Source organism: Serratia sp. CY27727, from assembly GCF_052169275.1.
GTDB classification, from domain to species: Bacteria; Pseudomonadota; Gammaproteobacteria; order Enterobacterales; family Enterobacteriaceae; genus Serratia; species Serratia sarumanii.
Genome location: NZ_JBJNLB010000001.1, coordinates 55489 through 277407, shown reverse-complemented (window position 1 = coordinate 277407; position 221919 = coordinate 55489). Strand labels below are relative to the sequence as shown.

Below are 221919 nucleotides of genomic sequence, written 5' to 3'. Positions count from 1 at the left end.
TTATCTGCACCACCGCTCACCCGGCAGGCTGTGAAGCCAACGTCCGTGAGCAAATCGCCTACGTTAAGTCGCGCGGCGAACTGAAAAACGGGCCTAAAAAGGTGCTGGTCATTGGTGCATCCACCGGTTACGGTCTGGCCTCGCGCATCAATGCCGCTTTCGGCAGCGGTGCGGCCACCATCGGCGTATTTTTCGAGAAGCCTGGCAGCGAAGGCAAAACCGGTTCCGCCGGTTGGTACAACTCCGCCGGTTTCGACAAGGCAGCTAAAGAAGAAGGCCTGTACGCGAAAAGCATCAACGGCGACGCATTCTCCAACGAGTGCCGTCAGACCGTGATCGATCTGATCAAAAAAGACCTGGGTCAGGTTGACCTGGTGGTTTACTCGCTGGCTTCGCCGGTGCGTAAGATGCCGGAAACCGGCGAAGTGGTGCGTTCCGCACTGAAGCCGATCGGCGAACCGTACAAATCCGTCGCGCTGGACACCAACAAAGACGTGCTGGTTGAAGCCGTGGTCGAGCCGGCCAACGAGCAAGAAATCGCCGACACCGTGAAGGTGATGGGCGGCCAGGACTGGCAGCTGTGGATGGACGCGCTGGACGAAGCGGGCGTGCTGGCGGATAACGCGCAGTCTGTCGCTTACTCCTACATCGGCACCGATCTGACCTGGCCAATCTACTGGCACGGCACGCTGGGCAAGGCGAAAGAAGATCTGGATCGCGCGGCGCACGCCATCAACCAGAAGCTGCAGGCCAAAGGCGGCGCGGCTTACGTTGCGGTGCTCAAGTCGGTGGTGACTCAGGCTTCCTCCGCCATTCCGGTGATGCCGCTGTATATCTCCATCGTGTTCAAAATCATGAAGGAGCAGGGCATTCACGAAGGCTGCATCGAGCAGATCCAGCGTCTGTTCGCCACCAAGCTGTACAGCGGCGCGGCGCCGGACACCGACGAGAAACACCGCCTGCGTCTGGATGACTGGGAACTGCGCGACGAAGTGCAGGAAACCTGCCGTGCCATCTGGCAGCAGCTGAACGACAACAACATCAACGAACTGACCGATTACCAGGGCTACAAGGCGGAATTCCTGCGCCTGTTCGGCTTTGGTCTGCAGGGCGTTGACTACGACGCCGATCTGAGCGGCGAAGCCAACTTCGACGTGATCGAGCTAGTCTAAGCGCGTCGAGCGGTCAAACAAGGTCGGGTTAGCCCGGCCTTTTTTATTGCCTGCGAATTATCGGGTGGCTAAGCGAAAATGTTTATTTCAGGTTAATAGGTTAACCAGGTGATTAACATCGGCGGGCGGATGGTGAAATAACGGCGGTTATTAAACTAAAGAAAGTCATTTTTTTATTTACCCTTGCCGCCAGCTGCGAGTATTTTATTTCCTTTAAGGAGAAAATTATGACATGGCGTTTTTGGGCACCGGTACCGTTATTATTGTTGAGCGCTTGCAGCGCGATTCAGCCGACGTCGACGTCCCCAGACTGGTCTCAGCCGCAGCCTGCCACGCGGGAGCAGCGGCAACGCATCATGGCGGGTGAGTCCGCCTCCTCGGTATTACATGAAGGAAACGTCGGCATTGGCGGCACCTTTGATGGGGCGAAAATATTCGATCGTTAAGCCGCTAAATATATTCAGCCAAATTAATGCGCGCATTCTGCCGATATTGTCGGAGGGTTTACCTTTCCTGCGTTATTCTGCCGTGGCCCAACCATTCATTGCGTTAACAGACAATTCGTTTTCCTTATAGGGAACCGCCGGTTTATTTCGGCGTAATCAAAGGAGTTGCCCATGGCGAAGGAGATGGCCGCGATCTTTCTCTTGCTGTTGCTGCCGTTAAGCCAAAGCGCCGGCGCGGCGCGTTACGACAGGCCGTGCGAAGGCGTGTCGCCGGTGCTGTTTCAAAAGCGCCTGAAAGCGTTGGCGCAGGATTTGCGGCAGGAAATGAGTGAGGAAGCGACGCCGACAGAGCGCGATGCGGAGGAGCTGGCGCGCTTGGCGGAGTGCGGTATCGAGCCCGGCAAAGCGCCCGTCACCGGCGGGCAGCGCGCGCCCCGTTCAGAGGAAAAACCGCCGGCATCGCCAAACGGTTGTTGAGCCGGCGTGCGCGCAGAGTCAAGCGATGTAAAAGGAGTCATTGATGAAAAGGATAGTGTTGGCCGGTTCGGCCTTGTGTAGCTGCTGCTTCGCGCAGGCGCGGGTGGATTTGGAATACCATGCGGCGCCGCCGAAGGACAGTAAGGTCACCGAGGAGTACCAGAAAAAGCGCGACGCATTGCGCCACAAGGTGTGGAATGTCGATAACCTGACGCTGGCCAACGAGCAGGCGATTGCGCGCGAACAGCAGCGCGAGGCGGCAGAGACCGCCGAGCGGCAGCAGCGGAACCTGGAGCAGCAGCAGAAAAAGCAGCGCTGCCTGCGGAGACACTCGAAAGATCCTCACCGCGAGGCGAAGTGTTACACGCACAGCTTCTAACATTAATCGTCCGGGCGCCATCAGCGCCCGGCGTCGTTTAGGCCGGGCGGCAATGCTCCTTCAGCATGGCGATCGCGTCCGGTTTCAGCTGATACAGATAGACCGGGCGGCCGGTGGCGCCGTACAGAATACGGGTGCCGAGAATGCCGCTCTCCGCCAGATAGATGAGGTACTTGCGGCAGGAGACCCGCGAAATGCCGATGGCGTTGGCCAGATTGTCGGTGGAAAACTCGTTATCGTGCTGCTGTTCGATCCACTCGCAGACCGTGCTCAGGGTGATGCTGGTCAGGCCCTTCGGCAGCTTTTTGCTCTCTTGGCCGCCGGGCTGGCGGCGCAGCAGGCTGTCGACGTCGGCCTGCGAAAACTCGCGCTGCGCCAACAGCTGCGACTGCTGCCGGTAGTGGCTCAGCGCCTCCTTGAAGCGGCTGAACTGGAACGGCTTGATCAGATAATCCACCACCCCGTAGTGCAGCGCTTTTTGCACCGTGTTCACGTCGCTGGCGGAGGAGATGATGATCACGTCGGTCTTCTCGCCGAGCTCGCGCAGGCCGGGCAGCAGATCCAGCCCGTTCTCCTGCTGCATGTAGATATCCAACAGCACCAAATCGATGCTGACGCCGGCATCGGCCAGCAGCGCGCGCGCCTGGCTCAGAGTGGCGACCGTCGCCTGGCAGTGAAAACCGCCGACCTGGCTCAGGTAGTATTTGTTCAGCTCCGCCACCATCGGGTCGTCGTCGACAATCAGTACGTTAATCATGGGTTCTGCTCTTGGCCTGATAGGGAAGGTGCACGAAAAATTGGGTCAGCTCGCCCGGTTCGGACTCGAAATCGATGCTGCCGCCCAGTTTCTCCAGATGGCTGCGGATCAGCGCCAGGCCGATGCCGCGTCCGGTTCCCTTGGTGGAAAATCCGTGTTCGAAGATGCGCGCGCCGATCGCCGGATCGATGCCGGGGCCATCGTCGCTGACGATACAGTGTAATTGATCGTCGTGATGATGGAAGCTCAGGCCGATCTCGTGGCCCTCAACGCCGTCGATGGCGTCGATGGCGTTTTCGATCAGGTTGCCGAGCACGCTGATCAGCACGTGGGTGGTTTCCGGATCGTCGGTTTCCGGCAGCAGGCTGGTTTCCTCGATGGTCAGCTCAACACCGGCTTCGTGGGCGCGGCTGATTTTGCCGATGAAGAAGCCCGCCACTTCCGGCGAGTGGATCTTGCGCAGCAGCGCGCCGATCTCTTCCTGATAGTTGCTGGCGGTGTTGATGATGTAGTTTTCCAACTGCTGATAGGCCTTCATGTGCAGCATGCCGAGTATCACATGCAGCTTGTTCATAAATTCGTGCGACTGCACCCGCAGCGCATCGGCGTAGTGCGCCATGCCGCTCAGCCGCTGCAGCAGGCGGCTGACCTCGGTCTTGTCGCGGAAGGTGGCGATGGCGCCGGTCACCTGGCCGTTGACGATCACCGGCACGGTATTGGTCAGCAGTTCGCTGCCGTTGAAGCCGATCTGCCGATCGCGCAGCGGTTGGCCGCTGGCCAGCACCTCCGCCAGATGCAGCTGCGCCGGCCAGTGCTTGCTGGCGGCTTCCAGCAGCAGGTTTTCCACCGGGCCGCTCTGCCGCAGCAGGCGCTTGGCTTCGTCGTTGACGATGGTGATGCGGGATTCATTATCGACCGCGATCACGCCTTCTTTAATCGACTGCAGCATGGCGTTGCGCTGTTCGAACAGGTTGGAGATTTCGTAAGGCTCGAAACCCAGCATGATGCGTTTGAGCGCAGAGACCAGGAAGAAGGTGCCCAGGCTGCCGACCAGGGCGGCGAAGGCGATGGTCCAATAGATGATCCAGCGGCTCTCCGCCACCACCCGCTGCACGGTGTCCAGCGCGATGCCGAGCGCCACCACGCCGATTTGTTGTTTCTGCGCGTCATACACCGGCACGAACACCCGCAGCGCCGGGGCCAGCGTGCCGCGGTTGATGGCACTGTTGACGTTGCCTTGCAGCGCGGGCGCCAGATCGTCGCCGATAAAATGCTTGCCGATCAGCCAGGGTTTGGGGTGCGAATAGCGGATACCCTGCATATCCACCACCACCACGAACAACAGCTCGTTTTGATGGCGCACCTGCTCGGCGAAGCGTTGAATGGCGCCGCTTTGATCGCGCCGCTGCAGGCCGTCAACCACGGTGCTGGAGAGCGCCAGCGTATTGGCGACGGCGATGGCTTTCTGCTGCAGCTGATCTTGCCCCTCGCGGCTCATCTGCACGAAAAACAGCGCGAACACCACCAGCAGCACCGAAGCGATGATGGCGGACACCATCAACGTGATGGAGGTGCTCAGCTTGAGCGGCACCCGTTGTTTTGGCATGGCGGTTCTCCGAATGGCGATATCACGGCGTATTCTAGCGAGGAATGAGGCAAGCTGCAGTTACCGGCAGCAGGTTATAGCATGCTGCCGGGGAGCGGGGGGCTTATTTTAGTTACAAAAGCGGGTCACTGCTGGCGGTAGATCTCCAGCGCCTGTTGGCCGCTGGCGCCCTGATGGATGATTGCCATCAACGCGCGCACCACCTGCGACGGATTGCTGTGTTGATAGACGTTGCGGCCGTAAACCATGCCGGAGGCGCCCTGGGCCATCAGCGCGGCGGATTTCTCCAGCACCGGCCCCAGCTCCCCCTTGCCGCCGCCGCGCACCAGCGTCGGGCAGCGCGCCGCTTCCACCACGCGGTGGAAGTCTTCCACCCGATCGGTCGGATCGGCCTTGATGATGTCGGCACCCAGTTCGCGCGCCAGCCGCACCAGCGGCACGATCTTCTCCACGTCGCCGAGCGAGCCGTAGGCGGCGCCCTGGCCGGCCGGCGCCATCACCAGCGGTTCGATCATCAGCGGCATGGCGTAGCGATCGCAGGCGTGGCGCAGGCGGCCGATGTTCTCCACGCACTGGCGGAAAATGCCGGGCTCATCCGGGATCATATACAGATTGACCACCACCGCGGCGGCGTCCATTTGCAGCGCCGCCAGGATTGGCGCCTCCGGATTGTGCAGCACTGCCCACATCTCGCGGTGGCGGGCGGCGTTATAGGCGTTGCCGACGTCGGTGCGTATCACCAGCGCCGGTTTTTCGCGCTGCGGCGCGCGCTGCAGCAGATCCGCCTGGCCGTAGTTGACCTGAATGGCGTCGGGGCGCGCGGCGATCAGGTTGCCCATCACCCGTTCGATATCTTCCAGGCCGATCAAGAAATCCGGTTCGTTGGCGATGCCGTGATCGATCGCCACGTCCAGGCACTTGCCGTTGTTGAACAGGCGGTTCATCCGCACCTTGCTGCTGAGCTGCATGTCAGGTCCTCTTGAGATAGGGATATGTCCATTATTGCCGAGTAAGGATGGTCGGGAAACGCGGAAACCGCAAACTGCGCGGCCGCTCGCAGTTTTTGCCGGCGCACGAAAGGGGAACGCTCGCCAGCGGCTTGCACTTCATTTGTTAGATCCGTGTCATGTTTTTGTTAATAAGCCATTCCAAAATGCATGTTTCGCTTGTTTGGGTTAAAAAGTTTCAATAACCTCAATTATGAAATAAACATTTAAAAAAGCGGTAAAGACGCCGTTTGTTGTGCCAGGGGTTTATTTCAATTGGTTGTTTTTAATCTGTTTTGAGACATCGATCACCATTTTTACAACGGCCTTGATACGGCGATAACGCGGTAAATTCGCCGTATCAAAGGGATAACACCGACCGTATTGTTGTTTGAATGTAAAAAATATTTTTCATTAGCTGTCAACCAACAGACCTCTTCATTCTAACGATTAAAGGGTAACGAACATGAAGCTGAAGAAACTGATCGCCGCCTCGGTACTGATGTGCATGCTGCCGGCCAGCGTGCTGGCGAAAGACATCAAGATCGGCGTTTCCATGGCTTACTTCGATGACAACTTCCTCACCATTCTGCGCCAGTCGATGCAAAACAAAATGAAGGCCGACGGCAACGTCAGCGGCCAGTTCGAAGACGCCAAGGGCGACATCGCGCAGCAAATTCAACAAATCGAAAACTTCGTCAGCCAGGGCGTCGACGCCATCATCCTCAACCCGGTGGATACCCAGGGCGTCAAGCCGATGATCAAGCTGGCCGAGAAGGCCAAGATCCCGCTGGTGTTCGTCAACCGCAAGCCGGAAGTGGCGCTGCCGGCCGGCATGGCCTACGTCGGCTCCGACTCCAAGCTGGCCGGCAAGCTGCAGATGGAGGAACTGGCCAAGCTGATGAACGGCAAGGGCAACGTGATGATCCTGATGGGCGAGCTGTCGAGCGAAGCCACGCGCGACCGCACCCGCGGGGTGGAAGAAGTGGCGGCCAACTACCCCGGCATCAAGATTATCGATAAGCAAACCGCCAAGTTCTTCCGCAAAGAGGCGGTAGACGTCACCACCGACTGGATTTTGTCCGGCCAGCAGATCGACGCCATCGCCTCCAACAACGACGAAATGGCCATCGGCGCTATTTTGGCGCTGAAGCAAGCCAAGAAATCCGGCGTGCTGGTGGCCGGCGTTGACGGCACGCCGGACGCGCTGGAGTTCATCAAGAAGGGCGATCTGGCGCTGAGCGTGTTCCAGGACGCCAAAGGCCAGGGCGAAGGCGCGGTGCAGACCGCCGTTCAACTGGTGAAAGGCGAGAAAGTGGAGAGCAACGTGCTGATCCCTTACCAACTGATCACCCAGGCCAATTACCAGCAATTCGCCGATAAAAACAAGAAATAAGCCTTGAAGCCCGCCGCGGGCGCCGGTGTGGGGCGAGCGCGGCGGAAAACGTGGGTCAGTGCGGAGGTAAGCGGTATGTACCCTTATGTTCTTGAGGCCGAAGGCATCAGCAAGCAGTTCCCCGGCGTCAAAGCGCTGGATAAGGTCTCGATTAAAATCAAACCCGGCAGCGTGCACGCGCTGATGGGGGAAAACGGCGCGGGCAAATCGACGCTGATGAAATGCCTGATCGGCATCTACCACCCGGACGAAGGCTCGATAAAAATCAAAGGCCGGCCGGTCACCTTCAGCGACACGCTGCAGGCGCTGCATTCGGGCATTTCCATGATCCACCAGGAGCTGAACCTGGTGCCTTACATGACGGTGGCGGAAAACATCTGGCTGGGGCGCGAGCCTGCGCGGCTGGGGTTCGTCAACCACGAACAGCTGAACGAACAAACCCGCGAGCTGCTGGCGCGGCTGAACATCAAACTGCAGCCGGACACGCTGGTGGGCGAGCTGAGCATCGCCAATCAGCAGATGGTGGAGATCGCCAAGGCGGTGTCCTATAACGCCGACGTGCTGATCATGGACGAACCGACCTCGGCGCTGACCGAAGGCGAAGTGGTGCACCTGTTCGCCATCATTCGCGAACTGCGTGAGCAGGGCAAAGGCATCATCTATATCAGCCACAAGATGGACGAGATCTTCGCCATTACCGACGAAGTGAGCATTTTCCGCGACGGCGCCTTCATCGCCTGCGACAAAACCGAAAACCTGACCAAACAGTCGCTGATCACCATGATGGTGGGGCGCGAACTGACGCAGATGTTCCCAAAATTCAACAACAATATCGGCGAGGAAGTGCTGCGGGTGGCGGGGCTGCGCCGCAGCGGCTGGTTCCATGACGTGTCGTTCAGCGTCAAGCGCGGCGAGATCCTCGGCGTCGCCGGGCTGGTGGGCGCCGGGCGCAGCGAAGTGATGGAAAGCCTGTTCGGCATGCACCCGGCGGACGGCGGCGAGATCTTTATCGAAGGCCAGGCGGTGAAGGTGGATTCCCCGGCGAAGGCGATCGAGAGCGGGCTGGCGTTCCTCACCGAAGACCGCAAGAAATCCGGCCTGTTTCTGGTGCTGTCGGTGGTCGAGAACATGAGCATCGTCAACCTGTCGGAATACATCGGCAAGAACGGTTTCGTCAGCCACGTGCAGATGGCCAAAGACTGCATGGATCAGATTAAAAAGCTCAACATCAAAACGCCGACCATGGATCAGATCATCAATAACCTCAGCGGCGGCAACCAGCAGAAGGTGCTGATCGCGCGCTGGCTGCTGGCGCAGCCGAAAATCCTGATCCTCGACGAACCGACGCGCGGCATCGACGTGGGGGCGAAAGCGGAAATCTACCGCCTGATCAGCGAGCTGGCCAACCGCGGCGTCGCCATCATTCTGGTCTCCTCCGAGCTGCCGGAGATCCTCGGCATGAGCGACCGGGTAATGGTGATGCACGGCGGCCGCATCACCGGCATTTTGGACAAAGACGACGCGGACCAGGAGAAGATCCTGGCGCTGGCCTCAGAATAACGAAGGGTGAACATCATGAGTAACGTAAAGATTGAGAAGCCGCTCTCCGCCGATTCAACGGGCAAGGGAACGCTGTTCTCCGGGCTGAGCGGCAAAATGCCGAAGGATACCGGCATCTTCATCGTGATGATCGGCATCGCGCTGATCTTCGAAATCCTCGGCTGGTACATGCGCGATCAGTCGTTCCTGCTGAATCCGAACCGCCTGCTGTTGATCGTGCTGCAGGTGGCGATCATCGGCATCATTGCGGTGGGCGTCACCCAGGTGATCATCACCACCGGCATCGATCTCTCCTCCGGCTCGCTGATTGCGCTGACCGCGGTGGTGGCGGCCAGCCTGGCGCAGACCTCGGACAGCATCTCGCCGATGTACCCGGGGCTGCTCGATCTGCCGGCGGCGATCCCGATCGGCGCGGGGATTGGGGTGGGCATCGTCTGCGGTTTTATCAACGGCTTCCTGATCACCCGCACCGGCATTCCGCCGTTCATCGCTACGCTGGGGATGATGGTGTCGGCGCGCGGCCTGGCGCAGTACTACACCAAGGGCAACCCGGTCAGCTTCCTGTCTGACGGCTTCACGTCAATCGGCCAGGGCGCAATGCCGGTGATCATCTTCCTGGTGATCGCGGTGATCTTCCATATCGCGCTCAAGCATACCCGCTACGGCAAATACATCTACGCCATCGGCGGCAACATGACCTCGGCGCGGGTTTCCGGCATCAACGTCAACAAGTACCTGGTGACGGTTTACACCATCGCCGGCGGCCTGGCGGGGTTGGCGGGCGTGGTGCTGGCGGCGCGCGTCAGCAGCGGCCAGTCGAGCATGGGGATGTCGTATGAGCTGGACGCCATCGCCGCGGCGGTGATCGGCGGCAGCAGCCTGATGGGCGGCGTCGGGCGCATCACCGGCACGCTGATCGGCGCGGTGATCCTGGGCCTTATCAAAAGCGGCTTCACCTTTATCGGCGTCGACTCTTACATTCAGGACATCATCAAGGGCGTGATTATCGTCGCCGCCGTGTCGATCGACATGCGGCGCAACCGCAAAAAACACTGATTGCCGTGAATTGCCGCCGGTGCCAGGGTTGGCCGGCGGCGTTTTTTTTACCTGGGGGGCACATCATGAACTACCTGAAAGGGCTGTGGCTGGCGGTGGCGCTGTGCGCGTCTACCCCGGCATGGGCGCAAACCATCGGCGTGTCGATGGCCTATTTCGACCAGAACTTCCTCACCATCATCCGCCAGGCGATCGACAAGGAGGCCAAGGCGCGCGGCATCACCGTGCAGTTTGAGGACGCGCGCGGCGACGTCGGCCGCCAGACCGATCAGGTGCAGAGCTTTATCAGCGCCGGGGTGGACGCGATTATCGTCGATCCGGTCAACTCGGCCAGCACGCCGGTGATGACCAAAATGGTGCAGGCCGCCGGCGTGCCGCTGGTGTACGTGAACCGCACGCCGGGCGACGCCAAACTGCCGCAGGGCGTGGTGTTCGTCGGCTCCGACGAGCGGGAATCCGGCACGCTGCAGATGGAAGAGCTGGCGCGGCTGGCCGGCTATCAGGGCAACGTGGCGGTGATGATCGGCAACCTGACCGACGCCGGCGCGCTGCAGCGCACCAAAGACGTGGAGCAGGTGGTGAGCAAGTACCCGAAAATGAAGGTGGTGCAGAAGCAGAGCGCCAACTATTCACGCAGTGAAGGCATGGATCTGATGATGAACTGGCTGACCAACGGCGAAGCGATCGACATCGTCGCCGCCAACAACGACGAGATGGCGATCGGCGCAATCATGGCGCTGCAGCAGGCGGGCAAGGCGGACAGGAAAGTGCTGATCGGCGGCATCGACGCCACGCCGGACGGCCTCAAGGCGCTGGCCTCCGGCAAGATGCAGGTCACGGTGTTCCAGGACGCGGTCGGCCAGGGCAAAGCCTCGGTCGATGTGGCGCAGCGCATGATCAACGGGGAAAAACTCGAACCGTATTACTGGATCCCGTTCGAGCTGGTGACGCCGGCCACGATGCAGAAGTATGCGGCCAGGCCGTGAGTTAACCGTCAGATTCGCGTTGCCGGGGCGCTGCTTGCAGCGCCTTTTTTATTGGCGTCAGTTACATGTCCGCTTGCGGCCAGCGCGGCGCCGGATCTTGCTTCACACTGAGGATCTTTAAACCGTGTGAGGATGAGCGATGAACGCATTAAACGGCAAGGTGGCGGTGATCGGCGGCGCCAGTTCGGGGATCGGCAAAGCGGCGGCGCTGCTGTTCGCCCGCCAGGGCGCAGCGCTGGTGTTGGGCGCGCGGCGCGAGCCGCTGTTGGCGGAGCTGGTGGAGGACATTCGGCGCGAGGGCGGCCGGGCGCTTGCGGTGGCGGGCGACGTGCGCGACGAAGCCTTCGCCGAACGGCTGACGGCGACGGCGGTCGACGAATTCGGCGGGCTGGATATCGCCTTCAACAACGCCGGCACCTTGGGGCCGCTGGGGCCATCGCTGGCGTTGAGTGCCTCAGAGTGGCGCGAGGTGCTGGAAACCAACCTGTCCAGCGCCTACTACGGCGCCAAATATCAAATCCCCGCCATGCTGGCGCGCGGCGCGGGCTCGGTGATTTTCACCTCCACCTTCGTCGGCCACACCGCAGCGTTTCCCGGCACGGCGGCCTATGCGGCCGGCAAGTCGGGGCTGATCGGCCTGACGCAGGCGCTGGCGGTGGAATTCGGCGGGCGCGGCATTCGGGTGAACGCGCTGCTGCCGGGCGGCACCGATACGGCAATGGGGCGGCAGATGAGCCATACCCCGGAGGCATTGGCGCAGGTGGCCGATCTGCACGCGCTGAAGCGGCTGGCGATGCCGGAGGAGATCGCGCATGCGGCGCTGTATCTGGCGTCCGACGCAGCTTCATTCGTCACCGGCACCGCGATGCTGGTGGACGGCGGCGTGTCCATCCAGCGCGGCTGAGGCCACGGGCGCCGTGGCCTCAACGGGCGTCAGAAAGCGGACAGGTGGCGGCGCACGATCTCGCGGCCGATCTCCAGCGAGGCGGTCGCTGCCGGAGAGGGGGCATTGCACACGTGCAGCGAGCGTTTACCCTGCACGAAGTGGAAGTCGTCCACCAGCTTGCCGTCGGCGGTCAGCGCCTGGGCGCGCACGCCGGCCGGGCCGGGGCGAATATCCTGCTCCTGCAGCGCCGGGATCAGCCGACGGGCGTTCTCGGCAAAGCGGCGGCGCGACAGCGAACGGCGCATTTCCGCCAGCCCTTCGCCGAGGTAGTTGCCGGCGATTTTCCAAAAGCCGCGATAGCCGAGCACCTCGCTCAGATCGCGCAGGCTGAAGTCGCATTTGCGGTAGCCTTCGCGTTTGAAGGCCAGCACCGCATTGGGGCCGACGTCGCGCTTGCCGTTATACATACGGGTAAAATGCACGCCGAGGAAAGGGAAATCCGGGTTGGGCACCGGGTAGATCAGATGGTTGACCAGGTGGTTTTTCGCGTCGTCCAGCACATAGTATTCACCGCGGAACGGCACGATCTTCATGCCGGTTTCGTAACCGGCCAGTTTGGCGATGCGATCGCTGAACAGCCCCGCGCAGTTGATCAGCAGTTTTCCCTCGAAGGTATCGCCGGCGGCGGTGACGGTGACGCCGCCGGCGTGTTCGTGGATGGCCTCAACCTGATGGCCGTAGGCGATCTCGCCGCCGCGCCGCACGATGATCTCCGCCAGCTTGGCGGCCACCTCCGCGTAGTTGACGATACCGGCGTCGGGCACCAGCAGCGCTTCAAGGCCATTGACGTGCGGTTCGCGCTCCCGCAGCTGCGCCTGCGACAGCCGGGTGACCTGCAGGCCGTTTTGCAGGCCGCGCTGATAGATGTTCTCCAGCCGATCCAGTTCGTTTAGCTGGGTGGCGACAATCACCTTGCCGCATTGGTCGTGATACAGGTCGTGTTCGCGGCAGAAGGCGAACATGCTGCGGTTGCCCTGTTTTGCCAACTGCGCTTTCAGGCTGCCGGGTGTGTAGTAGATGCCGGAATGCACCACGTTGCTGTTGTGGCCGCTTTGGTGCGCCGCCGGGCCGCGCTCTTTTTCCAGGATCAGAATGCGCCGCTGCGGATCCGCTTCCTGCAGCGCATTCACCACGCCGAGCCCCACCAGGCCGGCACCGATAACGATCGCGTCGTACATCACGGCTCTTGCTCCTCGTTTTCCAGGCGGCGTAATTTGCCGCGTACGTTGTTCAGATGGCTTTGCATGGCGGCGGTGGCCGCCGCCGCATCGCCGTCGCGAATGGCGATAAATACCCGCTCATGTTCGTCGATCACCCGCTGGCGCTCGGCCTGCCGCCCCCGATTTTTGCTGAGCGAGTACACCAGCACCCCCAGATACAGCTCGTGCATGTTATCGAGGATCTGCACGAAAAACGGGTTATGCGAAGCCTGCATGATGGCGCGATGGAACAGGTAGTCCTGCCGATAGCCGATCTGGCCGTCGTTCAGCGTACAGTCACGAAAGGCGAGGTGCGCCTGTTCGATCGCCTGCAACTCCTGTTCGGTGCGGCGTTCGGCGGCCATGCGCGCCGCCTGCTGTTCCATGACTTCGCGCATTTCCAGCAGCGCTTCCACCTCGCGGCGGTCGGCTACCTCCATCACCAGCGGTTCGTATTTGCTCAGCAGCGAATGCTGTTCCACCCGGTGGCCGCCGCCCTGGCGTGAGGAGATGATGCCGCTGACCTCCAGCACGCCGAGCGCCTCGCGCACCGGCACCCGGCTGACGCCGAACGCGTCCGCCAACACGTTTTCCGACGGCAGCTTCTCGCCGACCGGAAAGGTGCCGTCGTTGATGCCGGCTTTCAACTGCGCCAGCACCTGATGAGAGGCTTTCAGGCGCGTGACCTTGCGGATCATGACGCGCCTCCCGGCAGCGCGGCGCGCTGTTTATAGCGCAGCAGATGCATGGCGGCGGCGGCGGCGATCAGGGCCGCGCCGCCCAGATCGGTCATCAGGCCCGGTTTGATCAGTAAAATCGCCGCCGCGGTAAACAGCACCCGCTCCAGCCAGTGGGTCTTCATCAGCCAGAAATTGGCGCTGGCGATCGACAGGGCGTAGATCCCCACCAGCGCGCTGATCACCATATGCAGCACCGACAGCGGGTTGAGATCGTCGCCCTGCATCAACAGCATCGGGTTGTAGACCAGAATGAACGGGATGATAAAGCCCGGCAGCGCCAGGCGCACCGCGTCCCACGAGGTTTGCATCGGATCGGCGCGGGCGATGCTGGCGGCGGTGTAGCTGGCCAGCGCCACCGGCGGCGTGATGTTGGACAACGCGCCGAACCAGAACACGAAGAAATGCGCCGCCAGCGGCAGCACGCCGGCTTTGATCAGGATCGGCGACACGGTCACAGCCACCACGATGTAGAGCGCGGTGGAGGGTAGCCCCATGCTGAGCACGATGCACACCAGCATCACCACCAGCAGGATCATCCACAGGGTGTTGTCGGTCATGGCGACGATGTTGAACGCCAGCGTGGAGCCGATGCCGGTCATGGTCACCACGCAGATGATCACGCCGATGGCGGCGCAGGCGATGGTGACCTGGATCGAGCCGCGCGCCGCGTCGTTCAAGGCCAGCGCGATTTTTTTCGGCGTCATGCGCACCGAACTGTCGGGGGTGAGCCAGCTGGCGACGATGATGGCAATGATGCCGAGGAAGCCGGCATAGATCGGCGTTTTGCCCAGCAGCAGCGTGCCGATGACGATGACGAGCGGCAGCAGCAACAGCCCGCGCGCCTTCAGCACCGCGCGCACCTGAGGGATGTTCTCCTTGTTGATGCCCTTCAGACCCTGTTTCTTGGCCTCCAGATCGATGGCCATGATCAGCGCGGCGTAATAGAGCAGCGCCGGCACGATGGCGGCGATGACGATGGTGGTGTATGAGATGCCGAGGAAGCCGGCCATGATAAACGCCGCCGCGCCCATGATGGGGGGCATGATCATGCCGCCGGTGGAGGCGGTGGCTTCCACGGCGCCGGCGAAGCGGGACGACAGCCCGATGCTTTTCATCAGCGGAATGGTGAAGGTGCCGGTGGTGGCGACGTTGGCCACCGCGCTGCCGCTCAATGAGCCGGTCAGTGCCGACGAGATCACCGCCACCTGGGCCGGGCCGCCGCGGCGGCGTCCGGCGGCGGCCAGCGCCAGATCGTTGAACAGCGCGGTTGCGCCGCTGACGCTGAGAAAGGCGCCAAACAGAATAAACACCACGATGGCGGTGGAGGCGGTGGACAGGGTGATGCCGAAAATCCCCTCGCTGGTCATGAACAGCCGATACAGCAGGCGTTCCACCGAGAAGCCCCCGTGGCCGAAAATGCCCATGAAGTACTGCCCGAACAGCGCATAGAGGATGGCGAAGCTCGCCAGGCCGGGGATGAAATAGCCGGTGGTGCGCCGCGCTGCTTCGAACAGCACGCCGATACCGATCGCCGCCATCACATAGTCGGTGGCGTTGGGGATGCTCTTGCGTACCACGTGCAGATCGACGTAGTTAACGTAGAAATAGCCGTAGCTGACCAGCGTCAGGATGATGAACAGATAGTCCCAGCGGTTGAAACTGCGGGTGGCGTGCCGGGCCGAGAAGGGGAACAGGATAAAGCCCAGGATCAGAATGCCGCTCAGGAACGTGGTGTTGCGGTAGAACTCCTGCGTGTTGGACAGCGCGTTGGCGTAGATGGCATAGGCGGAAATGGCGATCGCCAGGACGGTTGCCAGCTGCAAATAGATGCCGCTCAGCTGCCGGTTGCCGGCGCCGGCTTCCTTGTCCAGATCGACGGCGGGCTGCGGTGAAGAAGGGTGAGTGCTCATACGTCCTCCTGGATTAAGGGTTGGCGGCCAGCGCGGCGGCTTCCGGCGGGATCAGATAATCGGGTATCTCGACGCCGGCTTCGCGGTAGTAGCGATAGGCGCCGAGGTGCAGCGGCACGGAAACGCCTTTCAGCGCATTCTCCAGCGAGATGTATTTGGCCGAGCTGTGTACCTGGTGCACTTCCGGCAGGTTTTCGAACATCGTTTTGGTCAGGTCGTACACCAGCTTTTCATCGAGCCGGCTGAGGGCCACCAGAATATTGGGCTGCGCGATGGTGGCGACCGCCTTGGGCTGGCGCGGGTAGGTCTCCGCCTTGATGTCGAAGCGGAACCAGGAGTTGGCGATGGCGTTGATGCTGGCCAGCTGTTCGTCGGTGACTTCCAGGATGCGTGCCGGCACGCCGCTGGCATACATGTCGGTGACGGCGGCGGCCGGCACCCCGGCGGGCAGGGCGCCGCCGTCCAGGCGCCCGTCGCGCATCGCGGAAACCGTGTCGCCGTAGCCGAGGTATTCCGCCGACAGCGACTTTTTGGTCAGGTTAACGCCCTGCAGGATGATCATCGTCGACTGTTCGGTGCCGCTGGCCTGCGGCCCGACGGAAAAGCGCGTGCCGGCGATATCGTTCAGCGTGCCGTCTTTCACCCGGCTTTCCAGCATCACGAAGTGTTCGACGTTGGGCCACAGCATGGAGATGGAGCGCAGATCGCCGTAGGCGCGGCCGTCGAAGTTGCGCACGCCCTGATAGGCTTCGACGGCGATCAGGCTCTGCAAAATCGCCAGCTGCGCCTCGTCCTTTTGCAGCAGATCGATATTCTCGATCGAACCGGCGGAGGATTGGCCGGTGACCTGTATCCCCTGGCGTTTCAGCCGGTTGCTCCAGACGTTGGCCAACCCGACGCCCATTGGGTAGTAGGTGCCGCCGGTGGAGGCGGTGGCGACGGAGAGGAAGGTTTTATCGGCGTTTTCCGCTTTACCGGCGATGGCCAGCAACGCGGCGCCGACCACGGCACAGGTAACAAGCAACGCTTTGATTTTTCTATTTTTCATCATTTTCCCCAGCGGTTTTTTGAAACAAATAGAAAACATTTACGCAAACTTGTATACAACATGGCAGCTTTATTCACCTAAAGCGCCGTGCTTGATTTGTGATCTGAGTGGGCGAAAATTGAACGGCGCGGCGGAGGGCGGAAATGAAAAACCCGTGGCGGGCGCCACGGGCATGCGGGGGAGGGTTACCAGCCTTTGACGGCGTCGCCCTTGTAGATATCGGCGGCGCTGGCTGCCACTTCATCGGTCTGATAGGCCTTGACCAGATCCTTCACTTTCTCGCTGTCTTTGTTGTCGATGCGGCTGGCGAAAATGTTGACGTACGGCGAGTTTTTGTCTTCGACAAACAGCCCGTCCTTGGCCGGCGACAGGCCGATCTGGCTGGAATAGTTGGTGTTGATGATCGCCAGCGTCACTTTCTGATCGTCCAGCGCGCGCGGCAGCTGCGGCGCTTCAATCTCGACGATCTTCAGCTTTTTCGGGTTGCCGACGATGTCCAGCGCGGTCGGCAGCAGGCCGACGCCGTCTTTCAGGGTGATCAGCCCCTGTTTTTGCAACAGCAGCAGCGAGCGGCCCAGATTGGTCGGATCGTTCGGCACCGCCACCTGCGCGCCGTCCGGCAGCTGGCTGAGTGCGGTTATCTTCTTCGAATAGCCGGCGATCGGGTAGACGAAGGTGTTGCCCACCGCGGCCAGCTTGTAGCCGCGTTCCTGCATCTGCTTGTCGAGATACGGCTTGTGCTGGAAGGCGTTGACGTCCAGATCGCCGTTATTCAGCGCTTCGTTTGGCAGCACGTAGTCGTTGAAGGTCACCACCTCCACGTCCAGATCGTATTTCTGCTTGGCGACCTTTTGCACCACCGCCCACAGCGACTGATCGATGCCGGCGCTGATGCCGACCTTGATGTGGTGATCGTCCTGTGCCGTCGGGCCACAGGCGGTCAGCAGCAGCGTGCCGGCGGCGGCCAGCGCCAGGGTGAGGTTTTTCAGCGTAAATGTCATTTTCCCAGGGTCCTTGTCAACATTGCCTGCTAATTTTGGCTGGCAGAATAGTGGCAGTGACTGTAGGTAATCGCTGGGATAAAACAAAATACTGATTCACTATGACTCATAGCGATTAGCTATGAGCGGCCGCCGCCTGGCGCGGTGCGGATTGTTTTGACGGCGAATCGGCGGGCTTATTATGATAGCCGTTGGCCCGCGAGGGCAGACTGGGTACTGAAACGAAGGAAAAAACAATGCGATTGAACACTTGGAGCAAGGCGCTGCTGCCGCTGGTGGTGTTGGCCTGCGTCTCGGCGACTCAGGTTCGGGCGGCGGAGAGCGATACCGGGCCGATCCCCAAACAGCTGCTGGGCAACTGGCGCGTCAGTAAAATTGTGCCGACGCAGACCACCGGCTGCTGGGATCAACAGCAGGCGCAGAGCCTGATCGGCGGTAAAATCAGCTATAAGGCGGATGCATTCAGCTGGAACGGCACGGCGCTGAAAAGCGAAGGCGCCACCGTCAGCACCGTAGAAGCGCAGGAGTTCGTCGAGGACAATTCCGGCAGCAGTTCCTACATCGATTTCCCGATGCTGGGCATCAGCACGCCGTCGGTCGAGCGCGTGGCCATTCAGCACGCGGATACCGTCATCAAAGGCATCACCGATCAGGGCACCGATGGGGTGCCCGGCGATAACGTGCTGGTGAAAGACGCCAACACGCTGATCCTGTCGCTGTGCAACGTCTGGTTTGAGGCGCAGCGCGAAAAGTAATCTCTCCCTTCCGCCCCGGCAACGGGGCCTTCCCGCCGCTATCTCTCCCGCCGCGCGCGCCGTTTCTGAACTAAAATTAACCATAACGATATGACTCTGACGTGATATCGGAGCCTCGGCTCTACCGAGTCCATGACAGGAGGCGCTATGTGTTACCACCATATTGTCATCGCCACCGATCTGAGCGATGACGGCAAACGATTGGTCGAAAAGGGGGCGCTGTTAGCGGAGGCGCTGAAGGCCAAACTCTCGCTGATCTATGTGGACGTTCACTACGACACTTACCATGCGGCGATCGGCTTTTCGGAGCACAGCTATGAGGGCGCGTCGTTCGAAGAGAAGATCCGCAAAGAGCTGGAACCCACCACGCAAAACGTCAATTATCCGATCGCGGAAGTGATTATCGGGCGCGGCGGCTTTGTTGACGAACTGCGCACGGCAGTGGTGGACAAGAATATCGATCTGCTGGTGTTCGGCCACCACCACGATTTGTGGAGCAACCTGTTTTCTTCCACCCGCAACGCCATCAACCAGCTGAATATCGACGTGCTGGTGATCCCGATCCGCTCATAAACGCGGGCCACCGCCGGGCAACGATGGCGGTGGCCGCTGCGGCTTATTGCGTGAAGAAGTCGTTATACAGCATGTACAGGTGCGCCGCGCTCCAGGAGAAGTTCGGCGCGCCCTGTTGCTTGCCGGTGAGCGGGTTGTAGTTCTCGCGGATCGGCCCGTCGGCGACCAGGCCGTCGGCGTGGCGGAAGAAAGCCTGCGCCATCGCCACCGCATCGTCGCGATAGCCGTAGCGTTCCATGCCCTTGAGGCCGAAATACAACTGATCGACCCACACGCGGCCGCGCCAGTAGATGTCCGCGCCGAACGCCGGATTGGTCAGCGCCGCGGTACCGAGCGGCACGTAGGTATTGAACTCGCGCGGATCCTTCATCACCCTGACCACCGCATCGGCGTGCGGTTGGCTGGCGGCGCCGTTGAACAGCGGCGACCAGCCTTCCGGCCCTTTGCCGCGTTCGACGATCGGTTTGCCGGCGCAGCCGTTGGCCAACGGCCGGCTTTCGATGCGGATGTCATAGAAGAAACCGCTGTGCTTGTCGAACATGCAGGTGTTGATGTAGGCCGCCAGCCGGTCGGCTTTGGCGCGGAAGGCAGCGGCCTCGGCGCCGTGGCCGAGAATATCGGCCATCTCCGCCAGATAGCGGTTGTCGCTGTACATGTAGCTGGCCTGATCCACCGACTCCTGCAGCAGCGAGTAGCCGAGCAGCGTGCCGTCCGGCGCGCGGTTTTCGGCGAATTTCACCTGCCAGTCTTCGCGTTTGCCGCCCTGCGCCAGGTAGCGCGCCAATTGATCCGGGTCGATAAAGCCGAATACCGCCGCGTCGTCGCGGCCCGACTCCCAGGAGGCGGCGGTCTGCGCCGGGATCTCGATGCTGTCGTACTGCTCCTCGCGCACGATGCGATCGTAATTGTCGAGGCCGGCCAGCGTTTGCTCGCGCTGCCCGCGCTTGACGGTGAACAACATGCGTCCGCCGGGGGTATTGTGCGCTTTGTCGCGGGTGGCGCCGTACTCCGGTACGCCGTTGCCGTTGTGGTCACGGTTGCGCAGCCACCAGTCATGGTAGGCCACCAGCTTCGGGTACATCTCCGCCAGCCAGCCCTTATCGCCGGTGACGCGATACACCTCCATCACCGCCCAGGCCGCCAGGCTCGGCTTGGTGTTGCGCTCGTTCCAGTTACCGCCGTCGCCGCCGCGCTCCGGGCTGGGGTTGTAGGCGATAAGGTCGGGCAGGAAACCGGCGTCCCACGGGCGCAGGGCATCGCCCGGCCGGATCTGGAAGGCGAACACCGCGCGGATGTTGTCCTTGGCCACGTCCGGGTTGAAGTGCGCCATGGCGTAAGCCTGTTTCCAGGTGTCCCACGGCCAGGTCTGGTTGCCGGAGAACCAGCGTCCGGTCACCGAGGGGGTGACCGAGTCGAACTTCATCGCCCCGGCGGCGCCGCGCCAGTTGCCGTTGAGCGTTTCCATCGCTTTGACCGCCACGCGGGTTTGTTCCGCCGTGGCGTGCGGGTTGCTGAGCCCTGTGGCGAGATAGCGTTCCCAACGCTGGGCCGACGCGGCCATATAGCGCTGCGGGTGAGCGAGGATGTCGGCGATGGCGCGTTGTTCGCGCCGCGCTTCTTCGGCGGTAAGCAGGTGCGAGTAGGTGGTGTACAGGGTGGTGGAGCCGGCGATGCGCGCCGTGGCGCGGAAGCGATGGCCGTCGACCGTGGTGCGCTGCGGCAGCGATTTGTGGATCTGATACTCGGACTGGCCGGAGGTCATCAGCTGCGACGGCGCGCGCACTTTGCCGAAGGTGACGCGCAGGCCGTCAGCCGTTGGCACAATGCGGCGCGTGTAGTCAGGAAATGCCTGCGCGAGGGTCGCCGGCGGTTGCGGCTTCTGCTCTTTGGCCGCGTAGCGCTCCAGCAATTCACCGTCCCACACCAGCTCCAGCGGCGTGTCGGTCAGGATTTGGGTTTCCAGCAGCGAGGTGCGCGCGCCAGCGAAGCGCAGCGTCAGGTTGACGGTCACGCCCGGCGCGCTGAGCCGCTGCACCAGGGCACCGGGCAGGCTGTAGGCCGTCATGGTGAAATGCACCGGCTTACCGTCTCGATAGACGCTGAGCCGATCGAAATTGTTGGCCATAAAGTTGATGTACTCTTCGGTCAGTAGCGCCGGGCCGGGGAAACCGCCCATGCCCTCCGGCCCGCTCGGCAACAGGTGGCCGTGCCAGGCGCCGAGATCGAAGAACGGATTGAAGCGCTGGTGATCGTCGAAATCATAATCGAGCATAAAGTGCGGCGCGCCGCGGCGGTCGATGACGTTTTTATAGCGCTCGGCCAACGGGGCGTCGGCGTCGGGCGTTTTCGGCGCGCAGCCCGTCAGCGTCAGCGTCAGCGCGAGGGTGAGGGCAGTGGCCAGCGGGGTCAGGGGAGTCATGTTCATCGTAGGAGCCTCAACGGTTACCAATAGAAATATTGCATCAGGAACACCGAGTTGCTGGCGCCGGTGCTGTCGTTGCGCATGAAGAATTTGCTGTCCAGCGCGGTGGCCAGCTTGCCGCCGGCGTATTCATACCAGACGCCGAACTGGGCGTATGAGGTGGCGGTATCCGCCGCATTATCAAACCGGTGGCGGGCGTAGCTGTAGGCGGTGGAGAGATACAGCCCTTTGGCGGTTTCCGTCATCGCGCTGAGCATCAGGCCCGATTCGCTGCCGGGATGGCCGCCGCTGTCGCCTTTGCCGGTGTGGTGCCAGACGCGGCCGGCCAGGTGTTGGCCGCGCAGCCCCAGCAAAAACAGCTGCCCCAGGCCGTCGGTCACTTCCAGGCCGTTCAGCAGCGTCAGATTGTCCTGCAGGTCGTACTGGGTGTAGCCGTTGATCATCGCCCGATAGGTGTACTTGTCGGAATAGCGATCGTATTTGCCGAAGTGCAGCAGCGCCTTGCTCTCGTCGATGCGGCTTTCCGGCGCCGCCGTCACGCTGTAGCGAAAGCGCCCGGTCAGGTTTTGCAGCTTGGCGGCGTAGCTGAGATCGCGGGTGTTGGGGATCACGTAGCCGTATTCCGGCGTGAAGTCGCCCCACCATTGCAGGTCGTCGAGCGACGAGTCGTTGCGCACGCTGAGCATCATCTCGGTGCCGTCGTCGGTGCGGTAACCGCCGTAAAAGCGGTTCAACCCGCCCTCGAAGCCGCCCCAACCGTGGCCCGGCGTCCAGGCGTGGCCCTGGCTGTCCGCCTGCACGGTCCAGCCTTCGCCGTAAATCAGGCCGAACCAGTGGCCCCGTTTGATCTCCAGGCCGCCTTCGATATAGGTGCCGTCGCTGTATTTATGTTGATGTTCGCCGTTCAAATAGACGCTGCCGCCGATGCCGAGCTCGCCGTAAAAACGCAGGGCGGTCGCGGCGCTATCGGGTAGCGGCGGCGGTGGGAGCTGATTGCGCTCCGCCGGGGTCACCGGTTCCTGCGCCGCCCAGGCGGGCGCGTTAACGAGCAGCAGCAAGGGCAACAGGGCGTGATGGCTTAGTGGTTTCATGGGGCATAGGCCTGATGTTGGATGGATCGGAACGTCAGCCGAGCGGCGGCTCACGCGAGGTCGCTCCCGGCTCCCTGGGAGAAGAGAAAAAGTCCGCCTTCACGGGGCGGTAAACGGCAGGTATATTAGTAAAATTTTTAGTAAAAAATATGCTTTAATCAGTAAATCGTTAACTTGATCACAGCGGGCGAAATGGGTATCTTTCGCTGCAGACGCCCGGCAACGGCTGGCATGAGCGTGCTCTGGCCCGGTCTGGGAAGGAGAGGTCGCGAGTGGCGCTGTACGCCGCATCGCTATCCGATTAAGCTACCGTTTTTCGTCTGTGCATTGGGACTCTATGGCCACACTGAAGGAAATTGCTGAAGCCGCTAATGTGTCCGTCGCCACCGTTTCGCGCGTGTTGAATGACGACCCCACCCTGAGCGTGAAGGCGCAAACCCGCCAGAAGATCCTGGAAGCGGCGGAACGCCTCGAATACAAGATCGCGCCTTCCAAACGGCAAAGCGGGCAACGCCTGCATTTCGCCGCGCTGTTCACCTATACGCAGGGCGTGGAGATCAACGATCCCTATTACCTGGCGATGCGCTACGGCATCGAGACGCAGTGCGAAAAGCTGGGCGTGGCGCTGAGCGCCGGTTACGACTTCAACGGCGACAAGGCGCTGCCGGCGGCCGACGGCCTGCTGGTGATCGGCCGGCCACAGCCCGCGTTGTATGAGCAGCTCAGGCAGCAGGAAACGCCGGTGGTGTTCATCGACGGCGTGGTGGAGGATGAGCGGTTCGACTGCGTCAATGTCAACCTGTACAAGATCAGCCGTAAGGTGATCGACTACTTCATCGGCCGCGGCTATCAGCGCATCGGCTTTATCGGCGGGCGCGACCATCCGGCCGGCATCGACCAGCGCGAGCAGGCGTTCGTCGAGTATGGCCGGCAGCAAAACGTGGTGCGAGCGCAGGACATTTACCACGGCGATTTCAGCAGCCAGTCGGGCTACCAGTGTGCGAAAGCGATGTTGCAGAGCCAGAATGGCTATCCGCCGGCGCTGCTGGTGGCGACCGATTCGATCGCGATCGGCGTGCTGCGCGCGCTGCACGAACACGGCATTCAGGTGCCGGGGCAGATCGCGCTGATCAGCGTCAACGATATTCCCACCGCCCGCTTTATTTTCCCCGCCTTGTCCACGGTGCGCATCCCTTCGGAAACCATGGGCGCACAGGCCGTCAACCTGCTGACGGAGCGGCTGCGCGATGAGCGCGCCGTCCCGCTGTCGATCTTCGTTCCCAGCTCGCTGCAGCTGCGCGACACCACCGTCGCCTGACCGGCCCCGCCTCGGCGGGGGCGTTGGCGCTCAAAATTAACGTCATGATAAAAAAAGGCCTTTGAGATTTATTGTGATCCTGTCGTCATTTGGTAAATATCAACTGTAGTTTTTACTAAATATTTACTATCGTTTCCGCATTGCACAGGTGTCGGGAGACGTGACGTGAATAATTGGGAAAACATTGAAAAACAGTCGGAGCACCGGTTGGCGCCGCGCGCGAGCTTCTTCAGCTACGCGGACGCCGGGCAGGCGCTGAGCTTCGATCGCAACGCCAGCCGGCGTTTCCAACTGCTGAGCGGCCGCTGGCGTTTTCGCTTCTTCGAGCACCCGGCGCAGGTGCCCGCGGCGTTTTACCGGGAGCCGATGAACGACTGGGGCGATATGGCGGTGCCGGGCATGTGGCAGCTGGAAGGGCACGGCCACCTGCAGTACACCGATGAGGGCTTCCCGTTCCCGATCGACGTGCCTTACGTGCCGACCAATAACCCCACCGGCGCCTATCAACGCCACTTTACGCTCGACGCCGGCTGGCAGGATCAGCAAGTGCTGATCAAATTCGACGGCGTGGAAACCTACTTCGAGGTGTACGTCAACGGCGACTATGTCGGCTTCAGCAAGGGCAGCCGGCTGTGCGCCGAGTTCGACATCAGCCCCTATGTGCGGCAGGGCGAGAATCTGCTGTCGGTGCGGGTGATGCAGTGGGCCGACTCCACCTACATCGAAGATCAGGACATGTGGTGGATGGCCGGCATTTTCCGCGACGTCTATCTGATCGGCCAGAGCGCTACCCACCTTCACGATCTGACGCTGGTCACCACCTTCGATGAGCGCTATTGCGACGCGCAGTTGGCGATCGATGCCGAGCTGCGCCATCTCGGTGTGCAGGCCGCCGAGGGCTGCCGCCTGCAGGCGCAGCTGTTCGACGGCGATCGCTGCGTGGCGGAGCAGTGGCGCGACGATCTGCGCATTGAGCGGGCGCTAAGCTGCCGTTTCGAATTGCCGGTCAGCCGCCCGCAGCAGTGGAATGCGGAAAATCCCTATCTGTATCAGCTGTTGCTCAGCCTGTATGACGGCGCCGGCAACCTGCTGGGCGTGGTGCCGCAGCGGGTGGGGTTCCGCGAGATCGCGGTGCGCGACGGGCTGATGTACGTCAACGGGCGCTACCTCAAGCTGCACGGCGTCAATCGCCACGATCACGATCACCGCAAAGGGCGCGCCGTCGATATGGCGCGGGTGGAGCGCGACATCGTGCTGATGAAACAGCACAACATCAACTCGGTGCGCACCGCCCATTACCCCAACGATCCGCGCTTTTACGAGCTGTGCGATCTCTATGGCCTGTTCGTGATGGCGGAGACCGATCTGGAGAGCCACGGCTTCGCCAACGTCGGCGATCTGAGCCGCATCACCGACGATCCGCGCTGGGAGCAGGCCTACGTCGAGCGCATCGAACGCCACGTGGCGGCGCAGAAAAATCACCCGTCGATCATTATCTGGTCGCTGGGCAACGAGTCCGGCTACGGCTGCAACATTCGCGCCATGGCCCGGCGCTGCAAGGCGCTCGATCCGACCCGTCTGATCCACTATGAAGAAGATCGCGACGCCGAAGTGACCGACGTGATCAGCACCATGTATTCCCGCGTGGCGATGATGAACGCCTTCGGCGAATACCCGCACCCCAAACCGCGCATCCTGTGCGAATACGCCCACGCGATGGGCAACGGCCCCGGCGGGCTGTTCGAATACCAGTCGGTGTTTAACCGCCACGCCAGTTTGCAGGGGCACTACATCTGGGAGTGGTGCGATCACGGTCTGCTGAGCCACGACGAACAGGGGCGCGAGCGCTACCAGTACGGCGGCGATTACGGCGACTACCCGAACAACTACAACTTCTGCATGGACGGCCTGATCTACCCGGACCAGCGCCCCGGCCCCGGCCTGCGTGAATACCAGCAGGTGCTGTGCCCGGTGGAGGTGACGGCGGAGGAAGGCGCAGGCGACGTGCTGCGGGTGAAAAACCGCTATTGGTTCAGCTCGCTGGCGGACATCACGCTGAAGGTCAGCGTCAAGACCGACGGCCGCCTGGTAGCGAGTTACGAATTCAAGCTGCCGCACCTGCAGCCGGGCGAGAGCGAAGACATGCACCTGCCGGTGTTGGCGCTGGGGCAGGGGGAAACGCTGATCGACGTGGCGGTGCATAAGGACAGCGCAACCCGCTACAGCGAGAGCGGCCAGCGGCTGGGACATTATCAGCATCTGCGCCGGGCGGCGACGCGGCGACCGGCTCCACCACCGGCCGATGCGCCGGCGCTGCAATGCCGCGAGGAAAATCATCGGCTGATCGTCAGCGGCGGCCGGTTCCAGCTGGCGTTCTCGCTGCTGAGCGGCGAACTGCTGTCGTGGCGGGTAGACGATGAAGAAGTGGTGGGGCGCGCGCCGCGCATCACCTTCTTCAAACCGGTGATCGATAACCATAAACAGGAATATGAGGGGATTTGGCTGCCGCATCACTTCCCCATCATGCAGCAGCACTTCCGCCGCCTCACTCGGCAATGGCAGGGCGAGGATCTGCTGATCGAGGTACATAGCCTGATCGCGCCGCCGGTGTTCGACTTTGGCATGCGCTGCACCTACCGCTGGCGCATCTCCCCGCAGGGCTACGTCAGCCTGGATCTGGCCGGTGAGCCTTACGGCGATTTCCGCCAGATTATCCCGAAAATCGGCCTCGATTTCGGCATCAGCCGCCGCTTCGAGCAGGTTGAATACTACGGCCGCGGGCCGGGCGAGAACTACCGTGACAGCTGCCGGGCCAACCTGATCGGCCACTACCGGCAGCGCGCCGACGCGCTGTTCGAACACTATCCGTTCCCGCAGGACAACGGCAATCGGCAGGACGTGCGCTGGCTGAGTTTGCAGGACGCGGCGGGCAAGGGGATCTTCATCCAGCCGCGGCGGCCGATCAACTTCAGCCTGTGGCCCTACAGCGCCGAGATGCTGCACCAGGCCCAGCACATCAACGAGCTGGAGCCTAGCGACTGCCTGACGCTGAACCTGGACGACCAGATCCTCGGCCTCGGCTCCAACTCCTGGGGCTCCGAAGTGCTGGATACCCACCGGGTCTATCTGGCGCCGTTCAGCTACGGCTTCACGCTGGTGCCGTTCGACGGGCGGCAAACGCAGGGCGCCGCGCTCGCCGGTTATGACTTCGCGCCCGCTCACCACCACCCGCAGTCTGCGGAGGAAAACGCATGATCATTCTCGAATCCCTGGCGGAGTTTCAGCGCATCTATCACAGCGGCAAGAAGTGGCTGCGCTGCATGGAGGCGATCGCCAATGTCGATCGCATCAGCCCGAACGTGTGCCATTCGATCGGCGACTCGCTGACGTATCGGCTGAGCGTCGGTGCCGGCCGCCAGCACGGTTGGCTGGAGGGCAACCGCCGCTACTTCGACGTGCACTATTACCTCGAGGGGGAAGAGACCGTCGAGGTGGCCGACAAGCGGGCGCTGACGACGGTGGCGCCCTATCAGGACGAAACCGACCGCGAGTTTTTCAGCGGCGAAGGCGAGAAGCGCCGGGTCGGCAAAGGCAACGTGGCGATCTTCGAAAACCACCAGGCTCACCGCTTCACAGAAAGCGGCAAGGTAAAAAAAGTCATTTTAAAAGTGACGGTGGAAGACAGCTATTTTGTTAACAAATAGCGCACTCGTCGATCGATAACAACAAACCGAAGTCCCCTACACCATTCGGAGAATCTCTATGGCTGCGTCGAACAGAAACACCATCGGCAAGTTTGGCCTGCTGTCGATGACGTTTGCGGCAGTGTTCAGTTTCAACAACGTGATTAACAACAATATTCAGCTCGGGGTCGCCTCGTCGCCGGTGTTTCTGGTGGCGACCATCATTTACTTCATTCCCTTTTGCCTGATCATCGCCGAGTTCGTCTCGCTCAACCGCAACTCCGAGGCCGGCGTTTATGCCTGGGTGAAAAGCGCGCTCGGCGGGCGCTGGGCGTTTATCACCGCCTACACCTATTGGTTCGTGAACCTGTTCTTCTTCACCGCGCTGCTGCCGCGCGTCATCGCCTACGCTTCTTACGCGTTCCTGGGCTATGACTACGTGTTTACCCCGCTGACCACGGCGATCATCAGCATCTTCCTGTTCGCCTTCTCGACCTGCATTTCCAACAGCGGCGCAAAACTGCTGGGGCCGATGACCTCGGTGACCTCGTCGCTGATGCTGCTGCTGACGTTTTCCTACATCGTTCTGGCGGGCGCGGCGGTGCTGGGCGGCATCGAACCGGCCGACCCGATCAACGTGCAGGCGATGACGCCGAACTTCAACTGGGCGTTCCTCGGCATTACCGCCTGGATCTTCCAGGCGGCGGGTGGGGCGGAGTCCGTGGCGGTGTACGTGAACGATGTGAAAGGCGGTAGCCGCGCCTTCGTGAAGGTGATCATCGTTTCCGGGCTGTTCATCGGCGTGCTGTATTCGGTGTCTTCGCTGCTGATCAACGTGTTCGTCCACCGCGCTGACCTGCATTTCACCGGCGGCACGGTGCAGGTGTTCGAAGGCCTGTCGGCGCACTTCGGCCTGCCGACGGTGCTGATGAACCGCTTTGTCGGCATCGTCTCCTTCACCGCCATGTTCGGCTCGCTGCTGATGTGGACGGCGGCGCCGGTGAAGATTTTCTTCACCGAGATCCCGAAGGGCATTTTCGGCGAGAAAACCATTCGTCTGAATCGGCATGGCGTGCCGACGCGCGCCGCCTGGATCCAGTTCTTCATCGTCATCCCGCTGATGCTGATCCCGACGTTGGGTTCCAGCAGCGTGCAGGATTTGATGAACACGCTGATCAACATGACCGCCGCCGCCTCGATGCTACCGCCGCTGTTCATCATGCTGGCCTATCTGAATCTGCGCCTGAAGTACGACCGGGTGGCGCGCGATTTCAAAATGGGCTCGCGCCTGCAGGGCATCGCCATCGTCAGCGTGCTGATCGCCATCTTCACCGTCGGCTTCTTCGCCTCGACGTTCCCGACCGGCGCCAGCATCATGACCATCGTGTTCTATAACGTCGGCGGGCTGGTGGTGTTCCTCGGCTACGCCTGGTGGAAGTACAACCGCTACGCGAAAAGCCTGAGCGCCGAGGCGCGCTACCATGAAGACATGCCTTTGGCGCGCCTCGCGCTCGAAGCGCAGGAAGGGGCGCAGGCCGGGCAATCCGCGCTGACCACGCCCGTTTGCAATAAACCGCTGTAATTTCTCCTCTATCGGCTCCGTGCCCCGGCGCGGAGTCTCGCTTTGCGCAAAAATCCTGCCCTGGCGCTTGCATAATACATAAGTGAATACTAATGTATTTGTATGAACGTAAATGACATCTTCAAGGCGCTGGCCGATCCGACTCGCCGCACCATCTTCGACAAGCTCGCCGTCGGCAGCATGAACGCCAGCGCGCTGCGCGAAGGGCTGCCCATCAGCCAGTCCGCGATGTCGCAACACCTGGCGGTGCTGCGCAATGCCGGGCTGGTGCGCGAGACGAAGCAGGGGCGCTTCGTCAATTACCAGGTCGACCCGGAAGGGCTGGCGCAGATCGCCGATTGGCTGGCGAAGTACCGCGCCTGGTGGCCGGCGCGCATCGACGCGTTGCAAACCTTGCTGAAGGATATGGATCAATGAACAAACAGGCTGAGCAGCCGCCGCGCGATCGGCTGATATTGGAGTATTCGCTCGATGCGCCGCCGGAAAAAGTGTGGCGAGCGCTCAGCATTCCCGAGCTGCGCGAGCAGTGGCTGCCTCCGGGGGATTTGGCGCAGGCCGAACCGCTGGCCGCCACGCCGGGCGAAGCGGTGAGCTACCGTCTGCGTGACGACCGGCCGCCGTTCCTTGAAAGCGTGGTGACGCTGCAGATAGTGCCGGACGCCGCTGGCGGCAGCCTGCTGCGGATTATCCACCAGCTCGACGCCGCCAATGACGGTTCGGTGACGATGATGCTCGCCGCCTGACGCGTTAAATTCATTTCCCTTTTGCCAACCCAGGAGTTCACCGATGCGTGAGAAGATGATGCTCGTCCCGATGGTGGTGGAACAGACCAGCCGGGGAGAACGTTCCTTTGATATTTATTCGCGCCTGCTGCGCGACCGGATCGTTTTCCTCAATGGCGAAGTCAACGACGACGTGGCCGAAATGCTGTGCGCCCAACTGCTGTTTCTGGAAGCGGAAAACCCGGAGAAACCGATCCACCTGTACATCAACTCGCCGGGCGGGGTGATCACCAGCGGGCTGGCGATTTACGACACCATGCAGTATATCCGCGCGCCGGTGCATACGCTGTGCATGGGCACCGCGCGCTCGATGGGCTCGTTCCTGCTGATGGCCGGCGAGCCGGGGCACCGCATGGCGCTGCCCAACGCCAGCCTGCACGTGCACCAGCCGCTGGGCGGCTTTCAGGGACAGGCCTCCGACATCTTGATTCATGCCGAAGAGATGAAACGCACCAAAGACACGGTGATCCGGCTGTACGCCAAACATTGCGGCCTCAGCTACGAAGAGGTGGAGCGGGTGTTGGATCGCGATCGCTTTATGACCGCCGACGAAGCGGCGGCCTGGGGGTTGATCGATCGGGTGCTGCGGGAAAGGTAAACGGCTCAGCGGGGCTCGGCGGCCTGCGGCGTGTGCCAAACCCGTTCAAGCCCGAATTCGACCATCGCGAAATAGAGGCTGAAATAGCGCTCCGCCATGATAAAGAACGAACTGTTGAGTTCGATCACCACGTTATTGGTGGTGGTCAGCAGGCCTGATTTTTCCGCCGCCTGCAGAATGCGATTCACGTGCGCGCGTGAGACGGAGCACGACTTGGCGATTTTCGCCGAGGAGAGCAGCAGAAAGGGGGAGTCCTGCCGGATGCTTTCGATATGCAGCATCAGCAGCACCATGTGGCCGGCGTCCTTGCTGATAAACAGCCCGGATTGCGGCACCAGATCGATCAGGTAAATCTCCTTGAGCATCAGCTGTCCGTAGGCGGCGAAAAAGGTGGGCAGAAAGTCGGGCGCCGCCAGCAGCGCCGCGATAGGCATCTGTGGCGCCAGCGCCTGGTAGGGCCGCGCCATCGAGGCGATCAGCGCCTGGGTTTCCGCCAGCGCGTGCGGCGTAGGCTTATAGCGCAGCTGGCGCTTGTCATGTTCGCAGGGTTTGACCTCCAGCCGGCGGCCGACCCGCAAAAAGAACAGAAAGGAGTCCAGGGAGTTCTCGCTGATGATGTTCTTCCCTTTAAAAAAGGCTTTGATGTCTTTCAGCCCGGCGGCAGGCTGGTGGTAGTAAATGGACAGGATGGTGGAACAAATGATGAACCGGCTGTTCCTGAAGATGATTTTGTAAAACAGCGGATGCTTCTTGTAGGTCTCCTTCAATAATTCCCCGTGTTTGACGATGGCGGTATGAAATGCCGGTGACTGCCTGATGTTGTTGGCCTGTTTCTCCAGGTGAAACTGTAGCTGGAATCTGCTTAGACTCATTTTTCCCTATTTCCTGTACTTAAAAAATGTACTGCTTTTTATCGTTATGGGGTTGCTGTGTATGACTTGACGATCTGCTGGCCCTGGTCGTTGATGAAGGTGGCCTGAACGGTGATCTGAGAAGGGAGCGTCGGCGCCGCAACGCCGTCGAGGTGATAATCCCGCATGCTGAACGGTGCGGTCATCATGTCGCTTTCTTGCCGCACCGGGTAATCGCGCCTGCCGGTTTGCACGGCGATGCGGGCGAAGGAGAGATAAAACGCCGACCGGTTGTGACAGCGCAGCAGATAGCCGCCCGGCGATTTTTGCAGCGAGAACGAGACGGCCTCGGCCGCGTTTTCGGCGTTTCCCTTTAGCGCTTTGGGGCGGTAGAAGATTTTCATCTGCGTGTTCATCGCCAGCGTCACGCGCGACGTCAGCGGCGGCCTGGTCGGCTGGCTGGGCGGGATCTCATACAGGTTAAGCCAGAACACCGACTCCCGGTCGGTGGGCAGGTTCGCACCGGCAAACAGGATCCGCAGCCCTTTCAGCGCCGAAGGCGGCAGGGCGAATACGCTGGGCAGGGTGACAAACGGCGCGCGCGACAGTTCGGGGGCGGAGTTGACGTCGCCGTTATCGACCCAGGTTTGCGCCACGATCGGATAGCCGTTGGTGTTGAGCAACATCAGGGTTTTTTCCGTGTCGCCCTCGCGGAAAATCACCCGAGTGGCGGAGGCGATGATGCCCGCCTGCGCGCCCATGGCCGCCAGCGCCAGCAGCAGGGCGCATCCCATCGTCAGATATTTCTTTCTCATCATTGCACCTTAACCCAGACGTAGGCCCTGGCGTCCACTTTGCCGGCGGTGACCGTTTGCCCGGGCAGCCGGGCGAGCGTGGCGGTGAGCTGGGTGGTGTAGTGGGTGAACCCCGCCGCGGTGCTGCCGCCGCCGCTGGCGCCGTTGAGCACCGGATACCAGCCGGCGTCGTTGCCCTGCGGGCATTGCCCGGCGCTGCAGCGCGCCCAGCCGACGAAGTTCATCGGCGCGCCGTTGCCGGCGTTGGCGAGCGCGATGCCCACGCCGGTGGCGACGCTGCTGTCGGTGCCGTAGCCGCTGGAGAGCAGGTAGCTCACGCCGCCGTTGGCGCTGACTAGCCCCAGCTGCTGCGCCGCGACATAGCTTTCATACGGCACCTGCAGGCCGAGGGCGGTATTGTTGCTGCTGACGCCGGACACGGCGGCATTGTCGCATTCGATATTGATGGTGAACTGCGCCTGTGAGGTTTGCCCGGCGGTCAACTGGCTGACGGATATGGTCGGCAGGATCACCAGCGGCGTGACGTTGCGCGCCACGCAGGTGGCGGTATAGGTCAATGAGGAGATTGGTGCGGTGCCCATGCCCATCGCGTTCCAGCGCCCGGTGCCCCAGGTGGCGTAGTTGGTGGCGGAGTCGCTGCCGATAGGATCCGAGGCGATGCCGGGCCCCTGAAAGGTGACATAGCCGTTTGGCTGCGTGCAGGTATAGTTCGAATTGCCGGTGGTCGAGGCCATGCCCACCAGCGGGTTGCTGGCGCTGTAGCCGCAGTAGTTGCTGGCGCCCGCGCCCGGCAGCGAGCTGATGCGGATCAGATCGGCGCGGATGGCGCTGAAGTCTTTCACCCGGATCTGAATTTTGCTGCCGACGGTGGCGTAGCGGGTAATCGGCGCCGACTGCCAGTAGCGGGTAAAAACCTTGCCGGAATCCAGATGGGTCAGGCGGATGCCGACGTAAGGGAAGTAGGTGGCGTAGTAGTTGGGGTTGCCGTCCTGGGCGCCCAGATCGTAATAGCCGCCGACGCGATCGTCGCCGTTGGTGGCGAAGACTTCATAGATCTGCCCCGCGTCGCTGGCGTCGCATTCATACAACACTTTGTTGGGATCGGGATAGCGCGTGCCGGAGGTGAGATCGAACACGCTGGTGCCCAGCGGCGTGCCGACGGGCTGCAGGTAAGTGCTGGTCAGGTTAACCCGGCCCAGCGCCGTGCCCACCCCGCAGGGATCGCAACCGGAATCGATCCAGGGGGCGACCCGGGTGCATTGCGCCAGCGCGGCGGGCGCGCCGCACAGCGACAGGGCGAGCAGAGCAAGGGCGGCGATCGGGTAAGAAATGCGTTTCATCGTCTCTCCTGAGAATCAGTGTGAACGGGCTAGCGGCACGGGGCGCTGAGCCGTTGAATCGGGCCGTCTTCCCCGGCGGGCAGGCGGTAATGCAGCGTGCACTGTTGGCCGGGCGCGTCGCCCCAGTTCAGCGTCAGCGCTCCGGCATTCCGGTCGCTGCGCAGATACACCTGATTGGCCTGGCCGACCATGCCCACGCTGTTGCCCGCGGCGTCGAGGACGTTGGCGCCCATCGGGATCGGCGCGTTGTCGGACCGCTGCGCGGTGATCAATAGCGCCTGGCCGCGCACGGTGTTGAAGCGCAGGCGCACCGTGGCACCGGCGTACGGGGCGACGCGCCGTTGGCCGTCTTCCAGCTCCGCTTTGTCGTTCATGCCCTCGGGGTTCAGCGCGACGGTGTTGTAGTGATAGGGCACCAGCGACGGCGCCAGCGCGTAGCCAAAGCGATCGACGCGCGCGCCCTGGCCGTCCATTACCCGTGCGCCGCTGGCGCCGGGCGCCTCGATCAGGGCGAAGGTGTCGCCGACATACGGCCCTAATGTCACGCCGCCGCGGTGCGCCACCACGGCGCCCTGCAGCGACAGGGAACCTTGCCGGTACTGGCGCGCAGTGGAGAACGAGCCGGTGACGTTGGCGTAAGGCAGACGGGTTTGCAGGTTGCCGCCCCAGATGCTTTGTTGGCGATCGTCGTCGGTGGTGAAGTTCAGGCCGTAGCTGACCGGCTGTTCGTCGCCGACGCTGCCCGACAGCGCGGCCTGATAGTTGCCGCCCTGGCCCTGGCTGTGGTTGGCCAACAGCGAGACGCTGGGGGCGGATGATGAACGCCCGAGCGGGAAGCTCAGCGACAGGGCGGTGACGGTCTGCGCGCTCTGCGCCAGCGGCGCGCTGTAGACGTTATCCAGCGGCCCGTAGCCGCGGTAGTCGCCGTTGCTGGAGCCCAGGCTGCGGGTGCGGGTGACGGAGAGGTTAAGCGCCACGCCGTTGCCGAAGGTTTTTCCCCAGCCCAGCTGGAGCTGATTGTCGCGGCCGCGCTGATCGCGGTAGTCCTGAGTCGAGCCGGACATCGTCAGGCTGCCGAACGCGCCCATTCCCTGATTGACGGCGACCTCGAAACGCGACCGCTGGCGGTAGGAGTCGGACTGCCAGTTTTGGCCGGTGGTGGCGGCGCGGCGCACGCCGAGCACGTCGCTGAGATCGCGAAAGCCTTCGGTGGAGTAGCGGTAGCCGGCGATGGACAAGGTGGTGTCCGTCGGGCTGAAGGTTCGGCTGTAGGAGAGGTGCAGCATCCAGCCAGCGGCGCCGCCGTCCGGCAGGCTGGCGTGGGAATAGGTGGTATCCATGCCGAAGGCGCCCAGCCAGCTGCTGTACACGCCGCCCAGCATCATCGCCTGATAGCCGTCCGCCAGCTGGTTGCCGAGGTTGAAGGTCAGGGCGTTGGTCAGGCCGTGCTGCCAGGTCACTTCGCTGAACAGATCGTTGTCGCCGACGTAGCGGGAATGGCCGACGATCGCCGAGTAGCGCGACTGGCCGGGGCGGATGGATTCCGGCACCGCGGCGAACGGCACGGTGAAGGTGCTGACGCTGCCGTCGGCTTCCGTGACCACCACGGTGAGATCGCCGGCGTAGTTGGTGGCGTACAGATCGTTGATGGCGAACGGCCCCGGCGCGACGGTGGTTTCATACAGCGTGCTTTTGCCCTGCAGCACCGTCACGCGCGCGTTGCTTTTCGCCACGCCGCGCACCACCGGCGCATAGCCGCGCTGCGAATCCGGCAGCATGCGGTCGTCCGAACTGAGCTGAATGCCGCGAAAGCCCAGGCCGGAGAAGAAGTGCCCGTCGGTAAAGCCTTCGCCCAACAGCATTTCGCTGCGCCAGGGCAAGATCGCGCGCTGCACGTAGCGGCGGCTGGTGTCCAGATGGCCGCCGAACTCCCGATCGTAGCGGTAGCTGGACTGCTGGCGGTAGCGCCATAGCCCGAGGTTGAAGCCGCCGTTCAGGTTGGCGTAGGTCGAGTCGAGATCGCGGGTTTGCCCCTGTCGGTAACTGACGTGGTACTGGTTGAGGTTGTAATTGACGAAGGCCATCGATTCGCCGCTGTCCAGGCTGGCGGGATTGACGCTGCCGCGCGGCCGGCCGTTCAACAGCGCCTGCGGAATGCTCAGATCCAGCCGCAGCCGCGAGATATCGGCGTTCACCGTGATGTCCTTCAGATCCCGGCCGGGCAGCAGGCATTCCGCTTCGGCGGCCGTCGGCGGATTTTTCAACCCGAAGCGCGCCAGCTGCGGCCGATCGAAACAGGGCAGCACCTGCTTGCCTGCGCGTACGAAGCGAATTTGATCGCGTTCGAGAAACTGGCCATTGAGGTACAGATCGATCTGATAGCTGCCCGGAGCGACGGCGTCCTGTTGGTTGAACTGGCTCAGGGCGCTGTTGCTCAGCACGCTGCCGCGCAGCAGCGCGGGATCGAAGGTATAGCCGTCGGCGGCGGCGCAGCCCAGCGGCAGCGCCAGCAGCGCGCAACACCAGCGTGTGGGCAGCGGCGTCGCCTTGCGAGCATCGAACATGAATACCTCCCTGTCTGGTTTCAGCGCGCGACGTTCAGGGTGCGTGAGATTTCCACCCCATAGTCATTGATGACGCGCAGTGCGACCTGCCGCACCTCCCCATTCACCGGCCAACTGGCCTGTGAAAACGGCGGGATCAGATCCGCCTGCGGGATGGCGATGCGCTTCGCGCCGCTCAGGATCGCGGCCTGGCTGACGTTGGCGTAGTAGCCGGTCGGGTTGTCGACGCGCAGCGCGTTGCCGGCCTGGCGCAGGCTGAGCCGATCGATGACGTGGTTGGCGTCGCCGGCCAGCCCGGCGGGGCGATAGAACACCTTCAGCCGATTGGTGACCAGCAGCAGCAGTTTGTTCTTGTCGCTGTCCGTCTGGCGCACGGCGGGCACCTGCAGGAAGTTGAGATAGAACAGCGATTCGCGATCGCGCGGCAGCGGCTGGCCGACGAACGACAGCCGCACCATCTGCCCGCTGTGCGGATTCATGCGGAAGATCTGCGGCGAGGCGACAAAGGGCGCATCGGCGTTTTCCGGCGTGGATTTGGGGTTATTGATGTCGAGCCAGATCTGCATCAGCGCCGGGGTGCCGTCGTCGTTGGTGAACTGCAGCGTTTTTTCCCGCGCCTCGGCGGGGTAGATCACGCGGTTGCCGAGCAGCGTCACGCTGGCCGAGGCGTGGGTAGCGGCAAAACTCATCAGGCAAAGCGACAGGGCGGCCCATCGGCGGGCGGAGCGGGTTATCTGCGGCATAAACGTGAACCGATAAAGGGAGCGAGTCATTCAGCGCCGCCCGGCGAAGGGCGGCGCTGGCATCAACAGGTATGGCGCCTGACGCCGGCTTATTTGTAGCTAATGGCGAACTGTGCGGTGGCGATCACCGATCCGGCCGCCACGCCGGTGTCTTCCGCGTAGTAGCGGGCCACCAGGTTCTGCGAGGTGGAGGTGGCGTCTTTGGCCAGCGTCATCGCCGACGTGGTGACGGTCGAACCGCTGGCGAACGACAGCGGCGTAGTGGCGTCGCTGTCCAGCAGTTGAATGGACACCTTGGCCGCATCGCCCGCGTTGCCCAGGTTGCCGTTGGTGGTCGGGTTGTTGCCCGCCAGCACGGTTTTGATCGCCGTATCGCTGGTTGCCGCCGCACAGCCGGTCACGTTGACGGTGAAGGTGGTGTCGCCGGCGGTGGCGCCTTTGGTGGCGAGTTTGCTGGCGGCGACGGTCGGCAGCAGAACGACCGGATTGGATTGGTTACCGTTAATATTCACCGAGCAGGTTTGCGTGCTGACTTCGCCTTTAAATTGCACCGTATTGGACGAAGCGGCCGCACAGGCGCCGGAGAGAGCCAGCATGGATAATGCGACTAATTTAACATTCATGTGAAATGCCCTTTAATTTACTTTAGATAAAAGCTTTCCTGACAGTAATAAATTACTGACGTGCGGTTGTTGATTAATCATGTTGCGCAATTGTTTTTTAAACGCGTCGGCAAACATGGATTTTCATCCTAACAAACTAAGAATTTTCCCTATAGATGTTTTGAATAAGGCAATAAGGTTATGGTGCCCGTTGTTACATTTTTTTTCATTTGCGCTTATATCATACAAAATAGAAAATAGATCTATATCATTGCGTTGCGATTTTATTGGATCGTCAGTTTTTCCTGTGGAAATAATTTGAAACATTTATGCCTTTTTTGCGTATTAATCAACGTGCTGACGGTTGCCTGATTATTTGAAAAACATGTTATCAAGATGTTTTATATCGGTGTGCTTTGCAGGCGAATTACCCCAAAAAAGAGCAGCGACAAGCCGCCTGAGGTGTGGAAGCATGCGTCCATGCTGATAAGGAGAATTAAAGTGAGAGTGATTTATATCGACGGTTCACCGCTTTGCCGGCTGGGCATGAAAACATTATTGGGCGGCGGGGTGATAACCTTATCCTCACCCAATATGAATATTATTAAAAATATAATTCCGGCGCCTGATTTAATTATTACGGAGTTTCCTCAGGAGATTTACCGGTTCGAGGCGTATTTAAATTTCATTAAATATTCACGTGGTGAATATAAAGATGTCCGGTTACTGTTCTTTATCGATAAGACTTCGCCGCTGATCTTGGCGTTTATCGCTGCGGCGCAGCCGGATGCGATTTTGCACAAACGGGAAACGCTGCAGGTGGTGCGGGAAACCTGCGCGGCGCTGGTCTGCCGTGAGGAGGAAGGTGAGCGGCGCGTGATGAACCGGCATCGGGTGGCGGCGATCACGCCTGGCGAGACGGCGGTGCTGTGTGAAACCGCGCGCACCGAAGATATTCGCCTGACCGCGCGGCGGTTGAACCTGCACCCGAAAACCGTTTATTCGCACCTCAACAATGCCGGGAAGAAGTTCGGCACCCGCAATCGGATGGAACTGCTGAAGATGATTGCGCTGTTGTAGCGTGCCGTTAGCGGGTTTTGCCGACGGCCAGCCGCCATCGCGTGATCTCATCGGCGCCAGGCCCGGCGGCCAGCGCCAGGTTTTGCGGCGGCAGCGATTCGCCTGTCACGGCATCGACCACGCGCAGGGTGGTGGGGTGGCCGGTTGCGCGGTCAACCACGCGCAGCGGCGGCCCGGCCAGCTCGGACAGGTTCCATTTGTCGCCGATCTGGATCATCGCCATCACCAGCAGCCCGAGATCTTTCCCCTTCTCCGTCGGCAGATATTCGTAGCGATCGGGGCGCACCTGATATTGCCGCTTTTCGATAAGGCCGCTGCCTTGCAGCGCCTTGAGCCGATCGGCCAACGTGTTGTTGGTGATGCCGGTCGACTGGCGCAGATCGTCATAGCGCGAGAGCCCCAGCAACAGATCGCGCATGAGAATCGCGCCCCAGCGATCGCCCAATGCCGACAGCACGTGGGCCACCGAGCACGTCATGCCTTCAAACCCTTTTGCTTTCACTTTGCCTTGCCTCCGTTTGCCGCCCTAATGCGGATAATTTTATCTCCTCGGCTTGATCACTTCAATGATTGGAGTTATTACTCTTATTATTGGAGTTTTTTGATACCGGCTGCCGCCCGGTACGGTGTAACCCGGCGGCGAACAGGCCGATGACTTCGTGCGGGTGACCATCGACCAAATCGCCCGAGCCATGGGCAGCGACGCGGAGCAGCAGCAATTCCTGGCGGGCTGTACCCGCATCCTGCAACCCTACCTCGCCGCGCGCGGGCTGCACGTGGGCGAAACGCCGTTCTCGCTGTGGACTATCGAAGGTTTGAAGCCACCGTTGCCGGGGACGGCGGCGGGTGAGAAATGGCGTAGCGAGAACCGGCCTTCGGTGTGTGGGGGAGCGGCGCTGGCGGAATTCCCAATGCTTAAAAGCGACGATGAACGCCGATTTTTATCTTCGCTTAAACAAAGTCGGCATCACCGCGTGGGGGCTGCGAGGGTAACCCGGTAGGCATCATAGGCTATGTTGTACATCTGATATGAATGCATTTACGATGGCGGATTTTTCATTCTTACGATAGATGAAAAACACCTCAGTTGCGTTATCGACGGCGGGGATTGGCCTGTAGGTGATGTTGGGCAGTTTGATTGAGGATAGCGAAGAGGGAACGATGGCGATGCCCAGGCCGGAGGCCACCATGCCGAGCACGCTTAATGTGCTGTCTAACCGATAGGCCACCTTGATGTCTTCTTCAATAATGGCGTTCAGGATACGAAGCTGGCCATCGTCTCTGCTGTTTTCCGAGTAAATGATAAAGTCGCGTCCAGAGAGGTCTTCCTTTTTCAAGGCCTCTTTTTTCGCCAGATCGGAGTCTTCCTGAATCACGACGACCCAGTCAAGTTTTTTTATGGGTATAAAGCCGAGCTCCGGTGGGATATTGAGATCCAGATTGGGGCAGTAGCTGACGTCGATACTTCCGTTGACGATCTCATCGATTTGTTTCCAGTAAGGCATCTCTTTGGCGCGGAAGTTAACGCCGGGGTGCTCTGCTTTAAATCGATGAATATCGGCGGTGACTAATCCTGACGCCACGGCATTGCCGACAAATCCGATGCGCACATTGCCATTCTCACCTTTCGCCGCCGCTTTGGTTTCGTCAAGCGTACTTTTTATTTTCTCATAAATATCCGGCGCGTTTTTTAAAAATACCTCTCCCACCTCAGTTAGTTCGACATTGCGGTTGTTGCGAATAAAGAGTGGTGCGCCGATCTCTTCTTCTAGCGCTTTTATCTGCATGCTGAAAGCCGACTGCGTAATATGAATTCGCTTGGCCGCTTTGCCAAAATGTTTTTCTTCGACGAGGGCCAGAAATGCCTGGATATGGCGAAAATTCATGGATTGGATTCCTGTATCAGTCGTTCAAAAAAATGAATTGGATATATAGCTTCCATGAAAATACCCTCTAATAGAGCTCGCGTTAAAGTGTAGGTTATTTCTTAAATGCGGGCTAGTCAACAACACTCAGCGTGTTGCTATATATTTCAACGATCAAATATATGCATAGTGGAGGCGCTAAATGAATTCATTAGCCAGAATCGACGTTCATACTCACCTGGTCCCGCCCTTTTGGGGCAGCGCGCTGCCGAGCCACGGCGGCGATCCGTCCGGCTGGACCTTGCCCAAATGGACGGCGGACGACCATCTTCGCTATATGGACAAACAGCAAATAGCGACCAGCGTCCTATCGTTAACCGCGCCAAGCGTGGTTGGCTGGGAAGGTCAGGCTCGCCGCGATATGGCCAGGAAAGTCAATGAATATACGGCGGATCTGGTGGCGAAATACCCCACGCGGTTTGGTCACTTCGCGACCGTGCCGTTGCCGGACGTTGAGGGGGCGGTGCGTGAAGTTGAGTATGCACTGGATGTGCTGAAAGCCGATGGTGTGGTGTTATTAACCAATTATGAAGGGGTCTATTTAGGTGATAAAAAGTGGGCTCCGCTTTGGGCTGCGCTTAACCAACGCTCTGCCGTTGTTTTCATTCACCCGGGTCATCCCATCATGGATTTGCTGGATGGCGTACCGGGCCCCTTGGTTGATTATCCGTTTGATACTACCCGCAATGCCGTCCATATGGTGTTGAACGGCGTTATGGATAATTATCCTAATGTGAAAATTATTCTTTCGCATGCCGGCGGTTTCTTGCCTTATGCCGTTTTGCGCTTTACTCTGCTGGCAGAGTCACTTAATCCAAATGGGGCATCAGCTCAGGAGTTGAACGGTAAATTTAAGCGCTTTTATTTTGATACCGCATTGTCTTCCGGCCCTAATGCATTCTCCAGCCTGCTGGCGTTTGCGAATCATAATAATATTCTGTTCGGCAGCGATTATCCTTATGCACCTGAGCCCGTCGCCGCTAAGTTTAATCATATTCTCGACGCCGAGACAAACCTGACCGATGCGCAGAAAGTAAACTTCAATCGGAATAACGGTCTCGCGCTTTTCCCGCGGTTAAATAAATAAAGGTTTCTGCTGGGATGATGCCGCATTGCTTTAAGTGCCGGCGCGTTCCCTCCCTAAAATAAAAAATCCACGCTGAAGCGTGGATTTTTCCGTTTCCGGCAGCCGAGAGCAATGCTGCGGGGAAGGGCTTAGACGTTGAACAAGAAGTTCATCACGTCGCCGTCTTTGACGATGTAGTCTTTACCTTCGGAGCGCATTTTGCCGGCTTCTTTGGCGCCTTGCTCACCCTTGTAGGTGATGAAGTCGTCATAAGAGATGGTTTGCGCGCGGATAAAGCCTTTCTCGAAGTCGGTGTGGATCTTGCCGGCCGCCTGCGGAGCGGTGGCGCCGACCGGGATGGTCCAGGCGCGCACTTCTTTCACGCCGGCGGTGAAGTAGGTCTGCAGGTTCAGCAGTTCATAACCGGCGCGGATCACGCGGTTCAGGCCCGGTTCTTCCAGGCCCAGCTCGGCCATGAACTCGTCGCGCTCTTCGTCTTCCAGCTCGGCGATGTCGGATTCCACTGCGGCGCACACGGCAACCACCACGGAGCCTTCGGCGTCGGCGATTTTACGCACGGTGTCCAGGTACGGGTTGTTCTCGAAGCCGTCTTCGTTGACGTTGGCGATGTACATGGTCGGCTTCAGGGTCAGGAAGCTCAGGTATTTGATCGCCGCTTTGTCTTCGTCGCTCAGATCCAGCGCGCGCAGCATGCCGGCGTTTTCCAGGTGCGGCAGGCATTTCTCCAGCGCCGCCAGCTCGGCTTTGGCGTCTTTGTCGCCGCCTTTGGCTTTCTTCTGCACGCGGTGGATGGCGCGCTCGCAGGTGTCCAGGTCAGACAGCGCCAGCTCGGTGTTGATGACGTCGATGTCTTCGGCCGGATCGACCTTGTTGTTGACGTGAATGATGTTGTCGTTCTCGAAGCAGCGCACCACGTGGCCGATGGCTTCGGTTTCGCGGATGTTGGTCAGGAACTGGTTGCCCAGGCCTTCACCCTTGGACGCGCCTTTCACCAGGCCGGCGATGTCGACGAATTCCATGGTGGTCGGCAGAATGCGCTGCGGCTTGACGATCTCGGCCAGCTTATCCAGACGCGGATCGGGCATCGGCACCACACCGGTGTTCGGTTCAATGGTGCAGAACGGGAAGTTGGCTGCTTCAATGCCCGCTTTGGTCAACGCGTTGAACAGGGTGGATTTGCCTACGTTAGGCAGGCCGACGATACCGCATTTGAATCCCATGTTGTAATCACCTTAAATATCTTAACTATCAGTTGGTTAGATTTAACCAGCTACATAAAGGGCAAAATAATGCCGCCATTATACACGTAATGGGCGTTTATCTCGATCAGACTTGTTTGGCCGGGGCGAGCGCAGCGCCCGCAGCCGGTTTTTGATTGAGATTTGGATCACATTTACCCATACTGGCCGTTCCGATTAACCGACAGGAAACGCGCCGGATGTATTTCTTGCCTACGCCACCCTGAGCTGTGCCCGCCTGCAGTCTGCCGCACCTTGCGGTACCCCATACCCGCTACGCGGGGAGATGATGTCATCTGTCATAAGTGAATAATGCATGTTTAACCTGAGTAACGTCAGGATCGCGGACGTTAAAAATGAAGTCCTGGCGGGCTTTGTGGTGGCGGTTTCGATGATCCCCGAGGCGGTCGGCTTTTCGCTGGTCGCCGGTCTTTCGCCGATCGTCGGTTTGCATACCGCGTTTATTATCGGCCTGGTCACGGCGCTGTTCGGCGGCAAGCCGGGCATGGTTTCCGGCGCCGCCGGCTCCATTGTGGTGGTGCTGATGAGCCTGGCGGCGCAGTACGGCATGGGCTACGTGCTGTGGGCCACGCTGTTTGCCGGGGGCATTCAAATCCTGATCGGCGCCTTCCGGCTGGGCAAGTTCATTCGTCTGGTGCCGCTGCCGGCGATCCACGGCTTCGTCAACGGTCTGGCGATCGTCATCATGCTGGCGCAGCTGAAGATGATCGCTGGGCAGGGGCCGCTGATGTACGGCCTGGTGGCGCTGGCGATTGCGGTGGTGGTGCTGTTCCCGCGCCTGACCAAAGCCATTCCGTCTTCGCTGGCGGCGCTGCTGGTGGTTTCGGCGTTAGCGATCGGCCTCAATCTGCACACGCTGCGGGTGGGCGATCTGGCGGACATTTCCGGCGCGCTGCCGCACTTCAGCCTGCCGACGGCGCCGTTCACCCTGGAAATGGTGCGGGTGGTGCTGCCCTATGCGGTGGTGATTGCCCTGGTTGGTTTGATTGAATCGCTGCTGACCATGACGGTGCTGGATGAAATGGGCGGCAAGAAGGGCAACGGTAATCGCGAAAGCATCGCGCAGGGCGCCGGTAACGCGGTGTGCGGCCTGTTCGGCTGCTTCGCTGGCTGCGCGATGATCGGCCAGTCGATCATCAACTTCACCTCGGGCGGGCGCGGGCGCCTCTCCGGCACGGTGGGCGCCATCCTGCTGATTCTGTTCGTGGTCAGCCTGTCGCGCTATATCGGCCTGCTGCCGGTGGCGGCGCTGGCCGGGGTGATGCTGGTGGTGTGTTACAACACCTTCGAGTGGAGTTCGCTGCGCCGTTTGCGCCGTATGCCGAAGGCGGACGCGCTGGTGATGCTCGCCGTCACGCTGATCACCATCTTTACCGATCTGGCGGTGGCGGTGATCAGCGGGGTGATTATCTCGGCGCTGGTGTTCGCCTGGCAGCAGGCGCGCATTCGCGTGCGCCAGCGGCAGTTAACGGGCGACGTGGCGGTGTATCAGCTCGATGGCCCGCTGTTCTTCGGCTCTGCCGCCGCTTTCGCCGAGTTGTTCGAGCCGCAAAGCGATCCGCAGAACGTGGTGCTGGATTTTGCCGGCACCCGGGTGATGGATTCCAGCGGCGTAGAGGCGATCGATAAGCTGACGGCGCGTTACCTGGCGGCGGGGAAAAGCATTCGGCTGCGCCACCTGAGCGGCGACTGCGTGCGCCTGCTCAAGCGCGCAGGCCCGTTCTGCAGCCATGAGCTGGACGATCCGCAGTATTACGTGGCGGAGGAGGGGTTTACCGCCGATGACCGCCGCGTGAGCGAGGAGACCTTCAACCCGCGCGGCTAGAAGCAGGCAGCGGGCAGGGCGCCCGCTGCGGCAAGGTTCAGGCCTGCGCCTTGAAGCTGTGCAGGCGCTGAACGGTTTTTTCCAGCCCGTCCTTCATCAGCATCTCGGTGCAGCGCAGCGACTCGTCGATCGCTTCGTCGATCATCTTCTGCTCGCTGGCCGGCGGCTTGCCGAGCACGAAGCCCACCACCTTGTTCTTGTCGCCCGGATGGCCGATGCCGATGCGCAGGCGATAGAAGTTCGGGTTGTTGCCGAACTTGTTTTGGATGTCCTTCAGGCCGTTGTGGCCGCCGTTGCCGCCGCCGAGCTTGATTTTGGCCACGCCGGGCGGCAGATCCAGCTCGTCGTGCGCCACCAGGATCTCGTTCAGTTCGATGCGGTAGAAGTTGGCCATCGCCAGCACCGCTTTGCCGCTCAGGTTCATGAAGGTGGTCGGCACCAGCAGGCGCACGTCGTTGCCCGCCAGGTTCAAGCGGGCGGTGTAGCCGAAGAACTTGCTCTCTTCTTTCAGCTGCTGATTGTGGCGCTGGGCCAGCAGATCGACGTACCAGGCGCCGGCGTTGTGGCGCGTCTGGGCGTATTCCGCGCCCGGGTTGGCCAGGCCGACTATCAATTTAATACTGCTCACTGGGAGATTCACTATGATCAGGGTAATGGAAAGGGCCTTAGTCTACCTGCCGGGGCGGCGAATGACAAAATCCGATCCCCGCCGTCGCCTTAGGTAAGAAAGACGAATGATTCATTAGCTGAATAATTCAATTTGTCCGCTAATTTTCAGCGGCGCGTTAAGAAGTGTCAATAATTCTTTACCATTTGTGATCGCCTCCGCAATCCCCTTGCCGCAACAAGGACTATACTTAACTTATCAAAGTGGGTTAACAAGTTGCAGCGTTATCCCGGTTGGCACATGGCAATCATGGAGGTGGCATATGAAACGTAGAAGCGCGGACAGAATGGGCAACTTTTTTATGGGGCTGGGGCTGGTCGTGATGATCGGCGGTGTCGGATACTCCATTATTGCTGAAGTATCCCAGTTCAATTTACCGCAATTTTTCGCCCACGGCGCCATCATGAGTATCTTCGTCGGCGCGCTGTTGTGGCTGGTGGGCGCGCGTATCGGCGGCCGCGAGCAGGTGGCGGATCGCTACTGGTGGGTAAAACACTTTGATAAACGGTGCCGTAACGACCAACATCGTTCGTCGCATTGATTAAAAAATCAGAAGGGAAGCGAGAGCAGGGCAAGGGAAAATCTGCCGTGCATTAAGGTTTGAGGTCATGTTGGACTACGAGTAGAAAACCCGTTGTTGCTTACGCACCAACGGGTTTTTCTTTTTCTGCTGTCGGGCACGCTATCTTTCCGGCGCGGTGGGCGCCGCACCGGAAAGACGACGAATCAATGCTCGAACATTGCAGAGATCGACTCTTCGTTGCTGATGCGGCGGATGGCTTCAGCCAGCATGCCGGACAGGGTCAGAGTGCGAACGTTTTTCAGTGCCTTGATTTCCGGCGACAGCGGAATGGTGTCGCAGACGATCACTTCATCAATCACCGAGTTCTTGATGTTGTCCACGGCGTTGCCGGAGAAGATCGGGTGCGTCGCGTAGGCGAATACGCGCTTGGCACCGCGTTCTTTCAACGCTTCAGCCGCTTTGCACAAGGTACCGCCGGTGTCGATCATGTCGTCGACCAGCACGCAGTCGCGGCCTGCCACGTCACCGATGATGTGCATCACCTGAGAAACGTTCGCGCGCGGGCGGCGTTTGTCGATGATGGCCATGTCGGTGTCGTTCAGCAGTTTGGCGATGGCGCGGGCACGCACTACGCCGCCGATGTCCGGGGAAACCACGATCGGGTTTTCCAGGTTCTGCTGCAGCATGTCTTCCAGCAGGATCGGGCTGCCGAACACGTTGTCTACCGGAACGTCGAAGAAGCCTTGAATCTGCTCAGCATGCAGATCCACCGTCAGAACGCGGTCAACCCCTACGCTGGAGAGGAAATCGGCAACCACCTTGGCGGTGATCGGCACACGCGCGGAACGCACGCGGCGATCCTGGCGGGCATAGCCGAAGTAAGGGATAACGGCGGTAATACGACCTGCGGAGGCGCGACGCAGGGCGTCGACCATCACAACCAGTTCCATCAGGTTGTCGTTGGTCGGGGCACAGGTGGACTGGATGATGAAAATATCACCGCCGCGTACATTTTCGTTGATTTGCACGCTCACTTCGCCGTCGCTAAAACGACCTACAGCGGCGTCACCAAGGCTGGTGTACAAACGGTTGGCAATACGTTGTGCTAGTTCCGGGGTGGCGTTACCAGCAAAAAGCTTCATATCAGGCACGAGAAGAACCTCAGGCTTGCGTCCAGAGAAGATATTGTCATACGACATCGCCAAGGGGCAGTCGGCGACGCCGGCGCAATATACATACGGGTATGTAAAACTAAAATTGAGACCGCAGGCAGCGCAGGGATAACAGGGCCAGGTGTGCATGACCCTGCGCAGCGAAACGTTGAGCTACGACTCAAACCGCCCGGAACGAATGCGATGTAGTGGGGAGACGTTAACGCCGCGCGCTACAAAACCACACAACCACTCCGGGGCTTGATTTAACACCTGACGGGCGGCGATTTCTGTGTCGAATTCAGCAAACACACAAGCACCTGTGCCAGTCAGGCGTGACGGGGCGTATTCTAACAGCCATGAAAGAAGCTGTTCAACCTCGCGAAAACGTTTTCTTGCGATCGGTTCGCAATCATTTGCGTACGGTGCCTGCAACAGCTCACTTAAGGAGCGAACCGGGGTGTCTCTTTTCAATTCGGGGTCGCCGAAGATAACCGGCGTCGGGATGCCGACGCCGGGATGCGCCACCAGATACCACTTTTCCTGCGGCTCGGCCGGCTGCAGGCGCTCGCCGATGCCTTCGGCGAAGGCGGCGTGGCCGCGCACGAACACCGGCACGTCGGCGCCGAGGCTGAGCCCCAGCTCGGCCAATTGGTCGTCGCCAAGACCGCAGCGCCACAGTTCGTTCAGCGCCACCAGCACGGTGGCGGCGTTGGAGGAGCCGCCGCCCAAACCGCCGCCCATCGGCAGGCGCTTGTCGATGCTGATGTCGGCGCCGCGCGGTGCGGTCTGCAGGCCGCGTTCATCGCAATAGCGCTGCAGCAGGCGGGCGGCGCGCACGATCAGGTTCTGCTCGTCCGGCACGCCGTCGACCGGCGTCAGCAGATGAATGCGATCGTCCTGGCGCGGGTCAATGGTCAGGGTGTCGCCGTAGTCCAAAAACTGGAACAGCGTCTGCAGCAGGTGATAGCCGTCTTCACGACGGCCGGTGACGTACAGAAACAGGTTGAGTTTCGCGGGGGAGGGCCACTGGCGGATCATTTGAGCGTCCAGTTATCCATTTTCAGCTTGATGCGCTGGTCGCCCTGCTGCAGCTCCAGACGGTTCGGCAGCGTCGGCTGCACCTCGTTGCTGTAGCCCTGGTAATCCACTTTCCAAGTCTGGCCGCCTTGCTGGTAGGTCAGCTTGCTCAGGCGATATTGGTCATCCAGCGCAAAATCGCCGGCTTCGCCCGGCAGGCCGAGCATCCACTGGCGCAGGTTGTTCAGCGGGATTGCCATGCCGGTCAGCTTGCGGATCATCTCTTCCGGATTGTCGCTGACGTAGCGTTTGCCCTGGTTGTCGGTCAGCTGCACCACGTTTTTCTGCACGTTGAGATCCATTTCCGTGCTGCCGAGCGGGTTGGTCAGCAGCAGGCGGTAGCGCTCCGGCGAGAACTGCTGCCAGAAGAAGCGGGCGTAGACTTTTTTCTGATCAGACAAGTAGGCGAAGGAGCCGCGGGTCTGATAGGTGCTGAGCTGCTGCACCGCCTGCTCATGGGCGCGCCACTGCGGTGATGTCGGGCTGGTGGCCGGGCCGGTCGGCTTGGTGGTGGTACAGGCGGCCAGCACCAGGCTGGCCAGCGGGATCAGACGGAGCAAACTAACTTTGCGTATTGGCATAACTTTCTCTTGTCCTTTTGTCCTTGCGGGCATGCGCGACGAAACCCGGATTCAGCGCTCACGCTAACGGGGCGGCGGCGGCGCGTCAATTTTTTGCTGCATCGCGTTGAATCTTGCCGCTTTTACCGGCGCAATGCCAACCCGGCACGCGCGTCGGGGTCGCCATTAAGCGTAACACAATCGCCTGAAGGCGGGGGAGGCGCGCCCGATAAGCGGTGCCTTCGTTGCGCAAACGCCGCCGTTGTGTACGCCGAATAGCGTGCGCGTTATCGCAAACTGCGCTAAAATTTAAGCAATCGACCTACCTCATGACTATTTATCCTGCTGTATTTATTGCTTATTCATTAATTGATGTCATCTATGACAGCGATTGAACGGAAGATGCGGTTGTTACTTTTATTGATCCCGCGCATCAAGTAGAATGCCGTTCAACGAGAACCCGTACCAAGATAAGTATTACTCGAAGCAATGACCCTGCTGGCGTTAGGTATAAATCACAAAACCGCTCCGGTTTCTCTGCGTGAAAGGGTGACCTTCTCGCCAGAGTCCATCGATGAGGCGCTGACCAGCTTGCTCCAACAACCGTTGGTGCAGGGCGGCGTCGTGTTGTCCACCTGCAACCGCACCGAGCTGTACCTCAGCGTAGAGCAGCAGGAACACATGCACGAGCAACTGGTCGCCTGGCTGTGCGCCTATCACAACCTGCGTCCGGAAGAGGTGAAGAAAAGCCTGTACTGGCATCAGGGCAACGACGCGGTCAGCCATCTGATGCGGGTGGCCAGCGGGTTGGACTCATTGGTACTGGGCGAACCGCAGATCCTCGGCCAGGTGAAAAAGGCCTTCGCCGAGTCGCAACGCGGCCAGTCGCTGTCCGGTGAGCTGGAGCGTCTGTTCCAGAAATCCTTCTCTGTCGCCAAGCGCGTGCGCACCGAAACCGACATCGGCGCCAGCGCGGTCTCCGTGGCGTTCGCCGCCTGTACGCTGGCGCGCCAGATCTTCGAATCGCTGGCCGATCTCAACGTCTTGCTGGTGGGCGCCGGCGAAACCATCGAGCTGGTGGCGCGCCACCTGCGCGAGCATAAAGTGCGGCACATGATCATCGCCAACCGCACCCGCGAGCGCGCGCAGCTGCTGGCGGACGAGGTCGGCGCGGAGGTGATCACCCTGCCTGAGATCGACGAACGTCTGGCGGACGCCGACATCATCATCAGTTCCACCGCCAGCCCGCTGCCGATCATCGGCAAGGGGATGGTGGAGCGCGCGCTGAAGGCGCGCCGCAACCAGCCGATGCTGCTGGTGGATATCGCCGTACCGCGCGACATCGAGCCGGAGGTCGGCAAATTGGCCAACGCCTATCTGTACAGCGTGGACGATCTGCACGCCATCATTCAAAGCAACCTGGCGCAGCGCAAAGCGGCGGCGGTGCAGGCGGAATCGATCGTGCAGCAGGAAAGCACCAACTTCATGGCCTGGCTGCGCTCGCAGGGCGCGGTGGAAACCATCCGCGACTACCGTTCGCAGGCCGACCAAATTCGCGCAGAGATGGAAGCCAAAGCGCTGGCCGCCATCGCGCAGGGCGCCAACGTGGAGCAGGTGATACACGAGCTGGCCCATAAACTGACCAACCGTCTTATTCATGCCCCCACCAAATCCCTCCAGCAGGCCGCCGGCGACGGCGACGTGGAGCGGTTGCAGTTATTACGCGACAGCCTCGGGCTGGATCAGCATTAGTTTTCTCTATTAACAGGGTTTATTACCACGCATGAAGCCTTCTATTGTTGCCAAACTGGAAGCGTTACAAGAGCGCCATGAAGAAGTGCAGGCGCTGCTCGGCGATGCCGGCGTCATCGCCGACCAAGACCGGTTCCGCGCGCTGTCGCGAGAATACGCGCAGCTGACCGACGTCAGCCGCTGCTTCCTGGAATGGCGTCAGGTGCAGGAGGATCTGGAGACGGCGGAAATGATGCTGGACGATCCGGAGATGCGCGAGATGGCGCAGGAAGAGCTGAAACAGGCGCGGGCGGCCAGCGAAGAGCTGGAGCAGCAGCTGCAGGTCTTGCTGCTGCCGAAAGATCCGGACGATGAGCGCAGCTGCTTCCTCGAGGTGCGCGCCGGCACCGGCGGCGATGAGGCGGCGATCTTCGCCGGCGATCTGTTCCGCATGTACAGTCGTTACGCCGAAGGCCGCCGCTGGCGCGTCGAGGTGATGAGCGCCAACGAAGGCGAACACGGCGGCTTCAAGGAAGTGATCGCCAAAGTCTCCGGCGACGGCGTGTACGGCCAGCTGAAGTTTGAATCCGGCGGCCACCGCGTGCAGCGCGTGCCGGAAACCGAATCCCAGGGGCGCATCCACACCTCCGCCTGCACCGTGGCGGTGATGCCTGAAGTGCCGGAAGCCGAGCTGCCGGACATCAACCCGGGCGATCTGAAAATCGACACCTTCCGCTCCTCCGGCGCCGGCGGCCAGCACGTTAACACCACCGACTCGGCGATCCGCATCACCCACCTGCCAACCGGCATCGTGGTGGAGTGCCAGGACGAACGTTCACAGCACAAAAACAAAGCCAAGGCGATGTCGGTGCTGGGCGCGCGCATTCGCGCCGCCGAGATGGCCAAGCGCCAGCAGGCCGAGGCGTCCACTCGCCGCAACCTGCTGGGCAGCGGCGATCGTTCCGACCGTAACCGCACCTACAACTTCCCGCAGGGGCGGGTGACCGACCACCGCATCAACCTGACGCTCTACCGTCTGGACGAGGTGATGGAAGGCAAACTGGACATGCTGATCCAGCCGATCGTGCAGGAGTATCAGGCCGACCAGCTGGCTGCGCTGTCCGCCGAGCAAGAGTGATGGACTATCAACACTGGCTGAAAGCCGCCGCCGCGCGTTTGACCCACAGCGACAGCGCCCGGCGCGACGCGGAAATCCTGTTGGGTTTCGTGACCGGCAAGGCCAGAACTTTCCTGATGGCGTTCGGGGAAACCCTGCTGACGCCGCCGCAGCAACAGCAACTGGAGACGCTGCTGGCGCGCCGCGAACGCGGTGAGCCGGTGGCCTATCTGGTGGGCGAGCGCGAGTTTTGGTCGCTGCCGCTGTCGGTTTCGCCCGCAACGCTGATCCCACGCCCGGATACCGAATGCCTGGTGGAACTGGCGCTGGCGCGCCTGCCGCCGCAACCCTGCCATTTCCTCGATCTTGGCACCGGCACCGGCGCCATCGCGCTGGCGCTGGCCAGCGAGCGCCCGGATTGTTCGGCAATCGGCGTCGATGTGCAGCCGGAGGCGGTCGCGCTGGCGCAGCACAATGCGCGCAAGCTGAATATCGACAACGTCCGATTTCTACAGGGCAGCTGGTTTGCGCCGGTGGCGGGGCAACGCTTCGCGCTGATCGCCAGCAATCCGCCCTATATCGATGCCGCCGATCCGCATTTGTCGCAGGGTGACGTGCGCTTCGAGCCGGGCAGTGCGCTGGTCGCCGCCGATCATGGGCTGGCGGATCTGGCCGCCATCGTGGGCCAGGCGCCGCACCATTTGCAGCCCCAGGGTTGGCTGCTGTTGGAACATGGCTGGCAGCAGGGCGAGAGCGTGCGCGCGCTGCTGCAGGCCGCCGGATTTTCCGCTGTCGCCACCCACCGTGATTACGGCGACAACGACCGCGTGACGCTCGGCCAATGGCCGGGATAAGCGCCCCTCATAATAACGACGCCCGGGCCATTTAAGGGAGCATCATGACTGCATACACCGCGTTGAAACATTTCCATTTGCTGACGGTCGCCATCAGTATTACCTTGTTTGTGCTGCGTTTCTACTGGCAGTGGCGCCGCTCGCCGATCATGGGCCGCCGCTGGGTCAAGGTAGCGCCGCACCTGAACGACACGCTGCTGTTCGTCAGCGGCATCGCGCTGGTGGTGACGTTCGGGTTTTATCCGCTGCTGGGTATGGACTCATGGCTGACCGAGAAGCTGTTTGGCGTTATTATCTATATCCTGCTTGGCTACGTCGCATTGGGCAAGAAGACCAAAAGTCAGCGGCTGCGAACCGTGGCGTTCGTGCTGGCGTTGGGCTGCCTGTACCTGATAATTAAACTTGCCACGACGAAAATACCGTTTCTGATGGGATACCTATGAGTAGCATTGCTGATTTTGAATTTAACGCCTCGCCGCTGAGCGAAGGGGTGATCCTGGTGTCGCAGTCGGTGCGGCGCGATTTCCCGGCTGCCGACGTGGAGCGAAAGCTGCAACAGCTGGTAGACGAAGCGCGCGCGGCGGTGCCGGCCGATATCACTCAGGAGCAGCAACTGGATGCGCTCATCGAGCTGTTTTACAAGACCTGGGGCTTCGGTGGCGCCAGCGGCGTGTACCGCCTGTCGGACGCCATCTGGCTGGACAAGGTGCTGGAAGGGCGGCAGGGCACGCCGGTCTCGCTGGGCACCATTTTCCTGCACATCGCCAACGCGCTGGATCTGCCGCTGCTGCCGGTGATTTTCCCCACTCAGCTGATCCTGCGCGCCGACTGGCTGGACGAGGAGCTGTGGCTGATCAACCCGCTGAACGGCGAAACCCTGAGCGAACACCAGCTGGAAGTGTGGATCAAGGGCAACCTGGGGCTGGGCGCCGAGCTGGAAGACGACGACCTCGACGAGTCGGAGAACATCATGGTGGTGCGCAAGATGCTCGATACGCTGAAGGCCGCCCTGATGGAGGAAAAACAGCTGGAAATGGCGCTGCGCACCAGCGAAACGGTGCTGTGCTTCGATCCGGAAGATCCGTACGAGATCCGCGACCGCGGGCTGATTTACGCCCAGCTGGAGTGCAACCATATCGCGATTTCCGATCTCAACTATTTTGTCGAGCAGTGTCCTGAAGACCCGGTCAGCGAAGTGATCAAAGTGCAGATCCATTCGATTGAGCCGAAACAGGTGACGCTGCATTAATTCAATGACTCCGCGCAGTGTGCAAGGCGACGGTTACAACCTTAACAAAGGCGAAAGCATGAAACAGAAAGTGGTTAGCATTGGCGATATCGACGTAGCAAACGATCTGCCGTTTGTGCTGTTTGGCGGTATGAACGTGCTGGAATCGCGCGATCTGGCGATGAGCATCTGCGAACACTACGTCACCGTGACGCAAAAACTGGGCATTCCTTACGTATTCAAGGCCTCTTTCGACAAGGCCAACCGCTCTTCCATCCACTCGTACCGCGGTCCGGGCCTGGAAGAAGGGATGAAGATCTTCGAAGAGCTGAAAAAAACCTTCGGCGTGAAAATCATCACCGACGTGCATGAAGCGGCGCAGGCGCAGCCGGTTTCCGAAGTGGTTGACGTGATCCAGCTGCCGGCCTTCCTGGCGCGCCAGACCGATCTGGTGGAAGCGATGGCGAAAACCGGCGCGGTGATCAACGTCAAGAAGCCGCAGTTCGTCAGCCCGGGGCAGATGGGCAATATCGTCGACAAGTTCAAAGAGGGCGGCAACGACCAGGTGATCCTGTGCGATCGCGGCAGCAACTTTGGCTATGACAACCTGGTGGTCGACATGCTGGGCATCAACGTGATGAAAAACGTGACCGGCGGCCATCCGGTGATCTTCGACGTGACCCACGCGCTGCAGACCCGCGATCCGTTCGGCGCCGCGTCCGGCGGCCGTCGCGCTCAGGTGGCCGAGCTGGCGCGCGCCGGCATGGCGGTCGGCCTGGCCGGCCTGTTCCTCGAAGCGCACCCGGATCCGAACAACGCCAAGTGCGACGGCCCGTCCGCGCTGCCGCTGGACAAGCTGGAGCCGTTCCTGGCGCAGATGAAAGCCATCGACGACCTGGTGAAGAGCTTCCCGGAGCTGGATACCAGCAACTAAGCGCTCGTCGCCATAAAAAAAAGCCCGACTCGTCGGGCTTTTTTACGTTTAGGCGCCGGTGGCCGCCAGCGCTTCCGGCAGCGTCGGGTAGAACTGCAGGCGGCCCTCGATCGGTTGCACCCGCGCGCGCGCCAGGGTTTTCAGCGGCTGGAACGGCACGTCGGTGATCACCAGCTTTTTGTCCGCCGGCAACTCGTCGATAAAGCGCCGCAGGGCGCTCAGGCCGCCGGCGTCGAGCACCGGCACCGCATCCCACTGCAGCACGATCGTGCGGTAGCCTTCGCTGCGCGCCAGCAGTTCGGTAAAGATGCGCTCGGCGGCGGCGAAGAACAGCGGGCCATTCACCCGCAGCACCAGGCGGCCGTGGTCGGCGCTCAGCTCACTCAGCTTTGTCATACGGGCGATACGGCGCATAAACAGCAGCGACGCCAGCACGATGCCCACGGTAATGGCGATCACCATATCGAACAGCACCGTCAGCGACATGCACAGCAGCAGCACCAGAATGTCGTCCTTCGGCGCCCGGCGCAGCAGGTAAACCACCTTGTGCGCCTCGCTCATGTTCCAGGCGACCATCAGCAGCAGCGCCGCCATCGCCGCCAGCGGCAGGTAAGAGAGCCACGGCGCCAATACCAGCAGCGCCAGCAGCACCAGCAGCGCGTGGATGATGGCGGACACCGGCGAGGTGGCGCCGGCGCGCACGTTGGCCGCCGAACGGGCAATCGCGGCGGTGGCGGTAATGCCGCCGAAGAACGGCGCGATGATGTTGCCCGCGCCCTGGCCGATCAGTTCGCTGTTCGAGTTGTGCTTCTTGCCGGTCATGCCGTCGAGCACCACCGCGCACAGCAGCGATTCGATCGCGCCGAGCATCGCCATCGAAAACGCCGCTGGCAATAGGGCGGAAACGGTTTGCCAGCTCAGGGTGAACGGCTGCCCGCCGCCGCCCGGCAGATCCCAGGGCAGCAGCAACTGCGGCAGGATCGGCGGGATGCCCTGTCCGCTGCTGCCGTCGGCCAGCAGGTAGCTGAAGCGCGAGCCGATGGTCACCACCGGGTGATCAAACAGCGCCAGCAGCCCCATTAGCGCGGTGCCCGCCAGCAGCGCCGGTAGGTGGCCAGGCACCCGCAGGCCGAGCTTGGGCCAGAAGATCAGGATCAGGAGCGTCACCGCGCCGATCAGGGTATCGCCGAAATCCAGCGTCGGCAGCGCCTGCAACAGGGCGTGCAGTTTGCCGACGTAATTTTCCGGCGTGTGCGCCAGCTGCAGGCCGAAGAAGTCCTTGATCTGCATGGTGGCGATGGTGATGGCGATGCCGGAGGTAAAGCCGAGCGTCACCGGCAGCGGAATGTACTCGATCAGCCGGCCCAGGCGCGCCAGCCCCATCAGCAGCAGAAATACTCCGGAGATCAGCGTGGCGACCAGCAGGCCGGCCAATCCGAACTGCTGCGAAACCGGATACAGGATCACCACGAAGGCGGCGGTGGGGCCGGAGACGCTGTAGCGCGAACCGCCGCTGACGGCGATGACGATGCCGGCGATGGCGGCGGTATACAGGCCGTACTGCGGCGGCACGCCGCTGGCGATCGCCAGCGCCATCGCCAGCGGGATGGCGATAATGCCGACCGTCACCCCGGCGATAGCGTCTTTCAGCAACCGCGCCAGGCTATAAGGTTCCCGCCAGCAGGCGTCTATCAGCGCGCTGAAGGGGCGAATTTTGTTTATTTCATGCGTTTTCATCTACGGTGCGTACCAAATCTTCAAAAGTGAAAGGAATGGCGGGCCCGATGAGGTCCGTCTTGTCACGTGACAGATACCATACGCCTTTTGCTCAGCGGATTACCAGACCTGTGTCAATTTGGCGCAGGAAATCAGAGAGTCGCCCTTTTGTTTGGGGCTAAATGCCGATAACAGATAAGTCAGCCGCAGATTCTGCGGCTGAAAAGGAAAGGAATAATCAAGGTTTTAACGGCTAGTGGAGCGCGGGAAGGGATAAGCCGAGAAAGTGGGCTAAAGTGCTTACCAGCAGCTGGTGATCTTCCTTCTGCGGCGCGCCGGAAATGCTGATGCTGCCGACGCAGCCGAGGCCGGTCAGGGTGAGCGGGAAGGCGCCGCCGTGCACCGAATAGTCGCGCACGCTCAGCCCGTAGCGTTCCTCCAGCGACGTTTGCCGCTGCTGCAGGCGCAGGCCGATGGCGTAAGAGCTTTTGTGAAAATGATTCACCAGATTGCGCTTGCGCCGCACCCAGTCGGCAATGTCCGGCGTGGCGCCCGGCATGGCGTAATAAAACAGCGTTTGCCCGGCCAGTTGGATCTCGATGGCGATGCTCAGGCCGCGCCGCTCGGCGGCGGTTTTCAGCGCCGCGCCCAGTTCCCAGGCGGTGGCGGCGTCAAAATGGGTAAAGGCCAGCGTCGCTTCCTGTTCGCTGAGCGCCTGCAGTTCATCGTCGATATTCATGCGGTTCTCCCCCGATAACACAGGGCACAGAGTAGCCTGAAGCGTCTGGGGAGGGATAGAAGGCTTGGCGATAAGATAGAACCGCCCGGCCGCAGCCGGGGATGGGAGTGTGCGCCCCGGCGAGCGGGGCGCGTGGCCTCAGGCCGCCAGCGTGTGTTCGCGGAAGGCGTCCAGCAGCTCTTCGGTGAACGTCAGGCGTTTTTGGCGATCGGCCAGATCGAGCGTGAACTTCAGCTTGCTCGGGCCGTCCAGGCGGTAAACCTGCGGATTGCCTTGCAACAGGCCGATCAGATAACCGGGATCGACGCGGTTGTTGTCGCCGAACTCGATAAAGCCGCCGCGCTCGTTGCTCTCGATGCGTTTGATGCCCAGCTTCTGCGCATGCAGGCGCAGCGCCGCGCACTGCAACAGGTTGCGCGCCGCGTCCGGCAACTGACCGAAGCGGTCGATCAGCTCGACTTTCAGCTCATCCAGCTCGCCGTCGCTCTTCGCGCTGGCGATGCGCTTGTACAGCGACAGGCGGGTATTGACGTCGGGAATGAAATCTTCCGGCAGCAGCGCCGGCATGCGCAGTTCCACCTCGGTCTGGCTGCTGGTGAGATCTTCCAGCGACGGTTCGCGGCCATTTTTCAACGCATCGACGGCGCTTTCCAGCAGCTCCATGTAGAGCGAGAAGCCGACGGTGGTCATCTGGCCGCTCTGGTCTTCGCCCAGCAGTTCGCCGGCGCCGCGGATCTCCAGATCGTGGGTCGCCAGCGCGAAACCGGCGCCGAGATCTTCCAGCGACGCGATGGCCTCGAGCCGTTTATGGGCGTCGGTGCCCATGGCTTTCGGGTTTGGCGTCAGCAGATAGGCGTAAGCCTGGTGGTGCGAGCGCCCGACGCGGCCGCGCAGCTGGTGCAGCTGCGCCAGGCCGAAGCGATCGGCGCGCTCGATGATGATGGTGTTGGCGCTGGGAATATCGATGCCGGTTTCGATGATGGTGGTGCACACCAGCACGTTGAAGCGCTGGTGGTGGAAATCGTTCATCACCCGTTCCAGATCGCGCTCGCGCATCTGGCCGTGGCCGATGGCGATGCGCGCTTCCGGCACCAGCTCCGCCAGGCGCTGCGCCGCTTTCTCGATGTTTTCGACGTCGTTGTAGAGGTAGTAAACCTGGCCGCCGCGCAGCACTTCGCGCAGGATCGCCTCGCGCACCACCAGGCTGTCGTATTCGCGCACGAAGGTCTTCACCGCCAAGCGGCGCGCCGGCGGGGTGGCGATGATCGACAGATCGCGCATGCCGCTCATCGCCATGTTCAGGGTGCGCGGGATCGGCGTGGCGGTCAGCGTCAGGATATCGACGTCGGCGCGCATCGCCTTGATACGTTCTTTATGGCGCACGCCGAAGCGGTGTTCTTCATCGACGATCAGCAGCCCCAGGTCTTTCCAGCGCAGATCGCTCTGCAACAGCTTGTGGGTGCCGATGATGATGTCCACCTTGCCTTCTGCCGCGTCGTCCAGCACCTGCTGCTGCTCTTTGGCGCTGCGGAAGCGCGACATCATCTCGATGCGGATCGGCCAGGTGGCGAAGCGATCGCGGAAGTTGTCGAAGTGTTGCTGCGCCAGCAGGGTGGTCGGCACCAGCACCGCCACCTGCTTGCCGTTTTCCACCGCCAGGAAGGCGGCGCGCATCGCCACTTCGGTTTTGCCGAAGCCGACGTCGCCGCACACCAGGCGATCCATCGCCAGCGGCTGACACATGTCGCTCAATACGGCATTGATCGCCTGTTCCTGATCCGGCGTGGTTTCGAACGGGAAGCTCTGGCAGAACAGCTGATACTGTTCGCGGTTGTGTTTGAAGGCGAAACCGGCCTTGGCGGCGCGCTGGGCGTAGATATCCAGCAGCTCCGCCGCCACGTCGCGCACCCGCTCGGCCGCTTTCTGCCGCGCGCGCGTCCAGGCGTCGCCGCCCAGTTTGTGCAGCGGGGCGTTTTCGTCCGCGCCGCCGGCGTAGCGGCTGATCAGATGCAGCGAAGAAACCGGCACGTACAGCTTGTCCTCACCGGCGTAGGAGAGGATAAGGTATTCGGCCTTGATGCCGCCGGCCTCCAGCGTGGTCAGGCCGACGTAGCGGCCGACGCCGTGCTCCAGGTGCACCACCGGCTGGCCGGGATGCAGCTCCGCCAGGTTGCGGATCAGGGTATCGGTGTTGATGGTGCGCCGGTTGTCCTGCCGGCGGCGGCTGACGCGCTCGCCGAGCAGATCGCTTTCGCAGATCAGCGCCCGCCGGCGCAGGCCGTCGAGGAAGCCGTGTTCCGCGGCGCCGACCATCATGTAACGGCCCGCCGTTTCCGTCTGATCGAGGCGTTGAATCAGCGCCGGCGCCAGCTTGATGCGGCCGAGCAGATCCTGCAGCGTTTCACGCCGCCCCTCGCTCTCGACGGAGAAAATTACGCTGCCGTCGAAGCCTTCGATAAAGCGCCGCAGGTTATCCAGCGGGGATTTATGCTGCGCCTGCACCGCCAGATCGGGCAGGGCATGGTAGTCCAGATTGGTATTGCCGGCCTTGGCCGGCAGCTCATCGGTTTTCAGCGCGATGCGCGGCCAGGCCTTCAGCTCGCCGAACAGCGCGTCGACGCGCAGCCACAGCGTATCCGGCGCCAGCAGCGGGCGCATCGGATCGACGCGGCGGCTTTCGTAACGCTGGTTGACGTCTTGCCAGAAGCGCTCGGCGGCGCCCTCCAGATCGCCGGTATTGACGATCAGCGTGTTGGCCGGCAGGTAGCTGAACAGCGACGGCAGCGGCTGGCTGAAGAACAGCGGCTGCCAGTATTCGATGCCGGCCGGCCAGGCGCTTTTGCTGACCTGCTGATAGATGTGTTCGGCGTCGCGGCGCACCTCAAACTGCTCGCGCCACTGGCTGCGGAACAGCTCGATGGCGTTCTTGTCGGTGGGGAACTCGTGGGCCGGCAACAGATTGATGGCCTCGACTTCGCTCAGCGTGCGCTGGGTATCGACGTCGAAGATGCGCAGGCTGTCGATTTCGTCATCGAAAAAGTCGATGCGGTAAGGCTCATCGCTGCCCATCGGGTAAAGATCGAGCAGCGCGCCGCGGGTGGCGAATTCGCCGTGTTCCATCACCTGATCGACGCTGCGATAGCCGGCCTGTTCCAGCTGCGCGCGCAGCTTGTCGCGCGACAGGCGCTGGCCTTTCTTCATCACCAGCGCGTGGCCGTGCAGGAACTCGTGCGGGCAGACGCGCTGCATCAGGGTATTGACCGGCAAAATGATCACGCCGCGCGCCATGGTCGGCAGATGATACAGGCTCGACAAACGATCCGAGATGATTTCCTGATGCGGCGAGAAGCTGTCATACGGCAGGGTTTCCCAGTCGGACAGCGTGGTCACCATCTGGTCGGTGAACTGCTGGATCTCGTCGCGCAGCCGCAGGGCGTTTTGCATGTCCGGCGCGATCAGCATCACCGGGCCAGGGTGACGTTCGACGATCTCGGCGCACTCCACGGCGCAGGCCGCGCCGGTCAGTTGCCCCAGCTGGCGCAGATCGCCTGCGCGATCGGGCAGAGAATAACGAGGGGATGAGGAACGGTTACGGCTATCGGAAGTGCTCATTCAGGTATCTTTAATCAATGTGTTAGAGGGCGTTCCGGCACGGATAACCCAGCGCCTTTATGCTGTTTATAGTAGCCCAGCGGCCGGCAAACTGACACAGCAAAAAGCGCTGCTCATCGCTTTTTTGCCGATTATTTAACCGGTTGACGCCGTCGGCTTTTTGCGGCAACGGGGCAATATTGCGCTCATCTGCCGCCGCCGTTCTCCTCTGCGCCACGCAATAAAAGGCCGTCGGGTGTTCCCTAAACGAGGGAGAGCCTTTATCATCCATGATCACTTTGCTTAAGCCACGGCTATCAAACGGATTTCATGTATCAACCTGTCGCGTTATTCATTGGCCTGCGCTACATGCGCGGGCGAGCCTCAGACCGCTTCGGGCGGTTTGTTTCCTGGCTTTCCACCATCGGCATTACGCTGGGGGTGATGGCGTTGGTCACCGTGCTGTCGGTGATGAACGGATTCGAAAAGGATCTGGAGAACAACATCCTCGGCCTGATGCCGCAGGCGTTGATCACCAGCCCGCAAGGATCGGTCAACCCGCAGCAGCTGCCGGCCTCCGAGGTGCAGAAGCTGCAGGGCGTCACGCGCGTTGCGCCGCTGACCACCGGTGACGTGGTGCTGCAAAGCGCCCGCAGCGTGGCGGTCGGGGTGATGCTCGGCGTCAATCCCGACGAGGCCGATCCGCTGACCCCGTATCTGGTCAACGTCAAGCAGCAGCAGCTGCAGCCGGGCCAATACAACATCATCATCGGCGAACAGCTGGCGGGGCAACTCGGCGTCAAACGCGGCGATTCGCTGCGCGTGATGGTGCCGAGCGCCAGCCAGTTCACGCCGATGGGCCGCATTCCCAGCCAGCGCCTGTTCACCCTCATCGGCACCTTCCATGCCAACAGCGAGGTGGACGGCTATCAGCTGCTGGTCAACCAACAGGACGCTTCGCGCCTGATGCGCTACCCGGCCGGCAACATCACCGGCTGGCGCCTGTTCCTGCAACAGCCGCTGGCGGTCGATACCCTCAGCCAACAGCCGTTGCCGGCGGGCACGATCTGGAAAGACTGGCGCGATCGCAAGGGCGAGCTGTTCCAGGCGGTGCGCATGGAGAAGAACATGATGGGGCTGTTGCTCAGCCTGATCGTGGCGGTGGCGGCGTTTAACATCATTACCTCGCTCGGCCTGCTGGTGATGGAGAAGCAGGGCGAGGTCGCCATTCTGCAGACCCAGGGGCTGACCCGCCGCCAGATCATGTCGGTGTTTATGGTGCAGGGCGCCAGCGCCGGCATCATCGGCTCGCTGCTCGGCACGCTGCTCGGCGTGCTGCTGGCCACCAACCTGAATAACCTGATGCCGATCCTCGGCGCCCTGATCGACGGCGCTTCGCTGCCGGTGGCGGTCGATCCGCTGCAGGTGACGATCATCGCCGTGGTGGCGATGGCGGTTTCCCTGTTGTCCACGCTTTATCCTTCATGGCGCGCTGCCGCCGTACAACCCGCTGAGGCTTTACGTTATGAGTAACCATCTTTTGCTGCAGTGTGACAACCTGTGCAAGACCTATCAGGAAGGCAATCTGCACACCGACGTGCTGCGCAACGTCAGCTTTGCCATGCAGCAGGGCGAGATGATGGCGATCGTCGGCAGCTCGGGTTCCGGCAAGAGCACCCTGTTGCACCTGCTGGGTGGACTGGACTCGCCGACCTCCGGCGAGGTGATCTTCAAGGGCGCATCGCTGAACGCCATGTCTTCGGCGGCCAAGGCCGAGCTGCGCAACCGCCAGCTCGGCTTCATCTATCAGTTTCACCATCTGCTGCCGGACTTCACCGCGCTGGAAAACGCCGCCATGCCGCTGCTGATCGGCGGCGCCAAGCCGGCGCAGGCGCAGGAGAAGGCGCGGGAGATGCTGGCGGCGGTCGGGCTGGAAAAACGCAGCAAGCACCGCCCGTCCGAGCTTTCCGGCGGCGAGCGTCAGCGCGTGGCGATCGCGCGCGCGCTGGTCAATAATCCGGCGCTGGTGCTGGCGGACGAACCGACCGGCAACCTGGACAAACGCACCGCGGACAGCATCTTCGATCTGCTGGGCGAGCTGAACGTGCGTCAGGGCACCGCTTTTCTGGTGGTGACGCACGATCTGCAACTGGCCAAGCGCCTGAGCCGCCAGCTGGAAATGGCCGACGGCCACCTGCAGGCGCAGCTGACCCTGATGGGGGCCGAGTAATGGCGGGAGCCTCACTGTCCTTCCTGACGGCCCTGCGTTTCAGCCGCGGCCGTAAACGCGGCGGCATGGTGTCGCTGATTTCGGTCATCTCCACCATCGGCATCGCGCTGGGGGTGGCGGTGTTGATCGTCGGCCTGAGCGCGATGAACGGCTTTGAGCGCGAGCTGAAAAACCGCATTCTGGCGGTGGTGCCGCACGGCGAGCTCGAGCCGGTCAATCAGCCGTTCAGCGGCTGGCCGTCGATTCTGCAGCGGGTGGAGAAGGTGCCGGGCATTGTGGCCGCCGCGCCGTACATCAACTTTACCGGCCTGATGGAGAACGGCGCGCAGCTGCGCGCGGTGGAAGTCAAAGGCGTGGATCCGCAGCAGGAGAGCCGGCTGAGCGCGCTGCCGCAGTATGTGCAGGGTGATGCCTGGGCCAACTTCAAGGCCGGCGAACAGCAGGTGATCCTCGGCAAGGGCGTGGCCGACGCGCTGGGCGTGAAGCAAGGCGCCTATGTGACGGTGATGATCCCCAACAGCGACCCGGACATGAAGCTGCTGCAGCCGAAGCGCATCCGTCTGCACGTGACCGGCATTTTGCAGCTCAGCGGCCAGCTCGATCACAGCCTGGCGCTGGTGCCGCTGGCCGATGCGCAGCAGTATCTCGACATGGGTGACAGCGTCACGGGTATCGCCCTCAAGATGAACGACGTGTTTGCCGCCAACAAACTGGTGCGCGACGCCGGCGAAGTGACCAACGCCTACATTTACATCAAGAGCTGGATCGGCAAGTACGGCTACATGTACCGCGATATCCAGATGATCCGCGCCATCATGTACCTGGCGATGGTGCTGGTGATCGGCGTGGCCTGCTTCAACATCGTTTCCACGCTGGTGATGGCGGTGAAAGACAAAAGCGCCGACATCGCGGTGCTGCGCACCCTGGGCGCCAAAGACGGCTTTATCCGCGCCATCTTCATCTGGTACGGGCTGCTGGCCGGGCTGCTGGGCAGCCTGAGCGGCGTGGTGATCGGGGTGATCGCCTCGCTGCAGCTGACCAACATTATCCGGGGCATCGAGAAACTGGTCGGCCACTCCTTCCTGTCGGGCGATATCTACTTCATCGATTTTCTGCCTTCCGAGCTGCACTGGCTGGATGTGCTGATCGTGCTGGCGACCGCCATCGTGCTGAGCCTGTTGGCCAGTTGGTATCCGGCGAGGCGCGCCAGCCGCATCGATCCGGCGCGGGTGCTCAGCGGACAATAAAACCTACGGGGAGGCAGCGATGCCGCCCCGTTTTTTTAGCCTGGGGATGGGTTATGTACTACGGTTTCGATATGGGCGGCACCAAGATTGAGCTGGGGGTATTCGACGACAACCTGCAGCGCATTTGGCAAAAACGGGTGCCGACGCCGCGTGAAGACTACCGGCAACTGCTGGCCACGCTGGGCGATCTGACCCTCGAGGCGGATGCGTTCTGTGGCCGGCGCGGCAGCGTCGGCATCGGCATTCCGGGCCTGCCCAACGACGATGACGGCACGCTGTTTACCGCCAACGTGCCGGCGGCGATGGGGCGGCCGTTGCCGCGCGATCTGGCGGCGCTGATCGGGCGCGAGGTGCGCGTCGACAACGACGCCAACTGCTTTGCGCTGTCGGAGGCCTGGGACGACGAGTTTCGCCGCTACCCGACGGTGCTGGGCATCATCCTCGGCACCGGCGTAGGCGGGGGGCTGATCGTCGACGGCAAGACGGTGCCTGGGCGCAACTATATCGCCGGCGAGTTCGGCCATTTGCGCCTGCCGGTGGACGCGCTCGAGGTCTTGGGGCGTGATGTGCCTCGCGTCGCCTGCGGGTGCGGCCATCAGGGTTGCATTGAAAATTACATATCGGGCCGCGGTTTCGAATGGATGTACGCCCATTTCTATGGCCGGCACTTGCCCGCCACCGAGATCATTGCGCATTATCAGGCGGGTGAGGCGCAGGCGGTGGCTCACGTCGACCGCTTTATGGACGTGCTGGCGATCTGCCTGGGCAACCTGCTGACGGTGCTGGATCCGCACCTGGTGGTGATCGGCGGCGGGCTGTCGAACTTCGACGCCATTTACCAGGCGTTGCCGCAGCGGTTGCCGGCGCACCTGCTGCGGGTGGCCCGGCTGCCGCGCATCGAGAAGGCGCGCTATGGCGACGCCGGCGGCGTGCGCGGCGCAGCGTTCCTCAATTTGGTAAACAGGGAAAAGTAAGGAGAGAGTTAATGCACACTCGCCATCGGCTGTGTCAGTTTCGCAAGAGTAAGCATGTGCTGCATCAGCGCTTTCGTTCACGCATTTTTCACCGTGACACCATGGCGGCGGCCGAGCTGAAAAAGCCGTTTGTGGTGGTGTTGACCGGGGCCGGCATTTCGGCCGAGTCGGGCATTCGCACCTTCCGCGCCGCGGATGGGCTATGGGAAGAGCACCGGGTGGAGGACGTCGCCACGCCGGAAGGTTTTCAGCGCGATCCGGCGCTGGTGCAGGCGTTTTACAACGAACGCCGCCGCCAGCTGCAGACGGAGGAGATCGCCCCGAACGCCGCGCACCGCGCGCTGGCTGATCTGGAAGAGTGGCTGGGGGAAAACTTCCTGCTGGTCACGCAAAATATCGATAACCTGCATGAGCGCGCCGGCAGCAAGCGGGTGCTGCACATGCACGGCGAACTGCTGAAGGTGCGCTGCACCCAGTCGGGGCAGGTGTTCGAATGGCCCGGCGATCTCAGCGTTGACGACCGTTGCCACTGCTGCCAGTTCCCGGCGCCGCTGCGGCCGCACGTGGTATGGTTCGGCGAGATGCCGCTGGGCATGGACGACATTTACCAGGCGCTGAGCAAGGCCGATTTCTTCGTCGCCATCGGCACCTCCGGCCATGTCTACCCGGCGGCCGGCTTCGTGCATGAGGCGCGGCTGGGCGGCGCCTACGCGATGGAGCTGAACCTGGAGCCAAGCCAGGTGGAGAGCCAGTTCGACGAGAAGCACTATGGCCTGGCCAGCGAAGTGGTGCCGCGCTTTGTGCACAAGTTCCTGGTGGGCAAGGTGGCGCGGGCCGACAGGCCCTGAGAAAGGCATCAGGGCGCACTGCGCGCCCTGATGGGATGGCGGGGCGTATTAGCGCCCGGCTTTCAGCTTTTGGAAGTAGCTTTCATACAGCGTGCTGGCGTCGCCGACGTCGTTTTGCCACTCGCCGTGCTCAATCACCGCCTTGTCCGGGTAGAGTGACTTGTCGTTGGCGATCTCCGGCGACAGCAGTTTCTTCGCCGCCAGGTTCGGCGTCGGGTAACCGATGGTTTCCGCCACCTGCACCGCGATTTCCGGCCGCAGCAGGAAGTCTATCAGCTTCAGCGCCCCCTCGACGTTGCGCGCGTTGGCCGGAATGGCCAGGCTGTCCATCCAGAAGATCCCGCCTTCCTTCGGCCAGACGATCTCCAGCGGCGTGCCGGCCTGGCGCGCCACGAAGGCCGAACCGTTCCACACCATACCGACGTTGACTTCCCCTTCCATAAACGGGTTGCCCGGGTTGTCGGAGTTGAAGGCCAGCACGTTCGGCATCAATTTCTGCAGTTCGTGATAGGCGGCTTCGATCTCTTTCGGGTCGGTGGTGTTGCCGGAATAGCCCAGCTTGAGCAGCGCCATCTGGAACACTTCGCGCGCGTCGTCGGTCAGCAGCAGGCGGCCCTTGTACTGCGGCTGCCACAGATCGGCCCAGGCGGTAACGGTAGAGGGATCCTGCTCGTCGCTGTTGACGCCGATGGCGGTAGCGCCCCAGATGTAGGGGATGGAGTAGTCGTTGTTGGGATCGAACGGCTTGTTCAGCAGGGTAGGATCGAGATCCTTGAAGTGGCTGAGCTTGCTCTTGTCGATTTTTTGCAGCATGCCTTCCTTGCTCATCTTGGCGATGAAGTACGTGGAAGGCACCACCAGATCGTACGCGCCGTCTTTATAGGTCTTCAGCTTGGCGTACATGCTTTCGTTGGATTCATAGGTGGAATAAATCACCTTGATGCCGGTTTCCTTGGTGAACTGCTCCAGTAGCCCCGGCGGGACGTATTCAGTCCAGTTATAGAAGTACAGTGTTTTGCCGTCAGAGGCGTTTGCAGAGCAGATACTCAGCGCCATCATCCCGGCTGCGAGCAGATGTGACCACTTTTTCATGCAGCGTATCCTTCAGCAGTAGTGAGCCGAACCCGTATGAGCCGCCGTTTTCGGCCGCGCCATACCCCAGAAAGGGGCCATTATAGGGGGAGGGGCGGGGTGGGTAAAGGCGGTTATCCCGCAGGCAAATCAAGGGGTTTGGCGGCTTAAAGCGCATCACAATTTGATTGTCTCGCGCTGGACAGGCGGTGAAGCGCGTGCGAAACAATAATTTTGGCGAATAAACGAGGGCGGCGATGAATTTCAAACAGGTCTTCAGCCAGGCGGAGCTCAGCAAGACGGATCTGACGATTTTGCACTGCATTCTCGATAATCCGGACGCCTGCATCGACGACGGCATCCGCGCGGTGTCCGCACGCTGCTACAGTTCCCCCTCGACGCTGGTGCGGCTGGCTAAAAAGCTGGGCTTTCGCGGCTATCTCGAACTGGTCTATTTCATCAAATTCAACCTGACGATGGCGCCGGCCTATCAGGCGGAGCGCGCTACGCCAGCGGCACCGCCGGCGCAGTTTCTCGATCTGCTCGACAGCGGCAAAATCCTGATCCACGGCAGCGGTTTTTCGCAATTGGTGGCGCAGTATATGTACAACAAGTTTATGACGCTGGGCGTAGACAGTTACCTGTCGCTGTGGCCGGATTTCGACATTCTTGACCGTGAGACGCGCTTTCGCTTCGATATGGTGATCGTGATTTCAAAGTCGGGCAACAGCGGCTCGGCGCTGAGCTGGAGCGAGGCGGTGAAGCGTAACCGCATCCTGTTGGCGGCCTTCTGCGGCGACGGCGACAGCCCGCTGGCGCAGCAGGCCGACATGACCTTTCTGTTTGAGGACCGGCAAAAATACGATCACGATATCTACTATCCCAATCCGTTTTTCGGCCACTGTCTGTTGGGATTCGAGAATGTGATCACCGCCTGGTTTGAACGACGCGGCCGCTGACGGCCGCGCCGCGCCGTTTAGCGCCAGTGCCCGGCATACTGACGGTGAGCCTGCAGGTACTCCTCCACCAGCGTTTTCGCCAGCGAGTAGGAGTTGACCAGCGGGTGCACCATCAGCGCCTTGATGGCCAACTGGCGGTTACCGGTCAGGATCGCCGCCACCGCCAGCCGTTCGTACTCTTTCACCTGCGAAATCAGGTTCTTCTGGGTGTCGGGAATATCGCGCATTTTGACCGGCTGAATGCCGGCGCTGCTCAATTCGCAGCTGATTTCGATCACGTCTTCCGGGTGCAGAAAATCGAGCGTGTCGCGGTTTTGCATCGATACCACCACGCGTTTTTGCCGGCCGCTGTTGACCGCCTCCAGAATATCGATCGCCACCCCGGCATAGCCGCCGCTGTCCGGCTGTTCGATAAACTGTTGCAGCGTCAGCATCTCACGCGTTTTCACCTTGCCCTGGCTGGACTCGCGCTGCATATAGGAATTTTCGCGCTGCAGGTAATGGCTGAAATAGACAGAGAAAGCATGCTCCAACTGACGGGGGATGTCCAGCTCGCCCAACGCCGACAGCATTTGGCGGTTGATCGCCGCGATTTGTTCGCCGCGGGTCTCGCCGCCCTCGACGATGGCGGCGATCGCCTGCTCACGGTAGTAGTAATAGTAGAGATACTCGTTGAGCATCAGGTTGTCCGACAGCGCCACCAGCTCCGGCGAGAAGTATTTCATGCAGGTTTCGCGATACAGGCGCGGATCCGCCAGCAACCGTTCCGTGACCGGCTCGCCGTTGACGCGCGCATTGCGGAACCAGGAAAGGTGATTGAGGCCGAAGCAGTCGACGCTCAGCTGGTCTTCGCGGCAGTCCAGCAGCTCGGCCAGTTCGCGGATGAACTCGCTGGGGGCGTCGCAGATGCCGTAGACCCGGCGCTGGAAGCCGGATTTGATGATCGCCTCGGTCACCATGCCGGAAGGATTGGTGAAGTTGAACAACACCGCGTCCGGCGAGGAAAGCTGCTCGATCAGGCGGCAATAGTCGAGGATCGCTGGAATCGAACGCATCGCCATGGCGAAGCCGCCGGCGCCGGTGGTTTCTTGCCCGAGCAACTGGTGATTGAGCGCGATGCGCTCGTCATGGATGCGGCCTTCCTCGCCGCCGATGCGCAGGGTGGTGATGATGTAGTCGGCGCCTTGCAGCGCCTGGCGCGCATCGCTGCTGAGGCTGAAAGCAATGTCGCCGCGAATGCGCTGGAATACGCCCTGCGCGAGGGCGCCGTAGATCGCCAGATGGCGCTCATCGGTATCCATAAACACCACTTCGGTAATGCCGATGCGATGGGCGTTATAGGCGATGGATTTGGCGAGGAACGGGGAACGCACGCCGCCGCCGCCGAGAACGGTTAATTTCATTCGATATCTCCCATTAATAAAGCGTTAGAGTGCCGCTAAATATTTCTCTACCTGATTTTTGACCTTGCCGACCGTGACGCCGTAAATCACCTGCACTTCACGGCGATTCTTCACCACGCCTTTGGCGCCGGTGCTTTTCAACGCGGCCTCATCTACCCGCGCCATATCCTTTAATTCCACCCGCAGCCGGGTGAAGCAGTTGTCGACGGAAATAATGTTTTCCTTACCGCCCAGCGCGCGAATAATGATGCCGCTCAGTTCGTCCGGGGTATTTTTGCGGTTCCGGTAATCCTGTTTGGAATAGAGTTTGACGTCCTGATCATCTTCGCGGCCCGGCGTCTTCAGATTGAGCTTCAGCACCAGCGTTTTGAACACCAGGTAATACACCGCAAACTGCACCAGGCCGATGACCACATACAGCGGCCAGCGGGTGAGGGAGACCGGCAGCGGCAGGTTGTAGGCCAGGAACTCGACCAGCCCGCTGGCGCCCCAGGGGCGCACCTGGAACAGGTTGCAGGCCACCTGCGACAGCGCGGTCAACACGGCGTGGATCACCCACAGCAGCGGAGAGATAAACAGGAAGGTGAACTCTATCGGCTCGGTGATGCCGACCAGGATCGAGGTGGTGATGGCCGGGATCAGAATCGCCTTGGCCAGCATTTTCTTTTCCGGTTTGGCGGTGTGATAGAAAGCCAATGCCGCGCCCGACAGGCCGAAGATGGTCACCATCCCTTGCTGCGAGAAGCGCAGCGCTTCGTTCATCAGCGGCGAGATGCTCGGGTCGCGCATATAGGCCAGGAAAATTGCCTGCGAGCCGGAGACGGTCTGGCCGTCCTGCACGATTGAACCGCCGATGCTGGTGAGCTGGAACGGCGACCAGATAAAGTGGTGCAGCCCGGTGGGGATGAGGAATTTTTCGAAGAAGCCGTAGACGAAAACCCCGAGCGAGCCGGAGCTTTTCATAAAGCCGGTCAGCGCGATCAGGCCCTGTGAGATGGCCGGCCACAGGTAGCTGAAGGCGACGGCGTACAGCATGATGATCGGCGTCATGGCGATCAGTACCAGTTTGGCGCCGCCGTAGACCGAGAACACGCCGTTGAGTTCGACGTTGCACAGGCGGTTGTGCACCCAGGCGATGGTGACGCCGAGGATAAGACCGAGGAAAATGCCCATATCCACCACGGTAAAGCCCAGCAGTTCCGTCTGCCCGGTACCGTAATATTCGCCGTTGATCTTGGCCGCGACGTGGCCGCTGAGTTGCAGATAAGACGAATTGGCGCCGAGGAACATGATAAAGCACATCACCGCAACCAGCGCCGCTTCGCTTTTTTTGTCTTTGGCCAGGCCGTAGGTGATGCCGATGCAGAAAATTAGCCCGAGATTGCCGAATAACGGCCAGAAGGTATCGCCGATCATTTTACCGATAGAGAACACGGCGGAATGTTCATTGATAAGTGTGGCATTGGTGAGAATAGAACTGAGCGCCAGAATCAGACCGATCACCGGCAGGAAAAATATCGGCCCCATCATGGCTTTGGAGAAAAGCTGCAGCTTGCTTAAGATATTATCGATAATACCTTTCATGGCAGTTCCTTTTTATATTTTAATGGATGACGACGTTGCTGAATAAACTCCCTGGAAGCGAGAAAAAAATAAGGCACCTTGCCTGGATTCAGTTATAGGGGGAAGTTTTCGCCGCTGCAATCGGCGGGGCGGAAATAGGCACCGATGGTCAGGGAGTGACAACCGGTGCCGATTGTGAAGGGGATCACAACCGGGCGCCACAGCGCCCGGCGGGGAGGATTATTCGGCCTTGGGCGCGCGATCGCGCATCACCCACTGGCTGGCGATCACCAGCACCAGCGACAGCAGCAGCAAAATGGTGGCCAGCGCGTTGACCTCCGGCGAGACGCCGACTTTCACCATCGAATAGATCTTCAGCGGCAAGATCTCGTAGCTCGGCCCGGTAACGAAGGAGGAGACGACCACGTCGTCCATCGACAGGGTGAAGCTCAGCAGCCAGCCGGCCGCCACCGCCGGCATCGCCAGCGGCAGGATGATTTTGCGCAGAATGGTGAACTCGCTTGCGCCGAGATCGCGCGCGGCCTCCAGCATCTTCACGTCGAAGCCTTTCAGGCGCGCGTAGACGGTCACCACCACGAACGGCAGGCAGAAGGTGATGTGCGAGAACAGCAGCGACCAGAAGCCGAGCGAAATGCCCAGCAGCATGAACAGCACCAGCAGCGAGATGGCCATCACGATGTCCGGCGACATCATCACCACGAACAGCATGCCGCCGACGAACGGCTTGCCGCGAAAGCGGTAGCGGTACAGCGCCACCGCGGTCAGCGAGCCGATCAGCGTGGCGAAGGTAGCGGAGAGCACCGCCATGGTCAGCGAGTGGCCGGCGGCCTGCAGCAGGCTGTCGTTATTCAGCAGCGTGCTGTACCACTGGGTGGTGGCTCCTTGCCAACTGATGCCGAAGCGCGAAGCGTTGAAGGAGTTGACGATCAGGATGACGATCGGGATATACAGATAGGCGTATACCAGCGTCATAAAGCCGCCGCGCAGCAGACGTCCGATCATGCCGGATCCTCCTTCTTGTTCAGCAGGCGGGCGGCCCGGTAATAGACCAGCAGCAACAGCCCCATCACCAGCGTCAGGCAGATGCTGGTGGCCGCGCCGAACGGCCAGTCGCGGATATTGAGGAACTGGCTTTTAATCACGTTGCCGATCAGCAGATTCTTGGCGCCGCCCATCAGATCGGCGACGAAGAACAGCCCCATCGCCGGCAGCACCACCAGCAGGCAGCCGGCGATAATGCCCGGCATGGTCAGCGGCACGATGATGCGGATAAAGGTCTGCAGCTTGCCGGCGCCGAGATCGCGCGCCGCCTCCAGGCAGGACTTATCGAGCTTTTCGATGCTGGAGTAGAGCGGCATCACCATAAACGGCAGCAGGATATACACGAGGCCGAGGATCACCGCTTCCGAGGTGTACATGATGCGCAGCGGCTTGTCGATGACGCCGATCCACAGCAGCGCGTCGTTGAGATAGCCGCGGGTGCTGAGAAACAGCTTCAGGCCGTAGATGCGGATCAGCGAGTTGGTCCAGAAGGGCACGATCAGCAGAAACAGCAGCAGCGGCCGCACCTTCTGCGGCAACCGCGCCAGGATAAAGGCGAACGGATAGCCGATCGCCAGGCAGCACAGGGTGGCGATAAGCGCCATGTTCAGCGAGTGCAGCAGCACCTGGGCGTACAATGGATCGAACAAGCGCCGATAGTTGTCCAGTGTGAACACCATCTGCACCAGATTGGCGTCGTCGCGGGTCAGGAAGCTGGTGGCGATGATCATCAGGTTCGGCATGAACACGAACAGCAGCAGCCAGGCGACGACGCCGACGATCACCACATTCTGGAAGACTTTACGCGATTTCTTCATCGGCCAGCACCACCTCCCAGCTTTCAACCCAGGTCACCGCCATCTTCTGATTGAGCGAGTGATCGACGTCCGGATCGTCTTCATTGAAGAACTCGCTGACCATCACCGTTTTACCGCTCTCCAGCTCGACCACCGATTCCAGCGTCATGCCTTTGTAGTTGCGCTCGCGCACGTAGCCGATCAGCCCGTCGTGCTGCGCGCTGTCGTTCACTTCTTCTACCCGCAGATCCTCCGGGCGCAGCAGCACCTTCAGCTTTTGGCCCGGCTCCACCGGCAGATCGGCGTAGATGTCGCACTCGCGGCCTTCGACGTTGGCGCGCACCCGCTGCGGATCGAGGCGCTGCAAGACCACCGCGTCGAAGATGTTGATCTCGCCGATAAAGCTGGCGACGAACAGGTTCTTCGGCTCTTCGTAGATCTCACGCGGCGTGCCGTCCTGCTCGATGCGGCCTTCGCGCATCACCACGATGCGATCCGACATGGTCAGCGCTTCCTCCTGATCGTGGGTGACGAACACGAAGGTGATGCCCAGCTTGCGCTGCAGCGCCTTCAGCTCGTTCTGCATCTGTTTGCGCAGCTTATAGTCCAGCGCCGACAGCGATTCGTCCAGCAGCAGCACCTTCGGCTTGTTGACCACCGCGCGGGCGATGGCCACGCGCTGCTGTTGGCCGCCGGAGAGCTGGCCCGGCCGCCGCTGGGCGAAGGCATCAAGCTGCACCATGCGCAGCGCCTCTTCGACGCGCGGCGTCAGTTCCGCCGCCGGCACCTTTTGCATGCGCAGGCCGAAGGCGACGTTGTCGAACACCGACATGTGCGGAAACAGCGCATAGCTCTGAAACACGGTGTTGACGTGGCGATGTTCGGCCGGAATGGCGGTGATGTCCTGGCCGTCGAGCACGATGCGGCCCAAATCGGCGTCTTCCAGACCGGCGATCAGGCGCAGCACCGTGGTTTTGCCACAGCCGGAGGGGCCGAGAATGGTGAGGAATTCGCCGTGGTTAATCGTCAGTTCGAGATCGGCAATGATGGTTTTGCCATCGAACGCTTTGCTCAGGGCATGCAGTTCAACAAGGGGTGCTCGAGAGGATGTCTCAGTCATTTATCGTATTACTCTATCCCGTGGGCTAATGCAGATAGAACCGCAACTGGAAAAGACTGCCGGAGCTTGCGGGATGCCCGCTGATCAAATGAAGCTCAAACCAGTTGCGCCAATGGAAATTTTTCGAGCGCGCATGATAGACGCTGAATGCCGGAATTGAAAGCCGATCCGGCCCAGATGCCGCGTTTTTCATCATGATAGCGACAAATGACCCTGTGATGACAGTGTTATTTCCCTCAGAAATCATCACAAAGATTAATGATATTGGCGAATTCTGGTTAAAAATGACCTGACGCAATATTTGATCCTGATCGGTTCCGCATAATGAAACGCGATATTCTGAGGGGCCGCTACCATGGACAAATTACTTGACCGCTTTTTCAACTACGTCTCTTTCGACACCCAGTCCAAAGCGAACGTAAAGCATGTGCCGAGCACCGACGGGCAGTTGAAGCTGGCGCGCGCGTTGCAGCAGGAAATGATCGCGCTCGGCTTCGAGCGGGTGTCGCTCAGCGAACACGGCTGCGTGATGGGCACCTGGCCGGGCAACGTCGCCTGGCCGGTGCCGGCGGTCGGTTTTATCGCCCATTTGGATACCTCGCCGGATTTCAGCGGCAAACACGTCAATCCGCAGATCGTCGAGAACTATCGCGGCGGCGACATCGCGCTCGGCATCGGCGATGAAGTGCTGTCGCCGGTGATGTTCCCGATCCTGCACCAGATGCTGGGGCAAACCCTGATCACCACCGACGGCAAAACGCTGCTGGGCGCCGACGACAAGGCCGGTATCGCCGAGATCCTCACCGCCATGGTGCGCCTGCGCGCGCGCAAAATCCCGCACGGCGACATCCGCGTAGCCTTCACCCCGGACGAGGAGGTAGGCAAGGGGGCGCAGCTGTTCGACGTGGCGGCCTTCAATGCCGAATGGGCTTATACCGTGGACGGCGGCGGGGTCGGCGAGCTGGAGTGCGAGAACTTCAACGCCGCCTCGGTGACGATCAAAATCCTCGGCAACAGCGTGCACCCCGGCAGCGCCAAGGGCGTGATGGTCAACGCGCTGTCGCTGGCCACCCGCATTCATCAGGCGCTGCCGGCGGACGAAGCGCCGGAGACCACCGAAGGCTACCAGGGCTTTTATCACCTCAGCAGCATCAAGGGCAGCGTTGAGCGCGCCGAAATGCACTATATCCTGCGCGACTTCGAGCGCGAGGGGTTTGAAGCGCGCAAGCGCAAGATGGTGGACATCGCCCGCGAGGTCGGCAAAGGCCTGCCGCGCGATTGCTATATCGAAGTGAGCATCGAAGACAGCTATTACAACATGCGCGAACAGGTGGCGGAGCACCCGCACGTGATTGCGCTGGCGCAGCAGGCGATGCGCGACTGCGACATCGAACCGGTGATGAAGCCGATCCGCGGCGGCACCGATGGCGCGCAGCTGTCGTTCCGCGGCCTGCCGTGCCCGAACCTGTTCACCGGCGGCTACAACTACCACGGCAAGCATGAGTTCGTGACGCTGGAAGGCATGGAGCAAGCGGTGGCGGTGATCATGCGCATCGCGGCGCTGGCCGCCGAGCGGGCGCGGTAAACGGGACGCTTGCGATTATCATAATCGCTTGCTGCAACAAGGCGTTGCTCATAGTGTGGAAGCACATTCCCCACGCATAAGGACCGCATGATGAGCACCGAATACCGTATCGCCAGCCCGCATTTGGCGCAGTTCGTTCAGGCGATTTGGCGCCAGGCCGGCAGTACGGCGCGCGAAGCCGAGCTGGTGGCCGATCATCTGGTGCAGGCCAATCTGGCCGGGCACGACTCGCACGGCGTCGGCATGATCCCCAGCTACATGGCGTCGTTGGCGCAGGGGCAATTGCAGCTCAATCAGCACGCCGAAGTGGTGCGCGACGCCGGCGCGGTGCTGACGCTCGACGGTGCGCGCGGTTTCGGTCAGGTGGTGGCCAGCGAAGCAATGGCGCTGGGCATTGAACGCGCCGGCAAGCTGGGCCTGGCGGCGGTGGCGCTGCACAACGCGCACCATATCGGGCGCATCGGCCATTGGGCGGAGCAGTGCGCCCGCGCCGGTTTTATCTCGATTCACTTCGTCAACGTGGTGGGCGATCCGATGGTGGCGCCGTTCGGCGGCAGCGATCGCCGCTTCGGCACCAACCCGTTCTGCGCCATTTTCCCGCGGCCGGGCCGCACGCCGCTGCTGTTGGATTTCGCCACCAGCGGCATCGCCTTCGGCAAGACTCGGGTGGCCTATAACAAAGGGTTGTCGGTGGTGCCGGGCTATCTGATCGACGAACACGGGCGGCCGACTGCCGAACCGAAGGTGATGCACGAAGCGCCGTTCGGTTCGCTGCTGCCGTTCGGCTTGCACAAAGGCTATGCGCTGGCGGCGATGTGCGAAATCCTCGGCGGCGCGCTCTCCGGCGGCCGCACCACCCACGCCGCCACGCTGAAAGCCGACAGCGACGCCATCTTCAACTGCATGACCACCCTGATCCTCGATCCTCAGGCCTTCGACGCCCCGCAAATGCAGGCCGAGGCCGAAGCGTTTATCGGTTGGGTGAAGGCTTCGCCGCCGAACGGCGAACAGCCGATCGCGGTGCCGGGAGAATGGGAAGAGGCCAACCGCGCGGCGCGGCTGGAGCAGGGCATACCGATAGACGCCAATACCTGGCGGCAGATTTGCGCGGCGGCGGAGCAGGCGGGCATGACGGCGGGGGAACTGGCGGATTACCGCGCGCAGGCGCGCCAGGGATAAAAACTTTATGATTGGTACATTGGATGACGAGCCTGGTTACGCTACTGATGCTGTCGGGGCGTTTGGTATTGATTCTTTCAGACAGCGGCGTCCAATGTATTTTTATGCAGAATGGATTGAATATAGATGTTTCTATCAGCCAATGAGGACAGCTCCCCCCTATCTGCAATGCCTTGTTGATCCAGCACGATGATTTCATCTGAGTAATCGAAGGTGGAACGTCGATGGCTGATATTAATCACGATAGAAGATGGATAAGCGGCTTTGATGTTTTCCAGTACCTCTCTTTCATTAATGAAATCAAGAGATGAAGTCACTTCATCCAAAATGATGATTTTAGGTTGACGTAAAAACAGTCGAGCCAAAGATAATCGCTGGCGCTGCCCTCCGGATAATGTCATGCCATTGTCGCCAATTCTGAGATCCAATAACGAGGTTGAGTTATTAAGTGGAAGGTCATTGAGCTGTGCGTGCTTCAAAGCCATAAGGAGTTTTTCATCAGAGGCATCTGGGCACGCAATTTGCAGGTTAAATCGGAGTGTATCCATAAATATATAGTCATTTTGAGCGACGTGGAAAATTATTTCAGCCCGCTGCTTAATTGATAGTGAATTTATTTCACTGCTGTTTAAATATATCCTTCCAGCATCAGGTTCCAGTTCACCTGAAATCAATTTTGCTAACGTGCTTTTTCCTGCTCCGCTAGGTCCCGTTAAAGTGAAAAAGCCAGCGTGCGAGAATTCAATGTTCATATTTTTAATGGCATATGTCCCGTTTTTATCATATGAATATTGCACATCTCTTAGCGTGATCGAAACTGCCGTGTCTTGTAAATCGGTGGTGTGTGAGTTTTGAGTTGTCGGCGGCTTGATTGATGTAATAAATGTATATAAGGATGCTGTGGACTTTTGCATCGCCGTATACATGGAACCGATGTTCTCTAAGGGAGTCGCCAATAACATGATGTAAGAGGCTATCATGACAAAGTGACCTAAGGTAATCCCCTTGCTTATAACAAAATAAAGAGAAAGTAAAAACGATGAGCCGAAGAAAAAGATACTTAGTAATGCTTCAATAAGTAAGAGTTTGAAATCTGTTTTGAGTAATGCCTCATGTTTATCTTCAATCTTGTTAAGGAGTGTTTTGTATCTGTTAAATAAAAATTCATATGTATTGCAAACTCTGGCAGCCTCCATGTTCTTAACGCTGTCAGTGATGATGCTGTATTTTTTTACCGAGGTAGAGTAAAAATCAGAGTAAAGTTCAGAGATTTTTTTGTTGAATTTTTTCTTAGTGTGAAGGTAAAGGATAAAATAAATTAAGAATAGTGATGATACGAGGTAGTCTCCGGATAATAAAATAATTGAAATGCTGAATCCTAGCTGGAATAGAGGGGGGAGTAGGTTGTGTGAGATATTCCTCAGTAAAATTGTCAATTCATCTATAGCCTGATTTAAACGTTGGGTGATATCTCCCGTATTTTCATGGCTATTTACTTCTTTCAAATTGAAAAGGCTTTTAAAATAATTATCAGTCATGTTGATCACGATATTGTTACGTAGCGATGTGATTAATATGAAGTTTAATGCTGAAGAGAGCTTTCGCATGCTCATAATGGCGATATAACTGATAGCAAGGGTAATGATGGAAAGAGATAAACTGAATTCCTTTTCCTCAATGGCATTAATTAGGTAAGCCATAATTACCGGTTGCACAGAAAATAAAAATGTGGCGATCACCGAGATTAAAATCAAAGTGTAAAATTGACGTTTTACTGTGTAACTTGATGATTTGTTAAAATATTTCAATAAAAATAGTATTTTTTCCATCTTTTTACCTTTAATCTTCTTTACAGTATGATGCGGGCCCACACCATACTCTTGAAAATTATTTGATAAACAAATTCTATTTCATGCCAAGCTCAGTTATCGCTGCGTACTGATTTTATCGACCTGAGTATCGGTCATGGTGGTTGTCTTGATTAACAGAATGTCTTTTTCAGTTAACATAAATACTCCATTGTCATTAAATTAGCTAAGTAGCATGCAATTTTTACTGCATGCTAGTTAACTCACTCGTTGCAGAGCCGTAAAGCAGGTGGATGCAATTACAATAAAACTTAATAATATTGTCCCATTCGGAAAATAAAAAGGCTTCGCGTAAGCTAAGTACATAACCACTACGTGCAAAATGACAAAGCTCAGTAAGAGGGAGGTAGCTAAGCGGCTTTATTTGTAACATGAGATTAAAAAGGATTCTGGCGGCGCGTCCATTCCCATCTTGCAGAGGGTGGATATGCATAAACATGACTGCGAAAATGATAGCATGAAGTAATTTGTTATCATCGCTATTTCCCTTTGCGTACTCTCGCAGGTTGGAGAGTGATTCGCTTAATAGTGAAATATCAATGAATTCAGTGTAGCTTCCATCCTTATCGGGGACAGTTCTTATATTTGCTTTCCTAACGGGGATCGAGCGTCTCGTTATTTCACTTCCTATTTTTTCAATGAATTGGATAAATGATAGGTTATTGTTAACGATGTCGGAAAGAGTGGGGTAAAACTGATGATAGAAGATGGCTTCGTTCTGGCTTGTTGAGTTTTCGCTGGGAAATATATCGAGATCCACATAGGCGCTTAAGCGATGCTGTAATGGTTGGATCCTTTTATCCTCAATTACCTGGTTTGCATTTTCCAGTAACTGCTTGTATTCAAAGGATGTATTATGAATCAATACTTGTGTTCTGTCTAAAAGTAAGCGTGTATCCGTATGAAAATGATTAACTTTGGGGTAGTCCATACGTAGTAATTTAATGACCTTTCCTTGTATTGCGTAATTTTCCATTTTTCATCGTCCATGAAATTTCGTTAATGTATTAAAAAGCTAGTTTAATATTATTTCGTTTAGGTTTCACAACTATTAATATTTTGTTTCCATGTGTCGAAGTGTTGCCAACTTTTTACACCCAAAGAAAAGGCCCGCCTAAGCGGGCCGGTATTATGTTCAACAGGAGCCACGGCCCCGAGAACTCAGTCGTTAAAATACCAATAGCCGCTGTTGACCAGCGCGGTCAGCAGCGCCAGGAACGACGGGTCGTCCACCGCGTCGCCGAGCAGGGCGGCGTCGACGCTGAAGTGCTGGCAAAGGGCGTCTGCGGCCTGCAGCTGGTCGGTGTCGATCAGCTCGCCGTTGACGAAGCAGCGATCGCCGACGCGCAGCACGCGCAACCCACCCAGGCGCTGCAGCGCTTCACCCTGCTGCAGCAGCTCGTAGATTTCCCCGGCCTGATACGGCGGCTCCGGCGGCGCCAGATCCAGCTCGTGGCGCGACTGGGAGATAAACTCGCCGAACCAGTGCTGGAAGTGTTCCGGCTGTTGCACCAGATCCAGCATCATCTGCCGTAAGGCGTCCACTTCCTGCGGCAGGATCTCCGCCGGGTGTTCGCGCAGTTTAACGTCCGGATCGCCGTAGCGTTTGCTGCCCAGCTCGCGCGCCAGCACGTAGTCGGCGAAGCCGCTCACCAGCTCGCGGCCGTTCGGCGCGCGGAAGCCCACCGAATAGTTGAGCGCGTTTTCCAGCGCGTAGCCTTCATGCGGGAAGCCCGGCGGAATGTAGAGAATGTCGCCCGGCTCCATCTCTTCGTCGATGATGGCGTCGAACGGCTCCACCTGCAGCAGATCCGGGTGCGGGCAGTGCTGTTTCAGCGGCGTTTTTTCCCCGACGCGCCAGCGGCGGCGGCCGGTGCCCTGAATGATGAACACGTCGTACTGATCGAGGTGCGGGCCGACGCCGCCGCCCGGTACCGAGAAGGAGATCATCAGGTCATCCATCCGCCAGTCCGGCAGCTGGCGGAACGGGCGCATCAGCGCCGCGGAAGGCTCATGCCAGTGGTCCACCGCCTGCACCAGCAGCGACCAGTTGTTTTCGCTCAGGTGATCGAAGCTCTCGAAGGGGCCGTGCGCGACCTGCCAACGGCCGTCCTGGTGGCTGACCAGGCGGCTGTCCACTTCGTTTTCCATCGCCAGCCCGGCCAGCTCATCCGGGGAGATCGGATCGATAAAGTTTTTGAAGCCGCGCTTCAGAATCACCGGACGCTTTTGCCAATAACGTTGCAAAAAATCGTTCCAGTCCAGGTCTAATTGATAATCCATGTTCTATTCCAGGAGAGAGGAGTGAGCCTGTGTGCGATTATAACGGAAGTTTGGCCCCGTGGATCGGGGCCGCAGCGGCATAATTTACTCGTTGTGGTGGGTGTCGTGCTGGCGGGCGAAGGTGACCTGCATGCGCGCGCCGCCGAGCGGGCTGTCGCTGATGACGATTTCGCCGTCGTACTGCTCGATGATCTCCGCCGCCACAGACAAACCCAGGCCCTGGCCGGGGCGCAGAGTATCCACCCGCTGGCCGCGCTGGAAGATCAGCTGGCGCTTGCTTTCCGGGATCCCCGGGCCGTCGTCGTCGATAACGATGGTGAGGTTTTTCTCGGAGTGCAGCGAGGTGATCTCCACGAACTCCAGGCAGTATTTGCAGGCGTTTTCCAACACGTTGCCCATCACTTCCATAAAGTCGTTTTTCTCGCCCATAAAGGTCACTTCCGGCGAGATGTCCAGCGTGATCACCACCCCTTTGCGCTGATAAACCTTATTTAGCGCCACCACCAGGCTGTCGAGCAGCGCCGGCACCGAATGGATCTCGCGCGTCAGCACCGTCTGGCCGGAGTTGATGCTGGCTCGGTGCAGGTAGTAACCGATTTGCTGCGAGATGCGCCCGATCTGATCCAGCATGATCGGCTCGGCTTCTTCGATGGTGGTCTGTTTGCCGCTGCGCAGCGAGCGCAGGGTACTTTGCAGCACCGCCAGCGGCGTTTTCAGGCTGTGGGTCAAATCCGACAGGGTAGTGCGGTACTTGGTGTAGCGCTGGCGTTCGTTGCGCACCAGAATGTTCAGATTACGCACCAGCCCGCGCAGCTCGCTGGGCGGGTTCTCATCCAGCTGATCGCGTTCGCCGTTCTCCAGCTCGCCCACCTGATTGACCAGCGCCTTGATCGGCCGCAGGCTCCAGTAGGCCGCCAGCCACAGCAGCGGCACCACCAGCAGCAGGTTGGCCAACAGCACGTAGCTGAACCACTCCCACACCACGTCAGATCGCTGCAGCTCCTGCGGAATGCTGTCGACCACCACGATGGTCAGCGCCGGCAGGCGAGGCGTGGCGGCATAGGTATTGACCGCCACCGAGTGGGTCAGCGCGTTCTGATCGGTATCGTCGTAATTCTTCAGCTGATCCTGCGCTTTGGGGTTGTCCCCCAGCACTTCGCTACTGACGCGGGTGTCGGTGTCGATTTCGTAAAAGCCGGACTCCTCCAGCCATTCCTTGTTGATCAGCTTCTCCAGCTCCGGCACCTTGCGCTGGCTCCACAGCAGGTTGCCTTTATCGTCGTAGATAAATACCAGCGTCGGGAAGTTGAGATCGATATCGGGGGGAATGGCGATGGTGAGCTTGTTGTCTTTCCACTGCGCCAGGCTGAAGAACAGGTTGCTCTCGCCGCGCAGCAGGCGGAAGGCGGTTTTGTCGAAGCTGACGATATAGCCGACGACCGCCACCAAACCGTAAGAGAGCGACAGCGCCAGGATCACCCCGGCGGTCGCCATCAGGAAGCGGGCACGCAGCGAAAACGGTTTTTTATTCTTGTTGAACATTATGTTCACTTCGCGTCAAAACGATAGCCCTGGCCACGTACCGTGGTGATCACTTCATGCGGGTATTCCGCTTGCACTTTTTTACGCAAGCGGCCCATCAGCACGTCGATGGTGTGGCTTTCGCGCAGCTCGGCGTCCGGGTAGAGCTGCAGCATCAACGAATCCTTGCTCACCACCTTGCCGGCGTTGCGGATCAGGGTTTCGATGATGGTGTATTCAAAGGCGGTCAGCTTGATTTGCCGATCGTTGACGCTCAGTTCGCGGCGCGACAGATCGATCTGGAACGGCGGCAGCACGATCACCTGCGAAGCCAGGCCGCTGTTGCGGCGCATCAGCGCCTGCATGCGGGCGATCACTTCTTCCAGGTGGAACGGCTTGGTGACATAGTCGTCGGCGCCGGCTTCCAGCACCGCCACTTTGTCCTGCCAGCTTTCGCGGGCGGTCAGCACCAGGATCGGCAGCTTGGCCTGGTGCGCGCGCCAGCAGCGGATCAGGCTCAGACCGTCTTCACCCGGCAGGCCGAGATCGACGATGGCGATATCCGGCGCGTGCTCCTGCAGGAAGTAATCGGCTTCCTTGGCGTCTTCGGCCGCGTCGACCTGATGGCCCATCTCGCGCATCTGAACGGAAAGGTGGTGGCGCAGCAGACCATTATCTTCAACAACCAGTACTCGCATGGCGAACTCCTGTGACTATGCGGGTGAACGTCCTGTCACCCACGCGATAAAAAGGGAACACGCTCTGCGGCGTGTCAGGGGATAACGCGGCCACCTGAACCATGTTGACAAAAAGTGCTGAGGCTATGGTAGGTATAACCCGCCCGGCTCGCAAGAGAGCCGAAGCAATGTATTAAAATAAGCGTTATCAATTTGTTCGCCGACATTATCGACAAGTTCTGATAAACGTCGGATAAACAGCGGCGGGGCGACGTTAAACGCAACTTAAACGCGCCGGGCATTGCTCGCGGAAAGAACGTGTGAGCCGGAGCGCTTGATAAGCTTTAAAGGTACTAATAAGGTATTATTGAGGCATCGGCACATTTTCTCAGGAGCGACGGATGAAGCAGTTAACCCAGGGGGAACGCATAGCGGGCGCACTTTACGGACAGATGCTGGGCGACGCGCTCGGCATGCCTTCCGAGCTGTGGCCGCGTGAGCGGGTTAAGCGCCACTTCGGCTGGATAGACGGCTTTCTCGACGGGCCGGCGGAGAACACCGCCGCCTGTTATTTCAAGGCCGGGCAATATACCGACGATACCGCGATGGCATTGGCGTTGGCCGATGCGCTGGTGGAGGCGCAAGGCGAGGTGGTGCCGGAGCTGATCGCCCGCAACGTGATCCGCTGGGTGGACGGTTTTGACGCTTTCAACAAGAACATTCTCGGCCCCAGTTCCAAACTGGCGCTGAGCGAGCAGAAAGCGGGCACACCGATCGCCGAGTTGGAAAACAACGGCATCACCAACGGTGCGGCGATGCGCATTTCGCCTTTGGGCTGCGTGCTGCCTTCCGCGCCGCTGGAGGACTTCTGCCGACAGGTGTGGCTGGCCTGCAGCCCGACGCACAAATCCGACATCGCCGTCGCCGGTGCGGTGGCGATCGCCTGGGCCGTGGCGCGGGCGGTGGAAGGGGCTGACTGGGCCTCCATTCGCCTGGCGTTGCCGGGGGTGGCGGAGTATGCCCAGCGCCGGCAGGAGACGACGTTCAGCCCTTCGCTGGCGGCGCGCATCGAACTGGCGTTTCAGGTGGTGGATGAAGCCACCGGCACCGAGCAGGCCTCCGAGCGGGTGTATCAGCTGATCGGGGCCGGGGTGAGCACCATCGAGTCGGTGCCCGCAGCGCTGGCGATGGTGCAGCTGGCGCAAACCGATCCTACCCGGTGCGCCGTGCTGTGCGCCAACCTGGGCGGCGATACCGACACCATCGGCGCGATGGCCACCGCGATTTGCGGCGCGCTGCACGGCGCCGAGGCGATTGAGCCGGGGCTGCTGGCGGAGTTAAAACGGGTGAATCCGCTGGATATCGGGGTTTACGTTCAGGCGTTCGCGCGTTTTCGCCGCCGCCGGCAGGGCGAGTCGTAAGCCGCCGCGTGACGCAACGGGTCAGCTTTCGCTGGTAAATTCGTACATGTCGCTGCGGCAGAAGCTTTCACTGTATTCGATCGGCTTTTTTTGGTGGTCGAACAGCGTCTGGCGCACGATCAGCAGCGGCATCGGCTCCGAGAGCCGCAGCGCCTGACGGATATCGTCGTCGGCCATCGCCGCGCTGACCTGGCTGCGCAGCGATCCCATCTCCACTTTATTGCGCCGGAAGTAATCGTACAGCGAGATGCCGATCTCGTCGACGTTGGCAATCGCCGCCGCCACCACGTAGGACACCGCCACCGACATTGGCCGCCGATCGATCAGGTGAATGCGTTTGAGTTGGTAGATCGGCGTTCCGGCCGCCAGCTGGAGCTTTTCAGCCAGCTCAGCGCCGGCGGGTATCCGTTCGCGGCTGATCCACTGTGTATCCGGCCGGCGCCCCTGCTGTATTACCTCGCGCGAGAATCCTTTGACGTCCGCCAATGAATAGAACAGCTTCGGCTCGGGCCGCTGCGGTTGGATAAAGGTGCCGTAGCCGCGCGAACGGCCGATGATGCCGTCCTGCTCGAGGCAGGCCAGCGCCTTGCGCACCGTGATGCGCGAGATGCCGAGCCGTTCGGTGAACAGGCGCTCGCTGGGCAAAAAATCCCCCGCATTCAGCAACCCCTGCTCGATGGCCTGGCGCACCGAGGCGTTGAAGCGCAAATACAGCGGCATCGCGCCCGCGCTGGCCAGATCCTGCTGCAGTTTGTCCAGCAGACGCTGGTTGGTCTCCTTGCTCATAGCCGACGGAAGTCCTGTAGCCGCAATGCGATGGCTTATTTAAGGGGATTTCGCCGGGCAGCGCAACTGCCGCCGCCGCCGGGGTGAAATGAGGTAGAGTAGTGCGTCGGCCCCTGAGCCAGGAGAAACAAATACCCCATGAGCGATACCCCACGACACGCGGACGACGCGGCGATCCTGGCCGCCTTCGCGCAGCAGCGGCGGCAAGGCCTGACCCGGCGTTCGGCGCTGCATCAGGCCCTGATACAACTAATCGCCGCCGGAGAACTGGCCTGGCGGACGCAGCTGCCGCCGAGCCGCGCGTTGGCGGCCCGGCTGACGGTGGCGCGCGACACGGTGGAACAGACCTACGCGCGGCTGGAAGCGGAGGGGTTCATCAGCCGAACGGTGGGGCGCGGCAGCTTTGTGCGTTATCGCTGCGACACGCTGCTCGGCCGTGAACTGCTGGCGACGGCGGCAGGGCAAGAGGCGCGGTTGGCGGAGCGCGAGCTGAGCGATCGCGGCCGGGCGCTGCTGTCGGTCAGCCATACGCCGCACACCAGCCGCCAGGCTTCACTGACGCCTTCGCTGGCGGACCTGCGGGCGTTTCCCATCGAGCAATGGTTGCAGCAGGAAAAGCAGGCGCTACGGCGGCACGGCGAGCGGCTGTTGGGGTATGCCGATCCGCAAGGGTTGCCGGAGCTGCGCGCGGAGATCGCGCGCTATCTGCAGCGGGAGCGGGGCGTGAAGGCGACGGCGGAACAGGTGATCGTGGTGACCAGCTCTCAGCAGGCGTTGGCGCTGTGTACCCAGGTGCTGTTCGATCCCGGCGATGCGGTGTTCGTCGAAGAGCCGGGTTACCAAGGGGCGAAAAAGCTGGTGCAGTCGGCGGGGCTGCAGGCGCGGCCGATCGGCATCGACGAGCAGGGACTGGACGTCGGGCAGTTGATGCAGGCCTCGGGCGGCGGACGGGGCGTTTACATCACGCCGTCCCATCACTACCCGCTGGGGTATTCGCTGAGCCTCGAGCGGCGGCTGGCGCTGCTGCAGTGGGCGCAGCGGCAGCGGGCCTGGATCATCGAAGACGACTACGACGCCGAGTTCAACTATGACCGGCAAACCAAGGCGGCATTGCAGGGGCTGGACAGCGGCGGGCGCACGCTGTACATCGGCACCTTCAGCAAGACGCTGTTTCCGGGGCTGCGCATCGGTTTCATGATTGCGCCGCCGCAGCTGGTGCGGCCATTGGTCGCCGCCAGGCAGTTTCAGGACGGCTACACGTCGGCTCTGGCGCAGATGACGCTGTTCCACTTCCTGCACGAGGGCGGCTACGCCGAGCATCTGCGCAATATGCGCACGCTGTACAAGGCGCGGTTGGACGTGCTGTACGACGCGGTGCATCGTCACCTGGCGGCCTGGACGCGCCCGGCGTTGCCGCAGGGCGGGCTGCAGTTGGTGTGCCCGTTGGCGGATGCGGCGACGGAGCGGCGGCTGGTGGCGGCCGCCGCCGAACGGGGGATTCGGCTGTACGGCCTGGCGGACTTCTACACCGGCACGCCGCAGCGCGGGGCGCTGGTGCTCGGCTTCTCGGCCTATACGCCGGATGAGATCGTGCGCTTTATCGCGACGCTGGCGCAGGTGTTCAACGCGCTGCCGGTGGCAAGCGACGGCTAAAATTGGTCTGCTCTGCGTTTCGTATTGGTCCGTATTGTACCGTCGCCGCGCGGTGTATTCTGCCGCTATCCGGTTATTTCCCTAATGGAAATAACATCTTACTCCGTGAGGCGCTATGAACCCATACAACCCTGAAGTGACTATCCGCAGAATCAATGGCGGCGACAAAGCGCAATGGCTGGCGCTGTGGCAGGGCTATCTCGATTTTTACCGCGCCGACGTGGCGCCACAGGTGACCGATCGCACCTTCGAACGCCTGGGGCAGGATGAACAGGTGTACGGGCTGGTGGCGCAGGATGCCGACGGCCGGCTGCTGGGGCTGATGAACCTGGTGTTCCACCCGTCCACCTGGAGCGCGGTCGGCTATTGTTATATCGAGGATCTCTATGTGTCGCCGCAGGCGCGCGGCCACAAGGTGTCGGAAAAGCTGTTCGAACAGGCGTATCGCTTGGCAGAGATGCGCGGCAGCGATCGGGTCTACTGGATGACCCAGGAGTACAACGCGCCGGCGCGCTCGCTGTACGACAAAATCGGCAGAAGAAGCTCGTTTATCGTTTATACCCGTTAACCGCAGGAGGCGTGTATGGCAATGAATCGTTATGGTCAGCCGGTCGGAGAACTGATGCCGGATTGGCAGCCGGCTCGCCGCCCCGGCGGCGCGACGCTCGGCGGGCGTTTCTGCTCGCTGGCGCCGCTCGAGCCGCAGCGGGATTACGCCGCGCTGTTCGAGGCGTTTCAGCTGGCGCCGGACGGCCGCGACTGGACCTATCTGTCCATCGAACGGCCCGATACGCCGGCGGCGATGTTGCAGCATCTGGAGACGCTGCAGGCCAACCCGGCGCTGGTTAATCTGACGGTGTTCGACGCCGCCAGCGATGCGCCGGTGGGCACGGTGGCGCTGATGCGCATCGACGAAGCCAACGGGGTGCTGGAGATCGGCCACGTCAGCTGGTCGCCGTTGATGAAACAGCGCTCCAGCGCCACCGAGGCCATCGCGCTGCTGCTGCGCTATGCCTTCGACACGCTGGGCTACCGCCGCTGCGAGTGGAAGTGCGACAGTCATAACGCGCCGTCCCGCCAGGCCGCGCTGCGCTTTGGCTTTCGCTACGAGGGCAACTTCCGCTTCGCGGTGATCGTCAAGGGGCGCAGCCGGGATACCGACTGGTTCGCCATCACCGCCGACCGCTGGCCGACGGTGCGGCAGGCGCTGGCGCGCTGGCTGAGTGCGGACAACTTCGATGCGCAGGGGCGGCAGATAGCCCGGCTGCAGGTGCTGCGCGGCGAATAGCAAAGAAAAAGGCGGCCCGCAGGCCGCCTTGTCGTTGTCAGGCTAAAGCGCTTATTTCAGCTCGTCGACCATGGTGGTGGCGCGGCCGATGTAGTTGGCCGGGGTCATCGCCTTCAGACGGGTTTTCTCTTCTTCCGGCAGCGCCAGGCCATCGATGAACGCCTGCATGCCGGCGGCGTCCACGCGCTTGCCGCGGGTCAGCTCTTTCAGTTTCTCGTAAGGCTTCTCGATGCCGTAGCGGCGCATCACGGTCTGGATCGGCTCGGCCAGCACTTCCCAGTTGTGATCCAGTTCGTCCAGCAGGTGCGCCTGGTTCACTTCCAGCTTGCTGATGCCTTTGAGGGTGGCCTGATAGGCGATCAGCGCGTAGCCCAGGCCTACGCCCAGATTACGCAGCACGGTGGAGTCGGTCAGGTCGCGCTGCCAGCGGGACACCGGCAGTTTGCCCGCCAGGTGGCCCAGCACGGCGTTGGCCAGGCCCAGGTTGCCTTCGGAGTTTTCGAAGTCGATCGGGTTGACCTTGTGCGGCATGGTGGAAGAGCCGATTTCGCCGGCGATGGTCTTCTGCTTGAAGTGGTTCAGGGCGATGTAGCCCCAGATGTCGCGGTCGAAGTCGATCAGAATGGTGTTGAAACGCGCTACGCAGTCGAACAGCTCGGCGATGTAGTCATGCGGCTCGATCTGGGTGGTGTACGGGTTCCAGGTGATGCCGAGCGAGGTCACGAACGCTTCGCTGAACTGATGCCAGTCCACTTCCGGGTAAGCGACGATGTGGGCGTTGTAGTTGCCGACCGCGCCGTTGATTTTACCCATGATCTCCACGCGCTCCAGCTGGCGGTACTGGCGCTCCATGCGGTAAGCCACGTTGGCGAACTCTTTGCCGACGGTCGACGGGGTCGCCGGCTGGCCGTGGGTGCGCGACAGCAGCGGAATATCGCGGTATTCCAGCGCCAGCCCTTTCAGCGCGTCGATGATCTTGCGCCAGTAAGGCAGCACCACGTCCTGACGGGCGCTTTGCAGCATCAGCGCATGCGATAAGTTGTTGATGTCTTCGGAGGTGCAGGCGAAGTGGATGAACTCGGACACCGCGTGCAGCGCAGGCACCGCCGCCACTTTTTCCTTCAGGAAATACTCGACCGCTTTCACGTCGTGGTTGGTGGTGCGCTCGATGGTTTTGATGCGCTGAGCGTCTTCTTCATTGAATTCCGCGACGATTTTGTCGAGGAAAGCGTTTGCGTCGGCGTCAAAAGCGGGAACTTCCTTGATTTCTGCGCAGGCCGCCAGTTTTTGCAGCCAACGTACTTCAACCTGTACGCGGAATTTCAGCAGACCGTATTCGCTGAAAATGGGGCGCAGTGCGCTGACTTTATCACCGTAGCGTCCATCAACGGGGGAAACGGCGGTCAGTGAGGATAATTCCATCGGTAGCAACTCCTGGGATCGATTAACAATGAGCAACGATATTTTGCGCCTGCTTGAACAGACGATTACGGGAAAACATTAACTGCAGGCGGCTGCCGCCGACCTGTTGCCACAGCACGGCGGCGCGAATGCCGGCCAGCAGCGTGGCACGAACCTTGGCCTGCACCTGCGGGTTCTGCAAGATAGCCGGCGAGCCGGTCACCTGGATGCGCGGCCCGAGCGGGCTGACCACGTCGACGTAAATGCCGGCCAGCGCGCTGATGATGGTGTCCGACTCAAGATCGAAGTGCGCCAGCTGGCGTTCGAGCTGGCTGAGGCGTTCACCGAGCGTGTTCATCGCCTGTTTGTTGGCGTTGAGTTTGCGCTCCAGCACCATCAGGCTGATGGTGTAGCGGGTCAGTTCCGCGCCCGGCCCTTTGTTGTTGGCGTTAAGCACGCCCATCAGGGTTTCGAGGCCGACCATCAAATTGCGTTCTTCACCGCCGAACACCGCCAGCGTGGAGGGCGGGTCCATCTGCAGCAGGCTTTTCAGCGAGGTCTGAAAGGCTTCGCGGTTGCATTGCCCTTCATGGGCCAACTGCTGAACCAAACGCGCCGACTGGCTGATACCCGCCATGGCCAGCGTGATGTCATAATAATTCTTCGCCACGATTACTCCTGTAAACGCTGTGAACGGTACATGGCTTACTGCATAAGGTTGTGTGTATCGCAGGGGTAACGGCGGCGGCCGCGAACGGTAACGAACGGGCGTGGCTGTAACAACGATGACAACGAATGCCGCGGATCATGCCACAAAATCGAGGCTAAACCCAGCGTCTAATACGCCCGAGACGAGGCGGAGGCACCGTACGGCGCAGAACTGCGCAGACAGGCGGCGAAAATCGCCGGCGCGGCGGCGCGAACTTATTGTTGCGGCAGCAAATAAAGTGCGGCGGCTGCATCTATACTGCCAACGTGAGCCCTCAAATAAAGACCTTAATATGCATGTAAAAAACAAGCAGCCGCTGCCGGCGGTAACGCTGGCGGCCATCGGCGTGGTGTACGGCGATATCGGCACCAGCCCGCTGTATACCCTGCGCGAATGCCTGACGGCGGAGGAGGGCATCACCATGACGCCGGCCTCAATCTACGGCTTTTTGTCGCTGATTTTCTGGCTGCTGACGCTGGTGGTGTCCATTAAATACATTTGTTTCGTGATGCGCGCCGACAACGACGGCGAGGGCGGGATCCTGACGCTGATGTCGCTGGCGATCCGCAGGCTGGATGCGCGCTGGGTGCCGGCGGCGGTGCTGATCGGGCTGGTGGGCGGCAGCTTCTTTTACGGCGACGGGGTGATCACCCCGGCCATTTCGGTGCTTTCGGCCATCGAGGGGCTGCAGATTATCGCCCCCGAACTGGACAGCTTTATCGTGCCGCTGTCGCTGCTGGTGCTGACCGCGTTGTTCGCGATACAAAAGCGCGGCACCGGCAGCGTCGGCAAACTGTTCGCCCCGGCGATGGTTATCTGGTTCCTGACGCTCGCGCTGCTGGGCATCGGCGGCATTCTGCAGCACCCTGGCGTGCTGCGGGCGCTGAACCCTTACTGGGCGGTGAATTTCTTCCTCGAATACAAGACGGTGTCCTTTTTTGCGCTGGGTATGGTGGTGCTGTCGGTCACCGGCGCCGAAGCGCTGTACGCCGATATGGGCCACTTCGGTAAAAAGCCGATCCGTCTGGCGTGGTTTACGCTGGTGGCGCCGGCGCTGGTGCTGAACTACTTCGGCCAGGGGGCGCTGCTGCTGACCAATCCGGCGGCGATCAACAACCCGTTCTTCCTGCTGGCGCCGACCTGGGCGCTGATCCCGCTGCTGGTGATCGCCACGCTGGCGACGGTGATCGCCTCGCAGGCGGTAATCTCCGGCGTATTCTCGCTGACGCGGCAGGCGGTGCGGCTGGGCTACCTGCCGCCGATGCGCATCATCTATACCTCCGATCAGGAGTCCGGGCAGATCTACATTCCGGTGGTGAACTGGCTGCTGTTCGCAGCGGTGCTGATCGTGATTATCAGTTTCAAACACTCCAGCAACCTGGCCTCGGCTTACGGCATCGTGGTGACCGGCACCATGCTGCTGTCGTCGATTTTGCTGAGCATCGTGGCGGTGAAAAACTGGGGCTGGCCGCGCGCGCTGGGCGGGCTGATGCTGGTTGTCATGCTGTGCATCGACGTACCGCTGTTCGGCGCCAACCTGATCAAGCTGGCGACCGGCGGCTGGCTGCCGGTGGTGCTGGGGCTGATGATTCTGCTGATCATGCTGACCTGGAAGACCGAGCGCTCGCGCCTGATCCGCCGGCTGCGCGACAACCAGGAGGGGCTGAGCGCGCTGATCGAATCGCTGGAGGAGGCGCCGCCGAAGCGGGTGCCGGGCACCGCGGTGTTTATGGAGCGCACGCCGCACGCGGTGCCGCTGGTGCTATTGCATAACCTGAAGCACAACAAGGTGCTGCATGAGCGCGTGGTGCTGCTGACCATCGTCACCACCGACATGCCGTACGTGCATAACGTGCAGCGGGTGGCGATCGAACAGCTGTCCGCGAGTTTCTGGCGGGTGGTGGCGAGCTACGGCTGGCGCGAGACGCCCAACGTCACGGACATCCTTTACCGCTGTGGGTTGGAGGGGATGAGCTTCACCATGAACGAGACCTCGTTCTTTATGTCGCGCGATACGCTGGTGCTGGGCAAGCGGCCCTGGTATTTGCGCGTGCGCGGCAAGGTGTTCCAGCTGTTGCAGCGCAATGCGCTGCGCGCGCCGGATCTGTTCGAAATCCCGCCGAATCGGGTGATCGAACTGGGGGCGCAGGTGGAATTTTGAATAAAAAAACGCTGCGGTAAACGCAGCGTTTTTCTTTTGCCGGGCAGTTACGCCAGGCGCTGTTCGATGATGCCGCCGCCGAGGCAGATTTCGCCCTGGTAGAACACCGCCGACTGGCCGGGGGTGACGGCGGAGACCGGTTCGTCGAAACGCACTTCGATGCGTTCGCTGTCGAGCGGGGTCACGGTGCAAGGGATATCCTGCTGGCGATAGCGGGTCTTCACCGTGCAGCGGAACGGGCCGCTCAGCGGCAGGCGATCCACCCAGTGCAGCTGCTGCGCGATAAGGCCGGTAGACATCAGGCGCGGGTGATCGTGCCCCTGGGCGACCACCAGCACGTTGTTGGCCACGTCTTTATCCACCACGTACCACGGATCTTCGCTGCTGTCTTTCAGGCCGCCGATGCCCAGCCCTTTGCGCTGGCCCAGGGTGTGATACATCAGGCCCTGGTGCTCGCCGACGGTCTGGCCGTCAACGCTGACGATCGGGCCCGGCTGCGCCGGCAGGTAACGGCCGAGGAAGTCGCGGAACTTGCGCTCGCCGATAAAGCAGATGCCGGTAGAATCTTTCTTCTTGGCGGTGACCAGCTCCAGCTGCTCGGCGATGCGGCGCACCTCCGGCTTCTCCAGCTCGCCGACCGGGAACAGGCTTTGCGCCACCTGCTCGTGGCTCAGGGTGTAGAGGAAGTAGCTCTGATCCTTGTTGCCGTCGACGCCGCGCAGCAGGCGGCTCTTGCCGTCCACGTCCTGGCGGCGCACGTAGTGGCCGGTGGCGATGAAATCGGCCCCCAGATCTTCGGCGGCGAACTCCAGGAAGGCTTTGAATTTGATCTCTTTATTGCACAGGATGTCCGGGTTCGGCGTGCGGCCGGCCTTGTACTCTTCCAGGAACAGCTCAAACACGTTGTCCCAGTATTCCGCCGCAAAGTTCACCGTGTGCAGTTCGATGCCCAGCTTGTCGCAGACCGCTTGCGCGTCGGCCAGATCGGTCGCGGCGGAGCAGTACTCTTCGTCGTCGTCTTCTTCCCAGTTCTTCATGAACAGCCCAGCGACCTGATAGCCCTGTTGCTGTAACAGATAGGCGGTAACGGAAGAGTCGACGCCGCCGGACATACCGACGATTACTTTTTTCTGGCTGTTGTCTGACATGGGGATCTCACGAACTTGAACACGAACCGTGCTGATAAAAACAAGCGCAGGATTTTACCACGTTGGCCGCGCCGGCGCACTGTTCATCTTGTGCTGCCCCGCGCCCTTAAAACGGCCAGGCGAAGCTGCCGACCAGCGACAGCGGGTAGCGCTCCGGCTGCTGGTAGCTGCGAATGCTCTCCGCCACCAGCGCGGAACGCAGGTTAGGCGCCTGCAAGATCTCGTCGGCGCTCAGCCACAGGCAGCGATCGATGTCGCTGTCGTGCGGCTCGGTCGGCAGCGGCTGTTCCAGCTCGATAACGAAGCAAAAACGCAGGAACGGCGTGCGATCCGGCGCGATCCACTGGTGCAGGCGCAGAAACGCCTGCGGCGCGGCGCGGATGCCGGTCTCTTCCCACAGCTCGCGCTCGGCGGCCTGCACCAGCGTCTCGTCGGCCTCCAGGTGGCCGGCCGGCTGGTTCCACAGCGCTTTGCCGTTGATGGTCTCTTCGACCACTAAAAATTTGCCGGCGGCGTGCACCACGCAGGCCACGGTGACGTGCGGTTTGAACATGCGCTCTCCTTACAGCGGTTTGTCGATGCGCCGGTAGATGTCGTCCAGCTCGGCGATGCGGGTGCGATAACTTTTGAGCAGGCAGGCGGTGTCGCCGCCGCACCGCTGGCGTTTTGCCAGCCAGGCCTGCTGGCTGTCCTGCATCGCGCCGCGCGCGCCCATGGCGAACAGGCCGCGCAGGAATTGGTATTTTGTGGCCATTTGCACGTCCAGATCGTTCAGCGTGCGGTTGGCGCAGATGGCGCGTTCATCGCTGCCTGCCGCCTTGGCGCAGTCGAAGCTGGCGGCCTGGGCGGCGAGCGGGGCCGCCAGTGCGGTGAACAGCAGCGCGGTCAGTGTGTTCCTCATGGCGCCTCCATCAGTTATCGGTCTACAGGGAATCGATGCTTTTCCATTCACCAGGTTGCAGTGAACCCAGCGAAAGATTACCCATACTGTAGCGAATCAGGCGCAGGGTAGGGAACCCGATATGCGCCGTCATGCGACGCACCTGGCGGTTTCGCCCTTCATACAGGGTGATTTTCAGCCAGCAAGTGGGGATGGATTTACGTTCGCGGATCGGCGGGTTGCGTGGCCACAGCCACTGCGGCTCGGCCACCAGCTCCACCCCGGCGGGCAGCGTGGGGCCGTCTTTCAGCGTGACGCCGCTGCGCAATGGCGCCAGATCGCTCTCCTGCGGCGCGCCCTCGACCTGCACATAATAGATTTTGCCGGTGCGCTTGCCCGGTTGGGTGAGCTGCGCCTGCAGCTGGCCGTCGTTGGTCAGCACCAGCAGCCCTTCGCTGTCGCGATCCAGACGCCCGGCGGCGTAAACGTCGGGGAAGGGGATGTACTCTTTCAGCGTGGCGCGGCCGGCTTCGTCGGTGAACTGCGGCAGCACGTCGAAGGGCTTGTTGAATAACACAATTCGGCGCGGCCCTTTCGGCGCGGCGGGTTTGGCGGCATTCGGCTTGCTGAATCGTTTAACTTTGTGATTTCTAACAGAGAATTTTTTCATAACGGTTGAGATTACGGATGATAAGCGCATTATAACCGAATCCGTTTCGGATTGGCGCGGACCGAATATTCAAGTAGTATCTACACGCATCTTACAAAGCATTAACAAAATTGCGCTTGAAGGAGAGGTTGATGGAAAGCAAAGTAGTTGTTCCGGCAGAAGGTAAAAAAATCACGGTTGACGCCCAGGGTAAACTGGTTGTTCCTCATAACCCGATCATCCCGTTCATCGAAGGCGACGGCATCGGCGTTGACGTGACTCCTGCCATGATCCACGTGGTTGATGCGGCCGTTAAAAAGGCTTACCACGGCGAACGTAAAATCTCCTGGATGGAAATCTACACCGGCGAAAAATCTACCCACGTTTACGGTAAAGACGTGTGGCTGCCGGACGAAACTCTGGACCTGATCCGCGACTACCGCGTCGCCATCAAAGGCCCCCTGACCACCCCGGTCGGCGGCGGCATCCGTTCTCTGAACGTGGCCCTGCGCCAGCAGCTGGACCTGTATGTGTGCCTGCGCCCGGTGCGTTACTACCAGGGCACCCCAAGCCCGGTGAAACAGCCTGAGCTGACCGACATGGTGATCTTCCGTGAAAACGCCGAAGACATCTACGCCGGCATCGAGTGGAAAGCCGGCTCCGCCGAAGCGGACAAAGTGATCAAATTCCTGCGCGACGAAATGGGCGTGAAGAAAATCCGCTTCCCGGAGCAGTGCGGTATCGGCGTGAAGCCATGCTCCGAAGAAGGGACCAAGCGTCTGGTGCGTGCGGCGATCGAATACGCCATCACCAACGACCGTGACTCTGTGACCCTGGTTCACAAAGGCAACATCATGAAGTTCACCGAAGGTGCCTTCAAGGATTGGGGCTATGAGCTGGCGCGCGAAGAGTTCGGCGGTGAGCTGATCGACGGCGGCCCATGGCTGAAGATCAAGAACCCGAACACCGGCAAAGAGATCGTGGTTAAAGACGTGATCGCCGACGCCTTCCTGCAGCAGATCCTACTGCGCCCGGCGGAATACGACGTGATCGCCTGTATGAACCTGAACGGCGACTACATCTCCGACGCCCTGGCGGCCCAGGTCGGCGGCATCGGCATCGCACCGGGCGCCAACATCGGCTCCGACTGCGCGCTGTTCGAAGCGACTCACGGCACCGCGCCGAAGTACGCCGGCCAGGACAAAGTGAACCCAGGCTCCATCATCCTGTCCGCAGAGATGATGCTGCGTCACATGGGATGGTTCGAAGCGGCTGACCTGATCGTTAAAGGCATGGAAGGCGCCATCGCCGCCAAGACCGTGACCTATGACTTCGAACGCCTGATGGAAGGCGCTAAGCTGCTGAAATGTTCAGAGTTTGGCGACGCTATCGTAGAGCACATGTAAGTGTGTTTGGCGTTTGAATAAGAGCGGGAGCCTTAGGGCTCCCGTTTTTTTATTGTTCAAATGGGCATGGGATATCAAGGATTGGCCGATTCACGCACCACCAGCACCGGGCAATTGGCGTGGCGCACGACGGCGGTGGCATTGGAGCCGAGGAGGTAAGTGATCGCAGAAGGGCGGTTGGACCCCATCACAATAATCTCCGCGTTAAGCGCATCAGCGAGTTCCAGGATCTGATCTTTGGGATCGCCGACGGCCACATGCGTGGTCACTCTATCTTCAGGCACGCTGAATTCTTTGGCCGCTTTCGCCAACCCTTCGGTCGCTACCGCAATGATTTCGTCTTTGGTTTCTATCGCCGCTGTGGCGGCAAAGCCGAAAGCGGCGTAGGTGGCGCGTGACGGGATCACCGCCAGAAAATGGACGTGGGAGTCTTCGAGCCTGGCGAGCGCGTTGACATGTGGGATGACCTGCTGCGTTAATTCCGGCTCGGTAATATCGACTGGAACCAAGATAGTTTTATACATACTCCCTCCTTATCATTATCAAATAACTCCACTTCTTGGATTATAGCTGTTCGACGCAGGGAAAGGAGAGATCCGTATGGCAAACCTGAGAGCGTTGTCTGCTGAAATGTCAGGTGTTTATCGACGTTATCGTTAAATGCAGGCAAGTACGCCGGGTTTTAGAGTAGAAAGGGAGCCATTGGCTCCCTTGGTGTTAGCTGGCTAAGGTTATCGGAACCTTAATGAGGGATCTCTGAAACCTCTTTGACTTCCGTCTTGTTGATTTGCTGTTTAACGCCATTGGCGTCGGTATAACCGAGCAACCCGGCAGCGGTTTCTTTCGGCTTGCCGTCACTGATGAGCGTTCGACCGTCGTGGGTATGGATGGCGTAGCTGGTGCGTGTGCAGCCTGACAGTGCGGCGATGGCAACCAGGGCGATCGCGGGAAGAACAAGCGTTTTTTTCATTTGAAGCTCCTTTTAGTTATCCAACTCACTCATGTTTGCAATCTGGTCTCGATTGATCTGTTCCGTTTTGCCCGTTTCAGCGTTTCGATAGGAGACTAACCCGGTATCTGTATCGACCTGAGGTTTGCCGTCGGTGACAATGGTCTTGCCATCCGTTGTTTTGATCGCCTGATTGGAAGCGCAGCCCGCAATGAACATCACCGTAGTTGCAGCAAGAAGCGCGGCAAAGAGTCGTTTGCTTTTCATACCTACCATCCTGGTTACTTAAACGAATTTAATATCAGGAAAATAAGTATAGGCAGATTTTCCAGATTGCCAGGGTTGAAAGTGCTTATGGTGGGATAAAAAAGTAAGAATAACTTAATTTATTGATGGGGTGATTACCCATTCGGGAGATGTCGACAGGTCAGGGGGCTCAGGCGTACGGCCCGGTGAGGGGGTTAGGGTTTCATATCATCATCTACTCACGATTTTCCGCGTGCCAGTGCGTGATGTCATTGGTGGTTTGGCGTTAATTCTGTATAAGTATTCACCGGGGATCTTTTCGAATACAACGTTGATTCGGCTGATTATCATCCATAAGGAAAGGGATATGAAAATAACGCATTCAGGCTATAAAACCGGCGCCGCCACATTATTGGCGGCGATGCTCGCACTGGCATTAATGGGGTGTGCCAAGAGCACTGCCCCCAGCCAATCCGTTCCGGCGAATAAAGAGGTCGATGATCTTTTTGCCAACCTTGGTAACCCAAAGACGCCTGCGCCGGGAAAAGAGAAAGAACAGTATTTTGCCCAGTTGCTGGCCGTGATTCAAAGCCATTTGAAAGATGCAGAAGCCTACTCAGGCAGAAGTTGTACATTGCGCATCAAGCTGGCGCCGGATGGTCTGCTGATCAGCGTTCGGGCTGAACAAGGGGAGCCGCAACTTTGCCAGGCCGCGATAAAGGCAATCGTCAATGCGCGTTTGCCTAAGCCGCCAACGGCCGCGGTTTACGAAGCGGTCAACAACGGCACGTTGGAGTTTCGGCCGATATGAAAATAAAGGGCGACAACTGCGATGCCAGATAATTAAACCAAAGTCGCAGGCCGTACTTTCATGCGGCCTGTGAGTATTGGGTTGTGCAATATTTCGTATAGCGTTTCCTAATGCTGAAGCCAGTCTTTTCGGCATTATTTCACGGCATATGTTGCCAAGACTTACCGATACATCATTGCGCTCACGCGCTCGCTTCGATCTTTAAAACCGTTGCTGCGCATCGTGACCACGTAATAGCGGTAGTGGTGTTTCTGCGCGTACTCGCGCACCAGCTCTTCGGCAAACAGGCCGCTGAAGGTGACGGTGGTGACGAAGGTCAGCCCTTTCACTTCGTAGGTGCTGATCTCTTGCGGAGTGCCGATATACGGCGGCGGGAACACGGTTTTGTGGAACTGGCAACCTGTCAGCAGCAGGGTAAACAGCAGGGCGGCGGAGATTTGCGGTATTTTCATCGGGAAATGTTTCCTTCCTTGGCGTGTTTTTAGTAACTCTATAATAGGATTACAAAATTTGGCGGGGATGTAAAAATTATCCCGCTTCGGTTGCCGTTTCGTTGAAGCGGCACCGCCGTCATCCATACGAATGAGGGGTTAAATATGCTTGTGCGCCTTGCTGCTGAAACCGATGCCGCAGCGCTGATCGCCCTGGACAGCGTTGCTCAGAATGCGCCGCAGCGTGCGGCGCAAATCCGCGCCTGGTGCGCGCAGGGCATCTGTTTTCTTGCCGAGGAACAGGGCATGGTGATGGGCTATGGGGTGCTGCACTATCACTTCTTCGGCTGCGGCTTTATCGAGATGTTGATGGTCGGCGAGCGCTATCGCCGCCGGGGCGTCGGGCAGGCGCTGATTGCGGCGTTGAAGTCCCATTGCCGGCACCCGAAGCTGTTCACCTCCACCAATCGCTCCAACCTGCCGATGCAGCGGCTGCTGCTGAACGCCGGATTTGTCGCCAGCGGCCAGATTGACAATCTCGATGACGGCGATCCGGAGCAGGTCTTTTTTATCCCGGCGCGCTGATACAAAACCACTGACAAAAAAGGGGCCCATTGGGCCCCTGCGTGATTCGCTGCGGGAGGTTTACTCCACCGCGTCGGGATGATTTTTGCCTTCCTCGATAAACGCTTCGTCGATCTCTTCGATGTTCTCCTCGCTGTCGCGGCCGGACAGAATGTTCCAGCAGGCGATGAACAGCGCGGCGATCAAGGGGCCGATGACGAAGCCGTTGATGCCGTAGATCTCCATGCCGCCCAGGGTGGAGATCAGGATCAGGTAGTCCGGCATTTTGGTGTCTTTGCCCACCAGCAGCGGGCGCAGAATGTTGTCCACCAGGCCGATCACCACCACGAAGAACACTACCAGGAAAATGGCTTTCCATAGCATGCCGGTAGCGAAGAAATAGATCACCGCCGGCACCCAGATGATAGCGGAGCCTACGGCCGGGATAATCGACAGGAACGCCATCAGCGCGCCCCACAGCAGGCTGCCGTCGATGCCGGTAAAGTAAAACGCCAGCCCGCCGAGCGCGCCTTGCACCACGGCGACCACCACCGTGCCCTTGACGGTGGCGCGGGAGACGGCGGCGAACTTCACGAACAGGTGGTGTTTTACGTGCTGGGAGAGCGGCAGCGCTTCGAGCGCCAGGTTCACCAGATAGGGGCCGTCTTTCAGCAGGAAGAACAGCAGGTAGAGCATCACGCCGAAGCCGACGACGAAGTTGAAGGTGCCCTTGCCGATCAGGAAGACGCTGCCCGCCAGATATTGCCCGCCCTTGAGCGCCACCTCGGAAAGCTGTTTTTGTATCTCGGCGGCGCTGTTGAGGTTATGTTCCGCCAGGAAGCGCTGCGCCCAACCGGGCAGGTGGCGCATAAAGTCCGCCAGCATGGTCGGCAACTGGCTGTTGTTGGTCTGCAGCTTGGTGTAGATCACGTTGAATTCCATCGCCAGCGACGAGGCGATGATCGCCAACGGTGTGAACACGATCAGGCAGATCAGCGCCACCGTCAGCAGCGACACCACGCCGTTGCGTTCGCCGACGTACTGCTTCAGCTTCTTTTTCACCGGATGGAAAATCACCGCCAGAATGACCGCCCACAGCACCGAGGAGTAGTAAGGCCCCAGCACGTCGAGAAAGGCGGCGGTAACGATGAACAGGATCAGAATAAAGAATCCCTTGGAAATGCCTTTAGACATCATAGTCGTCCCTCAAAAGATGAATTTTCAGCATAGATGAACTGAATGAAAACAACACTATCATCACCTTTACTTAACCGGTAGGGGATTTTTAGTGGCGTATTCCATAGGGTTATTAAGGGCAAGGCGGGCGCCGCAGGGTGAACAGACGGCGGCGTGAGAAAAGAAAGAGGGCTAAATAATTAACAAAATTTATCGATTGTGTTTCATTTTGTGAGCCGCGCTTGCCGCCTGCGCCAGGCTTTCCTAGTGTTGATGAGGGCGGCCGTTCGCCCGATACCACGAAGGAGTATGCAAATGACTGAACACAAACGACTCGGCGTCATCGAGAAGACGCTACTGATCGCCTTTGCCGGCCTGCTGGTGTATTTCGCGGCCACCGGCGCCTTGTCATTGTCGGGTCTCGATCATCATTGGCCTTATCCTTCGCGATAGGCAGGCATCTGCACCAGGGAAAATTCAGCACCGCTTATAACAAACAGAACAACCTTTCTGCTTATCACCCCGCCTTATGCCGCCGGCTGAGAAAAGCCAGCGCCAACAGCGCCCCTGACACGGCCGCCGCCAGCACCAGCCAGGCCGGGGCCGCCCAACCGGCTGCGGCCACGATGGCGCTCAGCGCAACCGGGCCGATCACCTGGCCGAGATAGTTCCCCTGCATCACCAGCCCCAGGCTCAGCGGCAGCAGCGTCGGTTCCGGCGTCGCCGCCGGCGTGGCGGCCAGAATGGTGGCGGGCAGCATGCCGGCGATGGCGCAGAACAGGAAACACAGCGGGATCAGCAGGGCGTTGGGCGTTATCGGCAAGAAAATGCCGATGCCGAAGACGCCGATGATCAGGCTGGTGGCCGCGAGCAGGCTACCGGCACGCAGACCGCGCGACAGCAAGAGCCCGGCGGTGAGGTTGCCGATGATGTTCGCCGCCACCGCCGCCGCGCTGATACCGCCGGCGGCCGCCAGCGTCAGACCGATGCGCTGCATCAGGAAGATCGGCAGGAAGGTCATCACCGAGAAAAATTGCAGGTTGTAGGCGGCGAACATCAGCGCCAGCAACAGCGGTCGGCGCGCCCGCAGCAGGGCGCCCAGCGCTTGCCGCAGCGGCAAGGACGATGCGTGCGCCTCGGCGGTGCGGCGGGACGTGGTCAGCGGCAGCAGCAGGGCGGCCAGCAGCGTCAGGGCCGCTCCGGCCTGCCAACTCTGCTGCCAGCCGGCGAGATGGGGGCCGAAAAACAGCGAAATGGCGATGCCCGCCGGCATGAAGGTGCTCCAGATGCCGAACACCAGGCTGCGCTGCGCCGGGGCGACGATGCGGTTCAGCACCGCCGGCGAGGCGACCACCACGATCACGAAGCCGAGGCCTTCGACAAAGCGGCTGACGATCAACCCGCTGAAGTCGTGCAGCGCGGCGCCGGTAAAGCTGGCGGCGCTGATGATCAGCAGCCCGAGCGCCAGCAGCCGCCGATCGCCCCAGCGGCGCACCAGCAGCCCGGCGGCGATGCCGCCGAACACCCCGACGAAGGGAAAGGCCGAAATAACCCAGCTCAGCGCTTCGAGCGAACGGCCGAACTCGGCCTCCAGCGCCGGCAGCGCGATGGTGGCCTTGCCCACGTGCAGCGCCGCGGCGATGCCGGCGAACAGCACGTTGATGACGGCTAGCCAGGGCGTGGCGGCGGGGAGAACGCGGCCGATGGCGTCCGGTTTAATCGCGGTCATAACACTCTCCAGTGGCGGTAACGCCATCACTATGTGCTCTTGCAACGGCTGAGGTCGTTCAAATGCTGCGCTATCACGTGGGGAAATTATTCATTTCGAGCTTTATTGAGCGCCTTCGTTGTTTGGTTCGCCAGCGTGCCGCCCGGCGTGGACGCTGATCCCCCTGCAGCGGTTTACTGTTCCGGCACGCAGCAGGCGTGTTGAATTCATTTTATAAGGAGCAGTGTATGTCAGAGATGATGAACGAGAGTGGGGCGCCGGCCATTGAATGGAGCTATGGCGGCCGGGGTGATGATATCAGCAGCAGCCTGAGCCTCGACACGGTTGAGGAGCAGCCGCAGGGTTTCTTGATGACGGTCGATCGGCCGGTGCAGATCTTTAAAGATGCGCTGTCGCCGATGATGGCCTTTGTCACGCTGCTGCGCCCGCTGTACGCCAAAACGAGCGAGGGTTTCCAGTACGTGCCGGTTTCCAACCCCTGGACCGACGTGCAGCGCCTGCCGGCCAGCGCAGGCTATCTGGGCGTGCAGGTCAACGCCGGGCTGTTCTTCCACGGCGCCAAGCCGACGCACTATAAAGATCGCGATGGCCAGATGAAACCGATCGACGGCGGCACGCTTTTGCAGCACATCACCGTGCTGCATCAGGTGGCGCAGCCGCTCGGCCCGGGTGAAGGCGCCGTCTGAGCCGGCAGCGTTATTACGGGGGCCGGACGCGGCCCCTTATCGCGCCTTGAAACCGTGCGCAGGTTGGATAAAACTGACTGCCTATTCAAGGAGAAGAGTATGTACAGCGACAACGAGAAAAAGTTTTATATCATCCTCAACCGCAATCACGAACCGGCCACGCTGTTTAACGCCTCCTGCCATCTGACGGCGGGCATCACCGATCTGATCGAACAGCGCGAGTTTCACCACTACCCGAGCAGCCTCGACGGCGTCAGCGCCAATATGAGCCACTATCCGATAGTGATCCTGCAGGCTAAAAACAGCAGCCAGCTCAGCAACCTGATTCTCAAATGCAAGGAGGAGGGTGTACTGTCCAACTTCTTCACCACCACCATGCTGTCGCACTCCGCCGAACAGCAGATCGCCGACACCGCCACCACCCCTTACGAACAGCTGGATTTCGTGGCGGTGGCGCTCTACGGCGACGCCGAACAGCTTAAGCCGTTGACCAAGAAGTTCTCCGTCTACCGCTGAAAACGCGGCATCTCAGACGCTGGCGCCGTCGTAGCTGTGGATCTGCAACGCATCCAGCGCGACGTCAGGCACGCAGCGCAGGTTGACGGCGCACATCGCGGCGCCGTCCGGCGCGGTGCCGTAGGCGAAGGGCTGAGCGCCGCAGACTCGGCAGAACTGATGGCGGATCTTGTGCTGATTGAAGGTGTAGGCGCTGAGTTGGTCCTGGCCGCTGTTGAGTGTGAAAGCGCTGATGGGGAAGAACGACAGCAGCAGCCCTTTGCGGCGGCAGATCGAACAGTTGCAGCTGAGGGCCTCGGTGGGCAGTTCGGCGTCCACGGAGAAGGTGACGGCGCCGCAGTGGCAGCTTCACTGGAATGGCATGGCGATGGTCCTGTAGCAGGGGGCGTGTTTGCCCAGTATAGTGCAATTTATCGTCACTCGGCCGCGCAGGGCCTGGTTTCCTTAGTAAATGCGCGGTTTTCTGGTAGGTTAGAGGTTAACGTCATCAAAAGGAGATCGCGATGTTAGAACATTACTATCCGGCCAATATGGGCGCCAAACCGGTCACGGACGAACAGCATAAACGGCTGGTGGCGGTGCAGGCGGCGCTGGAGCTGATCAAGGCCACGCTGTCGGATACCAATGACGGCAACGGCGTGGACTTCCAGCTGAAGGCGGCGGAGAAGCACATCGGCCCGATGGCCGACGCCATTCAGGAAGCCCTGAAGTAACGGTTCGCCGTCGCCTCAACCGCCCGCCCGGGCGGTTTTTTTTGCGCCGATTACTGCGATTTTTTTAGTAGCGCATTGCCTTTTTCCCGGCTGGTGCCGTGAGCGGCGCGATCCTACTCTAGCGATCCGAGTCCTCATCAGGATCATGCTTATGTTCCGCTTCAGCCTCTTTTCTTTCTTGTTGCCGCGGTGCCGGCGCCTCACCCAGCTTGCCGGCGCCGCGCTGTTTCTCAGCGGCGTCATGCAGGCGCAGGCCACGCAGCGCATCGAATTCTCGCCGGATGCCGCCGGCGCCTACCCTGAAGGCATCGCCTGGAATGCGCGCGCCGGTGCGTTCCTGGTGTCGTCCCTGCGTGGCGGGCAGCTCGGCCTGGTCTACCCGGATGGCCGCTATCGGCGCTTTTCCACCGGCAGTGGGCTTATCACCACCTCCGGCATGTTGGTGGACGCCGAGCGCAACCGGGTGCTGGTGTGCAACGAAGACGTGGGCGTATCCCTCAACTCAGCCTCCGGCACGCGCAATCGCGTGGCGCAGGTGCTGGAGTTCAATCTCGATACCGGCGCGCTGCAGCAGACGTACGATCTTTCATCGTTAAGCCGTGGGCCGACGCTGGCCAACGATCTGGCGCTCGACGTGCAGGGCAATATCTACGTGACCGACAGCTTCCAGCCGCAGATTTACAAGATTGACCGGGCAACGCGCCAGGTGTCGATTCTGGTGCGCTCGGCGCGTTTGATGCCCGCCGACGCACCCGCCGCAGCGCAGGGCACGCAGCCTTATCTCAACGGCATCGTGTATCACCCGGATGGCTATCTGATTGCGGCGGACTACACCCGCGGGCTGTTGTGGAAGGTGACGCTGGATAACGCATCTGCAATAAGTGAAATCAGGCTGCCGCAGCGGCTGAAAGGGCCGGACGGGCTGCGGCTCAAAAACGCCCATGAATTGGTGATCGTACAGTCTTATCCGGGGAGAAAAGGGGGCATGTCCGGCAACGTAACGCTGCTCGCCTCGAGCGACGGCTGGGCCAGTGCGCATCTCGCGGCGGTCGCCACGCCGCCGGGATTGGATGGGCCGACCGGCGCCGCGCTGCGCGATGGCGAGGTGTGGGTGGTCAACTCCCGTTACCCCCGCTTGTTTGCCGACGTCGCTCAGGCGGAGAGAACCAGGACGTTCAGCATCGTCAGGGTGGCGTTAGAGCGGAGGCCCGCCGATCGGCGATGGTTGCCAACTCAGCTGGAATAGGATTAAATGCCGCACCGACTGTATAAATAAACAGGTGTGCTGCGATGAGTCTGATGTTGAAGGGTGAAAAGATTGACCGTAACCGCTTTACCGGCGAGAAGATTGAAAACGGCAGCTTTATGCTGTGTGATTTTTCGGGCACCGATCTCACCGGCACCGAGTTTATCGGCTGCCAGTTTTACGATCGTGACAGCCGACAGGGCGGCAATTTCAGCCGTGCGGTACTCAAAGACGCCAGCTTCAGAAGCTGCGATTTGTCGATGGCCGACTTCCGCTACGCTAGCGCCCTGGGGCTGGAGATCCGCGAATGCCGCGCGCAGGGCGCCGATTTTCGCGGCGCCAGTTTTATGAACATGATCACCAGCCGCATCGGGTTTTGCAGCGCCTATATCACCAAAAGCAACCTGAGCTACGCCAACTTCGCCAAGGTGGTGCTGGAGAAATGCGAGCTGTGGGAAAACCGCTGGCACGGCGCACAGGTGCTCGGCGCCAGCTTCAGCGGCTCCGATCTGTCCGGCGGCGAGTTCTCCGGATTCGACTGGCGCGCCGCCGACGTCACCCAGTGCGATTTGAGCAATGCGGAACTGGGCGAATTGGATTTACGCACCACCGATCTGCAGGGGGTCAAAATGGACAGCCACCAGGCCGCGCAGCTGCTGGAGCGGCTGGGGATCGCGATCGTCGGCTGAGGGGGATTAAGGCGATGATTGGGCAAATAAGCGATTGAAGGCTTTATCCGCGTCTACGGGAATGCGGCGTTGCATTACCGGGATAGTGAAGCGCGGATCCTGTGAGAGGTGGCGAGCTTGCTCGTTGAGCGGCACGACGGCGATGGCCAGATTGTCGTTGGCCTGCATAACGCCTTCCTGTTCGAACAGGGCGAACACCGGTGCGGTGTGCGCAGTACCCAACGAGCAAGCCGAAATCCAATAGTGCCCGTCTTGGGCAAATTTGCACTGTGCCGTTTGCAGGCTAATTGCGCTGATCTGTTTGGCGATCAAGGCATTCGCGTTTTCCACATAGCTTGGCGGTGCCGGCTGGCAGCCTGCCAAACTGAGTGTCAGCGCAGCTAGCGTCAGTGTTCTTTTGCCAATCATAGCCATCCTTGAGGTTATTTCCTGCGAATATAAATAATTATCGTAGCAACGATAATGTACCAGTGTCGAGAACAGATTGATTTATTAAGTTTTTATGGCTTTTTCATGACGATTAAGCGCTTCTCCCCGCTTTTATAGCAGAGAGCGATTTCGCGTGAAGGGAAGAACATAACGCGGAAGCGGCGGCTATTTGCGCTTTCATAGTCAGCCCCGGTGCTGTGAGCTTTGGCGATCAGCGCTGCGAGTCTAGCTGTTCGTTGTGTTTCACTCCGCCCGTAGCGACAGGCGTCAGCGGCCTTTTGCGATAATAAATTTATGAGCCATATGAATATAATTTAAAATATATCTTGCTTAAATAACTCAGCCGTGTGTAAATAGCGTCATCGGTTTGTAGTACAGACCTTATGAAAGCAGTTTTAGTAAAGCAGTTCTCAGTATTAGCGATATCCCTCAGATACCTCTTCTTCCGCGAATTTTCTTCTCTAGTGCCCCATAAGTTTCCAATAAAAACAGACCTCTATCGCCCTATGGCGTCGCAAAAATATAAAGGAAATATCTCTATGTCTACTAAAATGACTGGTTTGGTAAAATGGTTTGATGCAGGTAAAGGCTTCGGCTTTATCACCCCGGCAGACGGCAGCAAAGACGTGTTCGTACATTTCTCTGCTATCCAGAGAAACGATTTCAAAACGCTGGACGAAGGCCAACAGGTTGAGTTCACTATCGAAAATGGCATGAAGGGCCCTTCTGCCGGCAACGTGGTCGCGTTATAATTTTCGGCCGAGGTCCGATTTCTTACGATAGCGATGAGGGTTTAAGCCGGAGCAGTTAAGAAATAACGTCCTCAGCCTGAATAAACTCCGGGTTCGCCCGGAGTCTTTACCAATACGTCATTAGCTCAGCAGGAAGAGCGGCAACGAAATTATCCGTTGGCGGACTGGGTTCGATTCCTCGATGACGTTCCAATAATTAATTATTATTGGCAACAGAAAAACAGATTGCCGCAGAATTAATAACGCCGCGTTTCAGTCTATTTTTCTGTTGTGAAAAAGTCGCGCTTAGGCTGCGTAATGTTGGAGTGTTGGATGGACGCTTACGCCATAACATGACAGCCGGGAAAGTCACCGGCACGCGATTCATAGCCCCGGCCTTGGCCGGGGTTTTTTATGCCCGCGATCTTAACGCTGCGAGTCCAGCAGTTCGTTGTTTTTCACTACGTCCTGCGCTTTGAGGTAGCTCTCGATCAGCAGTTGATAGGCCGGGAAGATTTTGGTGTAAACCTCGGCCCACTGCTGAGCGTCGGCGCGGTTCCAGCTGCCCTGCAGCTCCGAGGCCACGCCGGCGGTGTCGATCGGCACCACGCCGGCCTGCACCACGCGCGCCAGGGTGATTTCCTGCGCCATTTTCGAGTAGGTGCCGGAGGCGTCGATCACCGCGAACACTTTATAGCCTTCGGCCACCGCGCTGATGGACGGGAAGGCCATGCAGACGCTGGTGATGGTGCCGGCGATGATCAGAGTCTTGCGGCCGGTGGCTTTGACCGCCGCCACGAAGTCCGGGTTGTCCCAGGCGTTGATTTCCCCTTTGCGGGCGACGTATTGCGCGTGCGGCGCATTCTGATGGATTTCCGGGATCAGCGGGCCGTTCGGGCCCTGCGGCACTGAAGCAGTGGTGATCACCGGCAGTTTGCTGAGGGTGGCGATGCTGGCCAGGGCGGCGGCGCGGGCGCGCAGTTCGGTCATCGGCATGTCGGCGACGGTCTGGAACAGGCCGCTCTGATGGTCGATCAGGAGCATGACCGCGTCATTGGCATCAATAACAGGACGCTGGCCGTTGAAGTTGGCTGGAGTGCTCATGGTTTTTTCCTTCTCTTGTCGTGAGGTCAATGGGTATCTGCTTTGATTGATAAGGCTGAAACTCAGCGCTTGTCTACAGTGTAGGGAGGGGAGAAAAATCCGGTAGACCGCAAAGGCGGGATGCATCGTTCCACAGATGGAACGATTGCGAGACAGGTGAGCGAACCGGCGCTAGGCTAAACTTAAGGTGCATGAGAAACATGCGGCAAGGAGCGCCATCCTGTTTACGGAGTTGACGAGGAGGGCCGCCATCATGGCTTATCGGCATATCGTTGTCGCCACGGATCTCAGCGAAGACGCCGAGTTCCTGCTGGGCAAGGGCGCCAGGCTGGCCGCCGCGCTCAATGCCCAACTTTCCCTGATCTATATCGACATTCATCGCGCCGGTTATTACGTCGATCTGGGCGTGGGCGATTATAACTACACCGATCGCACCTTTTCAGAGCGGGTGAAGAATATGCTCAATGCGATCAAAGGGCAGTCGTCGTATCCGGTTGAAGAGGTGATCGTCAGCCGCGGCGCGTTGACGGAGGAACTGAACCGGGTGGCGAAGGAGAAAGGGTTCGATCTGGTGATCTTCGGCCACCATCACGATGTCTGGAGCCGACTGGTCTCTTCGGCGCGTCAGGCGATCAACGAGCTGAACGTCGATCTGCTGGTGATCCCCATCGAGAAAAAATAGTCGCGGCCGCCTGCGGGCGGCTGTCGTTTTTCATTCACATCGCTTATCTCTGAGCGTCCATAACCGCCTATCCGCAATAGTCCCGCTGGCTGACAATCCGCCAGGAAAATAGTGACAGGCCGGGATTTTATTCTATCCATCAATATGTTGGCTAAAATCCGATAAAGGTTAACCCAGCGCATTGAAATCACTGACATACCTCCTTTTGGTTAATAAACCGCACGTTTTGACTGGCGCTCAGGGGAGGGGCGTCTTATCCTCGGGGCAATGAGATTTGTATGACTTATATAAATACGTTCACATGGAGGAGGTCTCATGCGTTTTGACAATAAAGTCGTGGTTATCACCGGTGCGGGCAATGGCATGGGGGAAGCGGCGGCGCGGCGGTTCTCCGCCGAGGGCGCCATCGTGGTGTTGGCCGACTGGGCTAAAGAGGCGGTAGACAAGGTTGCTGCTTCGCTGCCGAAGGGCCGGGCGATGGCGGTGCATATCGACGTGTCCGATCACGTCGCGGTTGAAAAAATGATGAACGAGGTGGCGGAAAAACTGGGCCGCATCGACGTTCTGCTGAACAACGCCGGCGTACACGTGGCGGGCAGCGTGCTGGAAACCAGCGTCGATGACTGGCGGCGCATCGCCGGGGTCGATATCGACGGCGTGGTGTTCTGCTCCAAATTTGCCTTGCCGCATCTGCTGAAGACCAAGGGCTGCATCGTCAATACCGCGTCGGTGTCCGGCCTGGGCGGCGACTGGGGCGCGGCCTATTACTGCGCGGCGAAAGGCGCGGTGGTCAACCTGACGCGCGCCATGGCGCTGGATCACGGCGGTGACGGCGTGCGTATCAACTCGGTCTGCCCGAGCCTGGTGAAAACCAACATGACCAACGGTTGGCCGCAGGAAATCCGCGACAAGTTCAATGAGCGCATCGCGCTGGGGCGCGCGGCGGAGCCGGAAGAAGTGGCGGCGGTGATGGCGTTTCTGGCCAGCGACGACGCCAGCTTTATCAATGGCGCCAACATTCCGGTCGATGGCGGGGCGACCGCCTCGGACGGCCAACCGAAGATCGTTTAAGCGTTAACGCACAGGCCCGGCCAGGATGACCGGGCCTGCTGTTTTAGACGCCGATACGGTCGCGCAGCGTGTAGTAGGCCGCGCCGATGGCGGTGAACGGGATTTGCAGATTGCGCCCGCCGAAGAACGGCAGGTGCGGCAGCTTGGCGAAGGCGTCGAAGCGTTCGGCGTCGCCGCGCATCAGCTCGGCGATCAGCTTGCCCGCCAGATGGGTGCAGGTCACGCCGTGGCCGCTGTAGCCCTGCATGTAGTAGACGTTATTCTCCAGCCGGCCGAACTGCGGCATGCGCGACAGCGTCAGCAGGAAGTTGCCGGTCCAGCGATAGTCGATACGCACCCCTTTCAGCTGCGGGAAGGTCTTCAGCAATTTTGGCCGGATCAGGTTGTCGATGTCGTCCGGATCACGCGCGCCGTACACCACGCCGCCGCCGTACAGCAGGCGATGATCGGCGGTGATGCGGTAGTAATCCAGCAGGTAGTTACAGTCTTCCACGCAGTAGTTCTGCGGGATCAGCGCCTGCGCGATCTCCGGCGCCAGCGGCTCGGTGGCCACCACCTGAGTGCCGCACGGCATGCTGCGCTTGGCCAGCCGCGGCTCCAGCTTGTCGCCCAGATAGGCGTTGCCGGCGACGATGACGAAACGCGCCTTCACCTGGCCGTTGGCGGTGCTGATCAGCGCCGGTTCGCCGTGGCGGATGTTCGTCACCGCCGATTGCTCGAAGATGCGCCCGCCCTGCAGGCGAATCGCCTCGGCCTCACCCAGTGCCAGGTTGAGCGGATGAATGTGGCCGCCGCTGTGATCGAGCAGCGCGCCGACGTAGCGATCGCTGGCAACCTCCTGGCGCACCCGGTCCGCATCGAGCAGCTCGAGCTGGGTATTGCCGTAACGTTCCCAGTTGCGTTTTTGCTCGATCAGCGCATGGAACTGCTTGTTGTTCAGCGCGGCGAAGATGCCGCCGGGGCGATAGTCGCAGTCGATGGCGTAGCGGCTGATGCGGCTGCGGATGATCTCCGCGCCTTCAAACATCATGCTGCCGAGCAGGCGGGCGCTTTCCGCGCCGTAGCGCTCTTCAATCACATCGATGTCGCGGCTGTAGGAGTTGACCAACTGGCCGCCGTTGCGGCCGCTGGCGCCGAAACCGATGCGCGCCGCTTCCAGTACGACCACGTTATAGCCGGCTTCCACCAGAAACAGCGCGGAGGAGAGGCCGGTATAGCCGCCGCCGATCACGCAGACGTCGCACTCGATCGATTCGTTCAGTTGCGGATAGGGCTGATGTGCGTTGGCCGTGGCCGCATAGTAGCTTTTTACGTGTTCAGTCATGAGATAAGCCCTTATTCCAGCGAGATCCAGGTAGTTTTCAATTCGGTGAACTTGTCCAGCGCGTGCAGCGATTTGTCGCGGCCGTTGCCGCTCTGCTTGTAGCCGCCGAACGGCACGGTCATGTCGCCGTCGTTGTAGTTGTTGACGAATACCGTGCCGGCTTTCAGCTGGCGCGCCATGCGGTGCGCACGAGCCAGATCGCGGGTCCAGACCGCGGCGCCGAGGCCGTAGTCGCTGTCGTTGGCCAGCTGCAGCGCCTGTTGCTCGTCGTCGAAGGTAGTCACCGCCAGCACCGGGCCGAAGATTTCATCGCGCGCCACGCTCATGGCGTTGTTCACCTGGGTGAGGATGGTCGGCCCCAGATAACCGGCGTGGTCGCCCTGCGGATGGTCGCGCCCGTCGAGGAACAGCGCGGCGCCCTGGCTCAGCCCCCGATCGATATAGCCGGCCACTTTTTCGCAGTGGCCGCTGTCGATCAGCGTGCCCATCACCGTGTCGGGATCGAGCGGATCGCCGGGAGCGAAGGCCGCCGCGTGTTTGCGCAGCGCCTGCAGGAACGCTTGCTCAATGCTTGCTTCGACCAGCAGGCGAGTGCCGGCGATGCACACCTGCCCCTGATTATAGAAGATGCCGGCGGCAGCGCTGCGGGCGGCCTGATCCAGATCCGGGCAGTCGGCGAAGACGATGTTGGCGCTCTTGCCGCCGGCCTCCAGCCAGACGCGTTTCATGTTCGATTCGCCGGCGTAGATCATCAGCTGCTTCGCCACCGGCGTGGAGCCGGTAAAGGTGAGGGCGTCGACGTCGCGGTGCAGCGCCAGCGCCTTGCCGGCGTCGTGGCCATAGCCGGGCACCACGTTCAGCACGCCGTCCGGCAGCCCGGCCTGCTGCGCCAGCTTGCCGAGCAGGATGGCGCTGAGCGGCGATTTTTCGGAGGGTTTGAGTACCACGCTGTTGCCGGCGGCCAGCGCCGGGCCAAGCTTCCAGCAGGCCAGCAGCAGCGGGAAGTTCCAGGGCACGATGGCGCCGACTACGCCGATCGGCTCGCGCTCGATCAGCGCCAGCGCATCGCGGCCGGTGGGGGCGATTTCGCCGTAGACCTTATCGATCGCTTCGGCGTACCAGCGAATGCAGCGAATGGCACCCGGCACGTCGTCGCGCAGGCTGTGGCGAATCGGTTTGCCGGTGTCCAGCGTTTCCAGCAGCGCCAGCTCTTCGTGATGCTGCTCCATCAGATCGGCGAAGCGCAGCAGCGTGGCTTTGCGCTGCGCCGGGGCGGCCTGCGCCCAGTCGCCGCGTTCAAAGACGGCGCGCGCCGCGCTGACCGCCCGATCGATGTCGGCGGCTTCGCCGCGCGCAACCTGCGCCAGCTCACGGTGCCCGGCGGGATCTTCCACGGCGAAAAATTTCCCCGCGGCGGCCGGCTGGTAGCGGCCGTCGATAAACAGCCGGTGCTCAATCTTCAGGGTCTGCGCCCGTTGTTGCCAATACTGCAAATGGTGAAAGTTCATGCCTGGCTCCGTTGATCAGAATGTCGTCGGCGTATGGGCGCTGATAATCCGGCAAATGCGCGCCGACGTGTTGCTGAAACTGTGGGGGATGCCGGTATTGATGGCGTAGCTCTGCCCGGCCTGCAGGTGATAGCTCTGGCCGTTGACCTGCAGCACCACTTCGCCCTCCAGCAGCGTGCCGATCTCTTCCCCCTGATGTTTGATGCGCTCGCCGGTGGTGGTGCCCGGTTCGTAAGTCTCGATCATCATCGCCAGCGTGCGGTTCGGGTCACCGTTGTGGATCAGCTTCATCGAAACGCCCTGGCTGCCGATTTCGATCAGATCGTCACTGCCGATCACGATCTGCGGCTCCGCCGGTTTTTCCGGCTCGGCGAAAAACGCCGACAGCGACAGACCGTATACCGTCAGCAGCTTTTGCAGCGTACTGATGGCCGGGCTGACCTTATCTTGTTCGATAGTGCTGATGGCGCTGTGGGTTAACCCAGACAGTTCGGCGACCCGGCGCTGCGACAACCCTAATTGTTGACGGATCTGCGACAGACGTTTTCCCGGTGCCAAGCTGACGTCGCTCATGGGCGTTTTTCCTTTTGATAGTTCCGACAGGCGGTGATGAAACCATCAAACAACAGGCGCGACAGGGCGTACTCGTCGCTGTTCCACTCCGGGTGCCACTGCACGCCGAGCGCGAAGGGCTGATCGCGCACGCTGATCGCCTCCACCAGCCCGTCGGCGGCGTGCGCCTCGATGCGCACGCTCGCGCCCAGGGTTTTGGCGCCCTGGCCGTGCAGCGAGTTCACCCAGAATCTGTTGCAATCCGGTATCAGTTGCGAAAGCAGCCCCCCTTCCTGAACGATGACTTCGTGGGCGGGGGCGTATTGCTGTTCCAGCGGCAGGTCGTGGTCTTCACGATGCTCCAGCAGCTCGGGTAGTTCGTACAGGCGGCGGTGCAGGGTGCCTTGGGTGGCGACCACCATCTCCTGCATGCCGCGGCAAATGGCGAAAAGGGGAATGCGCCTGTCGAACGCCTGGCGGATCAGCGCCAGGCTCAACGCGTCTCGGCCAGGATCGGCGTCAGGCTCATCGCCGTTTTCACCATAAAGGTGCGGCTGCACATTACTGGGGCTGCCCGGCAGCAAAATGCCGTCGAGTCGCGGCAGCAGTTCCGCCAGCATTTCCGGCTCCGCCAGCGCGTGCGGCAGGGCGATCGGCAGGCCGCCGGCGGCGATAACGGCATTCAGGTACTTTTCTTGCAAGGTCTGTGTGAGGTGCCCGTTTAACCTATACCTGCACATGACGACGCCGATGACTGGTCTGTTAAATATATTGTCCATGCTATCCCCTTGGTACGTTCGAAATTATGAACGATAAGCATCTCCACCGCCGATTTCGTTCAATATTCTATAAATCTAGCAGTCGATTGGGCAATATTCAAACCAAAAGTAACACTTGCAAAACAAATTTGTTTCATCTACGTTTCATTTGTGGGCATTATATTGAACAAGACGGTCAATAAACATCGACGACAGCAAAACACAAACGGCGGGTGAACCATGCAGACCAACATCGTAGAAGTGGAAAACTTTGTTCAGCACAGTGAAGAGAGACGAAGTAGCGCGTTCCAGCGCGAAGTGAAGAAGTATCTGGAACGTTATCCGTTAACCCAACATGTCGACGTACTGTTGACCGATCTGAACGGCAGCTTCCGCGGCAAACGCATCCCGGTCGGCGGCCTGAACAAACTTGAGAAGGGCTGTTACTTCCCGGCGTCGGTATTTGCGATGGATATTCTCGGCAACGTCGTAGAAGAGGCCGGGTTGGGGCAGGAGCTGGGCGAACCGGATCACGTGTGCGTGCCGGTGCCGGGCACGCTGACGCCGTCGGCGGCGGACCCGCAATATATCGCGCAGGTGCTGCTCACCATGCTGGATGAAGATGGCACTCCCTTTGACGTTGAACCGCGCAATGTGCTGAACCGAGTGTGGCAGCGCTTGCGTCAGCGCGGGCTTTCCCCCGTGGTAGCGGTAGAGTTGGAGTTCTATCTCATCGATCGTCAACGCGACGCGGAGGGCTATCTGCAGCCGCCGTGCGCGCCGGGCACGCAAGAGCGCAACACCCAAAGCCAGGTGTATTCCGTCGATAACCTCAACCATTTCGCCGACGTGCTGAGCGAGATCGACGAACTGGCGCGTTTGCAGGGCATTCCGGCGGACGGCGCGGTGGCGGAGGCGTCGCCGGGGCAGTTCGAGGTCAACCTGCACCATACCGACGACGTGCTGCAGGCCTGCGATCACGCGCTGGCGCTGAAGCGGCTGGTGCGCATGGTGGCCGAGAACCACAACATGCAGGCGACCTTTATGGCCAAGCCGTATGAGGAACACGCCGGCAGCGGCATGCACGTGCACATCAGCATGCTGAACGCGCAGGGCAACAACGTGTTCGCCGACGACGATGGCGAAGATTCGGCGCTGCTGAAACAGGCGCTGGCGGGCATGATCGCCCTGATGCCGTCTTCGATGGCGCTGCTGGCGCCGAACGTCAACGCCTACCGCCGCTTCCAGCCCGGCATGTATGTGCCGACCCAGGCCTCTTGGGGGCATAACAACCGCACCGTGGCGCTGCGCATTCCCTGCGGCGATCGCGACAACCACCGCGTGGAGTACCGCGTGGCGGGCGCCGACGCCAACCCTTATCTGGTGATGGCGGCCATTCTGGCCGGCATCGTCTACGGGCTGGAAACCGCGCTGCCGCTGCCTGAGCCGGTGACCGGCAACGGGCTGGAGCAGGACGGGCTGCCGTTCCCGATCCGCCAGAGCGACGCGCTGTACGAGTTCGAACATCAGCCGGTGCTCAATGCATTGCTGGGCGAACGTTTCAGCCACGTCTATCTGGCCTGCAAAACCGATGAGCTGGTGCAGTTCGAGCGCCTGATCACCGAAACCGAAATCGAGTGGATGCTGAAAAACGCCTGATCCCGCTCACCCTGCGACTACCGCGCGCGTCCGGCGCATTTCATCGGCTCTCCTGTGGCCGGTGAGGCTGCGCGCTGCGGTACTGAATTTCTTCTATCACGGCGTACAGGACGCCGACGAGGAAATAACCATGACTCAGTCATTCCCATGCGCAGACGTTTGCCTGTGCCGCAGTGCCTACGGGCCGGTCGCCGGCCGCCCGACAGTGACCTCAACCCGTTTTACCCGCCGCCTGAACAGCAGTTTCCCCGCGGCCTCTCTGAATGACGTTGCACGGTTGACAGCAGAGGACCAAGAGGGGAAATGCCATGACGATTAAAGCCACCGACGGCGGCCCGGCGGGCAAACCGCAGCTGCGTAAATCCCTCAAGCTGTGGCAGGTGGTGATGATGGGCCTGGCCTATCTGACGCCGATGACGGTGTTCGATACCTTCGGCATCGTCTCCGGCCTCACCGACGGCCATGTGCCGACCTCCTATCTGCTGGCGCTGGCCGGCGTGCTGTTCACCGCCATCAGCTACGGCAAACTGGTGCGCCAGTTTCCTACCGCCGGCTCCGCCTACACCTATGCGCAGAAGGCGATCAACCCGCACGTCGGTTTTCTGGTGGGGTGGTCATCGCTGCTCGATTATCTGTTCCTGCCGATGATCAACACGCTGCTGGCGAAGATTTACCTGACCGCGCTGTTCCCGGAAGTGCCACCCTGGGTGTGGGTGGTGGGCTTCGTTATCCTGATTACCGCCATCAATCTGAAAAGCGTCAATCTGGTGGCCAACTTCAATACCCTGTTCGTGCTGGCGCAGGTGGCGATCATTCTGGTGTTCATCTACCTGGTGGTGCGCGGCCTGCACAACGGCGAGGGGATGGGCACGGTGTGGAGCCTGCGGCCGTTCCTCAGTGAGAATGCGCACCTGCTGCCGATCATTACCGGCGCCACTATCCTGTGCTTCTCGTTCCTCGGCTTTGACGCGGTCACCACGCTGTGCGAAGAGACGCCCGACGCCGCCAAGGTGATCCCGCGCGCCATCTTCCTGACCGCGCTGTATGGCGGGGTGATCTTTATCAGCGTGTCGTTCTTCATCCAGCTGTTTTTCCCGACCATTCAGCGTTTCCACCAGCCCGATGCCGCGCTGCCGGAGATCGCGCTGTACGTCGGCGGCAAGCTGTTCCAGTCGATCTTCCTGTGCGTGACCTTTATCAACACGCTGGCCTCCGGTCTGGCGTCGCACGCCAGCGTGTCGCGCCTGCTGTACGTGATGGGGCGTGACAACGTGTTCCCGGAGAAATTCTTCGGCTACATTCACCCTAAATGGCGCACGCCGGCGCTCAACGTGCTGATGGTCGGGCTGGTGGCGCTGTCGGCGCTGTCGTTCGATCTGGTGACCGCCACGGCGCTGATCAACTTTGGCGCGCTGGTGGCCTTTACCTTCGTCAACCTGTCGGTGATCAGCCACTTCTTCATTCGCGAAGGGCGCAATAAAAGCTGGAAGGATCGCTTCAACTTCCTGTTCCTGCCGCTGGTGGGGGCGCTGACGGTGGGGGTGCTGTGGCTGAACCTGGAGAAGAGCTCGCTGACCATGGGGCTGATCTGGGCGACGCTGGGCTTCGGCTATTTGGCCTGGCTGACCCGGCGTTTTCGCCAGCCGCCGCCGCAGCTCGAGCGGCAGCCGCAGCAATAAAATCACAGGCGGGAATTTCCCGCCTTTCTTTTTGGCGCGTGCGGCAGTAGAGTGAAAAACCTGATAAAAAATAACCCATTGGACTCGCCTTATGCCCGCTTTGCCCTCGCGTACCCGCGCCACGCTGTTCGGTTTGTTGGCTATTGTGTTGTGGAGCAGCGTCGTCGGCCTGATCCGCAGCGTCAGCGAAGGGCTGGGGCCGATCGGCGGCGCGGCGATGATCTACAGCGTCAGCGCGGTGTTTTTGCTGGTGGCGCTCGGCGTGCCGAAATGGCGCAGCTTTCCGCGGCCTTATCTCATCGTCGGCAGCCTGCTGTTCGTCAGCTACGAGATCTGCCTGTCGCTGTCGCTCGGCTACGCCAATACCCGCCTGCAGGCGATAGAAGTGGGCATGATCAACTACCTGTGGCCCTGTTTCACCGTGCTGATGGCGCTGGCGCTCAACGGCCAAAAGGCGAAATGGTGGCTGCTGCCGGGGCTGCTGCTGTCGCTGTTCGGCATCGGCTGGATCATGAGCGGCGAGGGCGGCTGGTCACCGGCGCAGATGCTGGCCAACGTGCGCAGCAATCCGCTCAGCTACGGGCTGGCGTTCAGCGGCGCGGTGATCTGGGCGCTGTATTGCAACCTGACCAAGAAGATCGCCCAGGGCAGCAACGGCGTGGTGCTGTTCATTGTGCTGACCGCGCTGGCGCTGTGGCTTAAATATGCCTTCAGCGCGGAAAGCGGCATGCAGTTCAGCGCCGGCGTGATCGTGACGCTACTGTGCGCCGGGGTGGCGATGGGGGCGGGGTATGCCGCCTGGAACGTCGGCATTTTGCACGGCAACATGACGCTGCTGGCGACCGTCTCTTATTTTACCCCGGTGTTGTCGGCGGTGTTCGCCGCGCTGGTGTTGCACACCTCGCTGACCGTCAATTTCTGGCAGGGCGTGGCGATGGTCACTCTCGGCTCGCTGATCTGTTGGCGGGCAACCCGTGGAAATTAACGGAAATTATCCGCCGTCGGCGCAATGTTGAACTAGAATTTAACTAGCCATGTTGCCTGAAGGAACGACGACGATGAGAAGCGACATTCAATTTATTCAACAACCCGAAATCGACGTGCATCACTACGAGCGCGGCGATACCGTGCGCCTGACCACGGCGAATTTGCGGCATGAATATCAGCTCGACGTTTATATTTTGCGCCGCGACGACAAGCTGATTTACGGCTCGGTCGTCGCGGCGGCGCCCAAGACCGATATCCCGGTCGCTAGCTGGGAGGTGAAAAACGGCGAGGAGGTGGCGTTCCGCCAGGAAAACATCGCCAAGGCGGTGCCGGCGGTGAACTGATTTCGCTTTACGTATTTTTTACTGATTTTGATGAAGGCCGACGTTTATACGTCGGCTTTTTCTTTGCCGCGGCTCAATGGTGGGCAGGTGACACCCTGATGACATTTGGCTCAAAAACTGCGCTAAAAATCGATGTGCATGACAAAAATCACAGCGAATGTGAATTTGCATGAAACATAATTTGACAAATGTGAACGCAATCGATTACCTATTCGCGAAATGCGTAACTGGATCACAGATTCTTACAGTCAGTGGTTTCTATAATGCGCGCGTCATCCGAGTTTCTGTGTGAAGACAACGCCAGGTGTCGGCAGACTCATTGTCATCTTTTCTAAACGGGCAGGAAATGGCCCTTTAAGCATGTGGTAATAAAATGAAAAAAATAGCTCTCGCAGCAGGTGTACTGCTCGCAGCGTCTTACAGTGCATCATCAATGGCTGATAGCAAAGACAGTCAATATGTCTCCGACTGGTGGCACCAGAGCGTCAACGTGGTGGGCAGCTACCACACCCGCTTCGGGCCGCAGCTGAATAACGACGTGTATCTCGAATACGAAGCCTTCGCCAAGAAAGACTGGTTCGATTTCTACGGTTACGTTGACGTGCCGAAGTTCTTCGGCGTGGGCAATACCCCGGATCGCGGCATCTGGGACAAAGGTTCCCCGCTGTTTATGGAGATTGAACCGCGCTTCTCCATCGACAAGCTGACCGGCACCGATCTGAGCTTCGGTCCGTTCAAAGAGTGGTACTTCGCCAACAACTACATCTATGATCTGGGCCACAACGCCGACGGCCGTCAGAACACATGGTACATGGGTCTGGGCACCGATATCGACACCGGCCTGCCGATGAGCCTGTCGATGAACATCTATGCCAAATACCAGTGGGAAAACTACCAGGCCGCCAACGAGAACAGCTGGGACGGTTACCGCTTCAAGGTGAAATACTTCGTGCCGCTGACCCAGGTGTGGGGCGGCAACCTGAGCTACATCGGCTTCACCAACTTCGACTTCGGTTCCGATCTGGGCAAGGACAGCCATTGGGTTGACGGCACCGGCAAACAGGTGCGCACCAGCAACTCGATCGCCTCCAGCCACATTTTGGCGCTGAACTACGATCACTGGCACTATTCTTTCGTAGCGCGTTACTTCCATAACGGCGGCCAGTGGCAGGATGGCGCGGATATCGGCACCCCGCAGGGCCCAATCAAGTCTACCGGCTGGGGTTATTACCTCGTGGTCGGCTATAACTTCTGATTTTCCGTGTTATCAGAAACAGAAAACCCCGCTTGGCGGGGTTTTTTTGTCATCACTGGGCTTGTTCAACCGGGAGATGCTTCACCGGCATAAACAGCCTGCCTTTGATCACGTGACATTCATTATTTATCCAACTAATGATTTGTTCACGGCTGACGCCTTCCGACTGCGCGTAACGATGAAGATCGCCGTTAAAGTGCCGAGTGATGTATTCCATGAGGGTCATTTGCACGTCTTTTGCTCCTGAACGCCCACCCGTTGCCAGCCTGGCCACCGCGGGAGGTTGAGGTTTCTCAGACAGCGAATGTAAATTATTGGCAACCAAATCTCAACATAAAGCACCAGATTGGGGCGACAGCGGCGGGAAAAAGAATCCCGCACGGAGAGGCGGGAAGTGTTCGCTATTATCATTATGGATGATAAGAATAAGATTTGAGGTGCGACGAAAAAGAGCACGCTAACTCTTTTTTGTTACCCTCCCACGCTAGCGTAAGGCTTATTTTTCTTCAAGAAAAATCTGAGGTAAGTTTCGGAATTCTCGAGGCGTGTTGCGTTGAAACAAGCTATTGGCGCGACTGCTGTCAAACTGCACTTGTTATCTCGGAGTTTTCCTTATACTTCGTCCGGAAAAGACCCGCTATAGTCAACAGAGTCCCCCACGCAGGAATACACAGCATGAACAAACGTCGTACGACCCTCACGGTGTTGGCGCTGATTGCGTCGCTGGGGTTGTCATCCGCCCCGGCCCTGGCTGACAAAGGCGGCAATGGTAACGGCAACGGTAATGGCCATGGCAACAGCGGCAATCACGGTAATAGCGGTAACCATGGCAACAACGGCAACAACGGCAACAACGGCAACAACGGCAACAAAGGCAATAAAGATAAAGGCGGCTATAGAAACGACGATAATCTGGTTTCCGTCAGCCTCTCGCGCGACCGCGCCCGTTCGCTGGCGCGCAACTACGGCCTGACCGGCTACAGCGCGCTGCCACCGGGCATCGCCAAGAATCTGGCGCGCGGTAAACCGCTGCCGCCGGGCATCGCCAAAAAAGTGGTGCCTTACTCGATGCTGCGTGATCTGCCGCAGTACCCGGGTTATGAGTGGCGTATCGCCGGCGACGATCTGGTGCTGGTCGCGCTCAGCACCGCGATTGTGGCTTCCGTCATCAACGGCGTTTTCGACTAAGGTTTGTCGAGCGTTATCGGGCCTCGCTGCGGCGGGGCCTTTTTATTTGCCAGCGCGGGGCGGACGTGGTGAACTTTGGGCCTTACGTTTTCACTGCATCATAAGGGAGGCGCCATGTTCAGGGCGTTATTGATAGCCTGCTGTTTGACCAGTTTTCCCGCGTTGGCAGAGGGCGCCGCCGCCATCGGCGAGCTGGTGAACCAACGGCTGTCGTTGATGAAGGACGTCGCCGGTTACAAGGCGCAGCGGCATTTGCCGATCGAAGACCTGGCGCAGGAGGCGAAGGTGTTGGCCAGCGCGCAGGCGGAGGCGGGGCGTTTGGGGTTGGAGCCGGCGTCGGTGCGGCCTTTTATCGCCGCGCAGATGGACGCCGCCAAGGCGATTCAGTACCGCTATCGCGCCGACTGGCTGGCGAACCCGGAACCCGGCTGGCAGCCGCGGCCGTTGGCGCAGGTGCGCCCGCAGATCGCACAGCTGAGCAGCCAGATATTGCAACGGCTGGCGGAGCGGCTGCGCGCCGGCCCGCTCGGCGAGGCGGATCGGGCGGCGTTTATGGCGTCCGTGGATCAGGTGAATCTCAGCGCCGCCGACAAACGGCGGCTGGCGGATGCGCTGCTGGCGGTCAAAACCGGCAGCGCACGCTGAGCGTCAGTCGCGGCCGACGGTGCTGCGGCGGAAGGTCAGCATCCGGCTGCGGTTGGCGATGAGATCCACGTTGTAACCGCGGAAATAGAGGCAAAAGCGTTTTAACCACGGGCCGTCCTGGCACTCCACCAGCATGCGGCCCTGGCCGAGCGGGCTGAGCGTCCCGGTCTGCGCCGCCGGGCCGACGCCGATATGCACCCGATCGCCGCGAATTTCAAAGGCGGTGCGATAGTGCGGGTGATACCACAGCCCCTGCACATGCTTCAGGCAGTCGCCGTTGGCCGTGACCGGCAGGAAACGGCGCGCCACATGCCCGACCTCGCCCTCGACCGCTTCGCCGGTCCACTTCAATTTGATTGGCATATGGGCGGACAGCGACACCGCGTAGCCGTCTTCGCCCTGATACAGCGGTTCATCGCTGCCCAGATAGGCCAGATTGCCATTTTTGACCTCCAGCCAGTGCGGCTCCGCCGGCGTGGCGTAAAGGCCGTCGGGGGTCGCCGTGCTGCGCTGCGGCAGCGGTTCGCCAAGCAGCGCCGCCATCACCTGCAAAGCCATACCGAAACTGTCGCAGTCTTCGCGGTTGGCCACCAGCGCGACGCCGGCCTGGCGATCGGGCGCCAGCAGGAAATAGGTTTTGTAACCGGCGTGGGAACCGCCGTGGCCGAGCAAGCGGCGGCGGCCCAGCGGGGTTTGCGCCAGCCCCAGGCCATAGGTGCTGAGCTGGCCCTGATTGAGGCGGCGCGGGGCGCCGAGTTGCGCCAGCACGCCCTGGCCGGGGCCCTCGTCGGCCAGCAGCGTTTGCAGCCAGCGGGTGAGGGCGTGGAGGCTGCCGGTCAGGCTGCCGGAGGCGGAAAGGTGCAGGCCGGCGCTGGCGTGTTGCCAGCCCTGCGACGCTCGCCAGTAACCCGGCACCAACCCCGGCACCACGTCGAACCAGCTTTCCGGCGCCCGCATCTGCACCTGCAGCGGCCGGGCGATGTGCTGTTGCACCAACTGGTCGAAATCATACCCCTTGCTGCGCAGTGCGGCCTCCAGCAGCCGATAGCCGGTATTGCTGTAGGCGACCTCGCTGCCGGCTTCGTAGTTCAATCTTTCCAGCCCCTCGACAAACTGCATCACCGGCTGCGCCTCGCTGACGGCATGCAGCGAGATGCCGAGCAGGCCGAGCGTCTCGCGCACGTCGGGCAGGCCGCCGGTCATGTCCAGCGCCTGGCCGACGGTGACGTCTGCCAGCGCAGGCTGCAGGGCGGGCAGCAGTTCGCCCAGGCGTTGCTCCAGCCGAATGGCGCTGCCGGTGGCGTTCAGCGCCAGCGCGGCAAAGATGTGCTTGGTCACTGAGGCGTAGCGCACCACGCTGTCGGCGGTGAAGGGGGTATTCTGCGCCAGATCGGCCAGGCCGGCGCAGGCGGTGGCGCGGAGTTGTTCGGCGTCAAACAGGGTGATGGCGCCGCCGGGTTCGCCACGCCGTTGCCAGCCGGCCAGCAATTGTTCGGCGAGGGCGCCGGCAGCGCGCCAGTTTAACGGTGTTACAGACATAGGGCCTCCAGAGTGATGGTTCGAAACGGGCCAGCTCGGCCACACGCCGCCCGGCGCTGACGAGGAGCGCGGGCTTTTCGGCTGATTGTGGCGCAGTGCGTTTTTCGTCGGCCGCTGTTTTGTGCGCTGTTTAGACCAGTCGGTGGGGAATCACGCGAAACTTTGATATGGCGCGCAGAACGCGGCTGACGTTGCGGTTAAAGGCAGGGGGAGAAACAGGCGCCCGGCGGCGCCTGCAGAGGGGATCAGTTCAGTCTGGCGGCGCCGTCCAACAGGCCTTCAATCATCTGCTTGAGCAGGCGCTGGAGCGAGGCGGCGCGCTGCGGTTCGAACGCGTAAGGATACTGTTCGGACATGTAGTTCACCTGCGCCAGCTCAAGCTGGATCGCATGCTGTTGCTGTTGTGGCTGGCCGTAGGCGCGGGTGATGTAACCGCCCTTGAAGCGGCCGTTCAGCACGTGGGTGTACTGCTGTTGCTGCTCGCAGCAGGCGACCAGCCGATCGCTCAGCGCCTGGGCGCAGCTTTCGCCGCCGTTGGTGCCGAGGTTGAGATCCGGCAACTTGCCTTCGAACAGCCGCGGGATCACCGAGGCGATGGAGTGCGCGTCGAACAGCAGCGCATAGCCGTGCCGCGCTTTGAGGCGCGCCAGTTCGTCTTGCAGTTGCTGATGATAAGGTTGCCAAATTTGCTGCAGATAGCCGGCGCGCTCTGCGTCCGTCGGCGCTTTGCCCGGCAGGAAGCTTGGGCGGCCGTCGAACAGCACGTCGGGATACAGACCGGTGGTGGCGGTGGTGTACAGCGGCTTGTCGTCCGCCGGGCGGTTCAGATCGATGACGAAGCGCGAATAGTTGCCGACCAGCACGCTGGCGCCCATCGCCCGGGCGAAGTCGTACAGCTGTGGTATGTGCCAGTCGGTATCGGGCAGCGGGCGGGCGTCGTCGGTCAGCCCGGCCTCGACCGCCGGCGTCAGTTGCGTGCCGGCGTGCGGGATGCTGATCAGCAGCGGCAGGCTGCCGGTCTGGAAGCTAAAAGGATCGCGAATGGTCATTGACGTACTTCTCCTCGGAAAATCACCGTACAGGGCAGCTGACCGCCCAACCAATAAGCCAGTTCCGCCGGCCGCGACAGCGGCCAGTGAACGAAGTCCGCCACCTTGCCGGTTTCCAGCGTGCCGTGGCTGTGTTGCAGCCCCAGCGCTTTGGCGGCGTGGGTGGTGACGCCCGCCAACGCTTCTTCCGGCGTCAGGCGGAACAGCGTGCAGGCCATGTTGATCATCAAACGCAGCGACAGCGCCGGCGAGGTGCCGGGGTTGGCGTCGCTGGCGATCGCCATCGCCACCTGGTGCTTGCGGAACAGCTCCACCGGCGGGCACTGGGTTTCGCGCAGCAGGTAATAGGCGCCGGGCAGCAGCACCGCCACGGTGCCGGCGTCGCCCATGGCGCGGGCATCTTGTTCGGTGGCGTATTCGAGATGGTCGGCGGAAAGCGCGTGATGGCGCGCCGCCAGCGTGCTGCCGCCGAGGGCGGAGAGCTGCTCGGCGTGCAGCTTGACCGGCAAACCGGCGGCTTCGGCGGCGGCGAAGACCCGCTCCACCTGCGCCGGCGAGAACGCCAGATGTTCGCAGAAGGCGTCAACCGCATCCGCCAGGCCGGCGGCCGCCGCCTGCGGGATGATGGTGTCGCAGACCAGATTGATGTAGTCGTCGGCGCGGTTGGCGTATTCCGGCGGCAGCGCATGGGCCGCCAGACAGGTGGTTTTCACCTCGACCGGCAACAGCGCGCCCAACTTGCGCGCCACCCGCAGCATCTTCAGTTCGCTTTCCGGGCTGAGGCCGTAACCGGATTTGATCTCCACGCAGGTGACGCCTTCCGCCAGCAGCGGCCGCAGGCGGAACAGCGCCTGCTCCAGCAGCAGCGCTTCGTCGGCCGCGCGGGTGGCTTTCACCGTGGAAATGATGCCGCCGCCCTGCGCGGCGATCTCGGCGTAGCTCACGCCGTTCAGCCGCTGTTCGAACTCGCCGCTGCGATTGCCGCCGAACACCAGGTGCGTGTGGCAGTCAACAAAACCGGGGGTGATGATGCCGCCGTCGAATTTCACCGTTTCGTCCGCGATCAGGCCGGACGGCAGCGCCGCATGTTCGCCAATCCAGACGATCTTGCCGTCGCGCACGGCGATCGCGCCGTCGGTCAGGGTGTGATACTTGCCGTCGCGCATGGTGACGATATCGGCGCCGTGCCACAGGCTGTCACAGTGAATCTCAGACGTCATTGCTTTCCTCCGCCGGAGCCGCAGCTCCCACATGGTTGTATATACAATTAAAAACAACCTAACGCATTCATCGGGATGTCACAAGGGGCGGGCGAAATTTTGTTATCAGGATGTGATCGATAGCGGAGATGCGGGCGCAGGGCGCGCCCGCCGGGGATCAGACTTCGCTGGTGAAGCGGCCGAACAGTTGATAACGGCTGCCGGGGTACAGCAGCCGGGCCGAGGTCACCACGGTTTTGCCGGACCAGGTGCGGCGATGGATCAGCAGGCCGGGTTCGTGGTCCTCCAGCTGCAGCAGCTCGCGCTCGCGCCGGGTGGGGATCACCGCTTCGACGATGTGTTCGCCGGCGGTCAGCGGCGCGGCCTGCGTCAGGTAGGTGTAAGGCGTGACGCGGTCGAAATCCTGCTTCAGGTAGTCCGGCGCCACCAGCGGGTTGACGCAGCGGTCTTCCACCTGCACCGGCACGTCGTTTTCGTAATGCACGATCTGCGAGTAGAACAGCCGTTGGCCGGGTTGAATGCCCAGCGCCGTCGCTTCTTCCTCGCTGGCCGCACGGGCCTTCAGCTCGAGGATTTTGCTGCTGTGGCGATGACCGCGCGCGGCGATCTCATCGGCGATGTTGTGCACTTCCAGCAGCGCGGTATGCGCCTTGGCTTCGGCGACGAAGGTGCCGACGCCCTGCATGCGAATCAAAAAACCTTCGCTGGTCAGCTCGCGCAGCGCGCGGTTGATGGTCATGCGGCTGACGCCCAGTTCCGCCACCAGTTCACTTTCGGAGGGCACGCGCTGGTGCGGTTGCCAATGCCCCGCACGGATTTGATTCACGATCGCCTGTTTGACCCGTTGGTAGATCGGGGCGGGGGCATCGCTCATTGCAGCCGCCAGTTGTAACACGGTCTGTTGTTCAGCCACGACGTTAACCTCGTCAAATAAAAAAATAATAACACCAGTTTACTGTTGATGTCGGCGTATGTATATGTATATACAACTAGTGGCCGTCGCGCCAGAAACTTGCCGGCGGCCGCCAAAAATTCCCGAAGGCGCGCCATCGCCGCGCCTCATTCGCCGTTACACCAACAGTGGAATACTGCCATGCCTGCTTATTTTGCCCCACGCGCTTTGCTCCCTGAGGGCTGGGCGCATAACGTCCGGCTGGACGTCGATGCGCAAGGTTATCTGACTCAAGTTACCGCCGACGCTGAGCCGCAAGGCTGCACCCGGCTGCACGGCGACGCGGTGCCGGGCATGCCGAACCTGCACTCCCACGCTTTCCAGCGCGCGATGGCCGGGCTGGCGGAAGTGGCGGGCAACCCGCAGGACAGCTTCTGGACCTGGCGCGATCTGATGTACCGCCTGGTGCAGCGCCTGACGCCGGAGCAGGTGGAGGTAGTCGCCCGTCAACTGTATATCGAAATGCTCAAGGGCGGATACACCCAGGTGGCCGAATTCCATTATCTGCATCACGACGCTGACGGCAAGCCTTACGCCGATCGCGGTGAGATGACCGGCCGCCTCAGCGAGGCCGCGTATCAGGCCGGCATCGGCATGACGATGCTGCCGGTGCTGTACAGCTACGCCGGTTTCGGCGCGCAGCCGGCGCAGCCGGGGCAGAAACGTTTTATCCAGGATACCGAAAGCTATCTGCACCAGCAGCAGGTGATTGCCCGCCAGTTGGCGGATCGTCCGTTGCAGAATCAGGGGCTGTGCTTCCATTCGCTGCGTGCGGTGGAGCTGGGCCAGATGCAGCAGATTTTGGCCGCGTCGGATCGCACTTTGCCGGTGCATATTCACATCGCCGAACAGCAAAAAGAGGTGAACGACTGCCTGGCGTGGAGCGGGCAGCGCCCGGTAGCCTGGCTGTATGACCATCTGCCGGTCGATCAGCGCTGGTGCCTGGTACACGCCACCCATCTGGATCGCGATGAGCTGGAAGCGCTGGCGCGCAGCCGCGCGGTGGCCGGACTGTGCCTGACCACCGAAGCCAACCTCGGCGACGGCATCTTCCCCGGCGACGCTTACCTGCAGCAGCAGGGGCGCTGGGGCATCGGTTCCGACAGCCACGTTTCGCTCAACGTGGTGGAAGAGCTGCGCTGGTTCGAATACGGCCAGCGGCTGCGCGATCAGCGCCGCAACCGTCTGACGACGCCGGAACAGTCGGCGGTGGGCGATGTGCTGTACCCGCAGGCGCTGCAGGGCGGCGCGCAGGCCTGCGGCGCGCCGATCGGCCGGTTGCAGAGCGGCTATCGCGCCGACTGGCTGGTGCTGGACGGCGACGATCCGTATCTGGCGGCGGCGCCGGACGCCTCGATCCTCAACCGCTGGCTGTTCGCCGGCGGCAAAGAGCAAATTCGCGACGTGTTCGTCGGCGGCCGGCAGGTGATCGAGCAGGGGCGGCACGCGCTGCAGCAGCAGAGCGGCGCCGAGTTCCTGCAGGTGCTGAAAACCTTTCAGCAGGAGGCGTAATGAGCCTGACCCGTTTTAACTTCGCCGCGCTGCCGGTCAGCCCGTGGCGCAACGGCGGTGGGGAAACCCGTGAAATCATCAGCTGGCCGCCGGGCGCGCAGGATTTTGACTGGCGCGCCAGCATCGCCACCATCGCGCAGGACGGGCCATTTTCCGCCTTTGCGGGCATCGATCGTTCGATCACGCTGCTGGAAGGCGACGGCGTGCGGCTGTTCAGCGCCGGGCATATCGACCATCAATTGGCGCGCGTCGGGGAGCCGTTCGCGTTCTCCGGCGACGTGGCGCTGGAAGCGACGCTGCTGGGCGGCGCCAGCCAGGATTTCAACATCATGACGCGCCGCGGCCGGCAGGCGGCCGAGGTGCGGCGCAGCACGGCGCCCGTCGCCTTGCCACCCAACCGGGCGGGCGTGCTGTATGTGCTGAACGGGGTCTGGTCGCTGCCGGGGGGCGGCGAACTGCGGGCGCGCGAGGGCGTCTGGTGGACGGCGGCGGCGGGCGGTGAAGTGGCGCCGCTGACGGCCGACGGCGCTCTTCTGTGGGCGAACATCACAGCCTGCTAACGCAGAGTAGAGTCCTGCGCCCGGTTATGGGATTATTCACTTTTCCCCATTAATCATAAAGAAGGGCGCATGGCTTCGCTGAAAGACGTCGCAAAACTTGCCGGAGTCTCGTTGATGACGGTGTCCCGCGCCATCAATGAACCCGGCAAGCTGCGGCCGGAAACCTACCGCCGCGTCAAACAGGCTATCGACCAGTTGGACTACGTGCCGGATCTGTCGGCGCGGCGTATTCGCGGTGACGGAAATCGCGTGCAGACGCTCGGCGTACTGGCGCTGGACACCGCCACGACGCCGTTCTCGGTGGAAATGATCCTGTCGATCGAGAAAACCGCGCGTGAACGCGGCTGGAACAGCTTCGTCGTCAACCTGTTTGCCGACGACAACGCCGAACAGACCGTCGATCTGCTGCTGGCGCATCGTCCGGATGGGGTGATCTTCACCACGATGGGGCTGCGCGAGGTGACATTGCCGGCCAAACTGCTGGACAAAAAGCTGGTGCTGGCCAACTGCGTCAGCCCGGCGCATTCGATCGCCAGCTACATTCCTGATGACGAGCAAGGGCAGTATGACGCCACGCGCACGCTGCTCGCCAAAGGCTATCGCGCGCCACTGTGCATTCATTTACCGGCAGATACGCTGGCGGCGGGCCTGCGCCGCCGCGGTCTGGAACGCGCCTGGCGCGAAGCGGGGTGCGATGTTGAACAGCTGCGGCAGTATCATCTCGATCTGAGCGGCGGCGATCAAAGCTATCGCGACTGCGTCGCGCTGCTGGAGCGGCATTTCTCTCCCGGGCGGCGCGATTGCGACGTCGTGGTGTGCGGAAACGATCGGATAGCCTTTCTGGTGTATCAGGTATTGCTGGCGCAAGGATGGCGGATACCGCAACAGGTGGCGGTGCTGGGTTACGACAATATGGTCGGCACCGGCGAGCTGTTCCTGCCGGCATTGACGACGGTGCAGCTGCCGCATTACGAGCTGGGCCGCCTTGCGGCGCTGCATGTGATTGAGCAGCGGGAGCAGCGTGAGACGGTGAAAGTGCCTTGCCCGCTGTTGGAGCGGGGTTCGCTATAAGCGCACCGGGTGCGTCGCTGCGCGCCCGGTGCTCATTCCCATTATCCCCAGATGCTTGCCAGCCGCCATCCCGTGATGGGCTCAAACTGTGCCCGGCCGCCTTCGGCGAACAGGCTGAGGTGGCGCTCGCCCGCCGTCGGATAGATGCGGCTGGTCAGGCAGGCCTGGCCCTGATTGACGAAGATCTCCAGCGATGAGCGGTCAATGAAGATCTGTAGTGACAGGGTGTCACCTTCCGGCAGCGGCACGCTGCGGCAGGTGCACAGGGCGGGGTTGTCATGAAAACGTTCCAGCACCAGTCGGTGCGCCTGATTGTCGACGAACAGCCGCGCCCCATTCCCGATGGCCAGCCCGTAACGCTCGGCGTCGTTGTCGGCCGGTCTCAACGTCAGGGTGAGTTCCTGCACGTCGTCCGCCAGCGGCAGATGTTGATTGGTCAGCGTCTGTGCCAAAAAGGTGTGCGATTCTCGGCGCAGCGCCGCCAGTTCACGCGCCGGGTTCATGCGGACGCTGCCGTCGGCGGCCAGCGTCAGCTCACGCGGTAGGGTGAGGGCGCCCGCCCAACGGTGCGCTTTGCTGGGCATTGGGGATTCCCACATATCCATCCAGGCAAACAGCAGCCGACGGCCGTCGGCGGCGGTGAAGGTCTGCGGCGCATAGAAATCGTGCCCGGCATCCAGCTCGCAGAAGGGCTGCGTCACCCTGAAGTCGCTGTCCGGCCGCCAGTGGCCGAGCAGATAACCGCTCTGGAAGCGATTGCGGTAGCGGTAGCCCTGCGCCGCCAGCCCCTGCGGCGAAAATAGCAACAGGTGCTGTTCCCCCAGCGGGAAGAAATCCGGGCATTCCCACATATACCCTTGATGCGCCGCCAGCGCGCCGGCCAGCACCCGATCGAAGCGCCAGGCGCGCAGATCTGCAGAACGGTACAGGCGCACCTGGCCGAGACCGTTTTCTTTGGCGCCGACCACCAGCCACCATTCGCCGTTCTCGCGCCAGACTTTCGGATCGCGGAAATGCTGAATGCCGTCCGGCGGGGCCAGCACCGGCCCATGTTTAACGAAGCGTATGCCATCTTCGCTGGTGGCCAGACATTGCACTTCCCGCACCTGGCTGTCGTCGCCGGGCTCGCCCAGCCACACGTGGCCGGTGTAAATCAGCGTCAGCACGCCGTTGTCATCCACGGCGCAGCCGGAAAAACAACCGTCTTTGTCATAGGGCGCATCGGGCGCCAGGGCGATGGGCTGGTGCTGCCAGCGGATCAGATCGCGGCTGGTCGCGTGCCCCCAGTGCATGGGCCCCCAGTGTTCGCTGTAGGGGTGATGCTGGAAGAAGGCATGATAGACGCCGTCAATACAGATCAGGCCGTTGGGATCGTTGATCCAGCCGGCGGGCGGCACGAGATGGAACTGCGGGTAGTATTCGTCTCGGCGCTCTGCGCGCAGGGCCTCGACCGCATGGTCGGCTTGAGCTAAGGCAGTGTTCATTGGATAGACTCGCTTGATTTAATGGCGGATTGAAAGGGGGTTGCGCTGGCGGAACGTTCGCCGCGCAGCAGGAAACAGGAGACAAGCGTCGTGGCGGCGACCGCGCACCCCATCAGCAGATAGGTGTCGGCAAAGCCGATGCGGTCATAACCGTAGCCCGCCAGCGGCGACAGGAAGCTGGCCATCACCTGGGTGATGAACTGAAAGCCCACCAGGTAAAGCGTTGAGGAGAGGCGACTGTCGAAGCGGCTGGCGATGTATTTAAAGATAGCGATCAGCAGGATCGGCAACTCTACGGCGTGCAGCAGTTTCATGGCGGAGATCATCAATGCGCCGCTGACCAAGCCTGAGCCGAACATGCGCAGCGCCATCACGCCACCGGCCAGTAACAACCCCTGTTTGGCGCCGATGCGGTTCACCAGCAGCGGCGCCAGGAACATGCCGCCGGCTTCGAGGAAGACCTGCAGCGAGTTGAGGAAGCCGTACATTTCGTTGCCCTGTTCGCGAGAAGCGAACTGCGAAGCGAAGTAGACCGAAAATTGCTGATCGAAAACGTTGTACACGCTGATACCGAGCACAAACACCACCAGCGCCCAGAAGCCCGGCATACGCAGCAGCGCCAGCGCATCCTGCAGCCGCAGATTTTCCGGTTTGCCGAACGCCAGGCCGGCCATGGCGTTCGGCTTCAGCTCGCGCACCTGGCTGAGCAGCAACAGGAATACCACGGCGGCGGCGGAGGCCAGCCAGAAATTGATGTTCGGATCGATATTGAAGATAAAACCGGCCAAAAAGGTGGCGCTGGCCCAGCCGAGCGATCCCCACATGCGGGCGCGGCCGAATTCGAAACCGCTGATGCGGCTGACTCGCTCGGTATAAGATTCCAGCGCGCCGATGCCGGCGAAGAAGGTGGCGCCGATAAATACCCCGCCGACCAGCGCGCCGAGCGGCAGGCTGCTGGCCAGCAGCGGGGCGTAAACGTAGATAAAGAACGGGCCGGTCAGCAGCAGCATCACGCCGAGAAACTGCAGCAGGTGCTTGCGCAGCCCAAGTTTGTCCTGAATAAACCCGTACAGCGGCTGGGCGCACAGCGCCACCAACGAGATAGCGGAGAAGATCAGGCCGGTCTCGGCGCCTTTCAGGCCGATCTTCTGATTCAGCCACAGCGAGATCAGCGAAAAACTGGCAGACCAGGTGAAGAAAAAGAAGAACAGCAGGCCGCTGAGCAGCACGTAATATTTTTTAGTTTCGCGGTTCATGGGTAGGGCCCCGGTGAGTGAAGTTAGCTCTATTGTTAACGTTAACTCGCAAAGGGATGAAGCCAGCAGATATCACGCATGCGATGTTAATCACAAAAGTTAACGTTAACATTTATGCCTTGTGATCGAGGTCACGGGTTGGCAAGGGGGCGATGCGCCCCCGGAGGATTAACGTTCGTTCAGCGAGCGCAGATGGTCGTCGCGGCGCAGCGTCATCAGCGCAAACAGGCTGACCACCGAGGTGGCGACCACGTAGTAGGCGGGAATGTCGATATTACCGGTCTGTTTGATCAGGCCGGTGATAATCAGCCCGGCCGAACCGGAAAACACCGCATTGGACAGCGAGTAAGCCAGCCCCAAGCCGGTATAGCGCACCCGGGTCGGGAACATCTCCGCCAGCATCGCCGGGCCGGGGCCGGCCAGCAGGCCGACCACGGCGCCGGCGATCATGACCGCCAGCCCTTTGGCCCACAGTGAACTCTGCGCATCCTGCAACAGGTGCAGCAGCGGGAAGGTGAACAGGATCACCGCTGCCACCGCCGTCAGCATCACCGTTTTACGCCCCAGTTTGTCGCTGACAATGCCCGCCGGCAGAATGGTCAGGGCGAAGCCGACGTTGGCCAGCACCGTCGCCACCAGCGCCTGCTGGAAGGTGGCGTGCAATGAGGTTTGCAAATAGGAAGGCATCACCACCAGGAAGGTATAGCCGGCGGCCGACCAGCCCATCATGCGGCCGATGCCGATCAGAATGGTTTTCACCACGCCGCCCAGCTTCGCTTCCGGCGGCGCGGCGGCGTGTTCCGCATGTTGCTGCGCCTGGGTGAACGTGGGCGTTTCCTCGAGCTTTAGCCGCAGCCACAGCGCCACGGCGCCCAGCGGCAGCGCCAGCAGGAACGGAATGCGCCAGCCCCAGTCATGCAGCTGCTGCACGCTGAGCAGCGCGGCCAACAGCGCCACCAGCCCGGCCCCGGCCAGCAGGCCGAGCGCGACGGTCAGCGACTGCCAGGCGCCGAACAGCCCACGCTTGCCCTTCGGGGCGAACTCGGTCATCAGCGACACGGCGCCGCCGAATTCGCCGCCGGCGAACAGCCCCTGAAACATGCGCAGCAGCGTCAGCAGCAGCGGGGCGGCGACGCCGATCGAGGCATAGGTCGGCATAACGCCGATCAGCGCGGTGGCCAGCGTCATCAACAGCAGAACCGCAATCAGCGTTGGTCGACGGCCGATGCGATCGCCGATGCGGCCGAATATCACCGCGCCGATCGGCCGACAGAAAAACGCCAGCGCGAAGGCGGCGTAGGTGAGGATCAGGCTGGTGATTTCATTTTCACCCTGCAGCGTGAAAAAATTGGCGGCGATGACGGTGGCCAGGAACCCGTACACCCCGAACTCATACCATTCGATAAAGTTGCCGACCGAGCCGGCCAGCAACGCCTGACGCGAGCGGCGCGCGTCGAGAGTCTGTTGATTCATCCCCGTTCCCATACTTTTGAATTATTGTTCGTCAGTTCTAAATTTATACGACAAAACAATCAATTGATTTCAGCGGGAACTGTGAGGCGCTCAGCGCCTGCCGTCGATACGCCACCATTCGGGGCAAATATCGGCGAACGCAGGGGATGGCGGAAGAGTGAAAACAAAAAAGGGCCGAAAATTCGGCCCTGAGACGGCTTGGCATAAACCCCTGCGTTACCGTTTAGGCCCGGCGTTCACCAGTTTTTCGCCCGCCGGGGTAACGGTATATTTGGCGAAGTTATCGATAAAGCGCTGCGCCAGATCCTGCGCCTTCTCCTGCCACAGCGACTCGTCGGCGTAGGTTTTGCGCGGATCGAGGATCGACGGATCGACGCCCGGCAGCGCGGTCGGCACCTCCAGCCCGAAGATCGGCAGCGTGAACGTCTCGGCCTGCTCAATGTCGCCATTCAGAATGGCGTCGATAATGCCGCGCGTATCCTTGATCGAAATACGTTTGCCGCTGCCGTTCCAGCCGGTGTTGACCAGGTAAGCCTGGGCGCCGGCGGCCTCCATGCGTTTCACCAGCACTTCGGCATACTGCGTCGGGTGCAGCGTCAGGAACGCGGCGCCGAAGCAGGCGGAGAAGGTCGGCGTCGGCGCGGTGATGCCGCGCTCGGTGCCGGCCAGCTTGGCGGTGAAGCCGGACAGGAAATGGTACTGGGTCTGCTCCGGCGTCAGGCGCGATACCGGCGGCAGTACGCCGAAGGCGTCGGCGGTCAGGAAGATGATCTTGCGCGCATGGCCGGCTTTGGACACCGGTTTGACGATGTTGTCGATGTGATAAATCGGATAGGAAACGCGGGTGTTCTCGGTTTTGCTGGCGTCGTCGAAGTCGATGCTGCCGTCGGCCAGCACGGTGACGTTTTCCAGCAGCGCATCGCGGCGGATCGCCTGGTAGATTTCCGGTTCCGCCTGCGGCGACAGCTTGATGGTCTTGGCGTAGCAGCCGCCTTCGAAGTTGAACACGCCGTCGTCGTCCCAGCCGTGCTCGTCATCGCCGATCAGCTGGCGCTTCGGATCGGTGGAGAGGGTGGTTTTGCCGGTGCCGGACAGGCCGAAGAACACCGCCACGTCGCCTTGCTCGCCGACGTTGGCCGAGCAGTGCATCGAGGCGATGCCCTTCAGCGGCAGCAGGTAGTTCATGATCGAGAACAGGCCTTTCTTCATCTCGCCACCGTACCAGGTGCCGCCGATCAGCTGCATGCGTTCCGTCAGGTTGAAGGCGACGAAGTTCTCCGAATGCAGCCCTTGCTGCTGCCAGTCCGGGTTGGTGCATTTGGCGCCGTTCAGCACCACGAAGTCCGGCTCAAAATCCGCCAGTTCTTCGTCGCTCGGGCGAATGAACATGTTTTTCACGAAGTGCGCCTGCCAGGCCACCTCGGTGATGAAGCGCACTTTCAGACGCGTGTCGGCGTTGGCGCCGCAGAATGCGTCGACCACGAACAGACGCTTGCCGGAGAGCTGGTTGCCCACCAGCGTCTTCAGATGCTGCCAGACCTCCGGCGAGAGCGGCTGGTTGTCATTTTTGCCGGTGCCGTTGTCCGACCACCAGACGGTATCGCGCGTAGTGTCGTCGCGCACGATGTATTTGTCCTTCGGCGAACGGCCGGTGAATTCACCGGTCGCGACGTTGACCGCACCCAACTGGGTGAGGGTGCCGCGTTCCAGCGGCGGCAGATCGGCGCGGGTCTCTTCGGCGAACAGTAATTCATAGCTGGGGTTATAGACGACGTCGGCGGCCTGATGAATGCCGTAGCGAGCGAGGGTTTGTGGGGTAACAGCGCGTGAAGACATATTCTACTTCCTTATGAGTCATATTATGCCTCTTTCCCGTGCGGTGCCGCGCGCAGGATTAAGGTTCGGATCAAGCTGACCGGATTCAGCTAATGCGTTTCCGGTTCTTTATTAATAAAGCAGGGGGCTTTTTCGCCCTCCTATAGCATAGCAGCGAATTTAAACCTGCTTACTTTAATTACAAAATGCTGACGATAATTAATTAAAACCAACCTTGGCGGAGGGTCACAATATTGAATTTCGCCGGCGTAATTTAGTTTTGCATTTTTATTTTTTATCATATCGTCAGGGCTGTCTACTGTTTTATTTCTTATTAGAAAAGCGAAATCCACAATAGGATTTTTCGTAATCATTTGTTTTTGCTTGGCTATGGCAGGACTGTTGCGCCAGGTGAATCTAACCGTACTGTACGCTTGTCAGCAGGGTGAATAATGAAACAGATAAATGCAGAACTGGCCTGTGATAAAAATACGGCATCGTCCGAATCCTCAGGGTTAATTAATCAACTTCGTCAAATAGATATCGGTGCGGTGCCGATCGCGTTGTTTATCACGATTTGCGCGATCGTGGCGATTTCCGCCTATGCCAACTTCCTGCCGAAGAATATGATCGGCGGCCTGGCGGTGATAATGACGCTGGGCTTTGCGCTGGCGCAGTTGGGAAAAAGCATTCCCGTGCTGCGCGATATCGGTGGGCCGGCCATTCTGTGCTTGATGGTGCCGTCGGTGCTGGTCTATTTCAATGTCTTCCAGCCCAACGTCATGGGCACCGTCCATTTGCTGATGAAAGACGCCAATCTGCTCTATTTCGTCATCGCCAGTCTGGTGGTCGGCAGCATTCTCGGCATGAACCGGGTGATCCTGATTCAGGGGATGATTCGCATGTTTGTGCCCTTGGTGGTCGGTACGGTGACGGCGGTGATCACCGGGCTGCTGGTGGGCAAGCTGTTCGGCTTTACCTTTTATCACACCTTCTTCTTCATCATCGTGCCGATCATCGGCGGCGGCATCGGCGAGGGGATTTTACCGCTGTCGCTGGCCTATTCGGCGATCCTGGGCTCGACGCCGGACGTCTACGTCGCGCAGCTGGCGCCGGCGGCGGTGCTGGGCAACATCTTCGCCATCGTGACCGCCGGTGTGCTGGCGCGCATCGGCATGCAGCGCAAGGCGCTGAGCGGCGACGGCATGCTGATCCGCTCGGCGCAGGAGAACGCGATGTTCGCCATCAAGGAGCAAAGCGGCAACGTCGATTTCCAACTGATGGGCGGCGGGTTGCTGGTGATCTGCGCCTTCTTTATCGTCGGCGGCCTGTTCGAACACATCGTGCATATTCCCGGCCCGGTGCTGATGATCCTGTTCGCGGTGTTGTGCAAGTACTGCCGGGTGATCCCTGCCTCGATGGAAACCGGCGCGCACAGTTTCTACAAGTTCGTCTCCACCGCGCTGGTGTGGCCGCTGATGATCGGTCTGGGCATGCTGTACGTGCCGCTGGAAAGCGTGGTGGCGGTGTTCTCGGTCGGTTATGTGGTGGTCTGCGGTTCGGTGGTGCTGTCGATGGGGCTGGTCAGTTTCCTGATTGCGCCTTACCTGAAGATGTTCCCGGTGGAAGCGGCGATCGTCACCTGTTGCCACAGCGGCCTGGGCGGCACCGGTGACGTAGCGATCCTGTCGGCATCGAACCGCATGGGGCTGATGCCGTTCGCCCAAATCGCCACGCGCATCGGCGGCGCTTCCACGGTCATCGGCGCGACGCTGCTGCTCGGTTGGTTAGTCTGAGTCCAGGGTTTCTTATGGATAGCCGGGGTTGGATTGCCCCGGTTTTTTTATGCTTTTTTTCCGCTTATCGTGATAATGCTGATGATTACCTTGAAAATCATTCGTATGGCGCAAATGTATAGTCGTACTTTATCTAAGAAAATTCTGTACTCGGCGAAAATGTGTCTATTCTTTTTTCTTAAGGGATTATCGTTCTCATTCAGAGTGCCGAGGGAAGGCGCCACCGCATTACCGATATCCCCGTATTGATTCAACACCGGGCCGCTGCCGTTCAGGCAATCCGCCAGTTGGGGCATCCCCCCGATTGAATTGACGAATATGGAGATAAGGTTATGTCATCAAGCAATGCTTCCGTTAAGGCCGAAGGCGTATTAGCCCTGCTGGGCGCTTATAAACCCGATGAAGACGACACCATTACCGTGCTTCATCCGTCGAAAACGTTCGCAAACGCCGGCCTGGAGCTGGTGCGCGGCGATCGCAGCTGGCACGACAAGGGCGTGACCGACATGCCGGTCTCCCTGAGCTACAGCTTCTGGGAAAAGGCGCCGGGCAACATGTCGAGCATGGGCATCAGCGGCTTCAGCAGCTTTAACGCCGAACAGCGCGAGCAGGCCAAGCTGTCGTTGCAGTCGTGGTCCGACGTGGCCAACATCATCTTTACCGAAACCGGCGACACCGCCGCCGCCAACATCAAATTCGGCCTATTCGACTACAGCTCGCGCGGCTCCTATGCCTTTGCGTATAACCCGGATACCTCGCCTTCGGTTGCCGGGCAAACCTGGTATAACGCCAAGAACCACACCTTCGTCAACAACCAGATCCATGAGAACGAGTACGGTCGCCAGACCTTCACTCATGAAATCGGCCATGCGCTGGGGCTGCAGCATCCGGGCGACTATAACGCCGCGCCGGGCGTCAGCATCACCTACGGCAAGGACGCGACCTATTTCGAGGACAGCCGCGCCCACAGCGTGATGAGCTATTTCAGCGAAAGCAACACCGGGCAGGATTTTAAAGGCGCGTACTCATCCGGACCATTGCTCAACGACATCACGGCGATCCAGCATTTCTACGGCGCCAACATGAACACCCGCACCGGCGATACGATCTACGGCTTCAATTCCAATACCGATCGCGACTTCCTCACCGCCACCGGCGCGCAGGACAAGATTGTTTTCACTGCCTGGGATGCCGGCGGTAACGACACCTTCGACTTCTCCGGCTTCGGCCAGAATCAGCGCATCAACCTGAATGAAAAAGCGTTCTCGGACGTTGGCGGCCTGAAAGGCAACGTGTCCATCGCCGCAGGCGTGACGATTGAAAATGCCATCGGCGGATCGGGCAACGATGTGCTGGTGGGCAACGCCGCCGACAACGTGCTCAACGGCGGCGCGGGCGATGATGTGCTGTATGGCGGCAAAGGGGCGGATCAGCTGTGGGGCGGCGCCGGCAAGGACACCTTCGTCTATTTCGCGGCGGATGAATCGACGGCGGCGGCACCGGATTGGATCCGCGACTTCGTGCGCGGTGAAGACAAGATCGATCTGACGCTGTTCAATACCGGCAGCGCCGACGGCATTCGCTTTGTCGATCAGTTCAGCGGCAAGGTGGGGGAAGCGATGCTGAGCTATGACGCGCAAAATCACGTCAGCGACGTGGCGATCAACCTGGGCGGCGCCTTTGACGGCAGCGATTTCCTGGTGAAAGTGGTGGGGCAGCCGCTGGATGCGGGTGATTTCGTGTTGGCGTAATGCAGGCAACAAAAATAGGGCGTTTTGGGCAAAAACCCGACAATTCCTATTAATTCCGTCATATTAGCGTGACATAGTAGCGCGCAGAAGGCCGGGCTTGCATACCTCGGGCTTCTGTCGGATCGCCAACCTTTTCGGTTGGCGATTCATTTTCCGCCTTTCAGCATGTTGATGGCGGCGCCGAGCAGGATGCGCCGTTCGATATCGTTGCTGTCCGCCAGCTGCCGCGCCAGATGTTTTTCCAGCGTTTCCACCGACAGCGCTTCGCCGCGATGGCGCAGCTGCATCACGCCGTCGCCGATCAGGCGTGCGACCTCATCCCATACGGGTTTAATCTCCTGTTCCGAGAACGTCATGGCCTACCTCGGTTGGTTGATTTTTGCCCAATGTAGCAGCTGAACTGCGGCTTCGCTACCGGCTGCCTAAAACAGGAAGCATAAAAAACAAGCCATCAGTATTTCTTCTGGTTTTTACGCTCAATACTTGCGGTGTCGAAAAGCAGGAGAAAACATCATGAACTGGGTCGAAACCTTGGCGGAGTACTACCGCCTGAGCCGCACGGGTGAAACGCAGCATTGGCTGTGTCGCCGCTGGTTGCCGCAGGGAGAGGCGCGCTTGGCCTATTTGCGGGAGTTGCTGGAGCCGACCGCGCCGCGGCGGCGGTGAGTAGGGCACCGGCGTTTGGCCGGCGTCGTTTCGCGTGATTAACCGAAAGCGATCGCCGCCCAACGCAACAGCAGCAACGCCAAGCAGATCAGCAGCAGCACCACCACCATTTTACTGAGCTTGGCGCCCATGCGTTTTGTTGCCACGTTGCTTCCCCTTTAGCTGAAATACCATCCACCGGCGAGGATGATGAGGAAAAGCGTCACTAACGCGACGCCGTTGAGTAAATCGCTGAAGGTATCGTCAGCATCGATGTCATTTTGCCGCATGTTGCCGCCTGGCGGTCGCCATTGGGTGAATAATGTTCACAGTATGCGCCCGACAGCGCGGCAGGCACAGCGAAGAACGGTAAAAACGCGTAAAGGCGGCGGTGGCGGAACGCGCAGTCGCGCTTGCGACGGATGCAGACGGCCGGCAATACGTTGTACTATCCTGTCTGCATTGATGCATTTTTCCTAAAGGTATAATCATGGCGACGGCAATTCCACAGAAATACGAGCACCTTGAGCGCTGGGCGTTCGGCGATACCGAGCAGCAGGCCGATGAAGTGGTGCAATTGATCCTCAATGGCACCAAAACGGCCACCTGTTCCAACCTCGACGGCGAGGGGATCCCGCAGGCCGGCGATCGCTTCCTGGTGGTGGACGGCAAGGGTGAGCCGGTCTGCGCGGTCGAGCTGACCGCGGTGGAAATGAAAACTTACGATCAGGTCGATGAAGCGCACGCCTTTGCCGAAGGCGAGGGCGATCGCTCGCTGGCGCACTGGCGCAAAGAGCTGCAGCGCTTCTTTGAAGAGTACGATCTGTTCTCGCCGGACATGACGCTGGTGCTGATGAATTTCAAAGTCGTCGACAAATTCTAATCTTATGCGCGCCGTTCCCTACGAGTGCCAGTGGGCCAGCCCGGAACTGGCCGCCGATCTGATCGCCGGCCGCGCGACGCTGGCGCAAGACGAAAATTGGGCGCGCAGCGGCGCCCGCGATCGAGCGGAGTACGTCGAGTGGGCCAATCACGTGTGCGGCATGGCCTGTCTGAAAATGGTGCTGGGCCACCGCGACGGTGAAGCGCCGCCGCTGCTGGAGCTGGCGCGGCGCAGCCTGCCTTACGGCGCCTATGTGCGCGAAGGGGAGCGGATAAAGGGGCTGATTTACGCGCCGTTCGTCGAGTTCGTACGCGAGCAGTTCGCGCTGCAAGCGGTGGTGAAGGTGGGGCTGGAGGCCGCTGACGTGCCGGCGCTGCTTCAAGAATGCCGCTACTTTATCGCCTCGGTGCATCCCTCCATTCGCCGGCCGGAGAGCATACCGCCGCAGCGGGGCGGGCATCTGGTGCTGATCACCGCCGCCGATGCGCAAAGCGTGACCTTCCACAATCCTTCGGGCGACAGCCCGGCGACGCGCGAGCGGGTGCACCTGCCGCTCAGCCGCTTCGCCCCTTTCTTTGCCGGCCGCGGCATCGCCATCGCATAAAAAAACGCGCTGTTTCCGATGAAAACAGCGCGCCGTCAGCAGTTCTGATGCATTTTCATGCCAGCCGCATCACCCAGGCGTCCGCCTGCCGATCGTAGTGCTGCTTGTACAGCAGTGACTGTTTGCCGTCGAGGATCGCCGGAATGCTGGTGTGTTCATCCCAGCCGTCCAGCTGCATGCACAGATCCGGATCGGACTTGCAGGGAATGCTCAGGGTGCCGGCGCGGTCGGCGCCGGCGTGAAGATGCGCGTCATCGACCTCGAAGCTGCCAATTTTTACGACGGTTTTGCTCATGGGAACTCCTTGCTCAATGGTGTGGTAGGAGGTTAGACCAGTTCGGCCATCGGTAAGAGCATAGCCAAATGAGCAAAAAATGCCACATAAAAATTACATTTTGGAAATAATTTCCACGGCGGTAAAGCACCGCGCCTAGTACTCCACCACAAAACTGAGATTGTCTTGATAGCTGCCGACCGCCACTTCCGTCTGCGCCGCATTGACCGCCGCCTTATACGGGATGCTTTGCGCCAGCCCGGTGCCGGCGCCGCTTTGTTTGTTGGTGCTATCCCAAACGGTCGTCGTATTGGGCAAGTAAATCTGATACTGCATGAAATTGCTGGTGCCGCTTTTCATACGCCGCCAACCGGAGACCGGGTTATTGCCGTTGGTGAAATAGGTGTTGTATCCCTCGGTTTTGGTGCAGGTCAGGGTGATGCTCTGATTGACAGGATTGAACTGCCCGACCAACGCCATGCTGCCGAAGTTGACGTTGGGCGCGGTGCCGATCAGGCAGTCTTTGGTGATGGCGACGCTGACGCTGACCGTGCTGGCCTTGTTGACGCCGTCCCACCAGATGCACAGGCCGAGCACGCCGAGGCCGCAGATATGGTAGTTCCAGATCAGGTTGATGGTGTCGGTATAGGTGCCCGAACGCACGTTGGCACCGGCGGTGGTTTTGATATACAGCGGAAAGTTGACGTTGGAGGAGATCAGGATCAGCGACAATAGATTCAGTGAACTGTAGTCAATGGTCTGCCCGATGCTGTAGGGATATTGATAGTTGGCGTCGGGATAGATCAGATAGGCGATTTTATCGCCGGAACCGTCGGTGTTGGCGACCGCCATGCCGTTGGTTGTCGACGCAACCTTGACCGTGACGGTGTTCTGCGACAGCAGCGATAGCCCGAGGCCGGTGCAGTTGAGGCCGGCGGTGCCCTGGGCGTTGATCTGCCCGTTGTAGACCACGAAAGAGCTGCTTCCCGGTAAGGTGACGGTGCCGTTGGTGGTGGCGCAGTCGGCGAATGCGCGCTGACAGAACAGCAGCGAGAGGGTTAACAATAAGAAGGCTTTCAATCCCCGAAACATAGTGACTCTCCGTCGTTGAATTAGCGGCAGACAACCGGGCCGACGCGCTGGATGCCCTGAGGCTTCGCCAGGCTGAATTCCGCCTGACACGGCGGGCCGCCGTCGGCCGGGATCACGCTCAGCCGATTGTGTTGTTGCACCGGGTCGATATAGGTCATGCCATCCCAACCGACATAGCTTTGCTGATTGCCGCCAACCACCGCCACCTGGCTGCCGTTGGCCAACGGTTTGCCTTGCTCGTCAACCAGTTCGACGTCGGCGGCGGAGATGGGTTGGATGGGGAACTCAACCAGAAAACCGCTGTGATCGCGAATGGCGACGGTTTTCTCCACCGTCGGCAGCGCGACGTCGGCGGGCAGGTTGAGCGGATCAATCTGGAATTTCGCATGGTAGTAAGAGGTGACGGTCGGCACCAGTAAATAGCCCTGGGCGTCGGTCTTGCCGATCGGCTGGTTCTCATAGCTCACCGGAATGTCGGCGTATCCTTGCGTGGACACCAGCGCAAAGGCATCGTTGATGGTGTTGGTGGCGTACACGCCGCCGTTCATCGCCACCAGCGAACCGCTGATTTCTCCCCAGTGGTTGGTTTCATCGCGGGTGCCGTATACGCCCGCTCGGGCTTCGAGTCTGCGGGTGCGCCAGGTCAGATCGGCCTGGCGGTAATCGCCGCCGCTCGGGTTATTGGCGTAGGCCAGATTCCAGCCGAAACCGCCATCGGTCGGCGCGGCGCGGCTGTAGCTGACGCGTTCGCTCCAGCGGTTGTTGTTGTCGCGCGCGGCGCTGAAGCTGGCTGTGCCCCAGCTGTCGAACGGAATGGAGAGCTGCAGTTGGGCGCTGTAACCGCTGCTGCCGATTTCCCGGTTCAGCGAGGCGTACAGGCTGCTGTTGCGCCAAAGCGACACGCTGTAGGACAGGTTCACCAGGCGGGTTCGCTGAGCGATGGCGTCGCGGACGTCAAAATAACCGGCGCCGAGGCTGCCGAGCCGGCCCAGGCTGACGCTGCCGGTCAACTGATCGGTGCGGCGGCTCAGGCGGTAGTCGCTTTTATACACGGAAATGTCGCCAAAATCGGTGCTGCGCAGGATGCGTTGGGCGTTGAGGCTGAAACGTTGGTTGCTGTAGTTGTAACCAAAGCTGCTCTGATCGCCGTGGTTGCCGGTGTAGCGATAGACGGGCTGGGGATCCGGCTGTTGCAACGGCCTGCCGGTCAGCGGGTCATAATACGTGGGGGATTGTATCTGCCGGCCGCCGTTAAACGCTTCGTCGCCGGCCTGGCTGACGCTGTAGGAGGCGTTGAAAACCCCCCATTGCCCGACGCGAAGGTCGGCGCCGGCGCCGCCGACCGCCAACTCGGCTGCGCCTTCGGCGCGTCCTTCCAGGGTTAACCAATCAGTGACGCCGTAACGTAAACTGGCACTGCCTACCCATTGCCCGTAATCGGCAGAATTCAACCCGTAGTTGCGCCGCAGCAAGCCGGTGGAAATGCTGAAATCGCTCATGCCGGTCTGCAGCAGGTTGCTGGCCACGTAGAACGGCACCGTGGTGCTGACCTGGCGGCCGAGGGCGTCGGTGGTGACGACGGTGGCCTGACCCGCGCCGTTAATGTAGGGCACGCTGTTGAGGGTGAACGGCCCGGGATTGATGTTGGTGGTGCTGTTTTTATAGCTGTTGATGTATAAATCGACGCTGCTGGGCAATGCCGCCTGGCCGGAAAATTGCGGCAGCGGGTAGGTGATAAGATCCGGGCGCACCGCGAAATTGCGCGCCAATTGCAAGCCGCCGATGCGCACGGCGCTGCTCCAGGGGAGCGAGCCGGTGGTAAGGTCACCGGCGATCACACTCAGCATCCGCTGGTCGTCGTTGAAACGCCAGTAGCTGTCGTATCGAATATAGCGCCCGCCATCGTCGTTCGGCCCGCCGTTAAACCCGCTGCGGTAGATGCCGGTGTTGGCGATGACGCCGAACCCGTCGAACAGCCGCTGTTCGCTCCACGCCGACAGGTAGCCCGGCCGGCCATTGCCGTTGCTTTGGCTGGCATAGATATCGTAGTTGAACAGCAAACCCAGGCTGCTTTGCGCCGGCAAGCGCTGCAACGGTGAATGGGCGCCGATGGTTTGCTGCGGCAACCAGTCGTTGGGCACGTTGATCAGCAACTGCTGGCTCTCGCCGCTGTAGCTGACATCCACCTTCTCCAGCCGATCGACGGCGATCTCTTTCGCCTGCTTATCCGCTACCGGCAGCCCGGCGTCGAGCAGTTGCTGGGGCGTCATGTAGTAATGGCCGCCGCGGTAGTTGACCGGCACGACGTTGCCGGTTTGGCGCCCGTTGACGACCGGCTCCAGATACAGCGTGGTGTCCGGCATGCTGACGGCGCTGGGCGGCGGCGGCAGATCGTCGCCGAGCGCAAACGGCAGCCAGCCGCCGGCCGCCATGCTCAGCATGGCAAACGCCAGCGGCCTAAGGCTGAAACGCCGCGTCGATAGCCTCCCTGTCGGCTGCACCTGGGCCTCAATAAGACGGAATGGCTACGGGCTGTTTGTTGTCATTGACCGTGGCCATCAGTTTGCCGCTGCTGAAACCGCCGGCGGGCGGCAAGGCGAAGCGCATTTGCGAACCGGGCAGCACGTATCCCATCAGACCGGGATTCAGGCTGCGGCCTTGCAGCGTCACTTTCGACATGCGGGCATGCACTGCGCCTTGATTTCGCACCTCCAGCCAGCGTTCGCTGCTTTGCTGCTGTAGACGATAGCTGAGCTGAGGTTGGCTGGCGGTCGCGTAATCGCGCGGTTTTTCGCTGTCCTGTTTGGTCCAAATGCCCTTACCGCTGACGAACAGCGGCACCGAGTAGCGCATCTGGAATTTCAGCCCCATCTCCGCACCGCCGGGAGCGGCGCCCGACGACTGTTCTTTCACCGGCACTTCATCGACCAAAATGCGGTAGGCGCGCTCCTGTCCCGCCGCCGGGGCCGACTGTTTGATCAGGCGTATCAGCTGGCGTTTGCCTGGCGCGATCGACGCCACCGGCGGGCTGGCGATCACGTCGCTTTGGTTGCTGTAATCGTCTTTGCCGGCGGTTTGTCGCCAACCCAACACGCGAATTTGCATATAGACCGGTTTGCTGTCGCGATTTTCCAGCCACAGCGCGGTGGCCTGTTGTTGATCTTCAATCACCGGATCGATTGGCCAAATGAGAATGGAGGCCGCGGCCAGGGCGTGCTGCTGGCTTGCCAGGAGCAGGGCTGCCGTTAACGGCAGGCGGAAGGGTATGCGCATAACTCATCCTTATTGCAAAAAAACTTAATAAGTGACCGTCAACAAGACCGTATCGCTGTAAACGCCACTGGTGGGCAGGGTACTGGTCGAAAACAGACGGGCGTAAACCTTGATTTCTTGCGTGCTGCCGGTGGCGGCGACGGTCTGCGCCGCGCCGCCGTTGGCGCCATCCCCCCAAAGGGTGGCGTAGTTGCTGTCTTGATAAAGTTGATACAGAAGCGTTTCCGACGTGGCGGCGTTTTGTAATTTTCTGCCGCCGGCGATGGATCCGGTCACATGATTGCCGACGCCGAGGGCCAGTGTAACGCTCAGCCCCGGGTTGCAGCGAAACAGCACCGAACCGGCGCCGCTGCTGGAGACGACGCTGACCGCGTTGCTCAGCGAGGACAGCTGGCCGAAGTTCAGGGTGCCGAAGGTGGTCACGTCGCTGACGCCGCTGCCCAATACGCAGCCTTTTACCACGGTTGCATTGACGGTGAACGGCTGGCTTTTGGTCAAGTCGTTGACGCCGGTATCGCTTTGGGCCGGGGAAAGCGGCAGGCAGAACAGCAAACCGCAAATGAAAGCGCGCATCGTCATTACCAATTGATCGTGACCTGTACCGTATCGGTGTAGCTGCCTGTCGGGGGCGTGGACTGCGCCGGAATCATGCCATAGACCGGCAGCCAGTTGTCCGAACCGTTGGCGGTTTGTGACACGCCCGTCAGATTGTCCCAAATGGTGCTGTGGGCAGCGTTGGTATACAGGTTGTAATTCACCCGTTGGCCGGCCGCGCTTTGCAGGTAGCGGGTCGCGGTATTGCCGCTTTGCCCGCCGCCAAGCAGAACGCTGTAGCTGGTGCCGTTAGTGCATTTCACCCGAATGGCGCCGGCGTTTTGCTGCCCGGCGACGCTGGTGGCGGTGCTGAGAAAATACAGCGTGCCGAAATTCAGCGTGCCGAAGCTGACGTTGCCGCCTGAGCTGCTGCCGGCTTCACAGGCGCTGAGCAAGGTCGCGCTGACGCCGAGGGTCGCCGTTTTACTGTCGGCCTGCGCCAACAGGCTGCACGCCCATAATCCGCCGCAGCAAAGCGCGAGCCGCACCGTTACCAGGTGACCGTCATCGTGACGGTGTCGTTATAGGTGTCCGCCGCTGGGGTAGAACCGGCCGCCGGCACGCGGCCATACACGATCAGCGGAACGGCGGCGCCGGTGCCGGTGCCGGTCAGCGCGTTGGCGCCGCTGCCCCAGGCGGTGGTGCGCGCGGCATCCTGGTAAAGGTTATAGCTGATGAATGCGCCTGCGGTGCTGGCCATGCGGCGTTGGGTGCCTGAAGTGACGTGGAGCCCGTTGTCCAGCGCCACCGTGTAGTCTGTGCCGGTGGTGCAGGTCAATGACAGCGTACCGGCCCCCCCTGCGCCGGTGGCGCTGGCGTCGATAATGTTGGCCAGTGAAGAGTAAGTGCCGAAGCTGATGGAGCCGAAGTCGTTGACGGAACCGCTGCTGTTGCCGCCCCCCACGACGCAACCGGCGCCGATGGTCAGCGTCACGCCTAACGTGCCTTGAATGGTGCCTGCTGCGTTAGCCGCGCCGTTGGCGCACAGCAGGGTTGCTACCGAGGTCAATGCCATCAGAGTTTTTTTCATCTTATATTCCTTGCCGTATGAGAGAAAGCCCGCAAAGACGCCACCCAGAGGTGGGTTGAACGTATTCATTTAGCTGCACTTTAATTAATAGAATAAGAATCGGGAATTGTCTTGATGAAAGCGAGAAACTTTTTATTTCCATCCCCCGGCTGACGGGGCTTGCAGGTGAGGTATACCGATAAATTGAAATGATTAGAATAATAACGAACGGTGATGGGAATATTATTAGCGTTATTTTATCGCCGGGGCGTTTTATTCCCCGGCGCGGTATCGTTTACAGGTGAAAATCCAGCGCGCCGTCGCGCACCAGCTCGCGCGGCAAGTTGTTCTTGATACGGCTGCCGATGCGCTTGGCGATGCCCAGCGGCTGCCCCTGGTAGGTGACGATGCATTCATCGCCCGCCGGCGGCAGTTCCGGGTAGAGATCGCGGCCGTGATACCACTCCTGCGCCAGCGTGGCGTCCAGCTCGAAATGCGCTTTGCCGCCGGTGCCGGCCAGCGCGATCGCCGCCTCGTGCTGCCAGCGGAAACCTTTAGGGAAACGCTCCGCCAGTTTGAGGCCGATGCGCGAGAAGCGCACCTTGCCGAACAGCGGTTCCAGCTCGGCCGGGAACAGCCAGATCTCTTTGTCGCGTTCCCATAGCCGGCCGTCATCGCCCCAGGTTAAGCCGGATGCGGCGGCGGCTTGGGCGACCTGCGCCGCTTCTTTGCCGGACAGCGGGCTGAACGGGAATTTACCGACTTTGTAGGTCGGCTTCGGCAACGGCGCCACGGCGCGCCGTTTGCGCAGGCGGGCGACGAAAAAGCCTTCGCTGTCGTAAATCTGCGGGAAGACGTGCAGGAAACCTTCGACGGTCAGCGCCTTGTTGGCGTCGGGGAACAGCTCGCCCAGCGGCTCGATGCTGACCGCGTCGCCGTAGGTGTCCAGCAGCCAGCGCACCACCTGCTGGTTTTCCTGCGCATTGAGGGTGCAGGTGGAGTAAACCATCACGCCGCCCGGCGCCAGCGCATGAAACGCACTGTCGATCAGCTCGCGCTGGGTGGCGGCGATTTCGGCCACGCTTTCCGGCGACCAGTTGCTCATGGCGTCCGGATCCTTGCGCACCACGCCTTCGCCGGAGCAGGGGGCGTCGAGCAGAATGGCGTCGAAGCTCTCGGGCAGCGCGGCGCCGAACACCCGGCCGTCGAAGTGGGTCAGCGCGGTGTTCTTCACGCCGCAGCGGCTGATATTGGCGTGCAGCACTTTCACCCGGCTGGCGGAGTATTCGTTGGCGACGATGCCGCCCTGATTGCCCATCAGCGCGGCGATCTGGGTGGTTTTGGATCCCGGCGCCGCCGCCACGTCCAGCACCCGAGTCGGCGCCGCGCCGCCCGCGAACAGCGCGCTGACCGGCAGCATCGAACTGGCTTCCTGAATGTAGAACAGGCCGCTCAGGTGTTCGGCGGCGCTGCCCAGGCGCAGCTCTTCATCGTCGCGCTCGATCCAGAACCCTTCCGCGCACCAGGGAATGGGCTCCAGTCGCCAGTCGTAATCCTGCACCAGCGCCAGGAAGTCGGCGACGCTGATTTTCAGCGTATTGACGCGCAGGCTGCGGCGCAGCGGGCGCTGGCAAGCGGCGATAAAATCGTCCATCGCCAGCTCGGTGGGCATGATGGCGCGGGTGGCGTCAAGGAAAGCGGGGGGCAGAAAAACGGCGGTGGATTTGGCCACGGGCGAACTCTCAGGGTGCAATAAAGATAAGGGCGAGAGTTTATCACAAAGCGGAAAAAAACAGGGCCCGGCGATGCCAGGCCCTGAGGAAAATGCGAAATTTAATCGCGCGGAATGGCGGTACCCCAGGTTTTCCAGTCCTTAGGCTCTTCCGGATTCAGCAGGAAGTGTTTGTTCGGCGTGGCTTTCGGCGCCAGCGGAATGGTCGGCGGCGTGGCGAAGGCGATACCGCCGCGGATGAACTGCTGGAAGGTGCCGCTCTTGATCACGCCGCCGGTCAGGCCGAACTGCAGGTTGTAACCCGAAGCCAGCCAGAACACGCTGTTGTTGCGCACCAGATGCTGATATTTCTTACTGATGCGCAGCGCGACGTGCACCCGATCGGACATGGCGCCAAGGTAGAAGCCGGTGATGGTACCGACCTCTACACCGCGGAACAGCACCGGCGTGCCGATCTGCAGCGAGCCGGTTTCGGCGGCGTCGAGCACTACGCTCAAGCCGTCGAGATAGCGCGAGTCGGTGATGCTGGCCTGCTGCAGCTCGAAGGTGCGCAGCTCGCGGCCGCGCCCCGGCTCCACGTTGATATAAGGCTGGAGCAGGGTATCGAGATTGCTGACGCCGGCGGCGGAGATCTCCGGCGAAACGATCGAGAAGCGGCTGCCCAGGCGCGCGAAAGTGTGCACATATTCCGGATACAGCACCGCTTTGGCCAACACTTCGTTGCGCTCCGGCGCCAGCTGAAGCGACTCTACCTGGCCGACGTCGATACCGAGGTAGCGCAGCGGCATACCCGCCGACAGCTTGCTGGCGTCGTAGGTTCGCAGCATAATTTGGCTGCCCACCGCGCGGGCGGCGGTTTCGCTGGCGTACAGCACGCGGTTGGCGCCCTTGTTGAGCGTCACTCCCTGCAGGTTGTCGAAGCTGATGGCGCCTTTCAGCGCGCGGTTAAGCGGCGAAGCCTGCACCGTCAGCCCGCTGCCGTTGAGCTGCACCTTGGCGCCGCCTTCGGCCCAAAAGATGCTTTCGCGGGTCAGCAGCTTGCGGTATTCCGGGCTGATGTAGACGTCCACCTCAAACTCGTTGGCCTTCGGCCGAACGTTGACGATCTCGCCCACCTGGAATTTGCGGTACAGCACCACCGAACCGGCCTGCACGTCCGGCAGGCTGGTGGCGCTGAGGGTCAGGGTGGTGGAAGGGGCGTTGCCGACGATGCCTTCCTCGGCTTTTTCGCTGTTGGCGTACAGCGGGTATTGGCCGCCCGGTTCCCCCTTGCTGCCGGGAATAATGCGCACGCCGCCGTCCACCCATTCCTGAGCGCTGGCGCCGAGCACTTCCATACCGTCGATGCCCAGCTTGACGTCGAGCCGGCTGTTGACCACGAATTTACTGTCTTTGTGCAGCAGGCCGCGATACTGCGCGTCGATGGCGGCGGTGAACACCACGCCGCCGGCGGTCAGGGTGCGGCTCAGGATCTGGCCGACTTTCACGCCGTGCACCACCAGCGGTTGCCCGACGTCGATGCCGTAGCTTTGCGGCGCATTCAGCGTGACGGTCAGCACGCCAGGCTGCTGCAACAGCGTTTCGCTGCTGTCCAGCACGTTGAAGCGCTGCTGCGGCTCACCTTCGCCCGGCACCAGCTCCAGCGTGGTGCCGGTCAGCAGTTGGCTGAGCTTGGCGTCGTTGAGGCTGATGCGCGGGCTGCGCATCACGATGCGGGTGCCGCTGCGCATCAGATCGACCACCGAAGGATCGATGGTCAGTTCACCGACCACTTTGCTGTCCTGTTGCAACGTCAGCTTGGTCAGGGTGCCGACCTGCAGCCCCTGGTACATCAGCGGCGTGCGGTTTTCACTCAGGCTGTTGCCGCTCGGCAGATCCAGCAGGATATTGACGCCGCGCTGGCTGTGGGCCAGATCCGGATACAGGGTATAGCTCTGATCGCCCTTGGCCTGCTGGCCATCGGCCGGCGAATCGAAGGCGATGGCGCCGTTGACCAGCGCCGCCAGGCTCTCCATTTGCACCGTCGCGCCGGACAGGCTGAAATCGCCCTTGAAACCGGAGACATTCCAGAAGCGGCTGTTGCTCTTCACCAGGTTGGCGAAACGGCGGTCGATCAGTACGTCGATGGTCACGCCCTTGTTGCCTTCGCTGATAGTGTAGTCATACACCTTGCCGACCGGGATTTTACGGTAGTAGACCAGCGAGCCGCTGTTGAGCGAGCCGAGATCGTCGGCGTGCAGGTGGATCATCAGCTCGCCGGTGTTCAGGCGGTATTTCGGCTGGGTATCGAGCGCGGTGAAGTGGGTTTGCTCCTTGCCGCTGCCGGGCATCATGCCGATATAGTTGCCGCCGACCAGCGCATCGAGCCCGGAGACCCCGGCCAGCGAGGCTTTGGGCGTCACCAGCCAGAACTGGGTGCCTTCGCGCAGCGAGTCTTCCAGATCGCTTTTGATGCTGGCCTCCACCACGATGCTGCGCAAATCTTTGCTCAGGCTGATTTTCTGCACCGTGCCGACCTCTACGCCCTGATAGCGCACCGGCGTGCGGCCGGCGACGATGCCCGCCGCCGATTGGAAATCGATGGTGACGGTGGTGCCGCGCTCCTGGACATTGTTATAGACCAGCCACCCGGCGATCAGCAGGGCGATGAACGGCAGTAACCAGAACGGTGAAATGCGGCGCTTGTTCTTGACCCGCGCTTCAGTCGGTGTAGTCGGCGTTTCCTGTTGCATGTGCATCCCAAATCAATCGGCTATCCAGCCACTCAACGGCAAGAATAGTCAAAATGACCGCCGAGCCAAAGTAAAACGCGGCCGGTCCCATAGTAAAAGATAACAGCTGGTCGCGGTTTACCAGCGACATCATCAAGGCGATAACGAACAGATCGAGCATCGACCAGCGGCCGATCCAGGCGACCAGACGCAGCAGACGAATGCGCGTCTTCAGGCTGTGCGAGGTTTTGAAGTGAATGCTGAACAACAGCGTGATCAGCACGATCACTTTGGTAAAGGGCACCAGCACGCTGGCGATGAACACAATGGCGGCGATCGGCACGTTGCCGGAGGTGGCCAGCGAGACCACGCCGGAGAATATGGTGTCTTCGAGGCGCACGCCGTTGGCGTAAATGATGGAAATCGGCAGCAGGTTGGCCGGTATCAACAGGATCATCGCCGCGATCAGCGCCGCCCAGGTTTTCTGCAGGCTGTAAGGCTGGCGGTGGCACATCGGCACGTGGCAGCGCGAACAGCGGCCGCGCGCGTCGGGGTAGCCGGTATAGTGGCAGGACAGGCAAATGTGCAGCGCCGCCGGCGGGCCTTTCGGCTGTTCCTGCGGATAGTAACGCTCCCACAGCTGCTCCAGGTTGGCGTGGATCAGCGTCAGGATGCTGAGCAGGGTGAGCGACAGGTAGGCGATCAGCGCGCTGCCCGCCTGGATGTCGGCGTAATCCTGCACCTTGATCGCCGCCACCGCCATGCCGATCAGATAGATGTCCAGCATCACCCACTCTTTCAGCCGCTCCAGCATCAGCAGCACCGGCCGCAGGTTCATGCCGAGCGCGTGGCCGAAGCGCAGGTACAGCAACGACAGCGCCAGCGTCAGCGGGGCGCCGATGGTGCAGAACGCCACCATGCTGGCGGTAAGCGGGTCGCCCTGGCGGCTCATCTGCCAGATGCCTTCCAGCAAACTGGCGTCGATGCGCGTGCCGAGCAGGCGGATGCTGATCAGCGGTTCGGTGAAGGCGAACGGCATCAGCAGCAGCATGGCGATCGCCATGGCGGTCAGGCGCGTCATCGACCAGTCGCGGCCGTTCACCACCTTGGCGTTGCAGCGCGGGCAATAGGCGGCCTGGTTGCCGCTGAGCGGCGGCAGCACGAACAGCAGATCGCACTCGCAGCAGCGCTGGTGGCGCGCTTTGGAAAGGGGGGCGGTGATCGCGTGTATTTTCATCTTTGACAAGTCGCTGCCCTTGAGCCCGCCGGAACTGTCAGCGTAGCTGAAAAATAAACCGGCCGCGTCACTGGCGATCGGGCGCCGGACGGTAAAACGAGGTAAACCGGGATTCTGAGCGGCAAACATACCCCGAGCGACAGGGTTTTGTGAAGCAACAGATGATTAACCTTGTGGCTATACGCATTTAATGCTTATTTTATAGGGCCTAAGCTTTGGGCTTCTGGCCATCTTCACTGTTTCAATGGTTATCACATGACAAAAGAACAATTCTACGCGGAATTAAAACGTGACCTGAGCGCGTTGCTCGGCGGGGAAACCAACTTTATCGCGGCGCTGTCCAACGCCAGCGCGTTGCTCAACGAGCGTCTGGATGACGTGAACTGGGTCGGTTTCTATCTGATGGATGGCGGCCAGCTGGTGCTGGGGCCGTTCCAGGGCAAGATCGCCTGCGTGCGTATTCCGGTGGGCAAGGGCGTGTGCGGCACGGCGGTGGCGGAAAATCGCGTGCAGCGCGTCGGCGACGTGCATGCGTTCCCGGGCCATATCGCCTGCGATGCGGCCAGCAACGCGGAAATCGTGCTGCCGCTGGCGGTTGGCGGCCGAGCGATCGGCGTTTTGGATATCGACAGCACGGTTTATCAACGCTTCGACGAACAGGACGAAGCGGGCTTGAAAGCAGTGGTAGCGGGGCTTTGTGAGCAACTGGAACAGTGCGACAGTGCGAAATATGTGACTGTGGCGGCAAGTTGATCGACGGTTAACGTGGCAATTACCGATGGCGTCATTATAATGACGCCTGTTCATGCCTGTGGCTTGTTGGCAATACCGTTGTAATCAGGAAATTTCATGGAAAATCAACCTAAGTTGAACTCTAGTAAAGAAGTCATTGCTTTTCTTGCCGAGCGTTTTCCGCTCTGCTTTAGCGCCGAAGGCGAAGCTCGTCCGCTGAAAATCGGTATTTTTCAGGATTTGGTAGAGCGCGTGCAGGGGGAAGAGAATCTCAGCAAAACGCAATTGCGTTCTGCCCTGCGCCTGTACACCTCAAGCTGGCGTTACCTGTACGGCGTCAAAGTCGGCGCGCAGCGCGTCGATCTGGACGGCAATCCGTGCGGTGAACTGGAGCAGCAGCATGTCGATCATGCTCGCCAGCAGCTTGAAGAAGCCAAAGCGCGCGTTCAGGCACAGCGTGCCGAACAAAACGCCAAAAAACGTGAAGCCGCCGGTGAATCCGCCGATGCCGCGCCACGCCGTCCGCGCCCAGCCGGTAAAAAGCCCGCTGCACGTCGCGAAGGCGGAGCCGCGCCGGAGAACCGCAAGCCGCGCCCACAAACTCGCCCACAGCCAGCTCGTCAACCTCGTGCAGCAAAAGAGGAAAACCAGCCGCGTTATGCGCCAGTCACGGATATCTCTAAACTGCAAATTGGCCAGGAAATCAAAGTCAGAGCAGGCAAGAGCGCGATGGATGCTACCGTACTCGAAATCGCTAAAGATGGCGTACGTGTGCAGCTCTCTTCCGGTCTGGCGATGATTGTGCGCGCAGAACACTTGCAGTTCTGATACGGAGGCCAACCCAGGCATGAACAAATTCGTCAGATTAACAGCGATTGCAGGGCTGCTGTGGGCGGGTGTCAGTTACGGCGCGGAAACAGCCAACATCCGCATCGGCCTACTGCCTCAACTGCAACAGGAACCTCAGCACGCTACGGTGAGTGAGCGCGTCACCTCGCGCTTCACTCGCTCTCATTACCGCCAGTTCGCCCTCGACGCGGAGTTTTCAGGCAAGATCTTCGATCGCTACCTGAACATGCTGGACTACAGCCATAACGTGTTGCTGGCCTCCGACGTGGCGCAGTTCGCCGGCAAACGCAATCAGGTGGGCGAAGAGCTGAAAACCGGCAAGCTGGACACCTTCTACGCGCTGTTCAATCTGGCGCAGAAACGCCGCTTTGAGCGTTACACCTATGCGTTGTCGTTGCTGGACAAGCCGATGAACTTTACCGGCAACGGCACTATCGATCTCGACCGCAGCAAAGCGCCGTGGCCGAAAGACAAGGCCGAGCTGGATAGCCTGTGGGATGCGAAAGTCACCTATGACGAGCTGAACCTCAAGCTGACCGGCAAGACCGACAAAGAAATCCGCGACACGCTGACCAAGCGCTATCAGTTCGCCATCAAGCGCCTGACGCAAAGCAACAGCGAAGACGTCTTCCAGCTGGCGATGAATGCCTTTGCGCATGAAATCGACCCGCACACCAACTATCTGTCTCCGCGCAACACTGAGCAGTTCAACACCGAAATGAGCCTGTCGCTGGAAGGCATCGGCGCGGTGCTGCAGATGGATGACGACTACACCCTGATCAACTCGATGGTGCCGGGCGGCCCGGCGGCGAAGAGCAAGGCGATCACCGTGGGCGATCGCATCGTCGGCGTCGGCCAGGCCGGCAAACCGATGGTGGACGTGATCGGCTGGCGCCTGGACGACGTGGTGTCGTTGATCAAAGGGCCGAAAGGCAGCAAGGTGCGCCTGGAGATCCTGCCGGCCGGCAAGGGCACCAAAACCCGCGTGGTCACCCTGACCCGCGAGCGCATCCGCCTGGAAGACCGCGCGGTGAAAATGACCATCAAGACCGTCGGCAAAGAGAAGGTGGCGGTGTTCGACATCCCCGGCTTCTACGTCGGTCTGACCGATGACGTGAAAGTGCAGCTGCAGAAGATGGCCAAGCAGAACGTCAAGAGCGTGATCATCGATCTGCGCACCAACGGCGGCGGCGCGCTGACCGAAGCGGTGTCGCTGTCCGGCCTGTTCATTCCGAGCGGCCCGGTGGTGCAGGTGCGCGACAACAACGGCAAAGTGCGTGAAGACGCCGACACCGACGGCGTGACCTACTACAAAGGCCCGCTGGTGGTGCTGGTCGATCGCTTCAGCGCCTCCGCCTCCGAGATCTTCGCGGCGGCGATGCAGGATTACGGCCGCGCGCTGATCGTCGGCGAGCCGACCTTCGGTAAAGGCACCGTGCAGCAGTACCGTTCGCTGAACCGCATCTACGATCAGATGCTGCGCCCTGAGTGGCCGGCGCTGGGGTCGGTGCAGTACACCATTCAGAAGTTCTACCGCGTCAACGGCGGCAGCACCCAGCGCAAAGGGGTGACCCCGGACATTCTGATGCCGACCGGCGTCGATCCGGCGGAAACCGGCGAAGCGTTTGAAGACAACGCCATGCCGTGGGACAGCATCAATGCGGCGACCTACAGCAAGACCGGCGATATGGCGCCGTTCGAGCCGGAGCTGCTGAAAGATCACCAGCAGCGCATCGCGCAGAATCCGGAGTTCCAGTACATCGCGCAGGATATCGCGCATTACAAGGCGCTGAAGGATAAACGCAACATCGTGTCCCTCAATCTTGCGGTGCGCGAGAAAGAGAACCACGACGACGATGCGACCCGTCTGAAACGCATCAACGAGCGCCTGGAACGCGCTGGCAAGAAGCCGCTGAAATCGCTCGACGATCTGCCGAAGGATTACCAGGAACCGGATCCGTACCTGGATGAAACCGTGCATATCGCGCTGGAGCTGGCTCATCTGGAAAAAGATCGGCCCGCTCAGCAGCCAACGCCGGCCAAATAAGGCCGCGTCCGGCAGGATGAAAAACGCACCCTCGGGTGCGTTTTTTTATGGTGACGCGAAGGCCTGCTTCCCCCCGCAGGGGAATGGGGGCGGGCTTATGCGTCGCCTGACAAATTTATGGCAAAAAACCCTCCGCCTTGCGCAACAATCGTTTACAATTTGCCAAATCCCGGTCGCGCGCCGTTTTTGTAAAGTTTCGTATTTTTAGTAGGTTAATGACGCGCGACTCTTGAAACTGTGACGAATGCCCATACGATCTAGGGTATCTTCGACAGCGTTTTGTTAACATTTATGAGGAAGTAAACATTTTATGATGCGTATAGCTCTGTTCCTGCTCACCAACCTGGCGGTGATGTTGGTTTTCGGGCTGGTGCTCAGCCTGACAGGAATCCAATCCAGTAGCGTTCAGGGCCTGATGATCATGGCCGGTCTGTTCGGCTTCGGCGGCGCTTTCGTGTCGTTGCTGATGTCCAAGTGGATGGCGCTGCGCTCCGTCGGCGGGGAAGTGATTGAACAACCGCGTAACGAAACCGAAAACTGGCTGCTGGAAACGGTGCGCCGTCAGTCGCAGCAGGCGGGCATCGCCATGCCGCAGGTTGCTATCTACCACGCGCCGGACATCAACGCCTTCGCCACCGGCGCGCGCCGCGACGCCTCGCTGGTCGCCGTCAGCACCGGCCTGCTGCAGAGCATGAGCCGCGACGAAGCGGAAGCGGTCATCGCGCACGAAATCAGCCACGTCGCCAACGGCGATATGGTGACCATGACCCTGATTCAGGGCATCGTGAACACCTTCGTCATCTTCATTTCGCGCCTGATCGCGCAGGTTGCCGCCGGCTTCCTGGGCAACCGCGACGGTGAAGGGGAAGGCAACGGCAACCCGATGATTTATTTCGCGGTGTCGATGGTGCTGGAACTGGTGTTCGGCATCTTGGCAAGCATCATCACCATGTGGTTCTCGCGTCACCGTGAGTTCTACGCCGACGCCGGCTCCGCCAAGCTGGTGGGTCGCGAGAAGATGATCGCCGCCTTGCAGCGCCTGAAAACCAGCTACGAGCCGCAGGAAGCGGGCAGCATGATGGCGTTCTGCATCAACGGCAAATCCAAGTCGTTCAGCGAGCTGTTCATGTCGCACCCGCCGCTCGACAAGCGCATCGAAGCGCTGCGTTCCGGCCAGTACCTGAAGTAATCGGCTGAATGAAAGGAAAAACCCCGGCTCGCCGGGGTTTTTTTATGGCCGCTATTTCACCTCGCGGCTCGGCTGCGCCGCTTGCGCCGTCGATTGGGTGATGCGCAGGCTGCTGACCGCCGCCGCCAGAGTGGCGAATATTCCTGCCAGGAGCAGCGAAGCGTGGGTGCCGGAGGTGGGGAACAGGTTGAACATCAGCGCCACCAGCGCGGCGCCCGAGGTTTGCCCCAGCAGCCGGGCGGTGCCCAGCATGCCGCTGGCGCCGCCGCTGCGGTTACGCGGCGCGGCGGAGATGATGGTGTGATTGTTGGGCGACTGGAACAGGCCGAAACCGGCGCCGCACAGCACCATGCGCCAGATGATGTCCCCATTCGACGGGTCCGCGGGCAACAGCGCCAGCGAGAACAGCCCGAGCGCGAACACCGCCAGCCCAATGCAGCCCAGCAGGCCGGCGTGCACGCGCTCCACCAGTCGGCCGGCGATCGGCGCCATGACGACGATCGCCAGCGGCCACGGCGTCAGCAGCAGCCCGGTCGCCACTTCGTCGCGGCCCAATGCGCTTTGCAGGAAGAACGGCAACGACACCATCGCCAGCATCTGCGCGGCGAACGAGCAGATTGAGGTGCCCATCGACAGGGCGAAGATCGGGATGCGCAGCAGGTCGACCGGCAGCAGCGGAAATTCCTGGCGCAGCTGGCGGCGCACGAACACCGTGCCAATCGCCAGCAGCGCGGCGATCTCGCTGAAGATCAGCGTCAGGCTCTGGCCCTGGGCGAAGCCGCTGATGGCAGTGATCAGCAGGCCGAAAGTCAGCGCGTTCAGCACGGCGCTGGTGGGATCGAAACGGCGGTTATCGCTTTTTTGGCCGTTGGCCGGCAGAAACTTCATGCCCAGCAGCAGCGCGACGAGGCCGATCGGCAGGTTAATGGCGAACAGCCACTGCCAGGACGCGACCGACAGGATCGCCGCCGCCACCGTCGGCCCGGCCGCCGAGGAGCAGGCGACGATCAGCGAATTGATGCCCATGCCGCGGCCGAGAAAACGCTGCGGATAGATGATGCGGATCAGCGCGGTGTTGACGCTCATGATGGCGGCGGCGCCAAAGCCTTGCAGCACGCGGGCGATGGTCAGTGTGAGCAGCGAGTCGGACAGGGCGCAGAACAGCGAGGTGATGCTGAACACCAGCAGCCCGGCCTGATAGATGCGGCGATAACCGATCAGATCGCCGAGCGACGCCAGCGACAGCAGAGAGACGGTGATCGCCAGCTGATAGGCGTTAACCACCCAAATGGAGCTGGCCGGGCTGGCGTTGAGATCGCGCGCGATGGTGGGCAGCGCCACGTTGGCTATCGCGCCGTCGAGCACGGATACGGTAATGCCGAGGGCGATGGCGAGGATCGCCCCATAGCGTTGTGGGACGGGGAGGCCGTCGGAACAAGGACGCATGTTGGTCTCAGCGGTATTTATTCAGGGGAGTATTATCATGCTAATCATATTCGCCCGTGATTGCATGCCCCTTGTCCGCTGAATTGTAAACGGCGGTGAGCGGGCCGGCGGTTATCCATTTGGCTTCAATCGCTTAGCGTTCAACTGCGTTGCGCGTCGCGATCTGTTCCGATTATACTGAAACCCTTGTTTAAATTTCCTGAAACAGAACCGTTAAGTAGGGTATTCGCCATGGCTAACGCAGATTCAGACAAGCAACCGGATGCCGTCTCATCCGTAATGAAAGTGTTCGGTATTTTGCAGGCGCTCGGCGATGAGCGCGAGATTGGCATTACTGAACTATCCCAGCGGGTGATGATGTCCAAAAGCACCGTCTACCGTTTTCTGCAGACCATGAAAGCGCTGGGCTACGTTTCGCAGGAAGGGGAGACGGAAAAATATGCGCTGACGCTCAAGCTGTTCGAGCTGGGCGCCAAATCGTTGCAGAACGTCGATCTGATCCGCAGCGCCGACGTGCAGATGCGCGAACTGTCGAACCGCACCCGCGAAACCATCCACCTTGGCGCCCTGGACGAGGACGGTATCGTCTATATCCACAAGATCGACGCGATGTACAACCTGCGCATGTATTCGCGCATCGGTCGCCGCAACCCGCTGCACAGCACCGCCATCGGTAAAGTGCTGCTGGCCTGGCGCGATCGGGATGAGGTGGCGCAGATCCTGTCGCAGATTGAATTTACCCGCAGCACCGAGCATACCCTGACCAGCGCCGCCGAACTGCTGCCGGTGCTGGAGCGGGTGCGTGAGCAGGGATACGGCGAAGATGCCGAAGAGCAGGAAGTGGGGATCCGTTGTATCGCGGTACCGGTATTCGATCGGTTTGGGGTGGCGATCGCCGGGTTGAGCATCTCCTTCCCGACGCTGCGCTTTTCCGAAGCGGCGCGGGAGGAGTATGTGGCGCTGTTGCACGTCGCCGCCCGGCGCATCAGTGAACAGCAGGGCTATTACGACTATCCGTTCTGACCCTTCGCTTCCATGAACAAGGCGCTGCCATGGCAGCGCCTTGTGGCTATTTAACGCCCGGCATCAGCCGCTGCGAAATCCGTTCCAGCACTAACATCAGCAACAGCGTGGCCGCCACCAGGATCATGGTCAGCGTCGCGCCGTTGGCGATGCTGCCGCGATCGGTCAGGCTGAAGATAGTGACCGGCAGCGTCGCCCAGCTCGGCGGGTAGATCATCATGGTCGCGCCCAGCTCTCCCATCGACAGCGACAGGCTGAGGGCGAAGGCGGAGATCATATAGGGGGCGATCATCGGCAGGGTGACGTGGCGCAGGCGGAACAGCGGCGAAGCGCCCAGGCTGGCGGCGACGTTCTCGTAGTCGCCAGGCAGCCGGGCCAGCCCGGCCATCACGTTGCCGAAGGTGAAGGCGGAAATCAGCACGAAGTGGGCGACGGGCACGATCAGGAAGGTGCCGTTCATCTGCAGCGGCCCCTGGCTGAACGCCACCAGCACCCCGAGACCTATCGACACCGAAGGCACCGCGCTGGGAATGAAGAACAGCGTGCTCAGCAGGCGCTGGCCGCGCCCCTGATGGTGGCGCAGCGCCAACGCCGCCCAGGTGCCGCACAGCAGCGCGAACAGGCTGGCGCTGAAACCGATAGCCAGGCTGGCGACCAGCGCGTCCCAGGAGGCGCCGCCAAAGGCCTGGCGGAAGTGGCTGAGGGTGAAACCGCTCGGCAGCACGCCGTTCCACTGTTCGCTCAGGCTGGACATCAGGATCACCGCCAGCGGCAGGCAGAAGAACAGCGCGAACAGCGTGACCGCCAGCGTGCAGGTCAGGGTGCGGCCGGTGCGAGACCAAATCAACATCGTCAGTTCCTCAGCCCGGCGCGCGCCGCGGCGTAGCGGTAAAGGGAGAACAGCCCGAGCGACAGCGCGATATTCACGACGGCGATCGCGCAGGCGACGGCGTAATCCGACTCCAGAATCGCTTTGGAGTAGACCATCATCGGCAGCGTGGTGACACCCTTGGCGCCAATAAACAGCACGATGCCGAACTCATTGGTGGTCAACAGCAGGCACAGGCTGCCGCCGGCCAGCAAGGCCGGCAGCGCGGCGGGCAAAATCACCTGGCGCACCACGCGCCCCGGCCGGGCGCCGAGGATGCTGGCGGCTTCGAGCTGGCTGCGATCGATCTGCGACAGCGCCGCCATCAGCGGACGCATTACCAGCGGCGTAAACACGGTGATTTCCGCCAGGATCACGCCCCAGATGGAGTAAAGAAAGTCTACCGGCGGCAGGGTAAAACCGAAGGTCGCCATCAGCGTACCGTTCAGCAGGCCGGCGGAGCCGTAGATAAAGGTGAAGGCCAAGGTGATCAGGAAGGTCGGCATGGCGATAAAGGTATCGATCACCCAGGCGATCAGCCGGCTGCCGGGGAACGGCGTGAACACCAGCAGCAGCGACAGCAGGGTGCCGAGCACCAGGCAGCCCAGCGTCGCCAGCAGCGCAATCTGCAGCGTATTGAGCAGGGCGCTGACAAAGCGTCGGGATTCGAACACCTGCTGCAGCGCGGCGGCGCTGAACAGCCCTTGATCGTCGGTAAACGCCTGTTTGACGATCAGCGCCAGCGGATAGAAAAACAGCGTCGCCAGCACCAGCAGCGGCAGCAGGATCCATAAACGGCGCGGTGAACGCGGCCGCCGGGCCGGGCGAATAAGCGTAGAGTCGGTCATGTCAGTCCTCGATCAGTACCGCGTCGTCAGGGGCGAAATAGAGCGGCACGCGCTCGCCGATCTGCGGCATCCGGCTCTGATGGGTGGTGACCACGCGCAGCGGGTGGCCTTGCGCGTCGAACTGCAGGTGCGTCAACTCCCCCTGCCAGTGAATATCGCGCAGCGTGCCGACGATGCAGTTGCTGCGCTGGGCATCGGCATCGAGCGCAATATGCTGCGGCCGAATGCACAGCAGTTTGTCGAAGCCGCGTTGTGCGCCGTAGGTGAAACAGCCGATCACTTTTCCGGCGCAGCTGACGGTGGTCATGCCTTGGCCGGCGGTGGTTTCCAGCGCGGTGGCCGGCAGCAGGTTGGCGCGGCCGAGGAACTCGGCGGCGAAGCGGTTTGTGGGATGACGGTACAGCGCGCGGGTCTCGCCGTGGGCGATCAGGTGGCCGTCGCGCATGATGCCAATCTTGTCCGCCAGCGTCAGCGCTTCGCCCTGATCGTGGGTGACGTACAGGATGGTCAGCTCCGGCAGCTCGCGGTGCAGGCGGGCGATCTCTTCCACCATGCTGTGGCGAATCTGCGCGTCCAGCGCCGACAGCGGTTCATCCAGCAGCAAGACTTTGGGGCGCACCGCGATGGCGCGGGCGATCGCCACGCGCTGCTGTTGGCCGCCGGAGAGCTGGCTGGGATAACGCCTGGCGTAGGCGGACATGCCGACGATGGCTAGCGCCTCCTCGACGCGCTCGGCGGTGAGGCCGCGCGGCTTGCCCTGGGCGCGCAGGCCGAACGCCACATTGTCCTCGACGCGCATATGCGGAAACAGCGCGTAGTTCTGTACCACCATGCCCAGACCGCGCTCATAGGGCGGCACGTCGGTGACATCGACGTCACCGATGGCAATACGCCCGGCGGAAGGCTGCACGAAACCGGCGATCGCCCGCAGCACGGTGGTTTTGCCCGAGCCGGAGGGGCCGATCAGCGCCAGCACTTCGCCGGGGGCGATGGTGAGCGTCAGGGGTTTCAGCACTTCGGTGCCGCGATACGACACGCTGACGCGGTCGAGTTGGATGCCCGACGGCCCGGCGATGTCGAGGCTGTTATCCTGTGCCTCGGCGCGGGAAGAGAGGGTAGAAGGCATTGTCAGCGTCATTCGGTCACCTTGTGCCAGCGTGAGATATCGGCGGACAGGCTGCTTACCACCTGATTCCAGTCCGGCGCCCAGATGTCCACGCCTTCCAGAGCCGCCTGCGACCGCTTGAAGTTATCGTCGGTCGGGATGACGTCCTTACGCACCGGCATGCCGTAGGACATGGCGCTAACGCTGCTCTGCGCTTCTTTGCTCAGCAGGAAGTCGATCAGCTTTTTGCCGTTGGCGCTTTGCGGCGCGCCTTGCACCAGGCCGACATAGTAAGGCAGCGCCAGCGTGCTGCGCTTGCCGTCCGGCCCGGCCGGCCAGAACACCTGCACGTTCGGGTTGCTGCGCATCTGCGCCAGGTTCATCTGCAGATCGCCGTTGGCCACCAACAGCTCGCCTTTATTGACCAGCGCGGTCAGCTTGCCGGTGGAAGCGGAAGGGCCGACGTTGTTGCTTTGCAGCTTGCCGAGGTAGTCGAAACCGGCGTCTTTGCTGCCGAAGCTGTGAAACGCCTGCAGCAATACTGCGGTGCCGTCACCGGCCTGGCCCGGCGTGGAGTACTGCAGCTTGTTGCGGAACTGCGCGTCCAGCAGCTGTTGATAGCTGGCGGGCGCCTGCGGCAACAGTTTGGCGTTATAGATGAAGCTCAGGTAGTTGTTTACCAGCGGCACGAACTGCGGCTGAGCGTTGGCGATCTGCGCCGCATCCTGCGGGGTGAAATCCTGCAGCAGTTTTTCCGCGGCGGCGCGCTGGATGAACGGCGGCGGCGTCACCAGCACGTCGGCCTGCGGGTTGCTGCGCTCTTTCGACAGCCGCTCTACGATGGCGCCGGAACCGCCTTCGACGTACTGCACCTTGATGCCGGTTGCCTGAGTGAAGGCGTCGAACTGGGTTTGATACCAGCTGTGATCGCCGGCGTGCAGACCATCGGCGGAGTAGACGGTCACCACCGCGTCGGCGGCCCAGGCCGGCGCGGTGCCGAGTGCGATGGCGGTCATCACGACCAGACGTGAAAGTTTCATAGCTTCAGCCTCACTGTTGCGGAATTATGCGTAACTGGTATACACCAGATATGCGGCCACGCTAATCGGCGAATATGACAAACAAATGAAAGCGGCAAAATATATTTGCCGGCAACGGGGAATTGGGCGTGGGGGAGAAAGGCGGGGCGGCGGGCGCAGCCCCTGTCATGCGGGGTTAAAGCGTATCGACTTCGATGCGCAGGCTGTCGTGGCGCCAGTACTCGATATCGAAATCGAGAATGCGGCCGTGCTGGTCGTAATTCAACCGGCGCAGCAATAAGGCGGGCAGGCCGACCATGGCGCCGAGCGCGTTGGCGGCGCGGTAAGGCAGGGCCGTCGGGTAGAACGACAGGTGCATGTTGCTGTAAATCAACGCGTAATGCTGTTGATAGACTTCGGTCAGGCTGCCGTTGAGATCGTGGCTGAGTAGTTCCGGCACCCGCTGCGGCAGGCAGTGGTTTTCGCAATAACAGATGGCGCGGCCGTCGGCGTAGCGCACGCGGCGCAGCAGATACACCTGGTCGAAGGGTTCGAGCGCCAGCGGCTGCATCACGTCGAGCGGCACCGTGGTTTTTTCGCCGGACAGCAGCGCGGTGCGCGGCGCGCGCCCCTGCTCCTGGCACAGGCGGTGGAAGTTGGTGTTCTGCGTCGGATCCAGCCACAGCCGTTCCGGCGTGACGAACCAGCCGCGGCGATCGGCGCGATAGATGGCGCCGGTGGCCTCCAGCTGCGCCAGGCTCTCGCGAATGGTAACGCGGGTGGTGGAGAAGATGGCGCACAGCTCGCGCTCCGAAGGCAGCTTATCGCCCGCCTGCAGCGCGCCGCGGGTGATGCGCGCCTGAAGCTGATCCTTGATCTGCAGGTAGTGGGGCATTTCGCCCTGATGTTCTTTCATTTCATCTCGCTATGGCATCGGCCCGTCATTCCGGCACGCGCTTATTATACATAGCCAGATGAATTTTTTGTTTCACCGCGCTTTGTCGTTTGACCAGGGAAGGAATTTGCCGCCACAATGCCTGCAATCTGGTATAGACCAAATAGGTGAATGACATGTCCGATCGAAACTACCTGCTGTTGACCCCCGGCCCGTTGACCACGTCGAAAACGGTAAAAGAGGCGATGCTGTTCGACAGCTGCACCTGGGATGAAGATTACAACCTGGGCGTGGTGCAAAGCATCCGGCAGCAGTTGGTGGCGCTGGCGACGCCGTCCGCCGGTTACACCTCGGTGTTGCTGCAGGGCAGCGGCAGCTTTGCGGTGGAGGGCGTGCTGGGCACGGTCATCGGCCCGCAGGACAAGCTGCTGATCGTCAACAACGGCGCCTATGGAGCGCGGATGATCGAAATGGCGCGGCTGATGGATATCGACCACCACGCTTTCGACTGCGGCGAGGTCAATGAGCCGGACGTGGCGGCGATGGAGGCGGTGCTGAAAAGCGATGCACGCATCAGCCATATCGCCATGGTGCACTGCGAAACCACCACCGGCATGCTCAACCCGCTGCAGAAGGTCGCCGGCCTGGCGGCGCGCAACGGCAAGACCTTTATCGTCGACGCCATGAGCAGCTTCGGCGGCATCCCGCTGGATGTGGACGCGCTGGGCATCGATTTTCTGATCAGCTCCGCCAACAAATGCATTCAGGGCGTGCCGGGCTTCGCTTTCGTCATCGCCCGCCGCAGCGAACTGGAGAAATGCGCCGGCCGCTCGCGCTCGCTGTCGCTGGATCTGTACGCCCAGTGGCGCTGTATGGAAGACCAGGCCGGAAAATGGCGCTTTACGTCGCCGACCCACACCGTGCTGGCCTTCGCGCAGGCGCTGAAAGAGCTGGAACAAGAGGGCGGCATTGCCGCGCGCCACCACCGCTATCAAACCAATCAGCGGCGGCTGGTGGCGGGCATGCGCGAGCTGGGCTTTGAGACTCTGCTCGATGACGCGTTGCATTCGCCGATCATCACCGCATTCTATTCGCCAAAGGCCGACACTTACCGCTTCGCCGAATTTTATCAGCGCCTGAAACAGCAAGGGTTTGTGATCTATCCCGGCAAAGTGTCGCAGAGCGACTGCTTCCGCATCGGCAACATCGGGGAAATTTATCCGCATGATATCGAACGTTTGCTGGCGGCCGTCGGGCAGGCGATGTACTGGAATCAATAAGGATTGACCATGAAACAGATCAACGCAGTGATCCTCGACTGGGCCGGCACCACGGTGGACTTCGGCTCCTTTGCGCCAACGCAGATTTTTGTCGAGGCATTCAAACAAACCTTCGATATCGACATCAGCCTGGCGGAGGCGCGCATTCCGATGGGGCTGGGCAAATGGCAGCACATTGAGGCGCTGGGCAAGCTGCCGGCGGTCGACGCGCGCTGGCGGCAGAAACTGGGCCGCTCGATGAGCCACCAGGATATCGACGCGCTGTATCAGGCGTTTATGCCGCTGCAAATCGCCAAAGTGATCGACTTCGCCGATCCCATCGAGGGTGTGCCACAGGTGATTGCCGGGCTGCGCGAACAGGGCATTAAAATCGGCTCCTGCTCCGGTTATCCGCGTGCGGTGATGGAGGTGCTGGTGCCTGCCGCCGCGCAGCGCGGCTACACGCCGGATTACTGGGTCGCCACTGACGATCTCGCGGCCGGCGGGCGGCCGGGGCCGTGGATGGCGCTGCAGAACGCCATCGCGCTGGGCATCGATGCGGTGGCGCACTGCGTGAAGGTGGACGACGCGGTGCCGGGCATTCATGAAGGGCTGAACGCCGGGATGTGGAGCGTCGGATTGGCGCTGTCCGGCAACGAGTTTGGCGCGACCTGGCAGGAGTACCGCCAAATGGCGGCGGCAGAGATCGAGCTGCGCCGTACGGCGGCCGCCGATAAGCTGTATGCGGCGGGCGCACATTATGTGATAGACACGCTGGCGCAATTGCCGGGCGTTATCGCCGACATCAACCGGCGGCTGGCGGACGGCGAGCGGCCGTAACGACCGGGCGCGGGGCATAAAAAAACCGGGGAGAATCCCCGGTTTTTTCGTTTTGAGACGGCGTTAACGGTGAGCCAATTCGACTTCGTCTTCGCTGTCCATCACGGTTTTGTCGGTTTGCTTCATCAGCTGGCTGGTGATGGTGCCCGCCGCCATGGAGCCGTTGACGTTCAGCGCGGTACGGCCCATGTCGATCAGCGGTTCGACCGAGATCAGCAGCGCGACCAGCGTCACCGGCAGGCCCATCGCCGGCAGCACGATCAGCGCGGCGAAGGTGGCGCCGCCGCCCACGCCCGCCACACCGGCGGAGCTGATGGTGACGATGCCGACCAGGGTGGCGATCCATACCGGATCCAGCGGGTTGATGCCGACGGTCGGCGCAACCATCACCGCCAGCATTGCCGGGTAGAGGCCTGCACAGCCGTTCTGGCCGATGGTGGCGCCGAACGACGCCGAGAAGCTGGCGATGGATTCCGGCACGCCCAGGCGACGGGTCTGCGCTTCCACGTTCAATGGAATGCTGGCGGCGCTGGAGCGGCTGGTGAAGGCGAAGGTGATCACCGGCCACACCTTGCGGAAGAATTTCAGCGGATTAACGCCGGTGAAGGCCAGCAGGGCGGCGTGAACCACGAACATGATGCCCAGGCCGATGTACGAGGCCACCACGAAGCTGCCGAGCTTGACGATGTCGTGAATGTTGGAACCGGCAACCACTTTGGTCATCAGCGCCAGCACGCCGTACGGCGTCAGTTTCATGACCAGACGCACCAGCTTCATCACCCAGGCTTGCAGGGTGTCGATAGCCACCAGCACGCGCTCGCCTTTCGGCTTGTCGTCATTCAGCAGCTGCAGCGACGCCACGCCGAGGAAGGTGGCGAAAATCACCACGCTGATGATCGACGTCGGGCTGGCGCCGGTCAGATCGGCGAACGGGTTTTTCGGGATGAACGACAGCACCATCTGCGGCACGGTCAGGTCGGCCAGTTTACCCACGTAGTTGGTCTGGATTGCCGTCAGGCGCGCGCTTTCCTGCGCGCCCTGCACCAGGCCTTCGGCGGTCAGGCCGAACAGGTTGGTGACCAGTACACCCACCAGCGCCGAGATCAGCGTGGTGAACAGCAGCGTGCCGATAGTCAGGACGCTGATTTTGCCCAGAGAAGAGGCGTTATGCAGCTTGGCCACCGCGCTCAGGATCGAGGCGAACACCAGCGGCATGACGATCATTTGCAGCAGCTGCACATAGCCGTTGCCGACGATGTTGAACCAGCTGATGGATTCTTTCAGTACCGGGTTGTCGGAGCCGTACACCAGCTGCAGGCCCAGGCCGAACACCACGCCGACCACCAGGCCGACCAGCACTTTTTTCGCCAGGCTCCATTGCTTGTGGCGGGTTTGCGCCAGCAGCAACAGGAGCGCGACAAACACCAGCACGTTAATCACGAGCGGAAAATTCATCCCCAATGTCTCCAATCATCTTTCTTATAAAAACGACTACGCATCACGTATGTCGCGATGTAAATATCGTAACAGTTTGCCGAGTTGCCCACTTATATCCAAATGGAATTTGATATAGCTTTTTGTGTGTTTTTGTTCGTTTTATATACATGAAGGTGATTGGTTGAGCGTATTTTTGTGATCAGAGTCTAATATTTCTGATTTGCTCGACATAGGATTGCACCGGCAGGGTGAAATCACCTTGCCAGCAGATGGCAAACGCCACCAGGCATAGACACAACACACGCTCCAGCTGGTTGCCCTTTTGCGAGTTGAGCAGCGGCAGGCGAAAACGCCAGCGGCACGGCCACAGCAGCGGAACGCCGGCGGGGGTGAGCATATCGGCCAGCAGATGGCTGAAGTAACCGATGATCATGGCGTGCAGCGCGTCGGCCGGGATCGGCCAGCTGCGCGGCACGTCCAACTGGAACAGCGCCATGCCGCCGGCGATCGCCAGCAGGCTGTGGGTGAAACCGCGGTGGCCGAATGCGCGGGCGATGGGAATGGCGAGCCAGCGCAGACGCTGGCCCAGCACCGACTTGGGGTGATCAATGTCCGGCAGCAGCGAGGTCAGCAGCGCGGCGGGTATGATGTGCCACCAGTCGCCGGTAGCCAGCTCTGGCGTCACTTCCGCCTTCTTGGCGAAGATCGCGCAAGCGACAGAGAATATAAGGTGTCCTTCCGCGGTCATGCTGTTGCGATTCCGGCTGGTAAACTGTTAATTTATCCAGTATATGGGAAAATTCCCAGTAGTGGAAGCAGTTACCCTGTAACCAATTGTTTATTTTCCCCTGTTTTACAACGGGTTGTTACGGCAATGCGTAACAAATCATCGCTTTTGACGGGCGTGAACAAAAAGCGGGCAATGGGCGGTGCGGAACGGAGAGAAACAAGGGTGGTTTTCAGTACGCAGCGGCGGGAGGAAGCGGCGGCCTTGAACAGCGCTGCGTGGCAGTGACAACGCTCCACGGGCCGTCGCTTTCCCTGCCGCCCAGCATAATAATAACAACATGCCAATTCAATAATAATGAAACACTGTTTCGTTTGTTTTGCGGCGCGGATCCCCTTTATGCGCAGAGCGGCAAAGCCAGGGCGCCGGTGGCCGGCGCCGCAGGTCAGGCAAAGTGGGCGGGGGTGAGCTGTTCCAGGGTCTCCAGCTGGTGGTCCGCCAGCGCCCAGCGCGGATCGTGGCGGTATTCGGCGGCCGGGATGACGATGGAACGCATGCGCGCGGCCTTGGTGGCGATCATGCCGTTAAAGGAGTCTTCCAGCGTGATGCAGCGCAGCGGATCGCTGCCCAGGCGCTCGGCGGCGATCAGGTAGACCTCCGGATGCGGTTTGCTGTACGGCAGGTATTCGGCGGAAACCAGCTGATCGAAGTAGCCCTCAAGATCGAACATCTTCAGCACCTGCCGTTGCATGTGCAGCGGCGAGGCGGAGGCGAGGCCGATGTTCAGCCCCTGCTCGCGGCACAGCTCCAGCGCCTGCCGGACGCCCGGCAGCAGCGGGCGCGTCTCGTGCACCAGCTCGATGGCGCGTTCGATAATCCGCGCCGACACCTCATCGAGCGATACGCCTTGCCACGGCATCGCCTGGTACCACATCTTCACCACCAGATCGATGCGCAGCCCCAGGGTGTCCGGCAGCTTGTGGCGATCGGACAGATCCAGACCCAGCGCGCCGAAGATATCCAGCTCGGCCTGCAGCCACAGCGGTTCCGAGTCGATCAACAAGCCGTCCATATCAAAAATTGCGGTTTCAATGCGTTGCGAATAAGCCATTAACGGTTAACTCCTGCCGGCGCGGGTGAATGTGCCCGATACTCTATCATCGCCGGTGGTGAGACTAAAATCTTTGCCTGCGCGTTTGGCTTTTGCCAAAGCGAAGGATATTCCACACCTCGCGTAATTTTAACCACCAGCGTTGGTGTTGGCGCTCGGTGACCTGTTGCAACATGCGGGCATAGTCCAGCACCAGTCCCGGCGTCCAGGTCATGCTTTCGCCACGGCTGCGCAGCACCGCCAGCATCCACAGATTGGGATCCAGCACCAATAACAGAAAACGGCGCCACAGATGTTTATCGCCCAGCACGCCCTCCAGCGCGCTGTCGAGTGCGCCGATGACCGTGGTGGAGCAGTTGCGCCGAGTCAGGTTGTAAGTCGCGTCCTGCCGATACCGCCGCCAGAATGCGCGCAGCGCCGCCGGGTTATAGCGATAGAACTGAATTTTCTTGTCCGGCGGGCACCAGGCGGCGATCTCGCCCGGCAGGTCGGGCAGGAAACGCCCGTCGACGTTGTTCTGTTCGCCGGCATGCAGCAACTGGCGGAAATCCTGAACGGAATGGCTGATGTCGTTGAGCGGGTAGTGACTGATATACACATCCGGCGCGAGCGCCAGGGCGGCATGACCGGTGGAGATATTGCCGCCGCCGTCGACCGCCGCGATGTATCGGTCGACGATGTAACGCCGGCGTGGATCTTTAGCCGCACCAATCGGTGTCCAGACATACACCGTGAGCGGCGTAGCCTCGTCCGCCGGGGGCGGTGGCTGCCGCGCGGGGTGCTGATTCAGAGAGAAGCTTGCCAGCCTCCGGGCGATACGCAATAAAGCCCAGCCGGAAAGCACCATCATCACGCCGAGGCAAAAGGGCACCGTCATCCGGTGCGGCGCCGGCCAGCCGACAAAAATCATCAACGAAAGCAGGATCTCGCCGCCGCCCGCCAGCGCCACGGCTTTCCATCGACTGTGTTGAATCACCGTGGAGGAGGCGATGCGCACGGCGCCGTCAAGCAGCAGCGCGCTGCCAAACACCACGGTGGCGACGATGTTATCGTCTGCGGGCACGTCCAACATTAAAAAGGCCATAAACACGAAGCCCAGCCCCTTCAGCAGCACCGGCCTGCTGGCAGAAGAGCCGATCACCAGCGCGGCGGATATCGCCACCAGCCCCTCCAGCGCCAGGATGACCGCCAGCGCATCCAGCGCCAGCACGGATCGGCCATCCTGCAGTATGTCGAACAGCACCAGCGCCCCTGCGGCTATCCACAGCCAACCGAACAGCACCAGCAGGCGGCGCTGGCCGTGCAGCGCCTGCGCGCCCAGCAATAAGATAATCAGTCGAATCATGGCGGCCTCTGCCCGAATGGATAACTTTATCTCTTCAATGATAGTGCCCGGACGGCGTTAAGCAGTTGATTTCGGCGAATTCGGCTAAGCTTGTAGCACAGCGGGAATGAAGAAAACGGTGGGCGAGCTTTGCCAACTGCAGGTAGACTTAGCCGATTCGGTTACGTCGCTAACAAGGGGAACACATGACGTATCAACAGGCCGGGCGTATCGCCATTTTGAAACGCATTCTCGGATGGGTGGTTTTTATCCCGGCGTTGCTGTCGACGCTGATTTCAGTGCTGGGCTTTGTCTACCAGCACAGTGAAAAAACCAAGGGCATCAACGCGGTGATGCTGGATTTTGTCCACGTGATGGTGGACATGGTGCGTTTCAATACGCCGTTCCTGAACCTTTTCTGGTACAACTCCCCGGTGCCTGACGTGGATAAAAGCCTGTTCAGCGGCGCCAATCTGATGTTCATCATCATCTACATACTGATCTTCGTCGGGCTGGCGCTGCAGGCTTCCGGCGCGCGCATGTCGCGCCAGGTCAAGTTCATCCGCGAAGGGTTGGAAGACCAGATGATCCTGGAGCAGGCCAAGGGCAGCGAAGGGCACACGCGCCAGCAGCTGGAGGAGCGCATTACGCTGCCGCACCACACCATCTTCCTGCAATACTTCCCGCTGTACATCCTGCCGATCGTGATTGCGGTGATCGCCTGGTTCGTGATCCGCCTGTTGGGGCAGTTGGCCGGCGCGGCCTGAGGCATGAACGGGGCGCCGAGCGGCGCCCCGGAACGTTACGACGCCTCGGGCTGCAACAGCGCCTCCACCGCGCGTTGCGCAGCCACCAGATGCTGGCCGCCGAACAGGTTGCTGCGGTTGAGCAGGTAGTACAGCTGATACAGCGGCTGGCGCTCGATAAACCCGGCACCCAGAGGCCACACGCTCTGATAGCCGTCGTAGATCTGCGGCGGCAGCTCCGGATACAGCGGCAGCATCGCCAAATCGCACTCTCGGTCGCCCCAGTAACTGGCCGGGTCGAACAGAATCGGCCCGTTGGCGGTCATCGCGCAGTTGCCCGGCCACAGGTTGCCGTGCAGCAGGGAAGGCTGCGGCTGGTGGTGCTGCAAGCGCAGATACACCCGATCGACGATGTCGTCGATATCGCCGAAGGTCATGCCTTTCTCCGCCGCCAGCTGCAGCTGCCAGCCGATGCGCTGCTCGGCGAAGAATTCCGACCAGCGGCGCTGCCAGGCGTTGGGTTGCGGGGTGGTGGTCAGATCGCTGTCGAAGTCGAGACCGAACTGCGGTTGCTCGCTCCACTGGTGCAGATGCGCCAGCTGCTGGCCCAGGCAGTAGGCGCCGTGGGCGTCGAGGGGTTTCAGCTGCTGATACTCCAGCAGCAGGAAGCTGTAGTCGCGATCGCTGCCGACGCCGTACACTTCCGGCACCCGCACGCTTTTGCTGCGCGCCAGCAACGCCAGCTGATCGGCCTCGGCGGTGAATATCGGCAGTTGTTCCCGGGCGTCGCATTTCACGAACACCTCGTTGTCACCGTAACTCACGCGCCACGCCGGGTGAATGTCGCCCCCGGGCAGTTCAATCCTTTCGCGTATCTCTGCGCTGCCAAGATGTTCACTTAACAGACGGCTAACGGCTTGCCACATGGTATCTCCCCCCTCTGTGCTGCCTGATAATTCATTAGGTTAGCGTCTTTCCCGTGGTGAAAACACGACGCGGCGCACAGCCGGCGTCAAAGGCGGCGATTTTTTCAGCGTCTCGCCAGCTCAAAGTATATACCCTATTGATTAATTTAAGCGCAATACCGGTTGCAACTTGATGACAACAACGCAATGAGCGGGGGCAGGCGATGCGGCGAGCAGAGGGCATCGCCGCATCGGAGGGGATTAACCGCCGGTGAGGGCGGTTTGGTTACGCTGTAACGGACGCAGCTTGCTGTACAGCAAGGCGATAACGAACAGCACGGCCTGTACGATGACGATGCAGGGCCCGGTGGCGCCGTCGATGTGGAAGCTGATCAGGGTGCCAAGCACGCAGGAGAACACCGACACCACCGTCGCCACCACCAGCATGCGTTCGAAGCGGCGGCACAGCATAAAGGCGATGATGCCCGGGGCGATCAGCATGGCGATCACCAGGATCACCCCCACGGCCTGCAGCGAGGCGACGATGGTCATCGCCAGCAGGCACAGCAGCCCGTAGTGCAGCAGCTTGACCGGCAGGCCAATCACCCGCGCATGATGCGGATCGAAGCAGTACAGCATGAAGTCTTTGCGCTTGAGCAGCACCACCGCCAGTGTGATGCCGGCGATGAGCAGGGTTTGCTTCAGCTCGCCGTCGGTAATGCCCAGCATGTTGCCGAACAAAATGTGGCTCAGGTGCTGGTCGGTATCGATGCGTGAGAACAGCACCAGGCCGAAGGCGAACATGCCGGAAAAGACGATGCCCATCACCGTGTCTTCTTTCACCCGGCTGTTCTCTTTCAGGTAGCCGGTGGCTACAGCACAGAAGATGCCGGAAAGGAAGGCGCCGATCGCCAGCGGAATGCCGACCACGAACGCCACCACGATGCCGGGCAGCACCGCGTGCGAGATGGCGTCGCCCATCAGCGACCAGCCTTTGAGCACCAGATAACAGGAGAGCACGGCGCACACCACGCCGGTGACGATGGCGGCGACGATCGCCCGCTGCATGAACGGGTAGGCGAAGGGTTCGCTGAGCAGTTGATACAGGGTGTCCATCAGCGGCCTCCGGTTTGCGAATGCGCCACGCGACGTTTTGCCGCCAGCAGGCCGTGTTTCGGCGCGAAGAAGAACGCCGCCAGGAACACCAGCGTTTGCAGGGTGACGATCACCCCCCCGGTGGCGCCGTCGAGGAAGAAGCTCAGGTAGGCGCCGATGCCGCTGGTCAATGCGCCGATGATGATGGCGATGATCACCAGCCGGCTGAAGCGATCGGTCAACAGATAGGCGGTAGCGCCCGGCGTGATCACCATGGCGATCACCAAAATGGCGCCGACGGTTTGCAGCGCGGCGACGGTGCAGGCGCTGAGCAGGGTGAAGAACAGGATCTTCAGTCGCAGCGGCGACAGGCCGATCGACACCGCGTGGCTTTCGTCGAAGAACACCGCCAGCAGGTCTTTCCACACCAGGCACAGGATCAGCAGCGAAACGCCGATAATGATTTCCACCTGCAGCACGTCTTCATCGGCGATGCCGAGGATGTTGCCGAAGATGATCGACTGCACGTTGACCGAGGTGGGGTTGAGCGACACGATCAGCAGGCCGACGGCGAAGAAGGTGGAGAAGATAAAGCCGATGATGGCGTCTTCGCGCAGCCGGGTGATGTGGCGCACCAGCGTCATCGCCAGCGCCGCCAGCATGCCGGTGAAGAAGGCGCCGGCGGCGTAGGGCAGGCCGAGGGCGTAGGCGCCGGCCACGCCGGGCACCACCGAGTGCGACAGCGCATCGCCCATCAGCGACCACCCTTTCAACATCAGGTAGGCGGACAGGAACGCGCAGGCGGCGCCGACGATGGCGCTGACCCAGATGGCTTTCACCATGTAGTTGTAACTGAAAGGTTGCAGCAGAAGGTCCAGCATCAGGATTGTTTCTCCCTGGCCTGGCTGTTGGCCGGCGGATCGCTCTTGGTGTGGCCGTAGAACACCGCCGGGCGCTCATCGTCGGTCAACACCGTAACGGTGCGCGGATCGTTGTCGTCGTGCAGATCCGGGCCGGAGAGGTTGATATGGCGCAGCACGCCGCCGAACGCCTGCTCCAGATTGCTCTGGGTGAAGGTGGTCTCGGTCGGGCCGGCGGCCAGCACCGTGCGGTTGATGAGGATCACCCGATCGCAAAACTCCGGCACGCTGCCGAGGTTGTGGGTGGAGACCAGGATCAGGTGCCCCTCGTCGCGCAATGCGCGCAGCAGATCGATAATGGCATTCTCGGTTTTCACATCCACGCCGGTGAACGGTTCATCCAGCAGCAGCACGGTGCCCTGTTGTGCCAGCGCGCGCGCCAGAAACACGCGCTTCTTCTGGCCGCCCGACAGCTCGCCGATCTGTCGGCCGCGCAGCTCGCTCAGGCCGACGCGCTCCAGCGCCTTGTCGACCCGCAGCCGATCCTCGCGCGACGGAATGCGCAGGAAGTTCATCTTGCCGTAGCGGCCCATCATCACCACGTCTTCCACCAGCACCGGGAAGTTCCAATCGACGTCTTCGGTCTGCGGCACGTAGGCGATCAGATTCTTTTTCAGCGCCTCCGCCACCGGTTTGTCGCTCAGCGACACCCGGCCGGCGGTGGGCCTGACCAGGCCCATGATGCTTTTGAACAACGTCGACTTGCCGCTGCCGTTGACGCCGACCAGCGCGCAGATCGAACCGCCGCTCAGGGTAAAGCTGGCGTTGTGAATGGCGGTGTGTCCGTTGTTGTAGGTCACTGTGACGTCGTCCACGTTCAACTCAGGGCGGACAAACGGTTCATGGGTCATTGATCGAATCCTTTGGCGATGGTTTGCACGGTGGTGTTAAGCAGGTCGATGTAGGTCGGCACCGGACCGTCGCGGGTGGACAGCGAGTCTACGTACAGCACGCCGCCGTATTTGGCGCCGGTTTCTTTCGCCACCTGTTTGGCCGGCTTGTCGGAAATGGTGCTCTCGCTGAACACTACCGGAATATGGTGGGCGCGCACTGCGTCGATCACCCGGCGCACCTGCTGCGGCGAGCCTTGCTCATCGGCGTTGATCGGCCACAGATAGACTTCTTTCAGCTGATAGTCCTGCGCCAGGTAGCTGAAGGCGCCTTCGCTGGTCACCAGCCAGCGCTGTGCGGCCGGAATGCGCGCCAGGCGTTCGCGCAGCGGGGCGTCCAGCGCGCCGATTTTCTCTGCGTAGGCTTTGGCATTGCGGTTATAGGTTGCCGCGTTGGCCGGATCGTGCTCCACCAGCGCTTTGCGGATGTTCTCGATGTATACCAGCGCGTTGCTCGGCGACATCCAGGCGTGCGGATTAGGGTTGCCGTTATACGGTCCTTCGCGGATCGGCAGCGGGGTAATGCCTTCGGTGACTACCGCCGCCGGCACCTGCTTGATGTTTTCGAAGAAACGCTGGAACCAGCGTTCCAGGTTCATGCCGTTCCACAGGATCAGGTCGGCGTGCTGCGCTTTGACGATATCGCGCGGGGTCGGTTGATAGTCGTGGATCTCGGCGCCCGGCTTGGTGATGGATTCTACCACGGCGGCATCACCCGCCACGTTCTGGGCGATGTCCTGAATGATGGTAAAGGTCGTCACCACGCGCAGCTTTTTTTCCGCCAGCGCGTTTTGGCTGACCAAGGCGGCGCCGAGCAGCAGGCAGGCGAGCGTGAAAGGGCGTAACAGTGTGGCAGCGCGGAAAGGGCGACTGCGACGAAAAGCGCAACTTATCAATGGCATGATGACGTCTCCTGGTTCAAATGAAAATGATTATCAATATCAATTGAAGCAAAGTCAAGCGTCACTTGCCCACCGCCGGCGGGGTACATCTTCAACTGAAAAAATAATACCCTCCGGGAAGTTATAGCATTTTATGTATCAGTATGTAACCGCTGAAGGTAGTCCTTACAGGCGCATATCGCCACCTCCGGCTGTTTTCCCAATGCCAACTGCCCGAACCCCTGTGCCAGGCGCTGTACATCCTCTTGATCCAGCACGGTTATGAACGCAAAACTGTTGCTGCCGAGCTCATGGTGCACGCCATTTTCGTCTGTCACCGACGTGACAAAACCTTCGCGCGTCAATTGCCCGGTCAGCTTCGCCAGGTCGGTTAATCCCTCTTCCTGATAGCGAAAAGTCACCACAAAGCAGTTTGTTGCAGATTGACTCATAAATCACCTCTTGGTATATGGATAGCTTGAGATTAGCCCAAAAAATTACTGCAGGTGTCCTTACAAGTTGTATATGCTACGCAACTCATTGAAAGGAGTGAGGGATTCTGTGAAAACAAAAATAGGTTGCCTTACGGCAATTTTGCTTTTGTCGGGGTGCGCCAAAGATCCGCAAACGGCAAGCAATATTTCAGGCAGTGGCACAACGCGCGGCGGTTGGTTAAAACCCCCTCCGCAGGCACCGGTAAACCGCACAGGCACGCCGGTTGTCTATAACGATTACATTCGTCAGGCCGCCAGCAACTACGGCGTTGACGAAACGCTGATTAAAGCGATTATTCAGGTGGAGTCCGGGTTTAACCCGAACGTGGTCAGCACCTCGAACGCAGTGGGATTGATGCAGCTTAAGGCTTCTACCGCCGGCCGCGACGCCTATCGCATGAAAGGACGAAGCGGGCAACCCAGCTCGCGTGAGCTGAAGGATCCGGCGGTCAATATTGATCTGGGAACGGCCTATATCAATATTCTTCAAAGCCAGCAGCTAGCCGGGATCAACAACCCACAGACTTTGCGTTATGCCACCATCGTTTCGTACGTGAATGGGGCGGGCGCCATGTTGCGTACCTTCTCATCGGACAAGCGTGTGGCGGTCAATCGCATCAATCAGATGAGCCCGGATGAGTTTTATCAGCACATCCAGAAAAAGCATCCGGCGCCGCAGGCACCGCGCTATTTGTGGAAGGTGACCACCGCCTATCAGGCGATGTCGCAGTAACCCTCTCTCTTGTCGAATCGGCCGCTGAACGCGGCCGATTTTGTTTCCGGCACCGTTCCAGCGCGCGAGCTGCTTCTCATTTTTCGTTATTTCCTCACCGCTTATCGGAAAAACCGCACGAAAAGTTAAATTTACGTTAGCAGATAAATCTTTACGTTCATTCAATAAGTTACCGGTAACATTTTTGCGCTTGGATGCATTCTGACCTTCAATAAATATACAAATAAGTAACAAATTATTTTAAAAACCCGTATCGAACGCAAGGTTGCGGTTAAATAGTTGTGACTATCTTTGGATGGAATGTGACATGTCGAATCATAAAACCAACAATTCGCGGCGCGATTTCTTGTTGAAATCGATGACCTTAATTCCTGCGGCGGTAATTGGTGGCAGCGGCGTTGGCGCGCTGACGGCACCGACACCGGCGGTCGCGGCCTCGAACACCTCAACGCAGAACGATTACCAACCGACCTTTTTCACCCCGGAAGAGTGGGCCTTCATCAAGGCCGCCGTGGCGCGCCTGATCCCGGCCGACGAGCGCGGCCCAGGCGCACTGGAAGCCGGCGTGCCGGAGTTTATCGATCGCCAGATGAATACCCCGTACGCCACCGGCGCCATCTGGTACATGCAGGGGCCGTTCAACCCCGATGTGCCGAAGGAGATGGGCTATCAGCTGCCGCTGGTACCCAAGCAAATCTACAACCTCGGCATCAGTGACGCCGACGCCTACAGCAAGAAAACCGCCGGCAAGCCCTTCGCCGAACTGGATGGCGCGCAGCAAGACGCCATGCTGCAAAAGTTCGAGTCCGGCGAGGCGGAGTTCCCGCAGCTGCCGTCGAAACTGTTCTTCTCCTATCTGCTGCAAAACACCCGCGAAGGTTTCTTCAGCGATCCCATCCATGGCGGCAACAAAGACATGGTGGGCTGGAAGCTGATTAATTTTCCGGGCGCGCGCGCCGATTTTATGGACTGGGTTGAGCGAGGGGAGCGTTATCCCTTCCCGCCGGTTTCGATTCGTGGGGAGAGGGGCTAAGCATGGCAACGGTAATGAAAAAAGTAGACGCGGTGATCGTCGGCTTCGGCTGGGTGGGCGCGATCATGGCCAAAGAGCTGACCGAGGCCGGCCTCAACGTGGTGGCGCTGGAGCGCGGCCCGATGCGCGACACCTATCCGGACGGGTCTTATCCGCAGGTGATCGACGAGCTGACCTATAACATCCGCCGCAAACTGTTCCAGGATCTGTCGAAAAGCACCGTCACCATTCGCCATAACAGCAGCCAGACCGCGGTGCCTTACCGCCAGCTGGCGGCGTTCCTGCCGGGCACCGGCGTCGGCGGCGCCGGTTTGCACTGGTCGGGCGTGCATTTCCGCGTCGATCCGATCGAACTGCGCATGCGCAGCCACTATGAAGAGCGCTACGGCAAAAACTTCATTCCGAAGGACATGACCATCCAGGACTTCGGCGTGACCTACGACGAGCTGGAACCGTTCTTCGACAAGGCGGAGAAAGTGTTCGGCACCTCCGGCACCGCCTGGACCATCAAAGGGCAGAAAGTGGCGCAGAAGGGCGGCAACCGCTTTGCGCCGGATCGCTCCGACGATTTCCCGCTGCCGGCGCAGAAAAATACCTACTCCGCCCAACTGTTCGAGAAAGCGGCGCTGGAGGTGGGTTACCACCCTTACAACCTGCCGTCCGCCAACACCTCGGACTCTTACACCAATCCGTACGGCGCGCAGATGGGCCCGTGCAACTTCTGCGGTTTCTGCAGCGGCTACGCCTGCTACATGTATTCCAAGGCCTCGCCGAACGTCAACATCTTGCCGGCGCTGCGCATGGAGAAACGCTTCGAGCTGCGCACCAACGCCAACGTGCTGAAGGTCAACCTGACCGACGACAAGTCCCGCGCCACCGGCGTGAACTACGTCGATGCGCAGGGGCGCGAGATTGAACAGCCGGCCGATCTGGTGATCCTGGGCGCGTTCCAGTTCCACAACGTGCATCTGATGCTGCTGTCCGGCATCGGCAAGCCTTACGATCCGGTGACCGGCGAGGGTGTGGTCGGGCGTAACTTCGCCTACCAGAACATGACCACCATCAAGGCGTTCTTCGATAAAGACGTGTTCACCAACCCGTTTATCGGCGCCGGCGGCAACGGCGTGGGCGTGGACGACTTCAACGCCGACAACTTCGACCATGCCAAAGAAGGCTTCGTCGGCGGTTCGCCGTTCTGGGTCAACCAGGCGGGCACCAAGCCGATCTCCGGTCTGCCGACGCCTCCGGGCACCCCGGCCTGGGGCAGCAAATGGAAAGCGGCGGTGGCGGATGCTTACACTCACCACGTTTCGATGGACGCCCACGGCGCGCACCAGTCGTACCGCAACAACTATCTGGATCTCGATCCCAACTACAAGAACGTCTTTGGCCAGCCGCTGCTGCGCATGACGTTCGACTGGCAGGAGAACGACATCAAGATGGCGCAGTTCATGTACGACAAGATGGCGCCGATCGCCAAGGCGATGAACCCGAAACTGATCGCCGGCAGCCCGAAAAACGCCAACAGCCACTTCGACACCACCAGCTACCAGACCACCCACATGAACGGCGGCGCGGTGATGGGGGAAGATCCGAAGACCAGCGCGGTCAACCGCTATCTGCAGAGCTGGGACGTGCACAACGTGTTCTCGATCGGCGCATCGGCCTTCCCGCAGGGGCTGGGCTACAACCCGACCGGCACCGTGGCGGCGCTGGCTTACTGGTCTGCCCGCGCCATTCGCGAGCAGTATCTGAAAAACCCAGGCCCATTGGTGCAGGCATAAGGACGGCGAACGATGAAAGCATTTGTACCGGCACTGGTTCTCAGTGCAGTGAGTTTTTCCGTTTGGGCGCAGGACGCCACCGTCAGCAGCGAGCTGATCAAGCGCGGTGAATACCTGGCGCGCGCCGGCGACTGCGTGGCCTGCCACACCGACGGCAAGAGCGGCAAAACCTTCGCCGGCGGCCTGGCGATGGAGACGCCGATCGGCACCATCTACTCCACCAACATCACGCCGGACAAGAAAACCGGCATCGGCGATTACAGCTTCGAGGATTTCGACAACGCGGTGCGTAAGGGCGTAGCCAAAAACGGCAGCACCCTGTATCCGGCGATGCCGTACCCGTCGTTCGCGCTGGTGAAAGAAGACGACATGCGCGCCATGTATGCCTATTTCATGCACGGCGTGCAGCCGGTGGAGCAGGCCAACAAGGATTCCGACATCCCGTGGCCGCTGTCGATGCGCTGGCCGCTGAGCATCTGGCGCGGCATGTTCGCGCCGTCGCCGGCGGACTTCGTCGCCGACGCCAAGGCCGATCCGATCATCGAGCGCGGCCGCTACCTGGTGGAAGGCCTGGGCCACTGCGGCGCCTGCCATACCCCGCGCAGCATCACCATGCAGGAAAAAGCGCTGAGCAACAGCGAAAGCGACGATTACCTGTCCGGCAGCAACGCGCCGATCGACGGCTGGGTGGCTTCCAGCCTGCGCGGTGATAACAAGGACGGCCTGGGCAGTTGGAGCGAAGCCGAGCTGACCGAGTTCCTGAAAACCGGCCGTAACGACAAGGCGATCGTATTCGGCGGCATGAGCGACGTGGTGGAGCACAGCCTGCAATACCTGAGCGATGACGATCTGACCGCTATCGCACGCTACCTGAAATCGTTGCCGCCGAAAGACGGCAAGCAGCAGGCGGCGCCGGTCGAAGACAGCGTGGCCAAGGATCTGTGGCGCGGCGACGACAGCAAGCCCGGCGCGGCGCTGTATGTCGATAACTGCGCGGCCTGCCACCGCACTGACGGGGTGGGCTACAAGCGCGCCTTCCCATCGCTGAAGGGCAATCCGGTGGTGCAGACCGAGGACGCGACCTCGCTGATCCACATCGTGCTGACCGGCAATACCACGCCGGCGGTGCAGGGGGCGGTGTCCAACATCACCATGCCGCCGTTCGGCTGGCGTCTGAACGATCAGCAGGTGGCGGACGTGGTGAACTTCATCCGCACCAGCTGGGGCAACAGCGCCAAACCGGTGAGCGCCTCCGACGTGGCCGACGTGCGTAAAGACCGCTCGATGATCCGCGACGAGAAGGAGATGGGCAGCGCCGAGGTGCCGGACCATCCGGACGCGAAGAAGTAAACCGTTTAAGGGCTCCGCAAGGGGCCCTTAGTTTTTACTGGGTGCGCCGGTTTTTTCAGCATTTTCTGTTCGCAAATCGTTCGTTCGGCCGATAAAACATAGACCCGCAACGGATTTTTCATTATCCTTTGCCGTCCTTTCATCAGGCGCAAGTATGAAATATCGCTTTAATTCACTGATTATTATTAAAAAATTCGCGGAGAAGGATATCCCGTTAGGCGCAATCGTTGGCGCCGCAGATTAAGGTAGACTGTCTCATGAGTACGATTTCTCCCGATTCAGGCACGCTGACGGCCGCTCAGCCCGCCAAATGGAACAAAACCGACACCGTCTGGATGTTCGGTCTCTATGCCACCGCGGTGGGCGCCGGCACGCTGTTCTTGCCGATCAACGCCGGCCTGAACGGCCCGCTGGTGCTGCTGTTGATGGCGCTGTTCGCTTTCCCGCTGACCTATTTGCCGCACCGCGCGCTCAGCCGCTTCGTGCTTTCCGGCTCCAGCCGCGACGGCAATATTCACGATGTGGTGGTCGAACACTTCGGCGTACTGGCCGGCAAAATCATCATGATGCTGTATCTGATGGCGTTTTTCCCGATCGTGCTGGTGTACAGCATTTCGATCACCAATGCGCTGGACAGCTTCCTGATCCACCAGTTCCACGTGGCGCCGCTGCCGCGCATCTGGCTGAGCCTGGCGGTGGTGGTGGTGCTCAATCTGGTGCTGCTGCGCGGCAAAGACAGCATCGTGGCGGCGATGGGCATGCTGGTGTTCCCGCTGTTGGTGTTCCTGATGGGCATTTCGCTGTACCTGATGCCGAGCTGGAATACCGCCAATTTCGTTCACGGCCTGGCCGCCACCCGCTTCGACACGCCGGGGCTGTGGCATTCGCTGTGGCTGGCGGTGCCGGTGATGGTGTTTTCCTTCAGCCATGCGCCGATCATCTCTTCCTTCGCCTCGACCCAGAAGAGCCTGTATGGCGATAAGGCGGAACGCCGCTGCGCGCGCATCATGCGCTACAGCTATGTGCTGATCTGCGTCACCGTGCTGTTCTTCGTGTTCAGCTGCGTGCTGAGTTTGTCCCATGAAGACATGCAGCAGGCGAAAGATCAGAACATCACGGTGCTGACCACCCTGGCCAACAAGTTTTCCAACCCGCTGATCGCCTATCTCGGCCCGGTGATGGCGATGCTGGCAATGGCGAAATCCTATCTCGGCACCTCGCTGGGGGTCACGGAGGGGGCGACCAGCCTGATCGACGGCGTCACGCGCGCGGTCGGCAAACCGCTCAGCTCGCGCATGACGCACCGCATCTCGGCGGTTTCGCTGTTCCTGCTCACCTGGGCGGCGACGGTGTGGAACCCCAGCGCGCTGCACATCATCGAAACCATCAGCGGCCCGCTGATTGCAGCTATCCTGTTTATCCTGCCGATGTACGCGGTGCGCGCGGTGCCGGCGATGCGCAAATACCGCGCGGCGAGCAACGTCTTCGTGCTGGTGATGGGCCTGATCGCGCTGTCGGCGCTGATTTACGGCCTGGTGTGATCCCCTGGGCGCGCCGCCTTCGGCGCGCCTCTCAATCCTGCGTTACACATCCCTTTGCAATTAATCGTCGGGTTGCCGGGCGTTATCTTTGATAATGCAAGCCATTCTCATTAGTATTTCCTGATTGCGTTCATGACTAAGGAGTCTTTCGTGCACCGTCGAATCACTTTGCCGGCGCTGATTTGCGCCGCCTTACTCGCCTCTCCGGCGATGGCCACCACCTATCCGCTGACCCTGACCGACACCTCCGGCCAGACGCTCACCCTCCAGCAAGAACCGAAACGTATCGTGGTGCAGGACGGGCGCGACATTCTCACGCTGGCGCTGCTCGATCGCGCCAACCCGTTCGGCCGGCTGGTGGCCTGGAATAACCTGCTGAAGAAAAGCGACGCGGCGACCTGGGATATCTTGCAGAGCAAATGGCCGGCGGCGAAAAACATCATCGATATGGGATTCAGCGACAAAGGTGAAGTGAATCTGGAGAGCGTGATCGCCAAGCGGCCCGATCTGATGATCGCCCAGCTGCGTTCCAAACCTTCGCTGAGCCAAACCGGCGTGCTGGATAAGCTTAAGGCGCTGAATGTGCCGGTGCTGTTTATCGACACCATGCTCAAGCCGGTGGAAAACACGCCGAAAAGCGTGACGCTGCTGGGGGAAACCCTCAACCGGGAAAGTGAAGCCAAGCAATATACCGATTATTATCAGCAGCATTATCAGGCCATTCTGGCCAAGACGCAGGCGGTGGAACCCAAGCCGCTGGTGTTCTTTGAAGCCAAGGCCGGCCTGAACGGGCTGGAGTCCTGCTGCTTCACCCATGCGCACGTCGGCTGGGGCGCGTTGGTGGAAGCGGTCGGCGCGCGCAACATCGGCTCTGCGCTGTTGCCGGGCGCGACCGGCGACGTGGCGCTGGAAAAGGTGATCGCCATGAAACCGGATGCCTACATCGTTTCCGGCTCGCAGTGGGCCAGCAAGACCAACGCCGCGGTGCCGTTCGGCTATGGCGTCACGCAACAGCAGGTGGATGAGGCTTTCAATCGCATGAAACAGCGCCCGGGCTTCGCGCAGGTGTCGGCGGTGAAAGAAGGGCGGTTCTACGGCATCTACCATAACTTCTACAACCATCCGTACAACATTGTCGGGCTGGAGTATCTGGCGAAGTTTATCTATCCGGCGCAGTTCCCGGATCTGGAGCCGGCCAAGACCTACAGTGAGATCCTCAGCCGCTTTACCGAAGTGCCGGAAGGCAAGGGCATTTTGGGCGCGCAGGCGCCGGCGGGGAAATAACGGCAACGGGCGCGATGACGCGCCCGTTTTTGATCTTTAAGCGGCGGCCGGCGTATAGGTGGAGATGATCTCCAGCACGCCGTTGATGATGAACTGCACGCCCATGCACACCAGCAGGAAGCCCATCAGGCGCGAGATCGCCTCGATGCCGCTTTTCCCCACCAAGCGCATGATGGCGCCGGAACTGAGCAGGCAGCCCCACAGGATCACCGCGACCGTCAGGAAGATGGCGACCGGCGCCACCGCCAGCACCCAGGGTTCAAAACCCAGCGTGTTATCTTTGACGCTCGACGCTGAGCTGATGATCATCGCGATGGTGCCCGGCCCGGCGGTGCTCGGCATGGCGAGCGGCACGAAGGCGATGTTGGCCGAGGTCTTATGGCGCAGCTCGTGCGACTTGCTCTCCACCTCCGGCGCCTCATCGGCGCTTTGTTGCGGGAACAACATGCGGAAACCGATGAAGGCGACGATCAGGCCGCCGGCGATGCGCAGGCCGGGGATCGAAATGCCGAAGGTGTTCATCACCACCTGGCCGGCGTAAAACGCCACCGTCATGATGCAGAACACATAAACCGAGGCCATCAGCGACTGCTGATTACGCTCTTCGCGCGTCATATTGCCGGACAACCCGAGCAGCAACGCCACCGTGGTCAGCGGGTTGGCCAGCGGCAACAGCAGCACCAAACCCAGTCCGATGGCCTGGAATAACTGCAAAATACCCGTCATAAAAGAGACTCCCTGTGCAACGTTCAAGCCGCCACGCGGCGGCCCATGAGCTGAACAGCCTAGCCTGCCGTGCGCCTGGCGGCAATGGGGATAGCTCGTAACGTTAATTAACCGTCGGCCGGCGTTCATCACTGCCGTTGCACTCGCCGGCGAGCTCCGGTTCATCCTCACACCCCAGCGGTGCTTTGTTGCCCGCAATCGCCCGCGGCGCTGAACGCGAGCCAAAATACACCCGCCTATACAGCGTCGCTAATACCGCGCATAGCACGACGAGGACTGCGAGTAACCGGTTCATATTATGAGCTCAAGACCTGTTCACCAGTGAATAACGTAAGGATAGTGATGCCAAGACGCTCTGTCAGCGTGTTGTCGCCGAGAGTAGGCACGTCCGTGCTGTAATTATTATTAATTATTTTTAACTGTTTTTACCATTTAAGCGCTTAAGAGATTAAACACTTCTATACTGGTAAGGCTTTGTGGCATTTCTTTATAATCGAAAAGCTTAAAAGGAGTTTTACTATGGAAGTGGCAAAAGAATGGGTAGCGGCGAAAAAAATCTCCTGGGGCAGCGTCATTGGTGGTGTTATCACCGTATTGGCTGTTTCACTGTTGCTGTCGACGTTGGGCACCAGCCTTGGATTTTCCATCGTGGATCCGACGTCAGACGATCCAATCAATGGAGCCGGTACCACCGTAGTGATTTGGTCCGCTGTTTCAATCATTATTAGCTTGGCTGCCGGCGCTTTTATTGCCGGACGTTTGGCTGCTAATGACGGCCTTATTCATGGCTTCCTGGTATGGGCTACGTCACTGATTGTGGCGGCGGTGCTGGGCGGGATGCTGGTCGGGTCTGCAGTGAAGGCCACCGGCAATGCGCTGGGTGCTATCGCTTCGACCTCTGGCAGCTTGCTCTCCGGTGCCGGTTCAGCGATTGGCAAAGGGGCAGCCGGGTTAGCGGACGTGGGTGGCAAGGTGTTTGACAAGTTGGGTATAGACACCACGTTGGAACCTGAACAGCTGCATGGTGATGTGGTTACGGCGCTTAAAAAAAGTGGTATTCCGTCATTGCAGCCTGAATTCATGCAGCAACAGTTGAATGCGGCCAAGACTGATTTGGCAGACGCAGTAAAAGCCCTGGCACTTCAGCCCGACAATAGCGATGCGATTATTAAGCAACTGGTCGACAAGCTTAAAAAACATGGTGAGGCCATCTCGCAAGATGTGGATCAAGACACACTGAAAAAAGCGCTGGTTGAAAATACCAATATGACGCCGCAGGAAGTAGACCAGACTGTGAAGAATTTGGTCGACGCCAAAAATAAAACTGCGCAGCTGGTTAATCAGCGTTTGGATGAAGCCGAAGCAAAAATCAATCAGGCAAAACAGGAGTATGCTGAGCTGAAACAGAAAGCGCGCGAACAGGCTGCCGCGGCTGCGGACGAATTGTCTCGGGCTGCCCTGTGGTCATTCTTTGCGTTGTTGATTGGCGCAGTGGTCAGTGCATTAGCAGGCTTGTGGGGCGTTAACACCAATGCCCGACGTGTAACCGTATCATCTCCGCAGGCGTAATCTCCAGGCTCGTTTGCGCGTCTCGATGATATAGGGATGAGAGCCTGAAATACCGACGACGATGAAATGACAGCCAGGAAAGACTGGCGCTTACCCCGGCCATGTGCCGGGGTTTTTATTGTTTGCGGCGTGATTAATGACCACCTTAATCGCTGTGTAGGGTATTAGGCATCAATTGCCACGATCCCTGGGGACAGGTGGATAACATAGATGCGCTGTAAATAATAATGAGTGTGATTATGAAACAAGAACTGCATATTTTGCTGGGGAAAGCCGTTGCCTTTCTGCTCTACTGCGCTTTTTTGGCGGCCTTGGTCGGCCTGGTATTTATCGACGTACACTGGCTGCATAATTTCGTGCATGAAACCTCGCTGACCGAAGCGGCGCAGGAGCTGTTGCTGCTCGCCATCTCCGGCGGTTTCTTCGCCGTGGCCCGGCGGCAGGCTGAACGCCGCTCCGCCTGGATGCTGGTCGGCGGTTTCTTTCTCTGCATGCTGATCCGCGAGATGGATTTCGCCTTCGATGCGCTGTGGCACGGCGCCTGGGTGTGGTTCGCGCTGGCGGTAGCCTTGGCCTGCCTGGTGCATGCAGCGCGGCACATCGCGGCGGCGGTGCGCGGCCTGGCCTATTTCGTGACGCATCCCGCCTACGGCATGATGTGCGCCGGCCTGCTGTGCATTTTGGTGTTTTCACGCCTGTTCGGCATGAGCGCGCTGTGGCAAACGCTGATGCTGGACGGCTACAACCGGGTGGTGAAAAACATGGTGGAAGAGGGTTGCGAACTGCTGGGCTACGGCCTGTGCCTGCTGGCCACCCTCAGCTACATGAAAACCGTTTTTGCGCCGGCTGACGCGAAAGCGTGAGGGCGGCGCTTTATTTATCCGGAACAATTTTAGTGATACTATTCGCTTAGCCGAATGTGGCTGAGAAGGTATGCGTTCCATTCTGTATACCCAGTGAGGTTTCAATCTGGCAATTGTGGGCGAGATCTGAAACCTGGCTGACCAAACCCAAAATCCAATTTTCGTACTGCATGTGATCTGTCGTGTGGGTCACCACTGTAGATAAGGAATTATTAATGCCTGTTATTACCCTTCCTGACGGTAGTCAGCGTCATTTCGATCACCCCGTTTCCCCGATGGATGTCGCGCGCGATATCGGCCCTGGCCTGGCGAAAGCCTGTATCGCCGGCCGCGTCAACGGCGAGCTGGTCGACGCCGGCGATCTGATCGAATCGGATGCGCAGCTGGCCATCATCACCATCAAAGATGAGGACGGCCTGGAAATCATGCGCCACTCCTGTGCTCACCTGCTGGGTCATGCGATCAAGCAGCTGTGGCCGGATACCAAAATGGCGATCGGTCCGGTGATCGACAACGGTTTCTATTATGACGTGGATATCGACCGCACCCTGACGCAGGAAGACCTGGATCTGCTGGAAAAGCGGATGCACGAGTTGGCCGATAAGGATTACGACGTCATCAAGAAGAAGGTCAGCTGGCAAGAAGCCCGCGACACCTTCGCTGAGCGCGGCGAAATCTACAAAGTGGCGATCCTGGATGAGAACATCAGCCATGACGATCGTCCTGGCCTGTACCACCACGAAGAATACGTCGACATGTGCCGCGGCCCGCACGTGCCGAACATGCGTTTCTGCCACCATTTCAAGCTGCAGAAAACCTCCGGCGCTTACTGGCGCGGCGACAGCAAAAACAAAATGCTGCAGCGTATCTACGGTACCGCCTGGGCAGACAAGAAGCAGTTGAACGCCTACCTGCAACGCCTGGAAGAAGCGGCCAAGCGCGATCACCGCAAGATCGGCAAGCAGCTCGACCTGTATCATATGCAGGAAGAAGCGCCGGGCATGGTGTTCTGGCACAACGACGGTTGGACCATCTTCCGCGAGCTGGAAGCCTTCGTGCGTATGAAGCTCAAAGAGTACCAGTACCAGGAAGTGAAAGGTCCGTTCATGATGGACCGCGTGCTGTGGGAAAAAACCGGCCACTGGGAAAACTACAAAGACGCCATGTTCACCACCGCGTCGGAAAACCGCGAATATTGCATCAAGCCGATGAACTGCCCGGGCCACGTGCAGATCTTCAACCAGGGCCTGAAGTCGTACCGCGATTTGCCGCTGCGCATGGGCGAGTTCGGCAGCTGCCACCGCAACGAGCCATCGGGTTCCCTGCACGGCCTGATGCGCGTGCGCGGCTTCACGCAGGATGACGCCCACATCTTCTGTACGGAAGAACAGGTGCGCGCTGAAGTGAACGAATGCATCCGCATGGTGTATGACGTGTACGGCACTTTCGGCTTCGACAAGATCGCCGTCAAGCTGTCCACTCGCCCGGAAAAACGCATCGGCACCGACGACATGTGGACCCGTGCGGAAGAAGACCTGGCCGCCGCGCTGACCGAGAACGGCATTCCGTTTGAATATCAGCCGGGTGAGGGCGCCTTCTACGGACCGAAAATTGAATTTACCCTGCATGATTGTTTGGATCGCGCATGGCAATGTGGTACCGTGCAGCTCGATTTCTTCTTGCCGGGCCGTTTGGGCGCTTCGTATGTTGGCGAAAACAACGATCGCGTCGTGCCGGTAATGATTCACCGCGCCATTTTGGGCTCCATGGAACGTTTCATCGGTATCCTGACCGAAGAATACGCCGGGTTCTACCCGACCTGGATCGCTCCGGTGCAGGTGGTGGTGATGAATATCACCGACAGCCAGTCTGATTACGTCCAGCAATTGACCAAAAAACTGCAGGATGCAGGCATTCGCGTGAAAGCGGACTTGAGAAATGAGAAGATTGGCTTTAAAATTCGCGAACATACTTTACGTCGAGTCCCTTACATGTTGGTGTGCGGCGACAAAGAGGTCGAAGCAGGCAAAGTTGCCGTTCGTACCCGCCGTGGCAAAGACCTGGGAAGCCTGGACGTAAACGAAGTCGTAGACAAGCTGCTGAAAGAGATTCGCAGCCGTAGTCTTCATCAACTGGAGGAATAAAGTATTAAAGGCGGAAAACGAGTTCAACCGGCGCGTCCTAATCGCATTAACAGAGAAATTCGCGCGCAAGAAGTTCGCCTAACCGGCGTCGATGGCGAGCAGATTGGTATTGTCAGTCTGAATGAAGCTCTTGAAAAAGCTGAGGAAGCGGGCGTTGATTTAGTAGAAATCAGCCCAAATGCCGAACCGCCAGTTTGCCGAATCATGGATTACGGCAAATTCCTCTACGAGAAGAGCAAGTCGACGAAAGAACAGAAGAAGAAGCAAAAAGTTATCCAGGTCAAGGAAATCAAATTCCGTCCTGGCACCGATGATGGCGACTATCAGGTCAAACTACGCAACCTGATTCGCTTTCTGGAAGATGGCGATAAAGCCAAAATCACCCTGCGTTTCCGCGGGCGTGAGATGGCGCACCAGCAGATCGGTATGGAAGTGCTTAACCGCGTCCGTAAAGACCTGTGTGAAGATATGGATCTGGCAGTGGTCGAATCCTTCCCTACGAAGATCGAAGGCCGCCAGATGATTATGGTGCTCGCTCCTAAGAAGAAACAGTAAGGCTTACAAGTAATGGAACCCGCGCGGCGCTTGCGCTGTGTGGGTTTTATTCGCCCAACTGATTCGTTGTTTAACAATGCGAAGTGGATTTAATTAAAATGCCAAAGATTAAAACTGTACGTGGTGCAGCCAAGCGCTTCAAAAAAACCGGCAGCGGTGGTTTTAAGCGTAAACATGCCAACCTGCGTCATATTCTGACCAAAAAAGCAACCAAGCGTAAACGTCACCTGCGTCCGAAAGGCATGGTGTCTAAAAACGATCTGGTCCTGGTTACCGCGTGCCTGCCGTACGCATAAGCCATTTTTTTTGAATTTAGAATAAGACTTTAGGAGAGAGCATATGGCTCGCGTAAAACGTGGTGTAATTGCACGCGCACGTCACAAGAAAATTATGAAGCAGGCGAAAGGCTACTACGGTGCCCGTTCGCGCGTATATCGTGTTGCCTTCCAGGCAGTAATCAAAGCAGGCCAGTATGCTTACCGTGACCGTCGTCAACGTAAGCGTCAGTTCCGTCAGCTGTGGATTGCACGTATCAACGCAGCTGCTCGTCAGAACGGTCTGTCTTACAGCAAGTTCATCAACGGCTTGAAAAAAGCGTCGATCGAAATTGACCGTAAGATCCTGGCTGACATCGCAGTCTTCGACAAAGTGGCCTTCGGCGCACTGGTTGAGAAAGCGAAAGCAGCTCTGGCGTAAGTCAGTAGAAGAGGGAGCTTGCTCCCTCTTTTAATCTTTGTTTTCAGCGACAAATATTGACTTTCATTGTCCGCAGCTATATCACTGGTGGGCAATCATCGACAAGGTACCGCAATCATGCACGCAGCTATTTTTCGTTTCTTTTTTTACTTTAGCGCCTGATTTCAGGAGGCTTTGCGCGTAAGAAAAGAAACGAAAAGTAGCGCCTAAGCCTCCCTCGTGGAGGCTTTTTTGTTTTTGGCCATCGTCCCGCCTTGCAACGCGTTGCGGTGAGTATGGCTGGCGTTCAGCTCAGGTGAGCCGCCCGGCCGGCAACGCATTGAAAAGTCTTTGAAGATTGCTCAAAGGCGTGTTCGAATATAGATAACAATTACTTAGGGCCATCCCGGCCAGAGGAAGAGGAAAGCAATGCCACATCTCGCAGAGCTGGTTGCCAATGCCAAGGCAGCCGTAGAAGATGCCCAGGATGTTGCCGCGTTAGATTTGGTGCGCGTCGAATATTTTGGCAAGAAAGGTCATTTCACCTTGCAGATGCAGTCTCTGCGCGACGTCCCGGCGGAAGATCGTCCGGCGGCCGGCGCGGTGATCAACCAGGCCAAGCAGGAGGTGCAAGACGCCCTGAACGCGCGTAAGAACGCGCTGGAAAGCGCTGCGCTGAACGCGCGCCTGGCGGCTGAAACCATCGACGTCTCCCTGCCGGGCCGTCGCATGGAAAACGGCGGTCTGCATCCGGTGACCCGCACCATCGACCGTATCGAAACCTTCTTCGGCGAGCTGGGCTTCTCCGTTGCCACCGGCCCGGAGATTGAAGACGATTACCACAACTTCGACGCGCTGAACATTCCGGGGCATCACCCGGCGCGCGCCGACCACGATACCTTCTGGTTCGACGCCACGCGCCTGCTGCGCACCCAGACTTCCGGCGTGCAGATCCGCACCATGAAGAACCAGCAGCCGCCGATCCGCATCATTGCGCCGGGCCGCGTTTATCGTAACGACTACGATCAGACGCACACCCCGATGTTCCATCAGATGGAAGGGCTGATCGTCGATAAAGACATCAGTTTCACCAATCTGAAGGGCACGCTGCACGATTTCCTGAACAACTTCTTTGAAGAAGACCTGCAGGTTCGTTTCCGCCCGTCCTACTTCCCGTTCACCGAGCCGTCCGCTGAAGTGGACGTGATGGGCAAGAACGGCAAATGGCTGGAAGTGCTGGGCTGCGGCATGGTGCATCCGAACGTGCTGCGCAACGTGGGCATCGATCCGGAAGTTTACTCCGGCTTCGCCTTCGGTATGGGCATGGAGCGCCTGACAATGCTGCGTTACGGCGTCACCGATCTGCGCGCATTCTTCGAAAACGATCTGCGTTTCCTCAAACAGTTTAAGTAAGGCGGGAATATCACATGAAATTCAGTGAACTCTGGTTGCGCGAGTGGGTAAACCCGGCCATCAGCAGCGAAGCATTATCCGATCAAATCACCATGGCCGGCCTGGAAGTGGACGGCGTGGATCCGGTTGCCGGCGCGTTTAACGGCGTCGTCGTGGGCGAGGTGGTCGAGTGCGGTCAACATCCGAACGCCGACAAACTGCGCGTCACCAAGGTTAACGTAGGCGGCGATCGCCTGCTCGACATCGTCTGCGGCGCGCCAAACTGCCGTACCGGCCTGAAAGTGGCGGTCGCCACCGTGGGCGCGGTGCTGCCGGGCGACTTCAAAATCAAGGCCGCCAAACTGCGCGGCGAACCTTCGGAAGGCATGCTGTGCTCGTTCTCCGAGCTGGGCATTTCCGACGATCATGACGGCATCATCGAGCTGCCGCTGGATGCGCCGATCGGCACCGACATCCGTGACTACCTGAAACTGAACGACAACACCATCGAGATCAGCGTCACGCCAAACCGCGCCGACTGCCTGGGCATCATCGGCGTCGCGCGCGACGTGGGCGTACTGAACCAGGTTGCGCTGACCGAGCCGGACATGAGCCCGGTGGCCGCCACCATCGACGCCACGCTGCCGATCCGCGTTGACGCGCCGCAGGCGTGCCCACGCTATCTGGGGCGCGTGGTGAAAGGCATCGACGTCAAGGCGCCAAGCCCGCTGTGGATGCGTGAAAAACTGCGTCGTTGCGGCATCCGTTCTATCGATGCCGTGGTAGACGTCACCAACTATGTGCTGCTGGAGCTTGGCCAGCCGATGCACGCTTTCGATCTGGGCCGCATCGACGGCGGCATCGTGGTGCGCATGGCGGAAGAAGGGGAAACCCTGACGCTGCTGGACGGCAACGAAGCCAAACTGAGCGCCGACACCTTAGTGATCGCCGATCATCAAAAAGCGTTGGCGATGGGCGGCATCTTCGGCGGCGAGCATTCCGGCGTCAACGGGGAAACTCAGGACGTGCTGCTGGAATGCGCCTTCTTCAGCCCGCTGTCGATCACCGGCCGCGCACGCCGTCACGGCCTGCACACCGATGCGTCTCACCGCTATGAGCGCGGCGTCGATCCGGCGCTGCAGTACAAAGCGATGGAGCGCGCCACGCGCCTGCTGCTCGACATCTGCGGCGGCCAGGCCGGCCCGGTTATCGACGTAACCCACGAAAACGAACTGCCGAAGCGCGCCACCATCACGCTGCGCCGTGAGAAGCTGGATCGTCTGATCGGCCACGTGGTGCCGAGCGAGCAGGTCAGCGACATTCTGCGCCGCCTGGGCTGCCAGGTGACCGAGCAGGGCGACAGCTGGCAAGCGGTCGCGCCGAGCTGGCGTTTCGATATGGAAATCGAAGAGGATCTGGTGGAAGAAGTGGCGCGCGTTTACGGCTACGACAACATCCCGGATGTGCCGGTGCGCGCCGATCTGGTGATGACCCAGCATCGCGAAGCCGATCTGACGCTCAAGCGCGTGAAGACCATGCTGGTCGATCACGGCTACCAGGAAGCGATCACCTACAGCTTCGTCGATCCGAAAGTGCAGGCGCTGCTGCACCCGAATGAAGAAGCGCTGATCCTGCCGAGCCCGATTTCGGTCGAGATGTCGGCGATGCGCCTGTCGTTGTGGACCGGTTTGCTGTCCGCGGTGGTGTATAACCAGAACCGTCAGCAGACGCGTCTGCGCCTGTTCGAAAGCGGCCTGCGCTTTGTGCCTGATAGTGCGGCAGATCTGGGTATTCGTCAGGACGTCATGCTGGCAGGCGTGATCGCCGGCCATACGCACGATGAGCATTGGGATCTGGCGCGCAAGCCCGTCGACTTCTATGATTTAAAAGGGGATCTGGAGTCTGTCCTCGAACTGACCGGTAAATTATCCGAAATTCAGTTCCGGGCGGAAGCCAATCCGGCCCTGCATCCAGGGCAGAGTGCGGCGATTTATTTGCACGGCGAACGCGTAGGTTTCATCGGTGTGATTCACCCGGAACTTGAACGTAAACTGGATCTTAACGGCCGCACCGTGGTGTTTGAACTGGAGTGGAACAAGCTTGCGAGCCGCGCCGTGCCTCAGGCGCGGGAGATTTCGCGCTTCCCGGCAAACCGCCGTGATATCGCCGTTGTGGTGGCTGAAAACGTCCCCGCAGAAGATATTTTGGCCGAGTGTAAGAAAGTTGGCGCAAATCAGGTAGTTGGCGTAAACTTGTTTGACGTGTACCGTGGCAAGGGCGTGGCAGAAGGTGACAAGAGCCTGGCTATCAGTCTGGTATTGCAGGATACCGCTCGTACACTGGAAGAAGAGGAGATAGCCGCTACCGTTGCAAAATGCGTAGAGGCTCTAAAACAGCGATTCCAAGCATCCTTGAGGGATTGAACCTATGGCGCTTACTAAAGCTGAAATGTCAGAACACCTGTTTGAGAAGCTTGGGCTTAGCAAACGGGACGCCAAAGACCTGGTGGAACTGTTCTTTGAAGAGGTCCGTCGGGCCCTTGAGAATGGCGAACAGGTAAAACTGTCGGGTTTTGGCAACTTTGATCTGCGTGACAAGAACCAACGTCCGGGGCGTAACCCGAAGACCGGCGAAGACATTCCGATTACGGCGCGCCGCGTGGTGACCTTCCGTCCGGGGCAGAAGCTGAAAAGCCGGGTAGAAAACGCCAGCCCGAAAGGGTGAGTGACGTGTGATATCAAAAAAGGCCGCTTGCGCGGCCTTTTTCTTTTTGAGGATAAAATTCAGTTTATTCCTAATGGGCAATGTAAGAATTAAAATCCTGCGTTCAAACGCTACGGCGGAAGTTTATTTAAGCTCGATTTCGGAATATTCTTAACTCTTATTTGGTGAGTGGCATTGTTTTCGCTTCAATAACGGCCGTGATAATGGCCAGGGCCATCGCCACGGTGGCCGCCGCCCCAGTGCGGGCCCCAGCAGCAGGCGCTGAGGCTTGCTGTCAGGGCCACAACGGCCAGCAGGCTGCCTATACGTTTAGTCATCTTATTATCCTCCGATGGAAATTCGCTTAATTATAATTGCCACGCCGCTTGAGAGCCGTCAGTTATTCGTTAAGCCTTGTCAGCGGTTATGATAATTAAAGGCGAGGGCAAACAGTGTAGGGATTGTGTAAGGCCGTCGAAAACAATCTGAAAATAGGCATCGGTGAGATAGTGGTTAAATAAACGCGCTGATATAACCACTGCAGCAAGAAAAATAGAGTGAGAAGGCAAAATGAAAAAGATCCTGTTGCTGGTGTGTTTCCCGCTGTTGCTGCCGCTGGCGGCGCAGGCCGATGTCTCTGTCGATATCAATGTGCCGGGCGTTTCTCTGCATCTGGGGGATCAGGACCGTCGCGGCTACTACTGGGATGGTTACGACTGGCGTCCACCGCAGTGGTGGCATGCGCATCAGGGCCGCGGTCTGGGTGAGCGCAATGCGCGCGGCATGTACTGGGACGGCGGCCGCTGGCAGCCATCGCCGCCGCGTGGCTATGATCACCGTGAGCCGGCACGCAGCGGCAATCCGTTCCGCGGCGATCGCGATAATCGCGACCACGAGCGCAATCATGACGATCGCGGTGCCTCCGACCGCCGCGATGACGGCCGCGGCCAGCCTTATCCACCGGGCAACGCCGGCCCGCATCGTTAACCCTGAGTTTATCGGCGGCTGGTTTTGCCATCATCGTTGCGATGACGGGCAAGGCCAGCCGCTGCTTTCCTGCGCCATCATCCACGCAAGGCTTCCCCTTGCGGCGTTAACCCCCTAATATTCGACTCAAACGTCAATTATCCGGCCACGACAGCGGCCGGCAGGGAACCGCCGCGCCATGCCAACCAGCCGTACCTTCACCTTATTGTTGCAACATCAACGCTACCGCGATAAACGCCAGATCGGTCTGTTGGCGCTGGGCGTGGCGGTGGCGTTGCTGTTCAGTCTTTGCGCCGGCGACCAATGGATATGGCCGTCAGAGTGGTTCAGCGATCGGGCGCAACTGTTCGTCTGGCAACTGCGTTTGCCGCGCGCGCTGGCTGTGATGCTGGTCGGCGCCGCCCTGGCGGTGGCGGGCGCGGTAATGCAGGCGCTGTTTGAAAACCCGCTGGCGGAGCCCGGTCTGCTGGGCGTCGCTAACGGCGCCGGCGTAGCGCTGGTGCTGACGGTGTTGTTGGGGCAGGGGTTGTTGCCGGTGGCGCTGATGAGCGCCGCCGCGATAGCCGGTGCGCTGGCGATGACCTTCCTGTTGCTGGGCTTCGCTCGCCGCCGACGTCTGACCAATGCGCGGCTGTTGCTGGTCGGCGTGGCGCTGGGCATCGTGTGCAGCGCGCTGATGACCTGGGCGGTCTATTTCAGCACCAGCCTCGATCTGCGGCAGCTGATGTACTGGATGATGGGCGGTTTCGGCGGGGTCGACTGGCGCCAAAAGTGGCTGGTGCTGGCGCTGCTGCCGGTGCTGCTGTGGCTGTGTGGCCAGGGCAAAGCGCTCAACCTGATGGCGCTGGGCGAGGTACAGGCGCGGCAACTAGGGCTGTCGCTGCATCTGTGGCGTAACCTGCTGGTGCTGGCGATCGGCTGGCTGGTCGGCGTCAGCGTGGCGCTCGCCGGGGTGATTGGCTTCGTTGGGTTGGTGATCCCGCATATTTTGCGGCTTATCGGCCTGACCGACCAACGCTATCTGTTGCCGGCCTGCGCGCTGGCCGGGGCTGGGGTGTTGCTGGTGGCCGATGTGGTTGCCCGCATTGCGCTGCTGGCGGCCGAGCTGCCGATCGGCGTGGTGACCGCCACGCTGGGGGCGCCGCTATTTATCTGGTTACTGACCCGGGCAAAAGGCGTAAGGTAGTTCTCTTCATTCACCTGCCATTAAAAAACCAAAGGATGACAACCGATGAGCAAGCCAATCGACAACCTGCCGTTACAAACCATTGAAAATCAGCCGACCACGCTGGGCGCCTACCGGGGTAAGGTGTTGCTGGTGGTCAACGTGGCCTCGGAGTGCGGCCTGACCAAACAGTACGAAGGGCTGGAAGCGCTGTACGAAGCCTACCGCGATCAAGGGCTGGAAGTCCTCGGGTTCCCGTCCAATGAATTCCTGGGCCAGGAGCCGGGCAGCAACGAAGAGATCCTGGCGTTTTGCCGTGGCACCTTCGGCGTGCAATTCCCGATGTTCGCCAAGATTGAGGTGAACGGCGAACGCCGTCATCCGCTGTACCAGGCGCTGATTGCCGCACAGCCGGAGGCTGTCGCACCGCAGGGCAGCGAGTTTCTGGCGCGGATGACCAGCAAAGGGCGTGCGCCGAAGCACCCCGGTGATATTCTGTGGAACTTCGAGAAATTCCTGATCGCGCGCGACGGCACGGTGATCCAGCGCTTCTCGCCTGACACTACGCCGGAAGATCCGGCGCTGGTGGCGGCGGTGAAACAAGCGCTGGCAGGATAAGACAGATGCTGCAACTCGTTGAGGTTGGGGTGGCGGGGCGCCTGGCGCCTTTTTCGGCACAGATTGACGGCGGGTTGCAGGTTCACCTGATCGGCCCCAATGGCGCAGGGAAGAGCACCCTGTTGGCGCGGGTGGCGGGCATGCTGCCGGGGCTGGGCGAAGTCTGCCTGGACGGACGCGCGTTAGCCGATTATCCGGGGCACGCGCTGGCATGCCGGCGCGGCTATCTCAGCCAGCAACAGCCGCCGGTGTCGCTGATGCCGGTGTTTCAGTATTTGGCGTTGCACCGGCCTGCCGGCGCGGCGCAAACCGAGGTGGAGCACGCCATCCTCTATCTGTGCCAGCGGTTGAAGCTGGTGGATAAGCTGTCACGCACGTTGACGCAGCTTTCCGGTGGCGAATGGCAGCGGGTGCGGCTGGCGGCGGTGTTGCTGCAGGTGTGGCCCAGCGTCAATCCGCACAGCCGATTGTTGTTGCTGGATGAACCGACCAATAGCCTGGACGTGGCGCAAAAGGTCGCGCTGGATCGCCTGCTGCGCGAATTCTGCCAAAGTGGGCGCAGCGCGCTGGTGTGCGCGCACGATCTGAATCATACCCTGCAGCAGGCCGATCGGGTTTGGTTGCTGCACGCTGGGCAGCTGGTGGCGCAGGGCATCACCCGTGAGGTGATGGCGCCCGACCTGTTGTCGCAGATCTATGAAGTGGATTTTCACCTGCAATGGGTGGGGAACCAGCGTTGGATCATGACGCGCACGGCTTAATTCGTCCCGGCAGCATAAATGTAAACGAAAACTAAACGTAGTGAATATAAATAGCCGGGTAATCATCGGCTATTATTGTTCCACCGCTCATTTTATCGTGGGTTTTATTGAAAAGCGTCAATGACGTGCTAGGCTTGATTCGGCGAAAATAAAATAAGTAAATAATTATTAAAAAGAATAAACAATTGATTTTATTGGTAAATTAAATTAACGGTAACGACATCTATCCATCAGTTCTCCCACTGATGACACGTCTCGTCTTAAGGTTTAGTTAAGCTTGCGGCCTTACATTGTCAGTTAATCCACGGAAACGATTCTTCTCTGGCGTTTAATATTCGTTAAACGAAAGGGATTTACAGTGTCATCAAAAGCAGCTCGATACGTTTGGGGTTAACTATGGATCAATTTTTGCCTTTCTCTCGTCCGGCCATCGGCGATGAAGAAATCGCCGCGGTAGAGAAAGTGTTGCGTTCCGGTTGGATCACCACCGGGCCGCAAAACCAGCAACTGGAAAGCGACTTCTGCTCCACTTTCGGCTGTAAGCACGCCATCGCCGTCAGTTCCGCCACGGCGGGTATGCACATCACGCTGATGGCGCTGGGTATCGGCCCCGGCGACGAAGTCATCACCCCTTCGCAAACCTGGGTCTCCACCCTCAACATGATCGAGCTGCTGGGCGCCACGCCGGTGATGATCGACGTTGACCGTGATACGTTGATGGTCAGCGCCGCCGATGTCGAGGCTGCCATCACCCCGAACACCAAAGCGATTGTTCCGGTGCATTACGCCGGTGCTCCCCTGCAAATGGATGCGCTGCGCGCCGTAGCCGCACGCCATCGCTTGCCGCTGATCGAAGACGCCGCCCACGCGGTCGGCACGCGCTACAACGGCGAATGGGTCGGCGCACGCGGCACGGCGATTTTCTCTTTCCACGCGATTAAAAACGTGACCTGCGCCGAAGGCGGCCTGATCGCCACCGACGACGATGCGCTGGCGGATCGCCTGCGTTGCCTGAAGTTCCACGGTCTGGCCGTCGATGCCTTCGATCGCCAGCAGCTTGGCCGCAAACCGCAGGCCGAAGTGGTGGAGCCGGGTTACAAATACAACCTGTCCGACATTCATGCGGCGATCGCCGTGGTGCAGCTGTCGCGCTTTGCTGAGCTGAACGCGCGCCGTAAGGCGCTGGCACAGCGCTACCTGAGCGCGCTGGAAGGCTCGCCGTTCCAACCGTTGGGCGTGCCGGATTATCCGCATGATCACGCCTGGCACCTGTTTATGGTCCGCGTCGATCCCGCGCGTTGCGGCATCGATCGCGACCAGCTGATGGAGCGCCTGAAAGAGGTTGGCGTCGGCACCGGGCTGCATTTCCGCGCCGCGCATACTCAGAAATTCTACCGTGAGCGTTATCCGCAGCTTTCTTTGCCGAATACCGAATGGAACTCGGCGCGGCTGTGCACCTTACCGCTATTCCCTGATATGACCGACGCCGACGTGGATCGCGTGGTCAATGCCTTGTCTTCTGTTGTGGAGTCTTTACGTGCCTCGCGTTGAACCGATTAAAAAAGTCTCGGTAGTCATCCCGGTATACAACGAGCAGGAAAGCCTGCCGGCGTTGCTGGAGCGGACTACTGCCGCCTGTAAGCAGTTATCTCAACCTTATGAAATCATCCTCGTCGACGATGGCAGCAGCGACAACTCCGCTGACATGCTGACTGCGGCGGCGGAAAAGCCGGATAGCCACGTGATCGCCGTCTTGCTGAACCGCAACTATGGCCAGCACTCGGCCATTATGGCCGGTTTCAATCAGGTGACCGGCGATCTGGTGATTACGCTGGACGCCGATCTGCAGAACCCGCCGGAGGAGATCCCACGGCTGGTCAGCGTGGCGGAAGAGGGCTATGACGTGGTGGGCACCGTGCGCGCCAACCGTCAGGACTCCTGGTTCCGCAAAAGCGCCTCGCGCGTGATCAACATGATGATTCAACGCGCCACCGGCAAGTCGATGGGGGACTACGGCTGCATGCTGCGCGCCTACCGTCGTCATATCGTTGAGGCGATGCTGCACTGCCATGAGCGCAGCACCTTTATCCCGATCCTGGCGAATACCTTCGCCCGCCGCACGACCGAGATCGACGTGCGTCACGCCGAACGCGAGTTTGGTGACTCGAAGTACAGCCTGATGAAGCTGATCAACCTGATGTATGACTTGATCACCTGCCTGACCACCACGCCGCTGCGTTTGCTCAGCGTGGTCGGCAGCATCGTGGCACTGTCCGGGTTTGTGCTGGCGCTGGTGCTGATAGCGCTGCGTCTGCTGCTCGGCCCTGAATGGGCCGCCGGCGGCGTGTTCACCCTTTTCGCCGTCCTGTTCACCTTTATCGGCGCCCAGTTTGTCGGCATGGGGCTGCTGGGTGAATACATCGGCCGCATCTATACCGACGTGCGCGCGCGTCCTCGCTATTTTGTTCAGAAAGTGGTCGGTGCACAGCAGGGCCACAATACTCAGGAAGAAGAATGATGAAAGCTATTGTATTTGCTTACCATGATATTGGCTGCGCCGGTCTGAAAGCGCTGACTGAGGCGGGTTATGACGTGCAGGCCGTGTTCACGCACACCGACGACCCTGGCGAGAACAACTTCTTCTCCTCCGTGGCCCGTTTGGGCGCCGAATTGGATCTGCCGGTCTATGCGCCAGAGGACGTAAACCACCCGCTGTGGGTTGACCGCATTCGCGCACTGCAGCCGGACGTGATCTTCTCGTTCTATTACCGCCACATGCTGAGCGACGAGATCCTGTCGCTGGCACCGCAGGGCGGTTTCAATCTGCACGGTTCGCTGCTGCCGCGTTACCGTGGCCGTGCGCCGGTGAACTGGGCGCTGGTGAACGGCGAAACCGAAACCGGCGCCACGCTGCACAAGATGGTGAAACGCCCGGACGCCGGCGACATCGTCGGGCAGCAAAAAGTGGCCATCGCCGACAGCGATACCGCGCTGACGCTGCACAAAAAAGTGCTGGAAGCCGCGCAGATCGTGTTGAAAGAGCAACTGCCGAAGCTGAAGAACGGCACCGCCACCTTCACCAAGCAGGATGAGTCCCAGGCCAGCTACTTCGGCCGCCGCACCGCGGCGGACGGCGAGATCCTGTGGCACAAATCCGCCAAAGAGATCAACAACCTGGTGCGCGCCGTCACCGAGCCGTACCCGGGGGCGTTCAGCTACCTCGGCCAGCGCCAGCTGATCGTCTGGCGCTCTCGCGTGCTGGATACCCAACACGATAAGCAGCCGGGCACCGTGCTGAGCACCTCGCCGCTGGTCATCGCCTGTGGCGAAGGCGCGTTGGAGATCGTCGCCGGTCAAAACGACAGCGGTCTGTACGTGCAGGGCAGCCGCCTGGCGCAGGAAATGGGCATCGTCACCGACGTGCGTCTGGCCGCCAAGCCGAATGCCGCGATGAAACGCCGCACCCGCGTACTGATCCTTGGGGTCAACGGCTTCATCGGCAACCACCTGACCGAGCGCCTGCTGCGCGACGATCGCTACGACATCTACGGTCTGGATATCGGCTCTGACGCCATCAGCCGCTTCCTCGACAACCCGCGCTTCCACTTCGTGGAAGGCGACATCAGCATCCACTCCGAGTGGATCGAGTATCACATCAAGAAATGCGACGTGGTGCTGCCGCTGGTGGCGATCGCGACGCCGATCGAATACACCCGTAACCCGCTGCGCGTGTTCGAGCTGGACTTCGAAGAGAACCTGAAGATTGTTCGCGACTGCGTGAAATACAACAAGCGCATCATCTTCCCGTCCACCTCTGAAGTGTACGGCATGTGCGACGACAAAGAGTTCGACGAAGACCATTCACGCCTGATAGTCGGGCCGATCAACAAGCAGCGCTGGATCTATTCGGTCTCCAAACAGCTGCTGGATCGGGTGATCTGGGCTTACGGCGCCAAAGAAGGCCTGAAGTTCACGCTGTTCCGTCCGTTCAACTGGATGGGGCCGCGCCTGGATAACCTGGACGCGGCGCGCATCGGTTCTTCCCGCGCCATCACCCAGCTGATCCTCAACCTGGTGGAAGGTTCGCCGATCAAACTGATGGACGGCGGCGCGCAGAAACGTTGCTTCACCGACATCAACGACGGCATCGAAGCGCTGTTCCGCATTATCGAGAACCGCGACGGCCTGTGTGACGGCCAGATCGTCAACATCGGCAACCCGACCAACGAGGCGAGCATTCGCGAGCTGGCGGAAATGCTGCTGGAAAGCTTCAACAACCACCCGTTGCGCGACCGCTTCCCGCCGTTTGCCGGCTTCAAGGACGTGGAGAGCAGCAGCTACTACGGTAAAGGTTACCAGGACGTCGAGCACCGCACGCCGAGCATCAAAAACGCTCACCGCCTGCTGGGCTGGCAGCCGACCATCGAGATGAAGCAAACCATCGCCGATACGCTGGACTACTTCCTGCGCACTACCGTTCAGGAAGGGAACGGTGCATGAAGAAAGTCGGTCTGCGGGTTGATGTAGATACCTTCAGCGGCACCCGTGAAGGGGTGCCGCAGTTGCTGGATCTGTTCGAAAAGTACGACATTCAGGCCAGCTTCTTCTTCAGCGTGGGACCGGACAACATGGGGCGCCATCTTTGGCGCCTTTTGCGTCCGAAATTTTTGTGGAAAATGCTGCGTTCGAACGCCGCCTCGCTGTACGGTCTGGACATTCTGCTGGCCGGCACCGCCTGGCCGGGGCGCAACATTTCACGCGCGCTGGGGCCGCTGATGAAGCGCACCGCCGAAGCCGGCCATGAGGTCGGGCTGCACGCCTGGGATCACCAGGGGTGGCAGGCCAAGGTTGGCCACTGGAACGAAGCGCAGCTGACCGAACAGGTACAGCTGGGCGTCGACGCCCTGAGCGCCTGCACCGGCCAGCCGGTGAAATGCTCCGCCGTGGCGGGTTGGCGCGCCGATACGCGCGTGCTGGAGGTCAAACAACGCTTCGGCTTCCATTACAACAGCGATTGCCGCGGCACCCATCCGTTCCGTCCGGTGCTGAGCGACGGGCGCCACGGTACGGTGCAGATCCCGGTGACGCTGCCGACCTTCGATGAAGTGATTGGCAGCGAAGTCAGCATGGCCGACTTCAACGACTATATTCTGCGCGCCATCGAGAACGATCGCGGCGTGCCGGTGTACACCATTCACACCGAAGTGGAAGGCATGTCGCAGGCGGCGATGTTCGAACAGTTATTGCAACGCGCACAGCGGCAGGGCATCGAATTCTGTCCGCTGAGCGCGCTGTTACCGCAAGATTTGGCGTCACTGCCGTTGGGCCGCATCAAGCGCGCTCCTTTCCCCGGCCGCGAAGGTTGGCTGGGCTGTCAAACCGATGTGAAGGACGTTACATGAAGGCGCTAAAAGGATCCTGGGCCATTGTGCTGGCCGTTTTTTTTGCTCTGGTTTACCTGATCCCGCTTAACGGCCGCCTGCTGTGGCAGCCGGATGAGACGCGTTATGCCGAGATCAGCCGTGAAATGCTGCAGCGCGGCGATTGGGTCGTGCCGCACCTGCTGGGGTTGCGCTATTTCGAAAAGCCGGTGGCGGGTTACTGGTTCAATAACATCAGCCAGTGGCTGTTTGGCGAAAACAACTTTGCGGTGCGTTTCGGCTCGGTGTTCAGCACCGGCATGACCGCGCTGCTGGTGTTCGCGCTGGCGATGCTGATGTGGCGCAATGCGCGCCGCGCCAGCCTGGCGGCGCTGATGTTCCTGTCGATGGTGCTGGTGTTCAGCATCGGCACCTACAGCGTGCTGGATCCGATGATCTCGCTGTGGCTGGCGGCGGCGATGGTCAGTTATTACCTGACGCTGAAAGCCACCTCGGTCAAAGGCAAGCTGGGCGCTTACGCGTTGCTGGGCCTGGCCTGCGGCATGGGCTTTATGACCAAGGGCTTCCTGGCGCTGGCGGTGCCGGTGATTGCGGTGATCCCGATCGTCATTCAGCAACGCCGCATCAAGGATCTGCTGTGCTATGGCCCGGTGGCGATCGTGACCGCTACGCTGCTCAGCCTGCCGTGGGCGCTGGCGATCGCGCAACGTGAACCCGATTTCTGGAATTACTTCTTCTGGGTCGAGCATATTCAGCGTTTCGCCGAAGATAACGCCCAGCACAAGGCGCCGTTCTGGTATTACCTGCCGGTCCTGCTGGCGGCGGTGCTGCCGTGGCTGGCGCTGCTGCCTGGTGCGCTGCTCAAGGGTTGGCGCGAGCGCGTACAGCGTCCGGAGCTGTTCTTCCTGCTGAGCTGGGCGCTGATGCCGCTGATCTTCTTCAGCATCGCCAAAGGCAAGCTGCCGACCTACATTCTGCCGTGCATGGCTCCGCTGGCGCTGCTGATGACCGCCTATGCGGAAGACTACGCCGCCACGCTGCGCGCCAGGCTGTTCAAGGCCAACGCCTGGCTGAACGGCCTGTTCGGCCTGATCGGCATCGTGGCGCTGGTGGTGTTGAGCTCCGGTCTGCTGCCGAAAGCGCATCTGTTTACTCCGCAGGAGTGGCCGAAACTGGTGCTCGGCCTGATCGCCTTCGGCGGCTGGCTGCTGTTCGCGCTGGTTTCCGTACGCGACAACGGCCGCCAATGGCGCTGGGCGGCGGCTTGCCCGGTGCTGCTGTGCCTGGTGATCGGTTACGCCATCCCGCAACAGGTGACCGATTCCAAACTGCCGCAAAACTTTGCCCGCGCCACGATGGCCGAACTGAGCGACAGCCGCTATGTGTTGAGCGACAGCGTCGGGCTGGCGGCCGGCCTGGCCTGGGAGCTGAAGCGCAGCGACGTGCTGATGTACAGCCAGAAAGGCGAGGTGGCCTATGGTCTGGAGTACCCGGACGCCAAGGGGCACCTGATCAGCGATGCCGACTTCCCGCAGTGGCTGGCGCAGGCGCGCAAGCAGGGGAACGTGTCTCTGGTGCTGCAGCTGTCCCGTGGCGAAGCGCTGCCGCAGGAACTGCCCGCCGCAGACAAGGTGGATCGCATGAACCGCCTGGTGCTGATGTGGTATAAACAGCAACCATGATGGGTTTTCTGTTGGTGATTGTGGTCAGCCTGCTCACCTGCGGTGGGCAGCTGTGCCAGAAACAGGCGGCGCACTGTTGGGAACGGGCGGATGAGGCGCGGCTGAAGCTGACGCTGCGCTGGTTGGCGCTGGCGGTGCTGCTGCTGGGGCTGGGCATGGCGGTGTGGCTCAATGTGCTGCAACGCCTGCCGCTCAGCCTGGCTTACCCGATGCTCAGCCTGAACTTCGTGATGGTGACGCTGGCGGCGCGCTGGCTGTTTCATGAGTCGACGACCGCCCGCCACTGGTGCGGCGTAGCGTCGATTATGTTGGGGATCCTGCTGATGAGCGTGCATTCATGAGGGGCTATGCCTGGGGCGCCGCCAGCGTGTTGCTGGTGACGTTGGCGCAGTTGCTGATGAAGTGGGGCATGGTGCAAATCCCGCTGATGTCGTTCGCCGACGTCTCGTTGGCGCTGATCGGCGGCTACTGGCTGCCGCTGTTGGCGGTGGGCGGCGGCATCTGCGGTTATGCGCTGTCGATGCTGTGTTGGTTCTTTGCGCTGCGCCACCTGCCGTTAAACCGCGCTTATCCATTGTTGAGCGTCAGTTACGCGCTGGTCTATCTGGCGGCGGTGATCCTGCCGTGGTTCAACGAGTCCGCTACGCTGCTGAAAACGCTGGGCACGCTGTTTATTCTGTTCGGCGTCTGGCTGATTAACAGCAAGTCCGAGACTAAATCGCCGGAATAGGGCCAAAACCGGCGATCCTGTCATTATCTCCCTTATGGCGCTTGCCTTTTTCCCCGTGCGGGAGATAAATTAACGCCAAATAGCACTCTCCTTACGTGGTGCCGGCTTTGCCTCGCAGGCGGTGTGGTGGTGTACCGGATGGCATAATGCGGCAACGTGTTCAATGAAGGGATATTATGCGGATGCGTGTGTGGTTTTTATTAGCCAGTTTGATCCTCGCCGGGTGCAGCAGCCATGCGCCGCCGCCCAGCGGCCGCCTGGCGGACTCTATCGTGGTGGTGGCCCAGCTCAATGAGCAGCTGCGCCAGTGGTACGGCACGCCATACCGTTACGGCGGCCTGGATCGGGGCGGGGTAGATTGTTCCGGCTTTGTTTACCGCACGTTCCGCGATCGTTTTGACATGCAACTGCCGCGTTCGACCGAAGAACAGACCTCGCTGGGCACCAAGGTTTCCCGCGATGAGCTGATGCCGGGCGATCTGGTGTTTTTCAAAACCGGCGGCGGTGAGAACGGCCTGCACGTCGGCATTTACGATACCAACGACCAATTTATCCACGCGTCGACCAGCCGTGGAGTGATCCGCTCCTCGCTCGATAACGTCTACTGGAAGCGGGTGTACTGGCAGGCGCGACGCATTTAGCCTTAACCCATTGATTTGGTGTATCATGGCGGCATCTCATGTTTTGGACGGTGCCTGCCATGAACAGCCTGCGTTTACTGATCTCCGACTCCTACGATCCCTGGTTCAACCTGGCGGTGGAAGAGTGCATCTTCCGCGAAATGACCACGCAAAAAATTCTCTTCCTGTGGCGCAATGCCGAAACGGTGGTGATTGGCCAGTCGCAGAACCCCTGGAAAGAGTGCAACACCCGGCGCATGGAGCAGGACGGCATTCGGCTGGCGCGGCGCAGCAGCGGCGGCGGGGCGGTATTTCACGACCTGGGCAACACCTGTTTCACCTTTATGGCCGGCAAGCCGGGCTACGACAAGAGCGTCTCGACCGACATCATTCTGCAAGCGCTGCGGCAGCTGGGCGTCGCGGCCGGCGCGTCGGGGCGCAACGATCTGGTGATGGAAACCGCCGACGGGCCACGTAAAATATCCGGCTCGGCCTATCGAGAAACCCAGGATCGCGGTTTCCACCACGGCACGCTGCTGCTGAACGCCGACCTGGAACGGCTGGCGAACTACCTCAATCCGGATCCCAAAAAGCTGCAGGCCAAGGGCATCACCTCGGTGCGTTCACGCGTCGCCAATCTGGCGGAGTTTTTGCCGGGCATCAGCCATGAGCAGGTATGCGACGCCATCGTGCAGGCTTTCTTCGCCCACTATGGCGAAACGGCCGAGCCGGAGATCATTTCGCCGGACGTGTTCCCCGATCTGCCCGATTTTGCCGCGCAGTTCGCCAAACAAAGCAGCTGGGAATGGAATTTCGGCAAGGCGCCGGCGTTCAGCCACTTGCTTAACGAGCGCTTTGTCTGGGGCGGCGTAGACCTGTTCTTCGATGTGGAGAAGGGGGCTATCGTTCGCGCGCAGGTGTTCACCGACAGCCTTAATCCCGCCCCGCTGCAGCGGCTGGCGGATATGCTGGTGGGCTGCCCGTATCGAAGCGAGCCCGTTGCCGCCTGCTGTGATCGACTGATGGCGGACTATCCTCAGCAGGCGGCCGAATTAGCCGAACTGCGGCAATGGCTGAGTGAAACGATCCGTTAGCGAAGGCCTGGTGATAAAGGGATGAGCGTGCTCATCCCTTTTTTTATCGCTGAAATCGATGTTTGCACGGCGGTAGCGCAGATTTTCTGAAAATCAAGGTGGGCATTTTTTTGCGTTTTCAATGCCGAGAATAACGGGCGGAATTGATGCGTTATTAAATTTAATCAGTCATCGTTAACGGCAGGGAAAATCGGCGTTAAGGCGGGAAGATTATTTTACTTTATTTAAGATTTTTCTTAAATAAAACAAAGGAGATAAGTCAAATTTGGCCGTCAATCCATTCTACTTAAGCCAAATACCTTTTCACATAACGCGTTTGGCGGGCGCCATGGCATAAGTTCGGCTGCTTTTCTTTGCGCCTTTCACGATTGTCGTATAGCTTTAATCTATCAATTAAATGATATTTCATGGGTATTTACATTGATATTTCCGATTAATCCCAGAGGGATTGATCGATAAAATATATTGATATACGATGATACGCTAGCCATTCATCCTGTGGCATTAAAATGAACATCCAACTCGAAGCTGACTTTATTAGTAGCTATGTTTTTCAACCTGTTTACTCAATGGAGGGTGGGCTGTTGGCGGTGGAAATGTTGAGCCGATTCAACAGTCTCGACGGTGATTTAGCCATGCCGGCCGAAATTGGGATTAATTTATTGGCGCCTGAACAAAGGATTGAGTTATTTAATGAGCAACTGAAACTTGCGGAGCAGCATGCGGCTTGGTTTACCGGTAACAACGTGCAGTTGACCATCAATATCGAAGAAACCATCGTTGAGCTTATTCTTTCCGATTCGGCGTTGTGCCAACGGATCGGGCAATATCCTTTTATTGCATTTGAAGTGAGTGAGAGTTTTCCGAATCTTTCGGCCGGGAAGAACAACCCGAGCGTGCGGCGATTAAGCGAAATGTTTACGCTGTGGCTCGATGATTTCGGTTCCGGTAAAGCCACGCTGACCGCGTTGTACGATGGTTTGTTTGACTACGTAAAGATAGACAAGCGTTTTTACTGGCAGCTGTTTACCCATCAGGGATATGACGTGGTCATCGACTCGTTGTTAAAGAATATCAACCTGTTATGTAAAGGCGTGATCGTCGGAGGAATAGAGAAAAAAGAGTATTTTAATAAACTCAGGTACGCCGGTGTTTTAGGTCTGCAAGGTTTTTTATGGCCCAGCGTTGGTGTGGATAATCTGCAAGCTTTGCTGGCGACGCCCAGCGAGTTCAATAATTAAGAAGTGATATAAAAAATTACACACAATGAGGTAAATCATGCACGGAGTGAGGTTACCGTGATTCCGCTACCGTTATTGATCCTCGTTGTTGGGCTGATAACACCGTTTATCAGCCGGCGTTAAACCGCGCTTCCTCAGCCAGGCGGAACGCCAAACTCCCCGCATCCGTCCTGACGACAGGCGGATGCGTTCTCCCTGCATTCCTTCGGTGTTAATCCGCTCGTTCAGGCTCTACACTACGCTGAAACGGAGGGCCTATGCCGCAGTTCGATAACGCTTACTACCAACAGTTACCCGGTTTCTACACCGCTCTGAACCCGACGCCGCTTAAGGATGCGCGCCTGCTGTACCACAGCGAGCCGCTGGCGCGCGAGCTGGGGCTGGATGAAAGCTGGTTTACTCAGGATAAGACCCCGATTTGGGCGGGAGAAACGCTGCTGCCGGGCATGCAGCCGCTGGCGCAGGTGTACAGTGGCCACCAGTTTGGCGTGTGGGCCGGGCAGTTGGGCGATGGCCGCGGCATTTTGCTTGGCGAACAGGTTCTGGCGGACGGCAGCCACCGCGACTGGCACCTGAAGGGCGCCGGGCTGACGCCGTATTCGCGCATGGGGGACGGCCGCGCGGTGCTGCGTTCGGTTATCCGCGAGTTTCTGGCCTCTGAGGCGCTGCACCATTTGGGGATCCCCACCACCCGAGCGTTGACCATCGTCACCAGCAGGCAGCCGGTGTTCCGCGAGCAGCCGGAACGCGGTGCCATGCTGATGCGGGTGGCGGAAAGCCACGTGCGCTTCGGCCACTTCGAACACTTTTACTACCGTAAACAGCCGGAGCAGGTACGGCAGCTGGCGGATTTCGTCATTGCCCGTCACTGGCCGCAGCTGCAGGATCAGGCCGAGCGTTACCTGTTGTGGTTTACCGACGTGGTCGAACGGACGGCGCGCCTGATCGCCCATTGGCAAACCGTCGGTTTCGCGCACGGCGTGATGAACACCGACAACATGTCGATTCTCGGTATCACCATCGATTACGGTCCTTACGGCTTCCTTGACGACTACCAGCCCGGCTATATCTGCAACCATTCCGATCACCAGGGGCGTTACGCCTTCGACAATCAGCCGGCGGTGGCGTTGTGGAACCTGCATCGTCTGGCGCAGACCCTATCGGGGCTGATGACCACCGAACAGCTGCAGCAGGCGCTGGCGGCGTATGAGCCGGCGCTGATGCGTGCCTACGGCGAACAGATGCGCGCCAAACTCGGCTTCTTCACGCCGACGGCGCAGGACAACGACGTGCTCACCGGTCTGTTGAGCCTGATGGCGCAGGAAGGGCGGGACTATACCCGCACGTTCCGCCTGTTGAGCGAGACCGAACAGCAGCAGGCGCAGTCGCCGCTGCGCGACGAGTTTATCGATCGCGCGGCGTTCGACGCCTGGTATCAGCAGTATCGTCAGCGTTTGCAACAGGAGCAGGTGAGCGATGCGGAGCGGCAACGGGCGATGAAGGCGGTGAATCCGTGGCTGATCCTGCGCAACTATCTGGCGCAGCAGGCGATTGAGGACGCGGAGAACGACGACGTGGGCCGTTTGCAGCGATTGCATCAGGCCCTGCTGCGGCCGTTCGACGATGTGCCGGAGTATGACGATCTCGCCGCGCTGCCGCCGGACTGGGGCAAGCACCTGGAGATTTCCTGCTCCAGCTGAGATGAAGAAAGGGCGCTTGATAGCGCCCTTAAATTTTTTATTGGCGCAGGTAGACCTGCGGCAGCGACACTTCGGGATGATGCACCACGCCAAGATCGGCCTGATACCAGCGGGTGAGGATCTCCGTTTGCAACACTTCCTGCGGCGTGCCGCTCGCCACCAACCGCCCCTGATGCAACAGCAGGATCCGATCGGCGTACAGCGCGGCCAGATTGAGATCGTGCAGCACGCAGCAGACGCCCAGCGGTTGTTGGCGCGTCAGCGAGCGCAGCAGGCGCAGGGTGTGCTGCTGGTGATACAGATCCAGCGCCGAGGTCGGTTCGTCGAGGAACAGCCAGGCGGGGGACGGCTGCGGTTGCCACAGCTGCGCCAACACCCGCGCCAGCTGCACCCGCTGTTGTTCACCGCCGGACAGCTGGCGGTAGTCGCGCTGCGCCAGCGCCAGGCAGTCGGTTTGTGCCATCACCTGTTGGATCGCCTGATGCTCGTCGCGTTTGCCGTGCGGCGAACGCCCCATGCTGACCACTTCTTCCACGCTGAATGGAAACGCCAAATTGCTGTACTGGCGCATCACGGCCCGGACTTTGGCCAACTGTTGCGGCGCCCAGTGTTCCAGTGGGCGGTCAAGCAGCCGACATTCGCCGCAGTCCGGCGTCAAATAGCCGGTCAGCAAGCGCAGCAGCGTCGATTTGCCGGCGCCGTTAGGGCCGATAATCGCCACCATTTCACCGCCGGCAAGGCTGAGCGAAACGTCGTTGATCAACCGGCGCGTACCGAGGCTGTAACGCAGCTCCCGGGCTGTCAGGCAGGCGACGTTATCCACCGGCTCGCTCCCGCTGGCGCATCACCAGCCACAAGAAATAGGGACCGCCGATCAGGCTGGTCATCAGCCCCACCGGCATTTCGGCCGGCGCCACCAGCGTGCGCGCCAGCGTATCGCTGACCAGCAACAGGCAGGCGCCGCCCAGCGCGGAGCAGGGCAGCAGCCAGCGGTGATCGCCGCCGAGGCGCATGCGCACCAGATGCGGCACCACCAGGCCGACGAAGCCGATCACACCGCTCATCGCTACCGCCGCGCCGATCAGCAGGGCGCTCAGCAACAGCAGCTGCAGCTTGGCGCGCTGGACGTTCACCCCGAGGTAGTGGGCCTCTTCGTCCCCCAGCTGCAACAGGTTCAGCCGGCGCGCCTGCAGCAGCGTCAGCAGCGCCGCAGGCAGGATCAGCGAGGCGGAAACCGCCAGGGTCGGCCACTGCGACTGGCTGAGGCTGCCCATCATCCACAGCGAGAACTGGCGCAGCTGTTGATCGCTGCTGACGTAAGAGAGCACGCCGATGGCCGCCATGCACAGGGCGTTGATGGCGATGCCCGCCAGCAGCAGCCGCGACAGATTGCCGTGCCCGCTGCGGCTGATGCCGTAGATCAACAATGACACCAGCAGGCTGCCGAGGAACGCCGCCAGCATATGACCGTACAGCGCGATCGTCACCGGCAACGCCAGCGGCATCACGATGAACAGCGCGACAAACAGCGCGCCGCCGCTGCTGATGCCCAGCAGGCTCGGATCCGCCAGCGGGTTGCGGAACAGCCCTTGCATCACGGCGCCGGACACCGCCAGCGCGCAGCCGATCACCACCGCCAGCAGCACGCGCGGCAGGCGAATGTTCAACCAGATGTGCCAGGCTGCGTCGCTGAAGGGTTCGCGCCATAGGGTGCGAAACGACAGCGTCAGCGCGCCCAGGTTGGCGGCGACCAGCGCCAGCAGCGTCAGCAGCACCAGCAGACCGATGATGGCCAGCTGGGGCGAGGTGCGACAGCGCATTACTTTTGCTCCGCCGCGTGGCGCAGCTTGGCCAGCGCCGCCGGCGTTTCCAGACCGAAGCCCAGCAGCGCCATGTCATCGACGATCAGCACGCGGCGCTGCTTGCCCGCCGGCGTCAACGCCAGGCCCGGCAGCGTCCACAGCTGCTGTTCGCCGCCGAGGGTGCGCACGCCGTCGGTGGTAACCAGCAACAGATCCGGCGCGCTGGCGATGACGCCTTCCTGCGACAGCGGACGGTAGCGGTCAAAGCCCTGCATGGCGTTTTTCAGCCCGGCGGCGGCGATCACCGCGTCGGCGGCGGTGTGTTGCCCGGCGGCCATCGGCGTAATGCCGCCGTGGCTCATCACGAACAGCACCTTGACCGGCAGCGGGGAGGTATCCACCGCCGCCAACTGCCGTTGATAGCGTTCGCTCAGCTGTTTGCCTTGCTCAACGCGCTGCAGCGCTGCGGCGATCGTAGCGATTTTCTGCGGCACCGCCTGCAGGGTGGTGTCACCCGGCACGCTGACCACGTTGACACCGCTGTCCGCCAGCTGTTTGAGCACCAGCGCCGGCTGTGCCAGCTCGGTCGTCAGCACCAGCGTCGGCTTCAGCGCCAAAATGCCTTCGGCGTTCAGCTGGCGCATGTAGCCGACGTCCGGCAGCTTTTTCACCGCTTCCGGATGCAGACTGGTGCTGTCGCGGGCGATCACCTCGTCGCCGGCGCCGAGCGCGAAGGCGATTTCCGTCACGTCGCCGCCGATCGAGACGATGCGCTGCGCCGCCGCGGCGGTGAGCGGCAGCGCCAGCGACATCATCAACGCCAGGCGGCGGATCAAGGAAGATTTCATGCGGCGATGTCCTTGGCGGCGAGCGCGGCAACCTGCTCGCGCCACTGGGTTTGTTCCGGCTGGCCTTCGGTGCGCTGGCCATACAGCTGCGCGATCTGCGTGCCGTCGGCGGCGAACAGCTCCAGGCTGGTGACGATGCCGTCCTTGGTCGGTTTGCGGGTGATCCAGCTTTCGGCGATGGCGTCTTCAATCAGGTGCAGCGTGAAGCGGCGGTTGAACACGTTGATCCAGCCTTCCTGCGGCATCAAACGTTCGATCTGGCCGGTGAAGATCTGCACGCAGCCGCGGTTGCCGACGAAGATCATGATCTCGTTTTGCTGTTGCTGCGCCGCTTCGAGCAGCTGCGACAGCGCGCTGTTGTCCACCTGGTAGGCCAGATCGTCGCCGACGGCGCGGAAGGCCTGTTGGCGCGTCAGCTTGTTGCGGCTCAGCAGCTGGAAGAACTGGTGAACGTCGGTCATCGCGCGCCACTCACCGTCGATTTTGGCATGATCCTGCGTCGTTTCATCGGTGGTTGCCGCCTCGGCGGGCTTCAGCGCCAGCGCCGGGTTTTCTTCGCTCAGGTGGCGCTCCACCAGCGCCATCCAGGCCGGCAGATCGGTTTCCTCGGTGGTGTAGACCTTGTGCAGCGCATCGCCCTGTTGGTCGAAGAATTGAATGCTGTGGCGCACGCCGCGCTTGTTGGTTTCGCTCATGGCGAAGACGCTGGTCCAGTGGTTGAGGAACAGGCGCAGATCCAGCTCGCGTGGGTTGAGGATCAGCCCGGCGTGGCCGTTGAGGTGCTGGTTGCGGTAGCGGCCCATCTGCTCATGCACCGCATAGCTGTTGCGGGTGATGGACTTGGTGACGCCGACCTGCTCAAGCTCGGTCAGCAGGGTGCGCGCGTCGGCCTGCAGGCGGCGGGTGTCGTGACCGACGCGGGCGTGCGTCAGCTCCGCTTCGCTGACGCCGAGGATCGCAGCCAGATCGCGGGCGTATTTGCCGGGGTGATCGATTTTAGCCTGTTGGTAGCGTTCGTATAGGGTGTTGCTCATGCGGGATTCTCCTGCGCTGTAATGCGAACGGCGGACAACCGGGTTGTCCGCCAGATAGTCAAATGATTACCACTGGTAGCTGACCAGCAGTTTGGCGTTGCGGCCATCCTGCGGGACGCCCTGCGGCGAGTAATATTCCTTGTCGAAGGCGTTGCCCAGCACCACGGTGGTGGTCATGCCCTGCAGCCGATCGCGGCCCTTGTAGCTCAGATAGAAGTCGTTGACGCCATAGCCGCCTTGTTCCGAGTAGGTGGCGGGCACTCGCTTGGCGCGCTCGGCGAAGGTGGCAACCCAGCCGGCGGACAGGCCGGTTTCGCCCAGCGGCACGTCCAGCGAGCTGGTAACGGTATCCGGGCTGATGTCGGCCAGCCAATCGCCGCTTTTCGCGTTCAGCTCGCCATTGCGAGACTTGTCCTTGCCGCGTGTACGGTTGTAAGCCAGATCCCAGTTAAACCACTTGGTCTGATAGTTCAGCGAGGTGTCCCAACCCCAAATTTTGGCGCGAGAGATATTCGCTGAGGCGGTCTGCGTGCGAGTGACATACATGAAGATGTAGTCTTTGGCGTCGGTATCGAAGTAACTGGCCTTGAATTGCAGGCTGTCATCCGTCAGCAGCAGATCGTCGAAGCGCAGGCCGAAACCGGCTTCGGTGGTGCTGGTGGTTTCCGGCCGCAGATTAGGATTGGGCACCCAATAGTTGCCGGGGAAGTGGCGCGAATCGTTGTACATCTCGCCCATGGTCGGGGCGCGGAAGGCCTGGGAATAGGAGCCGAACAGCATCAACCAGTCGGTCGGCGAGTAGCTCAGGGCTCCGCGGGACGACCATTTGTCGGCCTTGACGTCTTCGTGGCCCTGGCTGCTGCCTTTGTAATCGTCGTAGCGCGTGCCTGCCAGCACGGTGATCGGAATGTCGCGCAGCGTAATTTCATCCTGTAGCCAGCCGGAGGCGAAGTTGATCTTGGCCTGCGGGAAGCTGGTGGTGGCGCCGCCCGGCTGCTGTTTCTGTTCATAGACCTCGGAGCCGTAGGTCAGCAGGTGTGACGCAAAGCTGTCGGCGAACAGGCGCGTGCGGTTTTCCAGCTTGCCGCCGTTGGTGGTCTGCTTGCGGAATTCGTCGGTCGCGCCGGCGTTGTGTGCATTGATTTTGACTTCCGAGGTGTACAACTTGGCGGTGGCGTCCAGCCAATCCTGGCCGACTGGCTTGAGTTTATAGCTCAATGCCGCATCGCGCTGGATGGTCGAGCGGTTGGTCATCGGGTTGCCGCTCGAGCTGCCCGGCGTCTGCGGATTTTTCGGCTCTTGAGCGCTGTTGTTGTAGTAGCGCAGATCGCCGCTCAGCGACTGGTTGTCGTCGATCTTCCAGGTGCCTTTGGCCAGCACGTTGCTGATGGTTTCGTCGTTAGGCGCATCGAAGCCGTTGCCCTGGCGCAGATCGCCGACGTCGCGAGTGCCGAAAGACAGCAAACCGTCGAGGTTATCGGTCTTGCCGTAGGCGCTGGCGCCCATGCCCAGGCTGTGATCGCCGCTGCCGGCGGTGCCGTAGACGCGGAACCCGGTATCCTGGCCCGGCAGCAGCAGATCGGCGGCATCAACGGTCTCGTAGGCGATAACGCCGCCCAGTGCGCCGCTGCCGTACAGCAACGCAGAGGGGCCGCGCACAATTTCAATGCGCTTGACCAGCGCCGGATCGAGGAAGGTGCCGCCGATGTGGCCGGTATCGGTCCCCTGGCGGATGCCGTCGACCAGCGTCAGCACGCCGTTTTTTCCGTAGCCGCGCATCGTCACGTCCTGGCCGTTGCTGCGCCCGGTGCCGTTGACGGTGATGCCCGGTACGCGGCGCAGCATATCGGCGGCCGAAGTGGCGGTCTGGCTTTCCGGCGAGTTGCCTTCGATGACCGTGACCATCATCGGCGCTTCAAAGCTGCTGCGCTGGTTGCCGGTGGCGACCACGGTCATGGTCTCGTCGGCGGCTTTGGCTTTTTTGGCCGGCGCCGCGTTGGAAGAGGATGTTGTGCTGGTGTTTTGTGCCAAGGCCACCGTAGGCAGAGCGCAGGCAATCGCCAGACTCAAAGCGGAAAAACGCAGCCGGGTGGAAAATGTCAGAGGCATGGTGCAACTCTCCGTATGTAATAAAACATATCAATAGATTTGCTGGCTGCCTGGATCAAAAGATCGGGGTGGCTGGCGTTTGAGGGTTCTGTGGTTATTTGGTCAGGATCAATTTCCCGGCTTTGGTCTGCCGCAGCTGATAGCGCTGGCCCTGATGGGTAATGAACGCGATGCCGTCGGCGCCGAGCAGCTGTGCGCTGTCGTAGCTGGGCGGCGCGTTTGCGCTGTGCTCGGTCGGGGCCGCGGCGGCGGGGGTAGGCGTGTTGGCAGTATCCATTATCATTGTGCTTATAAAACAGACCATTAAATGGTAATTAATATCAAACTGAGAATCATTATCATGTGAAGGAAAGGTTACATCAAGGAAAATTTTCTTACCGATGGAACCTTTTTGTCGAATGGACATCCGGCGGCGGGCCGAGCGTACCCGGCCCGTAAAAAAGGGGGGTTATTTCAGCAGGGTTTCGATGCGGTCAAACAGGCGTTCGGGCTTGGTGATCGGCGCAAAGCGCGTGACGCGCTGGCCGTCGGCGGTGAGCAGGAACTTGGTGAAATTCCATTTGATGCGGCGGCTGCCCAGAATGCCGGGCGCCAGGCGTTTCAGCTCATTGAACAGCGGGTGCGCGCCGGGGCCGTTAACGTCTATCTTGCTGAACAGCGGGAAACTGACGCCGTAGTTGAGGCTGCAAAAGTTGGCGATCTCCAGCGGGCTGCCCGGCTCCTGAGAACCAAACTGGTTGCAGGGGAAGCCGAGCACCACCAGGCCGCGTTCGCGATAGTATTGCCACAAATTTTCCAGCCCGCGGTACTGCGGGGTAAAGCCGCACTTGCTGGCGGTGTTGACCACCAGATAAGCGCGCGCCGGAAAATCGCCCAGCGTTTTTTGCTCGCCCTGCAGTGTGACGCAGGGGATGGATAACAGAGAGTGAATCATGCCGGGGCTCCAGGTGCGTTTCGGCGGGTGCAAATAGGTTGCAATCAGTATAGATGAGCGGTGCGGGAGGGATAAAGCCGGGGCGAAGCCCCGGCCTAGGTTGCGTCAGAAACGGCTATCGACCGCATCCGCCAGCATCGCCAGCAGCTGTTCGCTGTCGGACCAGCTCAGGCAAGGATCGGTGATCGACTGGCCATAGGTCAGCGGCTGGCCGGCGACGATCTTTTGCGTGCCTTCCACCAGGAAGCTTTCCGCCATCACGCCGGTGATGGCGGCGGAGCCGGCGCGGATCTGTTGGCAGACGTTGTCGGCCACTTCCAGCTGGCGGCGGTGCATTTTCTGGCAGTTGCCGTGGCTGAAGTCGATCACCAGGTGTTCCGGCAGATCGAACTCGCGCAGGCTGTCGCAGGCGGCGGCGATGTCGCTGGCGTGATAGTTCGGCGTTTTGCCGCCGCGCATGATGATGTGGCCGTACGGGTTGCCGCTGGTCTGGTAGATGGTCATTTGGCCATGTTTGTCCGGCGACAGGAACATGTGCCCGGCGCGCGCCGCGCGAATGGCGTCGATGGCGATGCGAGTGTTGCCGTCGGTGCCGTTTTTAAAGCCGACCGGGCAGGAGAGCGCCGAGGCCATTTCACGGTGGATCTGGCTTTCGGTGGTGCGCGCGCCGATGGCACCCCAGCTGATCAGATCGGCGATGTATTGGCCGACCACCATGTCCAGGAATTCGGTGGCGGTCGGCAGGCCGAGCTGGTTCACTTCCAGCAGCAGGCGGCGCGCCATTTCGATGCCGCGGTTGACCTGGAAGGTGCCGTCCAGCGCCGGATCGGATATCAGGCCTTTCCAGCCGACGACGGTGCGCGGTTTTTCGAAATAGGTGCGCATCACGATCTCCAGGCGATCCTGGTAGCGTTCGCGCAGGGCGTTCAACCGGCCGGCGTAATCGACGGCGGCGTCGAGATCGTGGATGGAGCAGGGGCCGATCACCACCAGCAGGCGGCGGTCTTCACCGGTGAGGATTTTCTCAATGCGTTTTCGTGACGCGGTCACGTTGTCGGCGACGGCCGCCGAGATCGGCAGCTTGTCCGCCAACGCTTGCGGCGTGACGAGGCTGTCGATGCGCGCGGTCCGCAGTTCATCTGTTTTGTGCATGTTGTTCCCTGGAAACTGTTCTTCTCTGCGGCAGGAGTGCCGGGAAGTGATGGCGATCACAATAACGCAAAAAGCGCTGAATTCAACCGTAGAGATTGTGTTCTGTTGATCAAAGCCGCGAAAAAAAGCACAAAAAAATCAGCGGCTGCTGAAATAAACGGCAGGCGGCGGGGCGCGGCGGCCCCGCGAGGCAAAGGTCAGAACATGCGGCGGCTCATGCCGAGGATGTCGAGGATTTTGGTGGAGATCTCTTCGACCGAATAGTTGGTGGTATTGAGGTAGCGGATCTGATTTTTGCGGAACAGCGCCTCGACTTCGGCGATCTCCATGCGGCACTGGCGCAATGAAGCGTAACGGCTGTTTTCACGCCGTTCCTCGCGGATCGCCGCCAGGCGTTCCGGATCGATGGTCAGGCCGAATAATTTATGCTGAAACGGTTTCAGCGAGGCCGGCAGGTGCAAATTGTCCATATCGTCGGCGATAAACGGGTAGTTGGCGGCGCGGATGCCGAACTGCATCGCCAGATAAAGGCTGGTGGGGGTTTTGCCGCAGCGCGACACGCCGAGCAGGATCACCTGCGCCTGATCGAGGTTGCGCAGCGAAATGCCGTCGTCGTGCGCCAGCGTATAGTCGATGGCGGCAATGCGCGCGTCGTACTTGCCGAGGTTGCTGGCGGTCAGACCGTGGGTGCGGTTCGGCACCGGCGTCGGCTCCACTTCCAGCTCGCCCTGCAGCGGGCCGACCAGCGCCTGCACGATATCCTGGCAGAAGCCCTGGCTCTGCACGATCACATCGCGCACTTCCGGCGAGATGATGGAGTAAAACACCAGCGGCCGCACGCCGGTTTCATTATAGATATCATCGATTTGTTGGCGAACTGCGCGAGCGCGCGCCTCGGTTTCGACAAACGGCAGGGTATAGGTGGTCGCCGTGACCGGGAACTGCGACAGCACCGCGTGTCCCAGCACTTCGGCGGTGATCGCCGTACCATCCGAAATATAAAAAACGCTTCTTTCCACCCAAGGCTCCTTACCTGAAAACGGTGTTACTGCTGTCATCACTGTCAATATCATGAGCCGCAGACGATCCGCCGGTAAAGGGGCGAGGGGAAAAATTGTGACGGCGGGGCGGTAAAGCGCCTTGCGGCGGCGCGTGAAGAAAAGCGCGCTTTGGCGGCGGTAAAAATCGCGGCGCAGCGACGCTTTTCGATCCGAAACGTAAATTTGCCGCTATTTTCACCAAAAACGGTAGCGTTTGCGTGGTCATTAAAACAGAAGTTTAAAAAGAGCGTAATTTGTTGAGAACTAAGCTTTTCGTGCGATTGGGAACGGTTCCCAGGCAAATCAGCCGGTTAGGACATTCTCTTAAAAACCACTTTCTTCAGTGGGTTGATCGATTCACCTTTCCATTTTCCCCGGATCAGTGTGCTAGTCTGATTCGGCTCCGTGTTAGCGGCGCCGTAAAGCAAGCGAATTAAATCCGTCTTTACCCTACTGATAGCAATAAGGATTGTCT

215 protein-coding genes, 2 pseudogenes and 1 other annotated feature (1 of these 218 only partly in view) are annotated in these 221919 nt (G+C 60.4%); of the genes and pseudogenes, 109 read left to right on the top strand and 108 right to left on the bottom strand.

What is annotated here, in order from left to right; translation table 11 throughout:
- The 4 genes from fabV to ACJ8HB_RS01365 all read left to right on the top strand — a co-directional run.
- Positions 1–1172: the 3' portion of an enoyl-ACP reductase FabV gene (fabV, locus tag ACJ8HB_RS01380; protein ID WP_033638117.1), read on the top strand. It extends 28 nt beyond the left edge of the window; only the last 1172 of its 1200 coding nucleotides appear in the window; its start codon lies off the left edge, out of view; it ends in the stop codon at positions 1170–1172.
- Between the two features lie 227 nt (positions 1173–1399).
- Positions 1400–1618 carry a hypothetical protein gene (locus ACJ8HB_RS01375; RefSeq protein WP_072021565.1) on the top strand — a complete coding sequence of 73 codons (219 nt, stop codon included), beginning with the start codon at positions 1400–1402 and terminating at the stop codon, positions 1616–1618.
- 171 nt (positions 1619–1789) lie between these two features.
- A complete protein-coding gene (locus tag ACJ8HB_RS01370; protein WP_047568025.1) occupies positions 1790–2095 on the top strand; it encodes a hypothetical protein in 306 nt (101 codons plus the stop codon).
- A gap of 43 nt (positions 2096–2138) precedes the next feature.
- Positions 2139–2474, top strand: a complete 336-nt coding sequence (locus tag ACJ8HB_RS01365) for a hypothetical protein (protein ID WP_047568023.1) — start codon at positions 2139–2141, stop codon at positions 2472–2474.
- Between the two features lie 37 nt (positions 2475–2511).
- Here the strand turns inward: ACJ8HB_RS01365 and dcuR are convergent, their stop codons facing one another.
- From dcuR to ACJ8HB_RS01350, 3 genes are all read right to left on the bottom strand, one after another.
- Positions 2512–3231 (bottom strand): two-component system response regulator DcuR, encoded by a 720-nt coding sequence (dcuR, locus tag ACJ8HB_RS01360; RefSeq protein ID WP_033638121.1) that lies wholly within the window; start codon positions 3229–3231, stop codon positions 2512–2514.
- A complete protein-coding gene (locus ACJ8HB_RS01355) occupies positions 3224–4837 on the bottom strand; it encodes a sensor histidine kinase (protein ID WP_047568019.1) in 1614 nt (537 codons plus the stop codon). Before ACJ8HB_RS01355 ends, dcuR begins: the two co-directional genes overlap by 8 nt.
- A 125-nt stretch (positions 4838–4962) precedes the next feature.
- Positions 4963–5805 (bottom strand): class I fructose-bisphosphate aldolase, encoded by an 843-nt coding sequence (locus ACJ8HB_RS01350; protein WP_047568017.1) that lies wholly within the window; start codon positions 5803–5805, stop codon positions 4963–4965.
- Positions 5806–6289: 484 nt separating this feature from the next.
- Here ACJ8HB_RS01350 and ACJ8HB_RS01345 point away from each other — a divergent pair, with 484 nt between their 5' ends.
- The 5 genes from ACJ8HB_RS01345 (at position 6290) to ACJ8HB_RS01325 (ending at position 11725) form a co-directional block, all read left to right on the top strand.
- Entirely contained in the window at positions 6290–7219 is a 930-nt protein-coding gene (locus ACJ8HB_RS01345) for a sugar ABC transporter substrate-binding protein (RefSeq protein ID WP_033638124.1), read from the top strand.
- Positions 7220–7294: 75 nt separating this feature from the next.
- On the top strand, positions 7295–8779 hold the full coding sequence (locus tag ACJ8HB_RS01340) for a sugar ABC transporter ATP-binding protein (RefSeq protein ID WP_047568015.1): 1485 nt from the start codon (positions 7295–7297) through the stop codon (positions 8777–8779).
- 15 nt (positions 8780–8794) lie between these two features.
- Positions 8795–9835 carry an ABC transporter permease gene (locus ACJ8HB_RS01335; protein WP_025160279.1) on the top strand — a complete coding sequence of 347 codons (1041 nt, stop codon included), beginning with the start codon at positions 8795–8797 and terminating at the stop codon, positions 9833–9835.
- Positions 9836–9900: 65 nt separating this feature from the next.
- Positions 9901–10821: a sugar ABC transporter substrate-binding protein gene (locus tag ACJ8HB_RS01330; protein WP_033653836.1), complete on the top strand. Its 921-nt coding sequence runs from the start codon at positions 9901–9903 to the stop codon at positions 10819–10821.
- Positions 10822–10960: 139 nt separating this feature from the next.
- Positions 10961–11725 (top strand): SDR family oxidoreductase, encoded by a 765-nt coding sequence (locus tag ACJ8HB_RS01325; RefSeq protein ID WP_094859789.1) that lies wholly within the window; start codon positions 10961–10963, stop codon positions 11723–11725.
- A gap of 29 nt (positions 11726–11754) precedes the next feature.
- Here ACJ8HB_RS01325 and lhgO read toward each other — a convergent pair whose 3' ends face one another.
- From lhgO to metQ, 5 genes are all read right to left on the bottom strand, one after another.
- A complete protein-coding gene (gene lhgO / locus ACJ8HB_RS01320; protein ID WP_094859790.1) occupies positions 11755–12945 on the bottom strand; it encodes an L-2-hydroxyglutarate oxidase in 1191 nt (396 codons plus the stop codon).
- Positions 12945–13664: a FadR/GntR family transcriptional regulator gene (locus ACJ8HB_RS01315; protein WP_047568008.1), complete on the bottom strand. Its 720-nt coding sequence runs from the start codon at positions 13662–13664 to the stop codon at positions 12945–12947. The genes lhgO and ACJ8HB_RS01315 overlap by 1 nt, the downstream gene beginning before the upstream one ends.
- Positions 13661–15616, bottom strand: a complete 1956-nt coding sequence (locus tag ACJ8HB_RS01310) for a TRAP transporter permease (RefSeq protein WP_047568006.1) — start codon at positions 15614–15616, stop codon at positions 13661–13663. The genes ACJ8HB_RS01315 and ACJ8HB_RS01310 overlap by 4 nt, the downstream gene beginning before the upstream one ends.
- A 13-nt stretch (positions 15617–15629) precedes the next feature.
- Positions 15630–16664, bottom strand: coding sequence for a TAXI family TRAP transporter solute-binding subunit (locus tag ACJ8HB_RS01305; protein ID WP_033638131.1), 1035 nt, complete (start codon positions 16662–16664; stop codon positions 15630–15632).
- A 185-nt stretch (positions 16665–16849) separates the two neighbouring features.
- Positions 16850–17665: a methionine ABC transporter substrate-binding lipoprotein MetQ gene (gene metQ, locus ACJ8HB_RS01300; protein WP_033638132.1), complete on the bottom strand. Its 816-nt coding sequence runs from the start codon at positions 17663–17665 to the stop codon at positions 16850–16852.
- A gap of 236 nt (positions 17666–17901) precedes the next feature.
- Here metQ and ACJ8HB_RS01295 point away from each other — a divergent pair, with 236 nt between their 5' ends.
- Together ACJ8HB_RS01295 and ACJ8HB_RS01290 are read left to right on the top strand one after the other, a co-directional pair.
- Complete coding sequence (locus ACJ8HB_RS01295) at positions 17902–18420, top strand: hypothetical protein (protein ID WP_033638133.1); 519 nt, start codon at positions 17902–17904, stop codon at positions 18418–18420.
- Positions 18421–18567: 147 nt separating this feature from the next.
- Positions 18568–18993, top strand: a complete 426-nt coding sequence (locus tag ACJ8HB_RS01290) for a universal stress protein (RefSeq protein WP_033638134.1) — start codon at positions 18568–18570, stop codon at positions 18991–18993.
- Between the two features lie 43 nt (positions 18994–19036).
- Here the strand turns inward: ACJ8HB_RS01290 and ygjK are convergent, their stop codons facing one another.
- Together ygjK and ygjJ are read right to left on the bottom strand one after the other, a co-directional pair.
- Positions 19037–21418, bottom strand: a complete 2382-nt coding sequence (gene ygjK, locus ACJ8HB_RS01285; protein WP_094859791.1) for an alpha-glucosidase — start codon at positions 21416–21418, stop codon at positions 19037–19039.
- A 17-nt stretch (positions 21419–21435) separates the two neighbouring features.
- Positions 21436–22506 carry a protein YgjJ gene (gene ygjJ / locus ACJ8HB_RS01280; protein WP_047568003.1) on the bottom strand — a complete coding sequence of 357 codons (1071 nt, stop codon included), beginning with the start codon at positions 22504–22506 and terminating at the stop codon, positions 21436–21438.
- A 337-nt stretch (positions 22507–22843) separates the two neighbouring features.
- Between ygjJ and ebgR the strand changes: the two genes are divergently transcribed.
- The 7 genes from ebgR (at position 22844) to ACJ8HB_RS01245 (ending at position 30469) form a co-directional block, all read left to right on the top strand.
- On the top strand, positions 22844–23824 hold the full coding sequence (gene ebgR / locus ACJ8HB_RS01275; protein WP_047568001.1) for a transcriptional regulator EbgR: 981 nt from the start codon (positions 22844–22846) through the stop codon (positions 23822–23824).
- A 165-nt stretch (positions 23825–23989) separates the two neighbouring features.
- Entirely contained in the window at positions 23990–27079 is a 3090-nt protein-coding gene (ebgA, locus tag ACJ8HB_RS01270; protein WP_047567999.1) for a beta-galactosidase subunit alpha, read from the top strand.
- Entirely contained in the window at positions 27076–27528 is a 453-nt protein-coding gene (locus tag ACJ8HB_RS01265) for a beta-galactosidase subunit beta (RefSeq protein WP_033653842.1), read from the top strand. Before ebgA ends, ACJ8HB_RS01265 begins: the two co-directional genes overlap by 4 nt.
- Positions 27529–27586: 58 nt before the next feature.
- On the top strand, positions 27587–29089 hold the full coding sequence (locus tag ACJ8HB_RS01260; RefSeq protein WP_047567997.1) for an amino acid permease: 1503 nt from the start codon (positions 27587–27589) through the stop codon (positions 29087–29089).
- 102 nt (positions 29090–29191) lie between these two features.
- On the top strand, positions 29192–29506 hold the full coding sequence (locus ACJ8HB_RS01255; RefSeq protein WP_047567994.1) for an ArsR/SmtB family transcription factor: 315 nt from the start codon (positions 29192–29194) through the stop codon (positions 29504–29506).
- Complete coding sequence (locus tag ACJ8HB_RS01250) at positions 29503–29832, top strand: SRPBCC family protein (protein ID WP_033646406.1); 330 nt, start codon at positions 29503–29505, stop codon at positions 29830–29832. The genes ACJ8HB_RS01255 and ACJ8HB_RS01250 overlap by 4 nt, the downstream gene beginning before the upstream one ends.
- A 43-nt stretch (positions 29833–29875) precedes the next feature.
- The gene (locus ACJ8HB_RS01245; RefSeq protein WP_033638144.1) at positions 29876–30469 is read left to right on the top strand and encodes an ATP-dependent Clp protease proteolytic subunit; all 594 of its coding nucleotides are present in this window, start codon (positions 29876–29878) and stop codon (positions 30467–30469) included.
- Between the two features lie 5 nt (positions 30470–30474).
- Here the strand turns inward: ACJ8HB_RS01245 and ACJ8HB_RS01240 are convergent, their stop codons facing one another.
- The 6 genes from ACJ8HB_RS01240 to ACJ8HB_RS01215 are packed head-to-tail and all read right to left on the bottom strand — an operon-like array spanning position 30475 to position 37405.
- Complete coding sequence (locus ACJ8HB_RS01240) at positions 30475–31341, bottom strand: hypothetical protein (protein WP_033638145.1); 867 nt, start codon at positions 31339–31341, stop codon at positions 30475–30477.
- A 44-nt stretch (positions 31342–31385) separates the two neighbouring features.
- Positions 31386–32135: a fimbrial biogenesis chaperone gene (locus tag ACJ8HB_RS01235; protein ID WP_047567992.1), complete on the bottom strand. Its 750-nt coding sequence runs from the start codon at positions 32133–32135 to the stop codon at positions 31386–31388.
- Positions 32135–33475 (bottom strand): fimbrial protein, encoded by a 1341-nt coding sequence (locus tag ACJ8HB_RS01230; RefSeq protein WP_047567990.1) that lies wholly within the window; start codon positions 33473–33475, stop codon positions 32135–32137. Before ACJ8HB_RS01230 ends, ACJ8HB_RS01235 begins: the two co-directional genes overlap by 1 nt.
- Before the next feature lie 29 nt (positions 33476–33504).
- Positions 33505–36039 (bottom strand): fimbria/pilus outer membrane usher protein, encoded by a 2535-nt coding sequence (locus ACJ8HB_RS01225; protein WP_047567987.1) that lies wholly within the window; start codon positions 36037–36039, stop codon positions 33505–33507.
- A gap of 20 nt (positions 36040–36059) precedes the next feature.
- The gene (locus tag ACJ8HB_RS01220; RefSeq protein ID WP_223307161.1) at positions 36060–36812 is read right to left on the bottom strand and encodes a fimbrial biogenesis chaperone; all 753 of its coding nucleotides are present in this window, start codon (positions 36810–36812) and stop codon (positions 36060–36062) included.
- Between the two features lie 59 nt (positions 36813–36871).
- The gene (locus tag ACJ8HB_RS01215; protein WP_015377562.1) at positions 36872–37405 is read right to left on the bottom strand and encodes a fimbrial protein; all 534 of its coding nucleotides are present in this window, start codon (positions 37403–37405) and stop codon (positions 36872–36874) included.
- Between the two features lie 375 nt (positions 37406–37780).
- Between ACJ8HB_RS01215 and ACJ8HB_RS01210 the strand changes: the two genes are divergently transcribed.
- On the top strand, positions 37781–38464 hold the full coding sequence (locus tag ACJ8HB_RS01210) for a helix-turn-helix transcriptional regulator (protein WP_223307160.1): 684 nt from the start codon (positions 37781–37783) through the stop codon (positions 38462–38464).
- A gap of 7 nt (positions 38465–38471) precedes the next feature.
- On the opposite strand, the gene ACJ8HB_RS01205 is transcribed toward ACJ8HB_RS01210, so the two are convergent.
- Entirely contained in the window at positions 38472–38966 is a 495-nt protein-coding gene (locus tag ACJ8HB_RS01205; protein ID WP_047567980.1) for a winged helix-turn-helix transcriptional regulator, read from the bottom strand.
- Positions 38967–39129: 163 nt separating this feature from the next.
- Between ACJ8HB_RS01205 and ACJ8HB_RS01200 the strand changes: the two genes are divergently transcribed.
- Positions 39130–39465 (top strand): tautomerase family protein, encoded by a 336-nt coding sequence (locus tag ACJ8HB_RS01200; protein ID WP_230200399.1) that lies wholly within the window; start codon positions 39130–39132, stop codon positions 39463–39465.
- 3 nt (positions 39466–39468) lie between these two features.
- On the opposite strand, the gene ACJ8HB_RS01195 is transcribed toward ACJ8HB_RS01200, so the two are convergent.
- Positions 39469–40350, bottom strand: a complete 882-nt coding sequence (locus ACJ8HB_RS01195) for a LysR family transcriptional regulator (protein WP_047567978.1) — start codon at positions 40348–40350, stop codon at positions 39469–39471.
- 181 nt (positions 40351–40531) lie between these two features.
- Here ACJ8HB_RS01195 and ACJ8HB_RS01190 point away from each other — a divergent pair, with 181 nt between their 5' ends.
- The gene (locus ACJ8HB_RS01190) at positions 40532–41476 is read left to right on the top strand and encodes an amidohydrolase family protein (protein WP_047567976.1); all 945 of its coding nucleotides are present in this window, start codon (positions 40532–40534) and stop codon (positions 41474–41476) included.
- Positions 41477–41604: 128 nt separating this feature from the next.
- On the opposite strand, the gene ychF is transcribed toward ACJ8HB_RS01190, so the two are convergent.
- A complete protein-coding gene (gene ychF, locus ACJ8HB_RS01185; RefSeq protein ID WP_033646394.1) occupies positions 41605–42696 on the bottom strand; it encodes a redox-regulated ATPase YchF in 1092 nt (363 codons plus the stop codon).
- Between the two features lie 334 nt (positions 42697–43030).
- Here ychF and ACJ8HB_RS01180 point away from each other — a divergent pair, with 334 nt between their 5' ends.
- A complete protein-coding gene (locus tag ACJ8HB_RS01180; RefSeq protein WP_039566525.1) occupies positions 43031–44560 on the top strand; it encodes a SulP family inorganic anion transporter in 1530 nt (509 codons plus the stop codon).
- Positions 44561–44597: 37 nt separating this feature from the next.
- Here the strand turns inward: ACJ8HB_RS01180 and pth are convergent, their stop codons facing one another.
- Positions 44598–45188 (bottom strand): aminoacyl-tRNA hydrolase, encoded by a 591-nt coding sequence (gene pth, locus ACJ8HB_RS01175; RefSeq protein ID WP_094859792.1) that lies wholly within the window; start codon positions 45186–45188, stop codon positions 44598–44600.
- Between the two features lie 301 nt (positions 45189–45489).
- Here pth and ychH point away from each other — a divergent pair, with 301 nt between their 5' ends.
- The gene (ychH, locus tag ACJ8HB_RS01170; protein WP_025302491.1) at positions 45490–45768 is read left to right on the top strand and encodes a stress-induced protein YchH; all 279 of its coding nucleotides are present in this window, start codon (positions 45490–45492) and stop codon (positions 45766–45768) included.
- A gap of 185 nt (positions 45769–45953) precedes the next feature.
- Here ychH and prs read toward each other — a convergent pair whose 3' ends face one another.
- The 3 genes from prs to lolB form a co-directional block, all read right to left on the bottom strand.
- Positions 45954–46901, bottom strand: a complete 948-nt coding sequence (gene prs / locus ACJ8HB_RS01165; RefSeq protein ID WP_004941061.1) for a ribose-phosphate diphosphokinase — start codon at positions 46899–46901, stop codon at positions 45954–45956.
- Positions 46902–47075: 174 nt separating this feature from the next.
- Positions 47076–47942, bottom strand: a complete 867-nt coding sequence (gene ispE, locus ACJ8HB_RS01160) for a 4-(cytidine 5'-diphospho)-2-C-methyl-D-erythritol kinase (protein WP_060438775.1) — start codon at positions 47940–47942, stop codon at positions 47076–47078.
- On the bottom strand, positions 47939–48562 hold the full coding sequence (gene lolB / locus ACJ8HB_RS01155; protein ID WP_033638163.1) for a lipoprotein insertase outer membrane protein LolB: 624 nt from the start codon (positions 48560–48562) through the stop codon (positions 47939–47941). Before lolB ends, ispE begins: the two co-directional genes overlap by 4 nt.
- Positions 48563–49030: 468 nt before the next feature.
- On the opposite strand from lolB, the gene hemA reads away from it, so the two are divergent.
- Genes hemA through kdsA form a run of 6 tightly spaced genes read left to right on the top strand, consistent with a single transcriptional unit; the run spans position 49031 to position 54405 of the window.
- Entirely contained in the window at positions 49031–50293 is a 1263-nt protein-coding gene (gene hemA, locus ACJ8HB_RS01150) for a glutamyl-tRNA reductase (protein ID WP_033638164.1), read from the top strand.
- Between the two features lie 31 nt (positions 50294–50324).
- A complete protein-coding gene (gene prfA / locus ACJ8HB_RS01145; protein WP_033646391.1) occupies positions 50325–51410 on the top strand; it encodes a peptide chain release factor 1 in 1086 nt (361 codons plus the stop codon).
- Entirely contained in the window at positions 51410–52243 is an 834-nt protein-coding gene (prmC, locus tag ACJ8HB_RS01140; protein ID WP_047567967.1) for a peptide chain release factor N(5)-glutamine methyltransferase, read from the top strand. Before prfA ends, prmC begins: the two co-directional genes overlap by 1 nt.
- 41 nt (positions 52244–52284) lie before the next feature.
- Positions 52285–52686: a SirB2 family protein gene (locus ACJ8HB_RS01135; RefSeq protein WP_170913124.1), complete on the top strand. Its 402-nt coding sequence runs from the start codon at positions 52285–52287 to the stop codon at positions 52684–52686.
- The gene (sirB1, locus tag ACJ8HB_RS01130; RefSeq protein ID WP_033646388.1) at positions 52683–53492 is read left to right on the top strand and encodes an invasion regulator SirB1; all 810 of its coding nucleotides are present in this window, start codon (positions 52683–52685) and stop codon (positions 53490–53492) included. Before ACJ8HB_RS01135 ends, sirB1 begins: the two co-directional genes overlap by 4 nt.
- Before the next feature lie 58 nt (positions 53493–53550).
- On the top strand, positions 53551–54405 hold the full coding sequence (gene kdsA, locus ACJ8HB_RS01125) for a 3-deoxy-8-phosphooctulonate synthase (RefSeq protein WP_004941087.1): 855 nt from the start codon (positions 53551–53553) through the stop codon (positions 54403–54405).
- Between the two features lie 48 nt (positions 54406–54453).
- Here kdsA and dauA read toward each other — a convergent pair whose 3' ends face one another.
- From dauA to ACJ8HB_RS01105, 4 genes are all read right to left on the bottom strand, one after another.
- Positions 54454–56142: a C4-dicarboxylic acid transporter DauA gene (gene dauA, locus ACJ8HB_RS01120; protein WP_047567965.1), complete on the bottom strand. Its 1689-nt coding sequence runs from the start codon at positions 56140–56142 to the stop codon at positions 54454–54456.
- 232 nt (positions 56143–56374) lie between these two features.
- Positions 56375–56860 carry a heme-degrading domain-containing protein gene (locus ACJ8HB_RS01115; RefSeq protein ID WP_047567963.1) on the bottom strand — a complete coding sequence of 162 codons (486 nt, stop codon included), beginning with the start codon at positions 56858–56860 and terminating at the stop codon, positions 56375–56377.
- Positions 56861–56998: 138 nt separating this feature from the next.
- Complete coding sequence (mfd, locus tag ACJ8HB_RS01110) at positions 56999–60472, bottom strand: transcription-repair coupling factor (RefSeq protein ID WP_047567961.1); 3474 nt, start codon at positions 60470–60472, stop codon at positions 56999–57001.
- A 22-nt stretch (positions 60473–60494) separates the two neighbouring features.
- Positions 60495–60743, bottom strand: coding sequence for a hypothetical protein (locus ACJ8HB_RS01105; RefSeq protein WP_047567959.1), 249 nt, complete (start codon positions 60741–60743; stop codon positions 60495–60497).
- A gap of 38 nt (positions 60744–60781) precedes the next feature.
- Here ACJ8HB_RS01105 and lolC point away from each other — a divergent pair, with 38 nt between their 5' ends.
- Genes lolC through cobB form a run of 5 tightly spaced genes read left to right on the top strand, consistent with a single transcriptional unit; the run spans position 60782 to position 65750 of the window.
- Positions 60782–61984, top strand: coding sequence for a lipoprotein-releasing ABC transporter permease subunit LolC (gene lolC, locus ACJ8HB_RS01100; protein ID WP_047567957.1), 1203 nt, complete (start codon positions 60782–60784; stop codon positions 61982–61984).
- Positions 61977–62681: a lipoprotein-releasing ABC transporter ATP-binding protein LolD gene (lolD, locus tag ACJ8HB_RS01095; protein WP_033638178.1), complete on the top strand. Its 705-nt coding sequence runs from the start codon at positions 61977–61979 to the stop codon at positions 62679–62681. Before lolC ends, lolD begins: the two co-directional genes overlap by 8 nt.
- Entirely contained in the window at positions 62681–63928 is a 1248-nt protein-coding gene (gene lolE / locus ACJ8HB_RS01090) for a lipoprotein-releasing ABC transporter permease subunit LolE (protein WP_047567953.1), read from the top strand. The genes lolD and lolE overlap by 1 nt, the downstream gene beginning before the upstream one ends.
- A gap of 53 nt (positions 63929–63981) precedes the next feature.
- The gene (nagK, locus tag ACJ8HB_RS01085; protein ID WP_041034741.1) at positions 63982–64902 is read left to right on the top strand and encodes an N-acetylglucosamine kinase; all 921 of its coding nucleotides are present in this window, start codon (positions 63982–63984) and stop codon (positions 64900–64902) included.
- Between the two features lie 11 nt (positions 64903–64913).
- On the top strand, positions 64914–65750 hold the full coding sequence (gene cobB / locus ACJ8HB_RS01080; RefSeq protein ID WP_033638183.1) for a Sir2 family NAD+-dependent deacetylase: 837 nt from the start codon (positions 64914–64916) through the stop codon (positions 65748–65750).
- A 48-nt stretch (positions 65751–65798) separates the two neighbouring features.
- Here cobB and potD read toward each other — a convergent pair whose 3' ends face one another.
- Both potD and ACJ8HB_RS01070 read right to left on the bottom strand, forming a co-directional pair.
- A complete protein-coding gene (gene potD, locus ACJ8HB_RS01075) occupies positions 65799–66842 on the bottom strand; it encodes a spermidine/putrescine ABC transporter substrate-binding protein PotD (protein ID WP_033638184.1) in 1044 nt (347 codons plus the stop codon).
- Positions 66772–67089 carry a hypothetical protein gene (locus ACJ8HB_RS01070; protein WP_146042026.1) on the bottom strand — a complete coding sequence of 106 codons (318 nt, stop codon included), beginning with the start codon at positions 67087–67089 and terminating at the stop codon, positions 66772–66774. The genes potD and ACJ8HB_RS01070 overlap by 71 nt, the downstream gene beginning before the upstream one ends.
- On the opposite strand from ACJ8HB_RS01070, the gene ACJ8HB_RS01065 reads away from it, so the two are divergent.
- Positions 67079–67780 (top strand): MurR/RpiR family transcriptional regulator, encoded by a 702-nt coding sequence (locus tag ACJ8HB_RS01065; RefSeq protein WP_033638186.1) that lies wholly within the window; start codon positions 67079–67081, stop codon positions 67778–67780. The two genes, ACJ8HB_RS01070 and ACJ8HB_RS01065, sit on opposite strands and share 11 nt — an antisense overlap.
- Before the next feature lie 17 nt (positions 67781–67797).
- Here the strand turns inward: ACJ8HB_RS01065 and ACJ8HB_RS01060 are convergent, their stop codons facing one another.
- From ACJ8HB_RS01060 to ACJ8HB_RS01035, 6 genes are all read right to left on the bottom strand, one after another.
- Positions 67798–69183 (bottom strand): family 4 glycosyl hydrolase, encoded by a 1386-nt coding sequence (locus ACJ8HB_RS01060; protein ID WP_033646380.1) that lies wholly within the window; start codon positions 69181–69183, stop codon positions 67798–67800.
- A 24-nt stretch (positions 69184–69207) separates the two neighbouring features.
- A complete protein-coding gene (locus ACJ8HB_RS01055) occupies positions 69208–70767 on the bottom strand; it encodes a PTS transporter subunit EIIC (protein WP_047567950.1) in 1560 nt (519 codons plus the stop codon).
- A 219-nt stretch (positions 70768–70986) separates the two neighbouring features.
- Complete coding sequence (gene potC / locus ACJ8HB_RS01050) at positions 70987–71769, bottom strand: spermidine/putrescine ABC transporter permease PotC (RefSeq protein ID WP_047567947.1); 783 nt, start codon at positions 71767–71769, stop codon at positions 70987–70989.
- Positions 71766–72626, bottom strand: a complete 861-nt coding sequence (potB, locus tag ACJ8HB_RS01045) for a spermidine/putrescine ABC transporter permease PotB (protein ID WP_047567944.1) — start codon at positions 72624–72626, stop codon at positions 71766–71768. The genes potC and potB overlap by 4 nt, the downstream gene beginning before the upstream one ends.
- Entirely contained in the window at positions 72610–73725 is a 1116-nt protein-coding gene (gene potA / locus ACJ8HB_RS01040) for a spermidine/putrescine ABC transporter ATP-binding protein PotA (RefSeq protein ID WP_033653862.1), read from the bottom strand. Before potA ends, potB begins: the two co-directional genes overlap by 17 nt.
- A 25-nt stretch (positions 73726–73750) precedes the next feature.
- Positions 73751–74023 (bottom strand): hypothetical protein, encoded by a 273-nt coding sequence (locus tag ACJ8HB_RS01035; RefSeq protein WP_101456414.1) that lies wholly within the window; start codon positions 74021–74023, stop codon positions 73751–73753.
- Between the two features lie 57 nt (positions 74024–74080).
- Here ACJ8HB_RS01035 and pepT point away from each other — a divergent pair, with 57 nt between their 5' ends.
- Positions 74081–75310, top strand: a complete 1230-nt coding sequence (gene pepT, locus ACJ8HB_RS01030; RefSeq protein ID WP_004941154.1) for a peptidase T — start codon at positions 74081–74083, stop codon at positions 75308–75310.
- A 90-nt stretch (positions 75311–75400) separates the two neighbouring features.
- Positions 75401–76489, top strand: coding sequence for a malate/lactate/ureidoglycolate dehydrogenase (locus tag ACJ8HB_RS01025; RefSeq protein WP_047571644.1), 1089 nt, complete (start codon positions 75401–75403; stop codon positions 76487–76489).
- A 77-nt stretch (positions 76490–76566) separates the two neighbouring features.
- Here the strand turns inward: ACJ8HB_RS01025 and ACJ8HB_RS01020 are convergent, their stop codons facing one another.
- From ACJ8HB_RS01020 to phoP, 5 genes are all read right to left on the bottom strand, one after another.
- Positions 76567–78318, bottom strand: a complete 1752-nt coding sequence (locus ACJ8HB_RS01020; RefSeq protein WP_047571643.1) for an ATP-binding cassette domain-containing protein — start codon at positions 78316–78318, stop codon at positions 76567–76569.
- A 223-nt stretch (positions 78319–78541) separates the two neighbouring features.
- Positions 78542–79333 (bottom strand): Fic family protein, encoded by a 792-nt coding sequence (locus tag ACJ8HB_RS01015; RefSeq protein WP_047567942.1) that lies wholly within the window; start codon positions 79331–79333, stop codon positions 78542–78544.
- Positions 79334–79518: 185 nt separating this feature from the next.
- Positions 79519–80640: a ribosomal protein uL16 3-hydroxylase gene (locus tag ACJ8HB_RS01010; RefSeq protein ID WP_004941161.1), complete on the bottom strand. Its 1122-nt coding sequence runs from the start codon at positions 80638–80640 to the stop codon at positions 79519–79521.
- Between the two features lie 84 nt (positions 80641–80724).
- Entirely contained in the window at positions 80725–82182 is a 1458-nt protein-coding gene (phoQ, locus tag ACJ8HB_RS01005) for a two-component system sensor histidine kinase PhoQ (protein ID WP_033638202.1), read from the bottom strand.
- Positions 82183–82187: 5 nt separating this feature from the next.
- Positions 82188–82859 carry a two-component system response regulator PhoP gene (gene phoP, locus ACJ8HB_RS01000; protein ID WP_442520183.1) on the bottom strand — a complete coding sequence of 224 codons (672 nt, stop codon included), beginning with the start codon at positions 82857–82859 and terminating at the stop codon, positions 82188–82190.
- A 380-nt stretch (positions 82860–83239) separates the two neighbouring features.
- Here phoP and ACJ8HB_RS00995 point away from each other — a divergent pair, with 380 nt between their 5' ends.
- Positions 83240–84259 (top strand): ADP-ribosylglycohydrolase family protein, encoded by a 1020-nt coding sequence (locus tag ACJ8HB_RS00995; protein ID WP_047567940.1) that lies wholly within the window; start codon positions 83240–83242, stop codon positions 84257–84259.
- Positions 84260–84280: 21 nt separating this feature from the next.
- Here ACJ8HB_RS00995 and ACJ8HB_RS00990 read toward each other — a convergent pair whose 3' ends face one another.
- Positions 84281–85045, bottom strand: coding sequence for a GntR family transcriptional regulator (locus tag ACJ8HB_RS00990; RefSeq protein ID WP_039566493.1), 765 nt, complete (start codon positions 85043–85045; stop codon positions 84281–84283).
- Between the two features lie 138 nt (positions 85046–85183).
- Between ACJ8HB_RS00990 and pdxR the strand changes: the two genes are divergently transcribed.
- The 3 genes from pdxR (at position 85184) to ACJ8HB_RS00975 (ending at position 87986) form a co-directional block, all read left to right on the top strand.
- Positions 85184–86698: a MocR-like pyridoxine biosynthesis transcription factor PdxR gene (gene pdxR / locus ACJ8HB_RS00985; protein WP_047567937.1), complete on the top strand. Its 1515-nt coding sequence runs from the start codon at positions 85184–85186 to the stop codon at positions 86696–86698.
- A gap of 115 nt (positions 86699–86813) precedes the next feature.
- Complete coding sequence (locus ACJ8HB_RS00980) at positions 86814–87266, top strand: GNAT family N-acetyltransferase (protein ID WP_047567935.1); 453 nt, start codon at positions 86814–86816, stop codon at positions 87264–87266.
- A gap of 15 nt (positions 87267–87281) precedes the next feature.
- Positions 87282–87986 (top strand): GNAT family N-acetyltransferase, encoded by a 705-nt coding sequence (locus ACJ8HB_RS00975; protein ID WP_047567933.1) that lies wholly within the window; start codon positions 87282–87284, stop codon positions 87984–87986.
- Between the two features lie 51 nt (positions 87987–88037).
- Here ACJ8HB_RS00975 and purB read toward each other — a convergent pair whose 3' ends face one another.
- Both purB and hflD read right to left on the bottom strand, forming a co-directional pair.
- The gene (gene purB / locus ACJ8HB_RS00970; protein ID WP_033638215.1) at positions 88038–89408 is read right to left on the bottom strand and encodes an adenylosuccinate lyase; all 1371 of its coding nucleotides are present in this window, start codon (positions 89406–89408) and stop codon (positions 88038–88040) included.
- 22 nt (positions 89409–89430) lie between these two features.
- A complete protein-coding gene (gene hflD / locus ACJ8HB_RS00965) occupies positions 89431–90057 on the bottom strand; it encodes a high frequency lysogenization protein HflD (RefSeq protein WP_033638217.1) in 627 nt (208 codons plus the stop codon).
- 331 nt (positions 90058–90388) lie between these two features.
- Here hflD and kup point away from each other — a divergent pair, with 331 nt between their 5' ends.
- The gene (gene kup / locus ACJ8HB_RS00960; protein ID WP_033646371.1) at positions 90389–92257 is read left to right on the top strand and encodes a low affinity potassium transporter Kup; all 1869 of its coding nucleotides are present in this window, start codon (positions 90389–90391) and stop codon (positions 92255–92257) included.
- Between the two features lie 47 nt (positions 92258–92304).
- On the opposite strand, the gene mnmA is transcribed toward kup, so the two are convergent.
- The 4 genes from mnmA to rluE all read right to left on the bottom strand — a co-directional run bounded on the left by mnmA (position 92305) and on the right by rluE (position 94955).
- Positions 92305–93405, bottom strand: coding sequence for a tRNA 2-thiouridine(34) synthase MnmA (gene mnmA, locus ACJ8HB_RS00955; protein ID WP_033638220.1), 1101 nt, complete (start codon positions 93403–93405; stop codon positions 92305–92307).
- Between the two features lie 106 nt (positions 93406–93511).
- A complete protein-coding gene (locus tag ACJ8HB_RS00950) occupies positions 93512–93958 on the bottom strand; it encodes an NUDIX hydrolase (RefSeq protein ID WP_041034763.1) in 447 nt (148 codons plus the stop codon).
- A gap of 9 nt (positions 93959–93967) precedes the next feature.
- Positions 93968–94306 carry a lysozyme inhibitor LprI family protein gene (locus ACJ8HB_RS00945; protein WP_047567930.1) on the bottom strand — a complete coding sequence of 113 codons (339 nt, stop codon included), beginning with the start codon at positions 94304–94306 and terminating at the stop codon, positions 93968–93970.
- Between the two features lie 22 nt (positions 94307–94328).
- Positions 94329–94955: a 23S rRNA pseudouridine(2457) synthase RluE gene (gene rluE / locus ACJ8HB_RS00940; protein WP_033653870.1), complete on the bottom strand. Its 627-nt coding sequence runs from the start codon at positions 94953–94955 to the stop codon at positions 94329–94331.
- Positions 94956–95086: 131 nt separating this feature from the next.
- Between rluE and icd the strand changes: the two genes are divergently transcribed.
- Complete coding sequence (icd, locus tag ACJ8HB_RS00935; RefSeq protein ID WP_033638224.1) at positions 95087–96340, top strand: NADP-dependent isocitrate dehydrogenase; 1254 nt, start codon at positions 95087–95089, stop codon at positions 96338–96340.
- A gap of 74 nt (positions 96341–96414) precedes the next feature.
- Here the strand turns inward: icd and uspF are convergent, their stop codons facing one another.
- The 3 genes from uspF to ACJ8HB_RS00920 all read right to left on the bottom strand — a co-directional run bounded on the left by uspF (position 96415) and on the right by ACJ8HB_RS00920 (position 97556).
- On the bottom strand, positions 96415–96864 hold the full coding sequence (gene uspF, locus ACJ8HB_RS00930; RefSeq protein ID WP_033646368.1) for a universal stress protein UspF: 450 nt from the start codon (positions 96862–96864) through the stop codon (positions 96415–96417).
- Between the two features lie 218 nt (positions 96865–97082).
- The gene (locus ACJ8HB_RS00925) at positions 97083–97310 is read right to left on the bottom strand and encodes a YgdI/YgdR family lipoprotein (RefSeq protein ID WP_033653871.1); all 228 of its coding nucleotides are present in this window, start codon (positions 97308–97310) and stop codon (positions 97083–97085) included.
- Positions 97311–97322: 12 nt separating this feature from the next.
- Positions 97323–97556 (bottom strand): YgdI/YgdR family lipoprotein, encoded by a 234-nt coding sequence (locus tag ACJ8HB_RS00920; protein WP_033638227.1) that lies wholly within the window; start codon positions 97554–97556, stop codon positions 97323–97325.
- A 346-nt stretch (positions 97557–97902) separates the two neighbouring features.
- Here ACJ8HB_RS00920 and tolA point away from each other — a divergent pair, with 346 nt between their 5' ends.
- Positions 97903–98346 (top strand): cell envelope integrity protein TolA, encoded by a 444-nt coding sequence (gene tolA / locus ACJ8HB_RS00915; protein ID WP_041037974.1) that lies wholly within the window; start codon positions 97903–97905, stop codon positions 98344–98346.
- Positions 98347–98507: 161 nt separating this feature from the next.
- Here the strand turns inward: tolA and ACJ8HB_RS00910 are convergent, their stop codons facing one another.
- The gene (locus tag ACJ8HB_RS00910) at positions 98508–98798 is read right to left on the bottom strand and encodes a hypothetical protein (protein ID WP_047567927.1); all 291 of its coding nucleotides are present in this window, start codon (positions 98796–98798) and stop codon (positions 98508–98510) included.
- Between the two features lie 144 nt (positions 98799–98942).
- Here ACJ8HB_RS00910 and ACJ8HB_RS00905 point away from each other — a divergent pair, with 144 nt between their 5' ends.
- On the top strand, positions 98943–99362 hold the full coding sequence (locus ACJ8HB_RS00905) for a GNAT family N-acetyltransferase (protein ID WP_047567925.1): 420 nt from the start codon (positions 98943–98945) through the stop codon (positions 99360–99362).
- Between the two features lie 60 nt (positions 99363–99422).
- Here the strand turns inward: ACJ8HB_RS00905 and ACJ8HB_RS00900 are convergent, their stop codons facing one another.
- Entirely contained in the window at positions 99423–100538 is a 1116-nt protein-coding gene (locus tag ACJ8HB_RS00900) for an AI-2E family transporter (RefSeq protein WP_033646364.1), read from the bottom strand.
- 294 nt (positions 100539–100832) lie between these two features.
- Between ACJ8HB_RS00900 and ACJ8HB_RS00895 the strand changes: the two genes are divergently transcribed.
- Entirely contained in the window at positions 100833–100970 is a 138-nt protein-coding gene (locus ACJ8HB_RS00895) for a hypothetical protein (protein WP_162837928.1), read from the top strand.
- A gap of 64 nt (positions 100971–101034) precedes the next feature.
- Here ACJ8HB_RS00895 and ACJ8HB_RS00890 read toward each other — a convergent pair whose 3' ends face one another.
- Positions 101035–102246, bottom strand: a complete 1212-nt coding sequence (locus tag ACJ8HB_RS00890) for an MFS transporter (RefSeq protein ID WP_047567923.1) — start codon at positions 102244–102246, stop codon at positions 101035–101037.
- 227 nt (positions 102247–102473) lie between these two features.
- Between ACJ8HB_RS00890 and ACJ8HB_RS00885 the strand changes: the two genes are divergently transcribed.
- Positions 102474–102932, top strand: a complete 459-nt coding sequence (locus tag ACJ8HB_RS00885; protein ID WP_033638235.1) for a hypothetical protein — start codon at positions 102474–102476, stop codon at positions 102930–102932.
- A gap of 99 nt (positions 102933–103031) precedes the next feature.
- Positions 103032–103448 (top strand): DUF2000 domain-containing protein, encoded by a 417-nt coding sequence (locus tag ACJ8HB_RS00880; protein ID WP_047567921.1) that lies wholly within the window; start codon positions 103032–103034, stop codon positions 103446–103448.
- A gap of 12 nt (positions 103449–103460) precedes the next feature.
- Here ACJ8HB_RS00880 and ACJ8HB_RS00875 read toward each other — a convergent pair.
- Positions 103461–103784, bottom strand: a pseudogene (locus ACJ8HB_RS00875) (GFA family protein); the annotation flags it as partial.
- A gap of 167 nt (positions 103785–103951) precedes the next feature.
- Between ACJ8HB_RS00875 and ACJ8HB_RS00870 the strand changes: the two are divergent.
- The 3 genes from ACJ8HB_RS00870 to ACJ8HB_RS00860 all read left to right on the top strand — a co-directional run bounded on the left by ACJ8HB_RS00870 (position 103952) and on the right by ACJ8HB_RS00860 (position 106096).
- Positions 103952–104161 (top strand): hypothetical protein, encoded by a 210-nt coding sequence (locus ACJ8HB_RS00870; protein ID WP_025160266.1) that lies wholly within the window; start codon positions 103952–103954, stop codon positions 104159–104161.
- Positions 104162–104312: 151 nt separating this feature from the next.
- Positions 104313–105407, top strand: a complete 1095-nt coding sequence (locus ACJ8HB_RS00865) for an SMP-30/gluconolactonase/LRE family protein (RefSeq protein ID WP_223307158.1) — start codon at positions 104313–104315, stop codon at positions 105405–105407.
- Positions 105408–105451: 44 nt separating this feature from the next.
- On the top strand, positions 105452–106096 hold the full coding sequence (locus ACJ8HB_RS00860; RefSeq protein WP_047567916.1) for a Qnr family pentapeptide repeat protein: 645 nt from the start codon (positions 105452–105454) through the stop codon (positions 106094–106096).
- A 6-nt stretch (positions 106097–106102) separates the two neighbouring features.
- Here ACJ8HB_RS00860 and ACJ8HB_RS00855 read toward each other — a convergent pair whose 3' ends face one another.
- Complete coding sequence (locus ACJ8HB_RS00855) at positions 106103–106504, bottom strand: hypothetical protein (protein ID WP_047571642.1); 402 nt, start codon at positions 106502–106504, stop codon at positions 106103–106105.
- Between the two features lie 560 nt (positions 106505–107064).
- On the opposite strand from ACJ8HB_RS00855, the gene cspE reads away from it, so the two are divergent.
- Positions 107065–107277 carry a transcription antiterminator/RNA stability regulator CspE gene (cspE, locus tag ACJ8HB_RS00850; RefSeq protein WP_047567913.1) on the top strand — a complete coding sequence of 71 codons (213 nt, stop codon included), beginning with the start codon at positions 107065–107067 and terminating at the stop codon, positions 107275–107277.
- A gap of 114 nt (positions 107278–107391) precedes the next feature.
- A pseudogene (locus ACJ8HB_RS00845) lies at positions 107392–107469 on the top strand.
- 213 nt (positions 107470–107682) lie between these two features.
- On the opposite strand, the gene ACJ8HB_RS00840 reads toward ACJ8HB_RS00845, so the two are convergent.
- Complete coding sequence (locus ACJ8HB_RS00840; protein WP_016928046.1) at positions 107683–108360, bottom strand: isochorismatase family protein; 678 nt, start codon at positions 108358–108360, stop codon at positions 107683–107685.
- 253 nt (positions 108361–108613) lie between these two features.
- On the opposite strand from ACJ8HB_RS00840, the gene ACJ8HB_RS00835 reads away from it, so the two are divergent.
- Both ACJ8HB_RS00835 and ACJ8HB_RS00830 read left to right on the top strand, forming a co-directional pair.
- Complete coding sequence (locus ACJ8HB_RS00835) at positions 108614–109042, top strand: universal stress protein (RefSeq protein WP_033638240.1); 429 nt, start codon at positions 108614–108616, stop codon at positions 109040–109042.
- A 315-nt stretch (positions 109043–109357) separates the two neighbouring features.
- Entirely contained in the window at positions 109358–110113 is a 756-nt protein-coding gene (locus ACJ8HB_RS00830; RefSeq protein WP_025302549.1) for an SDR family NAD(P)-dependent oxidoreductase, read from the top strand.
- 43 nt (positions 110114–110156) lie between these two features.
- On the opposite strand, the gene ACJ8HB_RS00825 is transcribed toward ACJ8HB_RS00830, so the two are convergent.
- The 4 genes from ACJ8HB_RS00825 to puuD are packed head-to-tail and all read right to left on the bottom strand — an operon-like array spanning position 110157 to position 114276.
- Complete coding sequence (locus ACJ8HB_RS00825) at positions 110157–111437, bottom strand: NAD(P)/FAD-dependent oxidoreductase (protein WP_033653879.1); 1281 nt, start codon at positions 111435–111437, stop codon at positions 110157–110159.
- An 11-nt stretch (positions 111438–111448) separates the two neighbouring features.
- On the bottom strand, positions 111449–112945 hold the full coding sequence (gene puuC, locus ACJ8HB_RS00820; protein ID WP_047567909.1) for an aldehyde dehydrogenase PuuC: 1497 nt from the start codon (positions 112943–112945) through the stop codon (positions 111449–111451).
- Between the two features lie 15 nt (positions 112946–112960).
- Positions 112961–113518 carry an HTH-type transcriptional regulator PuuR gene (puuR, locus tag ACJ8HB_RS00815; RefSeq protein ID WP_047567908.1) on the bottom strand — a complete coding sequence of 186 codons (558 nt, stop codon included), beginning with the start codon at positions 113516–113518 and terminating at the stop codon, positions 112961–112963.
- On the bottom strand, positions 113515–114276 hold the full coding sequence (puuD, locus tag ACJ8HB_RS00810; RefSeq protein WP_043147308.1) for a gamma-glutamyl-gamma-aminobutyrate hydrolase: 762 nt from the start codon (positions 114274–114276) through the stop codon (positions 113515–113517). The genes puuR and puuD overlap by 4 nt, the downstream gene beginning before the upstream one ends.
- Before the next feature lie 219 nt (positions 114277–114495).
- Here puuD and ACJ8HB_RS00805 point away from each other — a divergent pair, with 219 nt between their 5' ends.
- From ACJ8HB_RS00805 to ACJ8HB_RS00785, 5 genes are all read left to right on the top strand, one after another.
- A complete protein-coding gene (locus tag ACJ8HB_RS00805; RefSeq protein WP_033646355.1) occupies positions 114496–115914 on the top strand; it encodes a glutamine synthetase family protein in 1419 nt (472 codons plus the stop codon).
- Between the two features lie 308 nt (positions 115915–116222).
- Positions 116223–117593 (top strand): APC family permease, encoded by a 1371-nt coding sequence (locus ACJ8HB_RS00800; protein WP_033646354.1) that lies wholly within the window; start codon positions 116223–116225, stop codon positions 117591–117593.
- A 91-nt stretch (positions 117594–117684) separates the two neighbouring features.
- Positions 117685–118578, top strand: a complete 894-nt coding sequence (yddG, locus tag ACJ8HB_RS00795; protein WP_033653883.1) for an aromatic amino acid DMT transporter YddG — start codon at positions 117685–117687, stop codon at positions 118576–118578.
- Between the two features lie 73 nt (positions 118579–118651).
- Positions 118652–118924: a hypothetical protein gene (locus ACJ8HB_RS00790; protein WP_004941292.1), complete on the top strand. Its 273-nt coding sequence runs from the start codon at positions 118652–118654 to the stop codon at positions 118922–118924.
- Positions 118925–119297: 373 nt separating this feature from the next.
- A complete protein-coding gene (locus tag ACJ8HB_RS00785; protein ID WP_004941293.1) occupies positions 119298–120179 on the top strand; it encodes a nucleoside-specific channel-forming protein Tsx in 882 nt (293 codons plus the stop codon).
- A 52-nt stretch (positions 120180–120231) separates the two neighbouring features.
- Here ACJ8HB_RS00785 and ACJ8HB_RS00780 read toward each other — a convergent pair whose 3' ends face one another.
- On the bottom strand, positions 120232–120411 hold the full coding sequence (locus ACJ8HB_RS00780; RefSeq protein ID WP_025160261.1) for a hypothetical protein: 180 nt from the start codon (positions 120409–120411) through the stop codon (positions 120232–120234).
- Between the two features lie 443 nt (positions 120412–120854).
- Between ACJ8HB_RS00780 and ACJ8HB_RS00775 the strand changes: the two genes are divergently transcribed.
- Complete coding sequence (locus ACJ8HB_RS00775; RefSeq protein ID WP_047567898.1) at positions 120855–121367, top strand: anti-virulence regulator CigR family protein; 513 nt, start codon at positions 120855–120857, stop codon at positions 121365–121367.
- Between the two features lie 114 nt (positions 121368–121481).
- A complete protein-coding gene (locus tag ACJ8HB_RS00770) occupies positions 121482–122012 on the top strand; it encodes a chorismate mutase (RefSeq protein ID WP_047567895.1) in 531 nt (176 codons plus the stop codon).
- A gap of 3 nt (positions 122013–122015) precedes the next feature.
- On the opposite strand, the gene ACJ8HB_RS00765 is transcribed toward ACJ8HB_RS00770, so the two are convergent.
- The 4 genes from ACJ8HB_RS00765 to hutC form a co-directional block, all read right to left on the bottom strand.
- Positions 122016–123551: a serine hydrolase domain-containing protein gene (locus ACJ8HB_RS00765; protein ID WP_442520182.1), complete on the bottom strand. Its 1536-nt coding sequence runs from the start codon at positions 123549–123551 to the stop codon at positions 122016–122018.
- Positions 123552–123796: 245 nt separating this feature from the next.
- Positions 123797–124600: an N-formylglutamate deformylase gene (gene hutG, locus ACJ8HB_RS00760; RefSeq protein ID WP_047567892.1), complete on the bottom strand. Its 804-nt coding sequence runs from the start codon at positions 124598–124600 to the stop codon at positions 123797–123799.
- A complete protein-coding gene (gene hutI, locus ACJ8HB_RS00755) occupies positions 124597–125820 on the bottom strand; it encodes an imidazolonepropionase (RefSeq protein WP_047567889.1) in 1224 nt (407 codons plus the stop codon). The genes hutG and hutI overlap by 4 nt, the downstream gene beginning before the upstream one ends.
- A 157-nt stretch (positions 125821–125977) precedes the next feature.
- Positions 125978–126733 (bottom strand): histidine utilization repressor, encoded by a 756-nt coding sequence (gene hutC / locus ACJ8HB_RS00750; RefSeq protein WP_033646346.1) that lies wholly within the window; start codon positions 126731–126733, stop codon positions 125978–125980.
- A 180-nt stretch (positions 126734–126913) separates the two neighbouring features.
- Here hutC and ACJ8HB_RS00745 point away from each other — a divergent pair, with 180 nt between their 5' ends.
- The 3 genes from ACJ8HB_RS00745 (at position 126914) to ACJ8HB_RS00735 (ending at position 129915) form a co-directional block, all read left to right on the top strand.
- On the top strand, positions 126914–128284 hold the full coding sequence (locus tag ACJ8HB_RS00745; RefSeq protein ID WP_047567887.1) for a formimidoylglutamate deiminase: 1371 nt from the start codon (positions 126914–126916) through the stop codon (positions 128282–128284).
- The gene (locus ACJ8HB_RS00740; RefSeq protein WP_047567885.1) at positions 128284–128844 is read left to right on the top strand and encodes a HutD/Ves family protein; all 561 of its coding nucleotides are present in this window, start codon (positions 128284–128286) and stop codon (positions 128842–128844) included. Before ACJ8HB_RS00745 ends, ACJ8HB_RS00740 begins: the two co-directional genes overlap by 1 nt.
- A 69-nt stretch (positions 128845–128913) precedes the next feature.
- Complete coding sequence (locus tag ACJ8HB_RS00735; RefSeq protein WP_047567883.1) at positions 128914–129915, top strand: LacI family DNA-binding transcriptional regulator; 1002 nt, start codon at positions 128914–128916, stop codon at positions 129913–129915.
- 41 nt (positions 129916–129956) lie between these two features.
- Here the strand turns inward: ACJ8HB_RS00735 and ACJ8HB_RS00730 are convergent, their stop codons facing one another.
- The 4 genes from ACJ8HB_RS00730 to pckA form a co-directional block, all read right to left on the bottom strand.
- Positions 129957–131399 (bottom strand): glycoside hydrolase family 32 protein, encoded by a 1443-nt coding sequence (locus ACJ8HB_RS00730; RefSeq protein WP_047567882.1) that lies wholly within the window; start codon positions 131397–131399, stop codon positions 129957–129959.
- Positions 131396–132655, bottom strand: coding sequence for an MFS transporter (locus ACJ8HB_RS00725; protein WP_047567880.1), 1260 nt, complete (start codon positions 132653–132655; stop codon positions 131396–131398). The genes ACJ8HB_RS00730 and ACJ8HB_RS00725 overlap by 4 nt, the downstream gene beginning before the upstream one ends.
- A 168-nt stretch (positions 132656–132823) precedes the next feature.
- Complete coding sequence (locus ACJ8HB_RS00720; RefSeq protein ID WP_033653892.1) at positions 132824–134128, bottom strand: MFS transporter; 1305 nt, start codon at positions 134126–134128, stop codon at positions 132824–132826.
- Positions 134129–134344: 216 nt separating this feature from the next.
- Positions 134345–135964, bottom strand: a complete 1620-nt coding sequence (gene pckA, locus ACJ8HB_RS00715) for a phosphoenolpyruvate carboxykinase (ATP) (RefSeq protein WP_047567877.1) — start codon at positions 135962–135964, stop codon at positions 134345–134347.
- Positions 135965–136395: 431 nt separating this feature from the next.
- Here pckA and ACJ8HB_RS00710 point away from each other — a divergent pair, with 431 nt between their 5' ends.
- Together ACJ8HB_RS00710 and ACJ8HB_RS00705 are read left to right on the top strand one after the other, a co-directional pair.
- On the top strand, positions 136396–137739 hold the full coding sequence (locus ACJ8HB_RS00710) for a 2-hydroxycarboxylate transporter family protein (RefSeq protein ID WP_019454858.1): 1344 nt from the start codon (positions 136396–136398) through the stop codon (positions 137737–137739).
- Positions 137740–138071: 332 nt separating this feature from the next.
- Complete coding sequence (locus ACJ8HB_RS00705) at positions 138072–139490, top strand: serralysin family metalloprotease (RefSeq protein ID WP_094859794.1); 1419 nt, start codon at positions 138072–138074, stop codon at positions 139488–139490.
- Positions 139491–139636: 146 nt separating this feature from the next.
- On the opposite strand, the gene ACJ8HB_RS00700 is transcribed toward ACJ8HB_RS00705, so the two are convergent.
- A complete protein-coding gene (locus ACJ8HB_RS00700) occupies positions 139637–139846 on the bottom strand; it encodes a hypothetical protein (protein ID WP_004931526.1) in 210 nt (69 codons plus the stop codon).
- 157 nt (positions 139847–140003) lie between these two features.
- Between ACJ8HB_RS00700 and ACJ8HB_RS00695 the strand changes: the two genes are divergently transcribed.
- Entirely contained in the window at positions 140004–140156 is a 153-nt protein-coding gene (locus ACJ8HB_RS00695; protein WP_164070495.1) for a hypothetical protein, read from the top strand.
- Positions 140157–140194: 38 nt separating this feature from the next.
- Here ACJ8HB_RS00695 and yniD read toward each other — a convergent pair whose 3' ends face one another.
- Positions 140195–140287: a small membrane protein YniD gene (gene yniD / locus ACJ8HB_RS00690; RefSeq protein ID WP_223307179.1), complete on the bottom strand. Its 93-nt coding sequence runs from the start codon at positions 140285–140287 to the stop codon at positions 140195–140197.
- 338 nt (positions 140288–140625) lie between these two features.
- Here yniD and ACJ8HB_RS00685 point away from each other — a divergent pair, with 338 nt between their 5' ends.
- Both ACJ8HB_RS00685 and ACJ8HB_RS00680 read left to right on the top strand, forming a co-directional pair.
- A complete protein-coding gene (locus tag ACJ8HB_RS00685) occupies positions 140626–141018 on the top strand; it encodes an ASCH domain-containing protein (RefSeq protein WP_033638276.1) in 393 nt (130 codons plus the stop codon).
- Positions 141019–141022: 4 nt separating this feature from the next.
- A complete protein-coding gene (locus ACJ8HB_RS00680; RefSeq protein ID WP_047567868.1) occupies positions 141023–141622 on the top strand; it encodes a hypothetical protein in 600 nt (199 codons plus the stop codon).
- A gap of 55 nt (positions 141623–141677) precedes the next feature.
- On the opposite strand, the gene ACJ8HB_RS00675 is transcribed toward ACJ8HB_RS00680, so the two are convergent.
- From ACJ8HB_RS00675 to yebS, 10 genes are all read right to left on the bottom strand, one after another.
- Positions 141678–141917: a DUF1480 family protein gene (locus tag ACJ8HB_RS00675; protein ID WP_004931517.1), complete on the bottom strand. Its 240-nt coding sequence runs from the start codon at positions 141915–141917 to the stop codon at positions 141678–141680.
- Positions 141918–142052: 135 nt separating this feature from the next.
- Entirely contained in the window at positions 142053–142988 is a 936-nt protein-coding gene (locus ACJ8HB_RS00670; RefSeq protein WP_033638278.1) for a Csu type fimbrial protein, read from the bottom strand.
- 20 nt (positions 142989–143008) lie between these two features.
- Positions 143009–145429 (bottom strand): fimbria/pilus outer membrane usher protein, encoded by a 2421-nt coding sequence (locus ACJ8HB_RS00665; RefSeq protein ID WP_170943475.1) that lies wholly within the window; start codon positions 145427–145429, stop codon positions 143009–143011.
- 67 nt (positions 145430–145496) lie between these two features.
- On the bottom strand, positions 145497–146261 hold the full coding sequence (locus tag ACJ8HB_RS00660; protein WP_033653896.1) for a fimbrial biogenesis chaperone: 765 nt from the start codon (positions 146259–146261) through the stop codon (positions 145497–145499).
- Between the two features lie 24 nt (positions 146262–146285).
- Complete coding sequence (locus ACJ8HB_RS00655; RefSeq protein ID WP_170943476.1) at positions 146286–146834, bottom strand: Csu type fimbrial protein; 549 nt, start codon at positions 146832–146834, stop codon at positions 146286–146288.
- Between the two features lie 5 nt (positions 146835–146839).
- Complete coding sequence (locus ACJ8HB_RS00650) at positions 146840–147343, bottom strand: Csu type fimbrial protein (protein WP_160208004.1); 504 nt, start codon at positions 147341–147343, stop codon at positions 146840–146842.
- A gap of 2 nt (positions 147344–147345) precedes the next feature.
- A complete protein-coding gene (locus ACJ8HB_RS00645; protein WP_033638282.1) occupies positions 147346–147885 on the bottom strand; it encodes a Csu type fimbrial protein in 540 nt (179 codons plus the stop codon).
- 274 nt (positions 147886–148159) lie between these two features.
- Positions 148160–149596: a 16S rRNA (cytosine(1407)-C(5))-methyltransferase RsmF gene (gene rsmF / locus ACJ8HB_RS00640; RefSeq protein WP_094859796.1), complete on the bottom strand. Its 1437-nt coding sequence runs from the start codon at positions 149594–149596 to the stop codon at positions 148160–148162.
- A 101-nt stretch (positions 149597–149697) separates the two neighbouring features.
- Positions 149698–152328 (bottom strand): PqiB family protein, encoded by a 2631-nt coding sequence (locus ACJ8HB_RS00635; protein ID WP_033638759.1) that lies wholly within the window; start codon positions 152326–152328, stop codon positions 149698–149700.
- Positions 152297–153544 (bottom strand): membrane integrity lipid transport subunit YebS, encoded by a 1248-nt coding sequence (gene yebS / locus ACJ8HB_RS00630; protein WP_039567108.1) that lies wholly within the window; start codon positions 153542–153544, stop codon positions 152297–152299. Before yebS ends, ACJ8HB_RS00635 begins: the two co-directional genes overlap by 32 nt.
- A 255-nt stretch (positions 153545–153799) precedes the next feature.
- On the opposite strand from yebS, the gene ACJ8HB_RS00625 reads away from it, so the two are divergent.
- The 4 genes from ACJ8HB_RS00625 to htpX all read left to right on the top strand — a co-directional run bounded on the left by ACJ8HB_RS00625 (position 153800) and on the right by htpX (position 158361).
- On the top strand, positions 153800–154297 hold the full coding sequence (locus tag ACJ8HB_RS00625) for a GAF domain-containing protein (protein ID WP_033638286.1): 498 nt from the start codon (positions 153800–153802) through the stop codon (positions 154295–154297).
- A gap of 96 nt (positions 154298–154393) precedes the next feature.
- On the top strand, positions 154394–155104 hold the full coding sequence (gene proQ, locus ACJ8HB_RS00620; protein ID WP_033638287.1) for an RNA chaperone ProQ: 711 nt from the start codon (positions 154394–154396) through the stop codon (positions 155102–155104).
- A 19-nt stretch (positions 155105–155123) separates the two neighbouring features.
- Positions 155124–157172 carry a carboxy terminal-processing peptidase gene (prc, locus tag ACJ8HB_RS00615; protein WP_442520181.1) on the top strand — a complete coding sequence of 683 codons (2049 nt, stop codon included), beginning with the start codon at positions 155124–155126 and terminating at the stop codon, positions 157170–157172.
- Positions 157173–157482: 310 nt separating this feature from the next.
- Entirely contained in the window at positions 157483–158361 is an 879-nt protein-coding gene (gene htpX / locus ACJ8HB_RS00610; protein WP_033638291.1) for a protease HtpX, read from the top strand.
- Positions 158362–158412: 51 nt separating this feature from the next.
- Here the strand turns inward: htpX and ACJ8HB_RS00605 are convergent, their stop codons facing one another.
- Complete coding sequence (locus ACJ8HB_RS00605) at positions 158413–159807, bottom strand: MFS transporter (protein ID WP_047567860.1); 1395 nt, start codon at positions 159805–159807, stop codon at positions 158413–158415.
- Positions 159808–160038: 231 nt separating this feature from the next.
- Here ACJ8HB_RS00605 and kdgR point away from each other — a divergent pair, with 231 nt between their 5' ends.
- Positions 160039–160830 (top strand): DNA-binding transcriptional regulator KdgR, encoded by a 792-nt coding sequence (gene kdgR / locus ACJ8HB_RS00600; RefSeq protein WP_060424267.1) that lies wholly within the window; start codon positions 160039–160041, stop codon positions 160828–160830.
- Positions 160831–160876: 46 nt separating this feature from the next.
- Here the strand turns inward: kdgR and ACJ8HB_RS00595 are convergent, their stop codons facing one another.
- From ACJ8HB_RS00595 to phnR, 5 genes are all read right to left on the bottom strand, one after another.
- The gene (locus ACJ8HB_RS00595; RefSeq protein ID WP_041034829.1) at positions 160877–161680 is read right to left on the bottom strand and encodes an ABC transporter permease; all 804 of its coding nucleotides are present in this window, start codon (positions 161678–161680) and stop codon (positions 160877–160879) included.
- Between the two features lie 2 nt (positions 161681–161682).
- Entirely contained in the window at positions 161683–162546 is an 864-nt protein-coding gene (gene phnU, locus ACJ8HB_RS00590) for a 2-aminoethylphosphonate ABC transporter permease subunit (RefSeq protein WP_060427719.1), read from the bottom strand.
- Position 162547: 1 nt separating this feature from the next.
- The gene (gene phnT / locus ACJ8HB_RS00585) at positions 162548–163678 is read right to left on the bottom strand and encodes a 2-aminoethylphosphonate ABC transport system ATP-binding subunit PhnT (RefSeq protein ID WP_370739128.1); all 1131 of its coding nucleotides are present in this window, start codon (positions 163676–163678) and stop codon (positions 162548–162550) included.
- Between the two features lie 2 nt (positions 163679–163680).
- Positions 163681–164691, bottom strand: coding sequence for a 2-aminoethylphosphonate ABC transporter substrate-binding protein (locus tag ACJ8HB_RS00580; protein WP_094859798.1), 1011 nt, complete (start codon positions 164689–164691; stop codon positions 163681–163683).
- Positions 164692–164866: 175 nt separating this feature from the next.
- A complete protein-coding gene (phnR, locus tag ACJ8HB_RS00575; protein ID WP_033653907.1) occupies positions 164867–165586 on the bottom strand; it encodes a phosphonate utilization transcriptional regulator PhnR in 720 nt (239 codons plus the stop codon).
- Between the two features lie 155 nt (positions 165587–165741).
- On the opposite strand from phnR, the gene phnW reads away from it, so the two are divergent.
- Positions 165742–166845, top strand: coding sequence for a 2-aminoethylphosphonate--pyruvate transaminase (gene phnW, locus ACJ8HB_RS00570; protein ID WP_094859799.1), 1104 nt, complete (start codon positions 165742–165744; stop codon positions 166843–166845).
- 9 nt (positions 166846–166854) lie between these two features.
- Complete coding sequence (gene phnX, locus ACJ8HB_RS00565; protein ID WP_060420797.1) at positions 166855–167664, top strand: phosphonoacetaldehyde hydrolase; 810 nt, start codon at positions 166855–166857, stop codon at positions 167662–167664.
- A 63-nt stretch (positions 167665–167727) separates the two neighbouring features.
- On the opposite strand, the gene ACJ8HB_RS00560 is transcribed toward phnX, so the two are convergent.
- From ACJ8HB_RS00560 to ACJ8HB_RS00545, 4 genes are all read right to left on the bottom strand, one after another.
- Entirely contained in the window at positions 167728–169119 is a 1392-nt protein-coding gene (locus ACJ8HB_RS00560; protein ID WP_160866760.1) for an L-cystine transporter, read from the bottom strand.
- Between the two features lie 181 nt (positions 169120–169300).
- Complete coding sequence (locus tag ACJ8HB_RS00555; protein ID WP_049212644.1) at positions 169301–169849, bottom strand: metal-dependent hydrolase; 549 nt, start codon at positions 169847–169849, stop codon at positions 169301–169303.
- Positions 169850–170273: 424 nt separating this feature from the next.
- Positions 170274–170939, bottom strand: a complete 666-nt coding sequence (gene hxpB, locus ACJ8HB_RS00550) for a hexitol phosphatase HxpB (RefSeq protein ID WP_033638306.1) — start codon at positions 170937–170939, stop codon at positions 170274–170276.
- Positions 170940–171003: 64 nt separating this feature from the next.
- Positions 171004–172284: an HdeD family acid-resistance protein gene (locus ACJ8HB_RS00545; protein ID WP_060426241.1), complete on the bottom strand. Its 1281-nt coding sequence runs from the start codon at positions 172282–172284 to the stop codon at positions 171004–171006.
- Between the two features lie 185 nt (positions 172285–172469).
- On the opposite strand from ACJ8HB_RS00545, the gene ACJ8HB_RS00540 reads away from it, so the two are divergent.
- Positions 172470–173030, top strand: a complete 561-nt coding sequence (locus ACJ8HB_RS00540; RefSeq protein WP_033638308.1) for a YniB family protein — start codon at positions 172470–172472, stop codon at positions 173028–173030.
- Between the two features lie 35 nt (positions 173031–173065).
- Here the strand turns inward: ACJ8HB_RS00540 and ACJ8HB_RS00535 are convergent, their stop codons facing one another.
- The 6 genes from ACJ8HB_RS00535 to ghoS form a co-directional block, all read right to left on the bottom strand.
- The gene (locus tag ACJ8HB_RS00535; protein ID WP_033642864.1) at positions 173066–173935 is read right to left on the bottom strand and encodes a fructosamine kinase family protein; all 870 of its coding nucleotides are present in this window, start codon (positions 173933–173935) and stop codon (positions 173066–173068) included.
- A gap of 240 nt (positions 173936–174175) precedes the next feature.
- Positions 174176–175030: a metal ABC transporter permease gene (locus ACJ8HB_RS00530; protein ID WP_033638310.1), complete on the bottom strand. Its 855-nt coding sequence runs from the start codon at positions 175028–175030 to the stop codon at positions 174176–174178.
- Positions 175030–175890, bottom strand: coding sequence for an iron/manganese ABC transporter permease subunit YfeC (gene yfeC / locus ACJ8HB_RS00525; RefSeq protein WP_047567842.1), 861 nt, complete (start codon positions 175888–175890; stop codon positions 175030–175032). The genes ACJ8HB_RS00530 and yfeC overlap by 1 nt, the downstream gene beginning before the upstream one ends.
- Positions 175890–176780, bottom strand: coding sequence for a manganese/iron ABC transporter ATP-binding protein (locus ACJ8HB_RS00520; protein ID WP_033638312.1), 891 nt, complete (start codon positions 176778–176780; stop codon positions 175890–175892). The genes yfeC and ACJ8HB_RS00520 overlap by 1 nt, the downstream gene beginning before the upstream one ends.
- Positions 176777–177721 carry a metal ABC transporter substrate-binding protein gene (locus tag ACJ8HB_RS00515; protein WP_033638313.1) on the bottom strand — a complete coding sequence of 315 codons (945 nt, stop codon included), beginning with the start codon at positions 177719–177721 and terminating at the stop codon, positions 176777–176779. The genes ACJ8HB_RS00520 and ACJ8HB_RS00515 overlap by 4 nt, the downstream gene beginning before the upstream one ends.
- Before the next feature lie 131 nt (positions 177722–177852).
- Positions 177853–178152 carry a type V toxin-antitoxin system endoribonuclease antitoxin GhoS gene (gene ghoS, locus ACJ8HB_RS00510; RefSeq protein WP_033646321.1) on the bottom strand — a complete coding sequence of 100 codons (300 nt, stop codon included), beginning with the start codon at positions 178150–178152 and terminating at the stop codon, positions 177853–177855.
- Between the two features lie 109 nt (positions 178153–178261).
- Between ghoS and ACJ8HB_RS00505 the strand changes: the two genes are divergently transcribed.
- The 6 genes from ACJ8HB_RS00505 to ACJ8HB_RS00480 all read left to right on the top strand — a co-directional run bounded on the left by ACJ8HB_RS00505 (position 178262) and on the right by ACJ8HB_RS00480 (position 185919).
- Positions 178262–178927: a transglycosylase SLT domain-containing protein gene (locus tag ACJ8HB_RS00505; RefSeq protein WP_025159924.1), complete on the top strand. Its 666-nt coding sequence runs from the start codon at positions 178262–178264 to the stop codon at positions 178925–178927.
- Between the two features lie 307 nt (positions 178928–179234).
- On the top strand, positions 179235–179960 hold the full coding sequence (locus tag ACJ8HB_RS00500) for a gluconate 2-dehydrogenase subunit 3 family protein (RefSeq protein WP_033638317.1): 726 nt from the start codon (positions 179235–179237) through the stop codon (positions 179958–179960).
- Between the two features lie 2 nt (positions 179961–179962).
- On the top strand, positions 179963–181744 hold the full coding sequence (locus ACJ8HB_RS00495; protein WP_004931432.1) for a GMC family oxidoreductase: 1782 nt from the start codon (positions 179963–179965) through the stop codon (positions 181742–181744).
- 12 nt (positions 181745–181756) lie between these two features.
- Positions 181757–183094 carry a c-type cytochrome gene (locus ACJ8HB_RS00490; protein WP_033638319.1) on the top strand — a complete coding sequence of 446 codons (1338 nt, stop codon included), beginning with the start codon at positions 181757–181759 and terminating at the stop codon, positions 183092–183094.
- Positions 183095–183351: 257 nt separating this feature from the next.
- Positions 183352–184635, top strand: a complete 1284-nt coding sequence (locus ACJ8HB_RS00485; RefSeq protein WP_033638320.1) for a serine/threonine protein kinase — start codon at positions 183352–183354, stop codon at positions 184633–184635.
- 150 nt (positions 184636–184785) lie between these two features.
- Positions 184786–185919 (top strand): ABC transporter substrate-binding protein, encoded by a 1134-nt coding sequence (locus ACJ8HB_RS00480; RefSeq protein ID WP_060424286.1) that lies wholly within the window; start codon positions 184786–184788, stop codon positions 185917–185919.
- 36 nt (positions 185920–185955) lie between these two features.
- Here ACJ8HB_RS00480 and ACJ8HB_RS00475 read toward each other — a convergent pair whose 3' ends face one another.
- A complete protein-coding gene (locus ACJ8HB_RS00475; protein ID WP_033653915.1) occupies positions 185956–186645 on the bottom strand; it encodes a MarC family NAAT transporter in 690 nt (229 codons plus the stop codon).
- A gap of 519 nt (positions 186646–187164) precedes the next feature.
- Between ACJ8HB_RS00475 and ACJ8HB_RS00470 the strand changes: the two genes are divergently transcribed.
- The 10 genes from ACJ8HB_RS00470 (at position 187165) to ihfA (ending at position 196567) form a co-directional block, all read left to right on the top strand.
- On the top strand, positions 187165–188214 hold the full coding sequence (locus ACJ8HB_RS00470) for a CAP-Gly protein (protein WP_060419224.1): 1050 nt from the start codon (positions 187165–187167) through the stop codon (positions 188212–188214).
- A gap of 239 nt (positions 188215–188453) precedes the next feature.
- Positions 188454–189077, top strand: coding sequence for a hypothetical protein (locus tag ACJ8HB_RS00465; RefSeq protein ID WP_094859802.1), 624 nt, complete (start codon positions 188454–188456; stop codon positions 189075–189077).
- A gap of 215 nt (positions 189078–189292) precedes the next feature.
- Positions 189293–191221: a threonine--tRNA ligase gene (gene thrS / locus ACJ8HB_RS00460; protein ID WP_025159696.1), complete on the top strand. Its 1929-nt coding sequence runs from the start codon at positions 189293–189295 to the stop codon at positions 191219–191221.
- 3 nt (positions 191222–191224) lie between these two features.
- Positions 191225–191776 carry a translation initiation factor IF-3 gene (gene infC, locus ACJ8HB_RS00455; RefSeq protein ID WP_048233542.1) on the top strand — a complete coding sequence of 184 codons (552 nt, stop codon included), beginning with the start codon at positions 191225–191227 and terminating at the stop codon, positions 191774–191776.
- A 98-nt stretch (positions 191777–191874) separates the two neighbouring features.
- Positions 191875–192072, top strand: a complete 198-nt coding sequence (rpmI, locus tag ACJ8HB_RS00450) for a 50S ribosomal protein L35 (protein ID WP_004931418.1) — start codon at positions 191875–191877, stop codon at positions 192070–192072.
- 43 nt (positions 192073–192115) lie between these two features.
- Complete coding sequence (gene rplT / locus ACJ8HB_RS00445; protein WP_004931417.1) at positions 192116–192472, top strand: 50S ribosomal protein L20; 357 nt, start codon at positions 192116–192118, stop codon at positions 192470–192472.
- A 113-nt stretch (positions 192473–192585) separates the two neighbouring features.
- Positions 192586–192708, top strand: a sequence feature (Phe leader region).
- Positions 192590–192634 carry a pheST operon leader peptide PheM gene (pheM, locus tag ACJ8HB_RS00440; RefSeq protein WP_121626058.1) on the top strand — a complete coding sequence of 15 codons (45 nt, stop codon included), beginning with the start codon at positions 192590–192592 and terminating at the stop codon, positions 192632–192634. It overlaps the preceding feature by 45 nt.
- Positions 192709–192880: 172 nt before the next feature.
- Entirely contained in the window at positions 192881–193864 is a 984-nt protein-coding gene (gene pheS, locus ACJ8HB_RS00435) for a phenylalanine--tRNA ligase subunit alpha (RefSeq protein WP_004931416.1), read from the top strand.
- 14 nt (positions 193865–193878) lie between these two features.
- A complete protein-coding gene (pheT, locus tag ACJ8HB_RS00430) occupies positions 193879–196266 on the top strand; it encodes a phenylalanine--tRNA ligase subunit beta (RefSeq protein ID WP_047567827.1) in 2388 nt (795 codons plus the stop codon).
- A gap of 4 nt (positions 196267–196270) precedes the next feature.
- Positions 196271–196567 carry an integration host factor subunit alpha gene (gene ihfA / locus ACJ8HB_RS00425; protein ID WP_004931414.1) on the top strand — a complete coding sequence of 99 codons (297 nt, stop codon included), beginning with the start codon at positions 196271–196273 and terminating at the stop codon, positions 196565–196567.
- 185 nt (positions 196568–196752) lie between these two features.
- Here ihfA and ACJ8HB_RS00420 read toward each other — a convergent pair whose 3' ends face one another.
- The gene (locus ACJ8HB_RS00420) at positions 196753–196884 is read right to left on the bottom strand and encodes a hypothetical protein (RefSeq protein ID WP_255171081.1); all 132 of its coding nucleotides are present in this window, start codon (positions 196882–196884) and stop codon (positions 196753–196755) included.
- Between the two features lie 232 nt (positions 196885–197116).
- Here ACJ8HB_RS00420 and ACJ8HB_RS00415 point away from each other — a divergent pair, with 232 nt between their 5' ends.
- The 15 genes from ACJ8HB_RS00415 to ACJ8HB_RS00345 all read left to right on the top strand — a co-directional run bounded on the left by ACJ8HB_RS00415 (position 197117) and on the right by ACJ8HB_RS00345 (position 212525).
- The gene (locus tag ACJ8HB_RS00415; RefSeq protein WP_033638328.1) at positions 197117–197533 is read left to right on the top strand and encodes a DUF2502 domain-containing protein; all 417 of its coding nucleotides are present in this window, start codon (positions 197117–197119) and stop codon (positions 197531–197533) included.
- A gap of 178 nt (positions 197534–197711) precedes the next feature.
- Positions 197712–198719 carry a vitamin B12 ABC transporter permease BtuC gene (btuC, locus tag ACJ8HB_RS00410; protein ID WP_033638330.1) on the top strand — a complete coding sequence of 336 codons (1008 nt, stop codon included), beginning with the start codon at positions 197712–197714 and terminating at the stop codon, positions 198717–198719.
- A gap of 45 nt (positions 198720–198764) precedes the next feature.
- Complete coding sequence (locus ACJ8HB_RS00405) at positions 198765–199316, top strand: glutathione peroxidase (RefSeq protein ID WP_033638331.1); 552 nt, start codon at positions 198765–198767, stop codon at positions 199314–199316.
- Positions 199317–199321: 5 nt separating this feature from the next.
- Positions 199322–200077, top strand: a complete 756-nt coding sequence (btuD, locus tag ACJ8HB_RS00400) for a vitamin B12 ABC transporter ATP-binding protein BtuD (protein WP_047567824.1) — start codon at positions 199322–199324, stop codon at positions 200075–200077.
- 396 nt (positions 200078–200473) lie between these two features.
- Complete coding sequence (gene arnB, locus ACJ8HB_RS00395; protein WP_033638335.1) at positions 200474–201628, top strand: UDP-4-amino-4-deoxy-L-arabinose aminotransferase; 1155 nt, start codon at positions 200474–200476, stop codon at positions 201626–201628.
- On the top strand, positions 201585–202595 hold the full coding sequence (arnC, locus tag ACJ8HB_RS00390) for an undecaprenyl-phosphate 4-deoxy-4-formamido-L-arabinose transferase (RefSeq protein WP_194243198.1): 1011 nt from the start codon (positions 201585–201587) through the stop codon (positions 202593–202595). The genes arnB and arnC overlap by 44 nt, the downstream gene beginning before the upstream one ends.
- Positions 202595–204577 (top strand): bifunctional UDP-4-amino-4-deoxy-L-arabinose formyltransferase/UDP-glucuronic acid oxidase ArnA, encoded by a 1983-nt coding sequence (gene arnA, locus ACJ8HB_RS00385; RefSeq protein ID WP_047571640.1) that lies wholly within the window; start codon positions 202595–202597, stop codon positions 204575–204577. The genes arnC and arnA overlap by 1 nt, the downstream gene beginning before the upstream one ends.
- Positions 204574–205479, top strand: coding sequence for a 4-deoxy-4-formamido-L-arabinose-phosphoundecaprenol deformylase (gene arnD / locus ACJ8HB_RS00380; RefSeq protein ID WP_047567815.1), 906 nt, complete (start codon positions 204574–204576; stop codon positions 205477–205479). Before arnA ends, arnD begins: the two co-directional genes overlap by 4 nt.
- Complete coding sequence (gene arnT / locus ACJ8HB_RS00375; protein WP_033653922.1) at positions 205476–207140, top strand: lipid IV(A) 4-amino-4-deoxy-L-arabinosyltransferase; 1665 nt, start codon at positions 205476–205478, stop codon at positions 207138–207140. The genes arnD and arnT overlap by 4 nt, the downstream gene beginning before the upstream one ends.
- The gene (gene arnE / locus ACJ8HB_RS00370; protein ID WP_047567796.1) at positions 207137–207481 is read left to right on the top strand and encodes a 4-amino-4-deoxy-L-arabinose-phosphoundecaprenol flippase subunit ArnE; all 345 of its coding nucleotides are present in this window, start codon (positions 207137–207139) and stop codon (positions 207479–207481) included. Before arnT ends, arnE begins: the two co-directional genes overlap by 4 nt.
- Positions 207478–207870 (top strand): 4-amino-4-deoxy-L-arabinose-phosphoundecaprenol flippase subunit ArnF, encoded by a 393-nt coding sequence (arnF, locus tag ACJ8HB_RS00365; protein WP_033638346.1) that lies wholly within the window; start codon positions 207478–207480, stop codon positions 207868–207870. The genes arnE and arnF overlap by 4 nt, the downstream gene beginning before the upstream one ends.
- A 176-nt stretch (positions 207871–208046) precedes the next feature.
- The gene (locus tag ACJ8HB_RS00360; protein WP_016927954.1) at positions 208047–208511 is read left to right on the top strand and encodes an NlpC/P60 family protein; all 465 of its coding nucleotides are present in this window, start codon (positions 208047–208049) and stop codon (positions 208509–208511) included.
- A 59-nt stretch (positions 208512–208570) separates the two neighbouring features.
- Entirely contained in the window at positions 208571–209584 is a 1014-nt protein-coding gene (locus ACJ8HB_RS00355) for a lipoate--protein ligase A (RefSeq protein WP_047571639.1), read from the top strand.
- 509 nt (positions 209585–210093) lie between these two features.
- Positions 210094–210825: an EAL domain-containing protein gene (locus tag ACJ8HB_RS00350; RefSeq protein ID WP_033646308.1), complete on the top strand. Its 732-nt coding sequence runs from the start codon at positions 210094–210096 to the stop codon at positions 210823–210825.
- Positions 210826–211082: 257 nt separating this feature from the next.
- Positions 211083–212525, top strand: coding sequence for a protein adenylyltransferase SelO (locus ACJ8HB_RS00345; protein WP_047567793.1), 1443 nt, complete (start codon positions 211083–211085; stop codon positions 212523–212525).
- Between the two features lie 37 nt (positions 212526–212562).
- Here the strand turns inward: ACJ8HB_RS00345 and ACJ8HB_RS00340 are convergent, their stop codons facing one another.
- From ACJ8HB_RS00340 to ppsR, 9 genes are all read right to left on the bottom strand, one after another.
- On the bottom strand, positions 212563–213348 hold the full coding sequence (locus tag ACJ8HB_RS00340; protein WP_047567792.1) for a heme ABC transporter ATP-binding protein: 786 nt from the start codon (positions 213346–213348) through the stop codon (positions 212563–212565).
- Positions 213341–214345, bottom strand: coding sequence for a FecCD family ABC transporter permease (locus ACJ8HB_RS00335; RefSeq protein ID WP_033638351.1), 1005 nt, complete (start codon positions 214343–214345; stop codon positions 213341–213343). The genes ACJ8HB_RS00340 and ACJ8HB_RS00335 overlap by 8 nt, the downstream gene beginning before the upstream one ends.
- Entirely contained in the window at positions 214345–215175 is an 831-nt protein-coding gene (locus ACJ8HB_RS00330) for a heme/hemin ABC transporter substrate-binding protein (RefSeq protein ID WP_047567790.1), read from the bottom strand. The genes ACJ8HB_RS00335 and ACJ8HB_RS00330 overlap by 1 nt, the downstream gene beginning before the upstream one ends.
- The gene (locus tag ACJ8HB_RS00325; RefSeq protein WP_047567787.1) at positions 215172–216209 is read right to left on the bottom strand and encodes a hemin-degrading factor; all 1038 of its coding nucleotides are present in this window, start codon (positions 216207–216209) and stop codon (positions 215172–215174) included. The genes ACJ8HB_RS00330 and ACJ8HB_RS00325 overlap by 4 nt, the downstream gene beginning before the upstream one ends.
- 66 nt (positions 216210–216275) lie before the next feature.
- A complete protein-coding gene (locus tag ACJ8HB_RS00320) occupies positions 216276–218318 on the bottom strand; it encodes a TonB-dependent hemoglobin/transferrin/lactoferrin family receptor (RefSeq protein ID WP_047567785.1) in 2043 nt (680 codons plus the stop codon).
- A 94-nt stretch (positions 218319–218412) separates the two neighbouring features.
- Positions 218413–218595, bottom strand: a complete 183-nt coding sequence (gene hemP / locus ACJ8HB_RS00315; protein WP_016927944.1) for a hemin uptake protein HemP — start codon at positions 218593–218595, stop codon at positions 218413–218415.
- A gap of 171 nt (positions 218596–218766) precedes the next feature.
- Positions 218767–219252, bottom strand: a complete 486-nt coding sequence (locus tag ACJ8HB_RS00310; RefSeq protein ID WP_038871031.1) for a glutathione peroxidase — start codon at positions 219250–219252, stop codon at positions 218767–218769.
- A 105-nt stretch (positions 219253–219357) separates the two neighbouring features.
- Entirely contained in the window at positions 219358–220404 is a 1047-nt protein-coding gene (locus ACJ8HB_RS00305; RefSeq protein WP_004931381.1) for a 3-deoxy-7-phosphoheptulonate synthase, read from the bottom strand.
- Positions 220405–220601: 197 nt separating this feature from the next.
- Positions 220602–221462, bottom strand: coding sequence for a posphoenolpyruvate synthetase regulatory kinase/phosphorylase PpsR (ppsR, locus tag ACJ8HB_RS00300; protein ID WP_160866759.1), 861 nt, complete (start codon positions 221460–221462; stop codon positions 220602–220604).
- Between the last annotated feature and the right edge of the window lie 457 nt (positions 221463–221919).

Excerpts from the sequence above, each read along its gene's own strand:
- ACJ8HB_RS01375 (WP_072021565.1), top strand. The coding sequence starts at position 1,400 with ATGACATGGCGTTTTTGGGCACCGGTACCGTTATTATTGTTGAGCGCT.
- ACJ8HB_RS01370 (WP_047568025.1), top strand. The coding sequence starts at position 1,790 with ATGGCGAAGGAGATGGCCGCGATCTTTCTCTTGCTGTTGCTGCCGTTA.
- ACJ8HB_RS01365 (WP_047568023.1), top strand. The coding sequence starts at position 2,139 with ATGAAAAGGATAGTGTTGGCCGGTTCGGCCTTGTGTAGCTGCTGCTTC.
- dcuR (WP_033638121.1), bottom strand. The coding sequence starts at position 3,231 with ATGATTAACGTACTGATTGTCGACGACGACCCGATGGTGGCGGAGCTG.
- ACJ8HB_RS01355 (WP_047568019.1), bottom strand. The coding sequence starts at position 4,837 with ATGCCAAAACAACGGGTGCCGCTCAAGCTGAGCACCTCCATCACGTTG.
- ACJ8HB_RS01350 (WP_047568017.1), bottom strand. The coding sequence starts at position 5,805 with ATGCAGCTCAGCAGCAAGGTGCGGATGAACCGCCTGTTCAACAACGGC.
- ACJ8HB_RS01345 (WP_033638124.1), top strand. The coding sequence starts at position 6,290 with ATGAAGCTGAAGAAACTGATCGCCGCCTCGGTACTGATGTGCATGCTG.
- ACJ8HB_RS01340 (WP_047568015.1), top strand. The coding sequence starts at position 7,295 with ATGTACCCTTATGTTCTTGAGGCCGAAGGCATCAGCAAGCAGTTCCCC.
- ACJ8HB_RS01335 (WP_025160279.1), top strand. The coding sequence starts at position 8,795 with ATGAGTAACGTAAAGATTGAGAAGCCGCTCTCCGCCGATTCAACGGGC.
- ACJ8HB_RS01330 (WP_033653836.1), top strand. The coding sequence starts at position 9,901 with ATGAACTACCTGAAAGGGCTGTGGCTGGCGGTGGCGCTGTGCGCGTCT.
- ACJ8HB_RS01325 (WP_094859789.1), top strand. The coding sequence starts at position 10,961 with ATGAACGCATTAAACGGCAAGGTGGCGGTGATCGGCGGCGCCAGTTCG.
- lhgO (WP_094859790.1), bottom strand. The coding sequence starts at position 12,945 with ATGTACGACGCGATCGTTATCGGTGCCGGCCTGGTGGGGCTCGGCGTG.
- ACJ8HB_RS01315 (WP_047568008.1), bottom strand. The coding sequence starts at position 13,664 with ATGATCCGCAAGGTCACGCGCCTGAAAGCCTCTCATCAGGTGCTGGCG.
- ACJ8HB_RS01310 (WP_047568006.1), bottom strand. The coding sequence starts at position 15,616 with ATGAGCACTCACCCTTCTTCACCGCAGCCCGCCGTCGATCTGGACAAG.
- ACJ8HB_RS01305 (WP_033638131.1), bottom strand. The coding sequence starts at position 16,664 with ATGAAAAATAGAAAAATCAAAGCGTTGCTTGTTACCTGTGCCGTGGTC.
- metQ (WP_033638132.1), bottom strand. The coding sequence starts at position 17,665 with ATGACATTTACGCTGAAAAACCTCACCCTGGCGCTGGCCGCCGCCGGC.
- ACJ8HB_RS01295 (WP_033638133.1), top strand. The coding sequence starts at position 17,902 with ATGCGATTGAACACTTGGAGCAAGGCGCTGCTGCCGCTGGTGGTGTTG.
- ACJ8HB_RS01290 (WP_033638134.1), top strand. The coding sequence starts at position 18,568 with ATGTGTTACCACCATATTGTCATCGCCACCGATCTGAGCGATGACGGC.
- ygjK (WP_094859791.1), bottom strand. The coding sequence starts at position 21,418 with ATGAACATGACTCCCCTGACCCCGCTGGCCACTGCCCTCACCCTCGCG.
- ygjJ (WP_047568003.1), bottom strand. The coding sequence starts at position 22,506 with ATGAAACCACTAAGCCATCACGCCCTGTTGCCCTTGCTGCTGCTCGTT.
- ebgR (WP_047568001.1), top strand. The coding sequence starts at position 22,844 with ATGGCCACACTGAAGGAAATTGCTGAAGCCGCTAATGTGTCCGTCGCC.
- ACJ8HB_RS01265 (WP_033653842.1), top strand. The coding sequence starts at position 27,076 with ATGATCATTCTCGAATCCCTGGCGGAGTTTCAGCGCATCTATCACAGC.
- ACJ8HB_RS01260 (WP_047567997.1), top strand. The coding sequence starts at position 27,587 with ATGGCTGCGTCGAACAGAAACACCATCGGCAAGTTTGGCCTGCTGTCG.
- ACJ8HB_RS01255 (WP_047567994.1), top strand. The coding sequence starts at position 29,192 with ATGAACGTAAATGACATCTTCAAGGCGCTGGCCGATCCGACTCGCCGC.
- ACJ8HB_RS01250 (WP_033646406.1), top strand. The coding sequence starts at position 29,503 with ATGAACAAACAGGCTGAGCAGCCGCCGCGCGATCGGCTGATATTGGAG.
- ACJ8HB_RS01245 (WP_033638144.1), top strand. The coding sequence starts at position 29,876 with ATGCGTGAGAAGATGATGCTCGTCCCGATGGTGGTGGAACAGACCAGC.
- ACJ8HB_RS01240 (WP_033638145.1), bottom strand. The coding sequence starts at position 31,341 with ATGAGTCTAAGCAGATTCCAGCTACAGTTTCACCTGGAGAAACAGGCC.
- ACJ8HB_RS01235 (WP_047567992.1), bottom strand. The coding sequence starts at position 32,135 with ATGAGAAAGAAATATCTGACGATGGGATGCGCCCTGCTGCTGGCGCTG.
- ACJ8HB_RS01230 (WP_047567990.1), bottom strand. The coding sequence starts at position 33,475 with ATGAAACGCATTTCTTACCCGATCGCCGCCCTTGCTCTGCTCGCCCTG.
- ACJ8HB_RS01225 (WP_047567987.1), bottom strand. The coding sequence starts at position 36,039 with ATGTTCGATGCTCGCAAGGCGACGCCGCTGCCCACACGCTGGTGTTGC.
- ACJ8HB_RS01220 (WP_223307161.1), bottom strand. The coding sequence starts at position 36,812 with ATGACTCGCTCCCTTTATCGGTTCACGTTTATGCCGCAGATAACCCGC.
- ACJ8HB_RS01215 (WP_015377562.1), bottom strand. The coding sequence starts at position 37,405 with ATGAATGTTAAATTAGTCGCATTATCCATGCTGGCTCTCTCCGGCGCC.
- ACJ8HB_RS01210 (WP_223307160.1), top strand. The coding sequence starts at position 37,781 with ATGTTTTATATCGGTGTGCTTTGCAGGCGAATTACCCCAAAAAAGAGC.
- ACJ8HB_RS01195 (WP_047567978.1), bottom strand. The coding sequence starts at position 40,350 with ATGAATTTTCGCCATATCCAGGCATTTCTGGCCCTCGTCGAAGAAAAA.
- ACJ8HB_RS01190 (WP_047567976.1), top strand. The coding sequence starts at position 40,532 with ATGAATTCATTAGCCAGAATCGACGTTCATACTCACCTGGTCCCGCCC.
- ychF (WP_033646394.1), bottom strand. The coding sequence starts at position 42,696 with ATGGGATTCAAATGCGGTATCGTCGGCCTGCCTAACGTAGGCAAATCC.
- ACJ8HB_RS01180 (WP_039566525.1), top strand. The coding sequence starts at position 43,031 with ATGTTTAACCTGAGTAACGTCAGGATCGCGGACGTTAAAAATGAAGTC.
- ychH (WP_025302491.1), top strand. The coding sequence starts at position 45,490 with ATGAAACGTAGAAGCGCGGACAGAATGGGCAACTTTTTTATGGGGCTG.
- ispE (WP_060438775.1), bottom strand. The coding sequence starts at position 47,942 with ATGATCCGCCAGTGGCCCTCCCCCGCGAAACTCAACCTGTTTCTGTAC.
- lolB (WP_033638163.1), bottom strand. The coding sequence starts at position 48,562 with ATGCCAATACGCAAAGTTAGTTTGCTCCGTCTGATCCCGCTGGCCAGC.
- hemA (WP_033638164.1), top strand. The coding sequence starts at position 49,031 with ATGACCCTGCTGGCGTTAGGTATAAATCACAAAACCGCTCCGGTTTCT.
- prfA (WP_033646391.1), top strand. The coding sequence starts at position 50,325 with ATGAAGCCTTCTATTGTTGCCAAACTGGAAGCGTTACAAGAGCGCCAT.
- prmC (WP_047567967.1), top strand. The coding sequence starts at position 51,410 with ATGGACTATCAACACTGGCTGAAAGCCGCCGCCGCGCGTTTGACCCAC.
- sirB1 (WP_033646388.1), top strand. The coding sequence starts at position 52,683 with ATGAGTAGCATTGCTGATTTTGAATTTAACGCCTCGCCGCTGAGCGAA.
- kdsA (WP_004941087.1), top strand. The coding sequence starts at position 53,551 with ATGAAACAGAAAGTGGTTAGCATTGGCGATATCGACGTAGCAAACGAT.
- dauA (WP_047567965.1), bottom strand. The coding sequence starts at position 56,142 with ATGAAAACGCATGAAATAAACAAAATTCGCCCCTTCAGCGCGCTGATA.
- ACJ8HB_RS01115 (WP_047567963.1), bottom strand. The coding sequence starts at position 56,860 with ATGAATATCGACGATGAACTGCAGGCGCTCAGCGAACAGGAAGCGACG.
- mfd (WP_047567961.1), bottom strand. The coding sequence starts at position 60,472 with ATGAGCACTTCCGATAGCCGTAACCGTTCCTCATCCCCTCGTTATTCT.
- ACJ8HB_RS01105 (WP_047567959.1), bottom strand. The coding sequence starts at position 60,743 with ATGGATGATAAAGGCTCTCCCTCGTTTAGGGAACACCCGACGGCCTTT.
- lolC (WP_047567957.1), top strand. The coding sequence starts at position 60,782 with ATGTATCAACCTGTCGCGTTATTCATTGGCCTGCGCTACATGCGCGGG.
- lolD (WP_033638178.1), top strand. The coding sequence starts at position 61,977 with ATGAGTAACCATCTTTTGCTGCAGTGTGACAACCTGTGCAAGACCTAT.
- lolE (WP_047567953.1), top strand. The coding sequence starts at position 62,681 with ATGGCGGGAGCCTCACTGTCCTTCCTGACGGCCCTGCGTTTCAGCCGC.
- nagK (WP_041034741.1), top strand. The coding sequence starts at position 63,982 with ATGTACTACGGTTTCGATATGGGCGGCACCAAGATTGAGCTGGGGGTA.
- cobB (WP_033638183.1), top strand. The coding sequence starts at position 64,914 with ATGCACACTCGCCATCGGCTGTGTCAGTTTCGCAAGAGTAAGCATGTG.
- potD (WP_033638184.1), bottom strand. The coding sequence starts at position 66,842 with ATGAAAAAGTGGTCACATCTGCTCGCAGCCGGGATGATGGCGCTGAGT.
- ACJ8HB_RS01065 (WP_033638186.1), top strand. The coding sequence starts at position 67,079 with ATGAATTTCAAACAGGTCTTCAGCCAGGCGGAGCTCAGCAAGACGGAT.
- ACJ8HB_RS01060 (WP_033646380.1), bottom strand. The coding sequence starts at position 69,183 with ATGAAATTAACCGTTCTCGGCGGCGGCGGCGTGCGTTCCCCGTTCCTC.
- ACJ8HB_RS01055 (WP_047567950.1), bottom strand. The coding sequence starts at position 70,767 with ATGAAAGGTATTATCGATAATATCTTAAGCAAGCTGCAGCTTTTCTCC.
- potC (WP_047567947.1), bottom strand. The coding sequence starts at position 71,769 with ATGATCGGACGTCTGCTGCGCGGCGGCTTTATGACGCTGGTATACGCC.
- potB (WP_047567944.1), bottom strand. The coding sequence starts at position 72,626 with ATGAAGAAATCGCGTAAAGTCTTCCAGAATGTGGTGATCGTCGGCGTC.
- potA (WP_033653862.1), bottom strand. The coding sequence starts at position 73,725 with ATGACTGAGACATCCTCTCGAGCACCCCTTGTTGAACTGCATGCCCTG.
- pepT (WP_004941154.1), top strand. The coding sequence starts at position 74,081 with ATGGACAAATTACTTGACCGCTTTTTCAACTACGTCTCTTTCGACACC.
- ACJ8HB_RS01025 (WP_047571644.1), top strand. The coding sequence starts at position 75,401 with ATGAGCACCGAATACCGTATCGCCAGCCCGCATTTGGCGCAGTTCGTT.
- ACJ8HB_RS01020 (WP_047571643.1), bottom strand. The coding sequence starts at position 78,318 with ATGGAAAAAATACTATTTTTATTGAAATATTTTAACAAATCATCAAGT.
- ACJ8HB_RS01015 (WP_047567942.1), bottom strand. The coding sequence starts at position 79,333 with ATGGAAAATTACGCAATACAAGGAAAGGTCATTAAATTACTACGTATG.
- ACJ8HB_RS01010 (WP_004941161.1), bottom strand. The coding sequence starts at position 80,640 with ATGGATTATCAATTAGACCTGGACTGGAACGATTTTTTGCAACGTTAT.
- phoQ (WP_033638202.1), bottom strand. The coding sequence starts at position 82,182 with ATGTTCAACAAGAATAAAAAACCGTTTTCGCTGCGTGCCCGCTTCCTG.
- phoP (WP_442520183.1), bottom strand. The coding sequence starts at position 82,859 with ATGCGAGTACTGGTTGTTGAAGATAATGGTCTGCTGCGCCACCACCTT.
- ACJ8HB_RS00995 (WP_047567940.1), top strand. The coding sequence starts at position 83,240 with ATGAAGCAGTTAACCCAGGGGGAACGCATAGCGGGCGCACTTTACGGA.
- ACJ8HB_RS00990 (WP_039566493.1), bottom strand. The coding sequence starts at position 85,045 with ATGAGCAAGGAGACCAACCAGCGTCTGCTGGACAAACTGCAGCAGGAT.
- pdxR (WP_047567937.1), top strand. The coding sequence starts at position 85,184 with ATGAGCGATACCCCACGACACGCGGACGACGCGGCGATCCTGGCCGCC.
- ACJ8HB_RS00980 (WP_047567935.1), top strand. The coding sequence starts at position 86,814 with ATGAACCCATACAACCCTGAAGTGACTATCCGCAGAATCAATGGCGGC.
- ACJ8HB_RS00975 (WP_047567933.1), top strand. The coding sequence starts at position 87,282 with ATGGCAATGAATCGTTATGGTCAGCCGGTCGGAGAACTGATGCCGGAT.
- purB (WP_033638215.1), bottom strand. The coding sequence starts at position 89,408 with ATGGAATTATCCTCACTGACCGCCGTTTCCCCCGTTGATGGACGCTAC.
- kup (WP_033646371.1), top strand. The coding sequence starts at position 90,389 with ATGCATGTAAAAAACAAGCAGCCGCTGCCGGCGGTAACGCTGGCGGCC.
- mnmA (WP_033638220.1), bottom strand. The coding sequence starts at position 93,405 with ATGTCAGACAACAGCCAGAAAAAAGTAATCGTCGGTATGTCCGGCGGC.
- ACJ8HB_RS00950 (WP_041034763.1), bottom strand. The coding sequence starts at position 93,958 with ATGTTCAAACCGCACGTCACCGTGGCCTGCGTGGTGCACGCCGCCGGC.
- ACJ8HB_RS00945 (WP_047567930.1), bottom strand. The coding sequence starts at position 94,306 with ATGAGGAACACACTGACCGCGCTGCTGTTCACCGCACTGGCGGCCCCG.
- rluE (WP_033653870.1), bottom strand. The coding sequence starts at position 94,955 with ATGAAAAAATTCTCTGTTAGAAATCACAAAGTTAAACGATTCAGCAAG.
- icd (WP_033638224.1), top strand. The coding sequence starts at position 95,087 with ATGGAAAGCAAAGTAGTTGTTCCGGCAGAAGGTAAAAAAATCACGGTT.
- uspF (WP_033646368.1), bottom strand. The coding sequence starts at position 96,864 with ATGTATAAAACTATCTTGGTTCCAGTCGATATTACCGAGCCGGAATTA.
- ACJ8HB_RS00925 (WP_033653871.1), bottom strand. The coding sequence starts at position 97,310 with ATGAAAAAAACGCTTGTTCTTCCCGCGATCGCCCTGGTTGCCATCGCC.
- ACJ8HB_RS00920 (WP_033638227.1), bottom strand. The coding sequence starts at position 97,556 with ATGAAAAGCAAACGACTCTTTGCCGCGCTTCTTGCTGCAACTACGGTG.
- tolA (WP_041037974.1), top strand. The coding sequence starts at position 97,903 with ATGAAAATAACGCATTCAGGCTATAAAACCGGCGCCGCCACATTATTG.
- ACJ8HB_RS00910 (WP_047567927.1), bottom strand. The coding sequence starts at position 98,798 with ATGAAAATACCGCAAATCTCCGCCGCCCTGCTGTTTACCCTGCTGCTG.
- ACJ8HB_RS00905 (WP_047567925.1), top strand. The coding sequence starts at position 98,943 with ATGCTTGTGCGCCTTGCTGCTGAAACCGATGCCGCAGCGCTGATCGCC.
- ACJ8HB_RS00900 (WP_033646364.1), bottom strand. The coding sequence starts at position 100,538 with ATGATGTCTAAAGGCATTTCCAAGGGATTCTTTATTCTGATCCTGTTC.
- ACJ8HB_RS00895 (WP_162837928.1), top strand. The coding sequence starts at position 100,833 with ATGACTGAACACAAACGACTCGGCGTCATCGAGAAGACGCTACTGATC.
- ACJ8HB_RS00890 (WP_047567923.1), bottom strand. The coding sequence starts at position 102,246 with ATGACCGCGATTAAACCGGACGCCATCGGCCGCGTTCTCCCCGCCGCC.
- ACJ8HB_RS00885 (WP_033638235.1), top strand. The coding sequence starts at position 102,474 with ATGTCAGAGATGATGAACGAGAGTGGGGCGCCGGCCATTGAATGGAGC.
- ACJ8HB_RS00880 (WP_047567921.1), top strand. The coding sequence starts at position 103,032 with ATGTACAGCGACAACGAGAAAAAGTTTTATATCATCCTCAACCGCAAT.
- ACJ8HB_RS00870 (WP_025160266.1), top strand. The coding sequence starts at position 103,952 with ATGTTAGAACATTACTATCCGGCCAATATGGGCGCCAAACCGGTCACG.
- ACJ8HB_RS00865 (WP_223307158.1), top strand. The coding sequence starts at position 104,313 with ATGTTCCGCTTCAGCCTCTTTTCTTTCTTGTTGCCGCGGTGCCGGCGC.
- ACJ8HB_RS00860 (WP_047567916.1), top strand. The coding sequence starts at position 105,452 with ATGAGTCTGATGTTGAAGGGTGAAAAGATTGACCGTAACCGCTTTACC.
- ACJ8HB_RS00855 (WP_047571642.1), bottom strand. The coding sequence starts at position 106,504 with ATGATTGGCAAAAGAACACTGACGCTAGCTGCGCTGACACTCAGTTTG.
- cspE (WP_047567913.1), top strand. The coding sequence starts at position 107,065 with ATGTCTACTAAAATGACTGGTTTGGTAAAATGGTTTGATGCAGGTAAA.
- ACJ8HB_RS00840 (WP_016928046.1), bottom strand. The coding sequence starts at position 108,360 with ATGAGCACTCCAGCCAACTTCAACGGCCAGCGTCCTGTTATTGATGCC.
- ACJ8HB_RS00835 (WP_033638240.1), top strand. The coding sequence starts at position 108,614 with ATGGCTTATCGGCATATCGTTGTCGCCACGGATCTCAGCGAAGACGCC.
- ACJ8HB_RS00830 (WP_025302549.1), top strand. The coding sequence starts at position 109,358 with ATGCGTTTTGACAATAAAGTCGTGGTTATCACCGGTGCGGGCAATGGC.
- ACJ8HB_RS00825 (WP_033653879.1), bottom strand. The coding sequence starts at position 111,437 with ATGACTGAACACGTAAAAAGCTACTATGCGGCCACGGCCAACGCACAT.
- puuC (WP_047567909.1), bottom strand. The coding sequence starts at position 112,945 with ATGAACTTTCACCATTTGCAGTATTGGCAACAACGGGCGCAGACCCTG.
- puuR (WP_047567908.1), bottom strand. The coding sequence starts at position 113,518 with ATGAGCGACGTCAGCTTGGCACCGGGAAAACGTCTGTCGCAGATCCGT.
- puuD (WP_043147308.1), bottom strand. The coding sequence starts at position 114,276 with ATGGACAATATATTTAACAGACCAGTCATCGGCGTCGTCATGTGCAGG.
- ACJ8HB_RS00805 (WP_033646355.1), top strand. The coding sequence starts at position 114,496 with ATGCAGACCAACATCGTAGAAGTGGAAAACTTTGTTCAGCACAGTGAA.
- ACJ8HB_RS00800 (WP_033646354.1), top strand. The coding sequence starts at position 116,223 with ATGACGATTAAAGCCACCGACGGCGGCCCGGCGGGCAAACCGCAGCTG.
- yddG (WP_033653883.1), top strand. The coding sequence starts at position 117,685 with ATGCCCGCTTTGCCCTCGCGTACCCGCGCCACGCTGTTCGGTTTGTTG.
- ACJ8HB_RS00790 (WP_004941292.1), top strand. The coding sequence starts at position 118,652 with ATGAGAAGCGACATTCAATTTATTCAACAACCCGAAATCGACGTGCAT.
- ACJ8HB_RS00785 (WP_004941293.1), top strand. The coding sequence starts at position 119,298 with ATGAAAAAAATAGCTCTCGCAGCAGGTGTACTGCTCGCAGCGTCTTAC.
- ACJ8HB_RS00775 (WP_047567898.1), top strand. The coding sequence starts at position 120,855 with ATGAACAAACGTCGTACGACCCTCACGGTGTTGGCGCTGATTGCGTCG.
- ACJ8HB_RS00770 (WP_047567895.1), top strand. The coding sequence starts at position 121,482 with ATGTTCAGGGCGTTATTGATAGCCTGCTGTTTGACCAGTTTTCCCGCG.
- ACJ8HB_RS00765 (WP_442520182.1), bottom strand. The coding sequence starts at position 123,551 with ATGTCTGTAACACCGTTAAACTGGCGCGCTGCCGGCGCCCTCGCCGAA.
- hutG (WP_047567892.1), bottom strand. The coding sequence starts at position 124,600 with ATGACCATTCGCGATCCTTTTAGCTTCCAGACCGGCAGCCTGCCGCTG.
- hutI (WP_047567889.1), bottom strand. The coding sequence starts at position 125,820 with ATGACGTCTGAGATTCACTGTGACAGCCTGTGGCACGGCGCCGATATC.
- ACJ8HB_RS00745 (WP_047567887.1), top strand. The coding sequence starts at position 126,914 with ATGCCTGCTTATTTTGCCCCACGCGCTTTGCTCCCTGAGGGCTGGGCG.
- ACJ8HB_RS00740 (WP_047567885.1), top strand. The coding sequence starts at position 128,284 with ATGAGCCTGACCCGTTTTAACTTCGCCGCGCTGCCGGTCAGCCCGTGG.
- ACJ8HB_RS00735 (WP_047567883.1), top strand. The coding sequence starts at position 128,914 with ATGGCTTCGCTGAAAGACGTCGCAAAACTTGCCGGAGTCTCGTTGATG.
- ACJ8HB_RS00730 (WP_047567882.1), bottom strand. The coding sequence starts at position 131,399 with ATGAACACTGCCTTAGCTCAAGCCGACCATGCGGTCGAGGCCCTGCGC.
- ACJ8HB_RS00725 (WP_047567880.1), bottom strand. The coding sequence starts at position 132,655 with ATGAACCGCGAAACTAAAAAATATTACGTGCTGCTCAGCGGCCTGCTG.
- ACJ8HB_RS00720 (WP_033653892.1), bottom strand. The coding sequence starts at position 134,128 with ATGAATCAACAGACTCTCGACGCGCGCCGCTCGCGTCAGGCGTTGCTG.
- pckA (WP_047567877.1), bottom strand. The coding sequence starts at position 135,964 with ATGTCTTCACGCGCTGTTACCCCACAAACCCTCGCTCGCTACGGCATT.
- ACJ8HB_RS00710 (WP_019454858.1), top strand. The coding sequence starts at position 136,396 with ATGAAACAGATAAATGCAGAACTGGCCTGTGATAAAAATACGGCATCG.
- ACJ8HB_RS00705 (WP_094859794.1), top strand. The coding sequence starts at position 138,072 with ATGTCATCAAGCAATGCTTCCGTTAAGGCCGAAGGCGTATTAGCCCTG.
- ACJ8HB_RS00700 (WP_004931526.1), bottom strand. The coding sequence starts at position 139,846 with ATGACGTTCTCGGAACAGGAGATTAAACCCGTATGGGATGAGGTCGCA.
- ACJ8HB_RS00695 (WP_164070495.1), top strand. The coding sequence starts at position 140,004 with ATGAACTGGGTCGAAACCTTGGCGGAGTACTACCGCCTGAGCCGCACG.
- yniD (WP_223307179.1), bottom strand. The coding sequence starts at position 140,287 with ATGGGCGCCAAGCTCAGTAAAATGGTGGTGGTGCTGCTGCTGATCTGC.
- ACJ8HB_RS00685 (WP_033638276.1), top strand. The coding sequence starts at position 140,626 with ATGGCGACGGCAATTCCACAGAAATACGAGCACCTTGAGCGCTGGGCG.
- ACJ8HB_RS00680 (WP_047567868.1), top strand. The coding sequence starts at position 141,023 with ATGCGCGCCGTTCCCTACGAGTGCCAGTGGGCCAGCCCGGAACTGGCC.
- ACJ8HB_RS00675 (WP_004931517.1), bottom strand. The coding sequence starts at position 141,917 with ATGAGCAAAACCGTCGTAAAAATTGGCAGCTTCGAGGTCGATGACGCG.
- ACJ8HB_RS00670 (WP_033638278.1), bottom strand. The coding sequence starts at position 142,988 with ATGTTTCGGGGATTGAAAGCCTTCTTATTGTTAACCCTCTCGCTGCTG.
- ACJ8HB_RS00665 (WP_170943475.1), bottom strand. The coding sequence starts at position 145,429 with ATGCTGAGCATGGCGGCCGGCGGCTGGCTGCCGTTTGCGCTCGGCGAC.
- ACJ8HB_RS00660 (WP_033653896.1), bottom strand. The coding sequence starts at position 146,261 with ATGCGCATACCCTTCCGCCTGCCGTTAACGGCAGCCCTGCTCCTGGCA.
- ACJ8HB_RS00655 (WP_170943476.1), bottom strand. The coding sequence starts at position 146,834 with ATGCGCGCTTTCATTTGCGGTTTGCTGTTCTGCCTGCCGCTTTCCCCG.
- ACJ8HB_RS00645 (WP_033638282.1), bottom strand. The coding sequence starts at position 147,885 with ATGAAAAAAACTCTGATGGCATTGACCTCGGTAGCAACCCTGCTGTGC.
- ACJ8HB_RS00635 (WP_033638759.1), bottom strand. The coding sequence starts at position 152,328 with ATGCAACAGGAAACGCCGACTACACCGACTGAAGCGCGGGTCAAGAAC.
- yebS (WP_039567108.1), bottom strand. The coding sequence starts at position 153,544 with ATGAAAATACACGCGATCACCGCCCCCCTTTCCAAAGCGCGCCACCAG.
- ACJ8HB_RS00625 (WP_033638286.1), top strand. The coding sequence starts at position 153,800 with ATGACAAAAGAACAATTCTACGCGGAATTAAAACGTGACCTGAGCGCG.
- proQ (WP_033638287.1), top strand. The coding sequence starts at position 154,394 with ATGGAAAATCAACCTAAGTTGAACTCTAGTAAAGAAGTCATTGCTTTT.
- prc (WP_442520181.1), top strand. The coding sequence starts at position 155,124 with ATGAACAAATTCGTCAGATTAACAGCGATTGCAGGGCTGCTGTGGGCG.
- htpX (WP_033638291.1), top strand. The coding sequence starts at position 157,483 with ATGATGCGTATAGCTCTGTTCCTGCTCACCAACCTGGCGGTGATGTTG.
- ACJ8HB_RS00605 (WP_047567860.1), bottom strand. The coding sequence starts at position 159,807 with ATGCGTCCTTGTTCCGACGGCCTCCCCGTCCCACAACGCTATGGGGCG.
- kdgR (WP_060424267.1), top strand. The coding sequence starts at position 160,039 with ATGGCTAACGCAGATTCAGACAAGCAACCGGATGCCGTCTCATCCGTA.
- ACJ8HB_RS00595 (WP_041034829.1), bottom strand. The coding sequence starts at position 161,680 with ATGTTGATTTGGTCTCGCACCGGCCGCACCCTGACCTGCACGCTGGCG.
- phnU (WP_060427719.1), bottom strand. The coding sequence starts at position 162,546 with ATGACCGACTCTACGCTTATTCGCCCGGCCCGGCGGCCGCGTTCACCG.
- ACJ8HB_RS00580 (WP_094859798.1), bottom strand. The coding sequence starts at position 164,691 with ATGAAACTTTCACGTCTGGTCGTGATGACCGCCATCGCACTCGGCACC.
- phnR (WP_033653907.1), bottom strand. The coding sequence starts at position 165,586 with ATGAAAGAACATCAGGGCGAAATGCCCCACTACCTGCAGATCAAGGAT.
- phnW (WP_094859799.1), top strand. The coding sequence starts at position 165,742 with ATGTCCGATCGAAACTACCTGCTGTTGACCCCCGGCCCGTTGACCACG.
- phnX (WP_060420797.1), top strand. The coding sequence starts at position 166,855 with ATGAAACAGATCAACGCAGTGATCCTCGACTGGGCCGGCACCACGGTG.
- ACJ8HB_RS00560 (WP_160866760.1), bottom strand. The coding sequence starts at position 169,119 with ATGAATTTTCCGCTCGTGATTAACGTGCTGGTGTTTGTCGCGCTCCTG.
- ACJ8HB_RS00555 (WP_049212644.1), bottom strand. The coding sequence starts at position 169,849 with ATGACCGCGGAAGGACACCTTATATTCTCTGTCGCTTGCGCGATCTTC.
- hxpB (WP_033638306.1), bottom strand. The coding sequence starts at position 170,939 with ATGGCTTATTCGCAACGCATTGAAACCGCAATTTTTGATATGGACGGC.
- ACJ8HB_RS00545 (WP_060426241.1), bottom strand. The coding sequence starts at position 172,284 with ATGATTCGACTGATTATCTTATTGCTGGGCGCGCAGGCGCTGCACGGC.
- ACJ8HB_RS00540 (WP_033638308.1), top strand. The coding sequence starts at position 172,470 with ATGACGTATCAACAGGCCGGGCGTATCGCCATTTTGAAACGCATTCTC.
- ACJ8HB_RS00535 (WP_033642864.1), bottom strand. The coding sequence starts at position 173,935 with ATGTGGCAAGCCGTTAGCCGTCTGTTAAGTGAACATCTTGGCAGCGCA.
- ACJ8HB_RS00530 (WP_033638310.1), bottom strand. The coding sequence starts at position 175,030 with ATGGACACCCTGTATCAACTGCTCAGCGAACCCTTCGCCTACCCGTTC.
- yfeC (WP_047567842.1), bottom strand. The coding sequence starts at position 175,890 with ATGCTGGACCTTCTGCTGCAACCTTTCAGTTACAACTACATGGTGAAA.
- ACJ8HB_RS00520 (WP_033638312.1), bottom strand. The coding sequence starts at position 176,780 with ATGACCCATGAACCGTTTGTCCGCCCTGAGTTGAACGTGGACGACGTC.
- ACJ8HB_RS00515 (WP_033638313.1), bottom strand. The coding sequence starts at position 177,721 with ATGCCATTGATAAGTTGCGCTTTTCGTCGCAGTCGCCCTTTCCGCGCT.
- ghoS (WP_033646321.1), bottom strand. The coding sequence starts at position 178,152 with ATGAGTCAATCTGCAACAAACTGCTTTGTGGTGACTTTTCGCTATCAG.
- ACJ8HB_RS00500 (WP_033638317.1), top strand. The coding sequence starts at position 179,235 with ATGTCGAATCATAAAACCAACAATTCGCGGCGCGATTTCTTGTTGAAA.
- ACJ8HB_RS00495 (WP_004931432.1), top strand. The coding sequence starts at position 179,963 with ATGGCAACGGTAATGAAAAAAGTAGACGCGGTGATCGTCGGCTTCGGC.
- ACJ8HB_RS00490 (WP_033638319.1), top strand. The coding sequence starts at position 181,757 with ATGAAAGCATTTGTACCGGCACTGGTTCTCAGTGCAGTGAGTTTTTCC.
- ACJ8HB_RS00485 (WP_033638320.1), top strand. The coding sequence starts at position 183,352 with ATGAGTACGATTTCTCCCGATTCAGGCACGCTGACGGCCGCTCAGCCC.
- ACJ8HB_RS00475 (WP_033653915.1), bottom strand. The coding sequence starts at position 186,645 with ATGACGGGTATTTTGCAGTTATTCCAGGCCATCGGACTGGGTTTGGTG.
- ACJ8HB_RS00470 (WP_060419224.1), top strand. The coding sequence starts at position 187,165 with ATGGAAGTGGCAAAAGAATGGGTAGCGGCGAAAAAAATCTCCTGGGGC.
- ACJ8HB_RS00465 (WP_094859802.1), top strand. The coding sequence starts at position 188,454 with ATGAAACAAGAACTGCATATTTTGCTGGGGAAAGCCGTTGCCTTTCTG.
- thrS (WP_025159696.1), top strand. The coding sequence starts at position 189,293 with ATGCCTGTTATTACCCTTCCTGACGGTAGTCAGCGTCATTTCGATCAC.
- rpmI (WP_004931418.1), top strand. The coding sequence starts at position 191,875 with ATGCCAAAGATTAAAACTGTACGTGGTGCAGCCAAGCGCTTCAAAAAA.
- rplT (WP_004931417.1), top strand. The coding sequence starts at position 192,116 with ATGGCTCGCGTAAAACGTGGTGTAATTGCACGCGCACGTCACAAGAAA.
- pheS (WP_004931416.1), top strand. The coding sequence starts at position 192,881 with ATGCCACATCTCGCAGAGCTGGTTGCCAATGCCAAGGCAGCCGTAGAA.
- pheT (WP_047567827.1), top strand. The coding sequence starts at position 193,879 with ATGAAATTCAGTGAACTCTGGTTGCGCGAGTGGGTAAACCCGGCCATC.
- ihfA (WP_004931414.1), top strand. The coding sequence starts at position 196,271 with ATGGCGCTTACTAAAGCTGAAATGTCAGAACACCTGTTTGAGAAGCTT.
- ACJ8HB_RS00420 (WP_255171081.1), bottom strand. The coding sequence starts at position 196,884 with ATGACTAAACGTATAGGCAGCCTGCTGGCCGTTGTGGCCCTGACAGCA.
- ACJ8HB_RS00415 (WP_033638328.1), top strand. The coding sequence starts at position 197,117 with ATGAAAAAGATCCTGTTGCTGGTGTGTTTCCCGCTGTTGCTGCCGCTG.
- btuC (WP_033638330.1), top strand. The coding sequence starts at position 197,712 with ATGCCAACCAGCCGTACCTTCACCTTATTGTTGCAACATCAACGCTAC.
- ACJ8HB_RS00405 (WP_033638331.1), top strand. The coding sequence starts at position 198,765 with ATGAGCAAGCCAATCGACAACCTGCCGTTACAAACCATTGAAAATCAG.
- btuD (WP_047567824.1), top strand. The coding sequence starts at position 199,322 with ATGCTGCAACTCGTTGAGGTTGGGGTGGCGGGGCGCCTGGCGCCTTTT.
- arnB (WP_033638335.1), top strand. The coding sequence starts at position 200,474 with ATGGATCAATTTTTGCCTTTCTCTCGTCCGGCCATCGGCGATGAAGAA.
- arnC (WP_194243198.1), top strand. The coding sequence starts at position 201,585 with ATGCCTTGTCTTCTGTTGTGGAGTCTTTACGTGCCTCGCGTTGAACCG.
- arnA (WP_047571640.1), top strand. The coding sequence starts at position 202,595 with ATGAAAGCTATTGTATTTGCTTACCATGATATTGGCTGCGCCGGTCTG.
- arnD (WP_047567815.1), top strand. The coding sequence starts at position 204,574 with ATGAAGAAAGTCGGTCTGCGGGTTGATGTAGATACCTTCAGCGGCACC.
- arnT (WP_033653922.1), top strand. The coding sequence starts at position 205,476 with ATGAAGGCGCTAAAAGGATCCTGGGCCATTGTGCTGGCCGTTTTTTTT.
- arnE (WP_047567796.1), top strand. The coding sequence starts at position 207,137 with ATGATGGGTTTTCTGTTGGTGATTGTGGTCAGCCTGCTCACCTGCGGT.
- arnF (WP_033638346.1), top strand. The coding sequence starts at position 207,478 with ATGAGGGGCTATGCCTGGGGCGCCGCCAGCGTGTTGCTGGTGACGTTG.
- ACJ8HB_RS00360 (WP_016927954.1), top strand. The coding sequence starts at position 208,047 with ATGCGGATGCGTGTGTGGTTTTTATTAGCCAGTTTGATCCTCGCCGGG.
- ACJ8HB_RS00355 (WP_047571639.1), top strand. The coding sequence starts at position 208,571 with ATGAACAGCCTGCGTTTACTGATCTCCGACTCCTACGATCCCTGGTTC.
- ACJ8HB_RS00350 (WP_033646308.1), top strand. The coding sequence starts at position 210,094 with ATGAACATCCAACTCGAAGCTGACTTTATTAGTAGCTATGTTTTTCAA.
- ACJ8HB_RS00345 (WP_047567793.1), top strand. The coding sequence starts at position 211,083 with ATGCCGCAGTTCGATAACGCTTACTACCAACAGTTACCCGGTTTCTAC.
- ACJ8HB_RS00335 (WP_033638351.1), bottom strand. The coding sequence starts at position 214,345 with ATGCGCTGTCGCACCTCGCCCCAGCTGGCCATCATCGGTCTGCTGGTG.
- ACJ8HB_RS00330 (WP_047567790.1), bottom strand. The coding sequence starts at position 215,175 with ATGAAATCTTCCTTGATCCGCCGCCTGGCGTTGATGATGTCGCTGGCG.
- ACJ8HB_RS00325 (WP_047567787.1), bottom strand. The coding sequence starts at position 216,209 with ATGAGCAACACCCTATACGAACGCTACCAACAGGCTAAAATCGATCAC.
- ACJ8HB_RS00320 (WP_047567785.1), bottom strand. The coding sequence starts at position 218,318 with ATGCCTCTGACATTTTCCACCCGGCTGCGTTTTTCCGCTTTGAGTCTG.
- hemP (WP_016927944.1), bottom strand. The coding sequence starts at position 218,595 with ATGGATACTGCCAACACGCCTACCCCCGCCGCCGCGGCCCCGACCGAG.
- ACJ8HB_RS00310 (WP_038871031.1), bottom strand. The coding sequence starts at position 219,252 with ATGATTCACTCTCTGTTATCCATCCCCTGCGTCACACTGCAGGGCGAG.
- ACJ8HB_RS00305 (WP_004931381.1), bottom strand. The coding sequence starts at position 220,404 with ATGCACAAAACAGATGAACTGCGGACCGCGCGCATCGACAGCCTCGTC.
- ppsR (WP_160866759.1), bottom strand. The coding sequence starts at position 221,462 with ATGACAGCAGTAACACCGTTTTCAGGTAAGGAGCCTTGGGTGGAAAGA.